Source organism: Kribbella sp. NPDC049174 (genome assembly GCF_043197365.1).
In the GTDB taxonomy this organism is placed as follows: domain Bacteria; phylum Actinomycetota; class Actinomycetes; order Propionibacteriales; family Kribbellaceae; genus Kribbella.
Window position 1 is genome coordinate 222,292 of record NZ_JBICSZ010000005.1, and the last position, 226,049, is coordinate 448,340.

Below are 226,049 nucleotides of genomic sequence, written 5' to 3' on the forward strand. Positions count from 1 at the left end.
CGGTGCGTGAGCGCGATCTCGCGGCCTTCATCGCCGCGCACACCGACATCTCCAACCGCGGCGAGTTCTTCCCGCTCGGCGTCCAGCCGGAGTCCGTCCTGCGGCGAACGTACGCCGAGACGGGCTTCTGGGAACGGGACGAGGGCACCCTGCTGATCTGGGACCGCGACGACGTCCTGGTCGGCCACATCGAGTTCTTCCGGCCGGTCAACTACTGGGACGCGTACGAGCTCTCCTACCAGCTCTACGGCCCGGAGCACGCCGGCCAGGGCTACACGACCGAGGCGGTACGCCTCCTGGTCGACTACCTGTTCGCGGCGAAGAAGGTCAACCGCCTCTCCCTGGTCATCGTGCCCGACAACACCCCGAGCCGCCGGATCGCCGACAAGTGCGGCTTCCAGTTCGAAGGCACCGCCCGCGGAGCCTTCTTCAACCACGGCCACAACGTCGACGTCCACATCTACGCACTACTCCGAGACGACCCCCGCCCCTGGCACAACCCAACCTAGGGCGCTCTCCACATGAGTGGTTCACCTGTTATCGGGCAGCCGGACCCAGACAGCGCCCCGGCCCGCCCCTGAGGACTTCACGCTGCCTTCGTTCTTGAGTTGTTCCAGCACCAAACGGATGGTCTGGTCGCTCACGCCGGGGAGGGCAGTCCGTACCTGGGCGAGCCGGAACACAACGTCGGCATGATTGAGGATGTAGTCCCGGACCCGTTCCTGCTTGGTGCCCCCCGAACGATCAGCGGCCGCACGGCGGGCAAAGGTCTCATACGCGGATGCCAACACGGCCACGAAGTAGGTCAGCCAGGGCCATGGGTCAGCCCGATCGTCATGCCAGTCGTCGGTCGATCGGAGTAGGGCGGCATAGTAGTCGTCGGCGGAGTCGGCGATGAGCTGCTCCAGCGAGACCCAGCGGCAGACCTCGTAGCCGGCGTCGATGAGCAACGCGTTGGTCAGTGCCCGGGCAACCCGTCCGTTGCCGTCCGCGAACGGATGGATGACCAACAGATCGAGGATCATCAGCCCGACCAGCAGTACGGGATGGTGCCTGCCCTGGACTTGTCCGTCCCGGTAGCGGGCGATGAGATCAGTCAGGCACTCGGCCGTCTTTGCTGCCGGGACCGGCACGAACCTCACGGTCGTGCTCCCGTCCGGCGAGCGATCGACGACGAGATTGTCGTCCGTCTTGAGCTCACCCCCTGGATACGCCGTCTCCGACCAGAGCAGCCGATGGAGGTGGAGCAGCAGCCCGATGTTCAGCGGGTGCCAGTCCTCTTGGAACAGGTAGTCGAGCGCCTTTCGGTAGCCGACCAGTTCCTGCTCGCTCCTGTTCCGAAGTACGCCGGCACTGCCGTCGATGACGCGCGCGGCCCGGTCGGCATCCGGGACCACCACGCCTTCCATGGCCGAGGAGGCCGTGATGCTCTGGATCCGAGCGCGGTTGGCGAGTTCTGTCAGGAGCGCGGGCAGTTGATGCCGGTAGAGCGCCTCACTACCGCGACCGGTATCGATCGACCGAAGTCGCATGACGACGTCGGACGGGACCTGACCGATCAGGCGGTCGAGGTCGGCGAACGAGCGCACCCGAATCCTCCAAAGAAACCAACAAACGTACTAGCCGCTGTCCATCTTAGTATGTTTGTTGGTTTCTTTAGGTATTTCTAGGGGAAATGCTGCTACTTTCAGTAGCCGTCCATGCCCATTGTGTTCCTCAGCTGAGGCGTTTGGCGGCGGTGAGGAGGCCTTCGGAGGTGGGGAGGAGGGCGGAGACGAGGTCGTCGTCGTCGCGGACGGCGCGGATGAGGTCGCGCAGGGCGTTGGTCTCGGGGTCGCGGACGGCGGGGTCGGCGACGCGGCCGCCCGTGAGAATGCCGGCGAAGGCGACGACGCCGCCGGGGCGGAGCAGCCGGAGGGCTTCGTGCAGGTACGCCGTGTTCTCGCGCCGGTCGGCGTCGCAGAAGACCAGGTCGTAGTGGCCGTCGGTGAGCCGGGTGACGACGTCCAGCCCGGCGCCGGCGATCAGGCGGAACCGGTTCGACGGGACGCCGGCGTCGAGGAACGTCTTGCGGGCCAGCCGCTGGTTCTCCGCGTCGATGTCGACCGTGGTCAGGGTGCCGTCGGTGCGCATACCGCGCAGCAGGGCCAGCCCGGAGACGCCGGTGCCGGTGCCGATCTCGACCACCGCCTTGGCGCTCACGCTGGCGGCCAGCAGGCTCAGCGCGGCGGCCGTGCCGGGGCCGATCGGAGCGATACCGCTGTCCTCGGCGCTCGCCCGTGCACCGGTGACGACCTCGTCCTCACCGGTGTAGTCCTCGGCGTACGCCCAGGACGTCGGGTCGATGCCGGTGGCGATGATGCCCTCCCAGTGTTCTGCCCAGTGTTCTGGCGCTGCGCTACTCATCCTGGACCGAAGCCTAGCGTCACGAGGTCCGCATTCCGTGTCTCCCGCGCGGAGACTGCGCACTCTTGCTCATAACACTGCGCCTTGAGTCATATATGATCGACCTCAACAGGACAGACTCGTCCCAGGAGAGGAGGTACGGCGGAAAATGCGGTGTCAGGCAGACGGACGTCGTACGGACTCAGGAGCGGATGACGTCGATCCCGGCTTCCTTGAAGACGGCCAGCTGGCTCTCGTCGGCCTGGGCGTCGGTGACGAGGGTGTCGATCTCGCTCAGCTCGCAGATCCGGGCGAAGGCGCGCTGGCCCAGCTTGGAGGAGTCGGCGACCACGACGACCTTCGCGGCCCGGCTGACGATCAGCTGGTTGATGTTCGCCTCACCCTCGTGGTGGGCGGTGGCGCCGGTCTCGTCGATCCCGTCGACGCCGATGAACGCGATGTCCAGCGACAGGTCGGCCAGGATCCGGTGCGACAGCGGCCCGATCATCTCGTAGGACTGCGGCCGGGCCACGCCGCCGGTGAGGACCATCTTGACGTGCGGCCGGACGATCAGCTCGTTCGCGATGTTCAGCGCGTTGGTGACGAGGGTGAAGGCCGGCTCGCCGTGCTCGGCGGACAGCTCCGGCCGGGTCGCCAGCGTGCGCGCCACCTCGGAGATGGTGGTGCCGCCGTTCATGCCGATCACCATGCCGCGCCGGACCAGAGTGGCCGCGGCCTGCGCGATCCGCTGCTTCTCCGACGCGAAACGCGCAGTCTTGTAGCGCAGCGGCAGGTCGTACGACACCGCGTTGGCGACGGCGCCGCCGCGGGTCCGGGTGAGGAGCTGCTGCTTGCCCAGGTGGTCCAGGTCGCGCCGGATCGTCGCCGCGGACACGTGCAACTGCTCGGCGAGCTCGTCGACGTCGATGGCGCCCTTCTCGGCGAGCGACTCGAGCAAGGTGTTGAGGCGTTCATAACGCTTCACCCGCGGCTCCTCCTTCACACAATCAGTCAGCCCGGTGGGTGCTGGTTGGCACCATTCGATCACGTTCGAGCAGTTTCGACCACGACAAGCGCGGAGACAAGATGACGCAGACGCCATTTGTGAGCACTGAGATCGCCACTCAGCCGGACCTCTGGCGGCAGGTCTCGGACGGTTTCGCGCAGTACGGTGGTGCATTGCCGAAGCCCGGTCAACGGGTTGCGGCGGTGGGGTGCGGCACGTCCTGGTTCATGGCGATGGCGTACGCCGCCCTGCGTGAGGACCACGGTCAGGGCGAGACGGACGCGTTCGCCGGCTCGGAGTTCCCGGCCGGCCGCGCGTACGACGTGGTGGTCGTGATCAGCCGGTCGGGTACGACGACCGAGGTGCTGGACCTGATCCGGGCGACCGATCTGCCGACCGTGGCGATCACTGCGACCCCCGGCTCGCCGATCACCGAGCTGGCCGACCACACCATCCTGCTGGATTTCGCCGACGAGCAGTCCGTCGTCCAGACGCGCTTCGCGACGACCACTCTGGCGCTGCTGCGAGCCTCGCTGGGGGAGGACCTCCAGCAGGCGGCTGCCGACGCGGAGACCGCGCTCACGGTGGACGTGGACGAGCTGGCCAAGCTGGAGCAGGTCACGTACGTCGGCACCCGGTGGACCGTCGGCCTGGCGCACGAGGCGGGGCTGAAGCAGCGTGAGGCCGCGTCCGCGTGGACCGAGGCGTACCCGGCGATGGACTACCGGCACGGCCCGATCGCGATCGCCCAGCCCGGCCGCGGCGTCTGGATCTTTGGTGAGCCGCCGGCCGGCCTGCTCGACGACGTCACCGCCACCGGCGCCACGATCGTCCACCACCCCGACCTCGACCCGATGGCGTCCCTGGTGATCGCCCAACGCGTCGCCGTCGCCAAGTCCCTCGCCCTGGGCCTCAACCCCGACCAGCCCCGCAGCCTCTCCCGCTCCGTCATCCTCGACTGACCGCTGCGGTTACAGGCGACTCGAGCGTCCAGCCCAGCGCGGAGTAGAGCCGCCGGCCATCCTCAGTCGCCACCAGTACGCCGGTCGTAGCGCCGGCGTACTGGGCCGTGGCCGACAGGGCAGCCATGACGCTGCGACCGAGCCCCCGCCGCCGGTGCTGCGGTGATGTCTCGATCTGGTCGAACACGGCGGCCTCTCCGGTGAGCGCTGCCTTCCCCCGCGCGGCCACCGAGCCGTCGGCCGCCGTCACCGCGACCTCGACGGTGCTGCCTCGCTGTGCGCTTGTCAGCTCGTACGACGGGGCGACGGCCAGTGGTGTGACGGTCAGTTCAGTCGTCATCAGGTACTCCGGCGGCTGCGCCTGCCAGTGGGCCTTCAGCGTGACGAGGCCGCAGATCTTGAGCCAGGTGTCGGGCTGCCCCAGCCCGTCGACCAGGTCGGAGTCGTATGACGGCAGCACGTAGCGGACCTGGTGACCCGGGAGGCCTACGTCGATGCGATAGCCACCACGGATCCTTACCGGAGCAGCAGTACTGCGGGAGATGGCCCAACCGTGGACCCAGGCGTCAAGCATGTACGGAAACCTTCGTTGAGAGGGCCGCCAGCCGGCCGAGGACTGCGGCGGTTAGCAGGGTCAGGGCGACGATGAGTAGGGCCTTGTGGGTCCCGAGGGTGGGGACCAGGAGGCCGGCGGTGGCTTGGGCGAGGGCTGAGGCGCCGATGCGGAGGCTGGCGGCTGTGGTGCTGACTCGGCCCTGGAGGGACTCGGGGCTGTACTGCTGACGGGCCGCGAACATGGCCGGCAGCATCGGCCCTTCGAACAGTCCGGTGGCGGCCGCGAGGAGTAGGAGTACGACGAAACTCGTGGCGAGTGGCCAGGCCGTCATGACGAGGCCGGCGGCGGCTGCGGCAACGATGACGACGTACTCAGGTCGCCAGCGGGTCTGCAACCGGCCGAGCAGGAGAGCCGTGGCGACACTGCCGATCTCCAGTGCGGTCCAGAGATAGCCGGCTGCCGACCTGGGCATGCCTACCGCGGCCATGTGCAGTGGCAGAGCGATCAGCAGTACGCCGGACGCGCCCATGACCATCGTGGTCGTGACCGTGGAGGCTCGGAGCCGCGGTGTGCGGACCAGATGAGTCAGACCGCCCACGACAGATGCCATGAAGGGCTCGTGCTGTGTCAGTGCGGGCGGAAGCGCAGGCAGCCGGGTGATGGCGACGATGCTCAGGCCCGCCGCGACCACGATGACCAGGGCCGCAGCTTCCACGGACACCACCGCGGCGATCGTGGCTGCCGCCGCAGGACCGGTGATGGTCGCTGCGCCGAAAACTGGCCGCCTCCAGCGAGTTCGCCCGAGCCAACCGCTCGGCAGGGACCAGGCTGGGCAGCATGCTCGTGAAGCCACCGCTCACCATCGGCAGCGTCGCTCCCGCCACCGCTGCGAGCGCTGGGGTAATCCAGTACGCACTGTGCCCGACCACCGCCAGCAGGCTGAGCATGACCACGGCCAGCACCGCCTGGTTGAGTGCGAGCGCGGCTCGGCGGTACGTCGTCCTGTCCAGCCACGTACCGAGCAGTGGTCCGGTGACGACCGCCGGCAGCGCGTAGGCGGCTCCGGTGAGACCGGCCAGTGTGGGACTGTCAGTGCGCTCCAGCACGAGCAGGACGAGCGTGAACGCGACCATCTCGTCAGCAAGTCTGGCGAGGGTCGCTGCCAGGTAGTAACTGGGCACGCCGACCTCCTGTAACGGAAAGCTGGATGTTACGCGTTACGCTATCAAAGACGTTACGAAAGGGGAGTCGTGGAGATTCAGTCGCCGGACCGGCTCGTGCGGCTCGCGGTGGATCTGGTCAACACCCGGACCCGCGACCCCGAGCAACTGAACGAGCCCGGTGACGTCCGCACGTTCCTGCTCGAGCACGGCGAGTCCGAGCCGATCACGCTGGACGAGCACGACCTGGCCGAGGTGCGGGCCGTCCGGGAGCGGATCCGGCCGGTCTTCCACACCGAGCCGGCCGCGGCGGCCCGGCTGCTCAACGAGTTGATCGAGGAGTACGCCGTACGCCCGTATCTGTCCGATCACGACGGATCGCCGTGGCATCTGCATGTGGCCAAGCCGGGCGCGACGTGGGGTCAGTGGCTGGCGGCGACCACGGCGCTCGGACTGGCCGGGTTCGCGGCCGGTCACGGGTTCGCCGCCATCGGGACGTGTGCGGCCGTTGACTGTGAGCGCGTCTTCGTGAACGCGGCCGAGCGGCGGCCGCGGCGGTTCTGCTCGCCGACGTGTTCCAGCCGCACTCGCGTGGCGTCGTACCGCGCTCGCCGGAGTGGTGAACGAGAGGCCTAGGATCGAGGCGGGACGTCCCAGGAGCTGAGGAGTGCGAGTTGAGTCACACCGTGGTGGCAGAGCTGGTGGCGAATGTGCTGAAGGTCACCGCCAGGGCCGGAGACACGGTGGGGCCGGAGGACACCCTGGTCATCCTGGAGTCGATGAAGATGGAGATCCCGGTGCTGGCCGAGGTGGCCGGCACCATCGTCGAGCTGAAGGTCGTCGAGGGTGAGGTCGTCCGTGACGGCGACCCCATCGCGGTGATCGAGGAGAAGTAGGCCGCAACAAACATGAGTGTCAACGCGTCTGGTCTTCAGGAGGCTTCGGCCGGGAACTTCCGGTCGGGGAGCCGCGTTGAGCCGTCGTACGAGCAACTCAGGGTAGAACCCGGGTGTTCCCGACGTGCGCAGAGGACGGTGACCGCGGCACCATGGCCTTCACGCTTATTGCCGAGAGGACCCAGGGAGGCGTTGCGGTGAAGCCGGCCGACATCTCCGTGGCGCCCGCGCCCCAGCCGGTTCCGGACGCCTTGCCGTCCTGGGACGAGATCGTCCGGACGCACTCCGCCCGGGTCTACCGGCTCGCGTACCGGCTGACCGGCAACAAGCACGACGCCGAGGACCTGACCCAGGAGGTCTTCGTCCGGGTCTTCCGCTCGCTGTCGTCGTACACGCCCGGCACCTTCGAGGGCTGGCTCTACCGGATCACCACGAACCTGTTCCTGGACGGCGCCCGGCGCAAGCAGCGGATCCGCTTCGACGGCCTGCCCGAGGACGCGCACGACCGGCTGCCCGCCAAGGGCGTGGGCCCGGCCGAGAAGCTGGACTCCGACCTGTTCGACCACGACGTGCAGTACGCCCTGGACGCGCTGCCGGAGGACTTCCGCGCCGCCGTGGTGCTCTGCGACATCGAGGGCATGACGTACGACGAGATCGCCGACGTCCTGGACGTGAAGCTCGGCACCGTCCGCAGCCGGATCCACCGGGGCCGCTCGATGCTGCGCAAGCACCTCGAGCACCGGGCCCCGCGGTCCGGCCAGACCCGGGTCGGCGGCCCGCCTATCGACGGATCCTTCAGTGCCGGAGGTGAGCACCGGTGACGCTTCAACACCCCCTGGACAAGCTCAGCGCCGTCGTCGACGGTGCGCTCGATCACGACTCGCGGGACAAGGTCCTGAGTCACCTGGTCGGCTGCGACACCTGCCGGTCCGAGGTGGACGCTCAGCGCCGGCTCAAGGCCCGCATCGCGGCGCTCGAGTCGCCGGAGCCATCCACCGACCTGATGCAGCGCCTGATGGGTGTCTCGTCGTTCTCGCCGGAGCCGCGCGAGGAGATCCGTCCGGTGCTGACGCCGGCCGTCTCGCTCTTCCCGCAGCGGTCCGCGTTCCCGGCAGCTCGCACGGGGGCCACTCGACCAGGTGCCCCGCGGACGTCGCGGAGTCGGCGCCGTACCGGTGTGCTGGGGGCTGCTGGTTCTGCTGCGGCCGTCGCGTCGCTGCTGGGTACTGCCTTCGTCGTCGGGGACCCGTCTCGGCAGGAGCAGCCGCCGACGCTGCAGCCGCCGGTGGCGAGCTTCTCGTCCGACCACGCCAGTACGACGAGCGGAGCGCCGTTCACCGACCCGGTGGCGCTGCTGAACTCCTACAACGGGGCTGGGTATGCAGGGCTGAGCCCGACGCTGCAGCCGGTGGCCCTGACAGGACGCTGACCCGTGAGCCTCTCCCGGCTCGCCGTACTGGTCAGCACCGCACTGATCGGCTTCGGCCTGCCCGCGCCCGCTGTCGCGGCGCCACCCACCATCTCGCGCGAGGATTCGCCGCTGGCGATCAGCTGGCTGGCGCGCGCCGCCACGGCCCCGAACACGGTCTCGTACCACGGCACGCAGATCATCACCTCGTGGGGACCGCACGGCGCCAGCTCGGCGATGCTGGACATCGTCCACGCCGCCTCACAGGGGTCTGAGATCAGTGTGGTCGGCTCCGAGTCGTCACCGGGGGCCAAGGCGTTCGTGCAGCGCGCGACGAATGCGGGTGCCGCAGTCGACGGTGGTCCGCTGACTCTGCTGCGGGCGACGTACCAGCTCGTCTACAAGTGCTGCACGGACACCATCGGGCGGGCCGCAGTACTGGTGGAGGCGTTGCGGGACGACCAGACGCTGGCAGCCCGGTTCTGGATCGACAAGGCGACCGGACTGCTGCTGCAGCGGCAGCTGTTCAGCGTGGACGGCAAGACGATGGTCCGGGCGACCGTGTTCACCGAGCTGGAGATCGAGGAGTCGGAGTTCCTCGGACACTTGCCGCCGATGGCGCCCAACGGGGTCGAGTCGCTGGGCCTCGGCAAGGTCGACGGATTGCGCTCCGAGGGCTGGGTCTGCGCGCCGGAGCTGCCCGCGGCGCTGAAGCTGTACGACGTCCATCAGGACACCACGAACGGGTCACTGCAGTTCTCGTACTCCGACGGGCTGTTCAACGTCTCGCTCTTCGAGCAGCGGGGAGCCCTCGATCCGGCTGCGGTCGCCGGGTTCAGCACCACCGAGATCCCCGGCGTCTACCTGCGCTACGGGATGCCGTCGTACGTCGTCTGGTCCTCGGGCGGGATCGTCTACACGCTGATCGGCGACCTGCCGCCGGACATGCTCGGGCAGGTGCTCCGGGCGTTCCCGCACGACGTCCCGATCAAGCTCACCGCGGTCCAGCGGGTGGGTGCCGGGCTGGCGAAAATCGCTACGTGGCTCACTCCGATGGGTGCGCTTTCGGGGAAGCTGGGATAATCGAATCTGGCAGTCCCTACCGCGACCCGGGCAGCGGCCGCCGACCGATGACCACGACGACGACGTGAGGCGGGCACCGTGACCAGCGACGACGCCGAGCCGACAGTACCCACGCCGAGCACGGAACCGACCCGTGTCCTGCCGGCCGAGCCCTCCGGCCCGCCCGTCTCGCCCTCCCCGGACCCGCTTGGCGCCGCCCCCGCGCCGTCCTCCGCCTCGCCCTCCTCGGACCCTCTTGGCGCTAGCCCTGCGCCTTCCTCCGCCTCGCCCTCAGCCGCCTCCGACCCTTCGTCCTCCGCCTCCGGCTCTTCTCCTTCAGCTCCCGGCGACGACTCGCCTCTGTCGGCTCTGCTGCCACCTTCACCGGCAGCGGGCGCGGCTCCGTTGCCGACGCCAGGCAGTGACCAGGCGTACCGGCAGAACGGCGGTCGCTCCGTCACGCAGCGCAGTTTCGGCCGTCCGCAGGCGCAGGAGCCGACGTTCCGGCCCGTGTACCCGGGCCAGGCCTGGCCGACCCAGCGCCCGGCGTACCAGCCCACCTACACGCCGCCCCCACCGCTCGACTGGCATCAGCAGCAGGCCCGCGCGTACACGCCGGCTCCGCCGCCGAAGGGCAACCGGGTCATCGGCATTGCCGCTGTGGTCGCCCTCATCATCGGCCTGCTGGCCGGCGCGGGTGCGGCCGTGACCGTCGTCGCGCTGGACGACAACCGCCCGGTCGCCGAGCAGCCCGCACCGCCGGTCGGCACCGGCGCTGACCCGAAGATCCGTAGCGGTTCGGTCTCCGCGGTCGCCGCGACCCTGTTGCCGAGCGTCGTCCAGTTGAAGGTCGAGGGTGCCGACAACACGAACGCGACCGGCTCCGGTTTCGTCATCGACAACGCCGGCCACATCCTGACCAACAACCACGTCGTCGCGGCCGCGGCCAAGGGCGGGGCGATCCAGATCATCAACGACAAGGGCAAGTCCTGGACCGCAAGGCTGGTCGGCCGCTCGCCGGTGTACGACCTGGCCGTCGTCCAGGTGGTCGGCCTGGACGCGCCGTCGGTGCAGTTCGGCCGCTCCGGCCTGGCGATCGTCGGCCAGGACGTGGTCGCGATCGGTTCGCCGCTCGGCCTGGCCGGCACGGTCACGTCGGGCATCATCTCGGCCAAGAACCGCCCGGTCACCACCAGCGGCGACGAGCCCGGCCAGGACTCGTTCATCAGCGCGCTGCAGACCGACGCCGCGATCAACCCGGGCAACTCCGGTGGCCCGCTGGTCGACATGAACGCGCGGGTGATCGGGGTGAACTCCGCGATCGCCACCGTGCGCGGGTCGTCCGAGCAGAGCGGGAACATCGGGCTCGGGTTCGCGATCCCGATCGACCAGGCTCGGCGGACCGCGCAACAACTCATCGCCACCGGGACGGCGACGTACCCGGTGATCGGCGCCGAGGTCGACATGCAGTTCGAGGGCGGCGCCCGGGTCAGCACGGTCACCCCGGCTTCCCCGGCGCTGCGCGCGGGGTTGCGCGTCGGTGACGTGATCACGTCGATCGATGCCCAGCCGGTCACCAGCGCCGAGGCGCTGATCGTGGCGATCCGCACGCACCAGCCGGGTGAGAGTGTGCGGCTCGTGTACGAGCGCGGCGGCAAGGCCCGCCAGGCCACCGTCACCCTCGGCCAGCGGACCGGCTGACATTGCGGGTACGACGGGACGCCGGGAGCTGTCCGGAATCGGCTGACCCGGCAGGCGGTGTCACCATGTTCCGGCTACGCTGGTCGCCGTCGCAGACGTCGGCTGGAACGACGTACAGAGAGGTGGGGACATGTTCGGCATCGGGCCACTCGAGCTGGTGGTGATCGCGATCGTCGCCGTGCTCGTCTTCGGCCCGGATCGGCTGCCGGAGTTCGCCCGTACGGCGGGCCGGCTGCTACGCCAGGTCCGTCAGATGGTCAGCAACGCGCAGAACGATCTGCGCAACGAGCTGGGCCCGGAGTTCGCCGACCTGGACATCCAGGACCTGAACCCGCGCAACTTCGTCCGCAAGCACCTCCTCGAGGGCAGCGACGACGACTACGACGACAAGCCCCACTCCACCCCCGACTTCTCCGACACCCCCCAACGCCTCCCCGCCGGCCAACGACCCCCCTTCGACCCAGAATCCACCTGAGCCGCTCCTCTGCATGCCAGCCCGACGTTGGGTCTGGGGGAGCCGCGGCGGGTGACGGCTCGCCACGTGAGTCGTTCTGAGAGTTTGCTGGCGGAGCGGGCGGTCGGGCCGCCTGCCACCGGCCGCGTCGGCGTTCCACTGCCGGGCACGGGGTCAGCCGACGGTGCTCTCGTCCCGGTTGCTGAATGAGTTCAGCGAAGGCGCGCTATGGCTGGCGGAGCGACTGGTCGAGAGGTCCGGCCGGGGCGCGAGTTGCCGACGGGCGATGCCGAGTGATGTCGGGTCGGTCGACCGCATCAGGCGGGCTGGTCGTTCTGGTGGGCGCCTTCCTTGGCTGGTCGGCTCGGGAGCGGGTCACTGGACAAGCGCTCGTAGGTGACTTTGTCGTCCAGGTGGGTGTCGAGGCGGAAGGCGGCGCGTTCGGTGCCGGCGTGGTGGAAGCCGGTTTTCTCCGCGACGCGGCGGGCGGCGGTGTTGGTGGCGGCGGTGCGGATCAGGAGTTTGCGGCCGGCCAGGCCGCCCTCGGTCTCGGGGGCGAAGTACCAGCGCGCCACGCGCTCGATGGCCTCGGTCATCACGCCGCGGCCTTGGGCGTCGGGGTGGGCCCAGTAGCCGAGTTCGGCGTCGCGCACCGCGTCGCGGTAGATGTTGAACAGGGTGATGTTGCCGAGACCCAGGTCGGTCTCGGCGTCCGCCAGGCACCAGTTGAAGCGGCGGCCGGCGGCTGCCTGCTCGGCCAGGTCCTTGAGCCAGAAGCGGGCGTCCTCGGCGGTGAACGGCTGCGGGATGAACGGGAGGAAGTGCGCCGTCGCCCGGTTCGTACGGGCGACGGCGATGCGCTCGATCTCGTCCTCGCGCCAGGCACGGAGCCGCAGCCGCGGGGACTCCAGCACCGGAGTCTCGAACCACGGCCTGCGCGGCTTCCGCGGATCCGTCGGCCCGATCCAGCCCGTCCACGCGTCGACCCGGCGACCGCCTTCCTCGGCCAGCGCAGGAATCATCTCGCCCAGCCGGAACCCGGTGGCCCACGCCACCCGCCGGGACGGCCAGTTCCCGACCCGCGCCCACCAGTGGACGACGTGAAACCCGCACGTGGTGAACCCGAACTCCAGCAGCAGCCGCACCGCCCGGCTCATCACACCGGCTCCGCGGGCCCATGACGACAAGCCGTAGTGCAGCCGCGCGTTGCCGTCGGAATCAGGCTTGAGTGCGGCAGTCCCGGCGTACCGGCCCTGATACTCGATCACGAACACGAGCCGCTCGCCGGTCTTCCAGGCCTCGGTGATCCCGTAGCCGATCCACCGGCGCGCGTCGTCCTCGCCGAAGCCCCGCTGCGGGTCCTCCAGGTGACGTTCGACTTGCCCCTGGACGTCGTCAGGCCGCGGCGCGCGCAGCGTCACCACACCGTCGGTCAGAACCGGATGCTCAGCAGGGATCGGCACCCGGCCAAGTCAACACCAGGCACCGGCAACCGTCAGCAGTTTTACCGGCCGACGGGGGAGAGGCCGAGCTGGCGACCGAGGAGGCCGCGCGGGCGTCCGCCGAGTTTGGCCGCGATCCCGTCGAGGACCTGCGCCGCCGGAGTCTCCGGGTCGGCCGCCACCAGCGGCTGGCCCAGGTCGCCGCCGCTGCGCAGCCGCTCGTCCAGCGGGATCTCGCCCAGCAGCGGAATGTTGTACCCGAGCCGCGCCGACAGCGTCTCCGCCACCCGCACTCCACCGCCGGTGCCGAAGATCTCGATCCGGTGCTCCGGACCGCAGTGCGGGCAGGGCAGGAAGGACATGTTCTCGACCACGCCGGCGACCCGCTGGTGCACCATCTGCGCCATCACCCCGGCCCGCTCGGCCACCTCCGCGGCGGCCTCCTGCGGGGTCGTCACCACGATCACCTCGGCGCTGGTCAGCCGCTGGCCGACCGAGATCGCGATGTCACCGGTGCCGGGCGGCAGGTCGAGGAGCAGTACGTCGAGGTCGCCCCAGTACACGTCGGCCAGCATCTGCACGAGCGCGCGGTCCAGGATCGGGCCGCGCCAGGCGACCACCTGGTCGCGCTTCGGCTTCAGCATGCCGATCGAGATCACCTTCACGCCGTGCGCCGGCACCGGCATGATCATGTCGTCCACCGCGGTCGGCCGCTCGTCCGCGACCCCGAACATGGCCGGTACCGAGTGCCCGTAGATGTCCGCGTCCAGGACGCCGACCGACAGCCCCTGCCGGGCCATCGCGACCGCGAGGTTGACGGTCACCGACGACTTGCCGACACCGCCCTTACCGGACGCGATCGCGAACACCTTGGTCAGCGAGTCCGGCCGGGAGAACGGGATCTCCTTCTCCGCCACCCCGCCGCGCAACTGCGTCTGCAGGGCGGCCCGCTGCTCGGCCGACATCACCCCGAGGTCGATCTCGACCCCGGTGACGCCGTCGAGTTTGCTGACCGCGGCGGTGGTGTCACGCCGCAGCGTGTCCTTCATCGGACAGCCGGAGACGGTCAGCAGGATCCGTACGACGACCACCCCGTCGTCACGGACGACGACGGACTCGACCATGCCGAGCTCGGTGATCGGCTTCTTGATCTCCGGATCCAGCACACCACCGAGCGCCGTGGTTACCTGATCAGCGGTAGGAGCCATACGCCTAGGCTACGTGCTCCGCCGAACCGCACCGACCACGGTCCATGTGACGTAGGTCCGGCAAGGCAACCCTTACCTCAGAGCCCCGGAGCGCCGTACACCGGGAACCAGCGGCTCAGGTCCGCCTCGAAGCGCAGATCGGTGCCGATGATCGACTTGATCTGGAGCTCGGTGGCGTTGTCGCGACGGTCCGCCCCGACCGGGACGAACGGGTACCAGGAGCCGCGTTTGTAGAGGTAGACGAGCCCGAGCGACTTCGTGCCGTTGGTGAACGCGACCAGCGTGCACAGCAGCGCTGAGCCGAACCCGGCGTCGACGAGCGAGGTGTTGACCGCGTGCAGGTCGGTGACGAGCCCTTCGATGTTGTCGGGGGAGGTCTGCCGGACGAGCCAGGTGAAGCCGTACGCGTCGGTGTGGCTGGTGAACTTGCCGTTGTCGAGGGCGAGCAGTTTGTCGACCTCCTCCCGCAGCGTCGAGAATCCGCCGCCCTCCGCAGCCTTGAAGCAGACCGAACCACTGCCGGTCGGCCGGTAACCGGCCGCGGTCTCCACAGTGATCGCGGCCGAGGGCAGCGAGAAGAGCTGGTCGAGGTTCGGCGGGACGGCTTTGCTCCGGCCGAGCAGGATGTCGAGAAGGCCCATGGGCTAAGCCTGCTCCCCCAACTCGCGAGCAAGCACGCCGAGCCGGTCGAGTCGCGTCTCGAGCGGTGGGTGGGTGGAGAACAGCGAGGACAGGCTCGCCCCCTTGCCCGAGATCGCCGGCGCGAAGAAGAACGCGTTGAACGCCTCCGCCTGCCGCAGGTCGCGCGACGGGATCCGGGCGATGTCCCCGCTGATCTTGGTCAGCGCCGAGGCCAGCGCCGATGGCCGGCCGGTGAGTATCGCGCCGGCCCGGTCCGCGGCGAGCTCGCGGTACCGCGACAACGTCCGGGTCAGCAGGAACGAGATCGCGTAGACGGCGATCGACACCAGGATGACGGTCAGCACGACCACAGCCGCGTTCTGGTCGCGGTTACGACCCAGTCCGCCGTACAGACCGAAGCGAGTGATGAGGCCGGCGAGTACGCCGAGGAACGACGCGATCGTCATCACTGCGACGTCCCGGTGGGCGACGTGGGAGAGCTCGTGGGACAGCACAGCCTCCAGCTCGTCGGCGTCGAGCCGGCGCATCACCCCGGTGGTCACGCAGACGACCGCGTTCTTCGGGTTGCGCCCGGTGGCGAACGCGTTCGGCAGGTCGACGTCGGCGATCGCGACCCGCGGCTTCGGCATGTCGGCCAGTGCGCAGAGGCGGTCGATCGCGCCGTGCAGTTGCGGGGCCTCCTCCGGGCTGACGATCCGGCCGCGCATCGCGTACAGCGCGATCCGGTCGGAGAACCAGTACTGCACGAACAGCGCCCCGCCCGCGATCACGATGGCCAGTACGGCGCTCCTCGTCAGTGCGATCAGCAGCGCGACGAAACCGACGTACAGCAGGCCGAGCAGGAAACTGGTGACCAGCATCCGGCGGGACAGCCCGCGATCCGGCGCGAATCGAGTCTTCATTCCCACGTCCTTCCTCACCGCCTGTGAGCCAGGCTAGCTCGACCCCAAAGGCCTCAGACGCGGTCGTCCTCGCGGCTCTTGACCTCCAGGTCGGCCAGCAGCGAGCGCAGTTCGGAGCGGAGGAAGTCGCGGGTGGCGACCTCGCCGACGGCCATCCGCAGCGACGCCATCTCGCGGGCCAGGAACTCCATGTCGGCCCGGGTCCGGGCGTCGACGTCGCGGTCGCGTTCGTACTGGACCCGGTCGCGCGACTCCTGCCGGTTCTGCGCCAGCAGGATGAGGGGCGCGGCGTACGACGCCTGGAGGCTCAACGCCAGCGTCAGGAAGATGAACGGGTACTCGTCGAAACGCAGCTGGGACGGGGCGAAGATGTTCCAGACGACCCAGAACAGGATGGTCGCGGTCATGTAGACCAGGAACCGCCCGGTGCCGAGGAAGCGGGCGATCCGCTCCGACAACCGCCCGAACGCGTCGGCGTCGTACGCGCTCCGCAGAGTGATCGTGCGCCGCAGCTCGCGCGGGATGTCCAGGCGGTTGGTGTTGCGGAGCATGCGGCGGTCGTCCGAGCTGCTCCGCGATCGGCGGTCGTCGGTGCTGCGGTCGTCACGGGGCATGGCGGTCCACCTCCTGCGGCTCGGATTCGCGCCAGTCGTCGGGGAGCAGGTGGTCGAGGACGTCGTCCACGGTCACCGCTCCGAGCAGCCGGCCCTCGTCATCGAGCACCGGTGCGGCCACCAGGTTGTAGGTGGCCAAGTACTTGCTGACCGCGTGCAGACTGTCGTCCGGCCGCAGCCCGTCCAGGTCTGTGTCCAGTACGGCGGACACCAGCTCGGACGGCGGTTCGCGCAGCAGCCGCTGGATGTGGCCGACACCGATGAACCGCCCAGTGGGGGTCTCTAGCGGTGGCCGGCAGACGTAGATCATCGCGGCCAGCGCCGGACTCAGCTCGGCGTTCCGCACATGCGCCAGCGCGTCCGCCACAGTCGCGTCGGCCGGCAGGATCACCGGCTCCGACGTCATCAGGCCACCGGCAGTGCGCTCCTCGTAGGTGAGCAGACGCCGTACATCCTCCGCCTCATCAGGCTCCATCAGCGTCAGCAGCCGCTCGGCGGTCTCGGTCGGCAGCTCGGCGATCAGGTCGGCCGCGTCGTCCGGGGACATCTCCTCGAGCACGTCCGCGGCCCGCTCGGTGTCCAGACCGGCCAGGATCTCCACCTGGTCGTCCTCGGGCAGCTCCTCCAGTACGTCGGCCAGCCGCTCGTCGTTCAGTGCCGCGGCGATCTCCTTACGTCGCTTGGGAGACAGGTCGTGCAGTACGCCGGCCAGGTCGGCAGCCTTCATCGAGTCGAACGCGGCCAGGATGTGGGTCGCGCCCTGACCCTCTTCGATCTGGGCGAATCCGCTCACGTCGGTCCAGTCGAGCACATGCGACTGCCCGCGCCGCCGGAACCGCTTGGAGCCCTCGCGGACCGCCACCTTCGACATCACCCAGTCGCGCGTCCGCCACTGCTCCATGGCCATGTCGAAGACCACCGCGGTCGTACCGGTCTCGCTGATGGTGACAGTGCGGTCCAGCAGTTCGCCGAGCACCAGCACCTCGGTCGGCCGCTGCTCGAACCGGCGCATGTTGACCAGACCGGTGGTGATCACGTGCCCGGCGTCGACAGACGTCACCCGGGTCATCGGCAGGAAGATGCGCCGCCGGGTGAACACCTCGATCACCAGTCCGAGCACCCGGGGCGGCTGGGTGCCCTGCCGCAACATCACCACGACGTCGCGGACCTTGCCGACCTGGTCCCCGTTCGGGTCGTACACGGGGAGACCAGCCAGCCGGGCCACATAGACGCGCGACGGTGATCCACTCATCCCCGTCCTCGCTTCGCTCCGGGCGCGGATGAGCGGATGTCCGCACTGTGCCTGATGATGAACTCGCTCCGCTCGTTCATGTTCGAAGGCTAACCCCCCGACACGGCGTCTCAGCTCAGGCGCGGGCGGCGGCGGATGCGGCGGTGCAGGGTGACTGGAGGCTTACCTCGGGTGGTTGCGGCGGTCCCGATCGGCGACTCGGCCCGCGGCTGGTCGTCGTACCGCCCGGCAGCCTCGGTGATCTCCCCAGTCGGCTCGAGCACGAGCAGGTCGGCCTCGGTCTTCCATCGCTCGAGTTGCTTGTCCAGCTCGGCCGCGTTCAGCCGCTCTGTTCGCAGCACCAGGGCGGCAGCGGTCCACTCCTCGCTCCCGGGCTCCAGCCGTCGTACGGTCGCCTTCCAGCTCGCCAGCCTGTTGGTGGCCGGCTTGGCTGGTACGACGACTTCCGCGGCACCTGCCGTGGCCAGTCCGGGCAATGGCTGCTCCGCACCATCGGCTGCATCCGCCAGTACGACGTACTGCCCGTCGACCGTGGCGAACCAGGCCGGAGCCGGGCGGCCACCGTTCCACGACAGCCAGACCAGGCCGGCCTTCTTCATGACACCGGCGATCTCGGCAGCAGCGTCCGCGGGGTCATTGATGGTCACGGGTCCAAGACTGTCACACCGAGCTCACGGATAGCGGCTTGCGCGCCTGCCTGGAAGCGGGTCCGTGCCCCGAGCTCCTGCATCAGTGCGGCGATCTTGCGTTGGGCCGTACGAGCGCTCACCCCGAGCTGACGGGCGATGGCCTGGTCGGTCAGCCCTGCGAGCAGTAGCGCGACCAGAGTCTCGTAGTCGGTCGACTCGACCGGCAGAGCGCGTTCCCACAGTCGCTCGAACAGCTCGGCATAGGCGTCGAACAGGCCACACGGCTGCAGGATCACCGCCGAGCCCGGAGCCAGCAGGACGAGCGCCAGCCGGTCGTCCGCCAGATAGAGGTGGATCGGCACCGACGGGAGCATGCGCGCAGCCTCGTTGCCGGAAGCATCGAGTACTGCGCTCTCGTACACGGTCCGGCAGTCGGCACGGTGTGGCGGGGGAGCGCCGTACGGTGCCTTCACGAGTCGACGCAGCTCTGTCCGTGCGGCCTGCTGTACCTGCACGATCCGCTGTTGGACAGCGGCAGTCCCGCTGACGAGCTCCAGCAAGGTTGCGGTGGGCGCACCGGTGTGATTGCGGTAGCTCTCGGACAGTTGGTCGATGCGCGTGCGTGCGTCCCGCAGGAGCCGTTCCTGGTCGAGCAGCAGAACTTCCAGGGCGATGTCCGGGGCGACGGCGACGTACAAGCCGTCGACCTTGCTGATCAGGCCCTTCGCGAGCAGGCTCGCCAGCACGTCGTCCTGCCCTGCTGGAGCCGCAGGGCTGCCGACCAGGGCGCAGTACGTCGCCTCCTCTGCTGGGCTGAGGCCGAGTGCGATCAGGTCACCCACGATGCTCCAACCAGCCACGGAGTACGGCCTGATAGCCGGCCTGGAAGCGGGTGTCGGCGGCTAGGCGATGCCGCATGCCGTCGATGTGTTTGCGGACGGTCCGCTCGCTGCAGCCGAGGTGAGCCGCCATCTCGAGGTCGGTGAATCCGGACATCAGCAGAGCCAGCAGGTCCCGTTCCTCGGGCGTCGGCCGGTCGACTGCGGGCTGACCGTCGTACGTGGCTAGTGGGACGGCCCTGTCCCAGTACAGCTCGAACAGTGCGGCCAGTCCGGCCACCATGGCCGGGTCGTGGATCAGCAACGCGGTCTGGTGCTTCTTCGCTCGGACGTCGAAGGGCACGAAGGCCATCGGTGCGTCGCTGACGGTCAACTTGAGTGGTACGTCGCCCACCCGCGCCTGCTCGCCGTCGGCGATGCCCTGGATGAGTGCGGCGAGCCGTCCGGGCCGGTCCACCGAGCCACGACGGTCGTACACCACGCGGAAGGTGACACCCCGTTTGAGCTGGTCCAGCTCGAGCTGATTCACCTGATTGGGGTCGTCCCGGTACGGCGGGGCGTCCCAGCCGCAGACCTCGTTACGGGCGCTGAGCAACAACCTGGTCATGCCCTGGGCGATCTCCTGCTCGCCGTGCAGCACCTCCATCAGGTCGGCAGGCTCACGGCGCGCCGTACTGCCGTGGAACCGCACAGTCAGCTCCACCATCTTGCGGCGGGCGTCGGCGAGCTCCCGCTCGCGGCGACGCGCCAGCACGTCCAGCGCGGTGTCCGGCGGCAGTACGACGTACCTGGGTGGGTCGGTGTCCACCAGCGTCACCAGGTTGAGCTCCACCAGCCGGGCCAGCGCACTGGTCCGGTCACTCAGATCGGCAGCGGCGACCGGGCGGCGGGACACGAGCGACTCGTAGAGGTCCTGTTCCTCGCGAGTCAGACCGAGCGGCTCGAGCACGGGTAGATCATCGCCGGTTCACGCCATTGGCGTGAACTGCCCGGCCGGACGGCTTCCGGACATGTCGCACCCCTGCCAAGGTCTGCTCAAGGTCCCGCTCGACCCTAGGAGATGTGCCATGCCCCGATGGCGGATGCCGGTTGCCGCGCTCTCAGTCGTCTCGCTCCTGCTCGGCTCCGTCACAGCCGGAGCCACCCCGCCAACTCCCGTCCCGGCAGCCGCTGCGACCACTGCGGTGGTCGGCCCGATCGGCAGCGAGAAGATCACCCTGATCACCGGCGACCAGGTCACCTACCGCTTCACCGCGGACGGTACGCCGGTCGACGCCGACGTCACCGCCGCCCGCCGGGAGGACGGCCGACCGATCGTCTTCACCCTACTCCGCGAGGGCGACCAGTACTACGTCTTCCCGTCCGACGCGACCGACCTCGTCACCACCGGGCGCCTGGACCGCCGCCTCTTCGACGTCTCCTACCTCACCAAGTACGGCTACACCGACAGCAAGGTGTCGTCCCTCCCACTGATCCTCCAGTACAGCGCTGCCACCGCCAAAGCAGCCACAGCCGCAGACGCGCTACCGGCGACCAGCAACGCACGGGCACTGACCAGCATCCGTGGAGCCGCGGTCAGCGTGGCCAAGACCCAGACCGGCAGCTTCTGGGCGGCCGTGGACACTCCAAGCGCCAGGACCCTTGATGCCGGTGTTGCGACGGTCTGGCTCGACAGCAAGGTCCAGGCCAGCCTGGACGTGAGCGTGCCGCAGATCGGCGCACCGGAAGCCTGGCAGGCCGGCTACACCGGGAAGGGCGTCAAGGTCGCGGTACTCGACACCGGCATCGACGCGACCCACCCGGACCTGGCCGGCAAGATCGAGGCGTCACAGAGCTTCATCACCGGAGAGGCCGTCACCGACGGCCACGGCCACGGAACCCACGTCGCCGACACCATCGTCGGGTCAGGCGCGGCCTCGGACGGCAAGTACAAGGGCGTCGCGCCGGACGCCAGCCTGTTGATCGGCAAGGTGCTGGACAACGCGGGCAGCGGTCCGGCGTCGAGCATCATCGCGGGGATGGAGTGGGCGGCCGCACAGGGCGCGGACGTGATCAGCATGAGCCTGGGCGGCTGTTGCACCGACGGCACGGACCCGATGAGCCAAGCAGTCAACGACCTGTCGGCGCAGTACGACACTCTCTTCGTAGTGGCCGCAGGCAACGACACGCTGCCGATGACGGTCAGCTCACCCGGTGCGGCCGACTCGGCCCTCACCGTCGCGGCCGTCGACCGTCAGGACCAGCGCGCGTCGTTCTCCAGCCAGGGACCCCGGCTGACCAACTACGGCCTGAAGCCCGACATCTCCGCTCCTGGTGTGTCGATCGTCGCGGCCCGTGCTGCCGGGACGTCACTCGGTACGCCGGTTGGCGACAAGTACACGACCCTGAGCGGTACGTCGATGGCCACCCCGCACGTATCTGGAGCAGCTGCCCTCTTGGCCCAGCAACACCCTGACTGGTCCGGCCAGCAGCTCAAGAGCGCACTGATCAGCAGTTCGAAGAAGGTCAACAACAGCGCGTACGAGGTGGGCGCCGGGCGGGTCGATGTCGCTCGTGCCGTGAAGCAGGGCGTCTACAGCACCGGCAACCTGGACTTCGGCATCCTGCCCACGCCGTACGACGCTCCGGCCACCAAGACCATCACCTACGTCAACACGACCCAGGAGCCGGTCACACTCAACCTGACTGCGTCGATGACGGCCACCGAGGGCACAGCACCCCAGCTGCAGGTGCCCGAAACCGTCACTGTGCCTGCGAACGGCGCTGCTCCAGTCACGGTCACCTTCGACACCACCGGGCCGCGCACCTGGTACCAGGGTTCGATCACTGCGACCGCCGGCGATCTACAGCTGCACAACGCCGTGGCGGCGTACCTGAAGCCCAACAGGTACAAGCTGACGGCCAATATCGTCCTGCCGGCCGGGGCGACGGACGTGCGCTACAACACCTGGAACTTCCTGCGGCTGGACGACCTCAAGGACCTGGACCTCGGCAACAACGCGCTGTTCGCACCGGGCGCGCAGACCGTCGCCGGATCGCTCGACGAGGGCACGTACGCCGTGCAGACCTCGATCAACTGGCGGGACGCTCAGGGCAACCCACAAGTGACCCTGCTGACCGATCCGCAGGTCGACGTGTGGTCGGACGTGAACGTCGTACTCGATGCCCGGACCGCCACGAAGGCGAGCACGCGGACGCCGCGGGCGTCGGCGGCTGCGGAGACGCAGACCGGGTACGTGCAGGCGTCGGCCGGTGGGTCGCGCAGTCTCCGTGTAAGCGCGTCGTCGGTCTACAAGCAGGAGTGGGGTCTCTGGGCAACACCGACCAAGCAGGTCACCGTGGGCCGGTTCCTGTGGCGTGACGACCGGCTGCTGACCACACCGCTGGTCGCGATGACGGCCGGGGGACTGGTACTCGACGCGAAGTACCTGACCCTTCATGTGCAGGACGCTCGCTTCAACGGGCTGAAACGGCTGCCGCTGGTGTTCGGTACGCCGGTGAAGGGTGCTGTCGTACTGCTCGATGTGTCGGACCTCTGTCCGGCGACAGCCTGGACCTGTCGTGCCGGCGTGCTGGACCGGGTGCTCGACGCACAGAAGGCTGGTGCGGCCGCCGTACTCGTGTACGGCGCAGTCGGGCGAGCGATTCCGGTCGACGACGCACAGGACGCGATCGAGACACCTGTCCCGGCGCTGACGCTGCCTGCTGAGCAAGGGCAGGCACTCAAGGATCGGCTGGAGCGCGGCCGGGTGACTCTGACCGTCGTGGGTACGGCGACCATCCCGTACGTCTACTCGCTGTCGTACCCGGTGGAAGGCCGTATCCCGACCAGACTGCAGAAGTCAGTGACCTCACGAGACCTCTACCAGTTCGACAGCCGCTATCACGCTGACGCACCGGCTGAGCTCGACCTGAGCTGGGCTGCCGCGATGAAGCCCGCACGGAGCCTCGGTTCGATGAAGCTCACCATGCGGGGCCCCGGCACCCTCACGGAGTACGTCGGCCCGATGCAGGACGGCGTACTGCGCAGTCGCGGGGTGAGCATGACGTACGACGCTCCAGCCGACATGGCCGCGTTCCACCGCAACGGGTGGATACAAGGCCGCCAGGACGTGCTGACACGGCCTGGCCGTCGTACGGACATCTTCGGTGCACAACCACTGGTCCACGCCGCGTCGCGAACAGTCACGCCGGAGATGAACGAGTACTACTGGCAGCTGTGCCAGTCCTGCCGCAGCGGCAATCTCTTCCTGCCATGGCACATCAAGGACAGCGACGGCCTGGGCGGTGGTACGCAGACCTACTACTCCACCGACATCCTCCGCGGCGAACCACAGGCCAAGCTGCGGATGTGGGGTCCGGACGGCAAGGAGCTACCGGTCGAGGAGGGCTACTGGCTCTTCTTCATCGCCTTCATCAACATCCCGTACGTCGTTCTGCCGGACGAGCCGGGCCGATACCGGCTGACCGAGAGCTATCCGGCGCCGTACAAGCCGCAGCGCTGGGCACGCACGGTGGAGTCGGAGTGGACGTTCACCACCGGCAAGCCGACCAACGGCTTCCCCTATCGACCACCACTCGGCGTCGGCGTCCACTGTGGGACCTGGGACGCCTTCACCAGGCTGGGAGCGCCGGACAAGGGCAGCTGCGAGCCGAACAAGCAGCTCTACCTGGGCTACGACCTGGACCTGCGGCTGGACAACACACTGCCGGCCGGACGCGCCCACGAGATCACGATCAGCGGCTACCACCACTCCTACCTGAGCAGCGACCCCGAGCTGACCAGTCTGAAGCTGTCGGTCAGCTACGACGACGGTGTCACCTGGCAGTCGGTCCGGACGAAGAAGTCCGGTCGGAGCGAATACACCGCCGTACTCAAGCACCCGAAGCTGCAGAGCACGACCGGTGCGGTCAGTCTGCGAACGGAGGGTGTGGACGCCGCCGGCAACACGATCAAACAGACCGTGAAGCGCGCCTACGGCCTCACCGCACGGTGAATCGGGACACACTCTGAGGGGAAGTGAGCCGGGTCACCGGAGCGTCGGCGGGTTTCGCCGTACGCTGCCGGTGACCGGCGGGTAACCCGAGGAGAGGGAACGGTGATGGCGGAGCAGAGCTTGCGCAGCAGGCGGTCTTGTCTGGCGACCCCGGGATCGAACCCGCGGTTCCTGGCCAAGGCGAAGGGGCTGGACGCCGACCAGGTGTTCCTCGACCTGGAGGACTCGGTCGCGCCGATCGCCAAGGTGGACGCGCGCAAGAACATCGTCGCCGCCCTGAACGAGGGCGGCTGGGGCACCAAGATCCGGGTTGTCCGGGTGAACGACTGGACCACCGAGTGGACCTACGCCGACGTGATCGAAGTTGTCGGCGGAGCTGGTGCCAATCTCGACTGCATCATGCTCCCGAAGGTGCAGACCGCCGAGCAGGTGGTCGCGCTCGACCTGCTGCTGACCCAGTTGGAGAAGGTGCACGGCCTGGAGCCGGGCCGGATCGGCATCGAGGCGCAGATCGAGAACGCGCTCGGCCTGACCAACGTGAACGCGATCGCGCAGGCGTCGCCGCGGGTCGAGACGATCATCTTCGGCCCGGCCGACTTCATGGCCTCGATCAACATGAAGTCGCTGGTGGTCGGCGAGCAGCCGCCCGGGTACGACGTGGGCGACGCCTACCACTACATCCTGATGCAGATCCTGATGGCCGCGCGGGCGCACGGGAAGCAGGCGATCGACGGGCCGTACCTGCAGATCAAGGACGTCGACGGCTTCCGCCGGGTGGCCGGCCGGTCGGCCGCGCTCGGGTTCGACGGCAAGTGGGTGCTGCACCCGGACCAGATCGCCGCCGCGAACGAGGTCTACTCGCCGCGCCAGGACGACTACGACCACGCCGAGAACATCCTCGACGCCTACGACCACTACACCTCGGCGGCCGGCGGTGCCCGCGGCGCGGTGATGCTCGGCGACGAGATGATCGACGAGGCCTCCCGCAAGATGGCCCTCGTCATCTCCGCCAAGGGCCGCGCTGCCGGCATGACCCGCACCGACATCTGGCAGCCCGCGGACTAGGCCGGCGCCACCTGCGCCATGATCGCGAGCAGGTGCCCATCGGGGTCGGGGAAGAACGCCATCCATTCCTCGACCCCGTTGTCGTGCTTGTGGATCAGGTGTGGCGCGTTCTCGAACTCCACGCCCCGCCCGCGCAGTTCGTCGTACGCGTGCTGGATGTCGTCCACCCGGAAGTACAGGACCGAGGGCTCGCCCACCGGCCCGTCGTTCGCACTGAGGAACAGCCGGGTCCCGCCGCAGTCGAAGAACGCGAGATCCCCGAACGTGTACAGATGCGGCAACCCGAGCACCTTGCCGTAGAAGTCGACCGCGGTCTGGATGTCACCGACCGGCCGGGCGATCTGCCCGATCACACCTAGCTGCACTGTCATGGCCGGGTCTCCTTGGTGTCGCAGGGCACTGTCCACGGGTACGCCGCGCCAGGTCCGAAGCTCGGCCCGGCGGTCCAGGCCGAGCTTCAGCAACGCGTTCGCGACGTGGAACTTGACCGCGTCGAGGCTGATCCCACGCCGGCGCGCGATCTCCCGGTTCGACATCCCGTGCCGCACCATGTCGACCACCCGCCACTCGGCCGGTGTCAGTACGTCGGGATGCCGGGGCCGTCCACGTGTACCCACACCCTCAAGCTAGCCCCGCGGACGCCGAATTACCCTCCCCCGGGAGGTCAGCGGGTCCAGACCTTGTAGATGTGGATGGGCTTGGCGGGCGGCCCGTCCTGGTCGGGGTCGGCGATGCCGGCGGCGACCATCCGGTCGAAGGTGGACATACCGAAGACAACCTGGCCCAGGACCGTGTAGTTCGGCGCGATGTTCGCGAACGAGTGCACGACGAAGAACTCACTGCCGTTGGTCCCCGGTCCTTGGTTGCCGTAGGCAACAGTTCCGCGAGGGTAGGTCTCCTGGCCGGTGACCTCGTCCGGGAACTTGTACCCCGGGCCGCCCTCCTCCTGGCGGTAGATGTCGCCGCACTGCAGCACCCCGAGCCGGGCCGAGTTGGTCAGCCGGAAGCACTGGGTGAAGTCGTAGAACCGGCTCTTCACCAGGTGCACGAAGTTGTGCACCCCGCAGGGCGCGTTGGTGCGGTCCATCCGGACCACGAACGGTCCGTAGTTGGTCACGAAGTACACGTCGACCGTGCCCTTCGCCCGGGCGACCGGGGACGGGATCCGGACCGGTTTGGCGGCCGGGTTCTCCGGCGTCGGCGTGAACTCGCACTTCACCACCGGCTTCGGGTGACCCGCCGGAACGGGGGCAGCGGTGGCAGTCGTGGTGGTGGTCAGCGTCGCGGCGACCAGGGTGGCCGCGATCAGGGCGGTGATTGATCGCTTCATGCGCTCACCGTAGTACTTCCATCGCTCTCCGCAGAGGTTTCGGGTGCGGACTCGATCTCGGCGCCCGGGCCGCCTAAGGTGTTGCGGTCCGCTGCGGAAGGTGTTGTGTGTGAACGGCGAGGTACTGGCAGGGCGTTACCGGCTGCAGACTCTGTTGGGCAGAGGCGGCGCGGGTGAGGTATGGCAGGCCGAGGACACCGTGCTGGCCCGGCAAGTCGCGGTGAAGCTGCTCCGGCGGCTCGACGGCGACCCGATGGACGCGGTTGTGCGTTTCCGCGCCGAGGCGCAGGCAGCCGCGCGATTGATGCACCCGAACGTCGTCGCGACGTACGACGTGGGCACTGCGGACGAGCACGTGTTCCTGGTGATGGAACTCGTGTCCGGCCCGGATCTGGCGCAGTTGATGCGTACTGCGGGCCTGCCGAGCGGCAAGCTGGTCACCGACATCGCCACCCAGGGCGCACGTGCACTCGACGCGGCGCACGCGGCCGGCATCGTCCACCGGGATGTGAAGCCCGGCAACCTGCTGCTGGCGCCGGACGGCACGCTCAAGATCACCGACTTCGGCATCGCCAAGGGCGCCGGCACGGAGACCACCGGTGTCGGAGTGCTCCTGGGTACGGCGTCGTACGTCTCACCGGAGCAGGTCCGCGGCCAGTCGGCGACCCCGGCCAGCGACTGGTACTCCTTCGGCTGCGTCCTCTACGAACTCCTCAGCGGTACGCCGCCCTTCACCGGACCGGACGTGGAGTCGGTGATGCGCCAGCACCTGGACGCTGCCCCGGAGCCCATCACGCGGACGGACGTGGAGCCGGCGCTCGGCAACCTGGTGCTCCAGATGCTCGCCAAGGACCCGGCGAACCGCCCGTCGTCAGTTGATGAGGTAACCGCCCTCCTGACCGCGGCCCCCAACACACAGGTGCTGCCACTGCTGCCTGCCAACGACGTGCTCGAGGTGGGGAACTGGGAAGAGGAGGAGCCGGCCGCCACCGGGACGCACCGGGCGCCGAAGAAGGCTTTCCCGTTCGCCAAGGTACTGGTGCCGGTGGGCGTCGTGCTGGCCGCTGTGGTCGGCGGTCTGATGCTGCGGGAGAGCGTGACCACCGACCCGCCGGCTCAGGCGGTCGGGACCCCTTCGGCCCCCGCGACCCAGGCGACAGTGGCTCCGAAGGTCAAAGCGACTCCGAAGCCGACGCCGTCGAAGACTCCCAGCAAGAAGCCGTCGCCCAAGCCCACGCAGACGCAGAACCCACAGGCCGCGCTCGTGCAGACGCTCCGGACGCTGGCCGCGCAGGTGCGGCAGACCCAGCAGGGGAGCCGGAGCAAGGCCCCGCGCGAGGCCGCGAACGACCTCGATCGGGCCGCGGAGGCGCTGGACCACGGGAACACCGAGGCGGCGGCGAAGAACTTCTACGACGCCCGGAGGCGGCTGATCGAAGCCCAGCAGAACCACCGGTGGCAAAGCACTCCGCAGATCTCGGCACTCTTCACCGCCGTGAGCCAGGTGCTGCCGCGGCCGGACGGCGACGGCAATGACGGCGACGGCGAGCGCAACTAGGGTGACTGGCAGGCTGTCCGTCGTACCGGCGTGAGGCACGCGACCTCTGGCAGGTGGCCGGTGTCACAGCGGGTGTCCCCCTCGTGCCGGGATGCTGAGAACCGCGATACTCGCGGGTAAGGCGCACCGACACCCAAGGAGCCGACGATGAGCAGGTTGCAGCAGACCGACGGGCTGACCGACATCCAGGATGAGATCCTGAAGACGGTCCGCGCGTTCGTCGAGTCGGAGATCCTCCCGGTCGCCACCGAGCTGGAGCATCGCGACGAGTACCCGACCGAGATCGTTGAGGGTCTCAAGGAGCTCGGCCTGTTCGGCCTGATGATCCCGGAGGAGTACGGCGGCCTGGGTGAGTCGCTGCTCACCTACGCCCTGTGCGTCGAGGAGATCGCCCGCGGCTGGATGAGCGTGTCCGGCATCATCAACACCCACTTCATCGTCGCGTACATGCTGCTGCAGCACGGCACCGACGAGCAGAAGCAGAAGTACCTGCCGCGGATGGCGACCGGCGAGGTGCGCGGTGCGTTCTCGATGTCCGAGCCCGGCTGCGGTTCGGACGTGGCCGCGATCAAGACCAAAGCCACCAAAGACGGCGACAGCTATGTCGTCAACGGTCAGAAGATGTGGCTGACCAACGGCGGTTCGAGCAACCTGGTCGCCGTCCTGGTGAAGACCGACGAGGGTGCGGACTCGGTCTACAAGAACATGACCACCTTCCTGGTCGAGAAGGAGCCCGGGTTCGGCGAGGTGGACAAGGGTCTCGTCGTGCCGGGCAAGATCGAGAAGATGGGCTACAAGGGCGTCGACACCACCGAGCTGGTCTTCGACGGCTACCGGATCGACGCCGGCCAGATCCTCGGCGGCGTACCGGGTCAGGGCTTCTACCAGATGATGGACGGTGTCGAGGTCGGCCGGGTGAACGTGGCCGCTCGCGGCTGCGGGGTGGCGCGGCGCGCGTTCGAGCTGGGGATCGCGTACGCGCAGCAGCGGGAGACGTTCGGCAAGAAGATCGCCGAGCACCAGGCGGTGCTGTTCCGGCTGGCCGACATGGCGGTCAAGGTCGAGGCGGCGCACGAGCTGATGGTGAAGGCGGCGCGGAAGAAGGACGCCGGGTCCCGCAACGACTTCGAGGCCGGCGTGGCCAAGTACCTGGCCAGCGAGTACTGCCACCAGGTCGTGGAGGACTCGTTCCGGATCCACGGCGGGTACGGGTTCTCCAAGGAGTACGAGATCGAGCGGCTCTACCGCGAGGCGCCGATGCTGCTGATCGGCGAGGGTACGGCGGACATCCAGCGGATGATCATCGGCCGCCGGCTGCTGGAGGACTACAAGCTCTGACCGGCCGGCGTGCTGGGTCGACAGGCGGGGCGGTGCCGGTCGGCCCAAGCACGCGGCGGGGCAGGGTCTAGGCGGTCAGACGGGACTGTGGTTGGGGCTGGCGGAGCGTGCCGGAGCCGTAGCCGGACAGGAGCCAGATCCCGAGCTGGGTGACCTCGTGCCGCACGGACGCACCGGCCCGGCGGGTGGTGATGAGGCCGGCCTCCCGCAGTACCGTCGCCTGATGGCTGGCCGCGGCCGGTGAGATCTTGCAGCGCTTGGCCAGCTCAGTCGTCGTACAGCCCTCGACAGCGGCTTCCAGCGCGGCCGCCCGGGTGGAGCCGAGCAGGGAGCTCAGCGGCTCGCTCGACGGGACTCCGTCCGTCGGCTGCTGCCGCAGGATGCCGGGCGCGTGCTGGATCGGGTAGACCAGGATCGGCTTGAGCTCCGGGTCGCGCAGCTTGGTCGGCACCTGCCAGCAGAACGCCGACGGCTGCAGCTGGATGCCCCGGCCGTCCAGGTAGAGATCGCGGTCGTGCATGTCCAGCACCTGCAGCACCGGCGCCACCCACCGCACCCGCGGGTGCAGCGTCGACAGCAGCCGGTCCACCCCGTGCCGCGCCAGTGCCTCGCCGCGATGCGCGTGGTCGGCCGCCACATGCGTCCCGATCGACTTCCAGTACGGCGCGATCGCCGCGGCGTGGTAGGTCCGGATCGCCCGGCCGAGCTTGTGCAGCGAGGCCCGCTCGCCCTGCGCCAGCTCCCGCGTCCACGGCGACATCGGGCGGTACTTGCTCAGCAGCTCCAGCTGGTTGCGGATCTCCTGGCGTGGGGTCGCCAGCGTCATCTCCAGCGTGGTCTCGAAGTCCGGCGCGGCCTCGGCCGGGGTGAGGAAGTCAGGGGAGTAGCCCTTGGGCGGGGTCAGCTCCAGCAGCAGCCGCATCTGGTCCGGCGCGACCGTGGCCCGCACGTGCCGGCGCCAGTCGTCGAAGACCAGCCGGCCGTCGGACTGTTGCAGCATGTGCAGGCTGAGCAGCACCTCCCACAGGTGGGCGGGAGTGGCGGCGACCGTGACGCGGGCAAGATCTCGTGGGGTGAAATGAATGCGAAGCACGGCGGAGGGCCCTTCCTGGTCATACTCCGTCCGATCGCAGAACGTGATAGCCCACTGACCGAACGCGATGGCCGCATCTAATCAAGGCGTCCCGACGCGCCACAACTGTTTGAACCATCCAAAAGCTCGGCAAAGGCGGCCATGGCAGAAGGTTGCCAGCGGGCGGCTCAGAGCCAGTGGTTGCGCTTGAACAGCCGGTAAAGCACCGTGCACGCGGTGGCCATCACGCCGAGAACGACGAAGTACGCGTACTTCATCCGCAACTCCGGCATGTAGTCGAAGTTCATCCCGTAGATCCCGGCGATCATCGTCGGCACCGCCAGGATCGCGACGTAGGCCGCGATCCGCCGCATGTCCTCGTTCTCCGACACCTGCACCTGGGCCAGGCCCGCCTGCAGGATCGAGCTGAGCAGTTCGTCGAACGAGATCACCTGCTCCTTCACCCGCAGCAGGTGGTCGTCGACGTCGCGGAAGTAGTTCCGGGTCTCGTCACTGATCAACGGGTGACGCAGCGTCGACAACGCCCGCATCGGCCCGGTCAGCGGCGCCACCGCCCGCTTCAGCTCCAGCACCTCGCGCTTGAGCTGGTACACCCGGTCGATCCGCCGCCAGCCACGCGGGGTGAACATCTCGCTCTCGATCAGGTCGATATCAGCCTGTACGGCGTCCGCGACCTCCAGATACCGGTCGACCACATGGTCCGCGATGGCGTGCAGTACGACGCCCGGACCGGCGGCCAGGTGCTCCGGCTCCTGCTCGAGCCGCTGTCGCAGGCCGGTCAGCTCGCTGTGCTCGCCGTGCCGGACGGTGACGACGAACCCGGGCCCGCAGAACACCATGACCTCACCCGTCGCCACCACCTCGCTGGTGGCGGTCAGATCCCCGTGCGGCACGTACGTGACCGTCTTGAGTACGGCGAACAACGTGTCGTCGTACCGCTCGAGCTTGGGGCGCTGGTGCGCCTCGGCGGCGTCCTCCAAGGCCAGCGGATGCAGGCCGAACTCCTCGCCGATGATGCTCAGCTGCCGCTGGGTCGGCTGGAACAGCCCGATCCAGACGAATCCCTGCCCGCGCCGGGCCCGGGTGAGCGCCTCGGTGTAGGAGTTGACCTTGGTGTCGCGGCGGCCGGCCCGGTAGAACGCCCAGTCGACCAGAGCGCCGTCCAGCTTGCCGCTGGCGACCAGATCGCCCGGCTCCGGGACCCCCGGGGAACGCCGGGCGAAGACGCGTCCCATCCGGCGTGTCGCACCCATGTCCCACCGTCGCCCGGTCATCACCGGCGAGGCTATCAAGGCGCGGTAACCAGGCGTCGGCAATGATGGGGGTGGAAGCACGTGGAGAGGAACGACGATGACCACGCAGGGCATGCCCTCGATGGACCCCCGGCCGAGCGGCCTGACAATCGGGACCTATGACACCTACCGGGAGGCGCAGCGCGCTGTCGACTACCTCTCGGACGAGAAGTTCCCGGTCGAGCACACGACCATCGTCGGCAACAACCTCCGTCAGGTGGAGAAGATCACCGGCCGGCTCACCTGGGGCAAGGCGCTGACCGCCGGACTGGCCAGCGGTGCCTGGTTCGGTCTGTTCGTCGGCCTGCTGCTCGGCCTGTTCACCTCCGGCAACTGGATCGCCGCGGTGCTGACCGGTGTGGTCCTCGGCGCCTTCTTCGGCCTGGTGTTCGGCGGCCTCGGCTACGCACAGTCGGCCGGCCGGCGCGACTTCACCTCCCGCACCGCGGTGGTCGCGACGACGTACGACGTATTGTGCGACTTCAAGTTCGCCGAGGAGGCCCGCAACCACCTGGCCAAACTCGCCCTGAAGGGTGAGGTCAACCCGCGGATCGCCGAGCACCCGGTCCAGCAGCAGACCCCGATCCAGCAGCAGACCCCGTTCCAGCAGCCGCACGACTGACGCCGTAACCGGCGGCACCGGGTGACGAAGGTCTCGCCCGGTTGAGAGGTAGGCCACGCGCGGGCTACTGCCCAGTCACGTCCGGATTCGGCAGCATGGGCTCCGGGACGGCGTTTGACTCAGAAGGAGCCGAGAAGATGCAGTTCGGGCGTAGTTACGAGGAGTTCGAGGTCGGGGCGGTCTACAAGCACTGGCCGGGCAAGACGGTGACCGAGTACGACGACCACCTGTTCTGCCTGCTCACCATGAACCACCACCCGCTGCACCTGGACGCGAACTACGCGGTGGAGACCACCCAGTTCGGCGAGAACGTTGTGGTGGGCAACTACATCTACTCGATCCTGCTCGGCATGTCGGTCCCGGACGTGAGCGGCAAGGCGATCGCCAACCTGGAGATCGAGTCGCTGCGGCACGTCGCGCCGACCTTCCACGGCGACACCATCTACGGCGAGACCGTGGTGCTGGACAAGTGGGAGTCGAAGTCCAAGGACGACCGGGGTGTGGTGTACGTCGAGACCAAGGGCTACAAGCAGGACGGCACCGTCGTCTGCCTGTTCCGCCGCAAGGTGATGGTCCCCAAGAACAACTACCTCGAGGCCCGCGGCGGCGAACAACCCGGCCGCCCCGTCCCGATCGACCGCGACTGACAACAGACGAGCGGCCTGCCCGGGGGAGGGGTGAACCCGGAGCAGACCCGCTCGCCTACCGCGGACCGGTCGTCTAGAGGAACAACTCGATCACCGGGACCAGCACGTTCGGCTTCTGGATCGGGAGCTTCAGGGTCAGGACGTCGGACGAGACGCCGCCCATCGTCGTGTTCTGCGCGGTCTGGTGCGGGTCGTTGACGATGCGCTTGATCTCCGAGGCGTCGTTCAGCAGCTGCGCGTACTTCACCTTCCCGGCCAGTCCGGGCAGGTGCACGTGGCCCATCGGCCACGAGAACAGGTGCAGGTAGAGCCGGTCACCCTTCTGCGTGTACCGGCAGTCGCCCGGCGCGGTGAATTCGCTCGGCCGCGCCCCGCGCACCGACCGCTCGTGCAGCCGGAACCACTCACCGATCGAGGACAGCGTGGCCAGCGCCCGCGGGTCGAACTCACCCCGTCCGGTCGGACCGACGTTGAGCAGCAGGTTGCCGTCCTTGGAGACCGAGTCGACCAGCATCTTCACCAGCAGCTCGGGCGACTTCCAGTCCAGGTTGTCGCGGTCGTAACCCCAGCTGCCGTTGAGGGTCTGGCAGGCCTCCCACAGCACTGGCTGCCCGTCGCGCGTCATCGGGCCGTCCGGCTGGTACTGCTCCGGCGTGACGAAGTCGCCGGGGATGTCCAGCCGGTCGTTGATCAGGATGTCCGGCTGCAGTTCCCGGACCATCGCCATCAGTTCCTCGGACCGCCAGTCGTCCCGGCCCTTGCCGTGACCGTCGCGGCCGTCGGGGTACTTGCGGCCCGGGTAGGAGAAGTCGAACCACATGATGTCGATCGGCCCGTAGTTCGTCAGCAGCTCACGGGTCTGCGCGTGCAGGTAGTCGGCGTACACCTGGACGTCCCGGCCGGCCGCCTTGGCGATGGCCTCCTCGTCGTCGCGCTGCGGGTGGACGAGGTCGATCGGGAACTCGGGGTGGTGCCAGTCGATCAGCGAGTGGTAGAACCCGACGCCGAGCCCCTCGGCCCGGCAGGCCTCGACGAACGGCCCGACCAGGTCCTTGCCCCACGCCGTCTTCGTGACCGTGTAGTCCGACACCTCGGAGTCCCACAGGCAGAAGCCCTCGTGGTGCTTCGTCGTCAGTACGGCGTACTTCATGCCGGCCTCACGCGCCGCGGCGGCCCACTTGCGCGGATCGTAGAGGTCGGGCTCGAAGTGGTCGAAGTACGGCTGGTAGTCCTCGTCGGTCAGCCGCTCGCGGTTCTTCACCCACTCGTGCCGGGCGGGCAGCGAGTACAGGCCCCAGTGGACGAACAGGCCGAACCGCCAGTCGCGGAACTTCTCGACGGATGCCGCGGGGGGCGCGTCGGTCATGTCAGCACTCCTTGAAGTAGTGGCATTTCTATCGGCCGCCCAAACCGGTGACGAGCAGGCCGCGGACAAGATGTTTCTGCAGCAGGATGACGAGCAGGACGGTCGGCAGCATCGCCAGCACGGACGCCGCCATCATCAGGTTCCATTGGGTGCCCTGCTGGCCGATGAACTGGGCCAGGCCGAGTGGGACCGTGCCCTTGTCCTCGACGCTGTTCACGATGATCAGCGGCCACAGGAAGCTGCCCCAGAAGCTGATGAAGGTGAACACGGTCAGGACCGCGATGGCCGGCCGGGCCAGCGGCAGCATGATCTGCAGGAACGACCTGATCGGCCCGCACCCGTCCACCCGGGCCGCTTCCTCCAGCTCGGCCGGGACCGTCAGGAAGAACTGCCGGAGCAGGAAGGTGCCGAACGCGGTGAACGCCCAGGGCAGGATCAGCGCCCAGTAGCTGTCCACCCAGCCGAGCGACTGCATCAGCCAGTACATCGGCACGATCAGCACTTCCTGCGGCACCATCAAGGTGCCCAGGAACAGCACGAACAGTTGCTCACGGCCCCTGAACTTCAGCCGGGCGAACGCGTACGCCGACATACTCGACGCGATCACCACGACCACGGTGCCGGCGATCGCCACGAAGATGCTGTTCATGAAGTAGCGGCCGAACGGCGCGAAGGTGAACGCGTCGGCGTAGTTCTGCCAGCGGATCTCGGAGCCGAACAGCTCGGGGGTCGGGGTGAACACCTCGTCGGCCGGTTTCAGCGAGGTCGAGACGGCGTACACCAACGGCCCGAGGAAGAGGATCGCGACCAGGATCAGCAGGATGTGCGAGACGCCGCTGCGGACCTTGCGGACGGCGCTGCCGGTATCAGACGTCATAGTGCACCCACCGCTTCTGGCCGATGAACTGGATCGCGGTGATGCCCATGATGATCACGAACAGCACCCAGCCCGCGGCCGACGCGAGTCCCATGGTGAGGAACTGCCAGCCCTGGTTGTAGACGTACATGACGATGGTCTGGGTGGACACACCCGGACCGCCCTGGGTCAGGATGAACGGCTGCGCGAACACCTGGAACGAGGTGATCAGCGTCATCGTGGTGGCGAAGAAGATCGACGGGGTGATCATCGGCCAGATGACGTACCGGAACCGCTGCAACGGCCCGGCGCCGTCGATCTGCGCCGACTCCAGTTGCGACTGCGGCACCTGGTCGAGGGCGGCGGAGAAGACCAGGAAGTTGTAGCCGAAGCCCTGCCAGACCGACATCGCCACGATCGACAACATCGCCCAGTTCGACGACCCGAGGAAGTTCGGCGCGGTCACGCCGAACCAGCTCTGCATCCCGGTGTCGATCAGGCCGCCCGGCTGGAACAGCAGCCGCCAGACCATCACGTTGGCGACCATCGGCGTCATCACCGGGATGAAGAACAGCACCCGGAACGCCTGCCGGCCCCTGATCTTCGGCCCCAGCCAGACCGCGAGCCCGAGCGAGACGACCACGTTCAGCGGTACGTACAGCACCACGAACAGCGCGGTGTTCAGCACCACCCGGCGGAACACCGGGTCGTTCAGCAGGTGCGTGTAGTTGTCGATGCCGAGGAACTGCCGCTCGCCGAACACCGGCCAGTCGAACAGACTGATCCCCAGCGCCATCGCGGTCGGGAACAGCGTGAACAAAGCCAGCCCGAACAGGCTCGGCGCCAGGAAGAGCCCGGCATACCGGCCGTCCCGTCGCAACGCGGGCCGGCGCCCCACCCGCTGCGTCCCGGGCGGGACGCTGGGCGGGGCAACGGTCGTGGTGTTGATGGTCATGGGGCCTCCCGGCCTGGACTGAGGAGCGCAGGGAGCGAAGCGACTGGAGCGACGAGGGAAGGCCGGGAGCCAAGGCCCCATGACCACGCCGGTGCCGGAGGCCCGGCCATGTGCACAGCCATCAGGAGCCGGCGCCTGCCTGGTCCTGGATGGTCTTCAGGGCCTGCTCCGGCGGGATCTCACCGTTCAGCGCCTGCGTCCCGAACCGGTTGAGCAGGTCGGCCACCTGGACCCAGTTCTTCGAGGTGACCAGCGGGATCGAGTTCTCCGAGGCGTAGTCGATCGTCTCCTTCGCACCGTCGATCCCCGCCGCGGTGAACCAGGCCGGGTGCGCGGCGATCCGGGCCGGGTACGCGCGGCCGGCCGCGGCCAGCGTGGTCAGCGGCTTCTCGCTCGTCATCGACATGATCGCCTGGAAGGCGGCGTCCGGCGTCTTGCAGGACCGGGAGATGCCGAAGCCCGAGCCGGCGGTGTACGTCTTGGAGCCGTCGGCACCGGCCGGGATCGGCGCGATACCGAGCTGGAACTTGACCTTGCCCTTGGTGTCGATCAGCGACCACGGCCCGTTCAGCTGCATCGCCGCCTTGCCGCCGACGAACTGCTGGGTCTCGAAGTCAGGGTTGCCGCCCGGCACCTGCGGCGCGATCTTGTCGGTCTTGACGAAGTCGGCGTACTCGGAGAATCCCTCGGTGAACTTCGCGTCGGTGAGGTTCAGCTTGCCGTCGGCCAGCGGCTCCGCGCCGGTCAGGGTCCGCACCCAGGACGTGACGCCCAGGTCGCCGGGGGTCGTCACCAGGCCGCTCTTCCCGGCGGCGGTGAGTTTCTTCGCGGCCGCCTTGAACTCGTCCATCGTCCAGCCCGGCTTCGGCTCGGCCACACCGGCGGCCTTGAACAGGTCGCGGTTGTAGAAGATCACCATCGGGCCGGAGTCGTACGGGATCGCGATCTGCTTCCCGTCCACCTTGAGGCCGTCCATGATCGGCTTGTCGAAGTCCTCGGTCTTCAGGCCGTACTTGCTCATCAGGTCGTCCAGCGGCAGCATCGCGCTCGCGTACGACGCGGTCCGCAGGCTCTGCATACCGATGATGCAGGGTGCCTTGCCACTGGCCAGCAGGGTGCCGATCTTGGACCAGTAGTTGTTCCAGTCGGTGCCCTGGAGCTTGACGGTGATGCCGGCGTGATCGGTGGTCGCCTGGTCGGCGACCTTCTGCCAGGCCGCCTGATCCTCGGTGCCGCCGACCCAGAACGACCAGGTCAGGTCGGCCTTGTCGGCCGATCCCGCACTGTCGCCACCGCCGCCGCTGCCGTCGTTGCCCCCACACGCGGCCACGGCCGTCAGCGCGAGGGCCGACAGGGTGGCGATCGCCCAACGGCGGGCTCGCGCTGGTGTTCGGTACATCCTGACCTCCAGGGGAACTGGTACCTCGAGAACGAAGTGATTCATCCGATCTATATGACGAACACTTGACATGAGTCAACACTTCATGTCCTTATTTCAGGGTCGAAACGAAAAGCTGAGCGTAAGAAACTCGCCAAGACATCCGATGTGTGCAACGCTGACATCGGATGTTTCCACCGTCAGGTCAGGAGGTGTGCGTGCGGGTCACCGACGAGGCGATCGACCGGATCAAGCAGATGATCGTGACCGGCGAGCTGCGGCCCGGCGACCGGCTGCCGCGCGAGCCGGATCTGGCCGCGCGTCTCGGCCTGTCCCGGAGCTCACTGCGCGAGGCGGTCAAGGCGCTCGCGCTGATCCGGGTGCTCGAGGTCCGTCAGGGTGACGGCACGTTCGTGACGAGTCTCGATCCGGCGTTGCTGATGGAGACGATGGGTTTCGTCCTCGACCTGCACCAGGACGCGTCCGTTTTGGAGTTCTTCGAGGTACGGCGGATCCTCGAGCCGGCCGCGGCCGCGCGGGCCGCGCTGCGGATGGCGGACACGGACATCGCCGCGTTGCGCAAGCTGCTGGACGAGCTCGGCCCGGAGCCGTCGGTGGAGGACCTGCTCGCCAGTGACGTGGAGTTCCATCGGCTGCTCGCGATCGGCAGCGGCAACCGCGCCCTCGCCTCGATCATCGACAGCCTGCGCCAGCCGACCTACCGGGCCCGGATCTGGCGCGGCCTGACCCAGAACGACGCCGTCGCCCGGACGCTGGCCGAACACCGGGCGATCCTCGACGCGATCGAGGGGCGCGAACCGGAGGTGGCCAGGTCCTGGGCGACGGTGCACATTGCCGGCGTCGAACGCTGGATCCAGGAGGCGGTCAATCTTGATGCTGTCGAAGCTCCACCAAGGCCGCGGAAGGCATCGGCAAAGTCAGCTCGAGTGCTGACCCGGTCCATGCCAGCGGAGTACTGACCAGCCGGCTGCGTTCGGCCAGTTCGGCGAGCTGATCCTCGGTCGGCCAGTCACCGATCCCGAGCTCGGCCGCGGCCGCCGAGACATCCCCGACTCCGATGCCGAGAGTGGTGGCCGTGGCCTGCCAGGACGGATCCACCCCTGGCAGCTCGAGGTGAACTGTCCTGGACAGCTCGGGTGCACCGTCGGCCTTGGTCTGGTCGAGGGTGAGATTCCACAGCAGTACGGCGATCCGGTCGCCATCCCGTGAGGCCCACGCCTCCACCAGACTCCCGCCGCCGTCACCGGTCAGCGTCACCGGCAGCTCGACTGGCCCGAGCCGGCTCAGCAGGCTCATCGCGTGGTAGCGCGGTTTCGCCAGTCCACCGACGGTCTGCAGGCCGAATCCGCCGTGCAGGAACCGCGGCGGCCGACCCAGCTCCTCGAAGTGGTCGGACGCGACCCAGTAGGCCAGCGCGTCGACCCGACCGGCCGCCGACCGCATCCCGCGCAGCAGGAACACGCCGGAGAACACCGAGTCGTTGATCGGGTTGAAGTGGGTCGGCGTGACACCCCACTCGGTCCACAGGATCCGCGCGTCGCTGAACCCGTGCCGATCCAGGGAAGCCTGGACGTCGAGTGGCGGACTTCCGTAGGTATGCGTCGACACGAAGTCCACCGGCGATCCGTTCGCGGCCGCGTGTGCGAGCAGGTCGTCGACCCAGCCGGCCGCGGCCGACGACGGTCCGCCGATCGCGAGTCGTGCGTCGACCGACTTCACCGCCGCCGCGGTCGCGTCGTACAGGTGGAGCCACTCGGCCTTGGTGCCGGACCAGAAGACCTCCAGGTTGGCCTCGTTCCAGACCTCGAAGTCCCAGGTGAGCACCTCGTCGAGGCCGTACTTCTCGACGAGGTGTTGCACCAGTGCGCGGACCAGGTCGTGCCACCGCTCGTACGACTTGGGTGGTGAGATGATCGCGCCGTACGCGAATACGGTCTTCGACGGGTCACTGGCCAGATCGCGTGGCATGAAGCCGAGTTCGACCACTGGCCGCAGCCCGATCGCTAGCAACTTGTCGTAGATCGCGTCGACGACGGAGAAGTCGTACGACGGTTCGCCGTCGACCTCGGTGTAGACGCGGGTGTCGTCGTGGAAGATCGCGTGCGCCCGGACCGTCCGGACCCCGATCTCGTCGTGCATCCGCCGGAGCGCGTGCTCCAGTTCGGCGCCGATCTCCCGGCCGCCGCTGCGGTCGGTACAGAGCAGTTGGCTGAGCCGTTCGCTGCCCACCATCGGAGCCCATGGCTTGGGCAGCTGGGTGCCCTCGGCCACCGCGTCCACGGTGACCGAGACCACCGGAACCGTGCCGTCGGCAACCGACGGAACGGCGCCGACGACGGCACTCGCCCGCCCGGCCACGGTCACCTCGGGAACGCTCGCGACCGCGTACCGGTACGGCGTCCCCGGGGTGCACGTGGTGTCGACGTACGGCGGCGCCGGGACCGACAGGACGTCACCGCTGTGGTGGTCGACGGGCTCGAGCGGACCGTGGTCACCGGTCCCGCGCAGGATCAGGTATCCCACCGCGCCGTCCACCGGCGACCAGTCGATGGTGACCTGACCGGCCCCGCCGATCGCGGTGACCTCCTTGGGTGGATCGAGGTCCGGGAAGGCGAACCCCCGTTCCTCGTCGCTGCGCACGGCGATCCGTGCGTCCCAGTCGGCCTTGGCTTCGTCGTGCTGCATAGAGTGTCTCCCGTTATTCGAGGCCGGATTCGAACTGCTCCATCGCGATCAGGGGCCGGATCCTCTGCTCGACCGTCCGGCTGCTGAAGTTCCGCCGGATCACGTCATTCGCGAAAACATTGCCGATGGCACCCATCACCATGGCCTGATCGAGGGACAGGTACCGCTTGGCGATCGTCCCGGACCGCACCGCGACCGAGTCGTAGAAGCCACCACCGGCGTACGCCTTGAGGTTCGTCTCGATCCGGGACAGGTTGTCGATCGCCTGCCGCGGCGCGTACTGCATGGCCAGGAACGCCGCGTGCGGGGTAACCACGCCGTCGCCGAAGGTCGGGTTCGGGTTCACACCCTCGCGGCACCCCTCGAAGCCGGCGTCGTAGTTCGTCGCCTCCAGGTCGGACGGGTAGCCGCCCGGGTCCATCCCGATCGCGTCGACGCCGTACACGGAGTACCCGCCCTTCGGGTTCGAGGCCGGCGAGAAGCCCCAGTAGCCGTACTTGGCGTCGTCCATACCGTGCTCGATGTGCGCGCGGACGGTGAGCGGGTGGTTGATCCCCCAGCTCCGCGGCGCCCACGTCGACTCGGGGACGAACAGGTCGGGCATCAGCGACTCGAACATGTCGCCGCCCCACGACGGCACCAGCCGCATGCCGCGGTACGAGTACGTGCCCTCGAACACGTCGAGGCCGAGATACGTCCGGTGCACGCCCTTGGGCCGCTGCTCCACCCAGGACCAGTCGCACGAGTCCGGGAAGGTCCGGTAGGTGGCGAAGTACTGCGTGTGCGGGACCTGTCCGAGGGCGAACCCGATGTACGGCGCGATCCGGGCCTCGGTGTTGCACGTGTCGTAGTGGAACTTCCGGTAGTACACGTCCGGTCCGACACCCGCGTGGTTGCCCTTGTCGGTCTCCTCGTCCGGCGGCGAGGTCTCGAAGAAGCCGCCGCGCATCAGTCCGCCCGGCCTGGCCGCGGGGTTGTAGTAGAACGCGAAGTTCATCTTGTTCAGCAGGGAGTCGGCGAGGGCGCGGGCGCGCGGTTCGGCGTTGCGCACCACCATCAGCGCGGCCGCGAACCAGCCGTTGTCGACACTCGAGACGAACGGCGTGATCGCCCTGGTTCCGTCCGGGTCCGTGGTCAGCACCTCGCCGGTCGCCTCGTCGTACCAGTTGAAGTACATGCCGCTCGGGTCGTGGTGGTCGACCTTGGTCATCGTGGTCAGGGTCTGGGTGATCCGGCGGTACGACTCCTGCGGCGAGATGATGCCGAGGTGGCGGGCGACGACCGTGCTCCACAGGTAGCCGCCGATGTTGGTCGGTGAGGTGTAGCCGCTGCGGACCGGGTTCGTCACGGACTCGCCGATGTTGTCGGCGGGCAGGCCGGTGGTCTCGTCGGTCATCGCGACCAGGCTGCGCCAGGTGTCGCGGGCCCAGCGGCCGACGAGGGCACGATCGGTCTTGGTGGGGCGCCAGTTGCCCTTGAGCAGCGCGGCCGGATCAGCCTGATGATTCGACGCCGGCCCGGCGTACGACGTACTGGCCGAGGTGGCACCGATGAGAGCGACGGAGCCGGTGGCGGTGAGCAGGGTGCGGCGACTGATGTTGGCGGTCATCTTGTCTCCAGAGAAGGTCTATTTGAGGCCGGTGACGGCGATGCCCTTGGTGACGTGGCGCTGGAAGATCAGGAACATCACCAGCACGGGTATGACGACCACGACCGCGCCGGCCATCAACAGGCCGTAGTTCTGCGCGTTCTGGCCTTTCGAGTACAGCGCCAGGGCGACGGGGAGGGTGTACTTGTCCTGGGTCTGGGCGATCACCAGCGGCCAGAGGAAGTTGTTCCAGGAACCGAGGAAGGTGAGGATGCCGAGCGTGGCCAGGGCCGGCCTGGTCAGCGGCAGCATGATCCGGGCGAAGATGCCCAGTTCGCTGCTGCCGTCCACCCGGCCGGCGTCCATCAGGTCGTCCGGCAGCCCGAGGAAGAACTGCCGCATCAGGAACACACCGAACGGCGAGACCAGGAACGGCAGGATCAGGCCGGGGTAGCTGTTCGCCATCCCGGCGTTGGTGACGAGCACGAACAGCGGCACGAAGGTGACCATGCCGGGAACCATCAGGGTGGCCATCACCAGCACGAACAGCGCGTTGCGGCCCTTGAACCGCAGCTTGGCCAGCGCGTAGCCGATCATCGAGCAGAAGGCCAGGTTCCCGGCCGTCACCGCCAGCGCGACGACCGTCGAGTTGAGGAAGTAGCGCGGGAAGCTCTCCTTGTTGAACAGGTCCACGTAGTTCTGGTTCGTCGGCTGGTCCGGCAACCAGGTCGGCGGGACCCGGAGCAGTTCGCCCTGGGTCTTGAAACTGCCGAGCAGCATCCAGACGAACGGCGCCGCGACGACGATCAGGCCGAGCACCCCGATCAGGTAGATCCACCAGGTACGGCGCATCACTTCTCCCTCAGCAACCGGAACTGGATGAACGTGACGACCGCGATCACGACGAACAGCAGGTACGCCATCGACGTGGCCAGGCCGTAGTTGCCGAACCCGAACTGCTGGTACGTGTACATCGACACCGAGATGGTGCTGTTCAGCGGACCGCCCTCGGTCATCACGAACGGCTCCTCGAAGAACTGCAAGTAACCGATCCCTGTCGTCACGCAGTTGAACAGGATGGTCAGTCGCAGCAACGGCAGGATCAGGTACCGGAACCGTTGCCACGGGTTCGCACCGTCGATCTGGCCGGCCTCCTCGACCGACTGCGGGATCCCTTGCAGCCCGGCCAGGAAGATGATCATCGCGGACCCGAAGTTCCGCCAGACCGCCATCGCGATCAGCGACGGCATCGCCCACGTCTTCGACGCCAGCCAGTTCGGCCCGTCGATGCCGACCCATCCGAGCACCGTGTTCAGCAGACCGGCGTCCGGGGCCAGCACGAACCGCCAGATGACCGCGATCGCGACGATCGAGGTCACCACCGGCAGGTAGTAGCCGACCTTGAACAGGCCCTGGAACCGCTTCAGCCCGCGGTCCAGCAACACCGCGGCGGCCAGCGCGACCACCAGGGTCAGCGGTACGCCGATGACGACGAAGTACGCGGTGTTGAACGCGGCCTTCCGGAACGTCTCGTCCTGAAAGGCCTTGACGTAGTTGTCGAACCCCACACCGTTCACCGCGAACGGCGTCCGGAGATCACGCTGGCGCATGTCGGTGAAGCTCATCAGCAGCGACCCGAGCACCGGCCCGGCGGTGAACGCGAGGAACAGCACGGCGAACGGCAGCACCAGGATCCACGCGGTGGCGGTCTGGTGGTCGAGGCGTCGCCGCGGACGCCCGGGTGGCGGGGTGGCGGGTGCCGCCCGGGCGCGCGGTTCCGTGACGGTGGACATCAGATCAGCTACCCGTGCCGATCGCCGTGGCCTTGGTCTGGGTGGCCTTGGCGGTGTCGGCGGGGGACTGGCCGGCCTTCGCCATCTTCTCGATCTCGGTGTCGAACGCGGTCGCCACCTGCTCCCAGTTCACGATCGCCGGCGGGGCCTTGGCGGACTCGAGCTGCTTGCCGAAGACCGGCAGCAGCGGGTCGGAGGCGATACTCGGGTCCTCCCACGCGCTCTTCACCGCGGGCAGGTCGGACGACATCTTGAACCAGGCGGCCTGCGTCTTCGCCTCGGACAGGAACTTGACCAGCTTCCAGGCGCTGTCCTTGTTCTTCGTGGTCTTGAACACGACGAAGTTGGAGCCGCCGACGAACGACGTGGAGGTCTTGTTCTTCGGGATCTCGAAGACGCCGATATTCGGCTTGATCGCGTCACCGCCGAGTTTCGCGATCGAGCCCGCCATCCACGGCCCGGAGATGAACATCGGCACCTGGCCGCTGACGAACTGCGCCTCGGTCTGGTTCGGCGGCAGGTCGGTACCGGCCAGCTTCTCGGTGAAGAAGCTCTGGTAGTACTGCAGCCCTTCCTGCATCTCCGGCGTGTCGAAGGTGAACTCCTTCTGGTCGTCGGTGGTGAGGTTCGCACCGGCGGACCAGGCGAACGGCATCACCGTCTGCCAGGACCCGCTGCCGCCCGGCTGCAGGTTGATCCCGTACTTGGCGCCGGCCTTCTCCTTCATCGCCTTCGCCATCGCCTTCAGGCCGTCCCAGTCGGTCGGCGGCGTGGTGACACCGGCCTTGGCGGCCAGGTCCTTGCGGTAGTACACCAACCGCGTCTCGACGTACCAGGGAACGCCGTACTGCGTGCCGCCGACCTTGGTGGTGTCCAGCGCGCCGGGGTAGAAGCTGGCGTTGTCGAAGCCCTCCGGGGTCGGGTCGAGGGCGCCGAGGTCGGCGAACTCGCCCATCCAGGTGGTGCCGACCATCGCGGCGTCCGGCAGCGTCTGCGCGGTGATCGCGGTGGTGAACTTGTTGTGCGCGGCGTCCCACGGGATCGGCGTGACGGTGACCTTCACGCCCGGGTTGGCCTGCTGGAACTGCTCCATCAGCTTGGGCAGGTTCTCGCCCTCGGTGCCCATCGCCCAGACGGTCAGGTTGCCGGTGGCCGGCCCTTCGCTGACCGTCGTGGTCGCCTGTGAACTCCCGCTGGGGGAGTCCTCCGACCTGCCACACCCTGCCAAGGCAAGGGCAGTGGCGGTGATCGCAGCGCTGCCGATCACCAGCCGGCGGCGGATGCTGTGGGTGATCATCTGTGTCTCCTCACTCGGTTACTGCTGCATCCCCCGTGCCGCAGCTGTCCCGCAGCACGAGTTGTGTTGCCAGTACGTCGTTCCGCGCGCGGGTCCGCTCGCCCGTCACCCGCTCGTGAAGTCGTTGTGCCGCCAGCCGTCCCAGCTCGGTCATCGGCTGCCGCACCGTGGTCAACCCCGGCGACACATACCGCGCCGCCATCACGTCGTCCCATCCCGTCACCACGATCTGTCCTGGGACGGCGACGTCGTTCGCCTTGAGCGCGGCCACCGCCGCCAGCGCCAACTCGTCGTTCGCGCACACCAGCCCGTCGGGTCGGCGGGTGGTTGCCTGTAGCACCTTCTCGGCGACCTCGCGACCGGCCTCCTCCGTGAGCGGAACCCGCTCCGGCTTCGGCACCTGCAGCCCACGGGCCTCGTGTGCCTTGGCGAAACCGGCGTACCGCTCGGAGACGTCGTACGAGCTGGCCGGGTCGCCGACGAAGAGGAGGTGGGTGCGGCCGTGGTCGAGCAATCGGGTGGTGAGCTGCTCGGCGCTGGCCGCGCTCTCGCTACGGATCGAGTCACAGCCGGTGACCGGCGGGCGGGCGATCAGGACGATCGGTACGTCGGCCTTGCGCAGACCCTGGATCGTGGGCTGGTCCAAAGCGTTGCCGTGGACAACGATTCCGTCGACCCGGCCGGCCAGGTCACGGACCGTGCGGCGCGGATCGGGGTTGCCGTGGGTGACGGTGATGATGACGCTCTGGCCGTGTTCGCCGGCCCAGCGCTCGTACCCCATCAGCAGGTCGCCGTAGAACGGGCCGGCCAGGTCGGGCAGCACGAGCCCATGCGCCTCGTGCCGTTGTACCGCCAGGCTCCGGGCGGCGCGCAGCGGTACGTAGTTGAGCTCGCGTGCCGCCTGGTCGACCCGGGTCCGCGCCTTCTCCGACACCGGTCCGGTCCCTTGCAGGACACGCGAAACCGTCGCGATCGACAGTTTCGCCCGGGCCGCGACGTCGTAGATCGTCGCCGGCCGGCCGGTGGGTCCGGAGGCCACTGCTTGCTCCTGGGGGTCGGAGTGGAAGCGCTTACAGTTTTCGACCCTGCCCTGTCCGGGGTGGATTGGTCAAGACCTCGGGGGTCATCTCCGACGATGCGGTGCTTGTTTTTGCGAAGATGAGGGTGTGACCACCACTGAGCGACAGGACCAGCTGTTCCTGATCCGGCACGGCGAGACCGAGTGGAGCAAGTCAGGCCGGCACACGTCGACGACCGACCTTCCGCTGACCGCGGAGGGCGAACACGTGGCCGCCTCGCTGAAGGAGAAGCTGGCAGGGGAGACGTTCGAGCTGGTGCTCACGTCACCGCGGCAGCGGGCCCGCCGGACCGCGGAACTCGCGGGCTTCGGGGATGCCGAGGTGGACGACGACTTGGTCGAATGGGACTACGGGGACTACGAAGGCATCACCACCGCGGAGATCCGCACGACCGTGCCGGGGTGGACGGTCTGGTCGCATCCGGTACCCAACGGTGAAACCCCCGCCCAGGTCGCCGCCCGGCTCGACCGCGTCAACGCCCGCATCGCCGCCGTACCCGGTGACGTCCTGGTGTTCGGTCACTCCCACGCTCTGCGTGCGTTGACCGCCCGCTGGCTGGAGCTCGACGTCACCGGAGGCCGTCACTTCGTCCTCAACACGGCCACCATCTCGGTGCTCGGCTGGGAGCGCGGCTCACCGGCTGTTCACCGATGGAATTCGTAGAGATCGATGGTGCAGCGCTCCTCGAACCCGAGGGCGGCGTACACGGACTTCCCGGCTTCGGATGCGCCGAGTACGCCGTACTCGACGTCGTGGACCTCTCGGAGAGCGGCGTAGGTGATCGCCGCGCCGATGCCGCGGCGGCGCGCCTCGGGAACGGTCATCACGAAGTAGACCCCGGCCACTCCGGCCGCGAGGAAAACAGTTGTTGTCGCGACCGCCTCACCGTTGACCCGGCCCAGGTAGTGCCGCCAGGGATCGCCGTATCCGAGCCGCCGATACACCTCCGCGACCCACCGCGCTTCTTTCTCGCCTTCGCCGAAACCACGTCCGAGCGTCGCCTCCCACGTGGCGAGCGCCTCGTCGCTGTCCACCCGGGTGATCTCGAGCCCGGGCACTTCCGCCGGTCTCCGGAGCTCGGACAGCTTCACCGCCATCCCGGGCTCGCTGCCACCGTACGTGAACCCCGCGTCGAGCAATCGCTTGCCGAGATCCGCCGGGCGCATGGACGGGCCCACGTGCCAGCTTCCCGGTACGGCGTACTGGTTCATCAACTGGATCGACTCGGCGATGACGTTGTCGTCACTCGTAAGGTCCGCCGCGACCACCGCGTTGTGGTAGTCGATCGGTGAGCCGCCGATCGTCCAGCGCACGGTGCCGTCGTCTCGCTGCACCCCACCGCCGGCGGCACCCATCGCCATCAGCAGTTCAGCGGCGTTCTCCTCGATCGCGCGCATCGGCTAGCCCGGGAGGGCGTTCCACTGGGCGAGCGTGGAGGCGAGCAGCGTGGCGGTCGGCAGGTTGTCGAACTCGTCACGGCTGACGAACTTCGCGTCGCTCGCGTCGTCACCAGGGGTGAGCGTGCCACCGACCGCCGATGCCTCGTAGTCGCGGATGACATAGAGCTGGCCGTTCGGGCCCTCGCGTTCGACCTCGCCGACCAGCGGGCCGACTGTGACTGTGAGACCGGTCTCCTCGGCGACCTCACGGGCCACCGCGGTCGGATCGTCCTCACCCGGCTCGACCCGGCCGCCCGGCAGCGACCAGAGGCCGCGACTGGGCTCATCCGCCCGGCGAACCAGGAGTAGCCGGTGCCGGTCGTCGTACACGAGAGCTCCGACGCAGTCGACGCGGTGCGCATTCATGCCACCACACCATATAGAGCCTGTCTGTGGATAACGACCGGTTCTGGGGTCGGGCGCAGATAGCATCAGCCCTGACAGTTGTCCATGGAAGGGATCCGGCCCCGCTCGTGCGTATCGACCTGCACACCCATTCGAACCGCTCGGACGGCACCGACCCGGTGGACGTCCTGATGGCGCACGCCAAGCGGGCCGGCCTGGACGTGATCGCGCTCACGGATCACGACACGGCCGACGGGTGGGCCGACGGACGGCGCGCCGCGGAGGACCTCGGCCTCGGATTCGTCCCCGGGATCGAGATCTCCTGCAAGCTCAACTACATCAGCGTCCATCTGCTCGGGTATCTGCCCGATCCGTCGTACCCGGGGCTGGCCGAGGAGCTGCGGATCGTTCGCGACGGCCGCACCGACCGGATCCCGTCGATCGTGGCCCGGCTGAACGGCCTCGGCGTCGACCTGACCGTCGACGAGGTGCTCGCCCAGGCGACCGGTACGCCGTCGGTCGGGCGGCCGCACGTGGCCGACGCATTGGTCGCCAAGGGCACGGTCGCCAACCGGAGCGAGGCGTTCGACCGGTTCCTCGCCGACGGCCGGCCCGGGCACGTGTCGCACTACGCGATCGAGCCCGGCCGCGCGATCGACCTGGTCCGCGAGGCCGGCGGTGTGCCGATCATCGCCCACCCCTGGGGCCGGTCCAGCTACAAGGTGATGACCGCGGACACCATCGCCCGGCTGGTCGAGGACCACGGCCTGGCCGGGATCGAGGTCGACCACCAGGACCACTCGCCCGAGTCCCGGACGGCGCTCCGCGGCATCGCCCAGGACCTCGGCATCATCTACACCGGCTCGAGCGACCACCACGGCGACGGCAAGATCGACCACGACCTGGGGGTGAACTCCACCGAGCCGGAGCAGTTCGAGCGGCTTCTCGAGGTCGCGAAGATCAACGCGGCGGCCGCGGACGCGACGGTGCCCGAGGCCTACCTGCCGTGAACGATGTCATCAACCTGTCGCTGCTCAGCTCTGTCTTTGTCACGTTGTTCGTGATCATGGACCCGCCGGGCACCGTTCCGGTGTTCATCTCACTGACCGCGGGCCAGTCCCGCGCGGTCCGGAAGAAGGCCGCTTGGCAGGCGGTGCTGGTTGCGTTCGGCGTGATCGTGGTGTTCGCGGCATTCGGCCAGCAGATCCTGCACCACCTCGGCATCACGCTGCCGGCGCTGCAGTGCGCGGGCGGTCTGCTGCTCCTGCTGATCGCGCTGCAGTTGCTGACCGACACCGCCGAGGATCCGGTCCAGACCAAGAACGTCAACATCGCCTTCGTCCCCCTCGGTACGCCGTTGCTCGCCGGACCGGGTGCGATCGTCGCCACGATGGTGTTCGTGCAGCGCGCGGACGGTTCGGTGCCGGACGTGGTCGCGATCTCGATCGGCATCGTCCTGATCCACCTGGTGATGTGGCTGACGCTGCGGTTCTCCGGCGTGATCATGCGGGTCCTGGGGGAGAACGGCGTCCTCCTGGTCACCCGGATCGCCGGTCTGCTGCTGAGCGCGATCGCCGTACAGTTGGTTGCGGATGCGGTGACAGACTTCATCAAGGCGGGCTGATGGACGACATGCTGCCCGGGATGCCGGCGGCGCTTTTCGTCGCGACGCCGACGAAACTGCTCACCTTCGCCGACTGCAAGCGGAAGTATCGCTATACCTACCTCGAGACGCCGCGGCCGTCGAAGGGTCCGCCGTGGGCGCACCAAACGGTCGGAGCCATCGTCCACGAGGTGCTCGCCGACTTCTTCGGTCGCTGGCCGGCTGCCCGCCGTACGCCGGATGAGGTGGTCGCCAAGATGCGGTCGAGCTGGCGGAGCGAGGGCTTCCGGGACGAACGACAGTCGCTGGACTGGCGGGATCGGTCGACGTCCATGGTCCTGGGTTATCTCCGCGACTCCGATCCGTACTACGTACCACGCGGCGTGGAGCGGACCGTTGCCTTCACCACCGAACGGGCCTCCCTGCGCGGCCGGGTGGACCGGATCGACGAGCGGCCGGCCCGAGATGGCAGCGGCGGGACCGAGCTGGCGATCGTCGACTACAAGACCGGCCGTCGCCCGCTGACCTCGACGGATGCGCGGTCGTCGCTGGCGATGGCGCTGTATGTGCTGGGTGCGCGGCGGGTCCTGCACAAGCAGTGCACCCTCGTCGAGCTGCACCACCTGCCGACCAACACCGTCGCGGCCGCCGATCACGACGACGCCTCGCTGGCTCGGCACCAGCGTCGGGCCGAGTCGATCGCTGACGACGCCGTCACCGCCGAGGCCCGCTGGCACGAAGGTCTGACCCCGGCGCAAGCCGACGAGGCGTTCCCACCGGAGCCGTCACCGTTGTGCGGCTGGTGCGACTTCGTCCGCACCTGCCCGGAAGGCCGCCGAGCCGCCCCACCCCGCGACTCCTGGGCCGGCCTGGACGACAGCTCGCCCATCCCGCTGGAGGACGCGAGCTGATGGGGCGTGCCAGCGCTGTGTGCGCGGGATGCCAGCGGAGGGCTGGAAGCTGAGGGCAACTGAGAGAGGGGTTGCCTGATGGGCGCGAAGACTGTGAACAAGCTGCCGGTGCCGGGTGCGACGCTGCACTACGAGGTGTCGGGATCCGGGCCGGTGCTGCTGCTGATCGCGGGTGGCGGAACGGACGCGGGGATCTTCGGCGGGATCGTCGGCCAGCTCTCGGCGGACTACACGGTGGTGGCGTACGACCCGCGCGGCAACTCGAGGAGCCGGTACGACGGCGAGCCCCGGGACGAGAGTGTCGAGCAGTCGGCCGAGGACGCGCTGGCGGTGATCGAGGCGGTCGCCGGTGACGAACCGGCGTACGTGCTGGGCAGCAGTTCGGGCGCGATCACCGGGCTCGAGCTGATCACCCGGCATCCCGACCGGGTGCGGATGCTGGTCGCGCACGAGCCGCCGGTCGTCGAGGTGCTGCCGGACGCGGTCGATGCGCGGGCCTTCTTCCAGGACGTGTACGACACGTACCACCGCGACGGTCTCGACGCCGCGGACCTGCTGTTCAGCATCGGCACCGGGATGGACCAGGACGAACTGCCGCCGCCGGAGGACCTGCTGCCCGAGTTCGTCGAACTCTTCGAGCGGATGCGCGCCAACTCGGGAAGCTTCTACCAGCACAAACTGCTGCCGTTCACCCGCTACCGCCCGGACCTGGACACGCTGAAGACGGTCGCCGACAAGATCGTCCCCGCAGCCGGACTGGTCTCCGCGGAATACCTCCCCGGCCGCCCGATCCAGATCATCGCCGACCACCTCGGCTGGCCCGTCGTCACCTTCCCCGGCGGCCACACCGGCTACGCCAGCCACCCCGCCCCCTTCGCCACGCTGCTGGCCCGCCTCCTGGAAGCCGACCTCCCCTGATCCACCGGCCCGGGCGTGGGTCTGAGGGGTCCCACGCCCGAGCCGGTCGCAAATTCCTCCCCACACACACCACCCGCGCCGTCCGATCGTGGTTGGTTCCGACCAGCTGCACGTAACCCAGTTGACGGTCGCCGGCTGGGCGTCGTAGTGTCCGATCCTTTCCTTGATAACGGCGTGGGTCATCCATGCCTGTCACAGTGGTGTCCGAACCCCCGGGTCTTTCCAGATCCGGGGGCAGTTCTGCGTGCCGCTGGACCGATCGGACACCACCTCGAGCGATGAGAGGAGGTTGCCGTGGGCGTCTACTGGGCGATCGGCGTACGGTCGTTCCGCCGGTTCTCGACGTACCGGATCGCCACCGCGTCCGGCGCGTTCACCAACACCGTGTTCGGGTTCATCCTGTGCGGTGTCTACCTGACGCTCTGGCACGAGCGCCCAGGTCTCGGCGGGTACGACGTCTCGGACGCGCTGACGTTCGTCTGGTTGCAGCAGGGCCTGCTGATGCCGATCGGGATCTTCGGTGCCACCACCACGGTGGAACTGGGCGAGCGAGTCCGCAGCGGCGAGATCGCGGTCGACCTGTACCGGCCGACGCACCTGCTGCTGTGGTGGCTCTCGGTCGACTTCGGGCGGGCGATGTTCCAGCTGATCGTTCGCGGTGGCGCGCCGCTGCTGGTCGGATCGCTGGTGTTCGACCTCAAGTTTCCGTCCGGCGTGATCAGCTGGCTCGCCGTCGCGGTCGGGCTGGTGTTCGGCATCCTGGTGAGCTTCGGCATCCGGTATCTGGTCGCGTTGTCCGGGTTCTGGATCATCGACTCGCGCGGGATGGAGGCTCTCGGACTGATGCTCTCGCTGTTCTTCTCCGGGACGATCCTGCCGCTGGTGGTGTTCCCCGGCTGGATCGGCGAGTTCGCCCGGGCGACGCCGTGGGCCGCGACCCTGCAGGTGCCGATCGACATCTGGCTCGGCCGCAATCCCGGCGGGACGGTGTCCGCGCTGGTCTTCCAGCTCGGCTGGCTCCTGGTGCTGCTGCTGATCTGTCAGGTCACCACGTTGTTCGCGACCCGGAAGGTGGTGATCCAAGGTGGTTGAGCTCCGCCGGGTGCCGGGGCAGTACTGGATGCTGGTCCTGATGTGGATCCGGTCGGCCCTGGCCTATCCGCTGTCGTTCCTGCTGATGCTGTTCACCGGGATGATGATTACGCTGACAGACTTCGCCGCGATCGTGCTGATGTTCAGCCACATCGACGCGTTCGGCGGGTTCACGCTCGGGGAGATGGCGTTGCTCTACGCAACGGCCTCGATGACGCTCGGACTGGCCGACCTGGTCACCGGCTCGATCGAGCGGGTCGGGCAGCGCATCCGCGACGGTTCGCTCGATGTCTACCTGATCAGGCCGATGCCCGCCTTCATCCAGACCGCCGCGGACGGGTTCGCCCTGCGCCGGATCGGCCGGCCACTGCAGGCCGGCGTCGTCCTGGTGTTCGCGCTCGGCAACCTCGACGTCGACTGGACCGTTGCCAAGGGCCTCATGCTGGGGTTGTCGATGATCACCGGGTCGATCATCTTCGCCGCGATCTTCGTACTCGGCGCGGCGTTCCAGTTCATCTCGGTCGACTCGGCCGAGGTGGCCAGCGCGTTCACCTACGGCGGTCAGACGCTGACTCAGTACCCGCTGAACGTCTTCGGCAAGGACATCGTCCGGGCCGTCACCTTCGTCGTACCGCTTGCCTTCGTCAACTACTACCCGGTGCTGTTCGTGCTGGGCAAACCGGCGCCGTTGGGGTTGCCGTCCTGGATCGGCCTGCTGTCCCCGGTGGTCGCCGCCGCGATGGTCGCGCTGGCGTCACTGGCGTGGCGGGGCGGTCTCCGTCGTTACCGCAGTACAGGGAGTTGAGCCCATGCCAGTCATCGAGTTGTCCGATGTGTCCCGTGCGTTCACCATTTCGTCGCGGACCGGGTTCCGCCGTACCCGCCGCGAGGTCCGTGCGGTGGACGGACTGTCGTTCACCGTCGAGCCGGGGGAGGTGATGGGGTACATCGGGCCGAACGGCGCCGGCAAGTCGACCACGATCAAGATGCTGACCGGCATCCTCGTCCCGAGCGGCGGCTCGATCCGGGTCGCGGGTGTGGACCCGTCGCGCCATCGGCTCAAGCTGGCCAAGCGGATCGGAGTGGTCTTCGGTCAACGTACGACGCTGTGGTGGGACCTGCCGTTGAAGGACTCGTTCGCCGTCCTCCAGAAGATGTACGACGTCCCGCGGGCCCGGCACGCGGAGAACCTGGCCACTTTCGTCGAACTGCTGGACCTCGGCGATCTGCTCGACGTACCGGTCCGTCAACTGTCGTTGGGCCAACGCATGCGCGGCGACATCGCGGCCGCTCTGCTGCACGATCCCGAGATCGTCTACCTGGACGAGCCGACGGTCGGCCTGGACGTGATCAGCAAGGCCCGGCTGCGCGAGTTCCTGGCCCAGGTCAACGCGGAACGCCGTACCACCGTCATCCTCACCACCCACGACCTCGACGACATCGAAGCCCTCTGCACCCGCGTCATGGTCATCGACCACGGCCACCAGATCTTCGACGGCACCCTCGAAGGCCTCAAAGCCAGCCAGTCCGCCCCCCGCACCCTGGTAGTGGACCTGGCCACCTCCCTCCCACCCATCGAGATCACCGGCGCCACCGTCGTCAAGGTAGACGGCCCCCGCCAGCACCTGACCTTCCCCACCACCACCAAGGCGGCCCCCCTCCTCTCCCAAATAGCCGCCAACTACCCCCTGCTCGACCTAACCATCGCCGAACCCACCATCGAATCCGTCATCACCCAGCTCTACACGCCCACCCGCACCTAGGCGAGATCAGCAACCATCGAGGCAAACACCACCTCGGCATCCATCCCTTGGTCGTCCTCCCGCCACCGTCGCACCGAGTCCGGAAACTCCTGCTCGTCAACCGCCCCCACCCCGGCGCCGATCAACCGCTGCGCCTCAGCAATCCCGATCTCGACATACTCCAACTCATTCAAGAAGTAGAAGGCATGCCGAGCCCCTTCGTTGCGGTGGAACTTCCCCGTGTTCACCACATAAGTCCAAACATCCTCCTCCACCAACGCCGCCACCCACAGCTCCCGCTCCCCGTCCTTCACCAAGTACAGGCGAGTCACAACGACCTCAGCGGTTGTAGCCGGCCGCGATGGAGAGCACATCCGCGGGGTCGAGCGGCTTGGGATCGGCCTGCCACACGGCGAGATCCTCGGCCTCCTCGGCTTCGTCCAGTCGCCCGAGTCCGTCGTCAATCAGTCGCCGCGCCTCAGCCGGCCCGATCTCCTCGTAGCTGAAGTCCCGTTCCATGTAATAGTCGTTGCGCAAGGCATTGTTGTCATGGAACTTCCCGGTGTTCGCCACGTACGCATACATGGTTTCGTGCGCCAAAGCTGCTACCCACAGCGGCTCGCCCTGCTGCTTGACCAGATAGAGCTTCATCGCATCATCCCGTCGTTCTTCGTGGTCACTGGCGTGTGTACAGTTGCTCGTGGCGCGCTCGTCGACAGCCGCTCCGGGGGAACCGGCCGCGCTCTGGAGTCAGAGTAGTTGCAGACCGCCACGGTGCGACCGCCCAGCTCGGTCAGGCCGTCGATGCCTGGTGGGGCTGACAGCGTCGCCGACAGATCAACACACTTCTTCCGGGCGGCGCGTTCATCCTTCGACGCGTGGGCGCTGCGCTCGATCTCGTACCAAGGAGTTGTCAACTCCTTGACCTTCGCCGAGGCGGCGGAGTGGAACTGCACCTCGACACGGTCGATGCCCGGAACGGCGAGATAGGCGTGAACGCCCTTGTAGCGGGATCCGTCGGTGTACGACTGGACGGCGTACGTCACCCGCCAGCCCTGATCTGTCAGTCGATCGATCGTATGGCGTGCGGCGTCGACCAACTCGTTGGACGACGCGGTGAGCGCCGTGTATCGCAAGACGTCGTCCAGAGGGATCCGACTCCGCTTCGCCGATGCGTTCCGGATCTTCCGGGCCAGCGAGTCCGGCGATTTGACTCGGCTGGCGAGGTGGTACGGCGAGGCAGTGGGCGGCAGAGAGGCCAGGAACTGGGCAGTTATCCGTGGCTCGAGGGCAACGGTCCGCTCCAGAAGTTGAAGGCTCTTCCTCGAGGCCTTGGCGCCGTGGGCGCGGGCTATGTCCGCCGCGGTCAGAGCGTTCTCCCCCCAGTCGAGGGGGCCGTTGCGTTCGAATGCTTGGTGGAGGGTGGACGGTTCGGGTGGTTGGGCCGGGGCGGGTGGCATGTGGTCTCCCCAGGTCGTTTGGTTCTTCGACCGTAGTTACTGGGGCGATGGCTGTGGGGTGGGTTTTGGGGATCTGTGGATAACTCGGGGAGGTTACGAACGGGGGGTGGGGTGTGACTTGGGGTGGGTGGGGTCGTTGGAAATCGGGTAGGGACCCAACCGGAAGTGGGATTCGGGGGTAGACAGGGTATGCCGACGATGACGGATGAGCCGGCGGTGGTGGTGGGGCCGCCTTCGGACGGGCTCGGGTTTGCGGAGTGGGTGCGGCCGCATCTGCCGGCGATGGCTCGTCTGGCGGCGCGGCTCGCGGTGGGCGCGGACCGGGACGACATCGTCCAGGAGGCGCTCGCGCGCGCCTGGTCCAAGCGGAGTCAGTACGACGCGAGCCGGGGGACCGCCTCGGCCTGGCTGCTGGCGATCACCGCGGACCAGGCTCGGAAGGCGGCCCGGCGGCTGCGGCCGGTCGGGGAGCTGGAGGACCATGACGGCCCGGTGTCGCGGCCGGATCTGGACGCCCGGATGGATGTGGACCACGCGCTCGCCACCTTGTCGGCACGGCAACGCCTCGCGGTGGACTGTTACTACTTCGCCGACCTGTCGGTTGCCGACACGGCCGCGGTGATGGGCTGCTCCGAAGGCACCGTCAAGTCCACCCTGTCCGATGCGCGGGCCCGCCTGCGTACCCTGCTGGAGGTCAGCGAATGAACCCGACCGACGAGGTCGACGACCTGCTGGCGCGGGCCGGCGCGCGGTGGCGTGCCGACCAGCCGTCAGCCCCCGAGCCCGACCTGGAGCGTATGCTCGGCGGTCGCCGCCGCCCGCGCGCCTGGGTGCCGGCACTCGCCGCCGCCAGCGTCGCCGCGATCGCCGCCGCCGCGCTCACCGTCCTGCCGGGCGGTGACAAGGAGCCCGTCGCCGGTCCGGCCGGCACCAACTCGACGTCGAAAGCGTTTGCTCAAGGCAATCAAGCTCCCAACGACGACTTGCTCGTCCGCGACGGTGACCGGGTCGAGGTGGGCGGTCAGGTCATCGCCGCGCCGGGCAAGGAGCCGGTGTTCTGTCCGCCGCTGCCGCGGCCCGCGATCGGCTGGGCGAAGGGCCAGGAGCCGGCACCGTCCTGCGAGCCGCAGTATGCCGTCACGCTGAAGGGCCTGGACCTGAGCAGACTCGCCGACGCCAAAACGATCAAAGGGGTGCGGACCGGTCAGACTCAAGTGACCGGCATCTGGGCCGGCCAGGCGATCGAGGTCCAGGACCAGCGAGTGCCACAGACGCGGTCGACCACGGCGGAGTTGCAAGTCCCGCCGGACCAGGTGCCCTGCCCGGAGCCCGCCGGCGGGTGGAAGGCCGGGTACCTCGACATCGACAAGGTAGCCGTCTCGAAGTTCCTCGACTCTCGCCAGGACCAGGCCAACGACCCGCGCGTGCTGTATCCGAAGGGCCACACGCCGGGTGCGCCGGAGGTGTACACGATCGGGGTGGCGCACGGTGATCTGGCGGCCTTCCGGACCGCGTTCGAGAAGGTGTACGACGGCAACCTGTGCGTGCACCAGGTCAAGCTGAGCAACGCCGACCTGGCCAAGATCGGTACGTCGATCGGTGACGTGATCAACAAGGGGCTCGGTGTGTACGGCTACGGCGCCGCCGACGTCGACAAGTTCGGGATCATGGCCCTGGTGTACGACGAGGCGCTGAAGACCGCTCTCACGCCGGGCGGACTCGAGAACTTCGACCTCGAGGTCGCGGTCAAGCCGGTCAAGTAGTCAGCGGTCGTGGAAGAACCTGGTCAGTAGACGCGCGGTCGCGGCCGGCTGCTCGATGGCGGGGGAGTGGAAGGCGTCGGGGATCACCTGGGCCTCCACGCCCAGGGTCTCGGCCATGGCGCGCTGGACCGGGAGCGGCCAGCCGTCGTCGCCCTCGCCGTACAGGACCTGCGCCCGCACGCCGGACTTCGCCAGCTGGTCGGTCTTGTCCTGCGTGTCCATCAGCCGCCGGGTGATCTCCGCCAGGCTGACCGGAACGTTGCCGGTGAACCGCTTCCGGAGGAAGGCCGCGATCTCCTCGGGCGGTGCGACGTACGCCGGGCCGCTGCTGTCGTGCTGCAGTTTCAGGTCGTACACCTGCTCGATCGGCAGGTTGTCCAGCCCGTAAGCCAGCAGCTGCAGGCCCTGCAGTGTCACCTCGTCGGTGAACGCCGCCGGACCGGAGCACATCAGGCTGATCGTCGAGAACACGGACGGATCGGTGAGCACCGCCTCCCGCGCGACCAGTCCGCCGAACGAGTGCCCGACCAGCTGGCTGTAGCCGCCGAGCGCCGTGCTCATCGCGACCACGTCGGCGCCGAGCTCTGCCAGCGTGTACGCCGACGGGTCGGCCGGGCCAGGCGTCTCGTACTGACCGCGCTGGTCCACCGCGACCGTACGCCAGCCGTAGCGGCACAGGTGGTCCACCAGCGGAGTGAAGTCCTCCTTGCTGCCGGTCCACCCCGGCACGAGCAGCACCGTGCCCAGCGGCGTACCGATGTCCGGCACGGCCATCAGGGTGGCGAAGGACCCACGGTCGGTCTCGAGGGTCGCGGGGCGTACCCCGTCGGGCAAGGTCAGCGAACGCGGCGTACTCACAAGTAAAGAGGGTATCTGCTCAGTCCGTCCGAACCAGTGTGGCCGTGGCCACGCCGAGCAGGACCACAATGGCGGCGCACATGACGGCTGCCAGCTGGATACCGTTGGTGTAGGCGTCGCGGGCCACTTCCAGCAGCTGCTGCGCGACCGGACCGGGCAGGCGCTCAGCAGCCGCAATCGCACCACCCAGCGTGTCGCGAGCAGACTCCGGCGCACCGACCGGGATGCCCGCGCGGTACACCGCAGCGACCAGACTGCCCGCTATGGCGATGCCCAGTGCGATACCGAGCTCCGTGCCCGTCTCGCCCATGCCAGACGCCACACCGGCCTGCTCTGGCGGCGCACTGCTGACCACCACGTCGTACGTGAGCGCCAGCACCACCTGGATGCCCAGACTGGCGATAGCCAACCCGACCACCATTGGCATCCGACCTGTCATGGCCATCAGGACCAGTCCTGGTACGGCGGCCACGAAACCGAGCGTCATCGCCGTACCGGGCCGCAGGTGACGGACGACCCACGGCGCACCGAGCGTGCCGATGATCCCGGCGACCATCGTCGGCAGCATCCACAGCCCGGCCTGGAGCGGCGACATGCCGAGCACCAACTGGAAGTACTGAACCGTCAGGAACCCCATCGCCGCGAGCACGTACAACCCGAACATCTGTGCCCCGAGCGACGCGCTGAACGTGGCCCGGCGGAACAGCCGCAGATCGATCAGCGGCTCCGCCAGCCCCAACTGGCGCCGCCCGAACACCCAGCCCAGGAACACGCCGACCACGGCGATGCCCACCCCGCCCGAGTGGAACCCGTCCTCCGCGGTCTCCTTGATCGCGTACACGACCAGGACGATCGCCCCGGTGGAGAGCGCGACGCTGACCAGATCGATCCGGCCGGCCCGCACGTTCCGGAACTCAGGCAGCAGGATCGGCGCCGCCACCAGCAGCACGATCAGCGGCGGTACGCCGATCAGGAACACCGAACCCCACCAGAAGTGTTCGAGCAGGACGCCGCCGATGAGCGGACCGGCCATACCGCCGATCATGAAGTTCGTCATCCAGATCGCGATCGCCAGCTGCCGCTGACCGGGATCGCGGAACATGTTGCTGAGCAGTGACAGCGTCGACGGCATCAGGGTCGCGCCGGCCAGCCCGAGCAGCGCGCGGGCGGCGATCAGCAACTCGGGACTGGTGGCGAACGCGGCCAGGACCGAGGCGACCAGGAACCCGGCGGCACCGATCATCAGCAGCCGGCGGCGGCCGATCCGGTCGCCGACGGTGCCCATCGTCACCAGCAGCCCGGCCACCACGAAGCCGTAGACGTCGATGATCCAGAGCAGCTGGGACGAGCTCGGGGCCAGGTCCGTGCTCAGCACGGGTGCCGCGAGGTGCAGCACGGTCCCGTCCAGACCGATGAGGATGGTCGGCAGTGCGAGCACCGCGAGCCCCAGCCATTCCCGCCGCCCGGCCCGTGCTGGGGCACCAACCCTCGGCTCGTCGCACTCGGGGGTCGGGGGATCGGGGCACACAGCGGTTCCGGTCATGCCCACCATGCTGGAAGTTAAAGAGAGGTTGAGGTCAACCCCCGGGGTGGGACCGGGCGTTCCGGCGTGCGGCACAATGGCCGGGTGCCTCGCACGATGGCGGTAGCCAACCAGAAAGGCGGCGTGGCCAAGACGACCACTGTCGCGACGCTCGGCGCTGCCCTGGCCGAGCGCGGTCAACGGGTGTTGCTGGTCGATCTGGACCCGCAGGCCTGTCTGACGTTCTCGGTCGGGATCGACCCCGAGGAGCTGGACAAGTCGATCCACCACGTCATGCTCGGCGGCGTGAAGGCACGCGACATCCTGGTGGAGTTCGAGGACGGGCCGGACCTGCTGCCGGCCACCATCGACCTGGCCACCGCGGAGGTGCGGCTCGCCCGCGAGAGCGGTCCGGAGCAGGTACTGCGGACCGCGCTGCGTCCACTGCGGTCGTCGTACGACTGGATCATCATCGACTGCCCGCCGACGCTCGGACTGCTGACGGTGAACGGGTTGTCCGCGGCGTCCGACGTACTGATTCCGTTGCAGTGCGAGACATTGGCACATCGTGGCGTAGGGCAACTACTTGACACGATCCACGACGTCCAGCGGCTGACGAACCCGGGGCTGCACGTGCTCGGCGTCCTGCCGACCCTGTACGACGGGCGGACGACGCATGCCCGGGCCGTGCTGGAGACGATCGCCGACACATACTCACTGGACGTACTGGCGCCGGCGATCCCGAAGTCGATCCGGTTCGCGGAGGCGCCGGCGATCGGCGAGACCATCCTGAGCACGTCGCCGGCCTCGCCCGGTGCGAAGGCCTACCGGGCGCTGGCCGGCGCGTTGCTCTGACCTACTGCCCGCTGACCTATTGCCCGCTGTCCGGGGCCTGGCTAGGTGCTAGCGCCGGCTGACGCCGCAGCCGGTTCCGGAACCGCCACAGCGGTACGCCGATCAGCGCCAGCAGCACCAGGAACGGCAGAACCGCACCGAGCGCCGTCGCCAGCGCGGAGAACGTGGCCGTGAACGCGTCCCAGCCGCCCTTCAGCCCGGCCAGGAACCCACGATCCGGGTCCTCGGACACCGGCGCCTCGCCCTTCGCGGTCAGCGTGAGCGCGAGCGTGGCGAGTTCGGTCTGCAGGGCGAGGTTCTTCTGCTTGGCCAGCAGTGACTCCAGGTCGGCCTCGCGCCGGGTCAGCTCGGTCTCCACCGAGACGATCTCGCCGATCGTGTTCGCCTTGGCCAGGAGCACGCGCATCCGTTCCAGGCTGGCCCGCTGGGAGGCGATCCGGCTCTCCACGTCGACCACCTGCTCGGTGACGTCGCTGGATTCCTGGTGGATCTGGAGCCGCTTGCCGAGCTCGGACAGCCGCTGGATCGCGGTCTCGTAGGACGCGGTCGGCACCTTGAGGACGAGATTCGCCCGGCTGATCTTGCCGTCGTGGTCGCTGCCGGTGTCCTCGGAGGCGACCTGTCCCTTGAGACCGGTGATGACCGTGATCGCCTTCTGTCGTTGGGCGTCCACGTCGTCGGCCTCGACCGTGAGCGATCCGGTCTTGATGATCGCGCGCGTGATCGTCGGCTGAACTTCGGTCTTGCCCGGCGCCTGCGGTGCACTCCCACCGGCCTTGCCGTCGGCCGCCTCGGAGCCCGTGTCCTGCCGGTCGGCCGGTGCGGCCGCTCCGGACACGCTGGAGCTGTCGCCGCTCTCGCCGGAGCACCCTGCCAGCAGCACCATCCCCAGCAACGCCACCCCGGCCGCGGCAGTCTTGATCCGCCTCATCACCCATGCCCCTCTCTCGTGGTTACCGCTGGGACGGCAACCGAGGGGCAGGGTGTTGCAGGTTCAGATCACCTTTCAGCCACGGTCGGGCGACGGGCAGGTCACTCCGGGGCGGAGAACAGCGGGACCGTCGGGCTGGTCGCCGGCTCCGGTGCCTTGGCAGCCTTCGACCCCCGCGGCGCCGACGCCTTGGGCGCCTTCGACTCCTCGGCCTTCGAGCCGGCCTTCGACTCGGTCTTCGGCTCGGCCTTCGAGTCGGTCTTGGGCTCGGTCTTGGTTTCGGCAGCCTTCCGGGTCCGGGTCCGCGTGCGCTTCACCGGCTCCGCGGTCTCGGCAGCCGCCTCGGCCGGCGCTGCCGCCGTCTCGGCAGCCGCTTCGGCCGGCACTGCCGCCGTCTTGCGGGTCCGGGTGCGCTTGACCGGCTTCTCAACCGGCTTCTCAACCGACTCGGCAACCGCGGACTCGACCTCGGCAGCCGGCTCAACAGCAGCAGCCGGCTCAACAGCAGCAGCCGGCTCAACAGCAGTAGCGGACTCCGCCGTCTTCCGGGTGCGGCTGCGCTTGCGCGGCGTACGCTCCGGCGCCTCCGCCGCCTCGGTGGACGACTCGGCGGTCGGCGGGACCTGCGTCTTCGCGGTCACGTCCGACTCGGACTTCGGCTCGGTCGCCACCCCGTCGACGGTCTGGCCGCTGCGGGTGCGCTTGCGGACCCGGTTGCGCTTCCGGGCCGGCCGCTCGCGACCCTCGCCACTCTCGGCGCGCTCGCTGCGCTCCTCGGTCCGGCGCTTGTTGTCCCGGCCGGCGGGCTTCTCCTCGCGCGACTCCCGGGCCGGCTTGATCCGGCCCTTCGCGTCGGTCGGGATGCCGAGGTCGTGGTACAGCTCCGGCGATGTCGAGTAGATCTCCTGCGGCTCGTCGTACGGCAGATCGAGCGCCTTGTTGATCGTCTTCCACCGGGTCACGTCGGCCCAGTCGACGAAGGTCACCGCGATCCCGCTCGCACCCGCCCGCCCGGTCCGGCCGATCCGGTGGATGTAGGCCTTCTCGTCCTCGGGGCAGGTGTTGTTGATGACGTGCGTTACACCCTCGACGTCGATGCCGCGAGCCGCGACATCGGTGCAGATCAGTACGTCGATCTTGTCGCCGCGGAACCGCATCAGCGCCCGCTCGCGGGCCTGCTGGTTCAGGTCGCCGTGGATCGCGGCGGCCTTGAAGCCGCGGTCCTGCAGGTCGTCGGTGAGCCGGGACGCCTCGCGCTTGGTCTTGCAGAAGATCATCACCCGGCCGCGGTCCTCGGCCTGCAGGATCCGGGCCACCACCTCGGGCTTGTCCAGATCGTGGGCCCGGTAGACGAACTGTGCCGTGGTCGGCACCATCTGGGTGTCCTCGTGCGACTCCGCCCGGATGTTCAGCGGGTGCCGCATGTGGGTGCGGGCCAGCGCGATCACGGCCGACGGCATCGTTGCCGAGAACAACATCGTCTGACGCAGCTCGGGCGTCTTGCGCAGAATGCGTTCCACGTCGGGCAGGAAGCCGAGGTCGAGCATCTCGTCGGCCTCGTCCAGCACCAGCACCTTGATGTGGCTGAGGTCGAGCACACCGCGGTTCGCCAGGTCCAGCAGGCGTCCCGGCGTACCGACGACGACGTCGACGCCCGTCTTCAGCGCGTCCAGCTGCGGCTCGTACGCCACTCCGCCGTACACGGTCAGAACCCGGACGCTGCGGACGGTGGAAGCAGTGGTCAGGTCCTTGGCGACCTGGATGGTCAGCTCGCGGGTCGGGGTGACGACCAGCGCCTGCGGCTTGCCGGGCGCGGCGAGCTCTTCGTAGTCGGCCTCGCCGGGGGAGATGGTGCGCTGCAGCAGCGGAATACCGAAGCCGAGCGTCTTACCGGTCCCGGTCCGGGCCTGGCCGATCAGGTCGGTGCCCATGAGGGCGACCGGGAGCGTCATCTCCTGGATCGGAAACGGCTCTACAATGTTGACGCGGTCGAGCGCGTCGCAGATCTCGGGCAGCACCCCGAGCTCTCTGAAGGTGGTCAGGCTGATCGCCTCTCACATGCTTGTGCGGACAGGTGTGTTCAGTGGCCGGGCGCCAAGAGCATTCCAGCTCCGTCATGAGGCGCGGGGACACTGTGCAAGCACCTCGCACCAGCTTGCCCATCTGGGCGCGTCACCGGCGAATCGCCCACCAGTGTAGCCGCAACGGCTGTCAACGCCGCTTCGTGTGGTTTGCGCCACTCGCGGTCCGGTCCAGATAGGGTGCCGGGCATGGAGCAGACGGCCTTTGATGATCCCGCCTACCGGGCCGCGGCGGTGGATCTGCTGGGAGTTCTCGCCTACGGCGAGCTGACCGCTTTCGAACGGATGGCCGAGGACGCCAAACTCGCGCCGACCCTGAACGACAAGGCCGAGCTGGCCGCGCTGGCGACGACCGAGTTCCAGCACTTCCAGCAACTGCGGGACCGGCTGGTCGCGCTCGGCGTGGACCCGGTGGAGGCGATGACGCCGTTCGTCACGCCGCTGACCGCGTTCCACGACCACACCGCGCCGTCGGACTGGCTGGAGGGCCTGGTCAAGGCGTACGTCGGGGACGGCCTGGCGAACGACTTCTACCGCGAGATCGCGTCGTTCGTGGACGCGGAGACCCGGGCCCTGGTGCTCGAGGTGTTCGCCGACTCCGGGCAGGCCGAGTTCGTGGTCGACCGGGTCCGGGCCGCGATCGAGGAGGACCCGAAGCTGGGCGGCCGGCTGGCGCTGTGGGGACGTCGTCTGGTCGGCGAGGCGCTGAGCCAGGCGCAGCGGATCGCCGCGGACCGCGACTCGCTCGCCGCGCTGCTGGCCGGCAGCGTCGACCGCCCGGGGCTGGACCTGGCCGCGATCGGCCGCATGTTCACCCGTCTCACCGAGGCTCACACCGCCCGTATGACAGCCCTCGGTCTCCAGGCCTGAGCACAACGGAGGCCTGGGCGACACGGCAACGGCCGCCTGCCCCTTTCGGGGTGGCGGCCGTTTGGTGGTGCCTGCAGCCTGGGCTCAGGCGGCTGTCGTCTTGCTGTTGCGGGAGGAGATGAACGCGACGACGATCGCGGCGCAGATGATCTGGATCAGGTACTGGATCCAGTCCGGGCCGGCCGTGTCCTTGACACCGAGGAAGTAGGCGATCAGACCACCGAGGAAGGCGCCGATACCGCCGCCCAGGATGGTCCAGCCGAGGCTGATGTTCTGCTTGCCGGGAAGCACCAGCCGAGCCAGTGGCCCGAAGATGATGCCCGCGATGAGACTGACGATGATCATCCAGATCCAGAAGCCCACGGTTCCTCCTTGAGGGATGGCTGACCTGCGCCCAACTGGCGCCCCGTGACAAACCAGACCAATGCAGCGCAGGTCTTACCGCCATCGTGCCCTGTGTGTGGCACTCCGCAACCGGGACACGCTCGACTGTGTCCGGACCGGGATCAGATCGCGCCGAACCCGACCTTGCGGATCGACACCTCACCGATCTCGACGTACGCGAGCCGGTCGGCCGGAATGATCACCCGGCGGCCCTTGTCGTCGGTGAGCTGCAGCAGGTTGGACTTACCGCTCAGCGCCGCCGCGACCGCCTCCTGGACCTCGTCCGGGCTCTGCTCGCTCTCCAGCACCAACTCACGATTGGCGTGCTGCACGCCGATCTTGACCTCCACGAAACCCTCCGGGCACGTTCCGACCGGCGGCTCTCGCCGGTGACTGTTCGAGCCTAGCCGCTGCCGCCGCTCAGCTCTCACCCGTCCGCCCAGAGCAGAACCTTTCGGTGCGCCGGTACGACGTACCGAATCAGGCGTCGGTGCGGGGGAAGCCACCGATACCGCGCCAGGCCAGCGAGGCGACCATGTCGGCCGCGTGCTCCTGGGGCAGGGACGAGTTGTCGGCGGCCAGCCAGTAGCGGGCGCTGACCTGCGCCATGCCGACCAGGCTGACGGCCAGCACCATCGACTGCTCGCGGTTCAGCCCGGCGTCCGCGCTGATCACCTCGGACACCGCCTCGGCGCACGCGTGGGTGACCCGGTCGACCCGCTCCCGCACGGCCGGCTCGTTGGTCAGGTCCGACTCGAACACCAGCCGGAACGCGCCCTGGGCGTTCGCCACGTAGTCGTAGAACGCGTGCATCGTGGCCGTGACCCGCTGCTTGTTGTCGTCGGTCGACTTCAGCGCATCCCGGACCGAGGCGACGATCGCGTCGCAGGAGGTGTCCAGCAGGGCCAGGTACAGCTCCAGCTTGCCGGGGAAGTGCTGGTAGAGGACCGGCTTCGAGACGCCGGCGCGGTCGGCGATGTCGTCCATCGCCGCGGCGTGGTAGCCGTTGGCGACGAAGACCTCCTGAGCCGCCTCGAGCAGTTGCGCGCGACGGGCCAGCCGCGGCAGGCGGCTGCCGCGTTTCGGCGCGGTCTCGGGTGTCGTCGACACAGTCGGCTCCTTCGGTGGTGCGGCACGGCGGCTCGGGCTCGACCGCCGGGTCGTTCCCCGAATCCTACCCAGCAGTCCTTCCCGCCAGTAGCTTCCCCGCCGATCGGTGTTCCATCGTGGTACTGCGCGCGGTCCCGGCGTACTGCTTCAGCGGCTCAGCGGTAGTCGTCCTCGTCCGTGTCGCCGACCTCGCGGCGCTGCTCGTCCACATCGGCCGGATCGGCCTCGATCGGTACGCCGGAGTCCTCGGCGCGCCGGTCCGTCGCCGCACTCTGGCGTTGATCCAGTACGTCGGCCTCGGGGGCGTCATCGGGCACGCTGTCGAAGCCGGGACCCTCGTAGTCGGGCTCACTGGTCATGCGACTGCTCCTCTCGATCACCGACGGTTACGACGGTAGCGGCTTCGGGTCGTCGTACATGCCTTCCAGGACGTCGCCGTACTCCTCGATCCGGGCCAGCACGTCGTGCGGCAGGAACCGGAGCTCCTCCGGCGTGGTCGCCGAGGCCACCTCGTCCCAGTCGATCGGGGTGGACACCCGCGGCTCCTCGGCGCCACGCAGCGAGTACGGCGCCAGTGTGGTCTTGGCGCTGGCGTTCTGACTCCAGTCGATGAACACCTTGCCGGGGCGGAGCGCCTTGGTCATGTTGGCGGTCACGTTCTCCGGCAGTGCCTCGGCCAGCTGCTCAGCGAGCTGTTTGGCGAAAGCACTGGTCTTCCGCGATGACGCCGGCTCGATCGGCACGTACAAGTGCATGCCCTTGTTACCTGACGTCTTCGGCCAGCCCTCCAGCCCGAAATGGCTCAGCAGCTCCCGCAGTGCGAGCGCCACATCGCAGCACTCGACGATGGTGGCTCCAGGCCCCGGGTCGAGGTCGAACACGATCAGGTCGGCCTGCGGGTCCTTGCCGGTGTCTGACAGACCGATCCGCCACTGCGGCAGGTGCAGCTCGAGTGCGGCCAGGTTGGCCAGCCACACCACCGTCTGGACGTCGTCAGCCACCACGAAGTCGGCCTCGTCCCGCCCGGTCGAGCTCCCTGGGGTCGGCAGCGTCACGGTCCGCACCCAGGCCGGCGTACCGCGCGGAGCGTTCTTCTCGAAGAAGTACGGCGCCTCTGTGCCGTCAGGCCACCGCTTACGGGTCAGTGGCCGGTCGGACAGGTGTGGCAGCAGCAGTGTGGCGACCTGGTGGTAGTAGTCGATCACCTCGGCCTTGGTGAAGCCGGTGTGCGGATACAGCACCTTCCCGAGGTTGGTGAGCTTCATCGTCTGCCCGTCGACCTCGGTGGTCAGTTGCTGCGGTGCGGCTGCCATGCCTCCCAGTCTCCACCCGCAAGCAGTCCTAACGGGCCAACGCTGGACCGGTGTAGCTGAAGCCGATGGCGACCTACCATGGGTTCCGTGGATAGTTACGCGGCAGTAACCGGTGGCCACGCCCCGTTGGGGGTGCAGGAATGGCCGGCGCGGCGCGTGCCGGTCGCGGGAGTGGATCTCCATGTCAGGGACGCCCCCGGTGCGGCGGCGGACCTGCCGCCCGCTCTGTTCGTGCACGGCCTCGGCGGGTCGTCGCTGAACTGGACCGCCCTGGGTCTGCTGCTCAACGACACGGTCCGCGGTATCGCCCCGGACCTCCCGGGTTTCGGGCGTACGCCGCTGTCGGGTGCCGCGGGGATCAACGAGCAGGTCGACGTACTGATCGCACTGCTGGAGCGTGAGGTCGACCAGTCGGTGCACCTGTTCGGGAACTCGATGGGCGGGGCGACCTCGGTCGCATTGGCCGCACGCCGGCCGGACCTGGTCGCATCACTCACACTCATCTCTCCCGCGCTGCCGCATCCGCGGGCCTCTGTGACCGCCCTGTGGTTCGCGGCGGTCGCCACGCCGCGGCTGGGGCAGGTTGTGCTGACGCGGACCCGGCAACTGCCTTTCGACCGGCGGCTCCAGGCGTCACTGGCGATGATCTTCGGCGATCCGCGGTCGATCCCGCCTGAGGTCAAGGCGGCGTACGAGGAGGAGTTGCGCCGCCGCGACACGGACCCGTGGGGGATGCTGGCGACGGTGCAAGGTGCCCGGAGCATCCTGCGGTCGTCGCTGGCGCCGCCACGCCGGTCGCTGTGGGCCGACGCGGCCAGGGTCGAGTGCCCGGTGCTGCTGGTCTACGGCGGGAAGGACCGGCTGGTCGATGCCCGGATCCGGACCAAGGCCCACCGCCAGTTCCGCGACGCGCGGTTGCTCTATCTGCCGCAGTCAGGCCACGTCGCGCAGATGGAACACCCCGAACACGTTGAGCGCGCGTTCCGTCAGCTGATCGGTTGATCGAGTCACAGCTGTGGTCGGACTGAGACACGGTTGAGCAGCTGGTCGGATCAACTTTCCTCTCGCTCATGGAGTCGGACGAACACTGTGTTCGTCGAACGAGAGGACCACTGTGCGGGTAATGGGCAGACTCATCAGAAGCCTGTCGCTGGGGATGGTCGCACTACTGGGTGTGGGGGCGTTGCACGCGAACGCCGCAACACCGGCCCTTCAATCACAGAAGGCAGAGCCGCCATCATCGGTTGCTAAAGGCAACAACTGGGACGTGACACCGGTGGCCTCGGGCTACCGGTTGACCTTGCGTCTCGCCGCGCCGGCGCCGATGCGCGCGTCGCTGCCGCTGCTGGCCGTGGACGGCGTACCGATCGGGGTGGCCAGACAGTCGCCGGACCAGCGGACGCTGACCCTGCTCACCACCGACCCGGCTGTACTGAAAGCACGCGACGTACGACTGATCTGGTCGGGTGACGTCGGCAAGAGCACCGGCCGGAACCGGAGCCAGGCGGCCGGGCCGACCGATGCCCACTGGCTGAAGGCGAAGCAGGGGCCGCCGCTGACGGCCGATCCCGGTGCGCTGGGCAAGTATCAGGTCGACACAGCCGAGTACAACCTCGGTGACGAGGCGGTCTACCTTCCGGGCCTCGGACAACGGTCCGAAGTGCGCGGGAAGGTCTACACGCCGCGCGGTGCGGTCGGGCCGCGGCCGCTGGTGCTCCTCCTGCACGGCCGGCACCAGTACTGCTACGGCGGCGACGAGCTCACCCCGTCGGACAAGCCGTGGCCCTGTTCGGGCGGCGCCAAGCCGGTGCCGAGCTTCCGCGGGTACGACGGCCCGGCCCAGGCGCTGGCGAGTAGCGGCTACCAGGTCGTGTCGATCAGCGCCAACGCGGTCAACGCGTACGACGGTGATGTCTACGACTCGGGTGCGCAGGCACGAGCCGAGTTGATCCTCGATCACCTGGCGCTGTGGAAGAAGTGGTCGACGATCGGCGGCGGACCGTTCGGCCGCACCTTCGTCGGCAAGGTGAACCTGCAGAGCGTCGGTCTGATGGGCCACTCGCGTGGTGGCGAGGGTGTTGCCCGGGCCGCGGTGCTCAACGCCGACCGGGGTGGGCAGTACGGCATCCGTGCCGTCCTGCCGCTCGCGCCGACCGACTTCGCCCGTGCCACCGTGCCTGGCGTTGCGATGAGCGTCCTGCTGCCGTACTGCGACGGCGACGTCGCCGACCTGCAGGGCCAGAAGTTCTACGACGACACTCGCGACTCCGTCACCGGCGACAACGCACCACGGTCGACCGTGACCGTGCTCGGGACCAACCACAACTTCTTCAACACCGAGTGGACTCCTGGACAGTCCGAGGCGCCGTCAGGTGACGACTGGTTCGGTGAGGAGAAGGAGTCGCCCTGCGGTGCGAAGTACGCGGGCCGGCTGACGGCCAAGGAGCAGCAGGCCGTCGGTACGGCGTACATCGCGGGGTTCTTCCGGCTGCAGCTCGGCCACGAGACGAAGTTCCTGCCGCAGTTCGACGGGTCCGACGCGCGGGCGGCCTCGGCTGGGCGGGCCGTCGTCCGTGTGGTGTCGCAGGCGCCGCTGGTATCGCGGCGGGACGTGAATGCCCTCGCCAAGGCACTGCCGGCAGGGTCTGTCACCGGCAAGGCGTCAGCGACAGTGTGTGCGGGCGTGACGCAGCCGTCTGGTCGGATGGCTGCGACACCGACGTGCATGACGACGAACGACTGGGCCAACGCTCCGCACTGGGGCACTGCCTGGTACGCCGCTCGCACACCAACCACTGCGGTGACCAAGCTGAGTTGGACCGGGACTGACGGCGTACTGCGGCTCAACCTGCCTGCTTGGCAGCGCGACGTACGACGGTTTGCCGCACTGTCGTTCCGTGCCGCGCCGGACCCGGCCGGTGCGCCGAAGACTGATCTGAGTGTGCGTGTGGTCGATGGGCGAGGCCGTGCGGCCGTCGTACCCGTGTCTGCTGTCAGTGACGCGCTGGTGCGGATGCCAGGGCGTGGCGACAGTGGGCTGCCGAAGAACCTGCTGCGGACCGTGCGGATCCCGGTGGGGTCGTTGAAGGGCGTGGATCTGCGTGACGTGCGTGCGGTCGAGTTGCGGACCGACCGAGTGGCGCGTGGGTCGGCGTACGTGAGTGATGTCGCGTTCTCGTCGCCTGGGGTCGGGCTGTCGGCTCCTGCCCGGTTGCTGCCGCAGCTGTCCGCGTCGAACGTGACGGTGAAGGAAGGCGACAAGGGGACGAAGTCGATGGACTTCTGGGTGACGCTGTCGCGGCCGAGCATCCGTCCGGTCAGTGTGTACGTCGAGACGAGCGGGGACCTGGGGACTGCTGTGGGCGATGTCACTCGGCAGCTCGTGTTCAAGCCGGGGCAGGTGCGGCAGAAGGTCAGCGTGCCGGTGACCGGGAACACTCGGGACAGCTACGACCTGCCGTTCAACCTGGTGCTCTCGGCGCCTCGGGAGGGGCTGCTGAACCAGTCCTTCGGGCATGGTGTGGTGATCGACGACGACGCCACGCCGACGCTGACGGTCGGGAACGGGGCGGCGGGCGAGAAGGCCGGTGCGGTGCGGTTCCCGGTGAAGCTGTCGGCGCCGAGTGACAAGATCGTGAACGTCTTCGGGGTGCTGACCGACGGTACGGCGGTGATCCGGAAGGACTACCTGGGCGAGTACGACGACGGGACGACTCCGCCCAATCGCACCGTCGAGGGGTACGTCGAGCCGGGGAAGACGGTTGGGGATCTCCCGGTTCGGCTGGTGGACGACAAGGTGAAGGAGCCGGCGGAGACGTTCAGCGTCAAGGTGCAGGCGGTGGACGGGGCGGAGATCAAGCTGCCGGTCACGGTCAAGGCGACGATCACCGACAACGACTGAGCGGCAGAGGTCCGCATCCCGGGGTGAGACGGGGATCCCGGGATGCGGACTGTGGTGGGGGTGGTTGGGGATGTGCGGGAACATGGAGGAGGGCCGGATGGTTGAAAACCGGAGAGCCCACCGACATCGTTCACGAGGAGCCGACACGTGTCATTGCCACCGCTGGTCGAACCGGCTGACGAGCTGACCATCGACGAGGTCCGCCGGTACTCACGGCACCTGATCATCCCCGAGGTCGGGATGGCCGGGCAGAAGCGGCTGAAGAACGCCAAGGTGCTGGTGATCGGCGCCGGCGGCCTGGGCAGCCCGGCGCTGCTCTACCTGGCCGCGGCCGGTGTCGGCACCCTCGGCATCGTCGAGTTCGACACCGTCGACGAGTCGAACCTGCAGCGCCAGATCATCCACGGCCAGTCCGACGTCGGGAAGTCCAAGGCCCAGTCGGCCAAGGAGTCGATCCTCGAGGCCAACCCGTACACGAACGTCGTCCTGCACGAGGAACGCCTCGACAACGACAACGTGTTCCAGATCTTCGAGCAGTACGACCTGATCGTCGACGGCACCGACAACTTCGCCACCCGGTACCTGGTGAACGACGCCGCGGTGCTGCTCGGCAAGCCGTACGTCTGGGGTTCGATCTTCCGCTTCGACGGCCAGGTCAGCGTCTTCTGGGCCGAGCACGGCCCGTGCTACCGCTGCCTCTACCCCGAGCCGCCGCCGCCGGGCATGGTCCCGTCCTGCGCCGAGGGCGGCGTCCTGGGCGTGCTGTGCGCGTCCGTCGGTGCCGCGCAGGTGACCGAGGCGATCAAGCTGCTGACGGGGATCGGCGACCCGTCGCTGGGCCGGCTGAACATCTACGAGGCGCTCGACCTGAACTGGCGCACCCTGAAGGTCCGCAAGGACCCGAACTGCGCCATCTGCGGTGAGAACCCGACCGTCACCGAGCTGATCGACTACGAGAGCTTCTGCGGCGCGCTGACCGAGGAGGCGGCCGACGCGGCCGTCGGCTCGACCATCTCGGTGAAGCAGCTGAGCGAGTGGATCAAGCTGAAGGACAACGGCGAGAAGGACTTCGTCCTGATCGACGTCCGCGAGCCGAACGAGTACGAGATCAACCGGATCCCGGGCTCGGTGCTGATTCCGAAGGCCGACTTCCAGACCGGTGTCGCGCTGGAGAAGCTGCCGCAGGACAAGCAGTTGGTCTTCCACTGCAAGTCCGGTGTCCGCTCCGCCGAGGTGCTCGCGATCGCCAAGGGTGCCGGCTTCTCCGACGCCGTCCACGTCGGTGGCGGGGTCGTCGCCTGGGTCGACCAGATCGACCCGAGCCAGCCGGCGTACTAGAGCAACCGCCTGAAGCAGGCGGCGTACCACAGCAGAGGGCTGGAGCAGGTTGCTCCAGCCCTCTGGCTGTCTAGAACGGCATCCGGCAGGTGGCGACCGCTTCAGCGGCGACCGGATCTCCGGAGACGGCCGGCTCGTCGTCGCGGCCCGAGAGGGTCCGCATGTAGCTCACCGCATCCACGGCGGCGTGGCCGACCGGCTCGCCCCTCCCCAGTCGGTAGGTCCCGCCGCCCGGTCCGGTGAGCTCCAGTACGACGGCCGGCCGCTCACCCCAGAACGACATCGCGTCCACGTCGTACATCACCTGCGCGATGACCTCCTCGGCGTACGGACCCGGGTCGAACGGCCGGCCCACCGCCTGGCACACGTCGTCGCGATGCATCCACAGGTCCCGGGCCAGCAGGATGTCCCGGACATAGCCCAGCGTCATCGGGATGCCCTCCACGTTCATGGTCACCCGCCGGATCAGCGCCGGATTCCGCGCGATCGCCCGCGTCGCCTTCCCCCAGGCCCGGTCGAACTGCGCCCGCAGCTCGGCCGGCGGCGTACCGCGGTGCTCGTCGGCCTGGACCATCATGTGCGCGTCGAACCGCGGCAGCGCCGGGTAGACCTGCTTGGCCTTGCGGAACCGGCGCGGGAACGACAAGGGCCTGGTCACATCCTCGGCCTGGCCGATCAGATGCCCGGCGATATCCGCGACGTCCCACTCGTCGCAGACCGTCCGGCGGTGCCACTCGGTCCCCTCGAGTGACGCCAGTAAGTCGTGCCACGCCTGGATCTCCGCGTCCCGGTGATCCCGGCACCGTTCCCGGCCGGCGCGGCCGATCTCCCCCGCGAGTACTGCGGTCATCACTACCCCCTGGTCGGTGCGTATCGCTGATAGAACATCTCGAGTACGACGGGCAGCAGCCGGATGAACCGTCCGTCCTCGAACGAAGCGTCCGGCTGGTTCGCGATCTGCTGCGACAGCAGACCGGCCGTCATCGAAGTGAAGAGCGCGATGGCTTCCTCGCCGGCAGCGTCCGGATGCAACCGGCCCGCGTCCACCGCCTCCTGCAGGTGCTGCCGGAGATCCTCGACCGACTCCATCGAGGGCGCGAATGCAGCCGGACTCGGCTCGAAGCCGGGAATCGTCCGCCAGAACAGCAGTTGCGAGTAGACCGGGTGCTCCAGGCACCACCGGCAGAACGCGTTGAGGCCGCGCTCCAGCACGTCCTCGTCCTCGGATGCGGTGGCGACGGCCTCGCGCTGCACAGCCAGGACGAGCTCGGCGCCACGCTGGAAGAGCGCGTCGTAGATCGCCATCTTGGACGGGAAGTACTGGTAGAGCGACGGCGGCTGCATCCCGAGCCGGCGGGCCACCGCGGACAGGCTCAGTGCCGCGACGCCCTCGGTCTCCATCAGTTCGATGGCGACCTCCAGGATCTCCTCGATGGTCTCCTGGCGGCGACGGGTTCGGCGATCCAGCCCAGCAGTGCTCATACATTGAGGAAAACCTAAAGGCATTAGGGAAGTCAATACCTCGTAGGATTCGGTTGGATTGTCCGCTCCGGCACGTACTGTCTTGGCATGTGCAGAAACATCACCGTCCTGCGGGGACTCGAGCCGGCCGCGACCTCTGAGGAGATCTACGCGGCCGCATTGCAGTACGTGCGCAAGGTGACCGGCGTCGGCTCGTTGAGCTCGACCACCCGCGAGCCGATCGAGCGGGCCGCGGCCGAAGTCGCGCGGATCACCGAGCAGTTGCTGGCCGAGATGCCGGAACGCCGGAATCCGCCGCAGACCGTGCCGCCTTTGCGGCGCCCCGAAGTGCGGGCCCGGCTCGGACTCGACTAGGGCCGGACCAATGGGGGAGTCGCGCACCAGCCGCCGCCACCAGGGGCTGGTGCTCGGGCTGGTGATCGTCGGGGTGCTGCTGGCCACGATCAACACCAATGCCCAGGCCGAGCTGATCCGCCGCCGGCAGGCCAGTTGCGACGGTTCGCTCCCGCTGCCGACAGCGGCGTACGTGCTGGGTTTCGTCGGCCTGGGTGTCGGCGCGGTCGCGCTCTTCCTGCTGATCCGCTGGTTCGGTCACAGCCGTGAGCCGATCGCGCTCATCCTGTTCGCGACCGCGGCCGCCGCTGTCATCTTCGAGTTCTTCGCCCTCGTGACCGCCTTCCAAGAAGGTCGCCCGGTCCATCCCATCTGCGGCGGCTGACCGGGTAGTGTCCTTCTCGGGAAACGGTTACCTACGAGGAGGCCGGGATGCGGTTCGCGATCAAGACCAGGCCGGAGCACACCACCTGGCAGCAGCTACGGGACGTGTGGATCGCCGCGGACGACTTCGAGATCTTCGAGTCCGCGTGGCACTGGGACCACTTCTACCCGTTGAGCGGCGACATGGCCGGCCCGAACCTCGAGGCCTGGACGACGCTGGCCGCGCTGGCCCAGGCGACCCGGCGGATCCGGGTCGGCTGTCAGGTGACCGGGATGATCTACCGGCATCCCGCCGTCCTGGCGAACATGGCCGCGACCACCGACATCATCTCCGACGGCCGGCTCGAGCTCGGTGTCGGCGCCGGCTGGAACGAGATGGAGACCGCCGCCTACGGCATCGAGCTGTACCCGCTGAAGGAGCGGTTCGACCGGTTCGACGAGGGTGTCGAGGCGATGATCGCGCTGCTCACCGAGAAGGTGGCGAACTTCGACGGGAAGTACATCAAGCTCACCGACGCGTACTGCGAGCCGAAGGCCGTGCAGACCCCGCACCCGCCGATCACGATCGGCGGCAAGGGCCCGAAGCGCACACTGCGCGCGGTCGCCCGGTGGGCTCAGCACTGGAACGTCATCGTGTCGGGCCCGGAGGAGTGGAAGCCGCTGAAGGACATATTGGCTGGGCACTGCGCGGACGTCGGCCGCGACGTCAACGAGATCACCTGCTCGGTCAACGTCCGGATCGAACCCGACCAGCCCCTCGACACCGCGGTCGCCCAGGCGGCGGCGTACGGCGAAGCAGGCGTCGACCTGGTCGTGATGAACCTTCCGCTCGACGCGCCGCCGTCCGTCGTCGAACCGCTCGCGAAGGCCCTGGCGCCACTGGCCTGAACTGTCCGCGGTCCCCGCTAGGTTTGGCCTCGTGGACAGGGAGGAGTACGTCGAGGCGGTGCTGCGTGCCGTGGAGTCGATCCCGCCGGGCAGCGTCGCGACGTACGGCGACATCGCCGAGTACGTCGGTCAGGGCGGACCGCGCCAGATCGGCGCCATCATGCGTGAGTACGGCGCCAGCGTGCCGTGGTGGCGGGTGATCCGGGCCAGCGGAGTCCCCGCCGACGAGGTCGGCGACGAGCAGCTTCACAACCTTCGCTCCGACGGCGTCCGGGTCACGAACGGCCGGGTCAACCTGCGCGAGGTTCGCTGGGATCCGAAGTAGACATCAGCGATGCGGCGGCCCCGCCCCGGACCCCCGCACCGCCGATGGTCGCCGGCAGTTGAGGTGGCCGGCTTTCCCACGTCTTGATGCACGAAATCTGCGGGAAGTTGTCCGCAGTCCGGTGAGGTTCTCGGTGTGCGGTGTGTGCTGAGCGGATTGTCGGTGGGGTCTGGTGGGATGGGGCGGTGGTCAGCAGACAGGGGTCCCGGTACCGATTGGTCCGGGCGGAGGGGCGCAGTGCGGATGCTCCTGTTCTGGATCCGGATCAGCAGGCGGTGGTGGATCATCCGGGCGGACCTCTGTTGGTGCTGGCCGGTCCCGGGACCGGGAAGACGACGACTCTCGTCGAGGCTGTTGCCGACCGGGTGCGCAATCGGGGGCTGAGTCCCGACGAGGTGCTGGTGCTGACGTTCGGGCGCAAGGCGGCGACCGAGTTGCGCGACCGCATCACCGGACGGCTCGGGCGGACCACTCGGGTGATGCCGTCGATGACGTTCCATTCCTTCTGCTACGCGTTGCTGCGACGCTTCACGCCGGCCGACGCGTTCGACGTACCACTGCGTCTTCCGTCCGGACCTGAGCAGTCGTTGCGGTTGAGCGAGGCCCTGTCCGGTAGTCGCGAGGTCGGTGCGGTGCACTGGCCGCCCAGTCTGCATCCGGCGTTGAAGACACGCGGTTTCACCGACGAGGTGCAGGCGGTGATCGGCAAGGCGCGACAGCTCGGGCTCGACCCCGAGGACCTGTCCGCGATCGGTCGCTCCGCGGACCGGGCCGAGTGGGTCGCGGTCGGCGACTTCTTCGAGGAGTACCTGCAGATCCTCGACCACGAGCAGGTCCTGGACTACTCCGAGCTCATCCACCGTGCCGTGATCCTGGCCCAGCAGCCGCAGGTGCAGGCCAAGTTGCGGACCGAGTTCAAGGCCGTCTTCGTCGACGAGTACCAGGACACCGATCCCGGCCAGACCCAGTTGCTCCAGGCGATCGCCGGCGACGGCGGTGACCTGGTCGTGGTCGGCGATCCGGATCAGTCCATCTACACCTTCCGCGGTGCCGACGTCCGTGGTCTGCTGCGCTTCACCGACGAGTTCCGTACGGCGGACGGCGCCGAAGCGGCCCAGATCGCCCTGGGCACAACTCGGCGCTTCGGTACGACGCTGCAGCGCGTGTCCCGCAATGTGGTCAGCCGACTGGGTGTCCCGGGGACCTTGGACCGCGACACGTTCGACCGGTTCCGCAATCCGGATGCGAGTGGCTGTGTCTACGGCTCCGGCAAGGTCGAGGCCAATCTGTACTCGACCAGCGGGGCCGAGCTCGAGCACATCGCGGATCTGCTCAGACGGGCCCATGTGCAGGACGGCGTCGGCTGGCACGAGATGGCGGTGCTGGTGCGGTCGGGCAGTCGTTCGATCCCGCCGTTGCGTCGGGCGCTGGCTGCTGCCGGGATCCCGGTCGATGTGGCCGGTGACGAGCTTCCGTTGTCGCGGGAGCCCGCCGTACGGCCGATGTTGCTTGCTTTGCGGGCGGTCGCGGATCCGTCCACGCTGACGGTCGACGTCGTCCGGGCGCTGGCGTTGTCGCCGTTGGGGGCGATGGACGCGGGGCAGTTGCGCCGGCTCGCGCGGGTGTTGCGGCGGCGGGATCGGGAGGCCGCGGGTGGTCAGCGGTTGCCGCATTCGTCGGACGAGCTGTTGCGGGACGCGTTGATGAACCCGTTGCTGCTGGACGAGCAGGCGTCGCCGGCGGAGGCCCGGTTCGTGGCCCTGGGCGAACGGTTGCTGAAGGCAAGGAATATCGTGACCGCGGGGGCGGCCCCGGACGAGGTGATGTGGTCGCTGTGGTCGGACTCGCCATGGTTGCGGCGGCTCCGCGGTCAGGCGAACTCCGGTGGTGAGCAGGCCCGGACGGCGAACCGGGACCTCGACTCGTTGTGTGCCCTGTTCGACGCGGCCAGCCGGGCCGAGGAGCAGGTCGGGTTCAAGGGTGTGTCGGCGTTCCTTTCGGAGCTCGAGTCGCTGGACATCGCCTCGGACCACCGGTTCGACGGGACGTATCGCGAGGCCGGCGTACAGCTGATGACAGCGCACCGGTCGAAGGGTTTGCAGTGGCGGCTCGTGGTTGTGGCGAGTGTGCAGGAAGGGCAGTGGCCGGATCTGCGGCGGCGCGGGTCGTTGCTGGAGCCGGACCGGCTCGGGCCGGACGGTCTGGTGGAGCCGCTGTCGGCGGGCGCGCTGCTGGCGGAGGAGAGACGGCTGTTCTACGTCGCGATCACGCGAGCGCGGGAGCGGCTGATCGTGACCGCGGTACAGGCGCCGGAGGCGGACGGTGATCAACCGTCGCGATTGCTGGCCGAGCTGGACATTCCTTTGAAGTTGGTCGCGGGTCGCCCGCGGCGGCCGTTGTCGCTCCACGGTCTGGTCGCGGATCTACGTTGTGTGCTGGCGGATCCGGCGTCGTCGCCCGCGTTGAAGCGGTCCGCGGCCGATCGGCTGGCGCAGTTGGCGGATGCCGTTGACGATCGCGAGCAGGCGCTGGTGCCGACGGCTGATCCAACCCGTTGGTGGGGTGTGCGGGAGCGGACCCGGTCGGAGCGGCCGATCGCGGATCCGGATCTGCCGGTGCCGTTGTCGGGGAGTGCGCTGACGACGATCGTGGACTGTCCGCTGCGATGGTTCCTGCAGCGGCGGGCGGGTGGTGAGACGCCCAGTACGTCGGCGATCGGTTTCGGCATGGTGTTGCACACGCTGGCGGATGCGGTGGCGACGGGGACGTTGCCGCCGGACGTGGACGAGCTGAACGGCTGGCTCGACAAGGTGTGGACGCAGCTGGAGTTCGAGTCGACCTGGATCTCGGACCGGGAGCGGGTCGAGGCCGAGCAGGCGTTGCGGCGGTTCGTCGCCTGGCATCAGGGCCGGCCGGATCGGCGGCTGATCGGGACCGAGGTCGACTTCGACGTACTGCTGCCGGACACGGACAAACCTGCGGTCCGGGTGAAGGGCCGGATGGACCGGATCGAGGAGGACTCCGAGGGCACCGTCCGGGTGGTCGACCTCAAGACCGGGCGCACGATGCCGACCAAACCGGCGCTGGCACGGCACGTGCAGCTCGCGATCTACCAACGCGCGATCGCCTCCCGCCAGCTCGAGAAGCTGGGCGAGGACCCGGTGGCCGGCGGCGCCGAGCTGGTCCAGCTCCGCCACGACGACAGCGGGTTCCCCAAGGTCCAGCACCAGGGGCCGCTGGAGTCCGACGAGGACGGCCGCACCTGGCTGGACGAAGCCGTCGAGGACGCCGAGGCGATGGTCCGCTCCGAAGAGTTCGTTGCCAAACGCAACGACGGCTGCGCCCGCTGCGAAGCCCGCCCGCTGTGCCCCATCCAACCCGAAGGCCGGGAAATCCTCTGATGCGCGCTCACCTGACCACCACAGCTGAGTTGTGTGATCTGCTGGGGATTCCGTTCAGTGATCAGCAGTTGGCGGCTATTACGGCGCCGTTGGCGCCCGGGGTGATCGTGGCGGGGGCCGGATCGGGGAAGACGACGGCGATGGCGGCCCGGGTGGTGTGGTTGATCTGCACAGGGCAGGTGAAGCCGGAGGAAGTGCTCGGGCTGACGTTCACCAAGAAGGCCGCCAACGAGCTGGACGTGCGGATCCGGGACGACCTGACGAAGGCCGGCGTCCTCGGGTCGACGCTGCCGAAGGACCAGAACCCGATCCTCGCCGCCCACCTGCGCAGCAACATCCCGAACTGGGAGCCGGAGGAGCCCGGTGAGCCGGTCGTCTCGACGTACCACGCGTTCGCCGGCACGCTGATCGCCGAGCACGGGCTGCGCCTCGGGCTCGAGCCGGACGCCCGGGTGCTCGCCGACGCGACCAGGTTCCAGTTGGCCGGTCGCGTCGTACGGCGATCCGCCGGTCCGATCCGGCACGCCTCACATCACGTGCCGACGCTGGTCAACAGCCTGCTCGCGCTGGACGGTGAGCTCGCGGACCACCTGCTACGGGCGGACGACGTACGCGACCATGACGAAGCGGTACGGCAGGAAGTCGCGGCCGCGCGGAAGCAGACGGTCGAGGTCCGCAAACTCGCGGAGACCGCGCTGAAGCGTGGCGAGATTCTGCAACTGGTCGAGGAGTACCAGGCCTACAAGGCCGAGCGTGGCGTCGTGGACTTCGCGGACCAGATGGCGCTCGGTGCGCGGTTGGCCGAGGAGTGCCCGGAGGTCGCGGTCGTCGAGCGATCGCGGTACAAGGTCGTGCTGCTCGACGAGTACCAGGACACGTCCGTGTCGCAGCGGCGAATGCTGACCGCGCTGTTCGGCGGGCCTGATGGTCGAGGGCACCCCGTGACCGCGGTCGGCGACCCGTGCCAGGCGATCTACGGCTGGCGCGGTGCGTCCGTCGCGAACCTGGACGAGTTCCCCGAGCATTTCCCTCAGGTTGATGGCAGCCCGGCTCAGCGTTACGTGCTCAGCGTCAATCGTCGCTGCGGCAGCCGGATCCTCGCCGCCGCCAACCAGCACGCGGCCGAGCTGTACGAGCAGCACCCTGGCGTGATCCCGCTCGAAGCACCCGACAACGCGCCCGAGGGTGCGATCACGGTCGGCCTGTTCGAGACACGCTCGCAGGAGATCGAGTGGGTCGCCGACGCGATCGTCGCCGCGCACCGCACGCCGAACCGCCGATGGAAGGACATCGGCATCCTGATGCGGACGAACGTCGACCTCAGTGCGGTCCACGAAGCGCTGATCGCTCGCAAGGTCCCGGTCGAGGTGGTCGGCCTCGGCGGACTCCTCGCCCTGCCCGAGGTGGTCGACGTCGTCGCGACGCTGCAAGCCGTGAACGACCTGACCGCCAACGCCGCGATGCTGCGGATCCTCACCGGCCCTCGCTACCGGATCGGCCATCGCGACCTGGCGCTCCTGGCCAACCGCTCCCGGGCGCTCGCCGACGCGGGTGACCGTCCGGCGGCCGACGACCTGGTCGCCGCGCTCGATGCGGCGGTCGCCGGAATGGACTCCACCGAGGTGATCTCGCTCGCCGAGGCGGTCGACGATCCCGGTTCGCCGGACACGTGGGGTTACTCGCCCGAGGCGCTGGTTCGATTCAAGGAACTGTCGGTCGAGCTCCGTGAACTGCGCGCTCACGCGGCGGAGCCGCTGCTCGACCTGGTCCGGCGGGTGATCAGCACGATCGGTCTGGACGTCGAGCTGACCGCGACCCCGGACCACGTCGACTCCGGCCGCCGCGACCACCTGGCCGCCTTCTTGGATGCCGTCGGCAACTTTGTCTCCACCGAGTCGGACGGTTCGCTCGACGGCCTGCTGGCGTATCTGGCCGCCGAGGAGGAGTACGCCGCCGGTCTCGACCTCGCCGTACCGAGTGAAGCGGACTCGGTGAAGCTGCTGACCACGCACCGGTCGAAGGGCCTGGAGTGGCCGATCGTGTTCGTGCCGACCCTGGTGAACAAGGTGTTCCCGTCGGACCGCGGCCGGGACAAGTGGACGACGAACGCGAAGGTGCTGCCGTGGCCGCTGCGCGGTGACGCCGACACGCTGCCCGACTTCCACGACCTGTCCAATGCCGGGCTGAAGGCGTTCGCGGACGAGTGCAAGGACGTGAACGCGCTGGAGGAACGACGCCTCGGGTACGTCGCTTTCACTCGGGCGAAGGAGATCCTGGTCGCGACCGGGCACTGGTGGGGTCCGACGCAGAAACGCCCGCGCGGTCCGTCGTCGTACCTGGAACTCCTGAAGAAGCATGCCGGTGAGCGGGTCGTCGCCTGGACCGAGCAGCCGGAGTTGTCCGAGGAGAACCCGGAGCTCGCCGAGCAGACGCAGGCGCCGTGGCCGACGCCGTACGACGTCGCGTCGTACCAGCGGCGACTGGACTCGGTGGCGCTGGTCCAGCAGGCCCGGGCCGAGGGGCCGTCGCTGGAGGCGGAGGAGTCGTTGCTGCTGGACGAGCAGGCGACGGTCGCGCGGTGGGACTCCGAGATCGAGCGATTGTTGTCCGAGGCAAGGGAAAGCCGGAGCCGTAAGGCGTACGACGTGGCGCTGCCGGCCGCGTTGTCGGCGACCCAGGTGATGCGGCTGGCGAAGGACCCGGACGGTCTCGCGTCCGAACTGGCCCGGCCGATGCCGCGCAAACCCAACCGGGCGGCGCGTTTCGGCACCCGCTTCCATGCCTGGGTCGAGAGCTACTTCGGCCAGCAACTCCTGCTCGACCCCGACGACCTGCCAGGTGCCGCCGACGAGGACATCGTCGACGACACCGACCTGACCGACCTGATGGACGCCTTCCGCACCGGCCCCTACGGCGAAACCTCCCCGTTCGAGATCGAAGCCCCCTTCGCCCTCGCCATCGCCGGCCGCGTCGTCCGCGGCCGCATCGACGCCGTCTACCAGATCGTCCGCCCCGACGGCTCCCGCGGCTACGAAGTCATCGACTGGAAAACCAGCCGCTCCGAATCCGCCGACCCCCTCCAGCTCGCCATCTACCGAATCGCCTGGTCCGAACTCCAGGGCATCCCCCTAACCCAAGTAACCGCCGCCTTCTACTACGTCCGCACCGGCGACATAATCCGCCCCGAATCCCTCCCCGGCAAACAACAACTCGCGGCACTCCTCAACGGCTGACTGCGGCGGGCGCCGCGTCCCGGAGTGCCTGGAGTCTCAGCGGTTCCGCAGTAGCTCGGCCGGGACGATCTGCACCGGGAACGGGAGCGTTGCGTCGAAGACCTTCTCTCCGCTGACCACGTCGCGCTCGACGTACACCCCGTCGACCAGTTCGAGGACGGTCAGCGTCTCCTTGTCCGGATCCAGAATCCAGTAGGAGCGAACGCCGGCCTGTTCGTACACGCCACGCTTCAGGAGTAGGTCGTGCATCCGGGAGCTGTGTGAAACCACCTCGGCCGCGAGGAGCAGAGGTTTCGTCGCATGCTTCGGGTCGTGGTCGTCCGGGCTGCACACGAGGACGTCCGGCTGAAGTGAACGCTCAGGTGTCGGGCGATAGTCGAACGGTGCTACCAGGACCTCGAGGCCGACTGGGCAGGCGAGCCTTAGCCTGAAACTGAGCTCGACGACCGCCCGCTGGTGGAGCCTCGAGGGTGCCGGCGTCACGTACAGACCGCCGTCGATGAGTTCGCGCCGTCTCCCGTCGTCAGGCGCAGTCTCGAGGTAGGCCAGCGTATAGGGCCCTGTCTCAATAGGTTCCACGGACACAATGGTGCCTCCTTCTCGGCCACTGGACCAGCATGGTGGTGTTCGACGGGTGGTTGGTGCCATTTCGGCGATCTGCCCTGGGTTGCCCCGGTATCTGCCCGGGGCTGCCCCGGGTTGCCCGTGGATCGGTCCTTCATCCCGTCAGGTCCGCCGGTGTGAGGGTGACCGGGAACGGGGTGGTGGCGTGGAAGGTTTCTTCGGGTTGGAGTACTGCGCGGCAGGTGTAGGTGGAGTCGGTTAGTTCGAGGATTGTCAGTTCGGGGTGGGTGGGGTCCAGGAGCCAGTAGGAGGGGACTTGGTGGGACTCGTAGAGGGTGCGTTTGAGGACTATGTCGGTGGTTCGGGTGGAGGGGGAGAGGACTTCTACGGCTAGGAGGGGTGGGGTTTGGAGGAGGTGGGGGCCGGCGTCTGATCGGCGGCAGACCAGGAGGTCGGGGCGGAGGGAGATGGTTCGGGTGGGGCGGAAGTCGACGGAGCTCACGGCGACCAGGAGGTCAGGTGGGCAGGCTTGTTTGAGGTGGATCATCAGGGCGATGACCGCGGCGTGGTGGGCGGGCGGTTGGGCACCTGTGACCAGCAACCGCCCGTCCACGAACTCGTAGCGCCGCCCGTCCCGCGAGACAGCCTCGCGGTGCAGAGCCTGCCGAGCACCTCCCGGGTGTGCTTGTGTCTGCTGCTCGACAACGTGTTCGGTGGTCACCTCACCAGCTTGGCTGAACTCTCGGAATCGCCGCGGGAGTTATCCACAGCGAAGGCCGGTATCGGCAGGGGAGTGGTGGAGAGACCGACGAAGGATGGTTCCGCGGTCAGGATCTCCAATGCGTCCCAGACTTCCAATCCGTCGTCCAACGACAGCGGCGCGGACACGACGGCGCCACGGAACAGGGCCCGTCGGCCATCGGACAGCGTGGGGACGAGCGGCGTACCCGAAGCGAGAGCCGCCAACGCAGCGCTGGAGTCCGAGATCGCTGCGTCCCACCGCGAGTCGTCGGCGGCGGCGAGCCAGGACCCGTCCAACCCGGCGGCCGCAAGCGCCTCCTCCAGGACGGCGGGGCCAGGCGCCTCAGGTGGACCGGGGACGAACACCCGCGAGCCCCACTCGAGATACAGCCGCTCGATCGCGTCCGTGCGGCCCGCATCCCGCAGGGCCTCGAAGACCCGCATCACCCGCACGGACTCCTTGCTGGTGGCAACGGCCACGGCGCGGATGAACTCGGGCACATCGGAACCATCGCTCAGCCAGAGGCTGTGGGAGCGGAAGTTCAGCTGCACATCCCGGTGTGGTGCCACGGACGTGAGCCAGCGGACGGCCAGCCAGCTCCACGGGCAGGCCGAATCGGCGTACAGGTCGAGCGATTTCATCAGATCCCCCATCTGTTTATCAGAGTAAGACTATGATGAACAGAGTGCTAGATTCCCCTCGTGGCTGTCAAGGAGTCCCATCGCGAACGCCAGGCCCGCGCGACCAAGGAACAGGTCGCCCGCGCGGCACGCGGCCTGTTCGCCGAGCAGGGGTACGTCGCCACCACGATCGCCGCGATCTCCGCGGCGGCCGAGATCCCGGCGCAGACGATCTACTCGGCGTTCGGGAACAAGCCGGCGATCCTGCGCGAGATCGCCCGGATCTGGATCGCCGAGGCGGACACCCGCCGGCTGGCCCAGGAATCTCTCCAGCTGGAAGACCCGGCCGAGCGGCTCCGGAGCGCCGCACACTGGCAGACCCGGCAGTTCGAGACCGGTATCGACGTGATCCAGATCTACCAGGAGGCGGCCCGCGCGGACGCCCGGATGGCCGAGGAGATGCAGCGCGTCTGGGACGCGCGCGAGCAGGAGCTGAAGATCTTCCTGAAGTCGTTCAAGGGGCAGCTCAAACCCAGGGCGCTCGACCTCTTCCTGGCCTGTACGGCGGCCGAGATCTACCGACTGCTGGTCCTCGACCGGCACTGGCCGGTCGAGGACTACGAGACCTGGCTGGGTGACACGCTGGTCAGTCAGTTGCTTCCGTGACGAGCGGGTTGTCCAGCGATCCGACGAACTGCAGCGACCCGGCGATATCCGTCAGGTCCACCATCTGCTGGTTGTTCTTCAGTTGCAGCCGGTTCAGGCACGACAACGCGAACGTCGGCGCGAACACGTCGTACTTCGCGAACGCCTCGGCCAGCTCCGGCGTCGCCGCCTGGTAGGCCCGCACCGAGGAAGCAACCACCGACCAGAACTCGGCCGGCGTCAACAACCCCTCTTGATCCAGCAGCGGCGAGAGGAACCGGAAGATGCAGTCGAAGATGTCGGTGAAGATGCACAGCAGTTTCTCGTCTTCCGGCACCTCGGCCCGGACCCGCTCTGCCTCGGCCGGCAGCGGCGTCGCCGGGCTCATCACCGCGATCTCCTCGGCGATGTCCTTCATGATGACCCGGATCGGGATGGCGTCCCGCAGTACCAGGATCAGGTTTTCGCCGTGCGGCATGTACACGAGCTCGTAGGCGTAGAAGCTGTGCAGCAACGGGATCAGGTAGGCATCGATGTACGCCCGCAGCCAGTTCGCCGGCGCCAGCCCGGACTCGCGGATCAGCGCCGCGGCCAGCGACGAACCATGCCGGTCGACATGCAGCAAACTCGCCATCGTGGCCAGCCGCTCACCCGGCTCCAGCGTCGGCACCGGGCTCTCCCGCCACAACGCCGACAGCATCTTCCGGTACGGCGACGTCTTCTCGGTGGCGGCCTCGTAGTACCGGTTGTGATACCCGGCCGCCGCGATCTCCCGCAGGACCGAGAAGCCGTAGCGCTTCAGGACGACATCGTTCTCGACCAGTCCGTAGACCCAGTCGTTGATCGCCGGGGTCGCGGCCATGTACGTCGGGGAGAGCCCGCGCATGAAGCCCATGTTCAGCACGGACAGCGCCGTCTTCACGTAGTTGCGCGACGGCTGCGACCGGTTGAAGAACGTCCGGATCGACTGCTGCGGCTGGTAGTCGTCGTCACTCGACCCGACGTGGATGATGTGCCGCTGGGCGATATCCGCCGCGAAGGTGATCGAGGTCTTGTTCTCCCACTGCCAAGGATGCACCGGCAGGTAGACGTACTCGTCCGGATCGGCGCCCACGGCAACGACCTCCGCGGCGAACCGGCGCAGTACGTCGTCACCCAGCTCGGTCTGGAGCAGGTCGTCGTACGTGATCGTCGTGCTGTGCGAGATCGTGGCCCGGTCCTTGCGTACGGCGATCCAGGTCAGCCGGACCGGTTGCCCGGTCTCCGGGGCGAAGGCGCGGTAGTCGGTGACGCCGAAGCCGAGCCGCCCGTTGTTCGCGACGAAGCACGGGTGGCCCTCGGTCATCGCGGACTCGATCGTCTGGAAGTCGGCGGTGACCAGGTCGGCCGCGGTCAGATCGGGTTTGGAGAGTTTGTACGCCGTACTGGCGAGCGTGCTGCTGATCTCCTCGAGGTACACCGGCAGCATCGCGGCGCCGATGCCGAGCTGCTGGTGGAACTCGGTGATGAAGTCGAGTGCGTCAACCGGCCGGTCGCCGTCGCGCTGGATGCTGTCGGCGTCGACGTCCCAGTGGTTCAGCGGATACAGCCGGGCGGTGAAGGTGTAGCGGCTGGTGCCGGAGTGGAGCTCATAACCGTTGTCGATGGCAACCGGCTCGAGGATCCGTTCGTGGATGAACTCGGCGAGGGCCTTGCGGACCAGGGCACGGTTGGCGACCGCCCAGGCTTCGGGGGTGAGATGTTCGGTCGTCATGGATCAGCCTGCCTCGTTCATCCGGGTCGCCTCGGCGTACTGGTCGCGGGTGCAGAAACTCAGCCAGGCCTGCTTGTCCGGCAGGTCCACGACGCTGTGTTTGCGGAATCCCATCCGCTCGTTCAGTGCCTGGATCTTGGTGTTGCGGACATCCGGTTCGACCACGATCCGGTCGACCAGCGGGTCGCTGAACAGGCTGTCGAGGATCGTCTCGAAGATCGCCCCGGTGAAGCCCGGGATACGGACCTCCGGCGGGGCGACCAGGACGTGCATGCCGATGTCGCCCGGCGCTACGTCGTACAGCTTGCCGACCGCGTCGTACGCCGGTTCGTAGCGCTCCATCAGGAACGCCGGCCGGCCGTCGTGATCGCCGAGGAAGGCGCGGTGGTAGCCGGTTCTCTCGATGCGGAGGTACTCCGCGTGCACGTCCTCGACCGAGGCGTTCAGCAGGCCCCAGTACTGCGCGTAGGGCTGGGTGACCCAGCTGTGCAGGGTGGTCACATCCTCGGTCAGGTCGAACGGCCGGAGGCTGAGGGTGCCGATACCGGCGAAGAAGCGTCGGTAGGACGGCTCGGGCAGTGCTCTGGTCATGGCGGTCTGCTTTCGAGGTGGGCGAACCTGTTAGCTAAGGCTTACCTTACTAGATAGTCCACAAGGCAACGACCAGGGGGTCCGTATCCCGGCGCGCACCACGACTGAAGTCGGATGCCGGAGGTAGTCCGTGCGGCTGATGTGCGCCGAACGGGCGCTTGCCTAGGTTGGAGGCATGTTGATTGCCGAAGATCTCTTGCTGCTGTTGTACGACGACGAGAGCGGGAAGCCGATCACCGGAGCGCCCGGGCTGGACTATGCGCTGGCCGGAGCCGTGCTGATCGAGCTGACCATGCTCGGGAAGCTGGACGTGGCCGGTGAGGGTGAGGAGGTCAAGCGCGGTCGTCTGAAGGTGCTGGACGCCAGTCCGACGGGTGACGCGATCCTGGACGAGCGGCTGGCCTATGTGGCCGACAAGCCCGGCAAGCGTCCGAAGGACCAGATCGGCCGGCTCTCGAAGAAGCTGCGCGAGCAACTGCTCGCCAGACTCGCAGAGCGCGGCGTGCTGGCGGCGGACGAGGGCAAGGTGCTCGGCATCTTCCCGGTGACCCGCTGGCCGGCCAAGGACGCGCGGCACGAGGCGGACGTGCGTTTGGCACTCGAGAGTGTGCTGAAGGTCGGCACGTCGCCGAACGAGCGGACCGGTGCCCTGATCGCGTTGCTGAGCGCGCTGAACGTCGTACCGAAGGTCGTCACCGACGCGGTCGACAAGAAGGCGCTCAAGCAGCGGGCCAAGGAGATCGCCGAGTCGGACTGGGCGGCGGACGCGGTGAAGAAGGCCGTCGCCGAGATGCAGGCCGCGGTCACCACGGCCATCGTCGTCTCGGCGACCGCGGCCTCAACCGGAGGCTGACACGTCCACAGCGAGCTGGGCCTTGATGTCGGACTTGAGCACCTTGCCGACCTTGGACCGCGGCAAGTCCGGCCACACCAGCACTTCCTTGGGCGCCTTCACGCTGCCGATCCGACCCTTGACGAAGGCGATGAGCTCGTCCGGATCGATCTCGGCATCAGGCTGTTGCTGGACGACGGCGACCACCCGTTCGCCCCACTTGTCGTCGGGCTGCCCGATCACCGCGCAGTCCCGGACCGCGGGGTGCGCCATCAGCGCCTGCTCCACCTCGGTGGAGTACACGTTGAAGCCGCCGGTGATGATCATGTCCTTCGCCCGGTCGACGATGTACAGGTAGTTGTCCTCGTCCAGATAGCCGATGTCGCCGGTGTGGTGCCAGCCGTGCCGGGACGCCTCCGCGGTGGCCTCGGGGTTGCGGTAGTACCCCTGCATCACCAGCGAGCCGCGCACGACGATCTCACCGCGCTCACCACGCGGGAGCAACGATCCGTCCGGCGCCATGATCGCGGTGGTGACGAGGGGCGACGGTCGGCCGGCCGACGCCAGCCGAGCGCGCGCAATGTTGCCATCGGCATCGAAGTGGTCGGCCGGCGGCAGGATCGAGATCATCATCGGGGCCTCGGTCTGGCCGAACAGCTGGGCCATCACCGGGCCGATCCGCTGCAGCGCTTCCTCGAGTCGAGCGACCGACATCGGTGCGGCGCCGTACCAGAAGCAGCGCAGGGAGGAGAGGTCGGTGCCGTCGAGTTCCTCGGCCGCGAGCACCATGTAGATCAGGGTCGGCGGCAGGAACGTGTGCGTGACGCGGTGCCGCGGGATCAGTTCCAGGAACCTGTGCACATCCGGGGTCCGCATGATGACGATCTCGCCGCCGGAGGCCAGGACGGGGAAGCACAGCACGCCGGCCGCGTGGGTCAGCGGCGCCAACGCGAGGTAGACGGGCCGCTCGCCGAACGGATAGCCCATCAGGGTCAGCGCCGTCATCGTCTCCAGGTTGCCGTTGCTGAGCATCACCCCCTTCGGCCGACCCGTGGTCCCACCGGTACCGACGATCAACGCCAGCTCGTCGGGACCGGTGAGATCGGGTGCCGGCTGGGACACGCCCCCGCAGAACGCGTCCCAGCCGACGCTCCGGCCATTGAGGTGGGGGGCCTGGCCGGAGCTTGGATCGGCATCCAGGCAGACGAAGGTGTGGACCTTCGGCACCGCGACCCGGATCCGATCCACCAGGGGCGCGAACGCCGCCTGGTAGATCAGCACTTCACAGTCGAACTGGTCGAGCAACTCGCGGTTCTCCGCCGCCTCGTTGCGCGGGTTGATCGGGCACCAGACCGCACCGGCCCGGCTGATCCCGAACACGCAGCTGAACGCGATCGGGTCGTTCGCCGACAGGATCGCCACCTTGCCACCCGGCCGTACGCCGGCCGCCGCGAGACCGGCCGCGATCCGGTACGACAGCTGCTGCACCTCGGCGTACGTGAGCGTCTCGCCGTCGGTGGTCAGGCACGGTGCGTCCGGACCGAGCGAGGCGCCCTTGTCGAGGTAGTCGACCAGTCGCACTGCTACTCCTTCACTGCAGCACAGTCAGTTGAGGCTCGGAGACCAGCCCGAATGCGCGCAGTACGCCGAGCAGCTCGCGGTGGCCGAAGGCCTGGCAGCCACTGGCGAAGCCGACGCGCTTCGGTGGGGTCTGGAGCAGTGAGTACGCCGCATAGGCCTGCAACAGACCGGTCTGCTGGTAGTTGCTGTTGCCGTGGATGACACAGTGCGCCCGGCCGAGTGGACCGGAGGCGTGCACGGAGTCCAGCGACTTGTTGACGCGCGGGTTCTCCCGCGGCGGCATCTGGTTCATCACCTGGCGGGCGGTCTCGGTCAGCGCCGCGTTGCGATCGTCCGGAGCCATGTCCTTGGTGGCTTCGAGTGCGCCTGCGACGATCTGAGGTACGCCGTTCATCAGCGCCGCGTTGAAGACGCCGCCCTGCGCCTTGCAGTTGGCCACTCGTGGATCGCGCTTGAACCAGACCGGATGCGACGTACCGCCCCAGGGCAGTGACAGCGCCAGTTCGTGCTGCCCGGGCACCACCAGCGGCACCAGGCCCTGCTCGGGGAACTCGACGTACGCGTTCTGGTCCAGGTAGTGCGCCTTCGATGTGGCCGCGTTGACCAGGATGGTGCGGGTCGACGCGATCGTCGGACTGCCGCCCCAGAACACCGCGATGTCCAGGGTGTCCAGGCCGGGCTGTTCCAGGCACAGCTGCGCGGCGATCTCGCCAGTGGTGTACATCTGCGCGATACCGGGAGCGAGCAACAGACCGGCCTCGGCGAACTTGGCGCCGTACGTCTCGTCGCAGGTGATCAGCCAGTCCTGCTCGCCGGTGGTGTCGGTGTAGTGCGCACCGGCTGCCAGTGCGGCCTCCACAGCGGCCGGGCCGAGCTCGCTGAACGGGCCGACCGTGTTGAGCACCACCGAGGCGCCCTTGAACAGGTCGGTCAGGGTGGAGACGTCGTGGTCGACGGTCGCGATCTCGTAGTCGGCGGTCTCGATCCCCGCGACGTGGGACTCCATCGACTCCTTCAGCTTGTCCTCGCTGCGGCCGGCGGCCACGAACGGGACGTGGTACTGACGGAGGTACTCACACACCAGCCGGCCGGTGTAGCCGGAGGCGCCGTACACAACTACGGGTTTGTTGGTCATGGGCGATCACATTCCCATTCCGCCATCGACCGGCAGGCCGATGCCGGTGATGAAGCGGGCTTCGTCCGACGCGAGGAAGACGACGGCGTCGGCCATGTCGGTGACCTCGCCGAGCCGGCCGGCCGGGGTCAGCCCGATCACCGCGGCGACCGCTGCCTCGGGGGACTCGAACAGTCCGAGCTGGGCGACGTCGTTGGCCAGGCCCGCGCCCATCGCGGTCGGCACCAGGCCGGGGTAGATGCAGTTGACGCGGACGCCGTACCCGAGTTTGCCGGACTCCATCGCGGCAACGCGGGTCAGCCGGTCGACCGCCGACTTGGTCGCGGAGTAGACCGCGATCCCGGGGAACGCGATGGTCGCGGCGACCGAGGCGACGTTGATGATCGCACCGCCCTGACCGGCCAGTCCGCCCGGCCGCATCGTCCGCAGGCCCCACTTGATCCCGAGCGTGGTGCCGAGCACGTTGACGTCGAGCATCTTGCGGATGTCGTCGGCGGTGACCTCGGTGAGCAGGCTGGTGATCTCGATGCCCGCGTTGTTCACCAGGATGTCCAGGCCGCCGAGGATGTCGTTGGCCGCGACGACCGCGTTCTCCCAGCTGCCCTCGTCGGTGATGTCGTGGGCGACGAAACCGTTGCCGGCGCCGTACTCGCTGTCCAGCGCGTCGGCGACCGCCTCGCCGGTGTCCTTCTGGATGTCGCTGATCACCACTTTGGCCCCGGCCGCCGCGAGTGCTCTCGCCATTCCTTCGCCGAGCCCCTGGGCTCCGCCGGTGACGAGTGCCTTCCGGCCGGAGAGGTCGAGTCCGCCCATCTGAAGCTCCTTTGCTCGAAGGACCGCTGTGCTTCACACTCTGGAGATTCCTTTGACAGTCGTCAAGACTTTGTTGGACAGTTGTCAAGAAATCTCCCGCCGCGGGCAGCGCCCGGGTCCGCGGCGGGGTACATTGACGCCGACGAACCCGGCCGGAGAGAGGGAGTGGCGATGAGCGTGGCCTCGGACGCCGCTGGATCGGACCCTGGATCGGACTCTGCGCCGGATTCTGCGCCGGATTCTGCGCCGGACTCGGGATCGGCCCGCCCCGCCCGGGTCTCGGGGATCGACAAGGTCGAGCGCCGCCGGGTCGCACTGGCGGAGTCGGCGCTGAAGACGCTCGGCGAGCTGGGGTACGCGCGGACCAGCCTGCGGGAGATCGCGAACAACTCCGAGTTCACCCACGGCGTCGTGCACTACTACTTCCGCGACAAGATCGACCTGATCAGCTACTGCGTGCGGCACTACAAGACGAAGTGCGCCCAGCGGTACGACGAAGTGGTCGAGACCGCCGCCTCGGCCGACGAACTGGCCGTCGGTTTCCTGGGCAAGATGACGCAGACGCTGGTCGAAGAGACCCCGATGCACCGGCTCTGGTACGACCTGCGCGCGCAGAGCATGTTCGAGGAGCAGTTGCGCGACGACGTGGTCGCGATCGACCAGCTGCTGGAGCAGATGATCTGGCGCATCCTGACCCGGTACGCCGATCTGGTCGGCGGCACCCCGACCGTCGACGCGCCCACGGCGTACGCGTTGCTCGACGGTCTCTTCGAGCAGGCGGTGGTCGGCTACGCCGCGGATCCGGATCGGGTCCCGGACCAGCTGGCCGATCGGGTCAGCCGAGTCCTGCCGAAACTGATCGCGGCGTAGCCGGACCTGCCTACTCGGCCTGGCAGTTCGCCGTGCAGAGTTTGTCGGTGAGGGTCAGGTGGGTGCCGGGCTCCTCGCTGTCCACCTCGGCCGAGTAGTCGGCTTGCCAGTCGCCGAAGGTCGCCTGACCTGGGGCTGTGCCCTTCTGCTCGCCGAACCAGGCAGCGATCTCCGCGCCTTGGTTGATGTGAGCGAGCTCCAGGGTCTTCGGCAGCACCTTCGCAATCTCGGCCGACGCGGTAGCGACCGGTCCGGCCGCGTGCAGCGACACCACCGGTGGGCGGGGATGCGATCCGGTGAGCACCCAAACCGATGCGGCTCCCGACGTACAGATGGCGTAGGCGGCGTCCGTAGTGCACTTGTAGCCGGCGCTGCCGAGCGCACTGACCACCTGCGCGGCATTGATGGCCGGCAGTGTGGCCGGTGCCGGACCGGACGTTGTTTCAGTTGCCGTCGGCTCAGCGTTACCCGAACAGGCGGTGAGGAGGATCAGGGCGGCCAGGGCGGTGGCGACCCGGTTCAGACCGGCACCTCGATCGCAGCGTCGAGGGCGATGGTGATCATCTCGGAGAACGTCGTCTGCCGCTCCTCGGCGGTCGTCTCCTCCTTGGTGATCAGGTGGTCCGACACCGTCATGATGCCGAGCGCCCGGCGGCCGAACTTCGCCGCCAGCGTGTAGAGCGCGGCGGCCTCCATCTCGATCCCCAGTACGCCGTACTCCGCCGTCCGCGACACCAGGTCGGGGCGGTCGTTGTAGAACAGGTCGCCGGAGAACACCTGGCCGACGTGCACGTTCAGCCCGCCCGCCTCGGCCGCGTCCACGGCGGCGCGCAGCAGCTGGTAGTCGGCCGTCGGCGCGTAGTCGATGCCGTGGAAGCGCAGCCGGTTCATCTGCGAGTCGGTGCTCGCGGACATCGCCACGATGACGTCGCGGACCCGCACGGCCTCGGTCAGCGCACCGCACGTACCGACCCGGATCAGGGTCTGTACGTCGTACTCCGCGAACAGCTCGTGCGCGTAGATGGAGGCGGACGCCTGGCCCATGCCCGAGCCCTGGACGGAGATCCGCTCACCCTTGTAGGTGCCGGTGAACCCGAACATGTTCCGGATCTCGGTGTAGCAGGTCACGTCGGACAGGTAGGTCTCCGCGATCCACTTGGCCCGCAGTGGGTCACCGGGGAACAGCACGCGCGGCGCGATCTGCCCCTTCTCGGCGGCGATGTGAATACTCATGCGGGGATGCTCTCACGCGGCCGGGATATGTTGAGGCATGTGGCCTACTCCATCGCTCCTGGTTCCTTAGCTCTGTCCCGTACCGTGCTGGATCGCGCTGCCGATCGCCGGCGTGACGAGGAGTGGCTGGAGAAGGCGTGGGGTGACCCAGACACCCAGGTGGCGGTTGTCGCCGGTGACAAGTTGCAGGTGAACGCCGAGCGCACCGCACTGAAGCTGGTGCCTCCGTCCGAAGCGCCGGACGGCGTACGGGTCTTCCTGGGCGTGGACCGTGAGTCCGGTGCGGGTCAGACGGCTGACGGCCGCGCGGTGTTCGCCGTACTGGTCAGCACCGAGGCGGACGAGTCGTACGCCGGGCTGCGCGAGCTGGGCGCCGTACTGACCGACCGCGAGGCCGGTATGGCGGTGCACGTGGTCGGTCTGTCCAACTGGCACGGCGTACACACGCACTGCGCCAACTGTGGAGAGCACACGGTGGTGATCGAGGAAGGGCATGTGCGGCAGTGTCCTGAGTGCGGCTTGTCGCACTTCCCGCGCAGCGATCCGGCGATCATCGTGCTCGTCACCGACGACCAGGACCGCGCACTGCTCGGCCGCAACGGTGCCTGGCCGGAGGGGCGCTATTCGACCCTGGCCGGCTTCGTCGAGCCGGGTGAGTCGTTGGAGGCCGCCGTACGACGTGAGGTCCTCGAGGAGACCGGTGTGGTCGTGGGGCCTGAGGTCGTGTACGCCGGCAGCCAGCCGTGGCCGCTGCCGTCCAGCCTGATGCTCGGCTTCTACGCCAAGGCGGCAAGCACCGACATCGAGGTGGACGCCGACGAGATCGCCGAGGCCCGGTGGTTCACCAGGGAGGACCTTCGTGCGCTGGTCGAAGCCGGCACGATGGCCCTCCCCGGCAACATCTCCATCTCCCGCCGCCTGATCGAAGGCTGGTACGGCGAGGAGCTCACCGGCAGCTGGTGATTACCGGCCGACGTCGGAGCGGGCGGCGGCGAGGCGGATCAGAGCGCCCTCCCAGCGTTCCACCGTGCCGGCTCGCTCCAGTTCCCTGACCTTCCGGTCGACCGCAATGACGTAGGCGGCGTGGCTCGGCCACTCCGCCTTGGCATCCGGGAGCACGTCGGTCAGCGTGCAGCCGTACTCCACATGGCGGTTCGTCACGTGGCTGTTGATGTTCCCGGTCCACACTGTCGCCCGGAGGTCCGACTGCGGACACGGGTCAACCGGTGCGGTGTACGAGGCCAGGTTGGTCGGGTTCGTCCAGCCGTCCGGTCGCAGCAGCGTGTAGTACGTGCCGTCCGGGGTCTGCGTGAGCCGGTTGAGACCGTGGTCGCGCAGCATGGTCGACACGCCCCCGAGGCTGTCTACGACGAACAGCCGTCCGCCAGTCACGCCGTACAGGTAGCCGTCCCGCCATGACAATGCACCGTCGTTGGCGCCGGTCCGGCCGCTGAAGACCGGGATCTGCCGCAGTACCGCACCGGTCGTCGGGTTGGCGACGAACACGATGCCGTCCGCCAGGCCCCACAGGTTTCCGTCAGGTCCGATGATCAGCTCGTTGATGCTGGCCGCACCGGGCACGGGTACGACGTCGGTGAGTACGGCACCGTTCGACGGGTCGACCTTGATCAGGTGGGCCTCGGTCGCGGTCGGCTCAGTACCTTGACCGCCCTCGATGCTGGAGCCTGCCCAGAGTCCGGCGCCGACTGGCAGCAATGAGGAGATGGTCTGGTCGGCCACCAGGTTGCGGTACACGGTGAAGGCGCCGGTCGGGACGTCGTACACCGTAAGGGCTCCGCCGTACTCGCCGTACGCCGGTGTGGTGCCGACGTAGACGCTGTTGCCGGCAGGCTTGACCGAGACGGGCCGGTTCTGGTGGTGGCTGTCGACGAGGCTGAAGAGTTCCTTCGGGTTCGTCGGGGTCGCTGGAGCATTCGGATCCCATAGCGACAGCCGGCCGTACGGGTAGATGCCGACGTACATCTTGCCGGTGTTGTCCCAGGCCCAGTCCTCGACCTGGCCCTGGCGGGTGGTGACGGTGGACTTGCCGGTCGCGGGGTCGTAGACCGAGGTCGACCCGTTGAGGTAAGCGTTGACGAAGACCTTCCCGTTCGCGGGGTCCGCGAGTGCGTGCATGAGCGCAACCGGGACGTACTGGAACGGTGAGCTCCACTGTGCGAGCGTGCCGTCCTGTGGGTTGTACCGGAACGTTCCGCCGGAGTAGTTGCCCGCCAAGCCGTACAGCACCTGGCTGCCGTTCTCGGTGACCCAGCCGTAGCCGATCGATGCGCCACGGGTCACCGTGCGGGGCGGTGACACCGGGCCGACGGTGTTCGTGTCCAGGTCGTAGTGGGTCAGGGCGAGTGTGTTGTTGGTGAAGTACACGCCACCCGGACCGGCTGCGGACACACCACGTGCCGCGATCGGGTAGTCCATGACCTGAGTGCCCGTAGTGGCATCCGTGAACTTGACCTGCTCACCGGTGACAGCGTCAACGACGACCAGTCGGCTACTGGCGCTGGCGAAGATGCGACCGCCGGCGTAGTCGAGGTCGATGAAGTCCTTGGCGGTTGTGCCAGGTGGAGTGATGTCCTCGACTTGACGCGTCTCCACGTCGATGCGGAGCAGCCTCGCGTTGGGTGTGGAGATGCCGACGAACAGCTTGTTGTGATCCGGGTCGTACACGGTTGACCGCGCGTACTGCTGCACCGGGTCGAGTGAGCCGTAGTCGGTCACCTGACCGTTCGACGGGTCGTACTTGAAGGCGTGGGCGGTCGGATACGTCCCCGCGTACACGTTGCCGTTCTGGTCCGCGGTGAGGCCGTAGATGACGGACTCACCGGGGATCGGCTGGCCCAGGTCGGTGACGGTGCCTGCGCCCGGGTCGTAGCGGTACAGGTGCGCGTTGGGGTAGGTGCCGACGTACAAGCTGCCGTCGGGCGCCACCACGATCGCCCACGCACCGGCGGCCCCGGCGAGTGGCAGGGCGTGGATCAACTGCCGGGTGTGCAGGTCGACGACGTTGAGCTGGGCGTTCTCACCGGCAGGTACGGCGTACACGACGTCGCGGCCGTCCGGCGTGCGGCCGATGGCGCCCTCCATCACGGTGAGCGAACTGATCGGCGCACCGAGGTCGCGGATCGGATCCTCGGCGGCCGGGCCCATCCGGGTGGCGTCCGGTCTGATCGGACCGACCTCGGAGGGGAACGGATCAGGCCGCTTCGGATCCGGGTCCGCCGCGGCGGTGAGACCACCGGTGGCGAGCAGGCCGAGCGTGACGGCCAGGACGGCGGCGGCGCGGGACAAGGCGTGGCGGAAGTGACGGCGCGGAATCATGGGCGGGCTCCCTGCGGCGTTGTTCCGAGGAAGGTATAACGGTCATGACCGTAATGTCCATAACTTGCGGCCTATGAGCGCGAAAACGGCGCCGGACCCGTCCAGGTCACGGCGCCGTCAGCGGGGGTGAGGGTCAGGCGGCCAGCTTCTCGGCGACCTGGGCCAGCGACGGGTTCGTCATCGCGGTGCCGTCCGGGAAGACCACCGTCGGCACCGTCTGGTTGCCGTTGTTGACCTTCTCGACGATCTTCGCGGCCTCCGGGACCTGCTCGATGTCGACCTCGGTGAACTCGATCCCGGCTCGCTTCAGCTGCCCCTTCAACCGGTGGCAGTAGCCGCACCAGGGGGTCGAGTACATCGTGAATGCCGCCATCGGCTGACTCCGTCTCCCGGGCGGTCGGATTCTGTCCGGCGGCCCGTCTAGGGTTGCTCTCGACGTATCCGAACCCTGACGCAGGTGGTGCTGTTCCCCAATGTCCCCGTCCGTGAGCGATCTCACACGTTCTGCATCCGCGGATGACCTTTTGGAGGCGCTCGACCCCGAGCAGCGGGCGGTGGCGACCTCCCTGAACGGTCCGGTCGTGGTGATGGCGGGAGCCGGGACGGGTAAGACGCGGGCGATCACCCACCGGATCGCGTACGGCGTCCGCACCGCGACGTTCGATCCGCTGCGCGTCCTCGCGGTGACGTTCACCCAACGGGCCGCGGGGGAGATGCGCGGCCGGCTCGCCCAGCTCGGCGTCGAGGGCGTGCAGGCGCGCACGTTCCACTCGGCCGCCCTGCGGCAGGCGAAGTGGTTCTGGCCCAAGGTGTACGGCGGGGAGCTGCCGCCGATCGTGGATCGCAAGTTCCCGCTGCTGACCGAGGCGGCGTCGCGGTGCCGGGTCCGGGTGGACACGCCCGCGCTGCGCGACCTGGCCGGTGAGGTCGAGTGGGCCAAGGTGAGCAACGTCCGGCCGGACGACTACGCGAAGCTCGCGCCGCGCTCGGGCCGGACGCTGGCCGCCTTCGACCCGGCCACGATCGCGCGCGTCTTCGCGGCGTACGAGGACGTGAAGCTGGAGCGTGGGCGGATCGATCTGGAGGACGTGCTGCTGTGCGCGGTCGCGCTGCTCGCGGAGGACGAGCGGGTGGCCGCGGAGATCCGGCGGCAGTACCGGACGTTCGTCGTGGACGAGTACCAGGACGTCAGCCCGCTGCAGCAGAGCCTGCTCGACCTGTGGCTCGGCGGGCGTGAGGACGTCTGTGTGGTCGGGGACCCGGCGCAGACCATCTACTCCTGGGCCGGCGCCGAGCCGGAGAACCTGGTGCGCTTCGCGTCCCGGCATCCGTCCGCGACAGTGATCAAGCTGGTCCGCGACTACCGATCGACCCCGCAGATCGTGGACGTGGCGAACAAGATCCTCGACGCGACCGGTCCGTCCGGGCTGCCGGGGCGGGTGGCGCTGCGGTCGCAGCTGCCGGCCGGTCCGGCTCCGGTCTACCGGGAGTATTCGGATGAGGTCGCCGAAGCCGATGCGGTGGCGCGGGCGATCGCGCGGCTGCGGGACGAGGGGACTCCACTGCGGGACATCGCCGTACTGTTCCGGACGAACGCCCAGTCGGAGAACTACGAGCAGGCGCTGGCCGAGCGGAAGATCCCGGCCGTGCTGAAGGGTGCCGAGCGGTTCTTCGAACGGGCCGAGATCCGGCAGGCCGCCGTACTGCTCCGTGGTCAGGCGAAGGCCGGCGACGTGTCGGACGATCTGGTCGAGGTGGTCAGCGGCGTACTGGGTGGGGCCGGGTGGACGCCGGAGGCGCCGGCCGGGACCGGCGCGGTGCGGGACCGGTGGGAGTCGCTGAGCGCGCTGGTGACGATGACCTCGGACTTCGCTTCGGCCAACCCGACGGCTCGGCTGGCCGATCTGATGGCGGAGCTCGATCGGCGGGCGTCGATTCAGCACGCGCCGCTGGCCGAGGGGGTCACGCTGGCGACGCTGCACGCGGCCAAGGGCCTGGAGTGGGCCTGTGTCTTCATCGCGGGCGCGCACGAGGGGACGCTGCCGATCAGCTACGCCCAGACGCCGGCGCAGGTGGAGGAAGAGCGGCGGCTGTTCTATGTCGGCGTGACGCGGGCGAAGCAGCAGCTCCACGTCAGCTGGTCGACCTCACGCTCCCCGGGCGGGCGCGGTCAGCGCGGTCCGACTCGCTTCCTCGACCCTCTCAATGTGCGGACGGCGTCGCGGCCGACCGCGTGGGAGCCGGCAGCCGAGCGGTCGGAGCGCTCGTCTCGGGCGGGCCGGCCGATCCCCAAGTGCCGGGTCTGTGGCCGTGGCCTGCTCGACCCCGGCGCCCGGAAGCTCGGCCGCTGCGAGGACTGCCCGTCCTCGATCGACCAGGAGCTGTACGACGCCCTGGTCGCCTGGCGGACCGAGCAGGCGGCGTCCGAGAGCATGCCCGCCTTCGTCATCCTCACCGACGCCACCCTGACCGCGATCGCCGAGACCCGCCCCACCGACGAGCAGTCGCTGCGCCGGATCCCGGGCATCGGCCACACCAAGATCACCAAGTACGCGGAGCCCATCCTCAACCTCTGCATCCGCTGACCGGCCTGCCCGATCAGGCAGCCTCGGCGGCCGGACCGAGAAATGTGTTGCCAGGCAGGCCTGCGGAGGCGCATGGTGGAGGACGTGCCGCATTCTGCTGACGGCAGACGTGGCATTTAGGTGACAGAGGCAACGATCCCGGAGCGTGCGGATGACGTCCCGGAGCGTGCTGGAAGACTGTGGTGGCAGCCAGTTTCGGCCACCGTCGCGGCAACTTCCGGCCAACTTCGCGAACTGGCGTTAAATAGTTTGCGGGCTCCGCTGGGGACGGCGTACTGTTCTTTCTGCGGTCGAAGCCTGGCCGAAAACTTCAAACAACCATAGCGATCGAGCTAACCGCCCGCTTCGCCACAACGAGAGGAGGTGCCCTGGAATGAACATCAACACGGTCAAGAAGCCGTTCAGCGACGTTGCCGCGCTGCCGTGCGCCCCGATTCAGGGTGCCTCGCCGCGCCTGCACGGCGCGACCGTTGTGCTCATGGCTTCCGGCGCTGCCCAGATCAAGGGCGGAGCTGTCGGCGATGTGAAGTACGGCGGTTCGGGTTCTCGAGCATGGAGTCCACCGGTCTGACAGACGTCAGAGCCGGCACCTCCAAGGCCGCGGAACCCGAAAAGGGTCCCGCGGCCCTTTTGTTTGTCAGCACAGATTTGGCGGCCATCAACCGTTGGCCGTCACGGACGACAAGAGATCAGCAACCAAAAGTCACTGGGAGGTGACCGGAATGAGCGTGAGCTTCCTCGATGTCTTCACCGAGGTGGCCTCGTCGCAGGACCTGCCCTGTCGGTCCTACGCGCCAGAACTCTTCTTCGCCGAATCGCCGGCGGATGTCGAGTACGCCAAGTCTCTTTGCACCACCTGCCCGCTGAAGGCCGAGTGCCTGGCCGGAGCGCTCGAGCGTTCCGAGCCGTGGGGAGTGTGGGGCGGTGAGCTGTTCGTCCAGGGTGTGGTGGTTCCGCGCAAGCGGCCCCGTGGGCGTCCCCGTAAGAGCGACACCGTAACCGCGGCCTGACGTACCCGACCCGAATCGAGACTCCAAGACCATGACGACCCAGACTTGTTACAGGAGAACTGAGATGCATTTACTCAACGAAGATCTCGCCCGTGCTCATTGTCGTTCCAAACTGGAGGACGCAGAGCAGAACCGGCGCTTCTACCTCGCTCGCCAGATGCAGCGTGCGCAGAAGCAGGCCGAGCGGGCCAGCCGGCGAGCGGAGAGGGCCAGCGCACGTGCGCGCCTCGCGCTTGCCCGCCTGGTCTGATCCACCAGAAACCAGGCCCGCCCGGCCGGTCCGCAAGGGAGGACCGGCCAGGCAGGGCTGACAGCCTGACCAGCTGAATCACCGAGGGGCGGCCGCCATCAGGAGGCCGCCCCTCGTCATGCCCGCGGACTGGACCAGACCTCTTCCGCGGCGTGGACGACCCAGCGCATGCTGGGAGCCGAGGGCCGGGGCCACGGGGGTGACGGCCCGGGGGGAGGTGCACACTGATGCGCGTGATCAGAGCTACTTGTTCGTTGTGTGGTCAGCAGGCGGAGACCGAAGAGGCGCCGCTGACCTGGCTGACCTCGGTGGAGAACGGCCGGAAGCTGTTGTACTGCGACCGCTGCACCCGGGAGAACGTCCGTGCCATCGAGGGGAAGCTGGACCCCGTCTACTGGTGAGAAACATCTGAACCGGATGTCGATCCGGCGGTGATCCGTCCGACGCAGGAGTGAAGGCAGGTACTCCAGCGGAAGGACCGGACCAATGACAGTCACCGAGAGCGCGGCCGGAACCATCAGCCGGCGGCAGTGGATCGGGCTGGCCGTGTTGTCACTCGCCACGCTGCTGGTGTCGCTGGACCTGTTCGTGATGCTGCTGGCGGTGCCGGCGGTGACCGAGGCCCTCGGCGCGACCGGCAGCCAGCAGCTGTGGATCCTGGACGTGTACGGGTTCATGGTGGCCGGGCTGATGATCACCATGGGCAACCTGGGTGACCGGATCGGCCGGCGCCGCCTGCTGCTGGCCTCGGCGGCCGTCTTCGGGGTGGCTTCGGTCGTGGCGGCGTACTCGACCAGTCCCGGGATGCTGATCGGCGCCCGGGCGGTGCTCGGTGTCGCGGGCGCGGCGATCGCGCCGTGCACGCTGTCGCTGATCTCCACGCTGTTCCCGGACGCACGGCAGCGGGCGACCGCGCTGGGCGTGTGGGCGGGCTGCTTCACCGTCGGTGCGGTTGTCGGCCCGATCGCCGGTGGCGTGCTGCTGGACCACTTCTGGTGGGGCTCGGCGTTCCTGATCGGCGTACCGGCGATGGCGGTGCTGCTGGCGGTCGGGCCGTTCCTGCTGCCGGAGTACCGCGACGAGAAGGCGGGCCGCATCGACGTACCGAGTGTGGTGCTGTCGCTGGCCGCGATCCTGCCGGCGATCCACGGGCTGAAGCAGCTGGCCTCGCACGGCGTGAGTACGACGGCCGTCGGCGGTCTGATCGTGGGTGCGGTGTTCGGCGGGGTCTTCGTACGGCGGCAGCGTCGGCTCGCGGACCCGTTGGTCGACGTACGGCTGTTCTCCCGGCTGACCTTCTCAGTGACGTTGGGCAGCATGATGACGTACTCGATGCTGTCGGGCGGTGTGATGGTCTTCGTCGCGCAGTACTTCCAGCTGGTGCAGGGGATGACCCCGCTGACCGCCGGTATCGCGCTGGTGCCCGGCATGGTCACCTCGACGGTCGCCTTCCAGCTGGCGCCGCGGGTGGCCCGCCGGATCCGTCCTGGCGTGCTGATCCCGGCTGGCATCGCGTTCACGATCGTCGGCATGGCTGTGATGACCCAGGCGACGTCTACCGCCGTACTGGTGGTCGCCTTCGCGGTGGAGTGCGTGGGTGCTGCTCCGCTGGTGACACTGGGCACCAACCTGGTGATCGGCTCGGTGCCGCCGGAGAAGGCTGGTGCGGCCGGTGCGCTGACTCAGACGAGTAACGAGTTCGGGTACGCACTGGGCATCGCCGTACTGGGCAGTGTGGTCACCGCGGTGTACCGCAGCCAGATGGACGGGCAGGGCGGCAGTTCACTGGGTGAGGCCGTCGGCGGCGGGGTGCCGGCCGCCGTACTGGACGCGGCGCGCGACGCCTTCACCGACGGGCTGCACGTGGCTGCGGGGATCACAGCGGCCGCTCTGACGGTCATCAGCGTGCTGCTGGCCCGCACGCTCCGCTCTGAGCCGGCCCTGGGGTCAGGCGTGGGCTCAGACTCGAGTGAAGCCCGGTAGGAACTCGTCCAGGACCGAGCTGAACGGCGCCTCGGCCTCCAGCTGGGACAGTACGGCGACGCCGCCGATCCAGACCCGGTGGATCAGCAGGTACGACGGCGGCAGGTTGAGCTTGAACGCCAGCGACGCGCTGGGCGAGCGGAAGTCACTGGTCCGGTTCGCCTGGGCCCGCATCCAGGCGCGGCTGAACTGGAACATCTCGGCCCGGGCCGGCTCCGCGAACGGCGCCAGGTAGTCCATCAGTTGCTCCGGATCGATCTCCATCCGCGGCTTGATGAACCCCTCGGCCCGGAGTCCGTCGCGGACCGCGATCCCGTCGCCCTGGAGCGAGATCGTCAGCAGCCGGCCGATCGCGGGTGGCAACCCGTCCGGCAGCCGGGCGCAGAGCCCGAAGTCGACCACGCCGAGGCGTCCGTCCGGCATCACCCGGAAGTTCCCCGGATGCGGGTCGGAGTGCAGCAGACCGGCCAGCTTGGGCCCGCTGAACATGAACCGGACGTACTTCAGCCCGATCTCGTCTCGCTCCTGCTTGGTGCCGTCGGTGATGACCGACGACAGCGGCCGGCCCTCGATCCACTCCGACACGATGACGCTCGGGGAGTGCTTGATGACCCGGGGGACGACGAACTCCTCGTGGTCCTTGAAGGCGTCGGCGTACTGCTGCTGCGCCTGCGCCTCGCGGTCGTAGTCGAGCTCCTCGCCGATCCGCTCCTGCAACTCGGCGACCAGCGGCTTCATGTCGAGCCCGGGGACCAGCGTGCCGAAGGTGCGGGCGAACCGGCCGAGCTGGCGCAGGTCCGCACGGAGCGCTTCGGCGGCGCCCGGGTACTGCAGCTTGACCGCGACCTCGCGGCCGTCCTTGAGCGTGCCGCGGTGCACCTGGCCGATCGACGCGGCGGCCGCGGGCAGGTCGTCGAACTCCTCGAACCGGTCCCGCCAGCGCTTGCCCAGCTCACGGTTCAGGATCGTGTGCACGGTCGAGGCCGGCATCGGTGGGGCGGAGTCCTGCAGCTTGGTCAGGGTCGCCCGGTACGGCGCCGCGAGCTCCTCCGGCATCGCCGACTCCATCAGGCTGAGCATCTGCCCGAACTTCATCGCGCCGCCCTTGAGCTCACCCAGGACGGCGAACAACTGGTCGGCGGTCCGGCGCTGGAACTCCGCCATCACGGTCTCGGCCGGCGCTCCGCCGATCCGCTTGCCGAGCCCGACCGTCGCCCGGCCGGCGGCACCGAGCGGCAGGCTGGCGAGCTTCGCGGTCCGGCTCAGCGCTTTGCGGGGAAGGTCCGACACCCTCCCATTCTGTCGGGTCGCCCAAGCGGGGGCCCGGCCGGGTCACCCGCATGTCTTCCCGGGTACGGCGGTGGGCTGCCGGCGCGGCGCGTCAGGCCGGCGCACGGGCGGTGCGGAACGACGAAGGGCGGTGACGGACCCACCGGGTCCACCACCGCCCCACGACTTGGTGCGTCAGGCCTTGCCGAGGATCCGGTTCAGGTTCGTACCGCACTCGGGGCACTTGGCCTTGGCCATGCGCGTGCCCTTGTCGTTGACCTTGACCTCGCCGTCGGCGGTGCGCTTGGCCTTGCACTTGACGCAGTAGAACTCGCCGCTCCAGGTCTCTGCCATGAGGGCCCTCTCCTTGCTTCTGAATACCAGCCCGGGTTCTCGCCCCAGGCCGTCGTGGATGCTAACGGCAGACCGTCCTGCCGTAGGCCGTTCGGCCCAGTCGGGATTCACCCTACGGCAGCCAGGCGCACGCTCAAGCGCACCTCCCGGCCCGCGCGCCGCTTGGTCTCCCAGAGGAAAGCCCTTTCCGGACCCTCCGGCAGCACAGAGCAGGCTCCCGGGTGTCCGCCTTCGGAACCGCTCGGCTTCCCCTCCGAACGGCCCCGGAGGCGATCCGGGAGCCTGCTGACGTCGACGCTAGGAGGCGTGGGCGGTGCAGGCAAGGGCCCGTTGTCCACCCCTGTGGATAACCCTGTGTGCAACCTGTGGGACGCGCCGCCGGGCACTGTGGACGGGCGGGGGAACAGGATGTGAACAACCGGAGTCGACCGGCCCAAGATCTGGCGTCTGACCTGCGGAAACGTCGATGCACAGGATGTGGACGGAAGAAAGTTGTCGGATTCGGGGGGTACATTTTTGACCCATGGCCGACTCTCCACCGCGCCCGATCCCGCCGTATGTGGATATCCGACGCAGCAAGCGGCGCAAGCGGACCGTCAGCGCCTACCGGGACGGCGAGCGGGTGGTCGTGCTGATGCCCGACCGGCTGTCCGCCGCGGAGGAGGCGCGCTGGGTCGAGACCATGCTGGCGCGACTGGAGAAGCAGCGCAGCCGTTCCCGCGTGTCGGACGAAAAATTGTTGGCCAGAGCACACGAACTCGCGTGTCGTCACCTCCCCGAAGTGCCCGAACCTGCGTCAGTCAGGTGGGTTTCGAACCAAAACAGACGGTGGGGATCCTGCACTCCGGCGGACCGATCGATCCGTTTGTCGACTCGTCTGCAGTCGATGCCCGCCTGGGTGGTCGACTACGTGCTCATCCACGAGCTGGCCCATCTGATCGAGCCGGCCCACAACGCCGCCTTCTGGGCCCTGGTCCACCGCTACCCCAAAGCCGAGCGCGCCGAGGGCTACCTGGAGGGCATCTCCGCCGCCTCCTCCCTCAACCTCGAGGACTTCTGAGCCGAGGGCTGAGGGGCGCCTCGCCCAACCCCAGCCGCTGTTGCCTGCCCGCCGCCGGTCACCTCGCAGCCGATCTGCAAGGCGCCGGTGGGAGCTACCCGCACCCGTCCGCTCACGCTGCGGTAGCGGCCCTGGGGTGCACCCCCAGCAGGGTGTGGCTGGCCGCAGGGGAGGGGTGGGGTTTACCTCAGGGTGAACTCGGTGGCTTCCTGCATGGTGGCGACCACCCTCCAGCGACGAGGCTTTTGAGTCGTAGCCAGCGCCGCGCCAGGCAGTGCTGGGTGGGGCGCCAGAGGGGGCGCAGAGGGGCAGGGAACGTATGGCCAGGGGACAGATCACGGTCCGGGCGGCGCGCTGGAGTGCCACCCATCCGTGGCGGGCGATCGCGATGTGGGTGGTGCTCGTGATCGCCTGTTTCGCACTCGGCTCGGCAACCGGCACCAAGGAGTCCGACGGCGAAGGCGACATCGGCGAGGTGACCCGGGCCGACAACATCGTCAAGTCCGGCAACTTCGCCGACCCGGATGTGGAGAGTGTGCTGATCACCGCACCGTCCGGGACACTCGACCAGGCCGAGGCGGCCAAGGCGGCCGGCGTCGTGATCGAGCGGATGCGCGCCCTCGGTGGGGTCGCGGAGGTCGCTCAGCCGATGCCCTCGCCGAACAAAGACGCCCTGATCGTCAGGGTCACCCTGAAGGACGGCACCGATGACAACCGCGTACAGCCGCTGCTCGACACCACCGCCCAGGTCCAGCAGCAGTATCCGAACCTCCGGATCGAGGAGGTCGGCGGCCTGTCCATCGGCAAGGCTCTGGACGAGACGCTCGGCAAGGACTTCAAGCGCGCGGAGATGTTCAGCCTGCCCGTGACACTGGCGATTCTCTTGGTCGCGTTCGGCGCACTCATCGCGGCCTCGGTGCCGCTGGTGCTGGCGCTGTCCGCGGTCGCCGCCGCGATCGGTCTGTCCGCAGCGGCCTCGCAGCTGGTCCCCGCGGTCGACGCGGTGAACAGCGTGATCCTGCTGATCGGGATGGCGGTCGGCGTCGACTACTCGCTCTTCTACCTCCGCCGCGAACGTGAGGAGCGCGCCAAGGGTCGCGGTCACGTCGACGCGGTCGAGATCGCTGCCGCCACGTCGGGTCACGCCGTCGTCGTCTCCGGTGTCGCGGTGATCATCTCGATGGCCGGGTTGTTCCTGGCCCGCGACGCGGTGTTCTCGTCCTTCGCGGTCGGCTCGATCCTGGTCGTCGCGGTGGCCGTCGTCGGCTCGCTGACCGTGCTCCCCGCCGTACTGGCGAAGCTCGGTCGCTGGGTGGACCGTCCGCGGATCCCGTTCGTCTGGCGGCTGACCGCGAGCAAGGGCAAGCCGCGGTTCTGGCCGGCCATGCTGAAGCCGGCGCTCAAGCACCCGGTCGCCACGCTGCTGGTCTCGGTCACCGCACTGCTCGCGGTTGCGTCGCCCGCACTGGGGATGACGCTGAAGTTCCCGGGCACCGAGGATCTGCCGCGCGACACCGCGGTGATGAAGGCGTACGACCGGCTCACGGCAGCGTTCCCGAGCACGGGCACCAGCCACGAGGTCGCCGTTCGCGCTCCGGCCGACCAGCAGCCGGCGGTGAAGGCCGCCCTGGCCGAGCTGAACAAGCTCACTCAGAACGACAAGCTCTACGCGCAGGACGGTCTCGAGGAGCCGCGGATCTCCAAGGACGGCACGGTCACGGTCGTGGAGGTTGCCACGCCGTACGAGGGTGGTAGCCAGGAGGCGCGCGACTCGCTGACCAAGCTGCGCAACGAACTGATGCCGGAGACTTTCGGCAAGGTGCCGGGCGCCGAGTACGCCGTCGGTGGCTTCGTGGCCGCGGACGTCGACTATGCGGCCCACACGAAGGCGAAGCTGCCGCTGGTGATCGGGTTCGTGCTGCTGCTGACGATGATCGTGATGATGGTGACGTTCCGGTCCGTGGTGGTCGCGCTCACCGCGATCTTCCTGAACGTGCTGAGCGCGGGAGCGGCGTACGGAGTGGTGACCGCGGTCTTCCAGAACACCTGGGCCGAAGGGATTCTCGACTTCCGGTCGAACGGTGCGGTGGTCTCCTGGTTGCCGTTGTTCCTCTTCGTGGTGCTGTTCGGCCTGTCGATGGACTACCACGTGTTCGTCGTCAGCCGGATCCGTGAGGCGGTGCTCCGCGGCGTACCGACCAAGCAGGCCGTTGCCGAAGGCATCACCGGCTCCGCGGGTGTGGTGACCAGCGCGGCCGCCGTCATGATCGGTGTCTTCGCGGTCTTCGCCACGCTGAGCACGTTGGACATGAAGCAGCTGGGTGTCGGCCTGGCGGTCGCGATCCTGATCGACGCGACGATCATCCGGGCGGTCGTCCTGCCGAGCATGATGACCCTGCTGGGCAACGCCAACTGGTGGGCGCCGAAGTGGCTCCGTGGCAAGCAGGCCAACCACGCGGCCCCGGCCGCCCCGCGCGAGGAGGAGCGCGAGCTGACCCCGGTCGGCTGAGTTGTAGCGATTCGAGCGCCTCACCCAGCCGCAGCCGGGTGAGGCGCTCGCCGCTATTTCGGTGGTGGTTTCGTAACGGCGGCGGGTAGCGTCCTTCGCCCCGGGCAAGGAGGCGGTGTGGAGCAGCGAGCCGAGATGCTGGCCGAGTTGGCGGAGCTGGTGCTGGCGGTTGATCGTCCGCATCCGGTGCGGGTTGCGATCGACGGATGTTCGGCGGCGGGCAAGACCACGCTGGCGGACGAGCTGGCGCAGGTACTGCGGGATCGCACCGAGCGCGAGGTCATCCGGGCCGAGATCGACTACTTCAAGCGTGCGGTCGAGCTACGTACGGCGTACCCGGTGGACTCGCCGGAGGGCTACTACCTCGACACCTGGGACAACGAGGCCATCCGCGACCGGCTGCTGATTCCGCTCGGACCAGACGGCGATCGCCGCTACACGACCGCGATCATGGACCCGTCTGCTCAGACCGCCCTCGACACTTCTCTTGCGGTGGCGGCCGACGATGCCGTCCTGCTGGCCGACGGTGCGTTCCTCCAACGGCCAGAGCTTGACGCCTACTGGGACCTGCGCGTCTACGTGGACATCACCTTCGACGAAGTGCTCCGGCGTGGCATCGTCCGCGACCAAGCCTGGATGTCGTCGCCTGAAGCGGCCGAACACCGCTACCGCACGAAGTACATCCCCGGCGAACGCCTTTACGTCGACCAGATTCAGCCGCAGACCCGGGCCCAGCTCGTCCTGAACAACCAGGACCCGGCCAACCCAAAGCTCACCGTTCGCGCCTGACCTCAGCCGAGGTGTTGGCGGGCTCGGTGGGTGGCGGCTTTGACCCGGCTTTGGCACTGCGGCGAGCAGAAGCGGCGTTGGGCGTTGCGGGAGACGTCGACGAAGACGCGGTCGCAGTGCGGCGCCGCGCAGACACCGAGTCGGCCGGCAAGGTCGCTGCCGAGGGCGATGGCGAGGCCGGCCGCGCAGCCGGCGGCCCAGCCGTTGGCCAGCTCGTCGTTCGGTCCGTGGAAGTGAAGACTCCACGGTCGGTCCTTGCCGCGGTCCAGTTGCGGTCGCGCGTTGGTGTCGATCAGCAGCGCGTTGACCTCTGTCGCGGCCCGGTCGAGGTCCCCGGTGTGAGCCGCCTCGAACACGATCCGCATCCGGCCGGCGAGCTCCGTGAGCCGTCGCGCATCAGCCCTGGGGACAGACGGCCGCGGATACCCGATGGCCGCCAGCGATTCCCCGACGGCTTGTGACTCGTCGGCGGGCGCGGCGACCGGGGAGCCGCCGGAATAGCCCGGTGTCAGCCGGTTCACGTACTCCACAGCAGCCGCCAGCACGTTCTTCGTGTGACTATCAAAAGACACTTGACCAGTCATGCCATCTCTCCGTACAGTCGACCCCGCGTGACCAACCATAGCGGCTTAGATAGTCACGCAGGAGGAGGCTGTGGTGAGCACCCGAACCCGTGGCGAGGTGTCGACCGCGCGCAGGCTCCCATCCGAGGTCTGGATCCTGGTGGTTGCTCGGGCAGTGAATCGGGTCGGGGCGTTCACGTTGCCGTTCCTTGGGGTTGTGCTGACGGTGGAGTTCGGGGCGTCGCTGAGTCAGACCGGGCTGATTCTGGCTCTGTTCGGGGTGGCGACGATTCCGTCCCGGTTGCTGGGTGGGCAGTTGGCTGATCGGATCGGCCGGCGCCGGACGATCGTGCTCGGGCTGGCCGGATGTGCTGTTGCTCAGACCTGGATTGCAGTCTCCGATCAACTCTGGTCCGCGGTGCTCGCGACCCTGCTGCTCGGCCTGGTCTTCGAGATCTACGAACCACCCAGCCAGGCAACAATCGCCGACGTCACTGAGCCCGCCGACCGTCCAGCGGCGTACGGCCTGCTCGGTGCAGCGATGGCGGCCGCCGGCGTACTGGCCGGCCTCCTCGCGGCGACCCTCAGTCACTGGGACCTGCGCTGGCTGTTCGTCGCCGACGCGGCGACGTGTCTGGCTTGTGCGATCCTCGTCGCCCGCGCACTCCCAGCCGACGTACGACGGGACAGCGCACGCCAGACCGCGACAACGGTCTGGCGGGATCGCCGACTGCTGCTCCTCCTTGCGAGCGGCACGGTCTTCGCCACCATGTACATGCAACTGGTGATCGGACTACCGCTCACCCTGCTGGAGCAGGGCCTGCCGGAGTCAGGCACCGGCTTCATCCTCGCCGTGTCAGCAGTGACGCTGATTCTCGCCCAGCGCCTGCTCCGCGTGCAGCACCTCGACGACTTCCGCGCGATGACGATCGGCTATGTCCTGCTCAGCATCGGCCTGTTCGTGAGCGCGTTCGCACAGAGCCTGACCGTCTTCCTCCTCGCCACAGTCCTGTGGAGCCTCGGCGAACTCTTCCTGCTGACTCGCTACCTCACGCTGGTGTCGGGACTCGCACCCGATCACGCACGCGGTCGCTACCTCGCTGTCTTCGGGCTCAGCTGGGGCTTCGCCACTGCGATCGCGCCGTTGACCGTGACCTGGCTGCTCGAGTCGTTCGGCCCCGAAGGTCTGTGGCTCTCCAGTGCCGCAGTGGCCGTCGTGCTGGCCGCAGTCCAGCCGTGGCTCAGGACGAGACTGGCTCCAGCCTGACTGTCAGGCCTTTGGCGACCGGAGTGTTGCTGCCCTTGGCCAGGTCGTCGGCGGACATGAGCACGTTGGTCTCCGGGTAGTACGCCGCCACGCAGCCACGCGCGGTCGGGTACGAGACGAGCCGGAACCCGGAGGCCCGCCGCTCGACACCCTGGAACTCACTGACGATGTCGACGTACGCCCCGTCCTTCAATCCGAGCTCGGCCAGGTCAGCCGGGTTCACGAAGACGACCTCGCGTGTCCCGTGTACGCCGCGGTAGCGGTCCTCCAGCCCATAGATCGTGGTGTTGAACTGATCGTGGCTGCGCATCGTCTGCAACAGCAGCCGACCAGGTGCCGTCGGCAGCCACCTCAGGTCGTTCGCGGTGAACTGCGCCTTCGCGTCGGACGTCCGGAACTCCCGCCGATCCCGCGCCGCATGCGCCAGCAGGAAGCCACCCTCGTTGGCCCGCAACCGCTCCTCGAAGTCCTCGTATCCGTCGGCCACCCGCCCGATCCGCTGCCGGATCAGGCTGTAGTCGTCGGCGAAGTCCGCCCACGGAATCTCGCCCACGGAAGGTACGACGGCCTGCGCCAGCCCGCAGATGATCCCGATCTCGGACTTCATCTCCGGCCCCGGTGGAATCAGGTTCCCGGTGGACAGATGGACCGCACCCTGCGAGTCCTCGACCGTCACCGACTGCGGACCCGCCGCCGTGTGGTCGTGATCGGTCCGCCCGAGCGTCGGAAGGATCAGCGCCTCGCGGCCGGTGATGGTGTGCGACCGGTTCAGCTTGGTCGACACGTGCACGGTCAGATCGCACTGCCGCAACCCGCGATGGACGACCTCGGTGTCAGGTGTCGCGGACGCGAAGTTCCCGCCCATCCCGACGAACACCCGAACCGACCCGTCGCGCAACCGCTTCACCGTCGCGGCCGCGTCGACACCGTGCTCGCGCGGCGACGTGAACGCGAACTCGTGGTCGAGCCGATCCAGGAACGCGTCCGGCATCTGCTCCCAGATCCCCATGCTGCGGTCGCCCTGGACGTTCGAGTGACCGCGCACCGGGCACGGGCCGGCGCCGGGTTTGCCGATGTTCCCCTGCAGCAGCAGGACATTGACGATCTCGCTGATCGTCGCGACCGCCTCGCGGTGCTGGGTCAGCCCCATCGCCCAGCAGATCACCGTCGCCTTGGACTTGATGAACCGCCGGGTGAACTCCTCGATCTCGGTACGACGCAGTCCGGTGGCCAGCTCGACCGCGGCCCAGTCGAGCTCGGCATTGTGTTTCGCGTAGAGCTCGAAACCGCTGGTGTGCGACTCGACGAATGCCTTGTCCAACACGGTGCCCGGGTTGGCCGCCTCGGCCTCGAGCAGAAGGTGACCGACGGCAAGGAACAGCGCCTGGTCGCCGCCGATCCGGATCTGCAGGTGCTGGTCGGCGAGCGTCGTACCCTTACCGACCCAGCCGCTCGGGCGTTGCGGGTTCTTGAAGTTCATCAGGCCGGGCTCGGGCAGCGGGTTGACCGAGACGATGTCGGCGCCGTTGCGCTTGGCGACCTCGAGGTGGCTGAGCATCCGGGGTGCGTTGGTGCCCGGGTTCTGGCCGACGACCACGATCAGCTCGGACTCCTCCAGCATCTCCAGGGTGACCGCGCCCTTGCCGCTGCCGATCACCCGGGACAGCGCCGTACCGGAGGACTCGTGGCACATGTTCGAGCAGTCGGGCAGGTTGTTGGTGCCGTAGGCGCGGACGAACAGCTGGTAGAGGAACGCGGCCTCGTTGCTGGTCCGGCCCGAGGTGTAGAAGACGGCGTCGTTCGGGTCGGCGAGGGCCTTCAGGTGCCGCGCGACGACCTGGAACGCCTCGTCCCAGCCGACCGGTTCGTAGTGCGTGGCGCCGGCCCGGAGCAACAGCGGCTCGGTGATCCGGCCGAGTTTGCCGAGCTCGAACTCGGAGATCTGGTTCAGCTGGTCGATCGAGTGGGCGGCGAAGAAGTCGCGCGGCACCCGCTTGCGGGTCGCCTCCCAGGCGACCGCCTTGGCGCCGTTCTCGCAGAACTCGGCGGCGTGCTTGCGTTTGTGATCCGGGTCCGGCCAGGCGCAGGACGGGCAGTCGAAACCGCCGTCCTGATTCATCTTCAGGAAGACCTTGCCGGTCCGCACCGGTCCCATCTCGCGGAAGCCGAACTTGAACGACGAGAGCACCGCGGGCACCCCAGCGGCCTTCTTCTTCGGATGCTCGATATCGACCATGTTTCAACCATAAGCTCCGGCTATCAACCGGCGCGGCTTCGATAGCTGTCGCCACTGGCGCCGACTGCCACACCGGCCCGACGGCGGTTGCGGACAGAACCCTCGACAGCGTGACGCTGACCGTCCTACGGTGCCCGGAAAGCGTTTTCCATATTCGCGCCCCGCCAAGAGGATCCGCCATGTCCGCCTTGTCCTGCTCCGTACGGCCGGGTCGAGGTGGCCAGGCAGAACACCGCGTACAACCAGCCGTCCTACCCGGGCTTCTACCTCGCCTCGGACACGGACTGGTCGAAGGTTCCCCTGCCGGGTCGCCGGAGCTGACGGGTGGCCCAGTCCGACATAGGGACCGGGTCACTTGTGTGCTGTCGTCCCATAGCTGCGGGCTGTGGCTGATTCCTAAAGTCTCCGGCATGGCTACCCCTCGTCGAGCCCTCGTCACCGGCGCTGCGTCCGGCATCGGCGCCGCGTGCGCCCGGCGCTTGGCGGCTGACGGCGTCCACGTGGTTGCGGTCGACTACGACGCTGCCGGTCTCGAGACACTCGAGGGCATGCAGACCGTGGTGGCGGACCTGGCAGACCTGCACAGCCTCGGGGACCTGCCGAAGGACGTGGACATCCTGGTGAACAATGCAGGGGTCCAGCAGGTCGCACCACTCGAGCAGTTCCCGCCGGAGCGGTTCAGCTACATTCTCCGGCTCATGCTCGAGTCGCCGTTCCGGTTGATCCGTCAGACCCTTCCCCACATGTACGGCGCCGGGTGGGGCCGGGTGATCAACATCAGCTCGGTCCATGGTCTCCGGGCCAGTCCGTTCAAGGCGGCGTACGTCGCTGCCAAGCACGGGCTGGAGGGGCTCAGCAAGGTGGTCGCACTGGAGGGTGCGCCGCACGGAGTGACCAGCAACTGTGTAAACCCGGCCTATGTCCGTACGCCGCTCGTCACCGCCCAGCTCGCGGACCAGGCGGCCACCCACGGTCTGACCGAGTCAGAGGTGCTGGAGAAGGTCATGCTCGAGCCAGTCGCAGTGAAGCGCCTGATCGAGCCGGATGAAGTAGCGGAGCTGGTCGCACTGCTGTGTGGCCGGGCCTCCGCCTCCATCACGGGAAGCTCGTTCGTACTCGACGGCGGCTGGACCGCCCACTAGCTCAGGAGAGCCCGTCAATGACAGCAACACAACCGGTCCAAACGCGTACGCCGATCGTCCGGGTGGTCGGCGCGAGTCTCGTCGGGACGACGGTCGAGTGGTACGACTTCTTCCTGTACGGCGTGGCCGCGTCGGTGGTGTTCGGAGACCTGTTCTTCCCCAAGGGGGAGGAGCTCACCGGTACCTTGCTGAGCTTTGCCACCTTCGCGGTCGGGTTCTTCGCCCGTCCGATCGGTGGGGTGGTGTTCGGTCACTTCGGTGACCGCCTCGGCCGCAAGAACCTGCTGGTGCTGTCCCTGCTGATGATGGGCGTCGCCACCTTCGCCATCGGCCTGTTGCCGACGTACGCACAGGTCGGCGCGCTCGCTCCGATCCTGCTGACCGTGCTGCGGCTCATTCAGGGCTTCGCACTCGGTGGTGAGTGGGGTGGCGCCGTACTGATCGTGTCGGAGCATGGTGATCCGGCACGGCGTGGCTTCTGGGCGTCCTGGCCGCAGGCTGGTGCTCCGGCGGGTCAGCTGATCGCCAACGGCGTACTGGCCGGCCTGGCCGCGTTCCAGTCGGACGCCGCGTTCAACTCGTGGGGCTGGCGCATCCCGTTCCTGCTGTCCGCCGTACTGGTGCTGGTCGGGCTGTGGGTGCGGCTGCGGATCGAGGAGTCGCCGGTGTTCAAGGAGGCTCGGGCCAAGCAGCAGCCGACGGACAAGATCCCGCTGCTCGAGGTGATCACCAAGTACCCGCGTGAGGTGCTGACGGCTATGGGCGCGCGGATGGCGGAGAACGTCAGCTACTACATCTTCACCATCGTCATCGCGACGTACGCCAAGGAACAGCTCGGTCTGGGCAAGTCGTTCGCGCTGAACGCCGTACTGATCGGTGCGGCCGTGCACTTCTGCGCCATCCCGCTGTGGGGTGCGTTGTCAGACCGGATCGGCCGGCGGGCGGTGTACCTGATCGGTGCTGTCGGTGTAGGCGTGTGGGCGTTCGTCTTCATCGCACTGGTCGACACGAAGAACTTCCTCCTCGCCACACTGGCTGTGACTGTCGGACTGGTGCTGCACGGTGCGATGTACGGGCCGCAGGCATCGTTCTTCACCGAGCTGTTCGGCACCCGGGTCCGCTACTCCGGTGTGTCGGTGGGCTACCAGCTCGCGTCGATCATCGCGGGCGGTCTGGCGCCGTTCATCGCGGTGGCCCTGCTCAAGGCGTACGACTCCGGCTATGCGATCGCCGTGTACGTCGCAGCGTGTGCGGTCATCTCCATCATCGCGGTGACGTCGTACTCCGAAACGCACCGTCGGGACCTGACCAGCGTGTAGGTGGCATCATCGCGAACGTGGAGGAGCTGCTGCGGCTGCTGGCCGAGGACGCGCCCGGGAGTGAGCTGGCCCGGGCGGCGGGCGACGACGCGGTCGCGCGGGATCTCGCACTGCGGATCCGGGCCGGGATCGACGCCAGCAAGAAGCGTGAGGCCGAGCTGTCCGCCCTGGTCGACGTCGCCCGCGAGCTCGCGTCGGCGCGCGACCCGGGCGGCGTACTCGACACCATCGTGCACCGGGCCCGCACCCTGATCGGCACTGACGTCTCCTACCTGACCTTGTACGACCCCGCCCGCGGTGACACCTACATGCGGGCGACCGACGGCTCGGTCTCGGCGGCCTTCCAGCAGTTGCGGCTCCCGCTCGGTGCGGGCCTCGGTGGGCTGGTCGCCGAGACGTACAAGCCGTACTGGACCGCCGACTACCCGTCCGACAGCCGCTTCCGGCACACCTCGCCGATCGACCACGCGGTCGGCGAGGAAGGCCTGGTGGCCATCTGCGGTACGCCGCTCATCGTCGACGGAGCCTTCGTCGGCGTACTGTTCGCGTCCAACCGGACGCGCCGGCCGTTCAGCCGCGAAGAGGTGTCGCTGCTCGGATCACTGGCAGCCCTGGCAGCCGTGACGATCGTGCAGGTCCGAGCGGCCGCCGAGACCGAGGCCGCGCTCAGCCAGCTGTCCGAAGCCCACGCCGGCACCGAGCACGCGGCCGCAGCCCACGACCGGTTCGCCGACATCGTTCTGTCCGGTGGGGACGTCGATGCCATCGCCGCCGCCCTGGCCGAGCTCCTGGACGTCTGGGTCGTCCTGGTCGATGCGGTCGGCAACGAATTGGCAGTTGCCGGGTCGCCCGACCGTGCCGCCGTACCGTGGCGGGAGTCCGAGTCCGGTCGGCTGACCAAGATCGGAGACTGCTGGGTCGTCGCCGCGACCGCGAAACGCGAGCGCCTCGGCGCCCTGGTGATCGGCGGCGTCGACGACCTGTCCGACGCGGACCAGCGCATCGTCGAACGTGCCGCCGTTGTCACCGCTCTCGTCCTCCTCTTCCGCCGCCAGGCCGCCGAGCAGTCCCAGCGCGCCCAGGCAGACCTCGTCTCAGACATGTTGAGCGGTAGCGCCGACCCGAGGACGCTGACCGAACGACTCCGCCTGATCGCACCGAACCGCCGCCACGACCGTCTGGTGGTGGCGGTCTGCCGCGGCGACCACAGCGGCGTACTGGCCAGACTCACCGCCCCACTGGAGGACAAGCTCACTCTCACCGGCCCGTACGCCGGGGACCTGGTGCTGCTGTTCGCCGCGTCCAACCCGGTCAAGGTCGCCGGCGAACTGGCCGTGGTAGCCCGCCAGACCGGCGTGACGATCGCAGTCACCGGCCCAGCGGCATGGGGGAGTGACCTGATCGCAGCACATCGCCAGGCGGCCCGACTGGTCAGCACCATGCTGCGACTAGGCCGGACTGCTCATGCCTCGACACCGGACGACCTGGGCCTGGCAGGGCTCGTCGGGGCGGCGCACGCAGATATCGCCGCGCACGTCGATCACGTGCTCGGACCGGTGATCGGGTACGACGCTCAGCGCGGTACCGACCTGATCGGCACCCTACGGGCGTACTTCGCGGCCGGACAGAGCCCGACCCGGGCCGCCGATGCCCTGCACGTCCACCCCAACACCGTCCAGCAGCGTCTGGACCGCATCACCGTCCTGCTCGGCGAAGGCTGGCTGCACCCCGATTGCGCCCTCGACGTCCAGGTCGCCCTCCGCCTGCAGGCGACTCTGGACTAGCCGGCCCTCCAACGCGGCCTCATCGCGCCGAAGAGCTAGAAGACCCCGGGCAACAACGCGGCGGTCCGGGTCCGGTACGCCGCATAGGCAGGCAAGGTGCCGATCAGGATCCGCTCCTCCTGGCGCGCCCGGTGGACCTGCAGCGCGACGAGCGTGACCCACACGCCGGCAGCGGCCAGGGAGTCCGCCGCGATGGCGAGTCCGAGCGAGGACACGATTTCGCCGGTGTACAAGGGATGCCGGACCCACCGGTACGGCCCGTGCTCGACGACGTCGCGTGCCTGGGCGATGATCGACAGATTCCGGCCCAGACTGCACAACGACCAGACCGACCACGCCGTACCGGTGACCAGCAGGACGTCGGCGACCAGTTCGCGGCCGACGGAGCCCGTCGTACCCGTCAGCAAAGGAAAGGCGAACGGGCTCAGCGTCGCGATGATCGCGGCAGCGTTGGCGACGACCGACGTACTCGTGGACTTCGCGGGCCCACGCCGCAGGTAGGCCCAGATGATCACCGCGTAGAAGGCGCCGACCAGGGCGTTGCCGATCCAGCGCAGCGTGCCCGCGGTTCCGGGGCCGGTGGACTGGGTCAGCACCATCGAATCGGCGCACAGCATCAACGTGGCCGCGGGCACCATGATCAGCCGGCCGACGTCCAGTCGGCGCTGCGCGGTCTTCAGCATGGCTACCTCCCGAACAGGACGCGGGCGATACTGAGCGCGCCCGGCCCGATGATGACGATGAACATGGACGGGAACAGGCAGAAGACGAGCGGGAAGAGGATCTTGACCGGCACCTTCTGCGCCTTCTCCTCGGCCCGCTGCCGGCGGCGCAACCGCATCTCCCGGGCCTGTTCACGCAGTACGTCGGCGATCGTGATGCCCAGCTCACCCGCCTGCACGAGCGCCGACACGAACGATCGCAACTCCGGCACCGTGGTCCGATCGGTCATCGCGCGCAGCGCCTGCGAGCGGGACTTGCCGATCTGGATCTCCTGCAGAACCCGGGAGAACTCGGCGGCCAGCGGACCGGCGGTGTTACGGGAGACCTGCGACAGCGCCGCGTCGAACCCGAGCCCGGCCTCGACGCAGACCGTCAGCATGTCGAGCGCGTCGGGCAGTGCCTTCTGGATCTTGTCCTGCCGCTTCGCCCCGGCGTTGTACAGCAGGATGTCGGGCAGGAAGAACCCGACGGTCGCGGCCACCGCGGCGCTCACCACGAGCAGGCCGATCGTGCGTACGCCGTACAGTGCGCCGAGGCCGCCGAGGATGAACAGGCCGAGGCCCTTCGCCGCCAGGATCCGGTCGGGCGTCCACCCCTTCGGGTTGCCCGCGAGATCGAGTCGGCGCTGCAGCGTCGTCGTGATCCCCGACGGCGACAGGTGCACCGCCAGGCCGCGGAGCCAGCCGGGCAGGGCCGCGAACGGGTCCCGCGTGACCTCGGCCTCCACCGGCGCGTGCCGCGTGTAGTGATTGTCGATCGTGGCCAGTGCCCTGGCCACACCGTCCTCGGCCGGACGAGCGACGATGCCGACGACGGCCAGTACGACGGCGAGACCGAGCGCGACGAGTCCGCCGATCAAGAGCATGGTTGCGGTCATCTCAAGCCTCCACCTTGATCAGCGCGCGGATCCAGAACGCGCCCACGATGATCAGCCCGACCCCGCCGGCGACCATCATCAGGCCGACCGGCGTGGTGTACAGCGGGCTCATGTACTCCGGTTTGCTGAACGTCAGCCAGCCGCCGAGCACGATCGGCAGACCGACGATGATGTAGCTGCGAGTCTCGCGATCACAGTTACAGCAGGTGATATCAGTCACTCTCCGTCTGGGGGATCGCGAGAGAGAAACACACGGGGGAACGTCATGCAGAGCTCGATCAAAGTCGTCGTCATCGACGGCCACACGCTGACCAGATACGGGCTGATGCGGCTCGTCACGGCCGACGCCGACATCGCCATCGTCGGTGAATGCGCTCTCGCGTCCGAGGCGCCGGCGCTGGTGGCTTCCACCCGTCCGGACGTTGTGGTGCTGGACGTCGCTCTGCCGGATGCCGACGGGCTCCAGCTGGCCCGCGAACTCCGCGACCGGCACACGGGCCTCGGCATCGTCATCCTGACCGCGCAGGCCGAGGACGACGTACTGTTCCGGGCTCTGGAGACCGGTGTCTCCGCCTTCGTCGGCAAGACCGCCCCGAACCCAGAGGTCCTCGGCGCGATCCGGCACGCCGCGGTGGCGGCCGCCTCCTTCACCGCGACCGGTCTCGCGCACGCCCTGGCACGCCGCGGCCACGTCGCCGGCGGGCGCCCCGTCAGCGGTCAGCTCGGCCTGGGGCGGGCTGTCGAGGGCATGGTGCTGAGTCCGCGCGAGTTCGAGGTTCTGTCGCTGCTCGCCACCGGCCGGTCCGTGCCGGCGATCGCAGGCACTCTGTTCGTCAGCGTGTCGACGGCGAAGACCTACGTCTCCCGGGTGTACGAGAAGCTGGGCGCCACCAACCGCGCCAACGCGATCATGATCGCCCTCAGACTGGGACTCATCACCCCCGAACTACCCGCCTCGGCCTAGCAGCACGCGCATACTGTTTCTCTCCCCTGTCCCGCCGCATCGCCGGAGTCAGCCAGAAGATGCTCACCCAGACCCTGCGCTCCCTGGAACGCGACCGCCTTCCCGGCCGCTCGGTGACCCCGTCCGCCGCCACCCGTACCCATCACGACGACGTGAGCGGCTCAGCGTGACCGATCGCCGAGTAGTCGTACTGGTCGTGCCGGCGGTCGGCAGTTGGGCCCCGCCAGGCCGTGACCCGGAGGCTTGGCGGCTGGCGCTCGCTGAGGACACCTACGAAGTCCTGTCCGCACTGGACCGGGTAGACGTGGCGGTGGCCGTGGCAGGTGGTGACGACGCGGCTGTAGCCGAGGTAGCCGCCCTCACCTGGCCGGCCACACCTGTGTACGCCGTCGATGCCGCCCGCCCGGTCCTGGACGCGGTGGCTCTCGCCGGCCCGGCAGCCGCGGTTGTTGCTGTCAGCCACGACGTACCCGACCTGCCTGGTCTCCTGATCGGCAAGCTGTTCCGTGCACTCAGCACCGCCGACATCGCCGTCACTCCAGCCGAGGACGGCACACTCGCTGCCATCGGCGTGAACGTCCCCACCGCCGACTGGGTCACTACGGCCGCACCGACCTTCGACACTCCCTTGTCCGAACTGGAGTCCCTCAAGCCCCGCCGTCACGCCGTTGCCATCGGCCCCGGCTGGCACCGTCTGCGATCGGCTGCTGACATAGCGCGACTGGATCCAGGCCTCGAAGGCTGGGACGCGACACGATCCATACTTCGTCACTCTTGACCCGTCACCTTCCCTTGAGTCGCTCGTTCATCAGGCAGCAGGGAACTTCTGGGGGAAGTTCAGGCCGTCGCCGCACTGGTGCCGATGCCGTTCAGGGGCGGTACCCGACACCAGCGGGGCCACGGCCAGTGGGGGACAACGGGGATCTGGGGACGGCATCACGGAGGTGAACCGCGGGGGACCGGGGGACGGCGGATCACACCCAGACGCCACCTGGGGGGAACAGCAACAACAACCCTGCGGGCCAACCGGACAACGGCCCACAGCAAGAGGGAACTGCGAGGCAACGGGGAATCACGGGGGACAGCGGTACAGCGGGGGAACAGTGGCACGGGGATCGCAGTACGTGGGAGCACGGGGGATGCAAGAAACCTGCTGCCGTTGACGGGGAACGGCAGTGGAGTGGGGACAGCGGGGAGATTCACGGGGCGCAGTACAACCGGGGGTGCAACACAAACGGGGAAACTATCGGGGGACGGCAGTACATGGGGGCACGGGGGATGGCAGTGCCGCGGGGACTTTACAGGCATCCGCAGTAACACGGGGGGATCGCAGCACGCAGTACGACGGGGACTTCACGGGGAATGCAGTAGGGCGGGTCTCGGAGGGGATCTGTCTGGTGGCGCGCGGGTCGGTCTAGCCGGCCGACCCGCGGCCGCCTGCCGTCTCCGCGGTCAGGCGGGGATGACGTACTGATGAGTTCCTTCTCGACCAAATGCAGGCCATGCTGGCCTCCGCCGTACAAATAGCTGAGCATGTGCTTCACCTCATCCGGCGGCATAATCGTCCCCGCGCCTGCCTGTTGTAGAACGCAACATGCCGCGTCTCGTGCTTGGCGATCCGCTTCAGGATCCCCGTCAGCACCGGATGGCTCTCAGCCTGAATCAGCCGCGCGTACGCCGAATGCGCCCACCACTCGTTGATCGCACCCCACGCCATGTGCGTCGCGATGAATTCCTCACCGATGATGTTCGCCAGCAACGACTGCCGGATCGGCGCCAACCGATCGCGCCACCCGAGCCGCGAACGCACCGCGCGGGTGTGTTCGGGCCCGGTTGCGGGCAAAACAGCGTGCTGGCACGTGTACGCCGGATCCAGGCGGTGTATTGCCGCGGGAGAGTGCCTGGAGGGGCGGCTACACGGCCCGATCAACCACGGGTGTTTCCACCAACGACAGCAAGTCGTCGGCGGGCGCTGCTGACCAACTCCTCGACCGTGTGGTCCACCCCGCCCGGCAGTGCGTCCATCGGGAACCACGCGAGGTCGTGCGACTCCTCGCTGACGACGAAGTCAGTCGTCTCCGCGGCAGTCACGAGGAACTGAACATCCAGATGGAACGCACCCGCACACCCACCAGCCAACAGCTGATGCCGCGACAACTGCAGCGGACTGGGATCGATCGACAACCCAGTCAGCCCGGACTCCTCCGTAGCCTCACGCAGAGCCGCACCCGCGAGCGTCGTATCCCCGTCCTCGCAGTGCCCACCCAGTTGCAGCCAGTTCCCGACAACCTTGTGCAACGTCAACAGCACCTGACTCCCGGACGCGTCCACCACCAGCGCACTCGACGTCACATGCTCCGGCCGGCAACTCCGCCACATCCCATCCGGCCGCTCGGCCAGATGCCTCAGGTAGTGCGCCCGCAACTCCCCCTGCGCGTCATCAGGCGCACTCCACCCCTCCAATGTCGCAACCGCATCCCCAAGAAGCATCCCGCCAGTCTCCCCCACCACCTCAAGACACCGTCCGGCGCGCATGCCGAAGAGAGCGTCCCAGGTCCCCCCAGAACACACCGCGGAACGCCGTACAGCTGTGCCGAGGACGGGCGACTACTTGGGGGAGTCGGGGTTGTTGCCCTGGTCACCTTCCTGAGTGCCTTCGTCGGGGAGGAAGTCGGTGATGTCGATGTCGGCCAGCTCGCCGGCGTGCTGCGCGAAGCCGATGGGGTCGTCCAGGTCGGACGCGCTCGGCAGGAGATCCGGGTGCGACCAAAGCTCGTCGCGGCCATCCACACCACGTGCGTCGCGTACAGCGGCCCACAGGTTCGCCGCGTCACGCAGGCGCCGCGGCCGGAGCTGCAGGCCGACCAACGTGGCGAACGTCTGCTCTGCCGGACCACCCGCGGCCCGACGCCGTCGTACCGTCTCCGCCAACTGCACCGCCGCCGGCATCCGCTCCTTCGTCGCCTGCCGTACGACGTCGTCCACCCAGCCCTCGACCAACGCGAGCGCGGTCTCCAGCCGGACCAGAGCCGCCTTCTGCTGCTCGGAGTCCTCGGGCTCGAAGAGGCCGCCCGCGAGCGCCTCCTGCATGGCCTCCGGGTTCTGCGGGTCGATGCCTGCCATCGCCTGCTCGATCTTGCCGGTGTCGACCTCGATGCCGGACGCGTAGTCCGCCACCGCGGCGAGCACGTGCTGCCGCAGCCACGGCACGCCGGCGTACAGGCGCTGGTGAGCGACCTCGCGCAGCGCCAGGTACAGCCGGACGTCTTCGTCGGCGAGCCCCAGCCCTTCGGCGAACTTCGCGACATTGTCCGGGAGCAGCACCGCCTGCCCGGTCGGTCCGAGCGGCAGTCCGATGTCGGACGAGCTCACGACCTCGCCGGCCAGCTCGCCCAGCCCCTGACCGACCTGTGCGCCGAAGATGGAACCACCCAACTGCCGCAGCATGCCCGCCATCGGCCCCGCCAACTGCTGAGCCTCGGCCGGTAGCGCGTTCCCCATGGCGCCGGCGACGTGCTCGGCGACCGGGTCGACGATCGTCTGCCAGACCGGCAGCGTGTTCTCCACCCACTCCGCGCGGCTCCAGGCCGCGGACGTGGTGGAAGCTTCGGGCAGGGTGGTTGCCTCGTCCAACCAGTGCTCGGCCAGCCGGACCGCGTCCGCCACCCGGTCCGAGTCGGTCGGCGTGATCGACCGGTCCCCGCCCGCGGAGACGGTCTTGCGGGCGATGTCCTTGGCCAGATCCCAGTTCACCGGCTTCCCGTCGCCGGAACCGCTGAGCAGCTGCTGGACCTGGGCGAAGATCGCGTTCAGGTCGGGAGCGCCGCCCGCGCCGGCCGCACCGGAGAACTGCTGGAACATGGCCTCGAACGGAGTTCCCTTGAACGGGTTGTCCGGTTCGTCGCTCATCGGAGTGGGCCTTCCTGTGCGGGTGGGGCGTACAACTCCAACGTACTGGTTCCACCCTCCAGTTCCGCCCCCGGCGAACGCATTACCCCTCCACTTAGCCCCTGGCAGACCCCTGACTTTCCCCCGAGCAGCACGCTCTCCCCGTGAGACCGCCGGCCGAGGACCGTGCGGGGTCTGGCGGGCTTGGAGCTGAGAGGTGAGGCGAAGCAACAGCTGAGGGGGTGTGCGGGGTACGGCGGGGCCGCGAGCAGTAGACGAGGAGTCGGGGGACGGCGGTGGCGGGAACAGGGTGACAGAGCCGGGCAGGGCCGGGAGTCGCGCGGAGAAGCGGGAGTCGCGCGGAGAAGCGGGAGTCGCGCGGAGAAGACAGTCGGCCCGGACAGGTAGGAGTTGTGAGGGTGCTGCCGTCCCGGGAGCTGCTGGGTCGGGGGCTGTGCGAGTTGTGGTGGGGGTGGGAGTCCGTTGGCGAGGAATTGTGTCGGGGACGGCGATGGCGGCAGCAACAGGTGACGGGGCTGGGGCTGGGCGTAGCGAGACGACCCTGTGAGGACGGCGGGGTGCCCGAGCGAAGAGGTGGCCGATGGCCTGGGCATATGGGTTGTGAGGGCGCTGCGGTCCCGAGGGCTGCGGGGGCTGAGGGGCTCTGCGAGCTACCGCCGGGCTGGGGACGGTGGGCGAGCTGCGGGGGCCGGCGGTGGCGGGAGCGGGGACACCGAGCCGGGCAGCGCTGGGAGTCGCGGGATAAGACGGCGGGGCCGGGTGGGTGGGAGTTGTGAGAGTGCTGCGGTCCCGAGGGTTGCAGGGTGAGAGGGCTGTGCGGGGTGGTGAGCGGTTGTGCGGGGTACAGCCGGGCCGGGAGGAGTGGGCGAGGAGTTGTGGGACCGGCGGGCCGGGGCAGTAGGTGACAGGGCCGGGTGGGGTTGGGAGTTGCGAGAGGACCTGTGGGGACGGTGGGTGGGAGGGGTGAGGCGGGCTGGGAGCGGGGTTGGAGGGGTGGTGGGGGAGAATTGCGGGGGTGGGGGGTGGTTCGTGGTAGGTGTGGGGTGGATTCTGGCGGGAGTGAGGGACTATGAGCGACGCGATCAGGTTGCTGGACATTCGTGAGGGTGTGTTGTCCAGCGACGAGGTGTTGGCCGCTGTCGCCGATGCGACTGCCGGTGGTACTGCTGTCTTTATCGGCACTGTGCGCAACCACGACCACGAGAAGCCGGTCGATCGGCTGAGCTACGAGGCTCACCCGGACGCGCTGGAGCACCTGCGGAAGGTTGCGCAGCGTATCTGCGACGACCCCGCTGTGACCGCGCTGGCCGCCGTACACCGCACCGGGGACCTGAAGATCGGCGACGCCGCCGTGATCGTGGCCGTGGCCGCGTCGCACCGCGATGTCGCGTTCGCCGCCTGCCGGAGGCTGATCGACGATCTCAAGGCCGAGGTCCCGATTTGGAAACACCAGCACTTCACCGACGGTCCAAGCGAGTGGGTCGGCGCTCACTGACACGTACTCTGGGCGCATGAAGGTGGCCGGATGAAGGTTTTGGCGTGGCTGGCGTTCCCGCTGGTCGCCACGCTCCTGGCGATGTGCTGGGCCGCGTGGCGCGGGCGGAGCCGTGGTCCGCGCCGGTCCGGCGGTGCCTTCGCCTCGGTCGAGGACTTCCGCCGCTTCAACGAGGCACTGGCCGCACCGGGACCACGGGCGACCCCGGAACGACGCCGTGGCCTCCGCCGCCGGACCCCCAGGAACTCTGCCGCCGACAGCTCCGGCACCGGCGAGTCAGCCGGCGGATCCGAGTCGGCCGCCAATCCCGCCTCACCCGGTCCCCAAGGCTCCACTCGCACCCCGAGTTTTCCCGCGAAGTTCGGTGAGACCGGTCCGGCGAGCCTCGCCGGGAGGACCGGTTTCGGTGGGGCCGGGACGGTTGGGGGTGCTGGAGCGTTGGAGTCAGCAGGGACGCTCGCCGTTACCAGGAAGCTCGGTTCGGCCGAGACGTTCGGTTCCACCAAGATCGCAGGGCAGGGTTCGTGACACGTCGTACCGCCACGCTGGTTTCTTCGATCGTCCTGCTCGTCATTTCGCTCGGGCTGGTCACCGCCTTCCCGGTGCCGTTCGTCTCGTTCAGCCCGGGGCCGGTGAAGGACACCCTCGGGGAGACGAAGGGCAAGCCGGTCATCGAGATCTCCGGGCACCCGACCTTCGAGACCTCCGGCCGGCTCGACCTGACTACCGTGTCGGTCACCTCGCCGGAGCGTGAACTCACCCTGCCCCAGGCGATGCGCAACTGGCTCGACCCGCACCACGATCTGTTCCCGCGCGACATCATCTACCCGCCGGACCAGACCGCGGACGAGGTCGAGGAGCAGAACACGGCGGAGATGACTGGCTCGCAGGACAGCGCGATCGCGGCCGCTCTGCAGGCGGCGAAGGTGCCGTACCACCCGAAGGTCTCGACGGTGGGCAAGGACACCCCCGCCGACGGCAAGCTCAAGCCGGGTGACATCGTCCTCGCGGTCGACGGTGTGACGGTGTCGCAGGTCCCGCAGGTCGGCGACCTCGTGCGCAAGCACAAGGTCGGCGAGAACGTCGTCTTCCTGATCCGCCGCGACGGCGCCGAGCAGACCGTGCAGCTGAAGACGGCGGCCACCCCGGGCGAGGCCACTCGCCCGATGGTCGGCATCACGATCGGGATCGACTCGCCGGTGAAGGTCACGGTCAACCTGGGCCAGGACATCGGCGGCCCGAGTGCCGGTACGGCGTTCGCACTGGCCATCTACGACAAGCTGACCCCGGGTGCGTTGCTGGAGGGCAAGCACGTCGCCGGCACCGGGACGATCGACGCACTCGGCCAGGTCGGGGCGATCGGCGGGATCCAGCAGAAGATCGCGGGCGCGAAAGAGGACGGCGCCACCGTCTTCCTGGTCCCCGGACCGAACTGCGAGGCCGCACTGCACGCGGGCGTGAAGGACATCCAGCTGGTGAAGATCACCACCCTGAGCGAGGCGATCAGCGCTCTCAACGCGATCGCCAGCGGAACCGGAGATGTCCCGACATGCACGCGATGAGCCACCTGAACGTACCGGCCGGCCGAAGGGGAGAGCTGACGGCATGGATTCCGTAGGCATTCTGCCTCCCGACGCGCTCAGTCGCGCGGTGGTCGAGATCGAGAAGCACGTGAGCAGCGCGGGCTGGGACCAGCCCGCGCAACTGTTCGCGCTGGTCCCCACCGAGGAACTGCTCCGCGCCGAACCGCAACTGGCCGCCGAGCTCGGCGCCGAGGACGCGTCCCAGCCGCTCACTCCGGTCGCCCAGGGTGAACTGCCGGGCGGTCTCGAGGACGAGCACCTGGCTGACGCGCTGGGCCGGATCGAGTGGCCGGACGGCGTCAGCGGCTGTGCGCTCGCGATCGAGCGAGTCGTCCTGCCCGCCTCGGCCGAGGCGGGTCTGTCCAGTGCTGAGTCCGACGCCGAGCTGGCCCGGATGGCGGGCAGCGATCCACGCCGCCACGAGGTCCGGATGGTCGCCGCGGTCCTGCGCGAAGGCGACCGGTTCGGTGCCGTCCGGCTGCGCTCACACGACGAGGACAGCGCCGTACTGACCGGCGCCGACTTGGTCCCCACGCTGTGCGAAGTACTGTCTTTGACATTCGAACCTTCGGTCGACAACCGGCCGGGCGAAGGTCCTGGGGTCGACGGCATGAGTGACAACGAGGAGAACCGATCATGAGCGACGGCGTCTATGACATGCCGGAGGAGCCGCGGCGGACGCGGCGAACGTCTGGAGGACGGCCCCGGGCGCTGCTGCCGACGATCGCCACGCTGATCGTCCTGCTCATCCTGTTCAGTGTCTTCACCGACGTCTGGACCCAGCGGCTGTGGTACCGCTCGGTGGATCTCGGCTCCGTGTTCAGCACGGTGCTCGGGACCCGGGTGCTGCTGTTCTTCGTGGTCGGCCTGCTGATGGCGGCGGCCGTGGTCGCGAACATCATCATCGCCTACCGCACCCGGCCGCGGGTCGCCCTCGCGCCGTCGCCGAGCCCGGGCTTCGAACGGTACGGCGACCTGCTGCAGCAGCGCGGGAAGATCGCCGTCGGCGTGATCGCGACCCTGATGCTGGTGTTCGGCGGCTCGGCCGCGTCGGGGGAGTGGAAGGTCTTCCTCGCCTGGCGGAACCGGACCCCGTTCGGTGTCACCGACAAGCACTTCAACAAGGACATCGCGTTCTTCGTCTTCGACTACCCGTGGCTGCGCGTGCTGCTCGGCTTCGGCTACTCGATCGTGCTGCTGTCGCTGGTCGCGGCGATCATCACCCACTACCTCTACGGCGGCTTCCGCCCGTCCGCGAAGGGGCAGAAGGCCTCGGGCGCGGCGCAGGTGCAGTTCTCCGTATTGCTCGGGTTCCTGGTCCTGCTGAAGGCGTTCAGCTACTGGCTCGACCGCTACGGGCTGACGACGTCGGACAGCCGGCTGTTCACCGGCATCTCCTACACAGGTGACAACGCCGTCTTGCCCAGCAAGGAGATCCTGGCGGTCATCGCGGTGCTGTGTGCCGGGTTGTTCTTCGCCAACGTCGTACGCCGGACGTGGCTGCTGCCGGGTGTGGGCACCGTCGTACTGATCCTTTCGGCGATCCTGCTCGGTGCCTTGTGGCCGGCGGCGCTGCAGCAGTTGCGCGTCCGGCCGAGCGAGCCGGTGCGCGAGGCGCCGTACATCACCAAGAACATCGAGGCGACCCGCCAGGCGTACGGCCTGGAGGGCACCCAGGTGATCAACTACCCGGCGAAGTCCACGGCGACCCCGAGCGATCTGGCGGAAGATGCCGAGGTCTTGCCGGGTATCCGGTTGATCGACCCGAGTGTGGTCGGGCCGACCTTCGAGCAGTTGCAGCAAGTGCGTGGCTTCTACTCGTTCCCGACCGATCTCGACGTCGACCGGTACAAGATCGGCGACAAGGTCAACGACACGGTGATCGCGGTCCGCGAGGTGCAGGTCGACCGGTTGCCGGCCGGCCAGCGCAACTGGAACAACGACCACACCGTCTACACCCACGGCTACGGCGTCGTCGCCGCGAACGGTAACCAGCGGGCCGCCGACGGTACGCCGGTGTGGTCGGAGAAGGACCTGCCACCGACCGGTCAGCTCGGCAAGTATGAACCGCGGATCTACTTCGGTGAGCAGTCCCCGGACTACTCGATCGTCGGCGGGCCGAAGGGCGGTCAGGCGGTCGAGCTCGACACCCCGGAAGGCACGAACGGCGGCGACCCGACGCTGAACACCTACGCCGGCAAGGGCGGCGTCCCGGTCGGCACGTTCTTCAACCGGTTGCTGTACGCCACCAAGATGCGGGACGCCAACATCCTGCTGTCCAGCCGGGTGAACCCCGACTCGCAGATCCTCTACGACCGCAGTCCGCGCGAGCGGGTCGAGAAGGCCGCGCCGTGGCTGACGCCAGACGGCGACCCGTACCCGGCCATCGTCGACGGCCAGGTCGTCTGGATCGTCGACGGCTACACCACCTCGGCGAACTACCCGTACTCCGAGAAGGTCGCCCTGGACGACAGCACCCGGGACACCACGACCGGCCGCGGCACCATCGCGCAGCAGCCGAGTGAGGAGATCAACTACATCCGCAACTCGGTCAAGGCCGTCGTCAACGCGTACGACGGATCGGTCCAGCTGTACGCTTGGGACGAGAACGACCCGGTGCTGAAGACGTGGATGAAGGCGTTCCCGGGCACCGTCCAGCCGCGCTCGGACATCTCGCCCGCCCTGATGTCCCACCTGCGGTACCCGGAGGACATGTTCAAGGTCCAGCGCGACCTGCTGGCCAAGTACCACGTGCAGGACTCGACCACCTGGTACCAGAACAGCGATCTGTGGCGTGTCCCGGCGGACCCGACCGCGGTGTCCGCCGGCGCCGACTCGTCGTCCCAAGTCAAGCAGCCTCCCTTCTATCTCTCGTTGCGGATGCCCGATCAGCCCGAGCCGAAGTTCTCGTTGACCTCGGTGTACGTGCCGAACGCGGAACGGGAGAACCTGACCGCGTTCATGGCCGTCGATGCCGAGGCGACCTCGCCGGACTACGGCAAGTTCCGGATCCTCCGATTGCCCGGCAACGTGCAGATCCCCGGTCCGGGACAGGTCTACAACAAGTTCCAGACCGACGACGCGATCAGAACCGCGCTGCTCCCGATCAACCAGCCGACCAGCGGCGCCCGAGCACAGTTCGGCAACCTGCTGACGCTGCCGCTCGGTGGCGGTCTGCTCTACGTCCAACCCGTGTACTCGGTGCGGACGAGCGGCCCCGGTAGTTATCCGGTGCTGCGCTACGTCCTGGTCTCGTTCGGCGACCGGGTCGCCTTCGGCAGCACGCTGCAAGAGGCGCTGACCAAGGTCTTCGACACCACCGTCAGCACCGGTGAGCCGACGCCCAACCAGCCGACGCCGAACCAACCACCGGCCAACCAAACGGTCAAGCAGGCGCTGGCGCAGGCACAGACCGCGTGGGACGCGGCCCAGAATGCGCTGAGAGCCGGCAACCTGGCGGAGTACCAAAGGCAGCTCAACCTGGTGAAGACGGCGATCGACCGCGCCGTGGCGGCGGGAGCCGCAGTCACACCGACCACCCCGGTTCCCAGTGGCACGCCGACCACGACACCGTCCACGCCGGCACCATCCAGTCCACCGACGTCGCCGACAGGCTGACGCACAGGCTGCTCACCCGGGCGGCGACACCGACCAACCGTCGGAGTCGCCGCCCCGTGTCGTTGCCTACAGCACCGGTTGATCAGCCTGTGGTCTCCGGATGGAAGCCGGTCGCCGTGTCGAGCAGATCCTGCTCGGAGAAGCGTTCGCGATCGAGTGACACCTCGGCCGCGACTCCCGGCGAGACGAAGTAGAACACCTCGTCGTCCGCGACCAGACCGTCGTACTCGCCGACCTTGACCGGGCGAAGGTCCCAGGTCTCCGGATCCTTCTCCTCGTACTCGGCGAGGAAGGCCTTGAGCTCCTCGAGATCCGAGAGCTTCTCGCCGCGCATGGTCTTCACCGTCAGGTCGACTTTGTACGCACCCTCCGGATCCGGCCCGGTCTCCCAGACCCGGCTATGGAAGCTGACGTCCTCCCACTCGTACTCGAAGTCGGTCGGTGCACCGATCCCGGCGGGAAGATGCTCGATCACGAAGCCGTCCAAGGTGCATGCCCTTTGCTCGGTCGATGGGGGAGCCACGGCGTACCCGGATCGCGGCTCGATACCGCTCGCCGCGGCCGGGCTGGTCGTCCAGACACCGAATGAGGCGAGGACGACCGCGCTCCCGATCACGATACGACGGGTCGACGGAACGACTCGGGAACCAAGGGAAGAACGCGACATGGCTGCCTCCTGAGGACGTCGACGCCCGGCCTGCTGCAAGGCGTCTTCTTGCCCTAGAAGTTGCACCGATCTGCGCCCTTCCCGGCGCGCGATATCGAACCTGTGGAAAAGACCCTCAGTACCCGATCAGCCGATGCAGCCGGTGGAACGTCTGCTGAAAACCGAGCTTCGGCCATGTCCGCGACGACAGGAGGTTGGTCACCCGCCAGTCGGTGACGACGGCCGTGTAGCCGGTGTCGGCGGACCACTGCAGCACCGCCTCACCCAACGCACGGCCAGCCCGTCGACCACGTGCCTCCGGCAGTACGGCGGCAAAGCCCAGGAACCCCGCGTTGTCCGGACGAGCCAGCCCGCTGTGCGCACTGGACTTCTCCACCGAGCACCCGACGGACGAGCCGATCACGCGACCGTCGTACTCGGCAACAAAGGTCGCGTAGTCCAGGTCGTCGATCGACTCCTCCCAGTCGGCCAGCGCCTCCTCCAGCGTGGGCAGCTCGCCGGCCGAGAACACCGGCGACTGTGCCTGGTGCTGTGGCAGTACCAGGTCCAGCTCCGCCAGTACGGCGATGTCGTCGCGCGTGGCACGTCGTACGGTCAGACCAGGCGGTGCTTCCAGACGAGCAGTCGGGGCCGGACGCACCGCGTGCGCATGCTGCGAGCCGAACCCCAGCCGGAACCAGGCGTCGACCAGCTCCGCGTCGTCCGGCACCAGCACGTACTGAGCCGTCCGTCCGTCGTCCATCCACTTGGCAGCGGCAGCGCCGTAAAGGTCGCGAATGTGCTCAGGCTCACGTACGGCCTGGCCTGCGGACTCGATCCAGATGTTCGGCCCCCAGACCGGCGACGGCTTGGGCGCACCCAGCACGTAGCCGGTCAACTCGTCTCCCTCCAGCAGTACGGCGCCGGACGCGCTCTCGCTCTCCCACACGGCCGTGACCTCGACCACGGCGATCTGCTCGTCCTCGTACTCAGCCGGCAGCAGAGGGTGCCGCTTCCGGTGCTCCTTGTGCCGCTCCGCGAGCAGCTGGGCGGCCGCTGGCAGGTCCGCCTCCGCGAACGGGCGAATGACGTGTCTGGACATACCCGGACGGTACGCCGCACCGCCCGCCGCTGACACGGGTTTTCGCCCACCCCGAGCCACACCGGGAGCCGATTTGGTTGCTCAGCGCCGATCCACTAAACTAAAACCACAACGACGCGGGGTGGAGCAGCTCGGTAGCTCGCTGGGCTCATAACCCAGAGGTCGCAGGTTCAAATCCTGCCCCCGCTACGGAAGGAGGCCCCCTGACCAGGTGAAACACCTGGTCAGGGGGCCTTCGTTATTCGCGGCAGATCGGGTTGACTACGGTCTAGCGATCGCGTTACTGGTCCGCAATAGGGCCGATCCGAGGTCACGCGCTCATCGTTGATCCGCTCCGATGCCAGTTCAGCCTGCCCACTTGATGTGTTGTCCGCCACGATCGTTTCGTCCGCGTAGGGAACCGCTGACACGGCGTCATCATCCGATCCCGCGCAGGACTCATCGAAGAGGTATGGTCGGCTCGTTGTCGCCGGGGTAAACGGGCGCTCGTCGCACAGCCGCTCTCGGTTGGTCGTGGCAAAAGGGCGTCGTAGGCGACCGCGTCTTAGGCGTCGGCCTGGAAGGGCCTCTCATCTCTCTCGAATCCCATGGATGAGAAACTAGCCGGAGTCGTTCGCCTCACGCGTTCATGATCGCGGTGACGCGCGCGTGAGCTCGTCGGTCGGGGCCAGGATTCGCTCCTCCGCTTGGAAAGGCGCTGAGCCGGCGGCGTGGCTGGTTGAGCAGCTCCGCCATCACCAGGACGAGGACCAAGAGCCTCGAGGGATGCATCGACACGTAGGGGTCGAGTTATCCCCAGCGGTCGATCGCCGGGAGCAGGTCTGGCGCAGTCGCGCGCTCGGAGCTCGCGTCGGCGAGCCGGTGGGCGGCGCCGCCCGATGCAACATCGAGACCCCACGCGAGGCCTTCGCCACTCCCCGGAACTCTTGAGCCGAAGTCCGCGGCCACCGCGTCAAAATTCACGGAGATCTACCTGCGGACCGAGCCCGACATGACGCCAGATTTCACGAGCAAACGACGTCGATATTCACCGTCACAGCCACCTCGTCGGCACGTGGCAACGGCTCCCCTAACCCGACCTGTTTCACTCAGCTTGTTGGTGTGCCTCGAGTGCTGCGAGGTCGCCGGCCCATTGCTACTCGCCGGCGTCTGACTCTCCTTGGTTCGTGAGGATCCAGCCGATGAAGAAGCTCTCCCGAGGGCCGCGCCCGGACGACGATCAATCCCATGCGGAGATCAGGTCCTGGGGTGTGAGGTGTTCGATGCCTTCTGCAGTGCAGCCGCTCCGGGACACGGCAATGAGTGGGGTCGCGTCGTCGGCGCCGGGTAGCTGCGCCCGGTGCCGGATCAGCCGGGCGAGGTCCCTGGCGTCGAACGACTTGTTCTCGAGCCACTTGATCGAGCCGACGAAGGTGATCTTCTTGGCTATCGGTGCGCGGTCGGCTCCGACGAGGTCGATCTCAGGGTCGTTGGTGCGTGTCCAGTAGCCGCCGATCGCGCCGGTTCCCTCCGGGAGCGAGTCGTCAGCCAGTCGCCACAGGGCTTCGCGAGCTACGGGCTCGATGGCGCGGCCCCGCCAGGTCGACCAATGCGCACGAATCGTTTCGAGTACGCGGTCGCCACGGCCGCGCTCGATCGTAGGAATACCTGGGCCCAGGACGAAACCGATGAACCGCCTGGGACGCCGACACACCCAAATCATCGAATCAAAAACGCACACAGCCAACCACGCCTTCACCCACCGCCGGATGAAGAATCGAGGATAACGTTGACCCGTGAGCACGAGGGCCGAGCGTCAGGCGGCGCGTCAGCAGGTCGCTACCTATCATGAGGTGCAACTGGCGGCGCTGGTTCAGCGGGTCGCAGAGGCCGTCGATCGGCACCGCGGCGGTGAACTGGACGCCTTCGAAGTCGACGAGGTGATCTTCCAGTACCAGCGTGCGGCGCGGAAGTTGTGGACGTTCTGCCAGACCACCGGCAGCCAGGCTGAGCTCACCGCTCACATCATCCAGCGCGTGGCTGAGGACGGTGAGGCTATCGATTGGTGGGAACGCGGCCGGCCGCACCACCGCAGTTGATCTGGAATCTACGGTTGAGACTACGGTCTAGAAGAGGAATCTCTGGTCAACAGCGGTGATCCGCAGTGGTGATCAAGCTGCCCGTGGCTAGGTGAAACATCGGTCTGACCGGGGGGAATGGATGCCAGGTTATAAGGACCCAGAGGTCGCAGGTTCAAATCCTGCCCCCGCTACGGAAGAAGGCCCGGACCATCAGGTCCGGGCCTTCGTTTTGTGTCGGGGAGTTGCGGTGGGTACTGGTTCGGGTATCCGCCCGACTTTCGACAAGGAGCATTCGATGTTCGCGATCATTGCTGCCGTCATCTTCGGCCTCGCGCTCATCCTGGACTGGGCCAACGTCCGGGCCAGCGACGCCTTCACGCCGCAGACACTTCTCACCGCTGGTCTTCTGTGTGTCGCACTTCACCTCGCCGGCGTCGGCGCCGGCCGCCGCTGGGGTCGTCGCCGCTGACGCACAAGTAGCAGCGGAGCGCCCGGGACCCACAGGGTTCCGGGCGCTTCTCAGGTGAGCCAGAGGACTATGCCGGTGAAGCCGTGAAGGACGCTGGCTGTGCCGGCTTGGATGGCGGCGGTGGCTCGGGCCGGGGTGAACGAGCTGGGGTCGTAGGTGGAGGACATGCCTAGGCCTTCGCCGCGGTAGGAGGCGCCGGGCCAGTCGGCCGCCGTGACGTTGGCGGTGGGTTCGGCGATCTCGGCGCCGACCAGGAGGAACTGCTGGTCGAGATGGCTGGCGGTGACCAGGGCCAGGGGATCGACGAGGGCGTTGCCGGCGCTGACGATGAGGTCCGGCTTCAGATCGATGGCTTCGGTGATCCGTCCGACGTACTGGTCGGCAGCTGTGACTTTCACCGTCTTGAGGCTTACGTGCTCGTCCTCAGCCCAGTCCTGCACGGCGGTGACCAAGGTCTGCGTCTGAGGATCGTCCCCGGCTGTGAGCAGTACGACGCGGTAGCCCTTGCCGGGGTGTACGTCGTTCCACGAGCCAGGACTCGGCGTGATGGTCGCTTCTGGTGAAGGCGGTGCGGTCGGGTTCACGAATCCGGCGCCGAGCGTGCCGACCGGCGTCGGCGTGGCGCGTGGGCGGGCCCAGTCGTCGGCGGTGTTGCAGCCGACGGCCAGGACGACGATCGCGAGCGCGACGGCAGCAGCCCGGGCAGGCCGAAGTCGCTGGTGCAAAGGGATCGTCCTCCATGACGGTGAGAAGGCCGCACCCTTCTTACCTCATGAAGTCCGGTTCCCAGAGTGGGTACGGCCATCGTTCGCCCACGGTCCCACCGGCGTTCACCGAGCAGGTGCAGCGTGCGCTTCATGCTGGCCTCCACACGCCGGTGCGCCTACGTCCTAGCTGCCGCACTGGTTCTCCTGCTGAGCGCCGTACCCGCTCAGGCCCACGGCTTCAGTTCGACCGTGTACGTCGACCTGACCGCACCCGAAACCGGACACGTCCGGGCCGAGCTCGGACTCGAGTACGACCTGCTCGTCGTGTCGGTCGCCGACTCCGAGAAGGACGATCCGCTCTTCAAGGTCGGTACGGCGGCCTTCGACTCCGGAGACTCGACTAAGCAGGCAGCAGCACTCAAGACCCACGCCAGCTCGGTCATGAAGTACGTGTCCGATCGCTTCGGAGTCACGGCCGGCGGTCAGGCCTGTACGGCGACGCAGCAAGGCGACTTCAGGATCGACCAGCGTGAGGGCGTGCCGTACGCGTTCATGGACCTCGACTACCGCTGCGCTGAGGCGGCCGACTCGCACGAGGTGCGGAGTGGACTGTTCCCGGACAGCGAGCAGTACGTGCGTGGGACCAAGACGATCGTCACCTACCACCTCGATCTGCAGAAAGGCAGCAGTGCGCTCGACTCCGAGCACCCGTCGTTCTCCACGCACCAGTCGTGGACCGAGCGGTTCTGGGAGTTCTTCCGGCTGGGAGCGGAACACCTGCTCACTGGTCTCGACCACATCCTGTTCCTGCTGGCGCTGATCGCCGGGTCACGTCGGCTGCGCGAGATAATGCTGGCGGCAACGACCTTCACCCTCGCCCACTCGGTCACCTTCATCCTTGCTGCGCTCGGCGTGGTCCACGTGTCGCCGTCGTTCATCGAGCCGGTCATCGCACTCTCGATCGCAATCGTCGCGTCCTGGCACCTGTGGAGGATCTGGCGGCGTGGACGACTCGCCACCGACCTCGAGTCCAGTGGCCGCAGTCATGTGAGCCTCGACCGGGCTGGATGGACCCGACTGGGTGTGGTGTTCTGCTTCGGCCTCGTCCACGGTGTCGGCTTCGCTGGTGCGCTGGGGATCCAGCAGGCCTGGTCCTGGACGCTGTTGTGGTCGTTGCTGGTGTTCAACGTGGGCATCGAGACCGTGCAGTTGGCGCTGATCGCAGTCGCCTTCCCGCTGCTCGCCCTGCTGCGCCGGGCAGCGCCGACTGCCGCACTGTGGACCACTGGGGTGATCGCGGCCGGTGTCTCCGTAGCTGGTCTGGTCTGGTTTGTGCAGCGGCTCTGAGTCGGACGTTGTAGCGCGGGTGGTAAACCCTTGTTCACCCGTCCTCCATCAGCGAGGCAGACGCTCTCCGATGGGCCTGTCTGGCTCAACTCGTCACTAGTAACGGACGGACACTCGATGAAGCTCATCAACTGGGCACGGACCCGTGTGGCCACGTGCGTCACTGCGGCGGTCCTCGCGACCGCCACGGCGTTCGGAGGCGGTGTGGGCGCTGCCCACGCCGCCGACCAAGCAACACCCACCGGCATCATCCTCGGCGTCGGTGCCAACGAGTCGCAGCGCGTCGTGAGCTGGTACGCCCCGACCAGCGCCGCGCAGGTGGTGCAGGTCGCTCCCACCTCGCGACTCGTCCACGGCCGGTTCCCGGCCTCCGCGACCACATTCCCGGCCACCGTCGCCGCCAACACGGTCAACGGCGGCTACAACGGCCACGCGACGATCAACGGTCTGCGCGAGCACACGTCGTACTCGTACCGCGTCGGTACGACGGGCGGCTGGAGCCCGACGTACTCGTTCAAGACGCAGGACTTCGACGGCGACTACAGCTTCCTGTTCTTCGGCGACCCGCAGATCGGCTCGTCCGGCGACGTCGCGAAGGACGGCGCCGGCTGGATGGACACCCTGAACGTCGCACTCGCTGCCAACCCGAAGACCGAGTTGCTGGTGTCGGGTGGTGACCAGGTCGAGTCCGCGAACACTGAGACCCAGTGGAACGCGTTCCTCGCCCCTGACAAGCTCCGCCAGTACCCGTGGGCCGCCACCATCGGCAACCACGACGTCGGCGGCAAGGCGTACGAGCAGCACTTCTGGACCCCGAACACCGACCGCTCCGCGGGCTTCTACCGCGGCAACCCGAGCACGGAGTCCGGTGGTGACTACTGGTTCATCTACAAGGACGTGCTGTTCATCGACCTGAACAGCAACGCCTACGCCAACAACGCGGACGCCGCGCACGTCGACTACGTCACCAAGGTGGTCAATGCGCACGGTGCGAAGGCGAAGTACACGGTGCTCGTGTACCACCACTCGATCTACTCGCCGGCCGACCACGCCAACGACGCCGACAACCAGCAGCGCCGGCAGGACTTCCCGACCGCGTTCTCCAAGCTGGGCGTCGACCTGGTGCTGCAGGGCCACGACCACAGCTACTCGCGCAGCTACGTGATCAAGAACGGCAAGAAGGCCAACCCGGCCGAGCAGCCTGGTGCGACCCAGGTGGCGCAGGGACCGGGCGGAGTCATCTACGTGACGGCGAACTCCGCGTCCGGCTCGAAGTACTACGACCTGACCGCTCCTGACACGACCCAGGACCCGAACTACGGTCCGGACCCGCTGAACCCCAAGAACCACTGGGCGAACTCGGTGGAGAACCAGGAGCACGTCCGTACCTACGTCACGGTCGAGGTGCAGAAGAACAAGCTCGTGGTGGAGAACGTGCGCAGTGGTACCTGCACCGCTCCCAACGCCGCCGTTGAGCTAGGCAAGGTGTCGTGGTGCGGTCCGAACAGTGGTGCCACCCCGGCCAAGCCGGTCGGCTCGCTGGTCGACAAGGTCGTCGTCCACCCGTACACCGACCGGGGTCACTCCCACCCGGGTCCGGGCAGGCACGACTGGACGGTCAGCAAGACCCAGCAAGGTGTCGTGACGCTCACCGACGTGAGCTGATCAACCTGATGGGGGTGGGCGTCAGCGCCCACCCCCACCTGCTCGTAGAAGGAAGCCCGATGTTCAAAGCCCTCGTGCTGCTGATCGCACTCACCACAGGCGCGCCGACCGCGGCAGCAGCCGACGACGTCCCTTGGTCTGTCAGTACGGCGGCCAACAGCTTCGGGTCCGATCGTCAGAACTACAGCTACACGGTGAACCCGGGTGGACAGGTCGAGGACGGCCTCGTGGTCGTCAACCGCGGCAAGACCCCGCTCGAGCTGGCCGTGTACGCCGCTGATGCCTACACGACCGACAACGGCCGGCTCGACCTCCTGACGCCCGACACGAAGTCCACCGGTGTCGGCGCGTGGGTCCATGCGGACCGGGACGGCATGAAGGTCGCACCGGGACAGTCTGTGCAGGTGCCGTTCACCATCAATGTTCCGGCCGATGCCAAGCCGGGCGACCACCTTGGCGGCATCGTCACGTCACTGAAGCGAGGCACCGACGTTGACCGGCGACTCGCCATCCGGATCCGCCTGCGGGTCAGTGGAGACCTCAAGCCGAGCCTGTCGGTCGACGACCTGAAGGTGCGCTACACGGGCAATCGCAACGCCACAGTCACCTACACCGTCCACAACAACGGCAACGCGATCCTTGCTGCCCGGCCGTCAACCTCGGTGGCGGGCCCCTTCGGGAGTTGGCGAGTTGAGTCAGGCCAAGAAGACTCACCGCAGTTGCTCCCTGGTGAGACCTGGAAGACCTCCACCCAGGTCCACGGCGTCACCCCAGCCCTCCGCCTCACCGGGACAGTCACGCTCACACCACTCCTCACCGACGCAGCCGGCTCCACCGGCCCACTGAACCCCATAGCCAGCACAACCCACGCCTGGAGCATCCCCTGGTGGGTCATTCCCGCGCTGGTCGCGCTGGTGGTTGTCCTCCTGCTCGTTGCCCGACGCATCCGCTCCCGCGCCGTAACTGCCGGCCGTCGGCGCTAAAGCGAGAGCCGTACCTGCAGACCCAGGTGGTCAGACAGGTAGCCCGGTCCGGCTTCGGCGGTGAAGGTCAGTTCCGCGGCCTCGACCGTTATCGACGGATCCGAGAGCAGCAAGAAGTCGATACAGCGCGATGCCTTGCCGGGTGCGAGGTACGCGGCGTGGAACGTCGGCGGACAATCGTCGCCGAAGGCGTCCAGGAGACCGGTGTCGCGGATGAAGTCGCGGTACAGCGAACTGTCGCGAGCGATGTTGAAGTCGCCGCACACGATCGCGGGCTGCCCGACGTCGTCGACGTGCCGGCCGACCGCGGCCAACTGCCCCTGGTGCAGTCGGTAGAAGCGGTTCGTCTCTGACCAGTCGCCGTCGTAGTTGGCCAGCAAGTGGGTGTTGACGACACTGACTCCCGCCAGTCTGGTCACCAGCGATCCCTTCAGCGACGCCTTCAGCCGGGACAGTCTGGGCAGGTCAGCCGCGTCGGCGGCGGGTGGGATCGGGAAGCGCCGGTACTCGGTTCCGGTGATGGCGGTTCGCGACAGGGTGACCAGCCCGCCGGCCGGTCCGGCCGCCGAGCGGCGGAAGCTGACGAAGCGGTACGACGGCATGGACCTGACCAACCGCCGGAGGTGGTAGTAGGTCAGCACCTCCTGGAAGTTGGCGACGTCCACATCGGAGGCCTCGAACACCGCGCCGATCGCCGCATACCGCTCGCCCAGGCGTGAGCCGACGAGCGGGATTCCGCGGGTGTTGAGTGAGGCAACGGTCAGGCTCATAGTCCTCCAGTCGTTTCGCGAGTCAGGGTAGATCCCGTCGAAAACCCTGATGTGTCTGGCGCCGAGCCGCCGGTAGCTTCGGCGGGGTGATGACGTTTGAGGTGACGATTCGAGGGGCCGACGACGTGCTCGGTCTGCAGGAGCCGGTGGCGCGGGTGATGTGTCCGGTGGAGGAGCATGTCGGGCGTTGTGAGGTGCCGTGGGGGTTCTCGGTGAGCGATGGCGGGTTCGAGGAGCTTGAAGAGCAGTACCGGATCGAACACGGCGGCTGATACTGGGCTCGTGGACGTTATCGCGGGGGCCAGGAGTGCGTACGACGGGCGTGCCTGGGCGCGGGCGTATGAGTTGTTCGCAGCTGCGGACACCCTGGACGCCGACGACCTGGACCGGTATGCCGTCGCGGCGATGCTGGTGGGGCGGATGGACGACTACTACGCCATCCGCGAGCGCGCCTACGAGCAGCTGCTCGCACAGCGTGACGTGCTCGGTGCGGCAGGTGCAGCGCTCTGGTCCGGTATCCAGCGGATGGTGTCCGGGGACGTGGTGGTCGGTGGCGGCTGGCTGGCGCGCGCAGCCCGGCTGATCGAGGAGGACGGGACGGACTCGGTGCCTGCCGCCGTCCTGAGGATGAGTCAGGCCTTCGGGGTAGCAGACCTCGAGCAGGCGGTGGCAATCACCAGTGAGGCGGTTGCGGCCGGGCGCCGGCTTGGCAGCGGGGACCTGGTCGCGCTGGCGCTGCACCAGGAAGGGTTGTTGCTGCTGCAGCTCGGTCGTACGACGGAGGGCCTGGCGAAGCTGGACGAGGCCATGGTCGAGCTCACCACCGGCTCGCTCTCGCCGATGGTGACCGGCATCATCTACTGCGGTGCGATCTCCGGCTGCTGGACGGTGTACGAGTTGCGGCGGGCCGAGGAGTGGACCGCCGCGATGTCGCGCTGGTGCGACGCCCAGCCCGAGCTCGGCAACTTCACCGGTGAGTGCAAGGTACGACGGGCCGAGCTCAAGCAACTGCGGGGCGCCTGGACCGACGCTCGCAAGGACCTGGCCGGCGTCAGCCCGGCCGACATCGACGTGTGGGCCGCCGGTTGTGGGGCGTACGTGCGGGGGAACCTCGACCGGCTGCAGGGTCACTTCGCCGATGCCGAGGAGTGCTTCACCGAGGCAAGTCGGCTCGGATTCGACCCGCAGCCAGGCCTGGCCCTGCTCCGGCTGCAGCAGGGCAGCGTGCAGGCAGCGGCCGCGATGATCCGCCGCTGTCTCTCCGAGTCGCAGGACGACGCCAAGCGCGTGGAGGTCCAGTTCGCCGCCGCCGAGATCCTGCTCGCCTCGGGCGACCTCGAAGCGACCGAAAAAGCAGTCGCCGGCCTCGCCGATCTCGCGAACAAGAGCCGCACCACGGTCGTCTGCGCGCTCCACGAACAGGCCCAGGCGATGATCCGCCTCGCCGAAGGCCGCCCGGACGCCGCACTGACGCCGGCCCGCGCTGCCCTCCGTCGCTGGGTCGAGATGCGCGCGCCGTACCAGGAAGCGCGCACGCGGTTGCTGATCGCGGATGCCTGCCGGGCGCTGGGCGACAACGAGTCCGCGGACCGCGAGACCTCGACGGCGCGAGAGACGCTGGAACACCTCGGCGCTGTCGCCGGGCCGAGAAGGCCGGAGGGACTGCTTTCACCGCGCGAGATCGAGGTACTGCGGCTCGTCGCCACCGGAGCCACCAACCGGATGATCGCCGATCAACTGGTGCTGAGTGAGCGGACCGTCGATCGGCACGTGAGCAACATCTTCACCAAGCTCGGAGTCACGTCCCGGTCCGCGGCAACGGCGTACGGCCTCGAGCACAAGCTGGTCTGAGAGGTACCCATTCCGGCCGTTGGGTAGTTTCACCGACGCGCCGAAGCAGCACGGATTCCTACCTTCGACACAACAAGAAGGAGGAACCCATGAGGTACGAAACAGTTGTCATCGGAGCAGGCCAAGCGGGTCTGTCGGCCGGATATCACCTCGCCAAGCGCGGCAAGCCGTTCGTCATCCTGGACGCAGCGGACCGGGTCGGAGGGTCCTGGCTCAACCGCTGGGACTCGCTCGCCCTGTTCACGCCCGCCAGCCGCGACAACCTGCCAGGCGCCAAGTTCGGCGGCGGCTACACCTTCCCGTCGAAGGACGAGATGGTCGCCTACCTGGAGCGGTACGCGGAACAGTTCGCCCTGCCGATCCGCCTCAACACGCGGGTGGACGGGCTGTTCCGTGAGGGGGACGGCTACCGCGTCACCGCGGGCACCGAGTCGTTCGAGGCGGACAACGTCATCCTGGCGACCGGCGTACACCGGGCGCCGAAGATTCCGGACTTCGCCGGCGAGCTCTCGCCGGACATCGTCCAGCTGCACACGGCTGACTACCGCAACCCCGGACAGTTGCGGCCGGGCACCGTGCTGATCGTGGGCGCGGGGAACTCCGGTGCCGAGATCGGGGTCGAGGTCGGCAAGACGCACAAGGTTCTGCTGGCCGGCCGCAACGTCGGCTATCTGCCGGTCGAGATGCGCGGCTGGCAGGGCAAGCTGATGTTCCCGCTGATCTGGTGGGTGTGGGAGCACATCCTCACCGAGGACAAGCGGCCCGGCCGCAAGGTGCAGGCGGAGGCACTCGAGGGCCACGGCGAGTTCCTGATCCGGCAGAAGGAGAAGGACCTGCTCGCCGTCGGGATCGAACGCGTCCCGCGGATCGCCGGTGTCGTCGACGGACGGCCGCAGACCGAGGACGGCGTACTGCTCGACGTCGCCAACGTCATCTGGTGCACCGGATTCGTCCCCGACTTCGCCTGGATCGACCTGCCCGGTCTGGACTCGTCCGGGCGGATCGCCAGCGAACGCGGCTGTGTCACCGGGCAGCCGGGGCTGTACGTGCTGGGGCAGGAGTTCCAGTACATGTTCAACTCGCACACCGTCGGCGGCGTCGGCAAGGACGCGGCGTACGTCGTCCGGCAGCTCGCCAAGCGGGAAGCGCCGGCCGTGTTGACCTCAAGTGAGGTTTAGCTAGCAGGATCTTCGGCATGAAGATCGAAGGACAGATCCCGAGTCAGGCCGATGTCGATGCGATCGTGGCGCTGGTCGACGCCGTACAGGAAGCCCAGAGCACCGAGGACCTGGACGCGTTCATCGCGCTGTTCCGCAAGGACGCGCTCTGGGTGACGGGGCACGGCAAGCGGCTGTACGGGCGGGACACCATCGCCGAGTTCACCAGCCGGGTGCTGCCCGGGGCGACGAAGGATTCGTACGCCACCTACGTCCCGGACCACCTGCTGTTCGTCCGGCCCGACATCGCCGTCGTCAACGTCAACCAGACCTACGTCCGCCGCGACGGCTCGACCGCCGAACTGCCGGTCGAACACGGCAGCCCGGTCTATGTCCTCGCGAAGGACGAGGATGCCTGGCAGATCGCGGCGGCGCAGAACACCGTCGTGGTCGCGGACTGACGAACTACTTCACCGCGAGTTCGCCGAGTTCGGACCAGTCGTCCTGGGGCAGCTTGAAGTTGACGATGCGCGGCGTCTCCACCAGGTGCGGCGGGAGGTGCTGCTGAGCGGCCTTGAAATGGGCCGAGGTGACATGGGCCGTGGCCGCATCGTCGTCGGCGAAGGCCTCGACCAGGACGTACTCGTCGGTGTCGTCGACGGAACGGGACCAGTCGAACCACAGGCAGCCCGGCTCGGCCCGGGTGGCCTGGGTGAAGTCGGCGGTGATGGACGGCCAGTTCGCGGCGTGTTCGGACCGGACGCGGAACTTCGCGGTGATGAAGATCATGCGCCCGATGCTAGACCTCAGCGCAGCGTGAAGCCGGTGCCGAGCGGGTCGCGGGGGTCGAGGGTGAACGTGGCGTTACCGGTCCGGTACGCCGCGCCCTCGACCTCCGTGATCACTCCATCGTCGACGATCTCCACCACCCGCCCCAGGAACGTGGTCCCCACGATCGACTCGTGGCGCAGCACCTGGCCGTCAGCCAGCCGGCCCTCGTCGTACAGCAGCGCCAGGCGCGCCGACGTACCCGAGCCGCACGGCGACCGGTCCACTTCCCCATCGGCGAAGATGGCGACGTTGCGCTGGTGCGGTCCACTGTCCGAGGAACCCAGGTCGTCGTAGAAGATCGTCCCGTAGACCCCGTTCAGCCGCGAGTCGACAGGGTGGACGGCCTGCGCGTCGAGCGCCCACTTGATCTCCCGTCCGACCGCGATCAGGTCGGCATAGCACGAGGGCGTCACCGAGAGCCCGACCGACGACGCGGCGACGGAGGCGTAGAACGCGCCACCAAAACTCAGATCGGCGACGACGTCCCCGCGTGACGTCGACACCTCCAGACCACGGCCCGAGACGTACGACGGAACGTTGCGAAAGGCAACGCCAGACACCGCTCCACCGGCGCAGGTGACCCGGGCGACCACCCGTCCGGACGGTACGTCGATCACCACATCCGTCACCCCGTCAGAGGAAGCGGCCACCAGGCCGCTCTCGATCGCCCAGGTGCCGAGGGCAATCGTCCCGTGCCCGCACGCCGTCGAATACCCGTCCTTGTGCCAGAACAACACCCCGAAGTGCGCCCCATCATCGTTGCCTGGAACAACGAACCCGCCGTACATGTCCGCATGTCCGCGCGGCTCGTTCACCAGGAGCTGCCGGACCGCATCGACGGTCGGGGAAGTCTGGGCGAACACCCGCCGATCCGGTACCGAAGCGCCAGGCACCTCCACCGACGTCACGATCCGGAACGGCTCCCCGCCCGCGTGGTAGTCGACCGTGCTGACCGGGAGCATCAGAATCCCAGCTGCTGTCGGAGGGACTCGAGGGTGTGTGCCGACTCCATCGTCCGCTCCGTGTCCGCGGCCGCCACCGCCTGCGCCAGCGCGTCGGTGGTCACGATCGTGGTCAGCACCTCCGCGGTGATCCCGGTGACCGTGTTCGGGACGTGGATCGCCACCGTCACGTCGTCGGCCAGCCGCTCGGCGATGACCTGCTCGCTGAGCAGGATGATGCCGGCGCCGACCGCGCGGGCCCGGTCGATCACGATCTCCGCGTCGATGACGAGCCGACCGGGGGCGATCACGATGACCACGTCGTCGGACCCGATCGCGAGCAGGTCGTCGGCGAGCCGGAACCCGGCGGTCTGGATGCAGCGGCTGCGGCGGCCGAACCGGCGCAGCTTCAGCGTCAGGTGCTCCGCCGCGACGTAGTTGGCGCCGAACCCGTACGTCGCGATCTCGCGCGCGTCGAGCATCAGCCGGACCGCCTCCTGGTAGGCGTCCATCTCCATGTGCTGGTTGAGGAACTCGATCCGCTCGATCGCCTCGGTGATCACCCGGTCCCAGACGTGCTTGGGGTCCCCGCCGGTGGACTCGATCCGGCTCCGCAGCCGCTCCTCCCGCCGGCTCGGGTGCTGGAACGGGGAGGCGACGCGGTCCTTGAGCTCGGCCAGCCCGGCGTACCCGAGGGACTGCAGGGTGCGGACGACGGTGGCGTTGCTGGTCTTGCTCGCCTGGCCGAGCTCGGCCGCGGACAGATACAGCAGCCGCTCGGGCGAGATCTCCGACAGTGATCGGCAGACTGCACGGGAGGCGGGCGTGAAGTCGTCCCAGTGGTCCCGGATGCGGGCCCGCAGCTCGGCAAGTGCCGGATTTCTCGTAACCCCTGTTACCTCATCGGCCATCTGTGTATCATCCGTTCCCATCGCGTTGTAACGAACCATCCAAGAAGTCGAGTTCTGTAACACATCGTAAACCCGAAGGAAGCAGATGCGGATCATCGAGGTGTCCAGCCCGTCGGCCCATGATCGCGGACGGCAGTACGGTCGCGCTGCGGCGGACCTGATCGGCGCGGCGATCGAGTACTACGGCCGGGCGTTCGAGCTGCAGACCGGACGCACCTGGGCGCAGATCCTCCAGCAGTCCGCCCCCTGGGAGCAGCTGATCAGCAGCGAGTTCCCCGAGTTGTACGACGAGATCCGCGGCATCGCGGACGGAGCCGGCGTCAGCGTCCGCGAGATCGTGGTGCTGAACTGCCGCGGCGAGATCGTGTACGACGCCCCGCTGCCCGAAGAAGAGGTCCCCGACGGCTGTACGTCGTACTCGCTGACCGGCGGAGACGGCCACGTCTACACCGGCCAGAACTGGGACTGGCGGCACGCCGTTCGCGACACCGTCGTCATCCTCCGCATCGTCCAGCCCCCGAAACCCACCATCGTCATGCAGGTCGAGGCCGGTCAGATCGGCCGGCACGGCGCCAACTCGCTCGGGTTCGCACTCAACGCCAACGGCCTCGGCGGCCGGTTCGACGACACCGTCGGCGTACCGCAGACCATCATCCGCCGGCTCGTCCTCGACTCGGCCTCGATCTCTGACGCACTCAAGGTCCTGGTCAAGACTCGCGCGCACATCGCGAGCAACGCGCTGCTGACCGATCGATCCGGTTACAGCATCGACGTCGAGACCACCCCCGGCGCCCACGGCTGGGAGTACCCCACCGACGGGCTGCTGGTCCACGGCAACCACTACCAGGCGTTCGTCCCGCCGCAACTGGCGGCGAACCACCGCCCGATGTCGCCCGACTCCCTCCTCCGCGTCCCGCGGGCCCAACAGGGTCTGCGTGAGGCGTTGACCGCGACCGACGTACGCAAAGCCATCCGCACCGCGATGTCGGACCACCTCGGTCTGCCCGACTCGTTGTGTGCCCACCCCGACGAGCGGCTGCACGAGCTGCGTCAGTGGTCGACCCTGCTGTCCAGCTGCGTCGACCTGACCACCGGCGAGTACTACGTCGCGCCCGGGACTCCCTGCGAGCACGAGTACGAGCTCATTCCGTTCAATCTTTACGACTAGGAGTAGTCATGTCCCGCAAACACCGCGCCAGACACTGGGGTACGGCGCTCTGTGCCTCCGCCGTGCTCGTCCTCGCAGGGTGTGGTGGTGGCCAGAACGCCGCACAGTCGCCCGTGAAGGACCAGGTCAAGCTCGTCGACAGCACGCCGGCCGCGGCCGGTCAGCTCGACCAGGCGACCTGGTTCATGCCGAAGGAACCGCGCTCGCTCGACCTCGACGCGGACGCGGCGAACTCGCAGAGCGACCTGATCATGGCCAACGTCTGCGACCGCCTGCTGCAGCTCCAGCCCGACCTGACCCTCAAGCCGGGGCTGGCGGAGAAGCACGAGTGGAAGGACAAGAACACCCTGGTCTTCACCATCCGGCAGGGAGTGAAGTTCCACGACGGCAGCACGATGACCGCCGACGACGTGCTGTGGAGTCTGCAGCGGCACTCGGCCGACGGTGCCTCGGAGTCCGACGAGTACGTGAACGTGACCGGGGTCGCGAAGACCGGGCCGAACGAGGTCACGGTGACGTTCAAGCAGCCGGACGCCGTCTTCGTGGAGGCGATCGCCGGTGACGCCGGCGTGGTCTGGAGCCGCAAGGGCGTCGAGTCCCAGGGCAAGAAGTTCGGTACGCCGGACGGCAAGGACGCCTGCACCGGCCCGTTCGAGCTGTCCGAGTGGGCGCCCGGCAAGCAGATCGTGTTGACCAAGTCGGCCACGTACTGGAACCCGGAGAAGGCGGCCAAGACGGACAAGATCACCTTCAAGTGGGGCAGTGACGACGTCATCGTCAACTCGCTCGTCACCGGCGCGGCGACCGGCTCGTACCTGGAGAACCTGTCCTCGGCGACCCAGCTCGCCGGCGGTACGGTCACCACCGTCAGCCAGGGACCCGACACCCGGGTCTGGAACCTGATGGTCACCGAGAAGGGCGCCCTCAAGGACGTCCGGCTCCGCAAGGCACTCGCACTGGCGGTCGACCGCGAGGGCGTCTCCAAGGCAGCCCTGTCCAGCCTCGGCCAACCCTGGAAGGAACCGGTCGGATCCGGCGCCTGGGGCTACGAGAAGGAGAAGTTCCAGACCGCGTACGACGCCATCGGCGGCCTGCCGGCGGCACCGCAGCAGGCTGATATCGACGCGGCGAAGAAGCTGGTCCAAGAGGTCGGGCAGACCCAGCCGATCGTGGTCGCCAGCGACGGCAGCCCGGTCCGCAACGTGATCGCGAACGCCGTCGTCGACGCCGCCCAGAAGATCGGGCTGCAGGCATCGATCACGCAGATCCCGACCCAGGGCTACGACATGTCGGACGAGTCGGTGCGCAAGACCGCGGACCTGTTCAGCGACGACTACTTCATCTCCAAGAACGACCCGGTCGGCTTCTACAAGAACGGTGCCAGCAACTCGACGGTCCAGTGGCTGCTGCGTGACCCGGCGTACGACGAACTCGTGAACAAGGGCCGGGCCGCCCTCGAGGACGCGGAGCGGGCGACGATCGCGATCGAGCTGGCCAAGCGCTGGACCGACGCGATGCCGTGGATCCCGCTGGTCCAGAGCCCGAGCACGGTCGCGCTGTCCACCAAGGTGACCGGTGTGCCGGCGAGTGGCTGCTACCGCTACTACCCGTGGGCCGCCGACCTCGGGACGAAGGGGGCCTGAGACAGATGGTCGCACTGCGGCGCCTCGGCGCGATGGTGCTCACCCTGGTGATCAGCTCGTTCGTGATCTTCGCCGGCATGTACGCCGCGCCCGGGGACCCGGTGTCGTTCCTGATCGGGAACCCGGAGAACATGACACCGGAGCGGATCGCCGCGGTGCGCGCCGAGTACCACCTCGACGACCCGTTCATCACCCAGTATCTGACCTGGGCGAAGGATCTGCTGCACGGCGACTTCGGTACCTCGATGGTCTACCAGCAGTCCGTCACGACGCTGCTGGGCAGCCGGTTGCCGGTGACACTGTCACTGGTCGTGTACGCGTCGGTGTTGTTCATCGTGATCGGGGTGCTCCTCGGCATCTGGTCGGCGCTGCGCCGGGGGACCGCCGTGGACGCCCTGATCACCGGGGTGACGACGTTCGCGACGTCGATCCCGAACTTCGTCGTCGCGGTGGTGCTCATCTCGGTCTTCGCGGTGAAGCTGCGCTGGTTCGCGGTGTCGGGTCCGGGCGAGGGGTTCTTCGGCCGGATCCACCACCTGACCCTGCCCGCGATCGCGCTGTCCCTCGGCGCGGTCGCGGTGGTCAGCCGGGTGACCCGGCAGACGATGGTCGAGCAGCAGAGTCTCGACCATGTCGAGGCGGCGCGGAGCTACGGTCTGGCCCAGCGCAAGACGGTGGTCAGACACGTGCTGCGCAACTCCTTGGGCCCGATCGTGACGATGTGCGGCCTGATCGTGGCCGGCATGCTGGCCGGCACGGTCGTGGTCGAAGGAGTCTTCGGCCTCAACGGCATCGGCAGTCTGTTGGTCGAGGCAATCAACACTCACGATTTCCCTGTGGTGCAGGCGATTCTGCTCTACATGGTGATCGCGTACATGGCGGTCACAGTGATCGTCGACCTCATCTATCCGTTGCTCGATGCACGGGTTCTCGCCAGGAGCGCCGCATGACAGTCGCCGTTCTGACCGATGTGACGGGTGTACGCCGCAAGCACAAGTGGCCGTTCTACCTGAGTGCCGCCGTCCTCGTGATCGCCGTACTGGCGGCCGTGTTCGCTCCGTGGGTGGCGCCGTACGACCCGGCGAAGACCGACTTCGGCGCGATCTGGCAGCCGGCCAGTCCCGCGCACTGGCTCGGGACCGACCAGCTCGGCCGGGACCTGCTGTCGCGGATCATCCACGGCGCCCGGCCGAGCCTGCTCGGTGCGATCGCGCTGCTGGCCGTGGCAACGGTGCTCGGCGTACTGATCGGCGTGACCGCCGCGTGGAAACAAGGATGGGTCGACACCGCGCTGAGCCGGATCACCGATGTGATGTTCGCGTTCCCTGGTCTGTTGTTCGTCGTCCTGTGTATCGCCGTGTTCGATCGCGGCGAGCTCACCTCGGTGCTCGGCATGGCGCTCGCCTACGCACCCGCGATCGCGAAGTTCACCCGGTCGATCGCGTTGGAGGAGATCGCCCGCCCGTACGTCGACGCGTACCGGCTGCAGGGGGTCGGCGGATTCTTCCTGTGCTTCCGCTACCTGCTGCCGAACCTGTTGCCGACGCTGGTCGGGTATCTCGTGGTGCTGTTCGGAGAGGGACTGATGAGTCTCGCGTCGCTGAACTTCCTCGGCTTCGGATCGCAGCCGCCGAGCTCGGAATGGGGGCTGATGGTCCAGGAGGGCCGGACCGGTGTCATCCAGGGCATCGTCGGGCCGGCGCTCGTCCCCGGTCTCACCATCGCGATCGTGGTGGTCGCGACAAACGTGGTCGGCGTCCGGCTGTCCGACAAGCTGGCGGTGCGACGATGACCACCTTGCTGGAGATCAGTGATCTGAAGGTCGGCGTGCGCACCACGGAGATCCTGCGGGGCATCTCCGTCACCGTCCAGTCCGGCGAGACGGTCGGCCTGGTCGGCGAATCCGGTTCCGGGAAGTCGACCACGGCCCGGGCCGCGCTCAAACTCTTCCCGGACCAGGCGGTGACGTCGGGCTCGGTCGTTGTCGGCGGCACCGATCTGCTCTCCTGTTCGCCCGCCGAGGTCCAGGACGTGCGGGCCCACCATGCCGCGATGATCTTCCAGGCGCCGCGAACGGCGCTCAATCCGGTCCGCCGGATCGGCGACTCGGCGACCGAACGGCTCGTCCAGGTGCACGGCGTACGGAAGAACGTTGCGCGAGGCAAACTCGTCGAGCTGTTCGGCGAGGTAGGGTTGCGGGATCCGGAGCGGCTGCTGCGGTTGTATCCGCATCAGCTGTCCGGCGGCATGCTGCAGCGGGTCGTGATCGCGGCTGCACTGAGTATCGACCCGCAGTTGCTGCTGGCGGACGAGGCGACGAGTGCGCTGGACGTGACCACGCAGGCCGAGGTGCTCGCGTTGCTGAAACGACTGCGGGCCGAGCGGGATCTCGGGGTGCTGTTCATCACCCACGACCTGCACCTGGCGGCGGCGTACTGCGACCGCGTCTACGTGATGAAGGACGGCCTGATCGTCGATCACCAGCCCGGTACGACGATCTTCGAGAACCCCGTCAACGAGTACACCCGGGCGCTGGCGGCCGCCGTACCCAAGCTGCCGGAACGTGAGGAGGTGCCGACATGACCCTGCTTCAGGTGGAGGGACTCGGCAAGACGTACGGCGCCACTGTCGCTGCGAAGGACATCAGTTTCACCGTCGAGGCCGGCGGATCCCTCGGGGTGGTCGGTGAATCCGGCTCCGGCAAGACCACCGTCGCGCGGATGCTCGTCGGGCTGACCTCGCCCGACACCGGCAGCGTCACCATCGACGGCGTCGAGCTCCACCGGGCCGGTCGCGGTCGGAAGGCGCGGCTGCAACGGGCCCGGGCGATCCAGATGGTCTTCCAGGACCCGTACACCTCACTCGATCGCCGTCTGACCGTGGAGGGCTGTCTTCGCGACGTACTGCGCCGGCACCGGCCGTCCGCGTCTGCCGACGAGATCAGCCGGCTGCTCGACCAAGTGGGCCTCGAGCAGCGTTTGCTCGCCTCGAGACCCCACGAACTCAGCGGTGGCCAGCGGCAACGTGTCGCGATCGCTCGGGCCCTCGCCGTACATCCCAAGGTCCTCGTCCTCGACGAGGCCGTCTCCGCCCTGGACGTCTCGGTCCAGGCGAAGATCCTTGCCCTGCTCAACGAGATCCGGGAGTCCTTGGGAATCGCCCTGGTCTTCGTCAGCCACGACCTCGCCGTGGTCGGTGAGGTCACCGACCGGATCGTGGTGATGTACCGCGGTGCCGACGTCGAGCAGGACGACACCGACGCGCTGTTGCGCCGGCCACAACATCCCTACACCCAGATGCTGCTCTCCTCCGCGCCCGGACCCGGCTGGCAGCCGGAACGGGTCGGCGAGCTGAGGGCCGCGTTCGCACTCACCGAAGGACGTCCATGACGCACACCTCGACCTTCTACCAGCGCGGGGCGACGCCGATCTTCGCCTCCCAGGCCGACCCGCGGCTGCACTACTGCCTGTACGTGCCGCACCAGCTGGCCGACGACGACCGCGCACCGCTGGTGGTGGTCCAGCACGGCACCGCGCGGTCGGCGGCGAACTACCGCAACCAGTTGAAGGACTTCGCCGACGAGCAGGGCGCCGTCGTCCTGACGCCGATCTTCCCGGCCGGTCTGGTCGACCCGACCGACCTGCACAACTTCAAGTTCATCGAGTACCAGGGGATCCGGTTCGACCGGATGCTGCTGTCGATCGTGGACGAGGTCGCGTCCCGGTACCCGGTCGAGGCGGAGAAGTTCTACTTGCACGGGTTCTCCGGCGGCGGGCAGTTCACGCACCGGTTCCTCTACCTGCACCCGGACCGCCTGGCCGCCGCCTCGATCGGTGCGCCCGGCCGGATCACCCAGCTGGACGACACGCTGCCGTGGTGGCTCGGGACGAAGGGCTTCGAGGAGAAGTTCGGCCAGCCGATCGACGTCGACGCGTTGCGCCGGGTGCCGATCCAGCTGGTGGTCGGCTCCGAGGACGTGGAGACCTGGGAGATCATGAACCGCGGTGAGTCCAACTGGATGGACGGCGCGGAGCTCACCGGCACCACCCGGATCGAACGTCTGCGCACGCTGGAGCAGAACTACCGCTCCCACGGTCTCGACATCACGTTCGATGTCGTCCCCGGTGCGGCCCACTCCGGCCGCAAGATCCTCCCAACTGTGGAGCGGTTCTTCACCGACCAGTTCAAGAACCGGTCAGACCCAGGTAGGTGAGGACGGCGAGGACGCGCCGGTTGCTGCTGTCGTCGTCGGTGATGCCGAGCTTGCCGAACAGCGACGTCGTGTACTTGCTGATGGCGCTGTCACTGAGGAACAGCCGCTGTCCGATGGCCTGATTGGACAGGCCCTCGGCCATCAGGCCGAGGACTTCGTGTTCGCGTCCAGTGAGCTTGTCGATCGGCCGGTTCGAGCTGGACATCAACTTGGTGATGACGGCTGGGTCCATGGCGGTCCCGCCGGCGGCGACCCGTTCCAGCGCGTCGACGAACTGATCGGCCTCGAACACGCTCTCCTTCAACAGATACCCGATGCCGTTGGCGCCCTGAGCCAGGAGCTCGCGGGCATAGAGCTGCTCGACGTGCTGGGACAAGATCAGGACGGGCAGGCCGGGGACCTCGTGGCGAGCGGCCAGCGCGGCCTTCAGACCCTCGTCCGACTGGGTCGGCGGCATCCGGACGTCGATGACGGCGACGTCCGGCCGCCACTTCAGCAGCGCGGCGAGGGTCGCGGGGCCGGTGCTCGCCGTGGCCACGACCTCGTGCCCGTAGGCCTCGATGAGGCGGACCATTCCGTCCCGCAGGAGGTAGAGGTCTTCGGCGACGACTATTCGCATGGCACCGTCATCCTCGCACGGGTCGGACCGCCGGCCGGGCTGGTCAGCTCCAGAGTTCCGTCGAACGCCGCGAGGCGGCGGCGCAGCCCGGCGAGTCCGCCCGCGGCGTTCACCTCGGCTCCGCCCCGGCCGTTGTCCTCGACCTCGACCACGATGGCCGTGTCGTTCCGAGCGATGGAGATTCCCGCTCGGGACGCACGGGCGTGCTTGATCGCATTGGTCAGCAATTCGGCGATCCCGAAGTACAGGGCCGACTCGATCGGCGGGTCCAGGCTGAGCTCGACCTCGGCGCTGACCGCTGTCTCGAGCGGACTGTCCATGGCCAGGGCTCGGACGGCGTCGACGAGGCCGCGCTCGTTCAGCACCGGCGGGTTGATGCCCCGGACCAGTTCGCGGAGCTCGGTCAGTGACGTGGCGGCGCCGACTCGGGCGTCCCGCAGCAGCGCCCTGGCCTGGGCGGGGTCGGTCTCCATCAGTTTCTCCGCGGTCGCCAGCGAGAGCCCGAGCGCGACCAGCCGCGCCTGCGCTCCGTCGTGCAGGTCCCGCTCGATCCGCCGGATCTCGGCAGCTTGCGCCACAGTCGTGTCCGCACGCTGAGCGGTCAACTCGTCCACCCGGTCCGCCAGCGCCATCGCCGCCGACGGTCGCAGGAACCGTACGGCGACCGGCTCGATCGGCCGCCACGCGTACGGCGCACTCGCGATCGCCACGACCAGACCGAGAACGCCGACCAGAGGCACCGACTGGGAGAAGCCGAGTACGGCGGCCACGACGCCGGCCGGCGGGATCGCCGCGACCAGGCCGGCGGTGAATGGCGCGATCGCGACGAACCGCAGGTCGCGCCAGTTGGCCGGGTCCTTGAACCGCAGCCGCAGCTCCTGGTCCTCGCGAGCCTCCTTACTGCTTCGCGAGTACGACGTGCCGTTCCACCAGTAGCCGGTGGACAGCTGTGTCACCGGCCCGACCTCCAGATAGCCGGCCGGGATCACGGTGCTCGTCCACTTCGCGACCAGGGAGCGGACCAGCTGGCAGACCGGCCGGGACAGAGCGAGAGTGCCGACACCGGCCAGCACGAACAACGGGATCCACGACCACGGGTTGCCCGCCCACCAGATCGCCACGGCGATGGCGCCGGCCCACACGGCCGGGACCACCATGGTGACGACTGCGACTACACACGCACGGACGAACCCCACGCAGGCACTCTTCACCCACGACATCAAGAACCTCTTCCTCGTTACGGGTTGGTGATTTCACTGTGCACCACCCGGACCGCGAAATCGGCCGGCTCGGCACCGAAGTAGGTCTGGCCCCACCCAACCGTAGGCCCAGCCACCCTCAGCTTTGATGTGCAGACACACGTCGGCCGCTGGTGCCCCGGGGGACAGCAGCGGCCGATGGTGCGTGGAGCGGCCTGAAGGAGTGTCAGGCAGCTTGCGCGTGCGCTTGCGGGACGCGGGTGCGGTTCTGCTGCGCCCACACGGCCCGGCGCAGCTGCGCCTTGTCCGGATAGCCGGCGGCCCGGCCGATCAGGTAGACGTCGTGGTTGCGCATCTTGACCATGCCGGCGACGAACCAGACCGGGCTGCCCTCGGCGAGCATGGTGACGATCATGGTGGTGGTGGCGGTGTCTACGGTGGCGGTGGTGTTCATTCTGACCCTCTCCTTTGGTCGCTCTCACTGATACGTCGGACCAGATCCGCCAGATTCGACAACACCCGGCAAGATCTTTTTTTGCTCGATGTCCAGCCACACGTACGCCGTCCTCGCCGCGGTTCACCGGCGACCGCGGCTGATAGAGGTACAGTCCGGAATCCCCAGGATGTGCAGGGCAAAACAGAGCGCCCCGATCAGAGATCGGGGCGCTTGTCCGTGTGGGTCCCGGGGGGAGTGGGACCACCACACGTTGGGGGGGACTTAGACCGTAACCCGGTCGCGGGGTCATGTTCGAACCAAACCGGTGCGTCGGCACCGGCGCTTTCTCCGAACGGCACGGAAAATGCGCTCAGCGGCTCGTTCGGCGCCGGTACAACGAGGTCGCCAACGTCACCGAGAACAGGAGCAGACCGGTACACCAGGCGAGCGCGATCCAGCCGTTGTTCCCCATCGGTGTCCCGATCAGGAAACCCCGCACGGTCTCGATCACCGGTGTGATGGGCTGGTGCTCGCTGATCGGCCGCAACCACGACGGCATCGTCTCCGGCTGCACGAACGCACTGCTCAGGTACGGCAGGAACAACATGAAGAAACTCAGGGTGCTGGCCGACTCCACCGACTTCGCGATCACGCCCAGACCGGCCGCGAGCCAGGAGAGCGCCAGGACATAGAGCAGCAGCAGTCCGATCGCCGCCAGCCAGTCGCCGGGGCCGGCCGCCGGCCGGAAACCCATCGCCAGCGAGGCGACGATGACGATCGCCGTTGACACCGCGTTACGCGCGACACTCGCAGTGACGTGCCCGGTCAGCACGGCGAAGCTGCGGATCGGCAGCGATCGCAGCCGGTCGATCATCCCGCTGTTCATGTCGTCCGCGACCGCCATCGCGGTGTTCGAGGCGCCGTACCCGGTGGTGAGCAGCAGGATCCCCGGAACGACGTAGCTGATGTACTCCGTGCCGGTGCTGATCGCGCCGCCGAAGACATAGACGAACAGCGCCATCATCAGCATCGGCAGCAGGATCGAGACGAACAGGGTGTCCACGTTCCGGCGCATCAGCCGGACGCAGCGGTCGATCATGGTGACCGCGTCGGAGAGCGCGGCGGTTGCTCCTTGGTGTTGTGGCATTTTGATCAGGTCCTATCTCACGCGGTCAGAGCCAGGAAGACGTCGTCCAGCGTCGGCCGGTGCGACGACACCCGCTCCGGCTGCAGCCCGTTGTCCCGCAGTACGTCCAGGACGTGGTGCAGGTGTGCCGCCGTACCGTCGGACGGGATGTTCAGCACCAGCTGATCGGCGATCCCGTCCAGTACGCCGGTTGCCTTCAGCAACTGCATCTCGTCGGCGAACCGGAGCTCGATCCGCTCGCCGCCGATCTGGGCCTTCAGGGCGTCGGCGGTGCCGGTGGCGGCGATCCCGCCCTTGTCGAGCAGCACGATCCGGTCGGCGAGCCGGTCCGCCTCCTCGAGGTACTGCGTGGTCAGCAGGATGGTGGTGCCGTTGCGGACGAGTTCGCCGATGGAGTCCCACATCATCGACCGGCTGGCCGGGTCGAGCCCGGTGGTCGGCTCGTCCAGGAAGATCACCCGCGGCTGTGCGATCAGGCTCATCGCCAGGTCGAGCCGCCGCCGCATCCCACCGGAGTACGTCTTGACCCGGCGGTCCATCGCCTCGGTCAACCCGAACTGTTCGAGCAGTTCAGCGGTACGGCGTCGCGCGGCAGGTCGGCCGAGATGCATCAGCCGGCCGACCATGACCAGATTCTCCCGGCCGGTCTGGTTCTCGTCGACCGCGGCGTACTGCCCGGTCAGGCTGATCACGCCGCGGACCTGGGCCGGCTCGCGCAGTACGTCGTACCCGGCGATGGTCGCCTGGCCGGCATCCGGCCTGGTCAGCGTGGTCAGGATCCGCACGGTGGTGGTCTTGCCGGCCCCGTTCGGGCCGAGCAGGGCGAGCACGGACCCTTCCGGGACCTGCAGGTCGACTCCGGTGAGCACCTCGGTGGCCCCGAATGACTTCCGCAGTCCGGTTGCCTCGACGATCATCGTCCCCTCCTTACTGCGTATTGGATACGCTAAATAGCGTAGCATGTACGCTATAGGCCTGCGCAAGCCCTGAACGCGGCTCCCTAGACTGAGGCGGTGGAGATGAGCGAGTTGCCGGCCGACGTTGCGCTGATGTGGCGGTTGCGGGACGGCACCCGGCGCGGGCCGAAGCCGTCACTGACCGTCGACGACATCACCCGGGCCGCGATCGAGCTCGCCGACGCCGAGGGGCTGGCGGCGGTCTCGATGGCGCGGGTGGCCGAGCGGCTGGGCAACTCGACGATGGCGCTCTACCGGCACGTGAAGAGCAAGGACGAGCTGCTCGTGCTGATGTCGGACGCCGCGCTGGAACGTCCCGAGCCGCTGCCCGAGGGGGTCGACTGGCGCACCGGGATGACGTTCTGGGCGGAGGGCGTGATGGTCGCGATCCGCAAGCACCGCTGGTATTCGAAGCTCCCGATCTCCGGCCCGCCGGCCGGGCCGAACAACCTCGCCTGGCTGGACTCCGCCCTCGGCGCACTGAAGGACACCGGCCTGCCCGAGGCGGCCAAGGTCGGCGTCGTGATGGGCCTGATGACGTATGTCCACGGCGAGATCCGGCTGTCCCTCGACCTCGCCGCCGGCTTCCGCGAGAACCCCGAAGCGTTCAGCCAGTATGGCGCGATCCTCGCCCGCGTGGTCGACAGCCGCCAGCTCCCCGCACTGGCCCGCGTCCTCGACGCCGGTGTCTTCGACACGGTGAGCGACTTCGACGACATGAGTGACGAGGACTTCGACTTCGGTCTCCAGCTCTACCTGGACGGCGTGGCCGGTTTCATCGAGCGGGTCTGTCAGGACAGCTGAATCACCGCGTCCGCGGCCGGCGCGGTTGCGGCGATCAGTCTGGCGTTGCGTTCGTCGGTGCCGTAGGTGCGTTCGTGGGCCTCTTCGGGGGACCGGCCGTAGCGGCGGTGACGGGCTTCGAGACGGTTGTGCCGCAGTTGTTCGGGCACCTCGACGTACCAGCACTGGTCGAGCCATGTGCGGACAGTTGCCCACGGCATCTCGTCGAAGAGCAGGTAGTTGCCCTCGGTCACGACCAGCGTGACGTCCGGGGCGATTCCGATGCTGGCGGCAATCGAATCCTCCAGACCGCGGTCGAAACGCGGCGCCCAGATCTGCTCATCCGGTGACTCCTTCAACCTTCTGAGCAAGGCAACGAACCCGTACCCGTCGAACGTGTGCGGCGCACCCTTCACCTCGGCGAGCCCGAGTTCCTCCAGGACCGACTGCGCCAGGTGGTATCCGTCCATCGGCACCAGCGCGACGCGGTGTCCGTCGGCTACCAGCTTCGCCGTGAGCTGCTCGGCGTACGTCGACTTGCCTGCCGCGGGTGCCCCGGTGATTCCGAGGATGGACCGCCGACGCTTGGTGGCGAGGTCGACGGCGCGGTCGTACGCGGTGGCCGAGTCGAGTGTCTGCACCCCACGATCCTAGAAGCTCAGTGCACTTGCCGGAGGTCGCTCTCGTGTTGCTCGTGGACCAGCCGGCGCGCGATTGAACCACACCCCTCGAGTTGCACGGTGTGAGTGTCCTCAGGCAGGCGGAAGCCGAGCGCGGTGACGGTGTCCAGGCAGCGGGCGGTGTGCATGACCGCCCAACCGCCGCGAGCATCGGGGGACAGGTCGAGGTCTTCCGCGAGGGTGAGGTGGTCGCCGATCCAGGCTCGCGTCATCGTCTGCAGCGCGCCGCCGACCTCGCCGTGTCGCCCGAGTACGAGCGACTCGCGCAGTTCCGCCGTACATCCGTGCTCCATCCGTACGACGGTCGACCGCGTCACTGCCGCATCGGCTGAGACGACGAACGGTTCGCTGTACCAGCGCAGATTCGCACCGTCGGTGAGCTGGATGTCGACGTCCCACCGCGCTCTGGCTCCACGCATTGCGTAGGCAACCGTCCCGGCTGTCTCGATGATCTCGACCTGCACCGGACCCGTCACCACGATCTCGATTCGTACCTGATCACCGGCCAGCAACAATGCCCCGGCCGCGACCAGCGCGATCCGCACCACGCCCGGCGGCCCGGCCAGCCGCCGCGGTGATATCTGATCACTGCTCAAAAGGCAGCGATCCCGAACCGCATCCGCAACGACCTCAATGCGCGTGGGCATGGGTGTGAGTGATCAGTTGGCCGTCCTCGTCGACGTGGGAATGCGGTGCCATCGGTCCGGGGTCGACCGGGGTGTGCCCGCCACTGCGGACGACGGTCGTCATCGACAGCACCCATTCCTTCAGCCGGGCCACCGACGCCGGGTCGTTGCGGGACAGCGCGAGTACCGGCTTCCCATCGCGCGCAGCCTCGGCATCCGTCACCATCTGCTCGACGTCCACCCCGACGTACGGCGCGAGATCGGTCTTGTTGACCACGAGCAAGTCCGCGCGCGCGATTCCCGGACCGCCCTTCCGCGCGACGTCCCCACCACCTGCGACATCGAGGACGAAGATCTGCGCGTCCACGAGTGCAGGGGAGAAGGTCGCCGTCAGGTTGTCACCACCGGACTCCACCAGGACGACGTCCAGCGGCGCGAAGTCGCGCTCGAGATCCTCGACCGCGATCAGGTTCGGCGTCACGTCGTCCCGGATCGCGGTGTGCGGGCAGGCGCCGGTCTCCACCGCCCGGATCCGCTCCGGCTCCAGTACGCCGGCCGACCGGAGCAACCGCGCATCCTCGTCGGTGTAGATGTCGTTGGTGATCACGCCGAGGTTCAGCTCGTCAGCGAGTTCCCGGCAGACGGTCGCGATCAACGAGCTCTTTCCGGTCCCTACCGGGCCGGCGACGCCCAGCCGGAAGGAACGTGTGCCGTGGTCATGCATGGAACAACCTCATTCTCTCGTTGGCATGGTTCTGGGCGAACACGTCGAGCAGCGGCGCCCCGTCCGCCGGCATCTTGTCGATCCCGGTCAGCGGCGCGACGTCGGTGACGAGCCGCTCGATGTCGTCATGCAGTCCGGCCAGCCAGCTCGCCGCGTCGGATGGATCTACTGGCAGTAACTTGAGCGAAGCGGCCACCACTGTCTGCACGTCGTCGTACGCGATCAAACGGGCAACCTGGTCCGCCGACAACCCGGTCACGCCCCCGATCACGCCCACCACGACGGGCCTCGCGACCTCGCTGTCGGGCTCGAGATACCGCAGTACGTCGGGCCAAACCCGCGCTGCCAGCCGCAAGTAGGCCCGCCCCTGCCGCCGCGATACGCCGCGCAACACCTGGCTGGGCGTCCGCGCCGCCCATGCCTCCTCAACCGGTGTCAGAGGTTGGGACGTGGTTGTTTGGTGGCGGGCGAGTACGGCGGTGGCGGCTTCGACTCGGGTGACGGTGCGGAGACGGTCTCGGGCGTAGTCGGCGACGTCCGCTAGGTGCTTGCCGTCGGCGCCTAGCCCGGCGCGGACGGCAGGCTCGAGACCGGCGGACTGGGTGTGCCCGCCGGTCGGCAACCGGCCGTCGGCCAGCATCAACGCGACCACTTCAGGCGAGCTCACGCGACCACCTCGGGCGAGCTCATCAGAACATCGCGTAGAGCTGGGCGAGTGGCAGTACCTCGGCCGGCGCCGGCTCGACCAGGTCTCCGTCGACCTTGATCGCGAACGTCTCGGGATCGATGTCGATCCTCGGCAGCGCATCGTTGTTCTTCATGTCCGCCTTGCCGATCTCCCGCGTCGGCCGTACGGCGAGCAGCCGCCGCCGCAACCGCAGCCGCTCGGCCAACCCGTCGTCCAGCGCAGCGGGGGAGACGAACGTGAATGACACATCCGCCCCGATCGCATCCCCGAACGCCGGCCGCATCAGCACCGGCTGCGGGGTCGGGATCGACGCGTTCGGATCGCCCAGCGCGGCCCACACGATCGCGCCGCCCTTGATCACCAGGCTCGGGCGAACGCCGAAGTACCGCGGATCCCACAGCGTCAGGTCCGCCAGCTTCCCGGTCTCGACCGAGCCGACCACCTGATCGATGCCATGGGCAACTGCCGGGTTGATCGTGTACTTCGCGACGTACCGCCGTACCCGCTCGTTGTCGGCCGGCAGGCTCGTGCCGAGGGCGCCGCGCCGGTCCTTCATCACGTGCGCGACCTGCCACGTCCGGGTGATCACCTCGCCGATCCGGCCCATCGCCTGCGCATCCGACGAGGTCACGGACAACGCGCCCAGGTCATGCAGGATGTCCTCGGCCGCGATCGTCGTCGCCCGGATCCGCGACTCGGCGAACGCGAGATCCTCCGGGACATCCGGGCTGAGGTGATGGCAGACCATCAGCATGTCGAGGTGCTCGGCGACGGTGTTGACCGTGTGCGGCAGCGTCGGGTTCGTCGAGCCCGGGATGACATGCGGGTACGACGCGATCGAGAGGATGTCCGGCGCGTGCCCACCGCCGGCGCCCTCGACGTGGAACGCGTGGATCCCGCGACCCGCGATCGCGTTCAGCGTGGATTCGACGAAGCCGGCCTCGTTCAGGCTGTCCGCGTGCAGGGCGACTTGGAGCCCCCACTCGTCCGCGGCCCGCAGCGCGGTGTCGATCGCGGCCGGGGTCGAGCCCCAATCCTCGTGCACCTTGTACCCGGCGGCACCGGCCAGTGCCTGCTCGGCGAGTGCCTCGGCGCTCACCGTGTTCCCCTTGCCCAGCAGCAATACGTTGAGCGGGAACCCGTCGAGGCTCCGATGCATCTGCTCGAGATGCCACGCACCAGGCGTCACCGTGGTCGCCTTGGAACCCTGGCTCGGCCCGGTCCCGCCGCCGACGATCGTGGTGATCCCGGTCGCGAGTGCCTCATGCAACTGCGACGGCGAGAGCAGGTGAACGTGGGAGTCGATCGCCCCCGCGGTGAGGATCCGGCCCTCACCCGCGATCACGTCCGTCGAGGGCCCGATCCGCAACTCGGGGTGCACGCCGTCCGCGATGTCCGGGTTGCCCGCCCGGCCGAGCGCGACGATGCGACCGTCGCGGATCCCCACATCCGCCCGCACAATGCCCCACCAGTCGAGCACCAGCACATTCGTGATGACGGTATCCGGCGCACCTTCCGCCCGGGTCGTCGTACCCTGCCCCATCGACTCCCGGATCGACTTCCCCCCGCCGAACACCACCTCCTCACCCCCCACCGTGAGGTCCTCCTCCACCTCGACCCACAGATCCGTATCCCCCAACCGAACCTGATCCCCAACCGTCGGCCCATACAGCGCGGCATATGCGGCCCGCGAGATCTCAACCATCGTGCTTCACCTGGATCCCCGGCACCCGGCGATTGCCTTTCAGTGCGACGAGATCCACTTCGCGGGATGCGCCGGGTTCGAAGCGTTGCGATGTGCCGGACGGGATGTCCAGGCGGAAGCCCTGGGCTGCTTCGCGGTCGAAGGACAGAGCTGTGTTGGCGTCGGGGAGGTGCAGGTGGGAGCCGATCTGCACCGGGCGGTCGCCGGTGTTCACGATCACCAGCCGCAGACGTTCACTGTCCGAACGATCTGTGTTCAGACGGATGGAGCCCGGGGCGACCCGTACGGCTCCGGGGCCCGGCTCGGTTGCGCCGTTGCCCGCCCCCTGTTCTTCATTGCTAAGTTTAATCCTGCTCGTCATGCTTTCCCCCTTAAATTATTGGGTTGTGGATAGTGACGAGCTTGCGGCCGTCGGGGAACGTCGCCTCTATCTGGACGTCGGTGAGGAGGTCGGCGACGCCCGGCATGACGTCGTCGCGGGTGAGGACGGTGCGGCCGCGTTCCATCAGGTCGGCGACGCGGGCGCCTTCGCGGGCGCGCTCGAGCACCCAGGTGCTCAGGAGCGCGACCGCTTCGGGGTGGTTGAGCCGGACTCCCCGGGCCAGCCGGTCGCGGGCGACCATGCCGGCCACGGAGAGCAGCAGCTTCTCGGTCTCGGCGGGGGTGAAGTTCATGGTGCGGCCGGGAGGACGTGGTCGGACACCTTGTCGGTGCTGAGGCAGAGCGAGCACACAGCCGCGTCGTGTGTCTGGCACGCGGTCATATCCGGCCGCTCGTAGTCCTGCCGGCACACATGACAAGTCAGTACGGCGCCCGACGGGTTGCCGTGGTCGTCGTACATGGGCAGGTCGAGTCCGTCGTCCGTACGGCGCAGGTAGTACTTACCCCCAGTAGCAACAGCCAGGATCGGCGGCAGGACGAGGGCGAGACCGATCGCGACGAGTGGTGAGTACGGCTTGATCGTGTCGCCGAGTCCGCCGAAGAACACCAGGATCGAGACCCCCGCGGCCGCGGCCATCGACACGAAGCCGACCGGGTTGACGGCGTACAGCATGCCGCGGCGGAACTCGGGCTGCTTCGGCGACAGCTTCAGCAGGTACTTGTTGAAGACGATGTCGGAGGCAACGACCACGATCCACGCCATCCCGCAGTTCGCGTAGAAACCGAGGATGGTGTTGAGGAAGTCGAACATGTTCGCCTCCATCAGCACCAGCGCGATCACGAGGTTGAAGGCGAGGAACACCAGCCGGCCGGGATAGTGCCGGGTCAGCCGCGTGTAGGAGTTCGTCCACGCGAGCGAACCGGAGTAAGCGTTCGTCACGTTGATCTTCACCTGACTGATCACGACCAGTACGACGGCCAGCGCCATCGCGAGCCATCCGGGCATGAAACCCTCGTAGATCTCGAGGAACTGATGCACGGGTTCGTTGGCGACCGACGCGCCGTCGGCGACGTTCGCGATGAGATAGACGGCGAGGAACAGGCCGATCACCTGCTTGATCGCACCGAAGATCACCCAGCCCGGCCCGGCCAGCAGCATCGCGGTCCACCAGCGCCGGGAGTTCTCCGGGGTCTTCGGCGGCATGAACCGCAGATAGTCGATCTGCTCGGCGATCTGCGCGATCAGCGACAGACACACACCGGCCGCGAGCAGCATCGAGCCCACGTTCGTGCCCTCGTTGTTCTGACCGCGATAGTCGAAGAACGTCGACACCGAATCCGGATGCGACACGACGAGGTACACGAACGGCAGCACCATCAGGACCAGCCACAGCGGTGTCGTCCACATCTGCAAGGTCGACAGCACTTTCATCCCGTAGATCACGAGCGGGAAGATCACCAGCGTGGACACGGCATAACCGAGCCACAACGGGATGTGCAGCCCGAGCTCGAGCCCCTGCGCCATGATCGAGCCTTCGAGGGCGAAGAAGATGAACGTGAACGATGCGAAGATCACGTTCGTCACGACCGAGCCGTAGTACCCGAAACCGCTGCCGCGGGTGATCAGGTCGAGGTCGATGTTGTAGCGGGCGGCGTAGTACGCGAGCGGCAGGCCGGTCGCGAAGATCACCACCGCAAAGATCCCGATTCCCCACAGCGCGTTCGTGGTTCCGTACGAGATGCCGATGTTCGCACCGATCGCGAAGTCGGCCAGATAGGCGATCCCGCCGAGGGCCGAGACGGCGACGACGCCGGTCGACCACTTGCGGTAGCTCCGCGGCGCGAACCGGAGGGTGTAGTCCTCCAGCGTCTCGCGCGTCGCGGCGGTCTGAGTCGGTGGTTCGGGGGTGGCGCGGTGGTCGAGCGAGGGTTCAACAGTCATGGGCGGAACTCCTGCGGCACCTTCGGGCGAGCGGTGCTCCGGCGGACCGGCGACGCTGCCGGCCGGGATGCACCCGAATGGAAGGAACCTAGGAACGCGGTGTTACCGCCGTGTTGCCGATCCGCTACGTTCGTGTATTTCCATCTGGAAGTAATCCGCGAGATCCGCCTCGAGGCCGCGCTGGGCGGCGGCGATCCGATCGGCGACGGTACTGCCGACGGGGGAGAGGGCGGTGACGATGCGGCGCTTGTCGTCCGGGTGGATGCGGCGCAGGACCAGACCGCGCTCGACCAGCTTGTCCACGTGCCGGGTCAGGCTGGCGGCCGGCAGTACGGCGGCCTCGGCCAGGATCGACATCGGTTGACCGGGCTCCGCGTGCAGCACCGCCATCACCCGCCACTGCTCGATGGACAGCCCGAACTCGTCGAGCAACGGCTGCAGACCGAGCTCGATCCGGCGCTCGATCTGCTTGAGCAGCAGGAGCAGGCTGGACGGCATCCGCACTCCTCCCCGGTTGTAGGTGCTGGGAATATAGCCCAGCGCTCGGAGATCCGCCTCCACCTGCGCCACACTGGGCAGACTGCCGGTGACTCGAGGTTGGCTGAGTGAGGGAGGTGCTTGTGCGGCAGTCCGACGTGGTGTCGATCGCGTTCGTGGTGCCGCTGCAGGGGCCGACCGGGATCTACGGGCCGTCCTGCCTGGCCTGCGGTCAGCTCGCCGTCGAGCAGCTCAACGCACGCAACGGCATCGCCGGCCGCCAGGTCGAGCTCGTCCAGGTCGACGCCGGCCGCACACCCGAGGTCGTCGCCGAAGACGTGGGCCGCTTGGTCGACAGCGGCCGGGTCGACGCGGTCGCCGGCTGGCACATTTCCGCCGTACGCGTCGCCCTGACCCGCCGCATCGGCGGTCGCGTCGTCTACGCCTTCGCCGCGATGCACGAGGGCAGTGACAACACTCCCGGCGTCTTCATGCTCGGCGAACGTCCGGTCAACCAGTTGCTCCCGGCAACTCATTGGCTCCGGGAGCACCGCGGTGCCCGTCGCTGGGTTGTCGTCGGCAACGACTATGTGTACCCGCGAGTGACCGGGTCCGTAGCCCAGGAAGCCTTGCAGGGAACGGGTTCCGAGGTTGTCCACTCGTCCTACGTCCCGCTAGGCACCTCAGATTTCGGCGCAGTCCTCAACGATCTCAACGCAACGAAGGCAGACGGCGTCATTATGCTCCTGATGGGCCAGGACGCCGTCCACTTCAACCGCCAGTTCGCCCGCCACGGTCTCAGTGAGAAGCTCCTCCGCCTCAGCCCCGCCATCGAGGAGAACACCCTCCTCGGCGCCGGCCCGGGAGCCAACGAGGGCATCTACGCGGCAGCGGCGTACTTCGACGGCCTGGAAACCGTGGAAAGCGGCGAGTTCGCACACCAGTACTACACCCGCTTCGGCCGCTACGCCCCAGCCCTGAACGCGGTCGGCGAATCCTGCTACGAAGCGATCCGCTTCCTCGCCCGCCTGGGCGAGGTCAGCGGATCCATCGCCATGTCGGCCGCCCTCCCGACCGGCCACTTCTACGACAGCCCCCGAGGCCTGATGCGCCTCGACGGCAACCTCGTCGACCAGGACGTCTACCTCGCCGCCGCCGACGGCCTCGAGTTCAAGATCCAGGAACAGATCGCCTAGGCCAGGTAGCCGTCAGGACGGATCAGGAGCTCGTCACCGTCTGCGGCGTGGTAGTGCGCGAATGCTTCCGGCGACGTGTAGGTCCCGTCCGCCGCATCCCGTCGTACGACGTCAACTGTGTGCTCGCCCGTCGACGGTATGGTCGGGGTGAAGCGCAGCAGCGTCGGGTGTGCACCGCGGAAGAGGTCGAAGAGCCGGAGTTTGTTGCCGCGTGCATCGACCAAGGGAGCATCGGGTGCCCGGTCGCCGCCGGCGATCGGCCTCGTGTCGGACAGGTCGCGGTAGGAGACGTCGAGTTGGCGAGTGTTCTCGCCGCGCTCCATCGCGCTCTCCTCGCCGTCGACATGCTTCTGCATCAGCTCCTCGCTGATCCCCAGAACCCGCATCGCGTTGGTACGACGCTCGGTCTCGTACGTCGCCAGCACCTCCTCACGCCCGTCGGCCAGCTTCCAGCCCAGGTTGTACGCATCCTGGACGCCTGTGTTGAGGCCCTGCCCGCCGGTCGGCGGGTGGACGTGCGCGGCGTCGCCGGCGATGAACACGCGCCCGACCCGGAACCGCGCGGCCAGCCGGACGTTCGGCCGCCAAACGGTCGACCAGGTCAGATCACGAAGCTTGGCCACACCCGGACCGGCGTACTGATCGACGCGTTCCTGCAGAGTCTCGAGTGACGGGTCGACCTGATCGTCGTCGAGCGGCGCACCGAACTGGAACTGGTCCCCGCCGGACAGTGGCGTCAGCGCGATCCCCGCCATCGGGTTGTCCCGCGTCGCGAACCAGTAGCCGTACTCGTGGTCGAGCCCGTCCGCCGCGACATCGCCGAGCAGCATCCGGATCGACTCGTCCGTCGTACCCTCGAACGCGATCCCGAGGTGCTTGCGGACGAAGCTCCGGCCGCCGTCCGCGCCGACCAGGTACTGCGCTTGGACTGTCTCGCCGGTGGACAGCTCGGCTGTCACCGCGTCGGCGTTCTGGGTGAAGCCGACGATCTCGGTGTCCAGCTCGACGCGGACGCCGTACTCCGCCAACTTGTCGCGGAGGATCTGCTCGGTGCGCGACTGGCCGAGCATCCACGCGTTCGGGTACGGGATGTCCGGGGTCGGCTCCAGGATCGGGGCCATCCGGCGCTCGTCGGCCAGTTTGCCGTCGAGGTAGACGCGCATCAGCGGTAGCGAGCGGCCCAGTCGCAGGACCTCGTCCACCACGCCGAGGTCGTCGAACACCTCCAGCGTCCGCGGCTGCAACCCGTCGCCCCGCGAACCCTCGAAGTACTGCGTCGCCTTGTCGATCAGCCGGACGGCGATCCCGCGCCGGGCCAGCTCGATCGCCAGGGTCAGGCCGGTCGGGCCTGCACCTGCGACTAGAACAGTCATCCTTGTCTCCTTTGGGTGAATTATGATTCACTGAATCCGAATTCACTATGGAGGTGGCTAGGGTTCGGTGTCAAGGAGGTTCTGGTGACGGACGGGGTGAGCCGCCGGGAACGGGCGGCCGGGACCGAGGCGGCGTTGAAGCAGGCGGCCCGGGAGGTGTTCGCCGAGCGCGGATACCTGAACACGAAGATCACCGACATCACCGCGGCCGCGGGCCGGGCGACGGGATCGTTCTACAACCACTTCGCAAGCAAGGAGGAGCTGCTCGAGGCGCTCCTCACCGACATGCTCGCGGCGGCGGACCAGGCAGTCCTCGACGATGCCGGTCACGACCCGGACTTCAGCAAGATCTCGTCGATCCGCTGGCACGTCGCGGCGTTCTGGCGGTTCTACCGCGAGCACCTGCCGGAGATGGTCGCGGTGAAACAGGCCTCGATGGTCGACCCGGACCTAGGCCGTCGGCTGCAGCGGATCATGGCCGACGACGACACCCACATGATCGAGCACTTCGCCCACCTGCCGAACCCGCCGGCCGATCCGCTCGTCGAGATCTCTGCCATGACATCCCTGATGGAGGGGTTCGCCTACACCTGGCTGGTGGTCAACCCGTCCGACGGCCGCACCATCTCCGACGAAACCGCGATCGACACCCTCACCAATCTCCTCCACCACGGGCTGGCCGGAGGTTCTTAGTCCTCCGGCGGAGGGGGCTCCTCGGCGCCTTCGCGCTCGTCTCGCTCGGCCCACTCCAGCAAGGTGTCGAGGGTGTAGACGTTGTCGTCGATCGTCTCGTGCAGGTCGCCGAGCTCGGCGAATCGGGCCGGCACCGTCTGGATGGTGAACGCCTTCGGATCGACGTCGTCGATCTCGTCCCACCGGATCGGCGTCGAGACGGTTCCTTCCGGATTCCCGCGGACCGAGTACGCACTCGCGATCGTGTGATCCCGGGCGTTCTGGTTGTAGTCGACGAACAACTTCTTCGGGTCGCGATCCTTGCGCCACCACGTCGTCGTCACGTCCTCCGGTGCGCGCCGCTCGACCTCCCGCGCGAACGCCAACGCAGCCCGTCGTACGTCGGAGAACCCGTGCTCCGGCTTGACCCGCACATAGACGTGGATCCCCGACCCGCCGGACGTCTTCGGGAAGCCGACCACCCCGAGATCGTCCAGCACCTCATGGACGACGTGGGCGACTCGGCGGACCCGATCGAACGGGCACTCCGGCATCGGGTCCAGGTCGATCCGCCACTCGTCCGGCTTCTCGGTGTCGGCGCGACGGGAGTTCCAGGGGTGGAACTCGACCGTCGACATCTGCACCGCCCAGGCCACGTGCGCGACCTCGGTGACGCACAGCTCGTCCGCCGTCCGGTTGTACCGCGGGAACTTCACCCGCACGGTCTCCATCCACGGCGGCGCCCCGTGCGGCAACCGCTTCTGATGCACCTTCTCGCCGGAAACGCCCTCCGGGAACCGGTGCAGCATGCACGGCCGCTCCCGCAGCGCCCGTACGATTCCGTCGCCGACGGACAGGTAGTACTTGACCAGATCCAGCTTGGTCTCGCCGCGCGCGGGGAAGTACACCCGGTCCGGATTGGAGATCCGCACCGTGCGCTCACCCACCTCCAGCTCGATCGCCGGAGTCTTAGCCTTCCCCGCCTTGGACTCAGCCATGACCTCAACCTAACCGCCGGCGGGGACAACCGGCAGTAACTACGCCAGCCGGGTCAGCCAGCCGTGGGAGTCCGGGATGCGGCCGTACTGCAGGTCCAGGAGGGTGGAGCGGATGGACTTGGTCACCGGGCCGACGCCGTAGTCGACGGAGTGGTCGCCGATGGTCAGGTCGCCGTCGGGCCAGGCCAGCCGGCCGATCGGAGTGATCACGGCGCAGTGCCGGAGGCGAAGACCTCGGTGATCTCGCCGGTGCGGACGCCGTCCTTCCACTCGTCGGCGGAGATCTGGCGCTCCTCGACCTTGTGGCCGAGGTCGGCGGCGAGCTCGATCACGGAGGCGCGGGTGACGCCCTCGAGGATCGAGCCGGACAGCTCCGGGGTGGCGATGCGCCCGTCGGCGTACACGAAGAACATGTTCATGCTGCCGATCTCCTCGAGCCACTTGTGCTCGACCGCATCGACGAAGGCGACCTGCTCGCAGTTGTTGGCGACGGCTTCGGCCAGGCCGGCCAGGCTGGCCGCGTAGTTCCCGCCGCACTTGGCCGCACCGGTCCCACCTGGTGTCGCGCGGATGGTCGAGGTCGTCAGCCAGATCGACACCGGCTTGGGGCCGGTGTCGAAGTACGGACCTGCGGGTGAGGCGATGACGCCGAACAGCACCTCACGAGCCGGCCGGACGCTCAGCGCGGCCTCGGTGGCGATCATGTACGGCCGGAGGTAGAGGCTGGTCTCGCCGGCGTCAGCCGAAGGCACCCAAGGCTCGTCGACCGTCACCAGCGCCCGCAGTGCCGCGATGAACGCGTCCTCAGGCACCTGCGGCAGTGCAAGCCGGGCAGCGCTCGCGGTGAACCGTGCGGCGTTGCGATCAGGCCGGAACGCCCACACCGACTCGTCCGCGTGCCGATAGGCCTTGAGCCCTTCGAAGATCTCCTGCGAGTAGTGCAGTACGGCGGCAGCCGGGCTCACCGTGAGTGGTGCGTACCCAGTCACCTTCTGGTCGTGCCAGCCATCGTCAGCCGTCCAGTTGGCCACCACCATGTGGTCAGTGAACGCCTGCCCGAACGCAGGCTTGGCCAATACAGCCGTCCGCGCCTCCGCGCTGGCCGGATCGCTGCGCAGCTCAACCGCAAAGTCCCACACGTCTGTCACTGCCGTTTCACTACTCACTCCGGGCACGTTACCCCTCTCACCGCAGTGAGCTCGACCCAGTGCCCACACTCCGGTTGTCCAGGTACGGCCGACGTCCAAGGAGCTCCTGCAGCGTCACCGCCATACCAGGTTCTCTCGTGCGTACGGCGCTCAGCACCCGCGCGGCATCGTCGTACAAGTAATAGGTGTGCCACTCGTCCGGCAACTCGACCAGCACCCGCAACGCCAGCGCCACCCCAGCTGCGACCTCACCATCCACCACCAGGCACTCCGCCAGTCCCATCCGCAACCTGGCCCGCTCCCCAACCCACTCGTCCGGACACAACTCGAGCGCCCGCGCCAACAGCACACACCCGGCCGCGCCGTACCCCAGCCGTGCACACACCCGCCCCTCGGTGACGTGCACCTCGTACGCCAGCGGCCCCGTACTTGCCGAGGGCAACTCATCCGCGAACCCGATCAACTCCTGCAACGCCCGATGAGCCTCGCCGTACCGCCCCAACTCCGCCAACACCAATGCCCGAGCCCCATGCGCCTGCACCACAGCCCCACCGGCTTCTCCAGCAGTCTCCAGAAGTTGCAGCAACGGCCGCCGCTCCGCCAGTCCACTGATCACCTCCTGAGCGAGCACTGAACTCCGCACCTCTTCGGTCGACCTGTCCGCGGCAACCCGAGCAGCCAGCCACCACCGCCTGGCCGCACTCCCTTGCCCGAGAGCCGTCAGCGTCTGCGCAGTGAGCACACTCAACTGCGCCGCCTCGACCGCAGAGTCCGACTGCAACACGCGCAAGTCCGCGATCAACTCCGGTAGCAGCTGAGCAGGCGGAACGCTCCGGAAGTCCCCGAGCGCATCCGTGCGCCCGAACACCGCAACAAACCCGTGCCAAGCCGCCTCCAATGGATCAGTAGTCCGCGCGGCCGCCTGCGTGGACCGCCGCCGCGGTGCGAAGGCACTGGTCAGCTCACTGCCAGTACCAAGCTCACGGTCGCAGAGCCGCGCCAACTCGGCAGAGCCCGGTCGTTGGCCGCGCTCCACCTGCGACAAGTAGCTGTGGTCGTAGCCGACCCGCGTAGCAAGTTGCCGCAGACTCAAGCCGACCGCTTGCCTGCACTCCCTCAACTGCGCACCGAACGTCGCCTCAGCCACAGGATCACCCCCGCTCACTAGCGTGAAGTGGACAGTACAAGCCGTCACTGACAAAAACCGTCCTGTGGTCTGTGGGCTGTTCACACAGCCCACAGACCACACCTGTTGTAGCCAGCGGGTGCCGAGCAGGGTTGCAGAAGTGAACACGATGCAGCGGCAGCCTCGACTCTTCCGGTTGGTGCGCCACACCGATGCATCCGGCGTGCGCGGCACAGGCACGCTTGCTGAAGGCGTCGAGTGGTCCGACGGCACGGTAGCCGTGCGCTGGCGCGGCCGCTGGCCCAGCACGTCCACCTGGGACGGCGGCATCGAAGCCCTCCTGGCCGCCCACGGCAACGGCGGCCGCACCCGAGTCCACTGGTTCCCGACCAGCCCACAACCCGTGCTCGGCCGGACGGCGCAGACCGCCGTACCGACCATCCCACTCTGGCTGCCGGCACCGGCCCTCGACGGCTGCTGCGCCCGCTGCGGTCGCCCCTGGCCGTGTCCGAGCCTCTGCCTCGACAGCTGAGTGAGACATCGCTGCGAGGCCGTTGCTAATTCGGTTTAGTGTGAGGTCCGGTCGTTGGCTGGTGTTGGGGAGGAGTTGTGGTGGCGGACGGGGCTGTTGTGGATCCCCTGGACGAGCTGGACGCGCAGTTGTCGAGGCTGCGGTCGGTGGCCGAAGAGCTGCGGGGAGCCCGTGGCCGGCCGGTGCTGGAGGGGAACCAGATCGAGCTGATCGAGGACGGCCCGACGTTGCTGCGGGCCTACGAGGAGTTGCAGCGGGGCGCTACCCGTGAGGTGCGGGTGCTGGATCGGCCGCCGTACGTGACGCCGCCGTCGACGCAGCAGCGGCTGGAGCTGGAGCGGCTGGCCGACGGGATCGAGTACCGGGCGATCTACGGCACCGAGGTGTTCGAGTCCGAGGACATCATGGGGGTGTTGCCGGAGCTGCAGTCGGCCGGCGAGGTGAGCCGGGTGCTGGCCCAGGTGCCGATGAAGATGGCGGTGGGGGACGACGACACCGCGCTGATCGGGCTGACCAAGCGGGCGCCGGCCGAGTCCAACCTGCTGATCAGGTCGTCCGGGTTGCTGGACGGGTTGATCGCGACGTTCGAGATGCTGTGGGCGCTGGCGATCCCGATGCCGGCCTTGCTGGCGAACGGCGAGGTGCCGGCGCTGCGGTCGCCGGACCGGGACATTCTGTTGCTGCTCGCGGGTGGTGCGACCGACGACATGATCAGCCGCCGGTTGCGGATCAGTCCCCGGACGACCCAGCGCCGGGTCCGCGCGCTGATGGAGTCACTCGGCGCGCAGACCCGGTTCCAGGCGGGCGTTCAGGCCGCCCGGCGGCGCTGGATTTAGTTGATCGTCACCACTGTTCCGGCCCGGTTCGGGAACTCGACGAAGCCGGTCGAGCGCTGACCTGTGGGCAGACCCGACCAGGACGCGGTGACCTGGAAGGGCTGGAAGGCGGCCGGTGCGACCGGCGGGTTCACCTTCAGCGCGCTGCCCGAGGTGGAGGTCACGACGTTGGTCTGCATCGTGTACTCCGTGGTGCTGGCCCCCGGCGGGTTCGACAGGGTGATCGCCAGGACGCCCCACACACCAGGAGCAGGTGCGGCGAGAGTGGCGGAGGCCTGGTTGGATCCGTTGCCGACGAACGACAGCAGTTGCATCTGACCGTTCACGACCTTGTAGAGGACCAGCCAGATGCTCCCGGCCGGGTCAACGGTCTTGATGTTCCACTGCAGGGCCTTGGTCTGTGCGGTGACGGTGACCGGGTAGTTCGGCAGGTCCGCGTCCGCAGTGCCGGCCGCTACCGCTCCAGGTACGAGTGGTGCTGACACAACGCCGTACGCACGGATCGGGGAGCCCGCCTTGCCTGCGGTGGCCTCGAAGGCGGCGGTGCCGGAGGCGCCTGAGCCGGTGACCTCGTTCGGTGTGAGTACGGAGGTCGGTACGACGGCGATGGGGCTGCGGACCGTTTTGCCTGCACCCTGCCAGGTCAACCAGCCGCTGGTGGTCTCACCGGACGATCCGGTGTCCAGCGTGAGCTTGACCGTGAACGTCTTGGTCTGACCGGCAGCCGTGAAGTTCAGGATCGACGGGGTCACCGTCGCTTTCATGCCCGGCACCGAGACCGTGGCTCGGTACAGCCCGGGTGTCACGGCCGTTACCCGCCGGGTGATGGTCTGCGTGCCGAGCAGTTGTCCGACTGCAATAGAAGGAGTGTTGTAGTCACTCGGGTCGACTGCCGGTACGCCCGTACCAGTCGCGACACCACTGCCTTCCAGGTAGCTCAGCCAGTCGGCATCGCCGGAGTCGTAGACCAGACCCGGGTCGAGCATCTTCGCCGGCTGAACCTCACCAGCACCCCGTGCGAACGGGTCGCTGTCGACAGCACCAGTGGACGACAGTACGTCGGTAGTCGTCGTCATGAGGGCGGACTTGACCGCCATCGGAGACCAGTCCGGGTGCTTCGCCAGGTACAGCGCTGCCAGACCGGCCACATGCGGTGCGGCCATCGACGTACCGGAGTAGAAGGCAAAGCTGTGTCCGTCGTTGCTCGGCGGTGCGACAGCGGCCAGCACGTTGACACCGGGTGCAGCGAGGTCAGGCTTCAGCAGGTCGCCATGACTCGACAGGGACGGGCCACGCGAGGAGAAGTCCGCCATCTGCGGGTACGGCTCGTTCTGGCCGCTTGTGTTGCCCGGGACGAGCTCTGCGGTTGCACCCGCGGTTGCGGCGTACGCCTTGACCGTCAGAGCGGACGGGACGTTCAGGTGCACCGTCGGTACGACGTGAGAGTCGCCGAGCGCGTCCTGGTCGAACAGGTTCAGCATGACCATCCCGACGCCGCCGGCGCGCAGGACCTCGGCGGACTTGTCGACCCGGGCACCTACACCGCGCTCGCAGACGACGATCTTGCCTGCGGTCTTGGCCGGGTCAAGTGTGCCGGGCAGACAGCCCAGTGCGTCGGCGTCACTCGATGTGGCGGTCTTGACGGCCGGACCGGTGACGAGCGGCCGGTTGCCGGTCGTCACCGCGATGCTCGTGCTCACCCCGGCGTACTTCTGCCCGTCGCCGAGCACCACAGTCCCCGCGTACGGCGCCACGGTGCTCGCACCGACCGTGGTCACCCATGGGGAGGTGTTGTCGAGCGTGGACGCGTACGGACCGGAGTTGCCACCGGCGGCGGACACGAAGATGCCGGCCGACGCCGCGGACAGGAACGCGAGCTGGACCGGGTCGGTGTGTGCGGACTCGAAGATCGAGCCGACCGAGTAGTTGATCACGTCGACGCCGTCGGCCACGGCCTGGTCGATTGCGGCCAGGATGTCGGAGGTCAGGCCGCCGGAGTTCTTGCCGTCCTTGCCTTCCCAGAGTGCCTTGTAGACGGCGACCTTGGCGGCCGGGGCGACACCGGAGATGGTGCCGAAGTTGATGCCGCTCTCCGCCACGTCGATGCCGGTCTTGCCCGCCGCTGTGGAAGCAGTGTGGGTGCCGTGGCCGTTGCCGTCGCGTGGTGAGGCGTAGTCAGCCCGCTGGTCCGGCGGCACCAGGTTGAGCCAGCCGTCACCGAAGTACTTGGCGCTGATGAGCTTGGTGTTGCACAGGTCGGCGGTGAAGCTCTCGCCGGTCTCACAGCTACCGGTGAATGTGTTTCCGTCGGCCTTCTGCATGACGGTGGTGGTACCGGCGCGGTAGGGCCGGTAGGGGTCGGCCGCGGTCGGTGGCTTGGTGCCGAGCGCAGGCCCGGCGAACGAGGCGCTCTCCGGCCAGACGCCGGTGTCCACGACTCCGACCACGACACCCTTGCCGGCTTCCGCCGTACCGCCCAGTGCCTTCCACACTCCGCTGTTGCCGGACAGCTTGAGGAAGTCAGCAGGCTTGCGGTCGTCCAGCGCTTTGTGCAACTGGTCCGGGACCACGGAGACCACGCCGGCTGTCTTACTGAGCTCGTTGACCTGCTGGGAGGTCAGTGAGGCAGTGAACGCGTTGAGTGCGGTCGAGTAGTCGCGGCTGACCTTCGCACCGACCTTTGCTGCGACCTGTGCGTGCTTGGTCGCGAGGAACGAGCGGTAGCGCTTGGAGTCGGTGCTGTTGACGTCCACCTTGCTGCCCTTGGCCGGCTTGGTGGCCTTGAGCCCGCTCACGCCGCCCTGGTACGTCGCCAGTGGCTTGTCGGCCAGTGTCACGACGTACCGGCCGGGGGCGAACGTCGGCAGCCCCATCGAGGTGGCCTCTGACCCAGGTGGCGGTGCGGTTGGTGCTGCCGAGCCTGGTGGAGCCACCAGGGCGGTGGTGATCAGCACGGCGCCGGCGACCAGAGCGGTGCGCCGGCGCAGGTTCGGATGGTTCACGTGATGCCTCCACGGGGGACGCTCGCCTGGAGCGTCCCGGTAGTCCTGACCGCGGGCTGTAGCCCTCGGTCGCCCGCCCCGAGCCCGGACGACAGAAAGCGTGCCAACTCGTAGCGCGGACTACACCGTTTTGGCTTCAACTGGCCGCTGGCGAAAACCTGCCAAACAACAGGAGGTCAGTCGGCTTCCGGACACGGTCGGGAAGCCGACAGTCGTGGCGCATTGACCAGGGAGTTATGGAGCATCTCTACTAAATGGACTCCAACCGCCCCGGGAGGTCCGCTCATGCGTCCACGGTGCCTTGCTGCTGTCCTCGGCCTGCTCCTGCTGCTGGTCGGCGGGACCCAGACTGCGCAGGCAGCCAACGTCCTGACCAATCCGGGCTTCGAGACCGGGTCGCTGAGCGGATGGACGTGCTCCGGCGGGTCTGTCGTCAGCAGTCCGGTGCGTACCGGTGGCTACGCGCTCAACGGGGCCGTGTCGAGTTCTGACTTTGCACAGTGCAGTCAGACCGTGTCGGTGCAGCCCAATACGGCGTACACCTTGTCGGGCTGGGTGCGTGGGTCCTACGTGTATCTGGGCGTCACGGGTAGCTCGTCCACCTGGACGCCATCCGCCACGAGCTACACGCAGTTGAGTCTGTCCTTCACGACGGGTGCCAGTCAGACGTCGGTGCAGGTATACGTGCATGGCTGGTACGGCCAACCGGCGTACCAGGCGGATGACATCAGTCTCGACGGTCCTGGTGGCAATCCATCCGGTCCTGGCGTTCCTGGTCCGCCGTCAGTCACTGGTACGACGAACAGCAGCATCTCGCTGAGTTGGGGCGCGTCCACTGGCACAGTCACGGGCTACCGCGTCTACGAAGGCTCCGGCGTCGTACAGACCGTCACTGGTACTTCGGCGACCATCAGCGGGCTCGGGAGGTGCACGGGCCACACTTACTCGGTGGCGGCGTACAACAGCTCGGGTGAGTCGGCCAAGTCGACAGCGGCAACGGGTACGACGGGTGGCTGCACCAGCACGGGGTTGCCGAAGCACGCGCTGATCGGATACCTCCACGCCAGCTTCGCCAACGGGTCCGGGTACGTGCGGATGGCCGACGTGCCGGCCGAGTGGAACATCATCAACCTGGCGTTCGGTGAGCCGACGTCGGTGACCTCCGGCGACATCAGATTCAACCGCTGTCCGGCCGCTGAGTGCCCGAACGTGGAGAGCGAGGCCGAGTTCATCAGCGCGATCCGGGCCAAGCAGGCGGCGGGGAAGAAGGTGCTGATCTCGATCGGCGGTGCCAATGGGCAGGTCCAGCTCACCACCGCCGCGGCGCGGGATGCGTTCGTCAACTCGGTCAGCGCGATCATCGACCGCTACGGACTGGACGGGCTGGACATCGACTTCGAAGGGCACTCGCTGTACCTCAACGCGGGTGACACCGACTTCCGCAACCCGACCACACCGGTGATCGTCAACCTGATCTCGGCGCTGAAGTCGCTCAAGGCGAAGTACGGCGCGAACTTCGTGCTGACGATGGCGCCGGAGACGTTCTTCGTGCAGGTCGGGTACCAGTTCTACGGCGGCGCCGGCGGTGGCGACAACCGGACCGGGTCCTATCTGCCGGTGATCCACGCCATGCGCGACGCACTGACCGTGCTGCACGTCCAGGACTACAACTCGGGTCCCGTGATGGGGCTCGACAACCAGTACCACACCATGGGCGGCGCGGACTTCCACGTCGCGATGACCGACATGATCAAGGCCGGATTCCCGGTCGCGAACACCGGCCACACGTTCCCCGGACTGCGGGAGGACCAGATCGCTTTCGGACTCCCGGCGGCGGTCAGCGCGGGCAACGGCTACACCGCCCCGGCAGCCGTTCACCAAGCGCTCGACTGCCTGGTCAAGGGCCAGAACTGCGGTGGTTACAGCCTTCGTGGCGGGGCTTCGCCGGCCTTCCGCGGGCTGATGACGTGGTCGATCAACTGGGATCGGTACTACGGCTGGGAGTTCAAGAACAGCCACGCGCCGTACCTCGCGGCCCTGCCCTGAGGGTTTCCGCAGGTGCGTACTGCGGGAAACCGCAGCGGAAGTCTGTGGAGATTACCCTTCCCGGATCTTGGTCCCGCGCTGGTATGAAGGAGGCATGACAGCGTCAACGACCCGCCCGGTGATCCTCACCGTGGACGACGACCCGGGTGTTTCCCGGTCGATCGCCCGTGACCTTCGCCGCCGCTACGCCGAGGAGAACCGCATCGTCCGGGCGGAGAACGGCCCGCAGGCGCTCGAGGCGCTGCGCGAGCTCAAGCTGCGCGGCGAGCCGGTCGCGCTGCTGCTGGCCGATTACCGGATGCCCCAGATGTCCGGCATCGAGTTCCTCGAAGCCGCGATGGACCTGTTCCCGCTGGCCCGCCGCGTCCTGCTCACCGCGTACGCCGACACCGACGCGGCGATCCAGGCCATCAACGTGGTCGACCTCGACCATTACCTGCTGAAACCGTGGAATCCGCCGGAGGAGAAGCTCTACCCGGTGGTCGACGCGATGCTCGACCTGTGGAAGTCGACCCCGGAGCCGTCCACCGACGAGACCCGGGTGATCGGCCACCGCTGGTCCGCACCGTCGTTCGCGGCCCGCGACTTCCTCGCCCGCAACGCCGTGCCCTACCGCTGGTACGGCGTCGACGAGGACGAGAGCAAACGCCTGCTGGAGGCGGCCGGTGTGGACGGCTCGAACCTCCCGGTGGTCATCACGCCCGACGGCACGGTGATGGTGGCGCCGAGCGAGGCCGAGCTGGCGAACAAGGTGGGCCTGTCCACCTCGCCGGCCGAGGAGTTCTACGACCTGGTCGTGGTCGGTGGCGGCCCGGCCGGCCTCGGCGCTGCTGTGTACGGCGCCAGCGAGGGGCTGCGGACCGTGCTGGTCGAGCAGTTGGCCACCGGTGGTCAGGCCGGTCAGTCGAGCCGGATCGAGAACTATCTGGGCTTCCCGGACGGTGTCTCCGGTGCTCAGCTGACCGATCGGGCCCGGCGGCAGGCTGTGCGCTTCGGCGCGGAGCTGCTGACCGCGCGTGAAGTGGTCGGTCTGGAGACGCGCGGGTCCGCCCGGAAGCTGCGGTTCTCGGACGGCAGCGAGATCTCTTCGCACTCGGTGATCCTGGCGACCGGCGTCTCGTACCGGACGCTGGACGCGCCCGGTGTCGACGACCTGTGCGGCCGGGGCATCTACTACGGCTCGGCCACGACCGAAGGGCCGAGTTGTGCCGGCCAGGAGGTCTACATCATCGGCGGGGCGAACTCAGCCGGCCAGGCCGCGGTGTATTTCTCGAAACATGCCAAACGCGTGCATATGCTGGTCAGAGGACCATCGCTGACGGCGACGATGTCGACGTACCTGATCAACCAGATCGACGAGATCGACAACATCGAGGTCCACACCTGTACGCAGGTGGTCGACTGCAAGGGGTCGGACCACCTCGAGCGGGCGACCTTGCGGAACAGTGCGACCGGCGAGACGCGCGAGGTGGACACGGAGTGGATGTTCGTGTTCATCGGTGCGGCCCCGCGGACGGACTGGCTGCCGGGTGACCTGCTCCGCGATCAGCGCGGGTTCGTGCTGACCGGCCCGGATCTGCGGGGCAGACCACCGGGCTGGACGCTGGAGCGGGAGCCGTACCACCTGGAGACGAGCATGCCGGGCGTGTTCGCCGCCGGGGACGTACGGGCCGAGTCGGTGAAGCGGGTCGCCTCCGCGGTCGGCGACGGAGCGATGGCCGTGACACTGGTGCACCGATACCTGGAGATGCTCTGATGACTGTCCACACCGATGAGCCGCGACGGCTGAGCATCGACGAACTGCGCACGCTGTTCCTGTTCGAGAGCCTGTCCGACGAGCAGCTGCAATGGCTCTCGAACGAGGGGTACGTCGAGGAGATCCAGGAAGGGATCGTCTTCAGCGAAGGCGATCCGGCCACCTGCTGCTACATCCTGCTGTCCGGCGAGCTCCGGCTCTGCAAGCTGTCGCACGGCGAAGAGGTCGAGATCAACCGGACCCGGCAGCGCGGCGTGTACTCCGGTGCCTTCAGCGCGTTCTTCGGCGCCGACGACAAGAAGAAGGACTACACCGCGACGATGCGGGTGACCGAGCCCTCGGAGTTCTTCGTCATCGACGCGGTCACGATGGCGACGATGATGAACACCTGGTTCCCGATGGCGGTGCACCTGATCGAGGGCTTCATCATGGGGGCGCGCCGGACCAACGAGACGTTGGGGGAGCGCGAGCGGTTGCTTGCCCTCGGGTCGCTGTCGGCCGGCCTCACCCACGAGCTCAACAACCCGGCCGCCGCGGCGGTCCGCGCGGCGGCGACGCTGCGCCAGCGGGTCGCCGGGATGCGTTCCAAGCTGGCGATGCTTGCCGACGGCACCTTGGACGCGACCAAGCTGCACCAGATCGTCGAGTTGCAGGAGGCGGCGGTCGAGCGACTGGAGAAGTCCAAGGCGAAAGAGCTGTCGCCGATGGAGCTCTCCGACGCCGAGGACTCGTTGACCGACTGGCTCGACGACCACAACGTCCAGGCCAGCTGGGATGTCGCGCCGGTGCTGGCCGCGGCCGGTCTGGACGTGCCGTGGATGGAGGAGGTGCTGACCGCCGTCGGGCCGACGTACCTCGAAGGTGCGGTCCGCTGGCTGATGTACACGATCGACACCGAGTCGCTGATGAACGAGATCGACGACTCCGTCACCCGGATCTCCACGTTGGTTGGCGCCGCGAAGCAGTACTCGCAGATCGACAGAGCGCCGTACCAGATCGTCGACCTGCGCGAGCTGCTCAAGTCCACGCTGGTGATGATGTCGGGCAAGCTGCAGGGGCTGGAGGTGGTGAAGGACTTCGATCCGGACCTGCCGGCCATCCCGGCGTACGCGGCGGAGCTCAACCAGGTGTGGACCAACATCATCGACAACGCGGTCAGCGCGATGGGCGGATCCGGCACCCTGACCATCCGCACCAAGAAGGACGGCGCCTACGCGGTCGTCGAGATCGGCGACACCGGCCCGGGCATCCCACCCGAGATCCGCCGCCGCATCTTCGAGCCGTTCTTCACCACCAAACCCATCGGCGAAGGCACCGGCCTGGGCCTCGACATCTCCTGGCGCATCGTGGTCAAGAAACACCACGGCGACCTCCGCGTCGAATCCCACCCCGGCGACACCCGCTTCAAAATCGTCCTCCCGCTAGAGCCCGACGAAGAACTGGAATCCGACCCAGACCTCCTCAGCTAACACTCCCCACCAGGAAAGGCCGCCCGTGTGTCAGCCGGCGGCAGCGCGGGCGGCGTTGACCAGGCCGGCGCCGAAGAACGAGTTGTGGTTGGCGCTGCCGTAGCAGCGTTGGCGGTCGTCGTCCTCGTCGATCGGTTGCCAGTCGACCGGGCACGCCAGCGGAGTCGCCGTACGCTCCAAAGCTGCTGCGACGGCGCCCTGTGCCCAGCCGGGATTCCTCTCCACGATCAGCGCGGCGACGCCCGCTGCATGCGGAGCAGACATCGAAGTGCCGTTGAGGAAGCCGTAGCGTGCGCCCTGGTCGACCACGGTGATCCCGGGGAAGGTGGGCTCGAGCGGGTCGAACCCGTCCCAGAGCACCGATGGCGTGTTCGGCAGCGCGCCCAGTACGGCGTCCTGCACCGTGTCGGTGGCCGAGAAGTAGTCCCCACCGGGAGCCGTGACATCAACGACGCCCATGCCGACGGAGGAGTACTCCGCGATGACGGTCGTGTAGCCCGGGTATCCAACCGGGCCGGTGGCGGACACCGTCACCACACCGGGCAACTCGGCCGGCGCGACCCGGCAGTTGTTGCGTACCCGACGAGTCTCGGCAGTGTCCGGCGGGTAGTCAGGGCTGATCTCGTCGATCGTCGGGTGCTGCAGGTCGTCGGCCTCGTTGCCGGCCGAAGCCACCAGCAGAACACCTCGCTGCTGGGCGTACCGAGCGGCAGACGTCAGCTCCTGCAGGATTGCCCGTTGGCCGGCCTCGTTCTGGCAGTAGTACAGGTACGGGTCGGCGAACAGGCTCATGTTCACAACGTCGAGGCGCTGATCGCCGGCGTACCGAAGAGCGGCCGCGACCGAGTCGGCGAAGCAGAAACCCTCAGCTGTACAGGCCTTCAGCGCGACCAGGGTCGCGTCCGGAGCGACCCCCGCGATACCGATGCCATTGACCGGTGCCGCGATGATCGACGCGACGTGAGTCCCGTGACCATAGAAGTCCCGCAGGGCAGCCTTGTTGTCACAACTTGTCGCGATCTCAGCCGGCAGTGCGGTCGGAGTACCCGGGCGGATGAACGAGCACGAGGCGGCCAGATCGAGGTTGGGCGCGATGTCCGGGTGGGTCGCGTCGATGCCGCTGTCGAGAACGCCGACCCGCACCCCCTCGCCGGTGGCGAGCGACCTGGCCGACGCGTCGGCGTCGATGATCGCCATATTCCACTGGCATTGCGCGAGTGGCTCTGGGTTCGGTGTCTCATAGACGTCCCCGAACAGCTCTTCGCAGATGGCCAGCAGCTCTCCCGGTGTTGCGGCGGTGACCCCAGTGGGAGATGCCGATGCAACGGAAACCTGACCCGCCAGACAGAGTACGGCGGCCGAAATCATCGCAAGCGCCGCCCGACGAATGTTCATGACACGTTCCCCCTCAGCCGATGGCTACCCCTTCCGGACGGTACGCCGCAGAGGCCGCCGCCGGAAGTGGAACTGACCGCCGTTCGCCGCGCAGCTGGCGCACCCATGGCGGAGTCGGACACGCTCCGGTGAACTGCTGCTCCTCTCGGTGCTGCGCGCGGTCTCGTCGGTCAGCGGAGGGCGGTGCCTCGGGTGTGGGTTAGGAGGGTTAGGTCTTCGCGGGTGGGGAGGGATTCCCAGTCGCCGGTGGCGGTGACGCAGAAGGCGCCGGAGGTGGTGGCGCGGTCGAGGCGGGACTCGGGGGAGAGACCGTCGAGGGTGGCGGAGAGGTAGCCGGAGACGAAGGCGTCGCCGGCGCCGATGCTGTCGACGACGGTGACGGGGAGGGCGGCGCGGTGGATGGTGCTGTCCGTGGTGTGGGCCCAGGCGCCCTTGCCGCCTGCGGTGACGACGACTTCGGTGATGCCGGTGTCCAGGAGGTCGCGGACTGGGTCGGGTGCGTCGGTGAGGATGTCGAGCTCGTCGTCTGAGGCGAAGACCGTGTGTACGTAGGGAAGTAGCTCACGCAGGGCGGTTGCCTCGGTGCGTGACCAGAGGCGGGCTCGGTAGTTGACGTCCAGGGATATGCGTACGTCGGAGTCTGCGGCTGCACGTACGACGGCCAGTGTCGCGGCGCGCGTGGAGTCGGAGAGGGCTGGAGTGATGCCGGTGACGTGGAGGAGGCGTGGTGATGCGGCTTCCAGGGCGGTGAGGCATTCGGCGCTGGTCAGGGTGGAACCGGCTGAGCCGTGGCGGTGGTAGCTGACGCGGGTGATGTCGTGCGACGGCTGATCGAAGGCGATGAACCCGGTGAACGACTCGTCCGAGAACCGCAGCCAGCTGGTGTCTACGGCCTCGGCGCGCAGGGTGCGCTGGATCAGGCGGCCTGGTTCGTCGTTGCCCACAGCACCTAGCCAGGCGGCCTGGTGTCCGAGCCGGGACAGGCCGATGGCGACGTTGCTCTCCGAGCCGGCGATCGACAGGTGAGCGTCACCCCCGAGCCGCATCGGGCGGGCGGTGCGCAACGAAACCATCGTCTCGCCGATGGTGAGGAGATCGGTCATCGGTCTACTCCGTGTGGCCGTCAGTTGAGCAACTGCAGTGAGGTGGTGTCGGGTCGTTCCGCCCGGGTGACGTCGGCGCGGGGCCAAGTGTGCCCTGCGACCAGTAGTGGGGTCGTGCGGGTGGTGGGGTGGTCATGGGCGGGGTGCGTCTACTGCGGCGAGGAAGGTCTTGGCTCGGGCGGCTAGTTCTGACTGGGAGCCGCCGGTGGCGGCGTCGCCTAGGAGGGGGGATGCTACGCCTACTGCTAGCGCGCCCGCGGCCAGGTATTCAGGGGCGGTTTTGGCGTCTACGCCGCCTACCGCGATGAGCGGGGCGTCGGGGAGAGGGGCGCGGAGTTCGCGGAGGTAGCTGGGGCCGTAGACCTTGGCGGGGAAGATTTTGACGGCGGTGGCGCCTAGGTCGAGGGCGGCGACGACCTCCGTGGGCGTGAGGGCGCCACAGAGGAGAGGCAGGCCGAGTTCGACGCTGCGGTGGGCGCCGCGGGTGATCGCGGGGGTGACTGCGAAGCCCGCGCCGGCGGCGGCGACCTCGTCGGCCTGGGCGGGGGTGATGACGGTGCCCGCGCCGATCAGGATGGACGGGTCGTACTCCGATCGCGCCTTGGCGATCGCGTCGGCGCCGCCCGGGGTGGTGAGCGAGACCTCGAGGGCGGTGATGCCCGCGTCGACCAGGGTGTGGATGCACTCCAGGGCGCGGTCGGGGCTGTCGGTGCGGATGATGGCGAGCACCTTGCGGTGCCGGAGTTCGGCAAGCAGATCCATGGGTTCCTCCTCGGGGTCCACGCTATTGGATCGATCCAGACATAGGACGTCCCATGTCGTCGGTTTCGGACAGTCGATGGGTGGATAAGTTACGGAATGGACAGCCCGCCCTGTTGTTTACTTTCTGTTCATTAGGAGGCATCCGCTCATGCCCAGACGTCTTCCACTCGTTGTCGCCCTTGCGCTCCTGGTACCCGCCACGCCGGCGGCTGCTCGGCCCCCAACTGATGCTCGGCAAGACTTCGAGCCGGCCGCGATCACCCAGACTGTGCTCTTCAACAAGGGCGATGCCGGGTACGGGTGCTATCGGATCCCGGCCATCGTTCGCACCAAGAGCGGAGCCTTGCTGGCGTTCGCGGAGGCTCGGCGGGCCTGGTGTGGGGACTCGCAGGAGATCGACCTGGTGATGCGCCGGTCCGACGACGACGGGCGGACCTGGTCGGCGACCCAGACGGTGCTGTCCGGGACCGACTCCGATCCGAGCGCGGTTGCGACCAGGGGGAACCCGGCGCCGATCGTCGACTACGAGACCGGGCGGATCGTCCTGCTGAGCACGATGGATCCGGGGACGACGACGAGACCCAGGACGCCGTACGTGCAGGTCAGTGATGATGACGGCAGGACCTGGAGTACGGCGAGAAATATCGGTGATCAAATCGACGATCCGGCCTGGGGTTGGTACGCGACCGGCCCGGTGCATGGCATTCAACTGACTCGGGGTGCGCATGCAGGCCGACTGGTGGCAGGTACGAACTACGACAACGGCGCAGGTGGCCAGGCCGGACAGCTCGTCTACAGCGACGACCACGGCGAGACGTGGCACAAGGGTGCGACGGATGTCAGGACGGACGGCGCGGTACCGCAGGAGATCAGTGTCGTCGAGAAGGTTGACGGCGGCATCTATGCTGTTGCCCGCAACAACGGCGGTGCGGCTGGTGCCAGCCGGATGTTCGCGGTCAGCAACGACGGTGGTCAGACCTACGCGGCGCCGTACGCGACGATCTCCGGGCTGACCACGCCGGTCGTGCAGAGTTCGCTGCAACGCCTCAGAGCGGTGGATCGCGGTGACAAGTACAACCGCATCCTGTTCGCCGCGCCGGCCGATCCGGAGCGGCGCCGGTACATGACGATCCGGTCGAGTTTCGACGAGGGCAAGACCTGGCAGTCCGTTGCCGACGGCACCAGGATCACCAGTGACTGGTCCGGGTACTCCGACCTGGCGATCCTCGACACCGGCGAGATCGGGCTGCTGTACGAAGGCGGCACGGTGGACGCGCGTGATCAGATCCGGTTCGCGCGGTTCACCGAGACCGACATCGGCCACCCGGACGCGCCGCTCGGTACGACGACGCCTGACGTCTCCGGGCTCGGCAACGACAGCTACCTGCGCGGCGGGACGACCGCGGTCGCCGGGAAGTTCGGGCAGGCCCGGGACCTCGACGGGGTCGACGACGCGATCCAGTTGCCGTTCGCGGAGTCGCTGGCGGTCGGCGCCGGGGACTTTACCGCGATGGCGTGGATCAAGTACGGCGCGAGTACGGCGAACCAGGCCATCTTCTGGGGCTACAACATCAACGAGTTCTCCCAGTTCTGGCTGCGAGCCGAACCGGCGGACAGTCGCATCCGCGGTTTGATCACAACCAACGGCAACACCGCGTCCGTCGCCACGACCAAGGCCTACAACGACAACGCCTGGCACCATGTCGCACTCCAGCGGAAGGCCGGCACGCTGTCGATCTGGGTCGACGGAGTCCAGGCCGCCAGCGTCACCGCACCCGCCGGATCGGTCAGTCCGGCGCGGCCGTTCAAGATGTACGTCGGCCAGCGGCTCGACGGCGCGCATCACTTCGACGGCTCGATGGACGAGGTCCGGATCTACAAGCGGGCGTTGACCGCAACCGAGCTCAACAGCATCCGTACGACGAACAGCACCGCGGTGGCGAACGTCGTACTCGATCTGCCGCTCGGATAGCAGCATCAGACCGGCCTGGCGGCGACGGTCAACCGCCAGGCCAGTTCACCGCTCGCCGGTACGACGGCCGCGTCGCCCGGGCCGGCTTCCGCGAGGTCGAAGACACGGCCGAGCATCGGCTCCACACCGAGGCTCCGGTACGGCGCTTCGTCCGGGAAGCCGGCCTGGTTGCGCCAGAGCGCGGTCGAGACTGGTTGCCCTGGGCAAATCAGCTCGAAAGTCAGGATGGCGCCACGGTCAGACACGGACACGGTGGGGCAGTCGACCAGGACGGCGCCGACGGCGGTGCCATCGGAGGGACCGTAGGTGCTCAGGTCGAGTGGTGTCGGCCAAGTGGTCTCGATCCAGGGGGCGTCAGCCGGCCAAGGGGCAGTCAGGTATGGCGCGGCTTCGGGGTAGAGGCGGCAGACCGCGCCGTCGGGTGCGGATAGCCGTGCCCCGACCGCGCAGTCCAGCAACGCGTGGGCCGCCCAGATGAAGCGGAAGCCCGGTGGGGCCTGCAGGTGGTAGTCGGCTGTGACGGTGTCAGGGCCGGAGGTGAATGTGCGGGTCAGTTGAGTGTCGGCGTAGGTGACGGAGCCGTCCCACGGTTGGTTCCAGAGGCCGCCGTGGTCTGGTGTACCGCGGACGGTAGGGAAGCATTCGTCCAGGCCGCCGGCGTCGACAAACTTCGATGTGCCTGTGCGCGGACCGGACATCAAGCCCGGCCCGGGCCAGAGCCACTCACAGCCGGCGAGCAGCAACGAGGTCCAGCGGCCGCCGTCGGCCGCGTCGACGGTCACCGCCGAACCTCCAGAAGCCGTCACCTGCGCACCTCCAGAACCGCTTACCATTCGGCGAAGGAGCCGTCTTCGTGGGTCCAGACGGGGTTGCGCCAGGTGTGGCCGGTCTTGTCGGCGGCGCGGACCGCGGTCTCGTCGACTGTGATTCCCAAGCCTGGCAGGGGATTCCACTCGGCGTGACCGTTGACCCAGGTGTACGGCGTCGGGTCCGTCACGTACGACGTGAGGTCGCTCGCCTGGTTGTAGTGGATTCCCCGGCTCTGCTCCTGGATCAGAAAGTTCGGCGTGGCAAACGCGACCTGCAGACTCGCCGCGAGCGAGATCGGACCCAGCGGACAATGCGGCGCCAGCATCGCACCATGCGTGTCGGCGAGAACCGCGATCCGGCGAAGCTCCGAGATCCCACCCGCGTGCGACACGTCCGGCTGGACAACCGCCACACCCGCGTTCAGCGGAGCCACGAAATCAGCGCGATGGTAGAGCCGCTCGCCAAGCGCGACCGGCACAGTCGACGCACCGACCACCTCGGACAGGTGCACCATGTGCTCCGGCAGCACCGGTTCTTCCACGAAGAACGGCTGCAACTCCTCGACGGCGCGCAGGATCCGCCGCGCACCGGCAACCCCAACCCGGCCGTGCAGATCGATGGCGACATCACGGTTGTCACCGAGAGCGCTCCGCGCCGCGCTCAGCCGGGACACGATGTCGTTGATCTCGGCAACTGACGGCGACGGCTGGATCCGCCCGCTGCCGTTCATCTTGACCGCGGTCATCCCCGCCTCGACCTGCTCGGCGACCTGGTCCGCCACCGCGGCCGGCTCGTCACCGCCGACCCAGGCGTAGACACGGACCCGATCGCGCACCCGTCCACCGAGCAGCGAGGCGATCGGAGCGCCGTACACCTTGCCGGCGATATCCCACAGTGCATGGTCGAGTCCGGCGACCGCGCTGCTCAAGACCGGTCCGCCGCGGTAGAAGCCGCCCTTCGACAGCACCTGCCAGTGGCGCTCGATCTGCAACGGGTCCTGGCCGATCAGGTACTCCGACAACGTCTCGATCGCGGTCCGGACGACCTCGGCCCGTCCTTCGACCACGGGTTCACCCCAGCCGACGACGCCGTCGCTCGTCTCGACCCGGCAGAACAACCAGCGCGGCGGAACCAGGAACGTCTCGATCCTCTCGATCTTCACGAGCGACGCCGACCCTGCCGCGGGGAGGCGGCGCGCCCGGAGGTCCCGCGGACCTCGGTCAAGTCCTCGGCAGCCTTCGCCAGCAGTTCACGCATCGCCGATTCAGCCGCAGCCGGGTCGCCGGAACGGATGGCATCCAGCACTCGCCGGTGACTCTGCACCGGGTCATCCGAAGGCTTCACCTTGTGGACCAGCCGGTCGCGGTCGGCGAGCCCGGTCTCCATGATCACTTCCATCTTGGTCAGCAGCTCGTTCCCCGTTGCCGCCAGCAACGCCCGGTGGAAGGCCAGGTCCGCCGCCACCGCCGCATGGTCGTCCGTGGCCGATTCCATCGCGGTCATCGCCGCGTCCAGCGCATCGAGGTGCGACGGCTCCGCACGCAACGCGGCCAGCCGGGCGGCGGCCGGCTCGACGATCCCGCGCACCTCGTGCAGTTCCTCGAGCAGTTCCGGCCGTACGTCGTCGGCGAAGTGCCAGCGGATCATGTCCGCGTCGAGCAGGTTCCAGTCCGACCGCGGCCGAACGAAGGTCCCGCGCTTCTGCCGCGCGTCGACGAGCCCTTTCGCGGTCAGTACCTTCAACGCCTCGCGGACCGCGGTCAGGCTGACGCCGAGATCGGCCTGCAAGTCGGGCACGTTGATGGTCGCGCCCTCCGGGATCTGCCCGGACAGGATGCGCTGCGCCATCACCTGCACGATCTGTCCATGCAGTCCTCGCGTCACGCCGCGCTGAATCCCCGTCACACTGCTCTCCCTCATGCCGAGTCCTTCACCGCGGACCAACCACCGTCGACCACCAGACTGGCGGCGGTCACGTACGACGCTTCCTCCGACAAGAGGAATGCCGCCACTTGTGCCACCTCGTCCGGCCGCCCGAGCCGGCCGATCGCCGTGGCCTTCGCACTCTGTTCACGGCCTTCGGCATCGACACGGTCCCACATCGCGGTCTCGATCGGGCCAGGCAGCACAGTGTTCACCCGGATGGAGCCGCCGTACTCGACGGCGAGCTGGCGTCCGAGCGCAACCAGGGCGCCCTTGGTCGCCGCGTAGGCAGGGTGCCCCGGGAGGCCGACCAGCGCGTGCACCGACGACACCAGTACGACGGAGCCGGCGCCGGCAGCGAGGTCGTCGTACAAGGTCTGGAAGCCGAGGAAGGCTGCGGTCAGGTTGACGTCGAGCTGCCGTTGCCAGGACGGAGGTGGCAGTTCGTGGGCCGGTTTCACGTCGACGAAGACCGCGTTGCTGACGAGTCCGTCGATCGGGCCGAGCTCGTCGCGGCCGCGTGACCGCACCTCGGCCCAGGTGTCCGGCGCCGCGACATCACCCAGTACGGCGATCGCCCGGCCCGGCACCTCCTTGCACGGCTGTACGTCGACTTGCACCACCGAAGCACCTTCGGCCAGCAGCCGCTCCGCACAGGCCGCACCGATGCCGGACGCGGCCCCGGTCACCACGATCACCCGCCCCGCCAACCGCACCCGCGCCTCCTCCGACCAACCAGGCCCAACGGACCTGCACCGATGAACGAGGCACCAGTTGACCGTGACGCCAAGGTCGCGGTCAAGCGATTTGCTCGTAATTTACGAATTAATATTGACACCTGCGAGCGCTCATCGCAAGATCGTCCGCAACACACCACTCACTCGACCGGTACAGCCGGCGAGGCGATTTCAGGAGTTGGCATGACGGGTCTGGCAGCAGATCGGCGGACGTTCCTCAAGGGGCTCGGAGTACTCGGGGCAGCCGCCCTGGTGCCCGGCTGTGCGACCTCGACGAAGAGTCCCGGCAGCGGCAGTGCGGCGACTGGTGAGCTCGCGCTGCAATCGAACCTCTCCAGTGAGCAGGCGAAGGCCGCGATGGAGAAAGTCGTTGCCGCGTACAACAAGACCGGCGGGTCCCAGGTCAAGCTGAACACGGTCGCGTCGGAGATCTTCCGGACCCAGCTGCCGACGTACCTCACCTCGGCGAACCCGCCGGACGTCTACACCTGGTACGCCGGTTCGGTCGCGGACTCGTACGCGAAGAAGGACCTGCTGCTCGACGTCACCAGCGTCTGGGACGGGCTGAAGAACTACCCGCAGTCGATGCAGACGCTGTCCACCAGCAGCAACGGCCAGAAGATCTTCGTCCCGACCAGCTACTACTGGTGGGGCATGTTCTACCGGAAGTCGAACTTCGCCAAGTGGGGCGTCACGCCCCCGAAGACGTGGGACGAGTTCCTGCAGGTCTGCAAGACGATCCAGGGCAAGGGGATCCCGCCGATCGGTATCGGCCTCGGTGACACGCCGTGGGTCGCGTCGGCCTGGTTCGACTACCTGAACATCCGGATCAACGGCGCGCCGTTCCACCGGCAGCTGCTGGCCGGCGAGGGCCGCTTCGACGACCCGAAGGTGAAGGCCGTCTTCACCAAGTGGCGCGAGGTGCTGCCGTACTTCGACCCGAAGGGCAAGTCGTTCCCGTTCCAGGAGGCGACGTCGGCGCTGCTGGCCGGCAAGACCGGGATGTTCCTGATCGGCACGTTCTTCGCCGACTCCGCGCCGAAGGACGCCCTGGACGACATCGACTTCTTCCAGTTCCCGATCATCGATCCCGCCGTACCGGTCGCCGAGGAGGCCCCGACGGACGGGTACTTCGCGTCGAAGAAGGCGCAGGACCCGGAGGCGGTGAAGAAGTTCATGACCTGGCTGGCGACCGCCGAGGCGCAGGAGATCTACGTGCAGAACTCCTCCGGTACGGCGATCCCGGCCAACCCGGACGGGAAGGCCGCGGACACGCCGCTGGTGAAGAAGGGCAAGGCGATGATCGAGAGCGCGGCAGAGCTGACCCAGTTCTTCAACCGCGACTCGAGTGACGCGCTGCAGCCGACCGCGGACGCCGCCCTGACCAAGTTCCTGGACAAGCCGGACCAGATCGACCAGATCCTCAAGACCTGGCAGACAGCGGCCGAGAAGGTCTTCAAGGCGTGACCGCTACAACAGTGGAGCCGCGCAGCCGGACCGGTAACGGCCCGGCTGCCGGACCTCGCCGGACGCGGAGAAGCGGACCGCGACGCGTTTCGCCGCTCATCCTCGTGTTCGTGTTCGTGCCGTTCGCGGTCGAGGCGGTGTGGGTCTTCTGGCCGGCGCTGCAGGGGTTCTGGTTGGCGTTGACCAACTGGGACGGGTTGTCGGCGCCGACGTTCGTCGGCTTCGGGAACTTCGCGGACATGGTGTCGGATCCGATCTTCCGGACCGCGCTGAAGAACACCGCGATCTGGCTGGTGCTGTTCGGCGGGCTGAGTGTGCTCGGCGGGTTCGGGATGGCGTTGCTGCTGCAGCGGGAACGCCGCGGCGTCGGCATCTATCGCGCCGCCCTGTTCACACCGGTCGTCTTCTCGCTGGTCGTCACCGCGCTGATCTGGCGGGTCTTCTACCAGCCGGACGGCCTGGTCGACACCGTCCTGCGGACCGTCGGCCTGGGTGACTTCATCCGGCCGTGGCTCGCCGACCCCGACACCGCCCTGTACGCCGTGATCGTGCCGGCCCTGTGGCGTCAGATCGGCTACGTGATGGTGCTGTACCTGGCCGGTCTGAAGGCGGTCGACCCCGCGCTCTACGAAGCGGCGAAGGTCGACGGCGCGAGTGCCTGGCAGCGGACCTTGTACGTGACCATCCCGCAGCTCAAGGGCGTGAACTCGGTCGTGCTGTCGGTGATCGTGATCGACTCGCTCCGGTCGTTCGACATCGTCTGGTCGATGACGAAGGGCGGCCCGTACCACTCGTCCGAGCTGCTCAGCACCTACATGTACTCGACCGCGTTCCAGTCCACCCAGCTGGGGTACGCGTCCGCGCTGGCCGTGGTGATCTTCCTGCTCGCACTGGCCGTGATCCTCGGCTACCTGATCCGTGCCTTCCGGGAGGAGACATGAATCGCCTCAAGACCTCCGGCTACCACGTGGCGATGGGGCTGGTCTCCTTCCTGTGGGTGGCGCCGATCCTCTGGGTGATCGTGATCTCGTTCCGCAGCTTCGACGACGTCGCGGCGAACGGGCTCGGGTCGTTACCGCATTCGTTCACGTTCTCGACGTACAAGTCGGCGTGGGAGGACGCGGACGAGTTCCGGGCCTTGATCAACAGTCTCCTGGTGACGATCCCGGCGGTGATCCTGAGTCTCGGTCTCGCGTCGATCGCGGCGTACGGGCTGGCGCGGTACAACATTCCGTTCCGGCGGACCGTGCTGCTGCTGATGTTGATGGGGAACCTGCTGCCGCCGCAGATCCTGCTGATCCCGATCTCGCGGTTCGTGGAACTGATCGGGTACTACGACACCCTCGTCGCATTGATCGCCGTGCACGTCGGGTTCGGTCTCGGGTTCTACACGTTCGTGTTGCACGGGTTCATGCGGGATCTGCCGCGGGAGATCCAGGAGGCGGCGACGATCGACGGGGCGGGGCCGGGGAAGATCTACGCGAGTGTGATCCTGCCGCTGACCCGGCCGGCGATGGCCGCGCTCGGTGCGCTGTCGTTCACCTGGATCTTCAACGATCTGCTCTGGTCGATCACGGTGATCCGCTCGGGCGAGAAGATGCCGGTCACGCCGGCGCTGCTCGGTCTGCAGGGTCTGTTCGTGTCGTCCTGGAACGTGATCGCAGCCGGTACTGTCATCGCCGCGGTCCCGACCGTCGCCGTCTTCCTCCGGTTCCAGAAGCACTTCGTCGGCGGTCTGGCGATCGGAGCCGTCAAGTGAAGACCTGGACGTTGCGCGGTGCAAGTACGTCGTATGTCGTCGGTGTGCCGGAGCGCGGTCGGTGGGCCGAGCTGGTTGCCTGGGGCCCGCATGCGGTGGCCGATGGGCCGTCGACCGTTGGCCCGGTCGGCACCGAGCACTTCCTCCCGCGGGCGGACGTCGAACCGCTCGAGTACGCGGTACGAGGTGTCCGGTACGGCGCTCCGGTCGAGCTGGTGCTGAGTGGTCCGGACGGATCCGACGAACTGCGGCCGACGTTCGCCGGTGTGCAGTCGGGGGATGAGCTGCAGCTGGAATTCAAGGACGAGGTGCGGGCAGTGTGGCTGGTGCTGCACTACCGGATGGTGGGGGATGTGGTGGAGCGGTGGGTGTCGGTGCACAACGACAGCACCGAGGAGCTCACCCTGCACCGGCACGACTCGGCGGCGTTCGTGATCCCCGCTCGCGGACCGATCCGCTATCTCTGGGGTGAGTGGAACAGCGAGTTCCAGCAGGCCGAGGTGACGATCGAGCGCGGACGATTCACGATCGGCAGCGCGCAAGGCATCACCGGACACTCCTACTCACCGTTCCTGTCGGTCGACGGGTACGGCGTCCAACTGGCGTGGACCGGGTCGTGGGAGATGTCGGCCGAGGTGGACACCACCGGGCAGACGCGAATCCAGGCCGGTCGGGCTCCGTCCGCCCTCGGACTCCGCCTGGCGCCGGGGGAGTCGTGGGTCTCGCCGAAGGCCGTCGGGGCCTACAGCTCCGAGGGGTCCGAAGGCCTGGCGCGCGTCTTCCACGACTACCAGCGGTCGTTCTCCCGGCGACGTCCTCCGAAGGTTCTCTATAACTCCTGGTTCGCGACCGAGTTCGACGTCCGCGCGGAGCACCAACTGGAGCTCGCGAGGCGGGCCGCGGCCATCGGTGTGGAGACGTTCGTGGTGGACGACGGCTGGTTCACCGGGCGGACCGATGACCGCCACGGGCTCGGCGACTGGGACGTCGATCCGGCCAAGTTCCCGGACGGGCTCGACACGTTCATCGCGCAACTCGACGAGATCGGGCTGGACTTCGGGTTGTGGGTCGAGCCGGAGTCGGTCAGCCCGGGGTCGACGCCGGCGGCCGAGCATCCGGACTGGATTCTGCGCACCGACGGTCGCGAGCCGGTCGAGGTTCGCAACCAGCTCCTGCTCGATCTGAGCCGTGACGATGTCGCCGAGTTCGTCTGGGAAACGCTCGACCGGCTGCTGTCGTCGTACCGGATCAGCTATCTGAAGTGGGATGCCAACCGGCCGCGGCTCGACGCCGGCGACCAGCGACGCGACCTCGACGGTCGTGTCGTCGCCAACCTGTACACGATCCTCGACCGGCTGCGGGCCGAGCATCCCGACGTGTACGTCGAGGGCTGCGCGGGCGGTGGCGCACGCGTCGACCTCGGGATGGCCGCCCGGGTCGATACGCTCTGGCCGAGTGACAACACGGCCCCGCTGGATCGGCTCAGGATCCAGCGGGGTTTCCTGACCGGCTACGCGCCGCACCTGATGAGCTCGTGGGTGACCGACGCCGTCGGTACCCATGACGGCCGCGAGCGGTCACTCGACTTCCGGTTCCACGTGGCGATGTCGGGTGTGCTCGGGATCGGCGCCGACCTGTCGCGGTGGTCCGACGACCAGCTCAAGACGGCGCAGCACCACATCGCGCAGTACAAGACGATCCGCGACGTGGTTGTCAACGGCAACGTCCACGACCTGGGTGCCGGAATCCAGTACGTCGGCGCCGACCGGTCCGTGGTCTTTCTGTGGGAGACGGGTGACGGCAACGTGCGCGGGACGTTGCCGACCAGGCCGCGCCGCGTGCCGCTCGTCCAGCTGGATCCCGCGACGAACTACCGGGTGGGCAACGAGATCCACTCGGGCAGCTATCTGCTGCAGGTCGGCGTCCGCTGGGACGGCTCGACCGACTCGAACTGCCTGGTCGTCGAAGCACTCGACTGACCGTTCCGCTCAACGGCAGCAAAGGACAACAGATGAAGCGACTTCTCGGCGGGGTGATCGCGGCCGCCCTGGTGACCGCCGCACTCGCCACCAGCACGACGCCGGCCAACGCAAGAACCATCGCGACGACAACCGGCACGACGCAACAGGCCGACGTGCTCAGCCCGACGCCGTACATGGGCTGGAACACGTACTACGGTCTCGCCGGCGACTTCACCGAGGACTCGGTCAAGTCGGTGGCCGACTCGATGGTGAGCCGCGGGCTGGCGAAGGCCGGTTACGACATCGTCTGGCTCGACGGTGGCTGGCAGGCCGACGTACCGCGGAGTGAGGCCGGTGACCTGCAGCCGAACCCGGCCAAGTTCCCGAACGGGCTGAAGCCGCTCGTCGACTACATCCACAGCAAGGGGCTGAAGGCCGGCATCTACACCGACGCCGGTCCGTACATCCCGGGCAAGTGCGGGCTCGGCAGCGGCGGCTACTACCAGCGCGACGCGGACCAGTTCGCGGCCTGGGGCTTCGACGCGGTCAAGGTCGACTACCTCTGCGGCATCGCGGCGGACCTCGACCCGAAGACCGTGTTCACCGAGTTCGCCCAGGCTCTGCGGAACAACGCGAGCCACCGGCCGATGATCTTCAACCTGTGCAACCCGGTCACCTCGCCGGACTGGGGCAACTACCCGGAGTCCCAGCAGTCGATCAACTCGTGGTCGTACGCGCCCGGGATCGCGCAGTCGTGGCGGACCTACACCGACGTCGGGTTCCTCGCTGACATCAAGTTCAAGGACGTACTGCGCAACTACGACGCCAACGCGCGTCACCCCGAGGTCGTGAAGCCGGGTGCGTTCAGCGACCCCGACTACCTCGGTCCTGAGCTCGGCATGTCGGACGAGGAGTTCCGCAGCCAGTTCACGCTGTGGGCCGTGGCCGCGGCACCGCTCGTCATCGGCAGCGACGTCCGCAAGTTGAGCGCGACCTCGATCGCCACCCTGACCGATCCCGACGTGATCGCGATCAACCAGGATCGGGCCCCGGTCCAGGCTGTTCGGGTCGGTGCGGCCGGTACGACGGAGACGTGGGTCAAGCGACTCGCGGACGGCGGGCGCGCCGTCGTACTCCTGAACCGCGGTGACAGTGCGAAGACAGTGACCACGACGGCTGCCGCAGTCGGCCTGTCGGGTGCACGGTTCACGCTCAAGAACGCCTGGACGAACGCCGTCACCGAGAGCGCCGGCACGATCAGCGCGGCGGTCCCGGCCCACGGTACGGCGCTCTTCCGGGTGCAGCCGGCCACCGGCGTACCGGGTATCCCGCACGTGACCGCGGGCATTCCGCAGGTGACCATGGTCGGCACCGACGCGCAGCCCGAGGGTGTCGCGCCGGTGGTTGCCGGTGGCGACGAACTGACCGTTCAGGTCGCGGTCCGCAACGATGGACTGCTGCCCGTGTTCAAGCCCGCGGTGACGGTTGCCGGTGGCACCGGGTGGACCGTGAAGTCGTTGACCAAGGCACCGACGTACCTGCTCGGCGGCAAGCAGGCGACCTTCGCCTTCACCGTGAAGCTGCCTGCCGGCGCCGCACCCGGATCCGCGAGCCTGACCGCGTCGACGTCGTACGAGACCCTCGGGTACGGCGTCCAGCGGCAGACGACCGTGTCACCGGTCGTGGTCGCACCGGAGCCGCCGGACGGAACGGTCGCGCTGTCGCACCACGACTGGATCAGCGCGACCAGCGGCTGGATGTCGCCGACCGTGGACGAGAGCGTCGGTGGCGGATCCCCGATCAGCCTGGTCGGAACGACGTACCCGACCGGTATCGGTGTCGCCTCGCCGTCGACCGTCCGCTACTACCTGGGCAAGGCCTGCACGCGGCTGACCGGGACCGTCGGTATCGACGATGCGGTGCGGAACGTCGGGCCGGAAGGCGGTACCGCGACGTTCCAGGTGATCGGTGACGGCAAGGTTCTGTACGACAGCGGCGTGGTCGATCGGGACCGCCCGAAGCCGGTCGATGTCGATCTCACCGGCGTCCGCGTCCTCGACCTCTTCGTCGGCGACGCGGGTGACGGCGGGTACAACGACCGGGCAGACTGGGCCGCGCCGACCGCGACCTGTTGAGTCCGTGACCGAAGGGGCAGGCCGCTGACCGGTCTGCCCCTTCGGTGTGTTTGGTCAAGCCCAGTTGATCTCCACCGACTGGAACCAGGTCCAGCCACGGTGCTTCCAGGTCGGGGACTGGCGGCCCAGGCGGGCGGCGTAGTCGGGCCAGTCGGTGGAGGTCTGGCGGGTCCAGGCCTTCTCCGCGGCACCGGCGAGGCGGGGGAGGAGCATGAACTCGAGCTCGTCGGAGTTCGCGATGGTTTCGCACCAGACAGCCGCTTCGACGCCGGCGATCTGCTGCTCCGTCTGCACGCCCGGCGTGTTCTCGACCGGGTCCCAGTCGATGCCGTCGCGAATCGACGCCGCCGGGTAGAACGGCAGGCCGACCCGCTTGCGTGCCACCTCCTGCTCCGGATCGGATGACGCGTCGGCGTGCGGACGGTCGAAGTACAGCCAGGTGGTCGGTGAGACGAGTAGCCGTGCTCCCTGGGCGAGTGCCTTCGGGGCGTCGTGCTTCGCCTTCCGCAGGCCTTCGACGAGGATCGGCAGCAGATCCGGCGGCAGCATCGAGCTCGCAGCATCGCCGTCCGCCGATTCGGCGATGTCGATCCAGTACTGCACCACGTCGTCGGAGTTGATCGAGGCGCGAGCGATCTCCTGCCAGCCGACCACTCGCTTCCCGCGGGCACGGACGAGCGCGGCGGCGCGTTCGACGAAGGCGGCGTGAGCCTCGTCGGACATGCCCCAGGCCTCGTCGCCGCCGATGTGGAGGTAGGCGCTCTGCGGGAACTGCGGGATGACGGCGTCGAGGACATCCTCGACGAACGACCACGTCTCGGCGCGATCCGGGTCGAGGGTGCTGAGCTGGAGGCTCGCGCCGTTGCCGAGTTCGATCGTGCGGATCTCGTCGGGCGCGAGCTCGGGACAGGCGCGGAAGACCGCCGACGTATGGCCGGGCATGTCGATCTCCGGCACCACGGTGACGAAGCGATCGGCGGCGTACGCGACAAGCTCGCCAAGGTCGGCCTGCGTGTAGTAGCCGCCGGGACGATTCCCGATCGCACCGCGAGCGCCGACCTCGGTGAGCGCGGGCCGTGCGGGCACCTCGACCCGCCAGCCCTGGTCGTCGGTCAGGTGCAGGTGCAACACGTTCAGCTTGTACAGCGAGCACATGTCGATGACTCGGCGTACGACGTCCGGAGCATGGAAGGTGCGGACGACGTCGAGCGACAGCCCTCGCCATGCGAAGCGAGGCCCGTCGACGATGCGGGTGATCGGCAACGCCGCGGTGCCGTCCTGGGCGTGGGTCGTGATGAGCTGCCGGAGCGAGGTGAGCCCGCGGTGCACCGCCTCCGCGGTCCGGCCCCAGACGCGTACGCCGTCGCCGGTGATCTCCAGTCCGTACCGTTCGTCGGCCATCGCCTGACCATCGGCCCGAAGGCCTGCGGCGGGTGCGACGTCATCGATGCCGTCGCCGTCGATCAGCAGCGTGATTCCGGCGGACCCGAGCGAGAGCGCGATACCGGCGTCGAGCCGGACGTCCTCGACGAATCGCGCCGCGACATCGGCGAGCTCGGGCGACTGGACGACGACTCCGAGAGCGTTCCCGACGATCAGCGTCCCGTCGTGAGCAGAGGCCGTCGCGGGGGCGGGGATCACTGGAAGGTTCATCAGGCTCCAGTCGGGCGGGGTGGTGGCCGGAGGCTTCGCGGGACCACCGGCCACCACGTTGGTATTTGATCAGATCTCGACAGCGGCGGGCAGGTGCGGTCTCAGAACCGGAAGGTTGGTTTCTTTCCGGATTCGGCGACTCGCCGTTCGGTAGTGACTTCGTGTTCATCGTAAGGCAGTCTCATTCTGTCGGAAAGTGCTTGCTCAGACAGTTGAGGAGACAATTGTGCGCAGAGACCGCCCCGCCCGCACGATCGCCGCGGCGCTCGCGGCGATCCTGACCACCGGCCTGGCCCCCGCGGCCCTGACCTCGGCCGCCGAGGCCGTGACCACATCGGTACCGGATGCCACTGCCACCTCGGTGCCCGTGCAGCTCGTCTCGATCACCGATTTCCACGGCTACCTGCGCCCACCGTCGCCCGCGGACGGCGGCACCATCGCCGGTCCCGACGGCAAAGCTCAGGTCGTCGGCGGAGCGGCGTACCTGGCCACCCACCTGAAGACCATCCGGGCCGGGAAGCAGAACTCGATCTTCTTCGCCGACGGCGACAGCTTCTCCGGCTGGCCGTTCGAGGTGGACGCGCATGCGGACGAGCCGACGATCGAGGTGCTGAACGCGCTCGGTGTCGAGTTCTCCAGTGTCGGCAACCACGAACTGGACGTGTCGCAGAGCTTCCTGGTCGACCACATGGCCCGCGGCAAGTGCTTCGGCACGGTCGGTGTGGACAGTTGCTTCACCGACTCGACCGGCCGCCGCTTCCACGGTGCCGACTTCACCTTCCAGTCGGCCAACATCGTCGATGCCAAGGGTCGCACGATCGTGGCGCCGTACACGATCCGCTGGGTCCGGGACCACGGCCGCGCGTACCCGATCGGCTTCATCGGTCTGACCGTTCCCGACACTCCCGTCGGCTCCACGTCGTTCCAGCCCGACCTGAAGGCGCTCGACCCGGTCGAGTCGGCCAACGCCGCCGCGGCCGAGCTGACCAGGCGTGGCGTGAAGGCGATCGTGCTCAACATGCACGACGGCGGTACGGACGGTTCGGCGACGTACGACAACTGTGTCAACCCGAGCGGTCCCGCGATCGAACTGGCCCGCAAGGTGACCCCGCAGATCGACGCGATCGTGACCGGCCACTGGCACGCCGCGTTCAACTGCAGCATCCCGGACCCGGCCGGCAATCCGCGCCCGGTCGTCGAGGCGGCGAACCACGGCCGCCTGATCAACGAGATCAACGTGCAGCTCGACCGCAACACCGGTGAGGTCCTCCGCGACCGGACCACGTCGACCAACCACGCGGTCACCCGCGACGTTACGCCCGATCCGGAGATCCAGCGGATCGTCGACTACTGGACCGCGGCCGGCAACCGGAAGTACGCCGAGCCCGTCGCGACCATCACCGGTGACTTCACCCGCACGGCGAACGCGGTCGGCGAGAGCACAATGGCCGATCTCGCGGCCGACGTCCACCTGTGGACCGCTCGCCAGAACGGGACCGCCGACCTCGGCATCATCGCCGCCAAGCCGGCAACCGGATCCACGGCGCTGCGCGGCGACCTCCTGGTTGCCAACAGCAACAAGCCGGGTGACGCGGACGGGCGGGTGCTGCTCGGTGAGTCCTGGGACGCGTACGGCTACGGCAACCCGGTGCTGACGGTGAGCCTCACCGGTGCGCAGCTGGACGCCGTACTCGAGCAGCAGTGGCAGACGCAGGCCGACGGCACGGTGAGGTTCGTGCCGCTCGCGGTGTCGGGCAATGTCGCCTACGCCTTCGACGTAGCCAAGCCGGTGGGTCAGAAGGTCGACCCGGCCGACGTGAAAATCGACGGCGCCGCACTGGACCCGGCCAAGACCTACCGGGTCGCCGCGCTGGCCTACACCGTGATCGGCGCGGACGGCTACTCGGCCTTCAAGAGCTACACCAACCCCGTCCGCAACAACACCGACCACGAAACCTTCGCGTCGTACCTCAGAACCCACCGGACCATCACCCCAGCACCTCTCACGCGAGTGGTTCAGAAGGGGTAGCCGCGGTGGCATAGTCGAGCTGTGGTGCTCGCGTTCGATGGGGATCTGGAGTTCGACCCGGCGTTGTTCGAGGTTCGCCGGGCCGGGATCCCGGTGCCGTTGGAGCCGCAGGCGTTCGATGTGCTCGCGTATCTGGTCTCGCACCGTGACCGGGTGGTTGCGAAAGAGGAACTGATGGACGGTGTCTGGGGCGGCCGCTTCGTCAGCGAGACGGCCGTCACCAGCCGGATCAAGCAGGTACGGCGGGCGCTCGGGGACGACGGTCACAGTCAGCGGATGATCCGGACGCTGCACGGCCGGGGCTACCGGTTCGTCGCACCGGTCGAGGCGCGGTCCGAGCCTCGACCGGTCGAGCCGATCCGCTACACCGTCAGCGACGGCCTCCACATCGCGTACCAGGTGACCGGTGGCGGTGACCTCGACATCGTGCTGATCTCCGGGTTCGTGTCGCACCTCGAGCTGGACTGGGCCGATCCACGGCACGCCCACTTCCTGCACCGGCTCGGGTCGTACGGCCGGCTGATCCGGTTCGACAAACGCGGTACCGGGATGTCGGACCGGCCGTCCGGTCTGCCGGATCTCGAGACCCGGATGCACGACGTACTCGCCGTCATGGACGCGGTCGGATCGCGCCGGGCGGTCCTGGTCGGGTACTCCGAGGGCGGGCCGATGGCGATCCTCTGTGCGGCGACACATCCGGAGCGGGTCACGGGGCTGGTCCTGTACGGCAGCTACGCCAAACGAGTCTGGACGAAGGACTATCCCTGGGCGCAGACCCAGGAGGTGTGGCGGACCTACACCGATCAGCTGGTGAACCGGTGGGACTGGGAGGCGGACATGCGGCTGCGCTGCCCGTCGGCCGACGTACCGATGCAGCGGTGGTGGGCTCAGCGGATGCGAGCATCCGCGACCCCGTCCACCGTGCGGGCGCTGCTGGACATGAACGCGCAGGTGGACGTGCGGGACGCCTTGCCCGCGGTACGGGTACCGACACTGGTGCTCCATCGGGTCGGCGACGCGCTCATCGATGTCGGCGGTGCCCACTTCATCGCCGAACGGATTCCGGGCGCACAGCTGGAACTGCTCGAGGGTGCCGATCACTTCGTCTCGGGGAACCCGGACCAGATCCTCGACCCGATCGAGCGGTTCGTGCGGGAGCTGCCGAGTCCGGCGGACCGCCCACTGGCCTTGGCGGCCGTGACTGCGCCGACCGGACCGGGAGCAGGGGAACTGGCATCGAGTCTGGCCGCGGCGGGTGGGCGCCGATGCTCGGGCCCGGGTGGCCGGACGGTGGTTGTCTTCGACGGTCCCGCCACTGCGGTGCGGGCCGGACTCGCGCTCCTGCATGGCGTCGACAGGCTCGGCGTCGCGATCGCGGAAGTACCGCGGGACGCAGCCGAGCTCGACGCGTACGGCGTCCAGGCCGCCATCGCCCTCGCCGACCAGGCCGCGCCCGGTTCGCTGTGGATCACTCCGGGCGTGCGTGACCTGCTGGCCGGCTCGGGTGTCGTGATCGAAGCGATCGACGGCGCCGAACCGATCTTCCGGGCGGTCGCCGCACAGTGATGGCCGGACTGCCCGGGTCGGGCAGACCGGCCGGTTGGGAATGATCAGGCGGTCGCGACGTCGATCGACACCGGGACGCCGTGAGTGATCACGTCGTACACCGCCGAGCGCTTGCTCGACTGCGCGACCAGGGCCGCCAGCTTCTCGGCCTCGGCATCGCCCTTGACGTGGAAGACCACGCGGATCGCCTCGTACCCGTTCCGCACGTCCGGGTCGAGTCCGAGGATGCCCATCAGGTTGATGTCGCCCTCGACCGTCGACGTGACCTCCTCGAGGTCGATCCCCCGAGCGGCGGCGATGTTCGCCAGTCCGCTGGTGAGGCAGGCGGCCAGTGCGTGCAGCAGGTGCTCGGCCGGGGTGGGCCCGTTGTCGTTGCCGACCAGTACCGGCGGGTGGTCGGCGTCGAACGCGAAGTCTGCCTCGCGCGTCTGTTCCTGCCCGGCGCCGTAGAACCCGCTGATCGTGCCGCGATTGTGGGTGCCGCTGATCCAGCGGTTGCTGGCACGGAACTGGAAGCGGGCGAGTTCGGGCTGTGCCTTGACCGCGTCGAGGGTGGCGAACAGGGTCGCGGTGTCGACGCCGTTGCGGCGGTTCTCGGTGGTGGTGGTCATCGTGCTGTTCCTTTCAAGCGGCGTGGCTGACGGCCTCACGGCCGGGAAACGAGGCCAGTTGGTCGGCCTCGTATTCGAGTGCCTCGCTGAGCTGGATCTGCAGTTCGACGAAGCGCTCCGGTGGTGGGAAGCCGGTCAACGCGCGGGTCAGGTCGAACACCTCGCCCGCCATCGCGTCCCGGATCTCCTGGTACGACGCCATCGCGGCCGGCTCGACGGTCGCGTCGCGGAGACTGTGGTCGATCGCGGTCGCCAGCAGCTCCGCATCGCGGAAGGCATCGGTGATGCCATGCCCGGTGATCGGATCCCGGTGGTGGCCGGCGTCGCCGACGAGCGCCCACCCCGGGCCGTGGGACTGACGACGGAAGTTCGGCAGCTCGGCGGCCCCGCGCAGCGGTGCGGTGATCCGGTCGGTCCGGACCCGGTGGCCGAGGTTGGGCACGAGCAGTTCGAGCTGATCGACGAAGGCGGCGGTGCGACGGGCGCCCGCCGTACTGATCGGCTCCAGCAGCGAAGTCGGCCGGATCAGCCAGACGCACGCCTCGCCGTCATTCGTCGGGAAGACACCGGCGAACACATCCGGCGCAAGATGGAACTCGTAGGTGTCCGGGGCTAGACCGGTCACGTACGTGTAGAAGGCCGCGGACGGCGAGGTGAACTGCTCCAGCGTCTCGGCGCCGAAGTGCTCGGCCATGCGCGACCGGCGACCATCCGCGCCGACGACGATGCGGGCGGGGAACTCGACGCGGTCACCGTTCGCGGACCGGCCGACGATGCCGGTGACCCGCCCGTCATCCGACCGCAGCAGGTCGGTCGCGGTCACGCCGGTCCGAAGCGTCGCGCCCGACTCCTGCGCGGCATCGGCGAGCAGGCTGTCGAGCACCTGGCGGCGTGGCGCGACCAGCAGGTCCACGCCGGCGCGTGGCTTGATCCGCCGTACCTTCGTCTCGCCTTCGCGATCGAACAGCACCTGTGTGACCGCCGGCGCGCCGCTCGCGAGGACGCGATCGAGCAGTCCCCAGCGGGACAACTGGACCACACCGCCGCGAATGAGCCCGTGCGTCGACAGGGTGTCGCTCGGCAGTCGCGCCTTGTCCACCATCACGACGTCGTGGCCCATCCGCGCCAGCAACATCGCGGTGGCAGCTCCGGCACACCGCGCCCCGACCACGACAACGTCGTCCATGATCCGCCCCCCACTCCAGTCGTCGATGAGACGACTCTGCGACCTGCGCGCAGCGTCAAGCTTGGAGGCGAGGTGGAGGCCGGATGGAGGCGCGATCTCCACGAATCCTCCACACTTCGACCGACCGCAACGGCGTCGCGGACCGCTCAGCGGGCGCGGTGTCGCTCGGCGAGGTCCTTCAGGTAGAGGGCGCTCTGTTTCGGGATGCGGGTCTGGGTCTCGTAGTCGACCCGGATGATGCCGAAGCGTTTGGCGTAGCCGTAGGCCCATTCGAAGTTGTCCAGCAGGGACCAGGCCAAGTAGCCGCGGATGTCGGCGCCTTGGCGGATGGCCTCAGCGACGGCTGCCAGGTGGGAGGTGAAGTACGCCGTGCGGTCGGCGTCGGCGACGAAGCCGGCGGCGTCGGGGTGGTCTTCGAAGGCGGAGCCGTTCTCGGTGATGACCATCGGCAGCCCGGGGTAGTCGCGGGCGATGCTCAGCAGGAGGTCGGTGAAGCCTTCGGGGACGATCTCCCAGTCCATCGCGGTGCGCGGCTTGTCCAACGGGATGGTCCGGCTGACCGGCCGGCCGGCCGCGTCCACGGTCCGGCCGTCCTCGGCGTACCCGGTGAACTTCTGGCTGAAGTAGTAGTTCACCCCGAGTACGTCGATCGGCGCGGAGATCAGCTCGAGGTCGCCGTCCTCGACCGGCAACTCGACACCTTCACGAGCGAGATCGGCGACCACGTCGGCGGGGTAGTGACCGTGCACGAGCGGGTCGAGGTAGATCCGCCGGCCCATACCGTCCGCGCGCCGGGCGGCCTCGACGTCGGGCTCCGAGGAGCTCGCCGGGTACGCCGTCGCCACGTTGAGCGTGATGCCGATGTCCACCTTGCGCGGTGCCGCCTCGCGCATCCGGACCGTGGCGAGCCCGTGCCCGAGCAGCAGGTGATGCACAGCCGCCAGCGCCGCCGGGTACTCACGCCGGCCGGGAGCATGAGCGCCGTACGCGTAGCCGAGCATGGCCGAGCACCACGGCTCGTTCAGCGTGGTCCAGGTGTCGACGCGGTCGCTCAACGCGTCGAAGACGAGCATCGAGTAGTCCGCGAACCGGTACGCCGTGTCGCGCACCGGCCAGCCGCCCGCGTCCTCCAGTTCCTGGGGCAGATCCCAGTGGTACAGCGTCACCCACGGGTCGATGCCCTGGGCAAGCAGCTCGTCGACCAGCCGGTCGTAGAAGTCGATCCCGGCCAGGTTCACCGGCCCCTTCCCGCGCGGCTGCACCCGCGGCCACGCGACCGAGAACCGGTACGTGTCCAGCCCGAGTTCCTTGATCAAGGCAACATCGGCAGGCATCCGGTGGTAGTGGTCGCAGGCGATGTCACCGGTGTCGCCGTTGTCGATCGCACCGGGCACCCGGCAGTAGGTGTCCCAGATCGACGGCGCCCGGCCGTCGACGGCGACCGCGCCCTCGATCTGGTACGCCGACGTCGCGACACCCCACCGGAATCCGGCCGGCAGTCCCGCGATCAGTTCGGCGTCCCCCGAGACGGAAGTTGTGCTCATCTGTTCGCCCTTCGGATGTGAGAGGTGAGGATCAGCCGACGGGTACGCGGCCGGGGAGCCAGCAGGCGACGGACCGGCTGGGATCGTTACGCGCCGACGGGATGCCGAGCAGCGGGATCTCCGCCGAGCAGCGGTCGAACGCGTGCGGGCAGCGCGGATGGAACGAGCAACCGCTCGGCATCCCGCGCAGGTCGGGCGGCGAACCGGGGATCCCGGCCAGTTCCCGGCGCGGACCGCGCAACGCCGGGAAGGACTTCAGCAGCCCTTCGCTGTAGGGGTGGAGCGAGTCCTTGTAGAGATCGGCCGACTTGGCCTCCTCCACGATCCGGCCGCCGTACATGATCGCGATCCGGTCGGAGAACTCGACCAGCAGCGACAGGTCGTGGGTGATGAACAGAACGGAGAAGCCGAGCCGCTCGCGCAGTTCGACCAGCTGGGCGAGGATCTGCCGCTGCATCACCACGTCGAGCGCGGTCGTCGGCTCGTCCATGATGACGATCTGCGGTTCGAGGACGAGCGCCATCCCGATCATCACCCGCTGCCGCATCCCGCCGGACAACTGATGCGGGTAGGCGTCCATCCGGTCGGCCGAGATGCCGACCAGCTTGAGCATCTCCTGCGCTCGCGCGGTCCGTGCTTGTGGCGAGAGTTGCGGCTCGTGCGCCTTGATCACGTCGAGCATCTGGGTCGAGACCTTGTGCACCGGGTTCAGTGAGTTCATCGCGCCCTGGAACACGATCGACGTCTCGGCCCAGCGGAACGCCCGCAACTCGGGGTCGGTCAGCGCCATCACGTCGTACGCATCGCCGGTCGGCGGGTGGTAGACGACCGAGCCGCCGCTGATCACCCCCGGCGGTGGGAGCAGCCGCGTGACGCCGTAGGCGAGGGTCGACTTACCGCTGCCGCTCTCGCCGGCCAGCCCGAGCACCTCACCGCGATGAAGGGTCAGCGTGACATCGCGGACCGCCTGTACCGCTTCGTCGCCGAGACCGTAGTCGACGCAGAAGTCCTTGATCTCCAGCACCGGCTCTTTCATGCGGCCTCCTTCTTCCGCCGTACGACGGGCGTCGCGCGCAGCTCCTTGGATCCGAGGACCGGCGTGAAGCCGACCCGCATCCGGACCGAGTGACCGTCCTTCGTCTTCACCCGGGTGTGACCGCTGCTGCGCAACCGCGGGCTGACGAACTCGTCGATACCGAAGTTGATCAGCGACAGCGCCGTACCGAGGATCGCGATGGCCAGGCCGGCCGGGACGAACCACCACCAGGCGCCCTGGGCCAGGGCCTGCTGGCTCTGCGCCCAGAACAGGATCGTGCCCCAGTTCCACTCGGAGATGGTCGAGATGCCGATGAAGGCCAGGGTGATCTCCGACATCACCGCGAAGATCACCGTGCCGACGAAACCGGAGGCGATGATCGCGGTCAGGTTCGGCATGATCTCGGCGGTGATGATCCGCCAGGTACTCTCGCCGGTTGCCCGCGCTGCCTCGACATAGTCGCGGCGGCGCAACGACAACGTCTGTGCTCGCAGCACCCGCGCGCCCCACGCCCACGACGTCAATCCGATGACGAGGGCAACCATCAGGTCACCGGCACTCGGGATGGTGGAGGCGACGATGATGATCAGCGGCAGCGCCGGGATCACCAGGAAGACGTTGGACAGGGCCGACAGGCTCTCGTCCGCGGCGCCGCCGAGGAAGCCGGCGCTGACCCCGATCAGCACGGACAACGCGGTCGCGACGATGCCGGCCAGCAGGCCGACGAACATCACGCCCCGGGTGCCGACCAGGACCTGGCTGAAGATGTCCTGCCCGAGGTGCGTCGTACCGAACCAGTGTTTACCGGACGGCGGCTGGATCAGGTCGCTGCTGCGCGCGGACGGGTCGTACGGCGCGATCCACGGACCGATGATCGCGATCACGCAGAAGAACGCGAGCACGATCAGACCGGTCGCGGCCTTCGGGTTGGCGACGAACCGCAACCGGCGGCGTTTCGCCGGGGCCGCCGCGACCTCGGGACCTTCCGGGGTGACCGCGGTGATGGTGGTGGCTGGCGCTGACACTGTGATCAGCCCTCCTTCCGGGTACGCGGGTCGAGCAGCAGGTAGGCGATATCGGCCATCAGGTTGGCGACCAGGACGGACAGCGTGATGACCAGGAAGATGCCCTGCATCAGCGGGTAGTCCTTGGCGCCGACCGCCTGGAAGAGGTTGTAGCCGATCCCCGGGTAGGAGAAGACGATCTCCACCAGCAGCGTGCCGCCGACGATGAATCCGAGCGACAACGCGAAGCCGGAGACGTTCGGCAGCAGGGCGTTGCGGGCCGCGTAGCCGACCATCACCCGGCGCTCGGGCAGACCCTTGGCGTGGGCAACGGTGATGTAGTCCTCCGATGCGACCGTCACCATCATGTTCCGCATGCTCAGGATCCAGCCGCTGACCGACGAGATCAGGATGGTGACGGCCGGCAGCAGGCTGTGCTGGATCGCGCTGCCGATGAACTCGGCGTTCCACGACGGCACCAGGCCGGGCTCGTAACCACCGGACGACGGGAAGATGCTGTCCGGACCGGCCAGCAGGGTGATCGCCAGCAGGCCGAGCCAGAAGTACGGGATCGAGGACAGGAATGTTGTCACCGGCAACAGTCCGTCCAGCCAGGAGCCGCGTCGCCAGCCGGCCAGCACGCCGAGTGACGTACCGATCATGAAACTGGCGAAGGTGGTGATGCCGACCAGCGCGATCGTCCAGGGCAGGCTCTGGCTGAGGATCTCCGAGACCGGCGTGGGGAAGAAGGTGAACGACAACCCGAGGTCGCCGCGGAACACCTGACCCCAGTAGTCGACGTACTGGCTCCAGATGCTGGCGTTCTTGTCCAGACCGAACAGCACGTAGAGCGAGTTGATCGCCTCGGTGCTCAGCTGCCCCTGGAACTTGTTGATCAATGAGGTGACCGGGTCGCCGGGGATCATTCGCGGGATGAAGAAGTTGATGGTGAGCGCGGCCCAGGCGGTGAAGAGGTAGAACGCGATGCGCTGCAGCAGGAACTTCACTTCGCGGCTCCTTCCTCGTAGAGCCAGCAGGCCGCCCAGTGACCGTGATTGGTGGGCAGCTCGAAGCGGGGCGGAAGGTCGGTCGAGCACTTCGGCATCGCGTGCACGCAGCGCGGATGGAACCGGCAGCCGGTCGGCGGGGCGATCAGGCTCGGCGGCTCACCGGTGCCGCGGTCCTCCGCTTCAGGCTGGAGATCGCCCACCCGGTCGAGGCGGTCCGGATCTGGGGCGCTCTCGATCAGCAACCGGGTGTACGGGTGCGCCGGATTCTGGGTGACCGTCTCCGAGTCACCGCCTTCGACCATCCGGCCGGCGTACATCACCAGGGTTTCGTCGGCGAAGTAGCGGGCGGACGCGATGTCGTGGGTGATGTAGAGGATGGCGAGGTTGAGCCGTTCCTTCAGGTCACGCAGCAGGTTCAGTACGCCGAGCCGGATCGACACGTCCAGCATCGACACCGGTTCGTCGGCCAGCAGCGCCTCCGGATCGGCGCCGAGCGCGCGGGCGATCGACACCCGCTGGCGCTGACCGCCGGAGAGTTCGTGCGGGAACTTGTCCAGATAGCGCTCCGGGGGAGTGAGCTGCACCCGGAGCAGCAGGTCGCGGAGATTCTCCTCGAGCTCGGCCGGCCCGTTGCCCGCCCGGCCGTGGATCTTCAGCGCGCGGGTCAGGTGGTACCGGACGGTGTGCGTCGGGTTCAGCGACGCGAACGGGTCCTGGAAGATCATCTGCACCCGGCGGCAGTACGCGCGGAACCTGCGGCCGCCGTGCACGGTGACGGACTCACCGTGCAGCCGGATGTCTCCGGACGTCCGGCCGTAGAGCTGGGCGAGCAGCCGGGCGACGGTCGACTTGCCCGAGCCGGACTCACCGACGAGGGCGGTGACCCGGCCCCGGCGCAAGGTGAGCCGGATGTCGTCGACCGCGTGCACGACCTTGCGGTCCCTGGTGAGCAGGTCGCGAACTCCCCGCCGTACCGGGAAATGCTTGGTGAGGCCCTCGGCCTCGAGAACCACCTCGGTGTCGGTCACCGTCATGCGCTTCGGACTCCTCAAGATCGTGACACCGCGGCGCCGGACGGTTGGGTCCGGCGCCGCGGTCCGGCCTCACTGGGCGCCGGCGGGCTTCAGGTTCAGGACGATCTGCAGCGCGTTCTGCTGGGTCGGCTGAGCAGGCGCGTACTGGTTCTGCTCGTCCGGCCAGCCCTCCCAGTTCTTGGTGCTGTAGAGACCGCCGACGTTGGAGGCCGACGTGGGCACCACCGGCATCTGCTCGACCATGATCTTCTGCAGCGTGTTCAGCGCCGCGGTCCGCGTCGCGTCGTCGGTCGCGTTGGCGTACTGGTCCAGCGCCTTGGTCGCCTCCGGGCTGTTGAACCGGCCGTAGTTGCCGCTCACGCCGCCCTTGCCGACCGGCTTCAGGATCTTGCCGTCCATGATGTTCTGGTAGATGTCGTACGGCGTCGCGCCGCCGTTGGTCCAGTGCATCCCGGCGTCGAAGTTGCCCTCGTCGAAGGCCTTGAACCAGGCGTCCTGGTTGGCCTTGTCGACGGTCGCCTTGATCCCGATCGTGGACAGGTTGTCCTTGATGATCTCCAGGTCGGTGATGTAGTCCGACCAGCCGGCCGGGTCGGTCAGCGTGATGGTGACCGGCTTGCCGGTCGGGTCCTTCAGCACGTCGCCCTCGAGCTTGAAGCCGGCGTCGGTCAGCTCCTTCTTCGCGGCGTCGACGTCGACCGAGTGCTTCTGGTCCTTGAACTCCGGCGCGATGAACGACTCACCCGCCGGGGTCGGGATCCCGGTGATCGACTCGACCTTCGGGTAGAAGTAGCCCGCCTCACCCTGCATGAAGATGTCGTCGCGGTTGATCACCTTGTCCATCGCCCGCCGCAGCGCCGGGTTGTCGAACGGCTTGCGGGTGGTGTTGATCCACAGACCGTGGATACCGAGGTTCGCCGGGAACCACAGCTTGTGGTGCTCCGGGTCCTTGTCCTGGTAGACGGCCTTCACGTTCGGGACGAAGACGAAGCTCCACTCCGACGCGCCGTTGGCCAGCGCGGTGGTCTGCGCGTTGTTGTCGTTGTACGACGTGTAGCGCAGCTCCTTCACCTTCGGCAGGTCCTGCCAGTACGAGTCGCGCACCGTCAGCGTGGTCGTCTGCGGGGTGAACGATTTCACCGTGTACGGCCCGGTGCCGATCGGGCTCTTCAGCGTGTCCTGGCTCGGGTCCTTCAGCGTCGACCACTGGTGCTTCGGTACGACGAACACGGTCAGGATCTTGTTCTGGTTGACGAACTGGGACCGGGTGAAGGTCAGGTCGACCTTGTCGCCGGACGCGGTGATGGTGCCGTACGGGATGGCGTCCTGGTTCAGGCCCTCGTTGTCCTTGCGCAGCTGGAACGAGTAGGCGACGTCGTCGGCCGTCATCGGCTTGCCGTCGGAGAACTTGACGCCGTCGCGAATCGTCAGCGACAGCTTGGTGAAGTTGTCGGCCCACTTCCACTCGGTGGCCAGCCACGGCTTGCCGGCCTCGGTCGGCTTGATGCCGTTGATCATCACCAGCGGCTCGAAGATCATCCACCGGTACCCCAGCGAGGCACCCGAGGAGGAGCCGAGGAACGGGTTGTGGTTCTCGGTCTGCGGGCCGTTCGGCATTCCGACGTTCAGCACCGTCGCGGCGCTGCCGGATCCGCTGGTCGTGGTGTTCCCGTCCCCGCTACTACAGGCAGCCAGGGTGGCTGCCGCGAGCAGGCCCGTCAGGGCCAGCGCGACAGTGCGTCGTGCTCGCATCGGTTCCTCCTGTGAATCTGTTGGCGGATGCTCGCGCCTGAGCCGCGCGAGCGAGTGCATCGTGGCGTGAAAGCGCTCTCATGGGAAGAGCGGACGCCTTAACGGATCGATATCGGGGGTTCACCGGCGGCGGGACAGGGGCAGCTGCCCCGCCGCCGGAGTCTCAGTGGGACCGGGTCTTCGGGGCGGGTTTGGTCCTCGTGGTGACCTTCGGGGCGGTTGAGCTGCGGACGATCAGCGTCGTCGGCAGCACTTGGGGGTCCTCGGGCAGCGGGGTGCCGCCGAAGTACCCCATCAGCATCCGGGCCGCCGCCTGACCCATCTGGCGCATCGGCTGATGCACCGTGGTCAGCGGCGGCTCGGTGTGCTCGGCGTACGGGATGTCGTCGAACCCGACCACCGAGACGTCGTTCGGCACGTTCCGCCCGGACTCCCGGACGGCCTGGATGGCACCGCCGGCGGACAGGTCGTTGTGGGCGAAGATCGCGTCGAACTCGAGCCGCTGGTCGAGCGCGTACTGCACGCCGCGGCGGCCGCTCTCATGGGTGAAGTCGCCTTCGAACACGAGCTTCGGATCAAGCTCGATGCCGGCCTCGGCGTAGGTGTCGCGGAAGCCGTCCAGGCGTTCGTGGGTACAGCCGAACCGCTCGACGCCGGTGACCACCAGCGGCCGGTGGCGGCCGAGTTCCAGCAGGTGCCGGGCGGCGGACTCACCGCCGGCCCGGTTGGTGGTAGCGACGGACGGGAACTGGGGGCGCTTGGCGCGGTCGTCGATCAGGACCACCGGCAGGCCGCGCGCATGCAGTTGCTCGATGTAGGTCAGGGTGCCCTCGGGCTCGATCACCAGCAGGCCGTCGAACGACTGGGCCGAGACCTGGGAGGCGAACTGGTGCATCGACTCCTCGCCCCGGTTGAAGGTGAAGAGCAGCAGGCCGTAGCCCTCGCTCTCGACCACGTCGACGGCTCCCTGCAGCACCTCGCCCATCCAGGGCCAGGTCAGCGACGGGACCAGCATGCCGACGATCCGGGTGCGGCCGCGGGCCAGACCGACCGCGCGAGCACTCGGTACGTAGCCGAGTTCGGCGATCACCTGACGTACCCGCTCGGCGGTCCGCAGGTCGAGTTCGCCCTTGCCGTTGAGGACGCGCGAGACGGTCGTCTTGCTGACGCCGGCACGCGCCGCGACATCGGCGATGGTGATCGACACTGCTTTGCTCCCCTCGGGCGGGTGTGGCTCCAGCTGAGCGCCGGAACCGGTTTCGGAAGCGGTTCCGTAGAGTGAAGCCGAGGGCGTCGGCAGTCGTCAATCACGGGACGGTAACGAATCACTGCTTAGTTCACGACCTGGAGGAAGGTCCGTCTTCCGGCCCGTGGGGATGGCGTGATGAACTCTGCGTCAGCGGCCCGCCTGAGGCCGGACCAGGTAGGGGTAGACGGTATGGACGTTCGGCGGACCACTGTGCGCGACATGCGGCGGTCCAACCGGTCGGCGCTGCTGACCACCATCTACCGGGACGGTCCGCTCAGCCGGCACGAGCTGGGTCACCGGACCTCGCTGAGCGCCGCGAGCGTGAGCAACCTGGTCAGCGAGTTGATCGCCGAAGGTGTCGTCGAAGAGGCCGGTTCGGTGGACTCCGAGGGTGGCCGACCGCGCATCCTGCTGCGGGTCTCACCGACGTTCCGGTACGTCGTCGGCGCTGAGGTCGGCGAGACACGGGTGCGGGTCGAGCTGTTCGACCTGGCGATGAAAGTGCTCGCGTCCGTCGACTATCCGATCGACGCGCCGCAGCCGTCGGTGGTGGTGAAGCACGTGCTCGAAGGGCTTGCGGCGGTGGTCGCCTCGTCCGGTGTGCGCTCCGAGTTGATTCTCGGCCTGGGGGTCGCGGTCGCCGGTGTGGTCGAGGGGAACGCCGTCGTCGACGCGCAGACGCTCGGGTGGGACGCCGTACCGCTGCGGCAGATGCTTGCCGAGGGCACCGAGGTCCCGATCCAGGTCGACAACGGTGCGAACATGCTGGGTCAGGCGGAGATGTGGTTCGGCGCCGGTCGTGGCGCTACGGATGCGGTGGTTGCCCTGATCGGCTCCGGTGTCGGTGCGGCGCTGGTTGCCGACGGCTCCAGCTATCGCGGAACTCGCAGCAGTGCGGGCGAGTGGGGCCACATGACGATCGCGTACGGCGGTCGCCGGTGCCGCTGTGGAGCGTTCGGCTGCCTGGAGGCATACGTCGGTGCCGAGGCCGTGCTCGAGCGGTATCGCGAGGCCGGCGGAGCTTTGGCGGCCACCGATGAGGAGGCGGCCTTCGTCGAGTTGCTCGACGCCGTCGGTACGTCGGAAGTCGCGGCAACGATCGTGGACGACACGATCGGGTATCTGGCCGCGGGCGTCGCGAACTTGGTGAACCTGGTCAACCCGGAGCGGATCGTGCTCGGCGGGTGGGCCGGTCTGTTGCTGGGGGAGCGGTATCTGCCGCGATTGCGCGAGGCTGTCGGCGAGCACGCGTTGCGCCAGCCGTATGCGCAGGTGTCGATCGAGCTGTGCAAGCTCGGCAGGGACGCGGTCGCGCTGGGCGCCGCGACCCTGCCGCTGCTGCAACTGCTCCGCGATGGCGGCGTTGTGCCGTCGCGAAGCTAGACGGTCCACTTCTGGTTGGCTGCTCCTGAGCAGGTCCAGGTTTGGAGTGGGGTTGCGTTGGCCGAGTTGTTGCCGGTGACATCGAGGCACTTGTTGGCCTGTGGGTTCACCAGGTCCCGCGCGGAGGTGTAAACCCATTGCTGGGCACCGGATCCGTTACAGGTCCAGAGCTGGACTTTGGCGCCGTCGGCAACGGATCCCGCGTTCACGTCCAGACACTTGCCCAAGGCCCGGATCGTGCCGTCACCCGGCCGGGTCCACTGCTGGGCGTTGGTGCCGTTGCAGTCGTAGAGCTGGACCGGTGTGCCGTCCGCGGTGTTCGCGGCGGCGACGTCGACGCACTTGCCGGCCAGCCCGGTGATCGGCGTACCGCCTGAGCTGCTGCCCAGGGTGGACACGCGGACGTAGTCGATCGTCATCGTCTGCGGCAGGACCGTCGTACGGTCGGGGTAGCCCGGCCAGTTTCCGCCGACCGCGACGTTCATGATCATGAAGAACGGGTGGTTGAAGACCCAGGCGTTGCCGCCGAGGTCGGCCGGCGTCCGGCGCTGGTACTGGACACCGTCGACGAACCAGGTGATCGCGTTCGGCTCCCAGTCGACCCGGAAGGTGTGGAAGTCGTCGGCGAACGCCCAGCCGTTCGGGTGGTTGTAGGCCGCACCGATGCCGCCGGCACCGGCATACCCCGGTCCGTGGATCGTGCCGTGCACCGTCGCGGGCTCGCGGCCGATGTTCTCCATGATGTCGATCTCGCCGTCGTTCGGCCAGTTGCCGCCGCCGAGCATCCAGAACGCGGGCCAGATCCCCTGGGTCCTGGGGATCTTGATCCGCGCCTCGAACCGGCCGTACGTCTGGGTGAAGGTCTGCGCGGTGAGCAACCGGGCTGACGTGTACTCGCAGGTGCCGTAGTGGCACTGGTGGCCGCCGCTCTCCCGGCGGGCGGTGATCACCAGGTTGCCGTTGCCGTCGAGGGCGGAGTTGCGGGTGCTGTTGGTGTAGTACTGGCGTTCGTTGTTGCCCCAGCCGGAGCCGCCGATGTCGTATCTCCATTTGGCCTGGTCGGGTGCCTGGCCGGCCGGGCCGTCGAAGTTGTCCTCCCAGATCGTCGCCGTCGGGGCGGCGGCGGTTTCCGGGCGGGCGTTGGCTGGGGATTGCAGGAGGGCGGTGCCGAGGAGTGCGGCGCCGATCGCGACGAGCGCCGTGATCCGGGAACGCTTCATGGATGCCTCATTTCTCGCGGGGGCGGTCGGGAGACAGGGCTCGGCCGGATCCTCGTGTGAGAACGCTCCCACGTCAAGGTCGGGACTAAATAAAAGACGTGAAAAAAGTGTGGATGCGGCGTTGACACGCCCGCTCACTGATGGTTACCTCGTGCTGACCACCTGTTGCGGCGCGGGCAGACGCCGACAACTCCCTGTTGTCTGAAAACCCTTCCACACAAGGGAGATCCGCCCATGCCCGCGAACGGGACCCTTCGTCGCGCCCGCCCCTGGCGACGACGCCTCCTGCCGGCCGCGGTGGCCGCCGCCTGCGTCGCCGCCACCGGACTCGGATTCGGCACCGCACCATCGGCCCAGGCCGCCGGTGAACAGGTCAACATCTGGCTGACCACCACGAACGACGCGGCCGGCCGCAACGTCACCCGCGGTCTGCAGCAGCAGACGCCGGTCAACTTCGGCCCGGCCGGAGGTACGGCGAACCAGACCATCATGGTCAACGAGAACACGACGTACCAGTCGTTCGAAGGCGGTGGTGCGTCGTTCACCGACAGCGCCGCCTGGCTGCTGAACAGCAGTAACACCATCACGGCCGCCACCCGCAACCAGGTGATGAAGGACCTGTTCGACCCGGTCAACGGGATCGGGCTGGCCTTCACGCGCAACCCGATGGGTGCCTCAGACCTGGCCCGGTTCAACTACTCCTACGACGACACGTGCTGCGATCTGAACGACTTCAGCATCGGTCATGACCTGGCGGACGTCGTACCGCTGACCAAGCAGGCGAAGCAGCTGAACCCGGCGCTGAAGGTGAAGGGCGCGCCGTGGAGCTCGCCGGCCTGGATGAAGGACAACAACAAGTTCACCAACCGCGGCTGGCTGAAGTGGGAGTACTACCCGATGTACGCCCAGTACTTCGTCAAGTACGTCCAGCAGAACGAGGCCCAGGGCAACCACATCGACTACGTCTCGGTGCAGAACGAGCCGACCTGCTGCGGCACCGACGACACCGGCTACGCGTCGATGAACTGGAACGGCTCGGGTCTGCTCGAGTTCACCAAGAACCACCTGATCCCCGCCTTCCGGGCGGCCGGTATCACCACGAAGGTGATGATCCTGGACTACAACTGGGGCAACTACAACGACCTCGGCTCGGTGCCGCTGGCGGATGCCGCGCTGCGGAACGACCCACTGTTCGGCGGGATCGCCTGGCACGGGTACGGCGGTGACGTGAACCTGCAGACGACTGTCCACAATCAGTATCCGGCCGTGAACCACTACATGACCGAGCACTCGGGCGGGACCTGGATCGCGAACCAGCAGGTCGAGGACATGAACAACCTGATCGACTACACCCGCAACTGGAGCAAGTCGTGGGTGAAGTGGAGCCTCGCGCTCGACCAGAACCACCTGCCGTACGTCGGTGCCGGCTGCAACGTGTGCACGGGTCTGGTGACGGTGCAGCGTGGCGGCAGCCGCGCGGGTCAGGTCGACAAGACGGTCGAGTACTACACGATGGGTCACCTGACCAAGTTCGTGAAGCCGGGCGCGGTCCGGATCGACTCGTCGGCGAACAACTCGGTGAAGAACGTGGCGTGGAAGAACCCGGACGGGTCGAAGTCGCTGATCGCGTTCAATACCACCGGCAGTTCGCAGTCGGTGCGGGTGAACTGGGGATCGCAGTCGTTCATCTACACGCTGCCGACCAAGACCTCGGCGACGTTCACCTGGTCGGGCTCGCAGGGTGGCGGTGGCACCGGTACCGCGATCACCGGGCTGGCCGGGAAGTGCATCGACGTTGCCGGGGCCAACAGTGCTGACGGGACCGGCGTACAGCTGTACGACTGCAACGGTACGGCGGCTCAGCAGTGGACCCGGCCTGGTGACGGGACGATCCGGGCCCTGGGCAAGTGTCTCGACGTGAGCGGCGGATCGGTCGCCGACGGTGCTCGGGTGCAGCTGTATTCGTGCAACGGGAGTGCCGCACAACAATGGACCTATACGGCAGGGCGTGATCTGGTGAATCCACAGGCGAACAAGTGTCTTGATGTCACCGGCAACAATTCCGCGAACGCGACACCGCTGCAGATCTGGACCTGCACGGGCGCGGCGAACCAGAAGTGGAACGTCTGATGCGGCGGGTGGCGGCGGTGGCCGCTGCTGGGGTGCTTCTGCTGGGGCTCACTGGGGTGACCCCGGCGCAGGCCGCAACCGGGACGATCACCGGGCTGGCTGGGAAGTGTGCGGATGTTGCCGGCGCCAACAGTGCGGACGGGACTGCCGTACAGCTGTACGACTGCAACGGGACTGCCGCTCAGTCGTGGAGCCGGTCGACCGACGGGACACTGCGTGCTCTGGGCAAGTGTCTCGATGTGAGTGGCGGCTCGACCGCCAACGGAGCTCGCGTTCAGTTGTGGACGTGCAACGGGAGCGCTGCTCAGCAGTGGACCTACACGTCCGGACGCGACCTGGTGAACCCGCAGGCGAACAAGTGTCTCGATGTCACCGGCAACAACTCGGCGAACGCCACACCGTTGCAGTTGTGGTCGTGCACGGGTGCGGCGAACCAGAAGTGGAACGTCCCGGCTGCCGACGACGGTCCGCCGCCGACCGGTGGCGCTCCGATGGCGGCGGCGCCGTACCTGTACCAAGGCTGGGGCAGCCCGCCGAACCCGGCGACCGTGATGAACGCGACCGGGGTGAAGTGGTTCACGATGGCCTTCATCCTGTCCAACGGGTACTGCAACCCGATGTGGGACGGCCAGCGTCCGCTGACCGGCGGCGTCGACCAGCAGGCGATCAACGCGATCCGCGCGAACGGCGGTGACGTCGTCGTCTCTGTGGGTGGCTGGTCCGGGAACAAGCTCGGTCAGAGCTGCAGTTCGGCGGGTGAGCTGGCGGCGGCGTACCAGAAGGTGATCAATGCGCTGTCGCTGAAGGCGTTCGATGTCGACATCGAAGCGGGCGAGTTCACGAACGCGACCGTGCGGCAGCGGGTGATCGACGCGCTGAAGATCGTCGAGCAGAACAACCCGGGCATCGCGACGTACCTGACCTTCGGTACGTCGACCTCCGGGCCGGACGGCGACGGTCAGGACCTGATCCGGCGCGGCGCGGCCTCCGGGCTGAACCTCGACGGCTGGGTGATCATGCCGTTCAACTTCGGCGGTGGGACGACCAACATGGCCACCCTGACCCGGCAGGCGGCCGACGGGCTGAAGAACCGGGTCCGCGACGCCTACGGGCTGAGCGACGACGCGGCGTACCGCAAGATCGGCATCTCCTCGATGAACGGCATCACCGATGTCGCCGGTGAGCGCGTCAACCTGTCGGACTTCGAGTCGATGCTGTCCTACGCCTCCCAGCACCACCTGGCCCGCTTCACCTTCTGGTCCGTCAACCGAGACCGCCCGTGCACCGGCGGCCCAGCCGACAGCTGCAGCGGCGTACCCCAGCAACCCTGGGACTACACCAAGGTCATAGGCCGCTACCGCGGCTGATCTTCCAGCAACAACACAACAGCCACCCGTCTTCCGGCGGGTGGCTGTTGTGTTGTTGACTCTCCGGTTACCGGAGGGTGGAGGGTTACGGACATGGCGGCATTGGTGACGGTGGGGGAGTTCTCCCGCCTGACGCATCTCAGCGTGAAGACACTGCACCACTACCACGAGATCGGCTTGCTCGCGCCCGCCTCGGTCGACCCCACGTCGGGCTACCGGCGCTACGGGACCGGCCAGGTCGACCAGGCGCTGCTGATCCGGCGGCTCCGGGAGCTCCGGATGCCGCTGCCGGAGGTCCGGGAGCTCGTTGAGACGTCCGACGACTCCCGGCGCGAGGAGACCCTGCGGTCACACCTCGAGCGGATGGAGCAGGAGCTCGCGCACACCCGTGACGTGGTCACGTCGCTGCGCGAGATGCTGACTCCCGGGCACCGGGCGCTGGACGTCGACTACCGCTTCATCCCGGCGTTCCGGGCGTACGGCGTACGCGACCAAGTCGAGCGGGACGCGATCGGGCCCTGGTGCGAACGCGTCTTCGCCCGGCTGGGTGCGGTGGGTGCGGAGCACGGCATCTTCGCCACCTGCGGTGCGACCTACAGCAACGACTTCTTCAACGACGATGCCGGTGAGGTGGTCGCGTTCCTGCCGGTCGCGCCCGACCAGGAGCCGGCCGACGGCGTCGAGCTCGTCGACATCCCGGGTGGCTTCTTCGCGATCGCCGTACACGCCGGATCGCTGACGGACTTCGACCGCAGCTACGGCGCCCTCGGCAGTCACGTCGCGGAGCACTGCGAGGTCGCACCCGGACCGATCCGGGAGCTGTACGTCGTCAGTCCCGGCGACGTGGAGGACCCGGCCGCCTGGCGAACCGAGATCTGCTGGCCGATCCAGCGAATCCCTGCACTGAAAGGCTGAACATGTCCATTTCCATCGCACAAGTCACCTTCGACAGCGACGACCCGCGCGCCCTCGCCGCCTTCTGGTCCGCCGTGCTCGAGCGCGAGATCGATGACTACGGCAACGAGTTCGTCGCGACCGTGGGCCGGGCCGACGACGGCGGTACGGCGCTGATGTTCATCAAGGTCCCCGAGGGACGCAGCGGCAAGAACCGCATTCATCTGGACCTCGCCACGGCCGAGTGGTCGGCCGAGATCGACCGGCTCGTCGGCCTCGGTGCCAAGCGCCTCGACGAGTACGACGAGTTCGGCACGCACTGGATCACCTTCGCCGATCCTGAGGGCAACCTCTTCGACCTCGCCGAGATCCGCTAGAGGTTCGCGACCGCTGTCTGGTACCGGGTGCCGTCGAACGTCGCCCGGCCATCGTCGAGCAGCTCGTCCAGGCGGGCTCGCGCCTGCGCCACCGGCCACCGGAAGGCGCGGCCGAGCTCGCCTGGCGTCGTCTCCAGCATGGTGTCCAGGTACCGCTCGGTCGCCAGCGCGTGGTCCGTCCCGCCGCCGACATCGAACTGGTCGCAGGTCAAGGCGATCAGCGCGGCGGGCCAGCCGGATCCGGCCTCGTGGACGCCGGCCGTGGTGACCAGCAGGTTCCGTTGGAGCTCGGTGATCGCGCGCTGATAGCGGCTGCGGTCGCCGATCAGTGTCCGGAGGGTTGCGCTCGGCAATGGCTCCGCGGCGATCGCCTTGGCGATCTCGTGCGCGGCCGGCGACAGGTCCAGTGATTGATGGTCGCTGGGGTCACCCGCTGCTGGGTAGAGCGCATTGAGTAGCTCCGGTGCGAGGAATGTGCCTCGGCCGCCGAGATAGGCGCCATACCAGGCGAGACCGCGGCGCGGCAGTTCGTCCTTCCACGTCCAGACCCGCTGCTCGTTGGTCCCCATCCCGGACCCGAACGGCTCGTCGTCCTCGCCGGCCACCGCCTCCCACAGCGACGGTACGACGGCACGCGGCGCCGGAAACAACAACGCGAACCCGACATCCTCGACAAACGCCCCGGCCCGCTCGATCGACCCGATCCGTCGCCCCCGGACCCACCACCGCGCGGCCCGGGCCTGTCCGAGTTCAGTCATCGGGCCAGTCAATCACCGGTCGTGCCCCACCTGCGCGAGGGAGGCACCTCACTCAAGCCAAGCTGGCGCGGAAGGCGGTCGTCGCGATCACCTTGTCCGTCGAGATGTTCCGTTCCTCCGCAGTCACCCCGTCACGCTGGGCTGGTGCCGTTGGCTGACCGGTCTCGGCGTACCGAACGTGAGCGGTTGTGATCGGCGAGGCATGGTGCTCGGGTGTGGTCGCCCGGGGGATTGCCAGGGCTGTGCTTGCGGAGCAATGTGGGGTGCGTCCGGTGGCGCCACCGGGGCGCTGCCCTGAGGGGTAAGGGGGTGGATCGTGTACGCGCGTTCCACCACGATCAACGCCAAGCCGGGGTCGATCGACGCCGGCATCGCGCAGCTGCGTGACGAAGTGATGCCCGCGATCCTGGAGATGGACGGCTGTATCGGGCTGTCCATGCTGGCCGACCGGGAATCAGGACGCTGCATCGCCACCAGCGCCTGGCAGTCGGAGGAGGCGATGCGGGCCTCCGACGAAGAGCTCCGCCCGATCCGCGAGCGGGTCGCCGACATGATGGGCGGCGGCAGCCCCACGGTGGAGGAGTGGGAGATCGCAGTACTGCACCGTGACCACCGCTCCGTCCAGGGCGCCTGCGTCCGCGCGACCTGGGTCAAGGTCGACCCGGACAACCTGGACCGGTCGATCGACGTCTACAAACTGGCGTCACTCCCGCGGCTCGAGGACCTGGCCGGCTTCTGCAGCGCCAGCCTCCTCGTCGACCGCGCTACCGGCCGTGCGGTCTCCTCCGTCACGTACGACAGCCAGGAAGCAATGGACAGCAACCGCGAAGCCGCCGCCTCCATGCGCTCCGCCACCACCAAGGAAGCCGGCGCCGAAGTCCTGGACGTCTGCGAATTCGAACTCGCAATAGCCCACCTCCGAGTCCCCGAACTCACCTGACCCGGCCACCATCCAACACAAAGCACGGCCCGGACCCCTCCGGGCCGTCGCTCATGCAACCCACCCTCCCCGCACAGCACGACCCCACGCGCACCCGCACAACACGACCCCACGCGCACCCGCACAACACGGCCCACGCACATCCAGCCGGCACCGCCCCCGCGCCCTGCCCCCACCACTGCCTCGCACCCCCTCGCGCAGCACAGCCCGCTCGCGCTTCCTCGGTTGGAAGGCTGCTGGGGTCAGTCCATGGTGTCGAGGTGGGCTTCTAGGGCGTCCAGGCGGGTTCGCCAGAGGTCGCGGTAGGGCTCGAGCCAGGCGTCGATCTCGGCGAGTGGGGCTGGGCTGAGGCGGTACCAGCGGCGCTGGGCGTCCTGGCGGACCTCCACCAGGCCGGCGTCCCGCAGTACCTTCAGATGCTTCGAGACCGCGGGCTGGCTGAGTGAGAGTTCTTCGACGAGGTCGCCGACCGGGCGCTCGCCGGAGCGCAGCAGGTCCAGGATCTCCCGCCGCCGCCCCTCCGCCAGCACCTCAAACGTACTTGCCATATGAGGAATATACGTCCGCGATCACGCGAGCGGGATCAGAAAGCGTGGCCGAACGTCGCCGTGAAGGCTTCCTCGAAGAGCGTGCGCAGATCGGGCCTGCCGTCCTCGGCGGCCCAGCGGAGTACGGCGATGTGGAGTACGCCGAGGCACGCGCTCGCCGCAGCGCGAGCCTGGAACTCCAGCGCGGGGTCCTCGGATCCGGCGCACAGCGCGGTGACGAGGGCCTCTTGGGTGGCGTACTGACTGTCGAGATGGCGAGCCCGGAGCGCCGCCGTCGAGATCATCAGCCGCAGCCGGGCGAGGTGGAACTCCCGATCGGCGATCGCCTGGTCGTAGGTTGCCGCGAGGGTTCGGGCGATGCGTACGACGAGCGGCTCGTCTGCTGGGAGTTCAGTGATGGTCGCGGCGGCCACCTGGTCGAACTCGTCGTACAGAACCAGATCTTCCTTCGTGGCGAAATGCCGGTAGACCGTCATCGCCGAGACGCCGGCCGCAACAGCGACGTCGTTCACCGTGGTCGCGTCGTACCCGCGGTCCACGAACAGCCGGATCGCGTGCCGCTGGATCGTGGTCCGCGTCTCGGCTCGGCGGCGCTCCCGGATGGTCATGTGTTAGATTCTAACAACTTGTTAGTTTCTAACACTTCTAGGGGTCGCAATGAGTGCGGATCTGAGTGGCAAGGTCGCGCTGGTGACGGGCGCGTCGAAGGGCATCGGGCGTGCGATCGCGGAGCGGTTGGCGGCGGACGGGGCCGAGGTGGCGGTGCACTACAACCGCGACAAGGAAGGCGCCGCCGAGACGCTGGAGCGCATCGGGCGTGGGTTCTTGATCGGGGCTGAACTCGGCGTGCCCGACGACGTCGACGGGTTGATCGCGCAACTCGAGTCCGGTCTCGATGGGCGACCGCTGGACATCCTGGTCAACAATGCGGCCGCACCTCCGGCAGGACCGATCGAGACCGACACCGTGGACCAGTTCGATCGTCTGATCGCGGTGAACGTGCGAGCGCCGTACTTCCTGATCCAGCAGGCCCTTCCGGTGTTGCGCGACGGTGGCCGGATCATCTCGATCACCTCCGTCGCCACCCGCATGGCGAACCCGATCCAGACGTCCTTCGCCATGACCAAGGGCGCCCTCGAGACGATGACCCTCACACTGGCGCAATCGCTGGGCGCCCGCGGCATCACCGTCAACGCCGTCGCCCCCGGCGCAACCGAAACCGACGCGAACGCAGCACTGTTCGAGACCCCAGGCCTGACCGACGCCATCACCGCCCTGACCGCACTCGAACGGCTCGGCCATGCCGAGGACGTCGCCGATGTCGTCGCGTTCCTCGCCTCCGACAACGCCCGTTGGATCACCGGCCAAACCATCGACGCCACCGGCGGCCTCTTCCTAGGCCCCCGCGTCGCCTGCCCCCACCCCACCGCCCAAGCCCACCCCGCCGCCCAAGCCCCCGCCCCGCCCAACCCGCCGGCCAAGCCCGCGCCCCCGCCGGTGGGCATGGGAGGGAGGTTGGGTGTGCGGCTAGTTGGTGAGGTAGGTGACTACGGCTTGGATTCGGCGGTTGTAGCCGGTGCCGTGGGTTAGGCCTAGTTTGTCGAAGATGGCGTTGGAGTGTTTCTCGACGGCGCTGGAGGAGATGAACAGGCGCTCGGCGATGCCGGTGTTGTTGTGGCCTTCGGCCATGACGGCGAGGACTTCGCGTTCGCGGGCCGTGAGCTTCTGCAGCGGATCGGCGTGGGTGGTACGGGACAGGAGTTGGCGGACGACCTCCGGATCCAGCGCGACGCCGCCGGAGCCGACTCGCTCGAGGGCTTCGAGGAACTCCTCGACGCGCATGACCCGGTCCTTCAGCAGGTACCCGATCCGGTCCTGGCCTGAGGTGATCAGTTCGCTCGCATACGACTTCTCGACGTACTGCGAGAGAACGAGAACGCCGACGGACGGCCACTTCTGGCGGATGGTGAGTGCGGCGCGGAGTCCTTCGTCGGTGTGGGTCGGCGGCATCCGGACGTCGACGCAGACCACGTCCGGAAGGGAGCTGGCATCGGCGGCTGCGCGGACCGCGTCGACCAGCGCATCCCCGTCGCCGACGGCGGCCGGGATCTCGTGACCTTCCTCCAGCAGAAGGCGCATGAGTCCTTCCCGCAAGAGCGTCGAGTCCTCCGCCAGTATCACTCGCATGGGAACTCCGCTTGGATCGTCGTGGGACCACCGGGTGGACTGCTGATCGTGAGGTGACCGTCGCCGGCTGAGACTCGTCCGGCTAGTCCGGTGAGGCCGCGGCCGTGAGGGTCCGCGCCACCGCGGCCGTTGTCGGCCACGGTGATCAGTACGTGCGAGTTGTGGCCTGGTGTGTCGTCCGCGGCGCAGAGTCGTGATCGGGTCAGCGTCACGTCGACCTGGGTGGCGTCGGAGTGCTTGGCGGCGTTGGTGAGAGCTTCAGAAATGACGAAGTAGGCAACGGTCTCGATTCCTGCGGGTGGTCGGTCGGGCAAGTCGTAGTGCAGTCGGACGGGGATGCTGGAGCGTTCGGCGAGGACTCCGATGACATCGCGGAGCCCGAGTTGGTCGAGGACGGTTGGGTAGACGCGCCAGGCGACGTCGCGCAGATCCGCAAGAGCCTGCTCGGACTCCTCGTGGGCCTGGCGGACCAACTCCGCAGCGTGCGCCGGATCGCGAGTACGGCGGGCGCGACTGAGGAGCAGGCCGAGAGCGACCAGGCGTTGTTGCACGCCGTCGTGCAGATCACGCTCGATCCGGCGGCGCTCGTCGTTCACCACCTCGACCACCTCGGCCCGGCTCACGGTCAGCTCCGAGATCCGGCGGGTGAGGGTCTCCTCGACGGACGGCACCAGGTAGCGACGGGCGAGTCGCGCGTCCAGATCGACGATGCCGATGAGTCCCATCACATTCAGGTAGAGCAGCAGGGCTCCGGGAACCGCGGCGATCAGCAGCGTCGCGGTGCTGACCCGGCCGGCGCTCTCGATGAAGCCCCACGTCCCGTCCAGAGCCCAGGCGCTGATCATCGTCCCCGCGACGACGAGCCCGTACAGAAGTAGCAGCACCACGAGGCCGCCCAGCCCGCCGATCGCCCAGCGTCTGAGGATGTAGTCGTACGCCGAACGATCGGAATACGGACCGAGATCCCGGATGGTGTGGAAGGTGGCGAGGCGTCGCTGCTCC

At 68.1% G+C, this 226,049-nt stretch carries 218 protein-coding genes, 1 tRNA gene and 1 pseudogene (2 of these 220 only partly in view); 102 read left to right on the forward strand and 118 right to left on the reverse strand.

Translation table 11 applies throughout. The features are described 5' to 3' along the window. Nucleotides 1–509: the 3' portion of a GNAT family N-acetyltransferase gene (locus tag ACGFIF_RS26070; protein WP_393157983.1), read on the forward strand. 31 nt of this gene lie to the left of the window's left edge; 509 of the gene's 540 nt are visible here — the last part of the coding sequence; its start codon lies beyond the left edge, outside the window; its stop codon occupies nt 507–509. Between the two features lie 21 nt (nt 510–530). On the opposite strand, the gene ACGFIF_RS26075 is transcribed toward ACGFIF_RS26070, so the two are convergent. The 3 genes from ACGFIF_RS26075 to ACGFIF_RS26085 form a co-directional block, all read right to left on the reverse strand. After that, a complete protein-coding gene (locus ACGFIF_RS26075) occupies nt 531–1,589 on the reverse strand; it encodes a Fic family protein (RefSeq protein WP_393157985.1) in 1,059 nt (352 codons plus the stop codon). Between the two features lie 127 nt (nt 1,590–1,716). After that, nucleotides 1,717–2,406: an O-methyltransferase gene (locus tag ACGFIF_RS26080; RefSeq protein ID WP_393157986.1), complete on the reverse strand. Its 690-nt coding sequence runs from the start codon at nt 2,404–2,406 to the stop codon at nt 1,717–1,719. 181 nt (nt 2,407–2,587) lie between these two features. Further along, complete coding sequence (locus tag ACGFIF_RS26085; RefSeq protein WP_112244167.1) at nt 2,588–3,370, reverse strand: DeoR/GlpR family DNA-binding transcription regulator; 783 nt, start codon at nt 3,368–3,370, stop codon at nt 2,588–2,590. A gap of 119 nt (nt 3,371–3,489) precedes the next feature. Here ACGFIF_RS26085 and ACGFIF_RS26090 point away from each other — a divergent pair, with 119 nt between their 5' ends. Continuing rightward, nucleotides 3,490–4,353: an SIS domain-containing protein gene (locus ACGFIF_RS26090; protein WP_393157987.1), complete on the forward strand. Its 864-nt coding sequence runs from the start codon at nt 3,490–3,492 to the stop codon at nt 4,351–4,353. On the opposite strand, the gene ACGFIF_RS26095 is transcribed toward ACGFIF_RS26090, so the two are convergent. The 3 genes and pseudogenes from ACGFIF_RS26095 to ACGFIF_RS26105 all read right to left on the reverse strand — a co-directional run. After that, nucleotides 4,340–4,927, reverse strand: a complete 588-nt coding sequence (locus tag ACGFIF_RS26095) for a GNAT family N-acetyltransferase (RefSeq protein WP_393157989.1) — start codon at nt 4,925–4,927, stop codon at nt 4,340–4,342. The genes ACGFIF_RS26090 and ACGFIF_RS26095 overlap by 14 nt on opposite strands. After that, the gene (locus ACGFIF_RS26100; protein WP_393157990.1) at nt 4,920–5,633 is read right to left on the reverse strand and encodes an MFS transporter; all 714 of its coding nucleotides are present in this window, start codon (nt 5,631–5,633) and stop codon (nt 4,920–4,922) included. Before ACGFIF_RS26100 ends, ACGFIF_RS26095 begins: the two co-directional genes overlap by 8 nt. 112 nt (nt 5,634–5,745) lie before the next feature. Beyond that, a pseudogene (locus tag ACGFIF_RS26105) lies at nt 5,746–6,042 on the reverse strand (MFS transporter); the annotation flags it as partial. A gap of 117 nt (nt 6,043–6,159) precedes the next feature. On the opposite strand from ACGFIF_RS26105, the gene ACGFIF_RS26110 reads away from it, so the two are divergent. The 7 genes from ACGFIF_RS26110 (at nt 6,160) to ACGFIF_RS26140 (ending at nt 11,611) form a co-directional block, all read left to right on the forward strand. Continuing rightward, on the forward strand, nt 6,160–6,705 hold the full coding sequence (locus ACGFIF_RS26110; RefSeq protein WP_393157992.1) for a CGNR zinc finger domain-containing protein: 546 nt from the start codon (nt 6,160–6,162) through the stop codon (nt 6,703–6,705). Nucleotides 6,706–6,743: 38 nt separating this feature from the next. Then, nucleotides 6,744–6,965, forward strand: coding sequence for a biotin/lipoyl-binding carrier protein (locus ACGFIF_RS26115; protein WP_132208130.1), 222 nt, complete (start codon nt 6,744–6,746; stop codon nt 6,963–6,965). Nucleotides 6,966–7,117: 152 nt separating this feature from the next. Beyond that, nucleotides 7,118–7,786 carry an RNA polymerase sigma factor SigE gene (sigE, locus tag ACGFIF_RS26120; protein WP_393157994.1) on the forward strand — a complete coding sequence of 223 codons (669 nt, stop codon included), beginning with the start codon at nt 7,118–7,120 and terminating at the stop codon, nt 7,784–7,786. Beyond that, entirely contained in the window at nt 7,783–8,394 is a 612-nt protein-coding gene (locus tag ACGFIF_RS26125) for an anti-sigma factor family protein (RefSeq protein WP_393157995.1), read from the forward strand. The genes sigE and ACGFIF_RS26125 overlap by 4 nt, the downstream gene beginning before the upstream one ends. Before the next feature lie 3 nt (nt 8,395–8,397). Next, nucleotides 8,398–9,456, forward strand: a complete 1,059-nt coding sequence (locus tag ACGFIF_RS26130; RefSeq protein ID WP_393157997.1) for a sigma-E factor regulatory protein RseB domain-containing protein — start codon at nt 8,398–8,400, stop codon at nt 9,454–9,456. A gap of 384 nt (nt 9,457–9,840) precedes the next feature. After that, nucleotides 9,841–11,136, forward strand: coding sequence for a S1C family serine protease (locus ACGFIF_RS26135; RefSeq protein ID WP_393157998.1), 1,296 nt, complete (start codon nt 9,841–9,843; stop codon nt 11,134–11,136). Nucleotides 11,137–11,266: 130 nt separating this feature from the next. Next, the gene (locus tag ACGFIF_RS26140; RefSeq protein ID WP_393158000.1) at nt 11,267–11,611 is read left to right on the forward strand and encodes a sec-independent translocase; all 345 of its coding nucleotides are present in this window, start codon (nt 11,267–11,269) and stop codon (nt 11,609–11,611) included. A gap of 296 nt (nt 11,612–11,907) precedes the next feature. Here the strand turns inward: ACGFIF_RS26140 and ACGFIF_RS26145 are convergent, their stop codons facing one another. The 9 genes from ACGFIF_RS26145 to ACGFIF_RS26185 all read right to left on the reverse strand — a co-directional run bounded on the left by ACGFIF_RS26145 (nt 11,908) and on the right by ACGFIF_RS26185 (nt 20,067). Further along, nucleotides 11,908–13,053 carry a GNAT family N-acetyltransferase gene (locus ACGFIF_RS26145; RefSeq protein WP_393158001.1) on the reverse strand — a complete coding sequence of 382 codons (1,146 nt, stop codon included), beginning with the start codon at nt 13,051–13,053 and terminating at the stop codon, nt 11,908–11,910. A gap of 41 nt (nt 13,054–13,094) precedes the next feature. Then, nucleotides 13,095–14,240 carry an Mrp/NBP35 family ATP-binding protein gene (locus ACGFIF_RS26150; protein WP_393158002.1) on the reverse strand — a complete coding sequence of 382 codons (1,146 nt, stop codon included), beginning with the start codon at nt 14,238–14,240 and terminating at the stop codon, nt 13,095–13,097. A gap of 77 nt (nt 14,241–14,317) precedes the next feature. Continuing rightward, the gene (locus tag ACGFIF_RS26155) at nt 14,318–14,881 is read right to left on the reverse strand and encodes a hypothetical protein (protein WP_393158004.1); all 564 of its coding nucleotides are present in this window, start codon (nt 14,879–14,881) and stop codon (nt 14,318–14,320) included. A gap of 3 nt (nt 14,882–14,884) precedes the next feature. Then, nucleotides 14,885–15,784 carry a zinc metalloprotease HtpX gene (gene htpX / locus ACGFIF_RS26160; protein WP_393158005.1) on the reverse strand — a complete coding sequence of 300 codons (900 nt, stop codon included), beginning with the start codon at nt 15,782–15,784 and terminating at the stop codon, nt 14,885–14,887. A gap of 53 nt (nt 15,785–15,837) precedes the next feature. Further along, nucleotides 15,838–16,398, reverse strand: a complete 561-nt coding sequence (locus ACGFIF_RS26165; RefSeq protein ID WP_393158006.1) for a DUF1003 domain-containing protein — start codon at nt 16,396–16,398, stop codon at nt 15,838–15,840. Next, nucleotides 16,388–17,650, reverse strand: a complete 1,263-nt coding sequence (locus ACGFIF_RS26170) for a magnesium transporter MgtE N-terminal domain-containing protein (protein WP_393158007.1) — start codon at nt 17,648–17,650, stop codon at nt 16,388–16,390. Before ACGFIF_RS26170 ends, ACGFIF_RS26165 begins: the two co-directional genes overlap by 11 nt. Nucleotides 17,651–17,760: 110 nt before the next feature. Beyond that, nucleotides 17,761–18,297 (reverse strand): hypothetical protein, encoded by a 537-nt coding sequence (locus ACGFIF_RS26175; protein ID WP_393158008.1) that lies wholly within the window; start codon nt 18,295–18,297, stop codon nt 17,761–17,763. Continuing rightward, the gene (locus tag ACGFIF_RS26180) at nt 18,294–19,121 is read right to left on the reverse strand and encodes a hypothetical protein (protein WP_393158009.1); all 828 of its coding nucleotides are present in this window, start codon (nt 19,119–19,121) and stop codon (nt 18,294–18,296) included. The genes ACGFIF_RS26175 and ACGFIF_RS26180 overlap by 4 nt, the downstream gene beginning before the upstream one ends. Further along, complete coding sequence (locus ACGFIF_RS26185) at nt 19,114–20,067, reverse strand: LuxR C-terminal-related transcriptional regulator (RefSeq protein ID WP_393158010.1); 954 nt, start codon at nt 20,065–20,067, stop codon at nt 19,114–19,116. The genes ACGFIF_RS26180 and ACGFIF_RS26185 overlap by 8 nt, the downstream gene beginning before the upstream one ends. Nucleotides 20,068–20,185: 118 nt before the next feature. Between ACGFIF_RS26185 and ACGFIF_RS26190 the strand changes: the two genes are divergently transcribed. Continuing rightward, complete coding sequence (locus ACGFIF_RS26190) at nt 20,186–24,115, forward strand: S8 family serine peptidase (protein ID WP_393158012.1); 3,930 nt, start codon at nt 20,186–20,188, stop codon at nt 24,113–24,115. Between the two features lie 105 nt (nt 24,116–24,220). After that, nucleotides 24,221–25,180: an HpcH/HpaI aldolase/citrate lyase family protein gene (locus ACGFIF_RS26195; RefSeq protein ID WP_393158013.1), complete on the forward strand. Its 960-nt coding sequence runs from the start codon at nt 24,221–24,223 to the stop codon at nt 25,178–25,180. Here ACGFIF_RS26195 and ACGFIF_RS26200 read toward each other — a convergent pair. Beyond that, complete coding sequence (locus ACGFIF_RS26200; protein WP_393158015.1) at nt 25,177–25,797, reverse strand: VOC family protein; 621 nt, start codon at nt 25,795–25,797, stop codon at nt 25,177–25,179. The genes ACGFIF_RS26195 and ACGFIF_RS26200 overlap by 4 nt on opposite strands. 47 nt (nt 25,798–25,844) lie before the next feature. Next, the gene (locus ACGFIF_RS26205) at nt 25,845–26,510 is read right to left on the reverse strand and encodes a peptidylprolyl isomerase (protein ID WP_393158016.1); all 666 of its coding nucleotides are present in this window, start codon (nt 26,508–26,510) and stop codon (nt 25,845–25,847) included. A 109-nt stretch (nt 26,511–26,619) separates the two neighbouring features. Here ACGFIF_RS26205 and ACGFIF_RS26210 point away from each other — a divergent pair, with 109 nt between their 5' ends. Beyond that, on the forward strand, nt 26,620–28,068 hold the full coding sequence (locus ACGFIF_RS26210) for a protein kinase (RefSeq protein WP_393158017.1): 1,449 nt from the start codon (nt 26,620–26,622) through the stop codon (nt 28,066–28,068). Between the two features lie 147 nt (nt 28,069–28,215). After that, nucleotides 28,216–29,406 (forward strand): acyl-CoA dehydrogenase family protein, encoded by a 1,191-nt coding sequence (locus ACGFIF_RS26215; RefSeq protein WP_393158019.1) that lies wholly within the window; start codon nt 28,216–28,218, stop codon nt 29,404–29,406. A gap of 67 nt (nt 29,407–29,473) precedes the next feature. Here ACGFIF_RS26215 and ACGFIF_RS26220 read toward each other — a convergent pair whose 3' ends face one another. Together ACGFIF_RS26220 and corA are read right to left on the reverse strand one after the other, a co-directional pair. Then, nucleotides 29,474–30,499 (reverse strand): ArsR/SmtB family transcription factor, encoded by a 1,026-nt coding sequence (locus ACGFIF_RS26220; protein WP_393158021.1) that lies wholly within the window; start codon nt 30,497–30,499, stop codon nt 29,474–29,476. Nucleotides 30,500–30,666: 167 nt separating this feature from the next. After that, a complete protein-coding gene (gene corA, locus ACGFIF_RS26225; RefSeq protein WP_393158022.1) occupies nt 30,667–31,773 on the reverse strand; it encodes a magnesium/cobalt transporter CorA in 1,107 nt (368 codons plus the stop codon). A gap of 76 nt (nt 31,774–31,849) precedes the next feature. On the opposite strand from corA, the gene ACGFIF_RS26230 reads away from it, so the two are divergent. Together ACGFIF_RS26230 and ACGFIF_RS26235 are read left to right on the forward strand one after the other, a co-directional pair. Then, entirely contained in the window at nt 31,850–32,413 is a 564-nt protein-coding gene (locus ACGFIF_RS26230; RefSeq protein ID WP_393158023.1) for a general stress protein, read from the forward strand. A gap of 137 nt (nt 32,414–32,550) precedes the next feature. Beyond that, nucleotides 32,551–33,060 carry a MaoC family dehydratase gene (locus tag ACGFIF_RS26235; RefSeq protein ID WP_393158024.1) on the forward strand — a complete coding sequence of 170 codons (510 nt, stop codon included), beginning with the start codon at nt 32,551–32,553 and terminating at the stop codon, nt 33,058–33,060. A 73-nt stretch (nt 33,061–33,133) separates the two neighbouring features. On the opposite strand, the gene ACGFIF_RS26240 is transcribed toward ACGFIF_RS26235, so the two are convergent. The 4 genes from ACGFIF_RS26240 to ACGFIF_RS26255 form a co-directional block, all read right to left on the reverse strand. Continuing rightward, entirely contained in the window at nt 33,134–34,426 is a 1,293-nt protein-coding gene (locus tag ACGFIF_RS26240; protein WP_393158026.1) for an alpha-L-fucosidase, read from the reverse strand. A 28-nt stretch (nt 34,427–34,454) separates the two neighbouring features. After that, entirely contained in the window at nt 34,455–35,303 is an 849-nt protein-coding gene (locus ACGFIF_RS26245; RefSeq protein WP_393158027.1) for a carbohydrate ABC transporter permease, read from the reverse strand. Then, complete coding sequence (locus tag ACGFIF_RS26250) at nt 35,293–36,237, reverse strand: carbohydrate ABC transporter permease (protein ID WP_393158028.1); 945 nt, start codon at nt 36,235–36,237, stop codon at nt 35,293–35,295. The genes ACGFIF_RS26245 and ACGFIF_RS26250 overlap by 11 nt, the downstream gene beginning before the upstream one ends. Before the next feature lie 121 nt (nt 36,238–36,358). Continuing rightward, a complete protein-coding gene (locus tag ACGFIF_RS26255; protein WP_393158030.1) occupies nt 36,359–37,636 on the reverse strand; it encodes an ABC transporter substrate-binding protein in 1,278 nt (425 codons plus the stop codon). A 197-nt stretch (nt 37,637–37,833) separates the two neighbouring features. Here ACGFIF_RS26255 and ACGFIF_RS26260 point away from each other — a divergent pair, with 197 nt between their 5' ends. Next, nucleotides 37,834–38,595, forward strand: a complete 762-nt coding sequence (locus tag ACGFIF_RS26260; RefSeq protein WP_393158031.1) for a FadR/GntR family transcriptional regulator — start codon at nt 37,834–37,836, stop codon at nt 38,593–38,595. On the opposite strand, the gene ACGFIF_RS26265 is transcribed toward ACGFIF_RS26260, so the two are convergent. Genes ACGFIF_RS26265 through ACGFIF_RS26290 form a run of 6 tightly spaced genes read right to left on the reverse strand, consistent with a single transcriptional unit; the run spans nt 38,501 to nt 46,038 of the window. Then, a complete protein-coding gene (locus ACGFIF_RS26265) occupies nt 38,501–40,321 on the reverse strand; it encodes a xylan 1,4-beta-xylosidase (RefSeq protein WP_393158032.1) in 1,821 nt (606 codons plus the stop codon). The two genes, ACGFIF_RS26260 and ACGFIF_RS26265, sit on opposite strands and share 95 nt — an antisense overlap. A 13-nt stretch (nt 40,322–40,334) precedes the next feature. Next, entirely contained in the window at nt 40,335–41,930 is a 1,596-nt protein-coding gene (locus tag ACGFIF_RS26270; protein ID WP_393158034.1) for a glucoamylase family protein, read from the reverse strand. A gap of 18 nt (nt 41,931–41,948) precedes the next feature. Next, nucleotides 41,949–42,761 (reverse strand): carbohydrate ABC transporter permease, encoded by an 813-nt coding sequence (locus ACGFIF_RS26275; RefSeq protein ID WP_393158036.1) that lies wholly within the window; start codon nt 42,759–42,761, stop codon nt 41,949–41,951. Beyond that, nucleotides 42,761–43,702 carry a carbohydrate ABC transporter permease gene (locus ACGFIF_RS26280; RefSeq protein ID WP_393158037.1) on the reverse strand — a complete coding sequence of 314 codons (942 nt, stop codon included), beginning with the start codon at nt 43,700–43,702 and terminating at the stop codon, nt 42,761–42,763. The genes ACGFIF_RS26275 and ACGFIF_RS26280 overlap by 1 nt, the downstream gene beginning before the upstream one ends. 4 nt (nt 43,703–43,706) lie before the next feature. After that, on the reverse strand, nt 43,707–44,999 hold the full coding sequence (locus tag ACGFIF_RS26285) for a sugar ABC transporter substrate-binding protein (protein WP_393158038.1): 1,293 nt from the start codon (nt 44,997–44,999) through the stop codon (nt 43,707–43,709). Between the two features lie 10 nt (nt 45,000–45,009). Further along, nucleotides 45,010–46,038 carry a LacI family DNA-binding transcriptional regulator gene (locus tag ACGFIF_RS26290; protein WP_393158039.1) on the reverse strand — a complete coding sequence of 343 codons (1,029 nt, stop codon included), beginning with the start codon at nt 46,036–46,038 and terminating at the stop codon, nt 45,010–45,012. Nucleotides 46,039–46,165: 127 nt separating this feature from the next. Between ACGFIF_RS26290 and ACGFIF_RS26295 the strand changes: the two genes are divergently transcribed. Beyond that, complete coding sequence (locus ACGFIF_RS26295; protein WP_393158040.1) at nt 46,166–46,741, forward strand: histidine phosphatase family protein; 576 nt, start codon at nt 46,166–46,168, stop codon at nt 46,739–46,741. Here ACGFIF_RS26295 and ACGFIF_RS26300 read toward each other — a convergent pair. Together ACGFIF_RS26300 and ACGFIF_RS26305 are read right to left on the reverse strand one after the other, a co-directional pair. Beyond that, a complete protein-coding gene (locus ACGFIF_RS26300) occupies nt 46,723–47,475 on the reverse strand; it encodes a GNAT family N-acetyltransferase (RefSeq protein ID WP_393158041.1) in 753 nt (250 codons plus the stop codon). The genes ACGFIF_RS26295 and ACGFIF_RS26300 overlap by 19 nt on opposite strands. 3 nt (nt 47,476–47,478) lie before the next feature. After that, complete coding sequence (locus tag ACGFIF_RS26305; RefSeq protein ID WP_393158043.1) at nt 47,479–47,883, reverse strand: NUDIX hydrolase; 405 nt, start codon at nt 47,881–47,883, stop codon at nt 47,479–47,481. 107 nt (nt 47,884–47,990) lie between these two features. On the opposite strand from ACGFIF_RS26305, the gene ACGFIF_RS26310 reads away from it, so the two are divergent. From ACGFIF_RS26310 to ACGFIF_RS26340, 7 genes are all read left to right on the forward strand, one after another. Further along, nucleotides 47,991–48,872 carry a PHP domain-containing protein gene (locus tag ACGFIF_RS26310; RefSeq protein ID WP_393158044.1) on the forward strand — a complete coding sequence of 294 codons (882 nt, stop codon included), beginning with the start codon at nt 47,991–47,993 and terminating at the stop codon, nt 48,870–48,872. Next, nucleotides 48,869–49,486 carry a MarC family protein gene (locus ACGFIF_RS26315; protein ID WP_393158046.1) on the forward strand — a complete coding sequence of 206 codons (618 nt, stop codon included), beginning with the start codon at nt 48,869–48,871 and terminating at the stop codon, nt 49,484–49,486. The genes ACGFIF_RS26310 and ACGFIF_RS26315 overlap by 4 nt, the downstream gene beginning before the upstream one ends. Further along, complete coding sequence (locus ACGFIF_RS26320) at nt 49,486–50,376, forward strand: RecB family exonuclease (protein WP_393158047.1); 891 nt, start codon at nt 49,486–49,488, stop codon at nt 50,374–50,376. Before ACGFIF_RS26315 ends, ACGFIF_RS26320 begins: the two co-directional genes overlap by 1 nt. A gap of 78 nt (nt 50,377–50,454) precedes the next feature. After that, nucleotides 50,455–51,294 (forward strand): alpha/beta hydrolase, encoded by an 840-nt coding sequence (locus ACGFIF_RS26325; protein ID WP_393158048.1) that lies wholly within the window; start codon nt 50,455–50,457, stop codon nt 51,292–51,294. Nucleotides 51,295–51,588: 294 nt separating this feature from the next. Next, complete coding sequence (locus ACGFIF_RS26330; protein WP_393158050.1) at nt 51,589–52,386, forward strand: ABC transporter permease; 798 nt, start codon at nt 51,589–51,591, stop codon at nt 52,384–52,386. Then, the gene (locus tag ACGFIF_RS26335) at nt 52,379–53,191 is read left to right on the forward strand and encodes an ABC transporter permease (protein ID WP_393158051.1); all 813 of its coding nucleotides are present in this window, start codon (nt 52,379–52,381) and stop codon (nt 53,189–53,191) included. The genes ACGFIF_RS26330 and ACGFIF_RS26335 overlap by 8 nt, the downstream gene beginning before the upstream one ends. A 4-nt stretch (nt 53,192–53,195) precedes the next feature. Next, nucleotides 53,196–54,149: an ATP-binding cassette domain-containing protein gene (locus ACGFIF_RS26340; RefSeq protein ID WP_393158053.1), complete on the forward strand. Its 954-nt coding sequence runs from the start codon at nt 53,196–53,198 to the stop codon at nt 54,147–54,149. Here the strand turns inward: ACGFIF_RS26340 and ACGFIF_RS26345 are convergent. From ACGFIF_RS26345 to ACGFIF_RS26355, 3 genes are read right to left on the reverse strand one after another with little or no spacing between them, the layout of a single operon-like run. Beyond that, nucleotides 54,146–54,442: a hypothetical protein gene (locus ACGFIF_RS26345; RefSeq protein ID WP_393158054.1), complete on the reverse strand. Its 297-nt coding sequence runs from the start codon at nt 54,440–54,442 to the stop codon at nt 54,146–54,148. The two genes, ACGFIF_RS26340 and ACGFIF_RS26345, sit on opposite strands and share 4 nt — an antisense overlap. A gap of 25 nt (nt 54,443–54,467) precedes the next feature. Further along, nucleotides 54,468–54,779 (reverse strand): hypothetical protein, encoded by a 312-nt coding sequence (locus tag ACGFIF_RS26350; RefSeq protein ID WP_393158056.1) that lies wholly within the window; start codon nt 54,777–54,779, stop codon nt 54,468–54,470. After that, the gene (locus ACGFIF_RS26355; RefSeq protein WP_393158058.1) at nt 54,776–55,588 is read right to left on the reverse strand and encodes a hypothetical protein; all 813 of its coding nucleotides are present in this window, start codon (nt 55,586–55,588) and stop codon (nt 54,776–54,778) included. Before ACGFIF_RS26355 ends, ACGFIF_RS26350 begins: the two co-directional genes overlap by 4 nt. A 198-nt stretch (nt 55,589–55,786) precedes the next feature. Here ACGFIF_RS26355 and ACGFIF_RS26360 point away from each other — a divergent pair, with 198 nt between their 5' ends. Further along, nucleotides 55,787–56,293, forward strand: a complete 507-nt coding sequence (locus ACGFIF_RS26360) for an RNA polymerase sigma factor (RefSeq protein ID WP_393158060.1) — start codon at nt 55,787–55,789, stop codon at nt 56,291–56,293. Continuing rightward, nucleotides 56,290–57,351 (forward strand): hypothetical protein, encoded by a 1,062-nt coding sequence (locus ACGFIF_RS26365; protein WP_393158061.1) that lies wholly within the window; start codon nt 56,290–56,292, stop codon nt 57,349–57,351. The genes ACGFIF_RS26360 and ACGFIF_RS26365 overlap by 4 nt, the downstream gene beginning before the upstream one ends. Here ACGFIF_RS26365 and ACGFIF_RS26370 read toward each other — a convergent pair whose 3' ends face one another. Next, entirely contained in the window at nt 57,352–58,209 is an 858-nt protein-coding gene (locus tag ACGFIF_RS26370; protein WP_393158063.1) for an alpha/beta fold hydrolase, read from the reverse strand. 19 nt (nt 58,210–58,228) lie between these two features. Further along, nucleotides 58,229–59,752 carry an MFS transporter gene (locus ACGFIF_RS26375; protein ID WP_393158065.1) on the reverse strand — a complete coding sequence of 508 codons (1,524 nt, stop codon included), beginning with the start codon at nt 59,750–59,752 and terminating at the stop codon, nt 58,229–58,231. Between the two features lie 84 nt (nt 59,753–59,836). On the opposite strand from ACGFIF_RS26375, the gene ACGFIF_RS26380 reads away from it, so the two are divergent. Further along, on the forward strand, nt 59,837–60,586 hold the full coding sequence (locus ACGFIF_RS26380; RefSeq protein ID WP_393158066.1) for a ParA family protein: 750 nt from the start codon (nt 59,837–59,839) through the stop codon (nt 60,584–60,586). Between the two features lie 16 nt (nt 60,587–60,602). Here ACGFIF_RS26380 and ACGFIF_RS26385 read toward each other — a convergent pair whose 3' ends face one another. Both ACGFIF_RS26385 and ACGFIF_RS26390 read right to left on the reverse strand, forming a co-directional pair. Further along, entirely contained in the window at nt 60,603–61,517 is a 915-nt protein-coding gene (locus ACGFIF_RS26385) for a DUF4349 domain-containing protein (RefSeq protein WP_393158067.1), read from the reverse strand. 101 nt (nt 61,518–61,618) lie between these two features. Next, nucleotides 61,619–63,469: a DEAD/DEAH box helicase gene (locus tag ACGFIF_RS26390; protein ID WP_393158068.1), complete on the reverse strand. Its 1,851-nt coding sequence runs from the start codon at nt 63,467–63,469 to the stop codon at nt 61,619–61,621. A gap of 318 nt (nt 63,470–63,787) precedes the next feature. Between ACGFIF_RS26390 and ACGFIF_RS26395 the strand changes: the two genes are divergently transcribed. Beyond that, on the forward strand, nt 63,788–64,468 hold the full coding sequence (locus ACGFIF_RS26395) for a ferritin-like fold-containing protein (protein ID WP_393158070.1): 681 nt from the start codon (nt 63,788–63,790) through the stop codon (nt 64,466–64,468). Between the two features lie 84 nt (nt 64,469–64,552). On the opposite strand, the gene ACGFIF_RS26400 is transcribed toward ACGFIF_RS26395, so the two are convergent. From ACGFIF_RS26400 to ligD (ACGFIF_RS26420), 5 genes are all read right to left on the reverse strand, one after another. After that, nucleotides 64,553–64,831 (reverse strand): GlsB/YeaQ/YmgE family stress response membrane protein, encoded by a 279-nt coding sequence (locus ACGFIF_RS26400; RefSeq protein WP_393158072.1) that lies wholly within the window; start codon nt 64,829–64,831, stop codon nt 64,553–64,555. 143 nt (nt 64,832–64,974) lie between these two features. Then, nucleotides 64,975–65,202, reverse strand: a complete 228-nt coding sequence (locus tag ACGFIF_RS26405) for a DUF3107 domain-containing protein (protein ID WP_131358936.1) — start codon at nt 65,200–65,202, stop codon at nt 64,975–64,977. A 130-nt stretch (nt 65,203–65,332) separates the two neighbouring features. Beyond that, on the reverse strand, nt 65,333–65,962 hold the full coding sequence (locus tag ACGFIF_RS26410; RefSeq protein ID WP_393158073.1) for a TetR/AcrR family transcriptional regulator: 630 nt from the start codon (nt 65,960–65,962) through the stop codon (nt 65,333–65,335). Between the two features lie 155 nt (nt 65,963–66,117). Then, nucleotides 66,118–66,321 (reverse strand): hypothetical protein, encoded by a 204-nt coding sequence (locus ACGFIF_RS26415; RefSeq protein ID WP_393158075.1) that lies wholly within the window; start codon nt 66,319–66,321, stop codon nt 66,118–66,120. 27 nt (nt 66,322–66,348) lie between these two features. Further along, complete coding sequence (gene ligD / locus ACGFIF_RS26420; protein ID WP_393158077.1) at nt 66,349–67,275, reverse strand: non-homologous end-joining DNA ligase; 927 nt, start codon at nt 67,273–67,275, stop codon at nt 66,349–66,351. Nucleotides 67,276–67,353: 78 nt separating this feature from the next. On the opposite strand from ligD (ACGFIF_RS26420), the gene ACGFIF_RS26425 reads away from it, so the two are divergent. The 3 genes from ACGFIF_RS26425 to moeZ all read left to right on the forward strand — a co-directional run bounded on the left by ACGFIF_RS26425 (nt 67,354) and on the right by moeZ (nt 72,514). Continuing rightward, on the forward strand, nt 67,354–68,277 hold the full coding sequence (locus ACGFIF_RS26425; RefSeq protein ID WP_393158078.1) for an alpha/beta fold hydrolase: 924 nt from the start codon (nt 67,354–67,356) through the stop codon (nt 68,275–68,277). Between the two features lie 121 nt (nt 68,278–68,398). After that, nucleotides 68,399–71,176, forward strand: a complete 2,778-nt coding sequence (locus ACGFIF_RS26430; protein ID WP_393158080.1) for a Calx-beta domain-containing protein — start codon at nt 68,399–68,401, stop codon at nt 71,174–71,176. A gap of 147 nt (nt 71,177–71,323) precedes the next feature. Then, nucleotides 71,324–72,514 (forward strand): adenylyltransferase/sulfurtransferase MoeZ, encoded by a 1,191-nt coding sequence (gene moeZ, locus ACGFIF_RS26435; RefSeq protein WP_393158082.1) that lies wholly within the window; start codon nt 71,324–71,326, stop codon nt 72,512–72,514. Nucleotides 72,515–72,584: 70 nt separating this feature from the next. Here the strand turns inward: moeZ and ACGFIF_RS26440 are convergent, their stop codons facing one another. Then, nucleotides 72,585–73,364, reverse strand: a complete 780-nt coding sequence (locus tag ACGFIF_RS26440; protein WP_393158083.1) for a maleylpyruvate isomerase family mycothiol-dependent enzyme — start codon at nt 73,362–73,364, stop codon at nt 72,585–72,587. A 2-nt stretch (nt 73,365–73,366) separates the two neighbouring features. After that, nucleotides 73,367–73,996, reverse strand: a complete 630-nt coding sequence (locus ACGFIF_RS26445; protein ID WP_393158086.1) for a TetR/AcrR family transcriptional regulator — start codon at nt 73,994–73,996, stop codon at nt 73,367–73,369. A gap of 87 nt (nt 73,997–74,083) precedes the next feature. Here ACGFIF_RS26445 and ACGFIF_RS26450 point away from each other — a divergent pair, with 87 nt between their 5' ends. From ACGFIF_RS26450 to ACGFIF_RS26475, 6 genes are all read left to right on the forward strand, one after another. After that, on the forward strand, nt 74,084–74,350 hold the full coding sequence (locus ACGFIF_RS26450; RefSeq protein WP_132208069.1) for a DUF2277 domain-containing protein: 267 nt from the start codon (nt 74,084–74,086) through the stop codon (nt 74,348–74,350). A 10-nt stretch (nt 74,351–74,360) separates the two neighbouring features. After that, nucleotides 74,361–74,714, forward strand: coding sequence for a hypothetical protein (locus tag ACGFIF_RS26455; protein WP_393158087.1), 354 nt, complete (start codon nt 74,361–74,363; stop codon nt 74,712–74,714). Nucleotides 74,715–74,761: 47 nt separating this feature from the next. Next, the gene (locus tag ACGFIF_RS26460) at nt 74,762–75,601 is read left to right on the forward strand and encodes a TIGR03560 family F420-dependent LLM class oxidoreductase (RefSeq protein ID WP_393158088.1); all 840 of its coding nucleotides are present in this window, start codon (nt 74,762–74,764) and stop codon (nt 75,599–75,601) included. A 31-nt stretch (nt 75,602–75,632) separates the two neighbouring features. Beyond that, nucleotides 75,633–75,926: an MGMT family protein gene (locus ACGFIF_RS26465; RefSeq protein WP_393158089.1), complete on the forward strand. Its 294-nt coding sequence runs from the start codon at nt 75,633–75,635 to the stop codon at nt 75,924–75,926. Between the two features lie 278 nt (nt 75,927–76,204). Continuing rightward, nucleotides 76,205–79,327 carry an ATP-dependent helicase gene (locus ACGFIF_RS26470; RefSeq protein ID WP_393158090.1) on the forward strand — a complete coding sequence of 1,041 codons (3,123 nt, stop codon included), beginning with the start codon at nt 76,205–76,207 and terminating at the stop codon, nt 79,325–79,327. Further along, a complete protein-coding gene (locus tag ACGFIF_RS26475; RefSeq protein WP_393158091.1) occupies nt 79,327–82,560 on the forward strand; it encodes a UvrD-helicase domain-containing protein in 3,234 nt (1,077 codons plus the stop codon). Before ACGFIF_RS26470 ends, ACGFIF_RS26475 begins: the two co-directional genes overlap by 1 nt. A gap of 36 nt (nt 82,561–82,596) precedes the next feature. Here the strand turns inward: ACGFIF_RS26475 and ACGFIF_RS26480 are convergent, their stop codons facing one another. The 3 genes from ACGFIF_RS26480 to ACGFIF_RS26490 all read right to left on the reverse strand — a co-directional run bounded on the left by ACGFIF_RS26480 (nt 82,597) and on the right by ACGFIF_RS26490 (nt 84,507). Further along, nucleotides 82,597–83,145 (reverse strand): Uma2 family endonuclease, encoded by a 549-nt coding sequence (locus tag ACGFIF_RS26480; RefSeq protein WP_393158092.1) that lies wholly within the window; start codon nt 83,143–83,145, stop codon nt 82,597–82,599. 133 nt (nt 83,146–83,278) lie between these two features. Next, entirely contained in the window at nt 83,279–83,845 is a 567-nt protein-coding gene (locus tag ACGFIF_RS26485; protein ID WP_393158094.1) for a Uma2 family endonuclease, read from the reverse strand. After that, the gene (locus ACGFIF_RS26490) at nt 83,842–84,507 is read right to left on the reverse strand and encodes a DsbA family protein (RefSeq protein ID WP_393158096.1); all 666 of its coding nucleotides are present in this window, start codon (nt 84,505–84,507) and stop codon (nt 83,842–83,844) included. Before ACGFIF_RS26490 ends, ACGFIF_RS26485 begins: the two co-directional genes overlap by 4 nt. Nucleotides 84,508–84,567: 60 nt before the next feature. Here ACGFIF_RS26490 and ACGFIF_RS26495 point away from each other — a divergent pair, with 60 nt between their 5' ends. After that, nucleotides 84,568–85,152 (forward strand): TetR/AcrR family transcriptional regulator, encoded by a 585-nt coding sequence (locus ACGFIF_RS26495; RefSeq protein ID WP_393158098.1) that lies wholly within the window; start codon nt 84,568–84,570, stop codon nt 85,150–85,152. Here the strand turns inward: ACGFIF_RS26495 and ACGFIF_RS26500 are convergent. Beyond that, nucleotides 85,133–86,884 carry an IucA/IucC family protein gene (locus tag ACGFIF_RS26500; RefSeq protein ID WP_393158099.1) on the reverse strand — a complete coding sequence of 584 codons (1,752 nt, stop codon included), beginning with the start codon at nt 86,882–86,884 and terminating at the stop codon, nt 85,133–85,135. The two genes, ACGFIF_RS26495 and ACGFIF_RS26500, sit on opposite strands and share 20 nt — an antisense overlap. Before the next feature lie 3 nt (nt 86,885–86,887). Further along, nucleotides 86,888–87,475, reverse strand: coding sequence for a GNAT family N-acetyltransferase (locus ACGFIF_RS26505; RefSeq protein WP_393158100.1), 588 nt, complete (start codon nt 87,473–87,475; stop codon nt 86,888–86,890). A 175-nt stretch (nt 87,476–87,650) separates the two neighbouring features. On the opposite strand from ACGFIF_RS26505, the gene ACGFIF_RS26510 reads away from it, so the two are divergent. Beyond that, entirely contained in the window at nt 87,651–88,328 is a 678-nt protein-coding gene (locus ACGFIF_RS26510; RefSeq protein WP_393158101.1) for a GPP34 family phosphoprotein, read from the forward strand. On the opposite strand, the gene ACGFIF_RS26515 is transcribed toward ACGFIF_RS26510, so the two are convergent. Genes ACGFIF_RS26515 through ACGFIF_RS26525 form a run of 3 tightly spaced genes read right to left on the reverse strand, consistent with a single transcriptional unit; the run spans nt 88,314 to nt 91,836 of the window. Further along, on the reverse strand, nt 88,314–89,888 hold the full coding sequence (locus tag ACGFIF_RS26515) for a long-chain fatty acid--CoA ligase (protein WP_393158102.1): 1,575 nt from the start codon (nt 89,886–89,888) through the stop codon (nt 88,314–88,316). The two genes, ACGFIF_RS26510 and ACGFIF_RS26515, sit on opposite strands and share 15 nt — an antisense overlap. A 10-nt stretch (nt 89,889–89,898) precedes the next feature. Next, the gene (locus ACGFIF_RS26520) at nt 89,899–91,023 is read right to left on the reverse strand and encodes a DUF5938 domain-containing protein (RefSeq protein ID WP_393158104.1); all 1,125 of its coding nucleotides are present in this window, start codon (nt 91,021–91,023) and stop codon (nt 89,899–89,901) included. Nucleotides 91,024–91,029: 6 nt separating this feature from the next. After that, entirely contained in the window at nt 91,030–91,836 is an 807-nt protein-coding gene (locus ACGFIF_RS26525; protein ID WP_393158105.1) for an SDR family NAD(P)-dependent oxidoreductase, read from the reverse strand. 171 nt (nt 91,837–92,007) lie between these two features. Here ACGFIF_RS26525 and ACGFIF_RS26530 point away from each other — a divergent pair, with 171 nt between their 5' ends. Then, entirely contained in the window at nt 92,008–92,706 is a 699-nt protein-coding gene (locus tag ACGFIF_RS26530) for a TetR/AcrR family transcriptional regulator (protein WP_393158107.1), read from the forward strand. Nucleotides 92,707–92,716: 10 nt separating this feature from the next. Here ACGFIF_RS26530 and ACGFIF_RS26535 read toward each other — a convergent pair whose 3' ends face one another. Together ACGFIF_RS26535 and deoD are read right to left on the reverse strand one after the other, a co-directional pair. Next, on the reverse strand, nt 92,717–93,097 hold the full coding sequence (locus ACGFIF_RS26535) for a hypothetical protein (protein WP_393158109.1): 381 nt from the start codon (nt 93,095–93,097) through the stop codon (nt 92,717–92,719). Nucleotides 93,098–93,225: 128 nt separating this feature from the next. Then, the gene (gene deoD, locus ACGFIF_RS26540) at nt 93,226–93,939 is read right to left on the reverse strand and encodes a purine-nucleoside phosphorylase (protein WP_393158110.1); all 714 of its coding nucleotides are present in this window, start codon (nt 93,937–93,939) and stop codon (nt 93,226–93,228) included. A gap of 39 nt (nt 93,940–93,978) precedes the next feature. On the opposite strand from deoD, the gene nudC reads away from it, so the two are divergent. Further along, the gene (nudC, locus tag ACGFIF_RS26545) at nt 93,979–94,902 is read left to right on the forward strand and encodes an NAD(+) diphosphatase (RefSeq protein ID WP_393158112.1); all 924 of its coding nucleotides are present in this window, start codon (nt 93,979–93,981) and stop codon (nt 94,900–94,902) included. On the opposite strand, the gene ACGFIF_RS26550 is transcribed toward nudC, so the two are convergent. Both ACGFIF_RS26550 and ACGFIF_RS26555 read right to left on the reverse strand, forming a co-directional pair. Next, nucleotides 94,903–97,275: a hypothetical protein gene (locus ACGFIF_RS26550; RefSeq protein ID WP_393158113.1), complete on the reverse strand. Its 2,373-nt coding sequence runs from the start codon at nt 97,273–97,275 to the stop codon at nt 94,903–94,905. Between the two features lie 133 nt (nt 97,276–97,408). Then, nucleotides 97,409–97,648, reverse strand: coding sequence for a mycoredoxin (locus tag ACGFIF_RS26555; protein ID WP_167207319.1), 240 nt, complete (start codon nt 97,646–97,648; stop codon nt 97,409–97,411). A gap of 100 nt (nt 97,649–97,748) precedes the next feature. On the opposite strand from ACGFIF_RS26555, the gene ACGFIF_RS26560 reads away from it, so the two are divergent. The 6 genes from ACGFIF_RS26560 to ACGFIF_RS26585 all read left to right on the forward strand — a co-directional run bounded on the left by ACGFIF_RS26560 (nt 97,749) and on the right by ACGFIF_RS26585 (nt 103,103). Further along, a complete protein-coding gene (locus ACGFIF_RS26560) occupies nt 97,749–99,860 on the forward strand; it encodes an ATP-dependent DNA helicase UvrD2 (protein ID WP_393158114.1) in 2,112 nt (703 codons plus the stop codon). Nucleotides 99,861–100,233: 373 nt separating this feature from the next. Further along, nucleotides 100,234–100,431 carry a hypothetical protein gene (locus ACGFIF_RS26565; RefSeq protein ID WP_393158116.1) on the forward strand — a complete coding sequence of 66 codons (198 nt, stop codon included), beginning with the start codon at nt 100,234–100,236 and terminating at the stop codon, nt 100,429–100,431. 151 nt (nt 100,432–100,582) lie between these two features. Continuing rightward, nucleotides 100,583–100,870 carry a WhiB family transcriptional regulator gene (locus ACGFIF_RS26570; RefSeq protein WP_132151798.1) on the forward strand — a complete coding sequence of 96 codons (288 nt, stop codon included), beginning with the start codon at nt 100,583–100,585 and terminating at the stop codon, nt 100,868–100,870. A gap of 64 nt (nt 100,871–100,934) precedes the next feature. Beyond that, a complete protein-coding gene (locus ACGFIF_RS26575) occupies nt 100,935–101,120 on the forward strand; it encodes a hypothetical protein (RefSeq protein WP_393158117.1) in 186 nt (61 codons plus the stop codon). A 227-nt stretch (nt 101,121–101,347) separates the two neighbouring features. Beyond that, complete coding sequence (locus ACGFIF_RS26580) at nt 101,348–101,521, forward strand: hypothetical protein (RefSeq protein WP_393158119.1); 174 nt, start codon at nt 101,348–101,350, stop codon at nt 101,519–101,521. An 85-nt stretch (nt 101,522–101,606) separates the two neighbouring features. Next, the gene (locus tag ACGFIF_RS26585) at nt 101,607–103,103 is read left to right on the forward strand and encodes an MFS transporter (protein WP_393158121.1); all 1,497 of its coding nucleotides are present in this window, start codon (nt 101,607–101,609) and stop codon (nt 103,101–103,103) included. Here the strand turns inward: ACGFIF_RS26585 and ACGFIF_RS26590 are convergent. Both ACGFIF_RS26590 and ACGFIF_RS26595 read right to left on the reverse strand, forming a co-directional pair. After that, nucleotides 103,080–104,393 (reverse strand): ABC1 kinase family protein, encoded by a 1,314-nt coding sequence (locus tag ACGFIF_RS26590; RefSeq protein WP_393158122.1) that lies wholly within the window; start codon nt 104,391–104,393, stop codon nt 103,080–103,082. The two genes, ACGFIF_RS26585 and ACGFIF_RS26590, sit on opposite strands and share 24 nt — an antisense overlap. A 174-nt stretch (nt 104,394–104,567) precedes the next feature. Further along, nucleotides 104,568–104,726 carry a DUF5679 domain-containing protein gene (locus ACGFIF_RS26595; protein ID WP_012922897.1) on the reverse strand — a complete coding sequence of 53 codons (159 nt, stop codon included), beginning with the start codon at nt 104,724–104,726 and terminating at the stop codon, nt 104,568–104,570. A gap of 523 nt (nt 104,727–105,249) precedes the next feature. On the opposite strand from ACGFIF_RS26595, the gene ACGFIF_RS26600 reads away from it, so the two are divergent. The 3 genes from ACGFIF_RS26600 to ACGFIF_RS26610 all read left to right on the forward strand — a co-directional run bounded on the left by ACGFIF_RS26600 (nt 105,250) and on the right by ACGFIF_RS26610 (nt 109,084). Then, nucleotides 105,250–105,786 (forward strand): YgjP-like metallopeptidase domain-containing protein, encoded by a 537-nt coding sequence (locus ACGFIF_RS26600; protein WP_337009356.1) that lies wholly within the window; start codon nt 105,250–105,252, stop codon nt 105,784–105,786. A 319-nt stretch (nt 105,787–106,105) separates the two neighbouring features. Beyond that, complete coding sequence (locus ACGFIF_RS26605; RefSeq protein WP_393158124.1) at nt 106,106–108,295, forward strand: MMPL family transporter; 2,190 nt, start codon at nt 106,106–106,108, stop codon at nt 108,293–108,295. Nucleotides 108,296–108,412: 117 nt separating this feature from the next. After that, nucleotides 108,413–109,084 carry a uridine kinase gene (locus ACGFIF_RS26610; protein ID WP_393158126.1) on the forward strand — a complete coding sequence of 224 codons (672 nt, stop codon included), beginning with the start codon at nt 108,413–108,415 and terminating at the stop codon, nt 109,082–109,084. Nucleotides 109,085–109,086: 2 nt separating this feature from the next. Here ACGFIF_RS26610 and ACGFIF_RS26615 read toward each other — a convergent pair whose 3' ends face one another. After that, a complete protein-coding gene (locus ACGFIF_RS26615; protein ID WP_393158128.1) occupies nt 109,087–109,668 on the reverse strand; it encodes a CGNR zinc finger domain-containing protein in 582 nt (193 codons plus the stop codon). A gap of 73 nt (nt 109,669–109,741) precedes the next feature. On the opposite strand from ACGFIF_RS26615, the gene ACGFIF_RS26620 reads away from it, so the two are divergent. Then, nucleotides 109,742–110,914 carry an MFS transporter gene (locus tag ACGFIF_RS26620; RefSeq protein WP_393158129.1) on the forward strand — a complete coding sequence of 391 codons (1,173 nt, stop codon included), beginning with the start codon at nt 109,742–109,744 and terminating at the stop codon, nt 110,912–110,914. Here the strand turns inward: ACGFIF_RS26620 and ACGFIF_RS26625 are convergent. After that, nucleotides 110,889–113,150: an FdhF/YdeP family oxidoreductase gene (locus tag ACGFIF_RS26625; RefSeq protein ID WP_393158130.1), complete on the reverse strand. Its 2,262-nt coding sequence runs from the start codon at nt 113,148–113,150 to the stop codon at nt 110,889–110,891. The two genes, ACGFIF_RS26620 and ACGFIF_RS26625, sit on opposite strands and share 26 nt — an antisense overlap. A 410-nt stretch (nt 113,151–113,560) precedes the next feature. Between ACGFIF_RS26625 and ACGFIF_RS26630 the strand changes: the two genes are divergently transcribed. From ACGFIF_RS26630 to ACGFIF_RS26640, 3 genes are read left to right on the forward strand one after another with little or no spacing between them, the layout of a single operon-like run. Beyond that, nucleotides 113,561–114,292, forward strand: a complete 732-nt coding sequence (locus ACGFIF_RS26630) for a 3-hydroxybutyrate dehydrogenase (RefSeq protein ID WP_393158131.1) — start codon at nt 113,561–113,563, stop codon at nt 114,290–114,292. 17 nt (nt 114,293–114,309) lie between these two features. Continuing rightward, nucleotides 114,310–115,611 carry an MFS transporter gene (locus ACGFIF_RS26635; RefSeq protein WP_393158133.1) on the forward strand — a complete coding sequence of 434 codons (1,302 nt, stop codon included), beginning with the start codon at nt 114,310–114,312 and terminating at the stop codon, nt 115,609–115,611. A gap of 17 nt (nt 115,612–115,628) precedes the next feature. Further along, nucleotides 115,629–117,395 carry a helix-turn-helix domain-containing protein gene (locus tag ACGFIF_RS26640; protein ID WP_393158134.1) on the forward strand — a complete coding sequence of 589 codons (1,767 nt, stop codon included), beginning with the start codon at nt 115,629–115,631 and terminating at the stop codon, nt 117,393–117,395. Nucleotides 117,396–117,430: 35 nt separating this feature from the next. Here ACGFIF_RS26640 and ACGFIF_RS26645 read toward each other — a convergent pair whose 3' ends face one another. From ACGFIF_RS26645 to ACGFIF_RS26655, 3 genes are read right to left on the reverse strand one after another with little or no spacing between them, the layout of a single operon-like run. After that, entirely contained in the window at nt 117,431–118,078 is a 648-nt protein-coding gene (locus ACGFIF_RS26645) for a methyltransferase family protein (RefSeq protein WP_393158136.1), read from the reverse strand. 2 nt (nt 118,079–118,080) lie between these two features. After that, nucleotides 118,081–118,995, reverse strand: a complete 915-nt coding sequence (locus ACGFIF_RS26650; RefSeq protein WP_393158138.1) for a type II secretion system F family protein — start codon at nt 118,993–118,995, stop codon at nt 118,081–118,083. A gap of 1 nt (nt 118,996) precedes the next feature. Then, entirely contained in the window at nt 118,997–119,215 is a 219-nt protein-coding gene (locus tag ACGFIF_RS26655) for a type II secretion system F family protein (RefSeq protein ID WP_393158140.1), read from the reverse strand. Between the two features lie 45 nt (nt 119,216–119,260). Here ACGFIF_RS26655 and ACGFIF_RS26660 point away from each other — a divergent pair, with 45 nt between their 5' ends. The 3 genes from ACGFIF_RS26660 to ACGFIF_RS26670 are packed head-to-tail and all read left to right on the forward strand — an operon-like array spanning nt 119,261 to nt 120,737. After that, nucleotides 119,261–119,959, forward strand: a complete 699-nt coding sequence (locus ACGFIF_RS26660; protein ID WP_393158141.1) for a response regulator — start codon at nt 119,261–119,263, stop codon at nt 119,957–119,959. A 26-nt stretch (nt 119,960–119,985) separates the two neighbouring features. After that, the gene (locus ACGFIF_RS26665) at nt 119,986–120,129 is read left to right on the forward strand and encodes a winged helix-turn-helix transcriptional regulator (RefSeq protein ID WP_393158377.1); all 144 of its coding nucleotides are present in this window, start codon (nt 119,986–119,988) and stop codon (nt 120,127–120,129) included. Next, a complete protein-coding gene (locus tag ACGFIF_RS26670; RefSeq protein ID WP_393158143.1) occupies nt 120,126–120,737 on the forward strand; it encodes a DUF2064 domain-containing protein in 612 nt (203 codons plus the stop codon). Before ACGFIF_RS26665 ends, ACGFIF_RS26670 begins: the two co-directional genes overlap by 4 nt. A 762-nt stretch (nt 120,738–121,499) precedes the next feature. Here ACGFIF_RS26670 and ACGFIF_RS26675 read toward each other — a convergent pair. From ACGFIF_RS26675 to ACGFIF_RS26685, 3 genes are all read right to left on the reverse strand, one after another. After that, nucleotides 121,500–121,769, reverse strand: a complete 270-nt coding sequence (locus ACGFIF_RS26675; protein ID WP_393158144.1) for a hypothetical protein — start codon at nt 121,767–121,769, stop codon at nt 121,500–121,502. A gap of 116 nt (nt 121,770–121,885) precedes the next feature. Beyond that, nucleotides 121,886–122,449 (reverse strand): NUDIX hydrolase, encoded by a 564-nt coding sequence (locus tag ACGFIF_RS26680; RefSeq protein ID WP_393158146.1) that lies wholly within the window; start codon nt 122,447–122,449, stop codon nt 121,886–121,888. Nucleotides 122,450–122,566: 117 nt separating this feature from the next. Continuing rightward, on the reverse strand, nt 122,567–123,868 hold the full coding sequence (locus ACGFIF_RS26685) for a zinc-dependent metalloprotease (protein WP_393158148.1): 1,302 nt from the start codon (nt 123,866–123,868) through the stop codon (nt 122,567–122,569). Between the two features lie 1,069 nt (nt 123,869–124,937). On the opposite strand from ACGFIF_RS26685, the gene ACGFIF_RS26690 reads away from it, so the two are divergent. Genes ACGFIF_RS26690 through ACGFIF_RS26710 form a run of 5 tightly spaced genes read left to right on the forward strand, consistent with a single transcriptional unit; the run spans nt 124,938 to nt 130,564 of the window. Next, entirely contained in the window at nt 124,938–125,363 is a 426-nt protein-coding gene (locus ACGFIF_RS26690; RefSeq protein WP_393158150.1) for a molybdenum cofactor biosynthesis protein MoaE, read from the forward strand. A 30-nt stretch (nt 125,364–125,393) separates the two neighbouring features. Further along, the gene (locus ACGFIF_RS26695) at nt 125,394–125,891 is read left to right on the forward strand and encodes a hypothetical protein (protein WP_393158152.1); all 498 of its coding nucleotides are present in this window, start codon (nt 125,394–125,396) and stop codon (nt 125,889–125,891) included. Beyond that, on the forward strand, nt 125,888–126,925 hold the full coding sequence (locus tag ACGFIF_RS26700) for a PDZ domain-containing protein (protein WP_393158153.1): 1,038 nt from the start codon (nt 125,888–125,890) through the stop codon (nt 126,923–126,925). The genes ACGFIF_RS26695 and ACGFIF_RS26700 overlap by 4 nt, the downstream gene beginning before the upstream one ends. 43 nt (nt 126,926–126,968) lie before the next feature. Next, entirely contained in the window at nt 126,969–127,586 is a 618-nt protein-coding gene (locus ACGFIF_RS26705; protein ID WP_393158154.1) for a PPA1309 family protein, read from the forward strand. After that, complete coding sequence (locus ACGFIF_RS26710; RefSeq protein WP_393158156.1) at nt 127,583–130,564, forward strand: UPF0182 family protein; 2,982 nt, start codon at nt 127,583–127,585, stop codon at nt 130,562–130,564. Before ACGFIF_RS26705 ends, ACGFIF_RS26710 begins: the two co-directional genes overlap by 4 nt. Before the next feature lie 82 nt (nt 130,565–130,646). Here ACGFIF_RS26710 and ACGFIF_RS26715 read toward each other — a convergent pair whose 3' ends face one another. Together ACGFIF_RS26715 and ACGFIF_RS26720 are read right to left on the reverse strand one after the other, a co-directional pair. After that, a complete protein-coding gene (locus ACGFIF_RS26715; protein WP_393158157.1) occupies nt 130,647–131,231 on the reverse strand; it encodes a hypothetical protein in 585 nt (194 codons plus the stop codon). Nucleotides 131,232–131,346: 115 nt separating this feature from the next. After that, nucleotides 131,347–132,312 (reverse strand): GNAT family N-acetyltransferase, encoded by a 966-nt coding sequence (locus tag ACGFIF_RS26720; RefSeq protein ID WP_393158159.1) that lies wholly within the window; start codon nt 132,310–132,312, stop codon nt 131,347–131,349. A gap of 115 nt (nt 132,313–132,427) precedes the next feature. Between ACGFIF_RS26720 and ACGFIF_RS26725 the strand changes: the two genes are divergently transcribed. After that, nucleotides 132,428–132,501: transfer RNA gene (locus tag ACGFIF_RS26725), tRNA-Met, on the forward strand. Between the two features lie 1,030 nt (nt 132,502–133,531). Here ACGFIF_RS26725 and ACGFIF_RS26730 read toward each other — a convergent pair. Next, entirely contained in the window at nt 133,532–134,050 is a 519-nt protein-coding gene (locus ACGFIF_RS26730; RefSeq protein ID WP_393158161.1) for a DUF234 domain-containing protein, read from the reverse strand. A 37-nt stretch (nt 134,051–134,087) separates the two neighbouring features. Between ACGFIF_RS26730 and ACGFIF_RS26735 the strand changes: the two genes are divergently transcribed. Continuing rightward, nucleotides 134,088–134,390 carry a hypothetical protein gene (locus ACGFIF_RS26735; RefSeq protein ID WP_393158163.1) on the forward strand — a complete coding sequence of 101 codons (303 nt, stop codon included), beginning with the start codon at nt 134,088–134,090 and terminating at the stop codon, nt 134,388–134,390. 277 nt (nt 134,391–134,667) lie between these two features. Beyond that, nucleotides 134,668–134,841, forward strand: coding sequence for a hypothetical protein (locus ACGFIF_RS26740; RefSeq protein ID WP_393158165.1), 174 nt, complete (start codon nt 134,668–134,670; stop codon nt 134,839–134,841). Nucleotides 134,842–134,891: 50 nt separating this feature from the next. On the opposite strand, the gene ACGFIF_RS26745 is transcribed toward ACGFIF_RS26740, so the two are convergent. Then, a complete protein-coding gene (locus ACGFIF_RS26745) occupies nt 134,892–135,566 on the reverse strand; it encodes a hypothetical protein (RefSeq protein WP_393158167.1) in 675 nt (224 codons plus the stop codon). A 132-nt stretch (nt 135,567–135,698) separates the two neighbouring features. Between ACGFIF_RS26745 and ACGFIF_RS26750 the strand changes: the two genes are divergently transcribed. The 3 genes from ACGFIF_RS26750 to ACGFIF_RS26760 all read left to right on the forward strand — a co-directional run bounded on the left by ACGFIF_RS26750 (nt 135,699) and on the right by ACGFIF_RS26760 (nt 139,543). Next, nucleotides 135,699–136,895 (forward strand): HupE/UreJ family protein, encoded by a 1,197-nt coding sequence (locus ACGFIF_RS26750; RefSeq protein WP_393158169.1) that lies wholly within the window; start codon nt 135,699–135,701, stop codon nt 136,893–136,895. Nucleotides 136,896–137,012: 117 nt separating this feature from the next. Continuing rightward, on the forward strand, nt 137,013–138,560 hold the full coding sequence (locus tag ACGFIF_RS26755) for a fibronectin type III domain-containing protein (RefSeq protein WP_393158171.1): 1,548 nt from the start codon (nt 137,013–137,015) through the stop codon (nt 138,558–138,560). Between the two features lie 59 nt (nt 138,561–138,619). Further along, on the forward strand, nt 138,620–139,543 hold the full coding sequence (locus ACGFIF_RS26760; RefSeq protein WP_393158172.1) for a WxL protein peptidoglycan domain-containing protein: 924 nt from the start codon (nt 138,620–138,622) through the stop codon (nt 139,541–139,543). Here ACGFIF_RS26760 and ACGFIF_RS26765 read toward each other — a convergent pair. After that, nucleotides 139,540–140,313: an endonuclease/exonuclease/phosphatase family protein gene (locus tag ACGFIF_RS26765; RefSeq protein ID WP_393158173.1), complete on the reverse strand. Its 774-nt coding sequence runs from the start codon at nt 140,311–140,313 to the stop codon at nt 139,540–139,542. The genes ACGFIF_RS26760 and ACGFIF_RS26765 overlap by 4 nt on opposite strands. An 86-nt stretch (nt 140,314–140,399) precedes the next feature. Here ACGFIF_RS26765 and ACGFIF_RS26770 point away from each other — a divergent pair, with 86 nt between their 5' ends. The 4 genes from ACGFIF_RS26770 (at nt 140,400) to ACGFIF_RS26785 (ending at nt 143,782) form a co-directional block, all read left to right on the forward strand. Continuing rightward, entirely contained in the window at nt 140,400–140,585 is a 186-nt protein-coding gene (locus ACGFIF_RS26770) for a hypothetical protein (protein WP_393158175.1), read from the forward strand. A 10-nt stretch (nt 140,586–140,595) separates the two neighbouring features. Beyond that, nucleotides 140,596–142,164 (forward strand): LuxR C-terminal-related transcriptional regulator, encoded by a 1,569-nt coding sequence (locus ACGFIF_RS26775; protein ID WP_393158176.1) that lies wholly within the window; start codon nt 140,596–140,598, stop codon nt 142,162–142,164. Between the two features lie 89 nt (nt 142,165–142,253). Further along, nucleotides 142,254–143,342 carry a flavin-containing monooxygenase gene (locus ACGFIF_RS26780; RefSeq protein ID WP_393158177.1) on the forward strand — a complete coding sequence of 363 codons (1,089 nt, stop codon included), beginning with the start codon at nt 142,254–142,256 and terminating at the stop codon, nt 143,340–143,342. Nucleotides 143,343–143,359: 17 nt separating this feature from the next. Beyond that, nucleotides 143,360–143,782 (forward strand): SgcJ/EcaC family oxidoreductase, encoded by a 423-nt coding sequence (locus ACGFIF_RS26785; protein WP_393158179.1) that lies wholly within the window; start codon nt 143,360–143,362, stop codon nt 143,780–143,782. A 4-nt stretch (nt 143,783–143,786) separates the two neighbouring features. On the opposite strand, the gene ACGFIF_RS26790 is transcribed toward ACGFIF_RS26785, so the two are convergent. Genes ACGFIF_RS26790 through ACGFIF_RS26800 form a run of 3 tightly spaced genes read right to left on the reverse strand, consistent with a single transcriptional unit; the run spans nt 143,787 to nt 146,004 of the window. Continuing rightward, nucleotides 143,787–144,110, reverse strand: a complete 324-nt coding sequence (locus ACGFIF_RS26790; RefSeq protein WP_393158181.1) for a putative quinol monooxygenase — start codon at nt 144,108–144,110, stop codon at nt 143,787–143,789. A 17-nt stretch (nt 144,111–144,127) separates the two neighbouring features. Further along, on the reverse strand, nt 144,128–145,114 hold the full coding sequence (locus ACGFIF_RS26795; RefSeq protein WP_393158182.1) for a proline racemase family protein: 987 nt from the start codon (nt 145,112–145,114) through the stop codon (nt 144,128–144,130). Continuing rightward, entirely contained in the window at nt 145,114–146,004 is an 891-nt protein-coding gene (locus tag ACGFIF_RS26800; RefSeq protein WP_393158183.1) for a MurR/RpiR family transcriptional regulator, read from the reverse strand. Before ACGFIF_RS26800 ends, ACGFIF_RS26795 begins: the two co-directional genes overlap by 1 nt. Before the next feature lie 85 nt (nt 146,005–146,089). Between ACGFIF_RS26800 and ACGFIF_RS26805 the strand changes: the two genes are divergently transcribed. Genes ACGFIF_RS26805 through ACGFIF_RS26835 form a run of 7 tightly spaced genes read left to right on the forward strand, consistent with a single transcriptional unit; the run spans nt 146,090 to nt 153,028 of the window. Then, entirely contained in the window at nt 146,090–147,172 is a 1,083-nt protein-coding gene (locus tag ACGFIF_RS26805; protein ID WP_393158184.1) for a C45 family autoproteolytic acyltransferase/hydolase, read from the forward strand. Between the two features lie 8 nt (nt 147,173–147,180). After that, nucleotides 147,181–148,815 carry an ABC transporter substrate-binding protein gene (locus ACGFIF_RS26810; RefSeq protein ID WP_393158186.1) on the forward strand — a complete coding sequence of 545 codons (1,635 nt, stop codon included), beginning with the start codon at nt 147,181–147,183 and terminating at the stop codon, nt 148,813–148,815. Nucleotides 148,816–148,820: 5 nt separating this feature from the next. Beyond that, a complete protein-coding gene (locus tag ACGFIF_RS26815; RefSeq protein ID WP_393158187.1) occupies nt 148,821–149,765 on the forward strand; it encodes an ABC transporter permease in 945 nt (314 codons plus the stop codon). Further along, nucleotides 149,762–150,607 carry an ABC transporter permease gene (locus tag ACGFIF_RS26820; RefSeq protein WP_393158188.1) on the forward strand — a complete coding sequence of 282 codons (846 nt, stop codon included), beginning with the start codon at nt 149,762–149,764 and terminating at the stop codon, nt 150,605–150,607. The genes ACGFIF_RS26815 and ACGFIF_RS26820 overlap by 4 nt, the downstream gene beginning before the upstream one ends. Next, on the forward strand, nt 150,604–151,398 hold the full coding sequence (locus tag ACGFIF_RS26825) for an ABC transporter ATP-binding protein (protein ID WP_393158189.1): 795 nt from the start codon (nt 150,604–150,606) through the stop codon (nt 151,396–151,398). The genes ACGFIF_RS26820 and ACGFIF_RS26825 overlap by 4 nt, the downstream gene beginning before the upstream one ends. Then, nucleotides 151,395–152,204 carry an ABC transporter ATP-binding protein gene (locus ACGFIF_RS26830; protein WP_393158190.1) on the forward strand — a complete coding sequence of 270 codons (810 nt, stop codon included), beginning with the start codon at nt 151,395–151,397 and terminating at the stop codon, nt 152,202–152,204. The genes ACGFIF_RS26825 and ACGFIF_RS26830 overlap by 4 nt, the downstream gene beginning before the upstream one ends. Continuing rightward, nucleotides 152,201–153,028 (forward strand): alpha/beta hydrolase, encoded by an 828-nt coding sequence (locus tag ACGFIF_RS26835; protein WP_393158191.1) that lies wholly within the window; start codon nt 152,201–152,203, stop codon nt 153,026–153,028. The genes ACGFIF_RS26830 and ACGFIF_RS26835 overlap by 4 nt, the downstream gene beginning before the upstream one ends. Here ACGFIF_RS26835 and ACGFIF_RS26840 read toward each other — a convergent pair. The 5 genes from ACGFIF_RS26840 to ACGFIF_RS26860 all read right to left on the reverse strand — a co-directional run bounded on the left by ACGFIF_RS26840 (nt 153,000) and on the right by ACGFIF_RS26860 (nt 157,346). Then, nucleotides 153,000–153,647, reverse strand: a complete 648-nt coding sequence (locus ACGFIF_RS26840) for a response regulator (protein ID WP_393158192.1) — start codon at nt 153,645–153,647, stop codon at nt 153,000–153,002. The two genes, ACGFIF_RS26835 and ACGFIF_RS26840, sit on opposite strands and share 29 nt — an antisense overlap. Then, complete coding sequence (locus tag ACGFIF_RS26845; protein ID WP_393158193.1) at nt 153,638–154,843, reverse strand: sensor histidine kinase; 1,206 nt, start codon at nt 154,841–154,843, stop codon at nt 153,638–153,640. The genes ACGFIF_RS26840 and ACGFIF_RS26845 overlap by 10 nt, the downstream gene beginning before the upstream one ends. A gap of 229 nt (nt 154,844–155,072) precedes the next feature. Further along, nucleotides 155,073–155,300 (reverse strand): hypothetical protein, encoded by a 228-nt coding sequence (locus tag ACGFIF_RS26850; protein WP_393158194.1) that lies wholly within the window; start codon nt 155,298–155,300, stop codon nt 155,073–155,075. A 352-nt stretch (nt 155,301–155,652) separates the two neighbouring features. Beyond that, nucleotides 155,653–156,429, reverse strand: a complete 777-nt coding sequence (locus ACGFIF_RS26855; protein WP_393158195.1) for an ABC transporter permease — start codon at nt 156,427–156,429, stop codon at nt 155,653–155,655. Nucleotides 156,430–156,446: 17 nt separating this feature from the next. After that, on the reverse strand, nt 156,447–157,346 hold the full coding sequence (locus ACGFIF_RS26860) for an ATP-binding cassette domain-containing protein (RefSeq protein ID WP_393158196.1): 900 nt from the start codon (nt 157,344–157,346) through the stop codon (nt 156,447–156,449). Nucleotides 157,347–157,448: 102 nt separating this feature from the next. On the opposite strand from ACGFIF_RS26860, the gene ACGFIF_RS26865 reads away from it, so the two are divergent. After that, nucleotides 157,449–158,189 carry a TetR/AcrR family transcriptional regulator gene (locus ACGFIF_RS26865; protein ID WP_393158379.1) on the forward strand — a complete coding sequence of 247 codons (741 nt, stop codon included), beginning with the start codon at nt 157,449–157,451 and terminating at the stop codon, nt 158,187–158,189. Here the strand turns inward: ACGFIF_RS26865 and ACGFIF_RS26870 are convergent. From ACGFIF_RS26870 to ACGFIF_RS26910, 9 genes are all read right to left on the reverse strand, one after another. Continuing rightward, entirely contained in the window at nt 158,177–158,809 is a 633-nt protein-coding gene (locus ACGFIF_RS26870) for a nucleoside/nucleotide kinase family protein (protein ID WP_393158198.1), read from the reverse strand. The two genes, ACGFIF_RS26865 and ACGFIF_RS26870, sit on opposite strands and share 13 nt — an antisense overlap. Nucleotides 158,810–158,826: 17 nt before the next feature. Continuing rightward, nucleotides 158,827–159,444: an urease accessory protein UreD gene (locus ACGFIF_RS26875; protein ID WP_393158199.1), complete on the reverse strand. Its 618-nt coding sequence runs from the start codon at nt 159,442–159,444 to the stop codon at nt 158,827–158,829. A 34-nt stretch (nt 159,445–159,478) separates the two neighbouring features. Beyond that, the gene (ureG, locus tag ACGFIF_RS26880) at nt 159,479–160,198 is read right to left on the reverse strand and encodes an urease accessory protein UreG (RefSeq protein WP_393158200.1); all 720 of its coding nucleotides are present in this window, start codon (nt 160,196–160,198) and stop codon (nt 159,479–159,481) included. Continuing rightward, nucleotides 160,191–160,865 carry an urease accessory protein UreF gene (locus ACGFIF_RS26885; RefSeq protein WP_393158202.1) on the reverse strand — a complete coding sequence of 225 codons (675 nt, stop codon included), beginning with the start codon at nt 160,863–160,865 and terminating at the stop codon, nt 160,191–160,193. The genes ureG and ACGFIF_RS26885 overlap by 8 nt, the downstream gene beginning before the upstream one ends. A gap of 22 nt (nt 160,866–160,887) precedes the next feature. Continuing rightward, on the reverse strand, nt 160,888–162,591 hold the full coding sequence (locus tag ACGFIF_RS26890; RefSeq protein WP_393158204.1) for an urease subunit alpha: 1,704 nt from the start codon (nt 162,589–162,591) through the stop codon (nt 160,888–160,890). Continuing rightward, entirely contained in the window at nt 162,584–162,952 is a 369-nt protein-coding gene (gene ureB, locus ACGFIF_RS26895) for an urease subunit beta (RefSeq protein ID WP_393158205.1), read from the reverse strand. The genes ACGFIF_RS26890 and ureB overlap by 8 nt, the downstream gene beginning before the upstream one ends. A 10-nt stretch (nt 162,953–162,962) precedes the next feature. Then, on the reverse strand, nt 162,963–163,265 hold the full coding sequence (locus ACGFIF_RS26900) for an urease subunit gamma (RefSeq protein ID WP_337009521.1): 303 nt from the start codon (nt 163,263–163,265) through the stop codon (nt 162,963–162,965). After that, nucleotides 163,262–164,914, reverse strand: coding sequence for a purine-cytosine permease family protein (locus tag ACGFIF_RS26905; protein WP_393158206.1), 1,653 nt, complete (start codon nt 164,912–164,914; stop codon nt 163,262–163,264). The genes ACGFIF_RS26900 and ACGFIF_RS26905 overlap by 4 nt, the downstream gene beginning before the upstream one ends. Nucleotides 164,915–165,016: 102 nt before the next feature. Beyond that, on the reverse strand, nt 165,017–165,484 hold the full coding sequence (locus ACGFIF_RS26910) for a MarR family winged helix-turn-helix transcriptional regulator (RefSeq protein WP_393158208.1): 468 nt from the start codon (nt 165,482–165,484) through the stop codon (nt 165,017–165,019). Between the two features lie 35 nt (nt 165,485–165,519). Between ACGFIF_RS26910 and ACGFIF_RS26915 the strand changes: the two genes are divergently transcribed. Next, nucleotides 165,520–166,587: a substrate-binding domain-containing protein gene (locus ACGFIF_RS26915; RefSeq protein WP_393158210.1), complete on the forward strand. Its 1,068-nt coding sequence runs from the start codon at nt 165,520–165,522 to the stop codon at nt 166,585–166,587. Here the strand turns inward: ACGFIF_RS26915 and ACGFIF_RS26920 are convergent. Next, nucleotides 166,584–167,960 carry an FAD-dependent monooxygenase gene (locus tag ACGFIF_RS26920; protein ID WP_393158211.1) on the reverse strand — a complete coding sequence of 459 codons (1,377 nt, stop codon included), beginning with the start codon at nt 167,958–167,960 and terminating at the stop codon, nt 166,584–166,586. The genes ACGFIF_RS26915 and ACGFIF_RS26920 overlap by 4 nt on opposite strands. A gap of 84 nt (nt 167,961–168,044) precedes the next feature. On the opposite strand from ACGFIF_RS26920, the gene ACGFIF_RS26925 reads away from it, so the two are divergent. Further along, nucleotides 168,045–168,653: a TetR/AcrR family transcriptional regulator gene (locus ACGFIF_RS26925; protein WP_393158213.1), complete on the forward strand. Its 609-nt coding sequence runs from the start codon at nt 168,045–168,047 to the stop codon at nt 168,651–168,653. Here ACGFIF_RS26925 and ligD (ACGFIF_RS26930) read toward each other — a convergent pair. From ligD (ACGFIF_RS26930) to ACGFIF_RS26945, 4 genes are read right to left on the reverse strand one after another with little or no spacing between them, the layout of a single operon-like run. Beyond that, nucleotides 168,650–169,630 carry a non-homologous end-joining DNA ligase gene (gene ligD / locus ACGFIF_RS26930; protein WP_393158215.1) on the reverse strand — a complete coding sequence of 327 codons (981 nt, stop codon included), beginning with the start codon at nt 169,628–169,630 and terminating at the stop codon, nt 168,650–168,652. The two genes, ACGFIF_RS26925 and ligD (ACGFIF_RS26930), sit on opposite strands and share 4 nt — an antisense overlap. 39 nt (nt 169,631–169,669) lie before the next feature. After that, a complete protein-coding gene (locus ACGFIF_RS26935; RefSeq protein WP_393158216.1) occupies nt 169,670–169,840 on the reverse strand; it encodes a hypothetical protein in 171 nt (56 codons plus the stop codon). Next, nucleotides 169,837–170,796, reverse strand: coding sequence for a branched-chain amino acid aminotransferase (locus ACGFIF_RS26940; protein ID WP_393158217.1), 960 nt, complete (start codon nt 170,794–170,796; stop codon nt 169,837–169,839). Before ACGFIF_RS26940 ends, ACGFIF_RS26935 begins: the two co-directional genes overlap by 4 nt. 19 nt (nt 170,797–170,815) lie before the next feature. Then, nucleotides 170,816–171,925: a helix-turn-helix domain-containing protein gene (locus ACGFIF_RS26945; protein ID WP_393158218.1), complete on the reverse strand. Its 1,110-nt coding sequence runs from the start codon at nt 171,923–171,925 to the stop codon at nt 170,816–170,818. Nucleotides 171,926–172,064: 139 nt separating this feature from the next. Between ACGFIF_RS26945 and ACGFIF_RS26950 the strand changes: the two genes are divergently transcribed. Both ACGFIF_RS26950 and ACGFIF_RS26955 read left to right on the forward strand, forming a co-directional pair. Then, entirely contained in the window at nt 172,065–172,436 is a 372-nt protein-coding gene (locus ACGFIF_RS26950; RefSeq protein WP_393158219.1) for a hypothetical protein, read from the forward strand. Nucleotides 172,437–172,516: 80 nt separating this feature from the next. Beyond that, nucleotides 172,517–173,272 (forward strand): hypothetical protein, encoded by a 756-nt coding sequence (locus ACGFIF_RS26955; protein ID WP_393158220.1) that lies wholly within the window; start codon nt 172,517–172,519, stop codon nt 173,270–173,272. Here ACGFIF_RS26955 and ACGFIF_RS26960 read toward each other — a convergent pair. Beyond that, nucleotides 173,269–176,274, reverse strand: a complete 3,006-nt coding sequence (locus tag ACGFIF_RS26960; protein WP_393158221.1) for a S8 family serine peptidase — start codon at nt 176,272–176,274, stop codon at nt 173,269–173,271. The genes ACGFIF_RS26955 and ACGFIF_RS26960 overlap by 4 nt on opposite strands. A 285-nt stretch (nt 176,275–176,559) precedes the next feature. Here ACGFIF_RS26960 and ACGFIF_RS26965 point away from each other — a divergent pair, with 285 nt between their 5' ends. The 3 genes from ACGFIF_RS26965 to ACGFIF_RS26975 all read left to right on the forward strand — a co-directional run bounded on the left by ACGFIF_RS26965 (nt 176,560) and on the right by ACGFIF_RS26975 (nt 181,545). Further along, on the forward strand, nt 176,560–178,320 hold the full coding sequence (locus tag ACGFIF_RS26965) for a chitinase (protein ID WP_393158222.1): 1,761 nt from the start codon (nt 176,560–176,562) through the stop codon (nt 178,318–178,320). A gap of 94 nt (nt 178,321–178,414) precedes the next feature. After that, nucleotides 178,415–180,076, forward strand: a complete 1,662-nt coding sequence (locus ACGFIF_RS26970; RefSeq protein WP_393158223.1) for an FAD-dependent oxidoreductase — start codon at nt 178,415–178,417, stop codon at nt 180,074–180,076. Beyond that, nucleotides 180,076–181,545, forward strand: a complete 1,470-nt coding sequence (locus ACGFIF_RS26975) for an ATP-binding protein (protein WP_393158224.1) — start codon at nt 180,076–180,078, stop codon at nt 181,543–181,545. The genes ACGFIF_RS26970 and ACGFIF_RS26975 overlap by 1 nt, the downstream gene beginning before the upstream one ends. A 30-nt stretch (nt 181,546–181,575) precedes the next feature. On the opposite strand, the gene ACGFIF_RS26980 is transcribed toward ACGFIF_RS26975, so the two are convergent. The 3 genes from ACGFIF_RS26980 to ACGFIF_RS26990 form a co-directional block, all read right to left on the reverse strand. Next, nucleotides 181,576–182,742, reverse strand: coding sequence for a S8 family serine peptidase (locus ACGFIF_RS26980; protein WP_393158225.1), 1,167 nt, complete (start codon nt 182,740–182,742; stop codon nt 181,576–181,578). A gap of 368 nt (nt 182,743–183,110) precedes the next feature. Then, nucleotides 183,111–184,043 (reverse strand): sugar kinase, encoded by a 933-nt coding sequence (locus ACGFIF_RS26985; protein WP_393158226.1) that lies wholly within the window; start codon nt 184,041–184,043, stop codon nt 183,111–183,113. Between the two features lie 132 nt (nt 184,044–184,175). Beyond that, nucleotides 184,176–184,805 (reverse strand): bifunctional 4-hydroxy-2-oxoglutarate aldolase/2-dehydro-3-deoxy-phosphogluconate aldolase, encoded by a 630-nt coding sequence (locus ACGFIF_RS26990; RefSeq protein ID WP_393158228.1) that lies wholly within the window; start codon nt 184,803–184,805, stop codon nt 184,176–184,178. A gap of 148 nt (nt 184,806–184,953) precedes the next feature. On the opposite strand from ACGFIF_RS26990, the gene ACGFIF_RS26995 reads away from it, so the two are divergent. Then, the gene (locus ACGFIF_RS26995) at nt 184,954–186,777 is read left to right on the forward strand and encodes an exo-alpha-sialidase (protein WP_393158229.1); all 1,824 of its coding nucleotides are present in this window, start codon (nt 184,954–184,956) and stop codon (nt 186,775–186,777) included. Nucleotides 186,778–186,782: 5 nt separating this feature from the next. Here ACGFIF_RS26995 and ACGFIF_RS27000 read toward each other — a convergent pair whose 3' ends face one another. From ACGFIF_RS27000 to ACGFIF_RS27015, 4 genes are read right to left on the reverse strand one after another with little or no spacing between them, the layout of a single operon-like run. Further along, a complete protein-coding gene (locus ACGFIF_RS27000; RefSeq protein WP_393158230.1) occupies nt 186,783–187,583 on the reverse strand; it encodes a hypothetical protein in 801 nt (266 codons plus the stop codon). 20 nt (nt 187,584–187,603) lie between these two features. Continuing rightward, nucleotides 187,604–188,749 carry a galactonate dehydratase gene (gene dgoD / locus ACGFIF_RS27005; protein WP_393158231.1) on the reverse strand — a complete coding sequence of 382 codons (1,146 nt, stop codon included), beginning with the start codon at nt 188,747–188,749 and terminating at the stop codon, nt 187,604–187,606. Continuing rightward, complete coding sequence (locus ACGFIF_RS27010; protein ID WP_393158233.1) at nt 188,746–189,507, reverse strand: FadR/GntR family transcriptional regulator; 762 nt, start codon at nt 189,505–189,507, stop codon at nt 188,746–188,748. The genes dgoD and ACGFIF_RS27010 overlap by 4 nt, the downstream gene beginning before the upstream one ends. Further along, on the reverse strand, nt 189,504–190,226 hold the full coding sequence (locus tag ACGFIF_RS27015) for an SDR family NAD(P)-dependent oxidoreductase (RefSeq protein WP_393158234.1): 723 nt from the start codon (nt 190,224–190,226) through the stop codon (nt 189,504–189,506). The genes ACGFIF_RS27010 and ACGFIF_RS27015 overlap by 4 nt, the downstream gene beginning before the upstream one ends. 204 nt (nt 190,227–190,430) lie before the next feature. Between ACGFIF_RS27015 and ACGFIF_RS27020 the strand changes: the two genes are divergently transcribed. The 5 genes from ACGFIF_RS27020 to ACGFIF_RS27040 all read left to right on the forward strand — a co-directional run bounded on the left by ACGFIF_RS27020 (nt 190,431) and on the right by ACGFIF_RS27040 (nt 197,569). Next, complete coding sequence (locus ACGFIF_RS27020) at nt 190,431–191,714, forward strand: ABC transporter substrate-binding protein (protein WP_393158236.1); 1,284 nt, start codon at nt 190,431–190,433, stop codon at nt 191,712–191,714. Nucleotides 191,715–191,824: 110 nt separating this feature from the next. Beyond that, nucleotides 191,825–192,655: a carbohydrate ABC transporter permease gene (locus ACGFIF_RS27025; protein ID WP_393158238.1), complete on the forward strand. Its 831-nt coding sequence runs from the start codon at nt 191,825–191,827 to the stop codon at nt 192,653–192,655. Next, nucleotides 192,652–193,473: a carbohydrate ABC transporter permease gene (locus ACGFIF_RS27030; RefSeq protein ID WP_393158239.1), complete on the forward strand. Its 822-nt coding sequence runs from the start codon at nt 192,652–192,654 to the stop codon at nt 193,471–193,473. The genes ACGFIF_RS27025 and ACGFIF_RS27030 overlap by 4 nt, the downstream gene beginning before the upstream one ends. Continuing rightward, nucleotides 193,470–195,452: an alpha-galactosidase gene (locus ACGFIF_RS27035; RefSeq protein WP_393158241.1), complete on the forward strand. Its 1,983-nt coding sequence runs from the start codon at nt 193,470–193,472 to the stop codon at nt 195,450–195,452. The genes ACGFIF_RS27030 and ACGFIF_RS27035 overlap by 4 nt, the downstream gene beginning before the upstream one ends. 32 nt (nt 195,453–195,484) lie before the next feature. After that, nucleotides 195,485–197,569 (forward strand): NPCBM/NEW2 domain-containing protein, encoded by a 2,085-nt coding sequence (locus tag ACGFIF_RS27040; protein WP_393158242.1) that lies wholly within the window; start codon nt 195,485–195,487, stop codon nt 197,567–197,569. 54 nt (nt 197,570–197,623) lie between these two features. Here ACGFIF_RS27040 and ACGFIF_RS27045 read toward each other — a convergent pair whose 3' ends face one another. Then, nucleotides 197,624–199,222: a beta-N-acetylhexosaminidase gene (locus ACGFIF_RS27045; protein WP_393158244.1), complete on the reverse strand. Its 1,599-nt coding sequence runs from the start codon at nt 199,220–199,222 to the stop codon at nt 197,624–197,626. Nucleotides 199,223–199,448: 226 nt separating this feature from the next. On the opposite strand from ACGFIF_RS27045, the gene ACGFIF_RS27050 reads away from it, so the two are divergent. Together ACGFIF_RS27050 and ACGFIF_RS27055 are read left to right on the forward strand one after the other, a co-directional pair. Beyond that, nucleotides 199,449–201,251, forward strand: coding sequence for a bifunctional metallophosphatase/5'-nucleotidase (locus ACGFIF_RS27050; RefSeq protein WP_393158246.1), 1,803 nt, complete (start codon nt 199,449–199,451; stop codon nt 201,249–201,251). A 21-nt stretch (nt 201,252–201,272) separates the two neighbouring features. Beyond that, nucleotides 201,273–202,817, forward strand: a complete 1,545-nt coding sequence (locus ACGFIF_RS27055; protein WP_393158247.1) for an alpha/beta fold hydrolase — start codon at nt 201,273–201,275, stop codon at nt 202,815–202,817. A gap of 44 nt (nt 202,818–202,861) precedes the next feature. Here ACGFIF_RS27055 and ACGFIF_RS27060 read toward each other — a convergent pair whose 3' ends face one another. From ACGFIF_RS27060 to ACGFIF_RS27100, 9 genes are all read right to left on the reverse strand, one after another. Then, a complete protein-coding gene (locus ACGFIF_RS27060; RefSeq protein WP_393158248.1) occupies nt 202,862–203,428 on the reverse strand; it encodes an OsmC family protein in 567 nt (188 codons plus the stop codon). 13 nt (nt 203,429–203,441) lie between these two features. Continuing rightward, nucleotides 203,442–204,614 carry an NAD(P)/FAD-dependent oxidoreductase gene (locus ACGFIF_RS27065; protein ID WP_393158250.1) on the reverse strand — a complete coding sequence of 391 codons (1,173 nt, stop codon included), beginning with the start codon at nt 204,612–204,614 and terminating at the stop codon, nt 203,442–203,444. Nucleotides 204,615–204,760: 146 nt separating this feature from the next. Continuing rightward, on the reverse strand, nt 204,761–206,158 hold the full coding sequence (locus tag ACGFIF_RS27070) for a GH1 family beta-glucosidase (RefSeq protein ID WP_393158251.1): 1,398 nt from the start codon (nt 206,156–206,158) through the stop codon (nt 204,761–204,763). Nucleotides 206,159–206,189: 31 nt separating this feature from the next. Further along, a complete protein-coding gene (locus tag ACGFIF_RS27075; protein WP_393158252.1) occupies nt 206,190–207,194 on the reverse strand; it encodes an ABC transporter ATP-binding protein in 1,005 nt (334 codons plus the stop codon). Continuing rightward, nucleotides 207,191–208,219, reverse strand: a complete 1,029-nt coding sequence (locus ACGFIF_RS27080; RefSeq protein ID WP_393158254.1) for an ABC transporter permease — start codon at nt 208,217–208,219, stop codon at nt 207,191–207,193. The genes ACGFIF_RS27075 and ACGFIF_RS27080 overlap by 4 nt, the downstream gene beginning before the upstream one ends. Before the next feature lie 5 nt (nt 208,220–208,224). Next, on the reverse strand, nt 208,225–209,205 hold the full coding sequence (locus ACGFIF_RS27085) for an ABC transporter permease (protein ID WP_393158256.1): 981 nt from the start codon (nt 209,203–209,205) through the stop codon (nt 208,225–208,227). Next, a complete protein-coding gene (locus ACGFIF_RS27090) occupies nt 209,202–210,242 on the reverse strand; it encodes an ABC transporter ATP-binding protein (protein WP_393158257.1) in 1,041 nt (346 codons plus the stop codon). Before ACGFIF_RS27090 ends, ACGFIF_RS27085 begins: the two co-directional genes overlap by 4 nt. Nucleotides 210,243–210,311: 69 nt before the next feature. Next, nucleotides 210,312–211,994: an ABC transporter substrate-binding protein gene (locus ACGFIF_RS27095; RefSeq protein ID WP_393158259.1), complete on the reverse strand. Its 1,683-nt coding sequence runs from the start codon at nt 211,992–211,994 to the stop codon at nt 210,312–210,314. Between the two features lie 163 nt (nt 211,995–212,157). Then, a complete protein-coding gene (locus tag ACGFIF_RS27100; protein WP_393158260.1) occupies nt 212,158–213,201 on the reverse strand; it encodes a LacI family DNA-binding transcriptional regulator in 1,044 nt (347 codons plus the stop codon). A 231-nt stretch (nt 213,202–213,432) separates the two neighbouring features. Here ACGFIF_RS27100 and ACGFIF_RS27105 point away from each other — a divergent pair, with 231 nt between their 5' ends. Then, nucleotides 213,433–214,626: an ROK family transcriptional regulator gene (locus tag ACGFIF_RS27105; RefSeq protein ID WP_393158261.1), complete on the forward strand. Its 1,194-nt coding sequence runs from the start codon at nt 213,433–213,435 to the stop codon at nt 214,624–214,626. On the opposite strand, the gene ACGFIF_RS27110 is transcribed toward ACGFIF_RS27105, so the two are convergent. Beyond that, complete coding sequence (locus tag ACGFIF_RS27110) at nt 214,623–215,846, reverse strand: ricin-type beta-trefoil lectin domain protein (RefSeq protein WP_393158262.1); 1,224 nt, start codon at nt 215,844–215,846, stop codon at nt 214,623–214,625. The genes ACGFIF_RS27105 and ACGFIF_RS27110 overlap by 4 nt on opposite strands. 234 nt (nt 215,847–216,080) lie before the next feature. Between ACGFIF_RS27110 and ACGFIF_RS27115 the strand changes: the two genes are divergently transcribed. From ACGFIF_RS27115 to ACGFIF_RS27130, 4 genes are all read left to right on the forward strand, one after another. Continuing rightward, nucleotides 216,081–217,976, forward strand: coding sequence for a ricin-type beta-trefoil lectin domain protein (locus tag ACGFIF_RS27115; protein WP_393158264.1), 1,896 nt, complete (start codon nt 216,081–216,083; stop codon nt 217,974–217,976). Beyond that, nucleotides 217,976–219,343, forward strand: a complete 1,368-nt coding sequence (locus tag ACGFIF_RS27120) for a ricin-type beta-trefoil lectin domain protein (protein WP_393158265.1) — start codon at nt 217,976–217,978, stop codon at nt 219,341–219,343. Before ACGFIF_RS27115 ends, ACGFIF_RS27120 begins: the two co-directional genes overlap by 1 nt. A gap of 93 nt (nt 219,344–219,436) precedes the next feature. Beyond that, on the forward strand, nt 219,437–220,258 hold the full coding sequence (locus ACGFIF_RS27125; RefSeq protein ID WP_393158267.1) for a MerR family transcriptional regulator: 822 nt from the start codon (nt 219,437–219,439) through the stop codon (nt 220,256–220,258). 2 nt (nt 220,259–220,260) lie between these two features. Then, complete coding sequence (locus ACGFIF_RS27130) at nt 220,261–220,614, forward strand: VOC family protein (protein ID WP_393158269.1); 354 nt, start codon at nt 220,261–220,263, stop codon at nt 220,612–220,614. Here ACGFIF_RS27130 and ACGFIF_RS27135 read toward each other — a convergent pair. Next, on the reverse strand, nt 220,611–221,372 hold the full coding sequence (locus ACGFIF_RS27135; RefSeq protein ID WP_393158270.1) for a hypothetical protein: 762 nt from the start codon (nt 221,370–221,372) through the stop codon (nt 220,611–220,613). The two genes, ACGFIF_RS27130 and ACGFIF_RS27135, sit on opposite strands and share 4 nt — an antisense overlap. A 316-nt stretch (nt 221,373–221,688) precedes the next feature. Here ACGFIF_RS27135 and ACGFIF_RS27140 point away from each other — a divergent pair, with 316 nt between their 5' ends. Then, a complete protein-coding gene (locus tag ACGFIF_RS27140) occupies nt 221,689–222,312 on the forward strand; it encodes an antibiotic biosynthesis monooxygenase family protein (protein ID WP_393158271.1) in 624 nt (207 codons plus the stop codon). A gap of 242 nt (nt 222,313–222,554) precedes the next feature. Here ACGFIF_RS27140 and ACGFIF_RS27145 read toward each other — a convergent pair whose 3' ends face one another. Together ACGFIF_RS27145 and ACGFIF_RS27150 are read right to left on the reverse strand one after the other, a co-directional pair. Further along, entirely contained in the window at nt 222,555–222,860 is a 306-nt protein-coding gene (locus ACGFIF_RS27145; protein WP_393158272.1) for an ArsR/SmtB family transcription factor, read from the reverse strand. Nucleotides 222,861–222,895: 35 nt separating this feature from the next. Further along, nucleotides 222,896–223,468 carry a TetR/AcrR family transcriptional regulator gene (locus ACGFIF_RS27150; RefSeq protein WP_393158274.1) on the reverse strand — a complete coding sequence of 191 codons (573 nt, stop codon included), beginning with the start codon at nt 223,466–223,468 and terminating at the stop codon, nt 222,896–222,898. A 49-nt stretch (nt 223,469–223,517) separates the two neighbouring features. Between ACGFIF_RS27150 and ACGFIF_RS27155 the strand changes: the two genes are divergently transcribed. Next, nucleotides 223,518–224,450, forward strand: coding sequence for an SDR family oxidoreductase (locus tag ACGFIF_RS27155; protein WP_393158275.1), 933 nt, complete (start codon nt 223,518–223,520; stop codon nt 224,448–224,450). On the opposite strand, the gene ACGFIF_RS27160 is transcribed toward ACGFIF_RS27155, so the two are convergent. Both ACGFIF_RS27160 and ACGFIF_RS27165 read right to left on the reverse strand, forming a co-directional pair. After that, on the reverse strand, nt 224,388–225,047 hold the full coding sequence (locus ACGFIF_RS27160; protein ID WP_393158276.1) for a LuxR C-terminal-related transcriptional regulator: 660 nt from the start codon (nt 225,045–225,047) through the stop codon (nt 224,388–224,390). The two genes, ACGFIF_RS27155 and ACGFIF_RS27160, sit on opposite strands and share 63 nt — an antisense overlap. Next, nucleotides 225,038–226,049 carry the 3' portion of a sensor histidine kinase gene (locus tag ACGFIF_RS27165; protein ID WP_393158278.1) on the reverse strand. The gene runs 197 nt beyond the window's last position, so 1,012 of the gene's 1,209 nt are visible here — the last part of the coding sequence; the start codon falls outside the window, past its right edge; the stop codon is at nt 225,038–225,040. The genes ACGFIF_RS27160 and ACGFIF_RS27165 overlap by 10 nt, the downstream gene beginning before the upstream one ends.

Bases quoted from the DNA above. Each gene is read 5' to 3' on its own strand.
- ACGFIF_RS26080 (WP_393157986.1), bottom strand. From the start codon at position 2,406: ATGAGTAGCGCAGCGCCAGAACACTGGGCAGAACACTGGGAGGGCATC.
- ACGFIF_RS26095 (WP_393157989.1), bottom strand. From the start codon at position 4,927: ATGCTTGACGCCTGGGTCCACGGTTGGGCCATCTCCCGCAGTACTGCT.
- sigE (WP_393157994.1), top strand. From the start codon at position 7,118: ATGGCCTTCACGCTTATTGCCGAGAGGACCCAGGGAGGCGTTGCGGTG.
- ACGFIF_RS26140 (WP_393158000.1), top strand. From the start codon at position 11,267: ATGTTCGGCATCGGGCCACTCGAGCTGGTGGTGATCGCGATCGTCGCC.
- ACGFIF_RS26150 (WP_393158002.1), bottom strand. From the start codon at position 14,240: ATGGCTCCTACCGCTGATCAGGTAACCACGGCGCTCGGTGGTGTGCTG.
- ACGFIF_RS26155 (WP_393158004.1), bottom strand. From the start codon at position 14,881: ATGGGCCTTCTCGACATCCTGCTCGGCCGGAGCAAAGCCGTCCCGCCG.
- htpX (WP_393158005.1), bottom strand. From the start codon at position 15,784: ATGAAGACTCGATTCGCGCCGGATCGCGGGCTGTCCCGCCGGATGCTG.
- ACGFIF_RS26165 (WP_393158006.1), bottom strand. From the start codon at position 16,398: ATGCCCCGTGACGACCGCAGCACCGACGACCGCCGATCGCGGAGCAGC.
- ACGFIF_RS26170 (WP_393158007.1), bottom strand. From the start codon at position 17,650: ATGAGTGGATCACCGTCGCGCGTCTATGTGGCCCGGCTGGCTGGTCTC.
- ACGFIF_RS26190 (WP_393158012.1), top strand. From the start codon at position 20,186: ATGCCCCGATGGCGGATGCCGGTTGCCGCGCTCTCAGTCGTCTCGCTC.
- ACGFIF_RS26195 (WP_393158013.1), top strand. From the start codon at position 24,221: ATGGCGGAGCAGAGCTTGCGCAGCAGGCGGTCTTGTCTGGCGACCCCG.
- ACGFIF_RS26205 (WP_393158016.1), bottom strand. From the start codon at position 26,510: ATGAAGCGATCAATCACCGCCCTGATCGCGGCCACCCTGGTCGCCGCG.
- ACGFIF_RS26215 (WP_393158019.1), top strand. From the start codon at position 28,216: ATGAGCAGGTTGCAGCAGACCGACGGGCTGACCGACATCCAGGATGAG.
- corA (WP_393158022.1), bottom strand. From the start codon at position 31,773: ATGACCGGGCGACGGTGGGACATGGGTGCGACACGCCGGATGGGACGC.
- ACGFIF_RS26230 (WP_393158023.1), top strand. From the start codon at position 31,850: ATGACCACGCAGGGCATGCCCTCGATGGACCCCCGGCCGAGCGGCCTG.
- ACGFIF_RS26235 (WP_393158024.1), top strand. From the start codon at position 32,551: ATGCAGTTCGGGCGTAGTTACGAGGAGTTCGAGGTCGGGGCGGTCTAC.
- ACGFIF_RS26240 (WP_393158026.1), bottom strand. From the start codon at position 34,426: ATGACCGACGCGCCCCCCGCGGCATCCGTCGAGAAGTTCCGCGACTGG.
- ACGFIF_RS26245 (WP_393158027.1), bottom strand. From the start codon at position 35,303: ATGACGTCTGATACCGGCAGCGCCGTCCGCAAGGTCCGCAGCGGCGTC.
- ACGFIF_RS26250 (WP_393158028.1), bottom strand. From the start codon at position 36,237: ATGACCATCAACACCACGACCGTTGCCCCGCCCAGCGTCCCGCCCGGG.
- ACGFIF_RS26255 (WP_393158030.1), bottom strand. From the start codon at position 37,636: ATGTACCGAACACCAGCGCGAGCCCGCCGTTGGGCGATCGCCACCCTG.
- ACGFIF_RS26265 (WP_393158032.1), bottom strand. From the start codon at position 40,321: ATGCAGCACGACGAAGCCAAGGCCGACTGGGACGCACGGATCGCCGTG.
- ACGFIF_RS26270 (WP_393158034.1), bottom strand. From the start codon at position 41,930: ATGACCGCCAACATCAGTCGCCGCACCCTGCTCACCGCCACCGGCTCC.
- ACGFIF_RS26275 (WP_393158036.1), bottom strand. From the start codon at position 42,761: ATGCGCCGTACCTGGTGGATCTACCTGATCGGGGTGCTCGGCCTGATC.
- ACGFIF_RS26280 (WP_393158037.1), bottom strand. From the start codon at position 43,702: ATGTCCACCGTCACGGAACCGCGCGCCCGGGCGGCACCCGCCACCCCG.
- ACGFIF_RS26285 (WP_393158038.1), bottom strand. From the start codon at position 44,999: ATGATCACCCACAGCATCCGCCGCCGGCTGGTGATCGGCAGCGCTGCG.
- ACGFIF_RS26300 (WP_393158041.1), bottom strand. From the start codon at position 47,475: ATGCGCGCGATCGAGGAGAACGCCGCTGAACTGCTGATGGCGATGGGT.
- ACGFIF_RS26305 (WP_393158043.1), bottom strand. From the start codon at position 47,883: ATGAATGCGCACCGCGTCGACTGCGTCGGAGCTCTCGTGTACGACGAC.
- ACGFIF_RS26320 (WP_393158047.1), top strand. From the start codon at position 49,486: ATGGACGACATGCTGCCCGGGATGCCGGCGGCGCTTTTCGTCGCGACG.
- ACGFIF_RS26325 (WP_393158048.1), top strand. From the start codon at position 50,455: ATGGGCGCGAAGACTGTGAACAAGCTGCCGGTGCCGGGTGCGACGCTG.
- ACGFIF_RS26340 (WP_393158053.1), top strand. From the start codon at position 53,196: ATGCCAGTCATCGAGTTGTCCGATGTGTCCCGTGCGTTCACCATTTCG.
- ACGFIF_RS26350 (WP_393158056.1), bottom strand. From the start codon at position 54,779: ATGAAGCTCTATCTGGTCAAGCAGCAGGGCGAGCCGCTGTGGGTAGCA.
- ACGFIF_RS26355 (WP_393158058.1), bottom strand. From the start codon at position 55,588: ATGCCACCCGCCCCGGCCCAACCACCCGAACCGTCCACCCTCCACCAA.
- ACGFIF_RS26360 (WP_393158060.1), top strand. From the start codon at position 55,787: ATGACGGATGAGCCGGCGGTGGTGGTGGGGCCGCCTTCGGACGGGCTC.
- ACGFIF_RS26365 (WP_393158061.1), top strand. From the start codon at position 56,290: ATGAACCCGACCGACGAGGTCGACGACCTGCTGGCGCGGGCCGGCGCG.
- ACGFIF_RS26375 (WP_393158065.1), bottom strand. From the start codon at position 59,752: ATGACCGGAACCGCTGTGTGCCCCGATCCCCCGACCCCCGAGTGCGAC.
- ACGFIF_RS26385 (WP_393158067.1), bottom strand. From the start codon at position 61,517: ATGAGGCGGATCAAGACTGCCGCGGCCGGGGTGGCGTTGCTGGGGATG.
- ACGFIF_RS26390 (WP_393158068.1), bottom strand. From the start codon at position 63,469: ATGACGCTCCCGGTCGCCCTCATGGGCACCGACCTGATCGGCCAGGCC.
- ACGFIF_RS26395 (WP_393158070.1), top strand. From the start codon at position 63,788: ATGGAGCAGACGGCCTTTGATGATCCCGCCTACCGGGCCGCGGCGGTG.
- ACGFIF_RS26415 (WP_393158075.1), bottom strand. From the start codon at position 66,321: ATGACCAGTGAGCCCGACTACGAGGGTCCCGGCTTCGACAGCGTGCCC.
- ligD (WP_393158077.1), bottom strand. From the start codon at position 67,275: ATGGCAGCCGCACCGCAGCAACTGACCACCGAGGTCGACGGGCAGACG.
- ACGFIF_RS26425 (WP_393158078.1), top strand. From the start codon at position 67,354: ATGGGTTCCGTGGATAGTTACGCGGCAGTAACCGGTGGCCACGCCCCG.
- ACGFIF_RS26430 (WP_393158080.1), top strand. From the start codon at position 68,399: ATGGGCAGACTCATCAGAAGCCTGTCGCTGGGGATGGTCGCACTACTG.
- ACGFIF_RS26440 (WP_393158083.1), bottom strand. From the start codon at position 73,364: ATGACCGCAGTACTCGCGGGGGAGATCGGCCGCGCCGGCCGGGAACGG.
- ACGFIF_RS26445 (WP_393158086.1), bottom strand. From the start codon at position 73,996: ATGAGCACTGCTGGGCTGGATCGCCGAACCCGTCGCCGCCAGGAGACC.
- ACGFIF_RS26450 (WP_132208069.1), top strand. From the start codon at position 74,084: ATGTGCAGAAACATCACCGTCCTGCGGGGACTCGAGCCGGCCGCGACC.
- ACGFIF_RS26455 (WP_393158087.1), top strand. From the start codon at position 74,361: ATGGGGGAGTCGCGCACCAGCCGCCGCCACCAGGGGCTGGTGCTCGGG.
- ACGFIF_RS26460 (WP_393158088.1), top strand. From the start codon at position 74,762: ATGCGGTTCGCGATCAAGACCAGGCCGGAGCACACCACCTGGCAGCAG.
- ACGFIF_RS26475 (WP_393158091.1), top strand. From the start codon at position 79,327: ATGCGCGCTCACCTGACCACCACAGCTGAGTTGTGTGATCTGCTGGGG.
- ACGFIF_RS26490 (WP_393158096.1), bottom strand. From the start codon at position 84,507: ATGAAATCGCTCGACCTGTACGCCGATTCGGCCTGCCCGTGGAGCTGG.
- ACGFIF_RS26500 (WP_393158099.1), bottom strand. From the start codon at position 86,884: ATGACGACCGAACATCTCACCCCCGAAGCCTGGGCGGTCGCCAACCGT.
- ACGFIF_RS26505 (WP_393158100.1), bottom strand. From the start codon at position 87,475: ATGACCAGAGCACTGCCCGAGCCGTCCTACCGACGCTTCTTCGCCGGT.
- ACGFIF_RS26510 (WP_393158101.1), top strand. From the start codon at position 87,651: ATGTTGATTGCCGAAGATCTCTTGCTGCTGTTGTACGACGACGAGAGC.
- ACGFIF_RS26520 (WP_393158104.1), bottom strand. From the start codon at position 91,023: ATGACCAACAAACCCGTAGTTGTGTACGGCGCCTCCGGCTACACCGGC.
- ACGFIF_RS26525 (WP_393158105.1), bottom strand. From the start codon at position 91,836: ATGGGCGGACTCGACCTCTCCGGCCGGAAGGCACTCGTCACCGGCGGA.
- ACGFIF_RS26530 (WP_393158107.1), top strand. From the start codon at position 92,008: ATGAGCGTGGCCTCGGACGCCGCTGGATCGGACCCTGGATCGGACTCT.
- deoD (WP_393158110.1), bottom strand. From the start codon at position 93,939: ATGAGTATTCACATCGCCGCCGAGAAGGGGCAGATCGCGCCGCGCGTG.
- ACGFIF_RS26550 (WP_393158113.1), bottom strand. From the start codon at position 97,275: ATGATTCCGCGCCGTCACTTCCGCCACGCCTTGTCCCGCGCCGCCGCC.
- ACGFIF_RS26555 (WP_167207319.1), bottom strand. From the start codon at position 97,648: ATGGCGGCATTCACGATGTACTCGACCCCCTGGTGCGGCTACTGCCAC.
- ACGFIF_RS26560 (WP_393158114.1), top strand. From the start codon at position 97,749: ATGTCCCCGTCCGTGAGCGATCTCACACGTTCTGCATCCGCGGATGAC.
- ACGFIF_RS26565 (WP_393158116.1), top strand. From the start codon at position 100,234: ATGAACATCAACACGGTCAAGAAGCCGTTCAGCGACGTTGCCGCGCTG.
- ACGFIF_RS26570 (WP_132151798.1), top strand. From the start codon at position 100,583: ATGAGCGTGAGCTTCCTCGATGTCTTCACCGAGGTGGCCTCGTCGCAG.
- ACGFIF_RS26575 (WP_393158117.1), top strand. From the start codon at position 100,935: ATGCATTTACTCAACGAAGATCTCGCCCGTGCTCATTGTCGTTCCAAA.
- ACGFIF_RS26580 (WP_393158119.1), top strand. From the start codon at position 101,348: ATGCGCGTGATCAGAGCTACTTGTTCGTTGTGTGGTCAGCAGGCGGAG.
- ACGFIF_RS26585 (WP_393158121.1), top strand. From the start codon at position 101,607: ATGACAGTCACCGAGAGCGCGGCCGGAACCATCAGCCGGCGGCAGTGG.
- ACGFIF_RS26595 (WP_012922897.1), bottom strand. From the start codon at position 104,726: ATGGCAGAGACCTGGAGCGGCGAGTTCTACTGCGTCAAGTGCAAGGCC.
- ACGFIF_RS26600 (WP_337009356.1), top strand. From the start codon at position 105,250: ATGGCCGACTCTCCACCGCGCCCGATCCCGCCGTATGTGGATATCCGA.
- ACGFIF_RS26605 (WP_393158124.1), top strand. From the start codon at position 106,106: ATGGCCAGGGGACAGATCACGGTCCGGGCGGCGCGCTGGAGTGCCACC.
- ACGFIF_RS26615 (WP_393158128.1), bottom strand. From the start codon at position 109,668: ATGACTGGTCAAGTGTCTTTTGATAGTCACACGAAGAACGTGCTGGCG.
- ACGFIF_RS26625 (WP_393158130.1), bottom strand. From the start codon at position 113,150: ATGGTCGATATCGAGCATCCGAAGAAGAAGGCCGCTGGGGTGCCCGCG.
- ACGFIF_RS26630 (WP_393158131.1), top strand. From the start codon at position 113,561: ATGGCTACCCCTCGTCGAGCCCTCGTCACCGGCGCTGCGTCCGGCATC.
- ACGFIF_RS26635 (WP_393158133.1), top strand. From the start codon at position 114,310: ATGACAGCAACACAACCGGTCCAAACGCGTACGCCGATCGTCCGGGTG.
- ACGFIF_RS26645 (WP_393158136.1), bottom strand. From the start codon at position 118,078: ATGCTGAAGACCGCGCAGCGCCGACTGGACGTCGGCCGGCTGATCATG.
- ACGFIF_RS26650 (WP_393158138.1), bottom strand. From the start codon at position 118,995: ATGACCGCAACCATGCTCTTGATCGGCGGACTCGTCGCGCTCGGTCTC.
- ACGFIF_RS26660 (WP_393158141.1), top strand. From the start codon at position 119,261: ATGCAGAGCTCGATCAAAGTCGTCGTCATCGACGGCCACACGCTGACC.
- ACGFIF_RS26680 (WP_393158146.1), bottom strand. From the start codon at position 122,449: ATGCTTCTTGGGGATGCGGTTGCGACATTGGAGGGGTGGAGTGCGCCT.
- ACGFIF_RS26685 (WP_393158148.1), bottom strand. From the start codon at position 123,868: ATGAGCGACGAACCGGACAACCCGTTCAAGGGAACTCCGTTCGAGGCC.
- ACGFIF_RS26690 (WP_393158150.1), top strand. From the start codon at position 124,938: ATGAGCGACGCGATCAGGTTGCTGGACATTCGTGAGGGTGTGTTGTCC.
- ACGFIF_RS26695 (WP_393158152.1), top strand. From the start codon at position 125,394: ATGAAGGTTTTGGCGTGGCTGGCGTTCCCGCTGGTCGCCACGCTCCTG.
- ACGFIF_RS26705 (WP_393158154.1), top strand. From the start codon at position 126,969: ATGGATTCCGTAGGCATTCTGCCTCCCGACGCGCTCAGTCGCGCGGTG.
- ACGFIF_RS26710 (WP_393158156.1), top strand. From the start codon at position 127,583: ATGAGCGACGGCGTCTATGACATGCCGGAGGAGCCGCGGCGGACGCGG.
- ACGFIF_RS26715 (WP_393158157.1), bottom strand. From the start codon at position 131,231: ATGTCGCGTTCTTCCCTTGGTTCCCGAGTCGTTCCGTCGACCCGTCGT.
- ACGFIF_RS26720 (WP_393158159.1), bottom strand. From the start codon at position 132,312: ATGTCCAGACACGTCATTCGCCCGTTCGCGGAGGCGGACCTGCCAGCG.
- ACGFIF_RS26740 (WP_393158165.1), top strand. From the start codon at position 134,668: ATGTTCGCGATCATTGCTGCCGTCATCTTCGGCCTCGCGCTCATCCTG.
- ACGFIF_RS26750 (WP_393158169.1), top strand. From the start codon at position 135,699: ATGCTGGCCTCCACACGCCGGTGCGCCTACGTCCTAGCTGCCGCACTG.
- ACGFIF_RS26755 (WP_393158171.1), top strand. From the start codon at position 137,013: ATGAAGCTCATCAACTGGGCACGGACCCGTGTGGCCACGTGCGTCACT.
- ACGFIF_RS26760 (WP_393158172.1), top strand. From the start codon at position 138,620: ATGTTCAAAGCCCTCGTGCTGCTGATCGCACTCACCACAGGCGCGCCG.
- ACGFIF_RS26765 (WP_393158173.1), bottom strand. From the start codon at position 140,313: ATGAGCCTGACCGTTGCCTCACTCAACACCCGCGGAATCCCGCTCGTC.
- ACGFIF_RS26780 (WP_393158177.1), top strand. From the start codon at position 142,254: ATGAGGTACGAAACAGTTGTCATCGGAGCAGGCCAAGCGGGTCTGTCG.
- ACGFIF_RS26785 (WP_393158179.1), top strand. From the start codon at position 143,360: ATGAAGATCGAAGGACAGATCCCGAGTCAGGCCGATGTCGATGCGATC.
- ACGFIF_RS26790 (WP_393158181.1), bottom strand. From the start codon at position 144,110: ATGATCTTCATCACCGCGAAGTTCCGCGTCCGGTCCGAACACGCCGCG.
- ACGFIF_RS26795 (WP_393158182.1), bottom strand. From the start codon at position 145,114: ATGCTCCCGGTCAGCACGGTCGACTACCACGCGGGCGGGGAGCCGTTC.
- ACGFIF_RS26800 (WP_393158183.1), bottom strand. From the start codon at position 146,004: ATGGCCGATGAGGTAACAGGGGTTACGAGAAATCCGGCACTTGCCGAG.
- ACGFIF_RS26805 (WP_393158184.1), top strand. From the start codon at position 146,090: ATGCGGATCATCGAGGTGTCCAGCCCGTCGGCCCATGATCGCGGACGG.
- ACGFIF_RS26810 (WP_393158186.1), top strand. From the start codon at position 147,181: ATGTCCCGCAAACACCGCGCCAGACACTGGGGTACGGCGCTCTGTGCC.
- ACGFIF_RS26815 (WP_393158187.1), top strand. From the start codon at position 148,821: ATGGTCGCACTGCGGCGCCTCGGCGCGATGGTGCTCACCCTGGTGATC.
- ACGFIF_RS26820 (WP_393158188.1), top strand. From the start codon at position 149,762: ATGACAGTCGCCGTTCTGACCGATGTGACGGGTGTACGCCGCAAGCAC.
- ACGFIF_RS26825 (WP_393158189.1), top strand. From the start codon at position 150,604: ATGACCACCTTGCTGGAGATCAGTGATCTGAAGGTCGGCGTGCGCACC.
- ACGFIF_RS26830 (WP_393158190.1), top strand. From the start codon at position 151,395: ATGACCCTGCTTCAGGTGGAGGGACTCGGCAAGACGTACGGCGCCACT.
- ACGFIF_RS26835 (WP_393158191.1), top strand. From the start codon at position 152,201: ATGACGCACACCTCGACCTTCTACCAGCGCGGGGCGACGCCGATCTTC.
- ACGFIF_RS26840 (WP_393158192.1), bottom strand. From the start codon at position 153,647: ATGCGAATAGTCGTCGCCGAAGACCTCTACCTCCTGCGGGACGGAATG.
- ACGFIF_RS26850 (WP_393158194.1), bottom strand. From the start codon at position 155,300: ATGAACACCACCGCCACCGTAGACACCGCCACCACCACCATGATCGTC.
- ACGFIF_RS26855 (WP_393158195.1), bottom strand. From the start codon at position 156,429: ATGCCACAACACCAAGGAGCAACCGCCGCGCTCTCCGACGCGGTCACC.
- ACGFIF_RS26860 (WP_393158196.1), bottom strand. From the start codon at position 157,346: ATGATCGTCGAGGCAACCGGACTGCGGAAGTCATTCGGGGCCACCGAG.
- ACGFIF_RS26865 (WP_393158379.1), top strand. From the start codon at position 157,449: ATGAGCGAGTTGCCGGCCGACGTTGCGCTGATGTGGCGGTTGCGGGAC.
- ureG (WP_393158200.1), bottom strand. From the start codon at position 160,198: ATGCATGACCACGGCACACGTTCCTTCCGGCTGGGCGTCGCCGGCCCG.
- ACGFIF_RS26890 (WP_393158204.1), bottom strand. From the start codon at position 162,591: ATGGTTGAGATCTCGCGGGCCGCATATGCCGCGCTGTATGGGCCGACG.
- ureB (WP_393158205.1), bottom strand. From the start codon at position 162,952: ATGACGAGCAGGATTAAACTTAGCAATGAAGAACAGGGGGCGGGCAAC.
- ACGFIF_RS26900 (WP_337009521.1), bottom strand. From the start codon at position 163,265: ATGAACTTCACCCCCGCCGAGACCGAGAAGCTGCTGCTCTCCGTGGCC.
- ACGFIF_RS26905 (WP_393158206.1), bottom strand. From the start codon at position 164,914: ATGACTGTTGAACCCTCGCTCGACCACCGCGCCACCCCCGAACCACCG.
- ACGFIF_RS26920 (WP_393158211.1), bottom strand. From the start codon at position 167,960: ATGACTGTTCTAGTCGCAGGTGCAGGCCCGACCGGCCTGACCCTGGCG.
- ligD (WP_393158215.1), bottom strand. From the start codon at position 169,630: ATGGCTGAGTCCAAGGCGGGGAAGGCTAAGACTCCGGCGATCGAGCTG.
- ACGFIF_RS26965 (WP_393158222.1), top strand. From the start codon at position 176,560: ATGCGTCCACGGTGCCTTGCTGCTGTCCTCGGCCTGCTCCTGCTGCTG.
- ACGFIF_RS26970 (WP_393158223.1), top strand. From the start codon at position 178,415: ATGACAGCGTCAACGACCCGCCCGGTGATCCTCACCGTGGACGACGAC.
- ACGFIF_RS26975 (WP_393158224.1), top strand. From the start codon at position 180,076: ATGACTGTCCACACCGATGAGCCGCGACGGCTGAGCATCGACGAACTG.
- ACGFIF_RS26980 (WP_393158225.1), bottom strand. From the start codon at position 182,742: ATGGCGATCATCGACGCCGACGCGTCGGCCAGGTCGCTCGCCACCGGC.
- ACGFIF_RS26985 (WP_393158226.1), bottom strand. From the start codon at position 184,043: ATGACCGATCTCCTCACCATCGGCGAGACGATGGTTTCGTTGCGCACC.
- ACGFIF_RS26990 (WP_393158228.1), bottom strand. From the start codon at position 184,805: ATGGATCTGCTTGCCGAACTCCGGCACCGCAAGGTGCTCGCCATCATC.
- ACGFIF_RS26995 (WP_393158229.1), top strand. From the start codon at position 184,954: ATGCCCAGACGTCTTCCACTCGTTGTCGCCCTTGCGCTCCTGGTACCC.
- ACGFIF_RS27010 (WP_393158233.1), bottom strand. From the start codon at position 189,507: ATGAGGGAGAGCAGTGTGACGGGGATTCAGCGCGGCGTGACGCGAGGA.
- ACGFIF_RS27020 (WP_393158236.1), top strand. From the start codon at position 190,431: ATGACGGGTCTGGCAGCAGATCGGCGGACGTTCCTCAAGGGGCTCGGA.
- ACGFIF_RS27030 (WP_393158239.1), top strand. From the start codon at position 192,652: ATGAATCGCCTCAAGACCTCCGGCTACCACGTGGCGATGGGGCTGGTC.
- ACGFIF_RS27040 (WP_393158242.1), top strand. From the start codon at position 195,485: ATGAAGCGACTTCTCGGCGGGGTGATCGCGGCCGCCCTGGTGACCGCC.
- ACGFIF_RS27045 (WP_393158244.1), bottom strand. From the start codon at position 199,222: ATGAACCTTCCAGTGATCCCCGCCCCCGCGACGGCCTCTGCTCACGAC.
- ACGFIF_RS27060 (WP_393158248.1), bottom strand. From the start codon at position 203,428: ATGACCACCACCACCGAGAACCGCCGCAACGGCGTCGACACCGCGACC.
- ACGFIF_RS27065 (WP_393158250.1), bottom strand. From the start codon at position 204,614: ATGGACGACGTTGTCGTGGTCGGGGCGCGGTGTGCCGGAGCTGCCACC.
- ACGFIF_RS27070 (WP_393158251.1), bottom strand. From the start codon at position 206,158: ATGAGCACAACTTCCGTCTCGGGGGACGCCGAACTGATCGCGGGACTG.
- ACGFIF_RS27075 (WP_393158252.1), bottom strand. From the start codon at position 207,194: ATGAAAGAGCCGGTGCTGGAGATCAAGGACTTCTGCGTCGACTACGGT.
- ACGFIF_RS27090 (WP_393158257.1), bottom strand. From the start codon at position 210,242: ATGACGGTGACCGACACCGAGGTGGTTCTCGAGGCCGAGGGCCTCACC.
- ACGFIF_RS27095 (WP_393158259.1), bottom strand. From the start codon at position 211,994: ATGCGAGCACGACGCACTGTCGCGCTGGCCCTGACGGGCCTGCTCGCG.
- ACGFIF_RS27105 (WP_393158261.1), top strand. From the start codon at position 213,433: ATGGACGTTCGGCGGACCACTGTGCGCGACATGCGGCGGTCCAACCGG.
- ACGFIF_RS27110 (WP_393158262.1), bottom strand. From the start codon at position 215,846: ATGAAGCGTTCCCGGATCACGGCGCTCGTCGCGATCGGCGCCGCACTC.
- ACGFIF_RS27115 (WP_393158264.1), top strand. From the start codon at position 216,081: ATGCCCGCGAACGGGACCCTTCGTCGCGCCCGCCCCTGGCGACGACGC.
- ACGFIF_RS27120 (WP_393158265.1), top strand. From the start codon at position 217,976: ATGCGGCGGGTGGCGGCGGTGGCCGCTGCTGGGGTGCTTCTGCTGGGG.
- ACGFIF_RS27125 (WP_393158267.1), top strand. From the start codon at position 219,437: ATGGCGGCATTGGTGACGGTGGGGGAGTTCTCCCGCCTGACGCATCTC.
- ACGFIF_RS27130 (WP_393158269.1), top strand. From the start codon at position 220,261: ATGTCCATTTCCATCGCACAAGTCACCTTCGACAGCGACGACCCGCGC.
- ACGFIF_RS27135 (WP_393158270.1), bottom strand. From the start codon at position 221,372: ATGACTGAACTCGGACAGGCCCGGGCCGCGCGGTGGTGGGTCCGGGGG.
- ACGFIF_RS27145 (WP_393158272.1), bottom strand. From the start codon at position 222,860: ATGGCAAGTACGTTTGAGGTGCTGGCGGAGGGGCGGCGGCGGGAGATC.
- ACGFIF_RS27150 (WP_393158274.1), bottom strand. From the start codon at position 223,468: ATGACCATCCGGGAGCGCCGCCGAGCCGAGACGCGGACCACGATCCAG.
- ACGFIF_RS27155 (WP_393158275.1), top strand. From the start codon at position 223,518: ATGAGTGCGGATCTGAGTGGCAAGGTCGCGCTGGTGACGGGCGCGTCG.
- ACGFIF_RS27160 (WP_393158276.1), bottom strand. From the start codon at position 225,047: ATGCGAGTGATACTGGCGGAGGACTCGACGCTCTTGCGGGAAGGACTC.